232 protein-coding genes, 3 tRNA genes, 3 rRNA genes and 1 other RNA gene (2 of these 239 only partly in view) are annotated in these 225,195 nt (G+C 63.2%); 106 read left to right on the top strand and 133 right to left on the bottom strand.

What is annotated here, in order from left to right:
* A protein-coding gene (locus tag RR_RS18085; protein ID WP_011224650.1) for a universal stress protein crosses the window boundary here: on the bottom strand, positions 1-874 show its 5' portion. The gene continues 23 nt to the left of window position 1, outside the view; only the first 874 of its 897 coding nucleotides appear in the window; it begins with the start codon at positions 872-874; the stop codon falls past the left edge of the window.
* A 103-nt stretch (positions 875-977) separates the two neighbouring features.
* Here RR_RS18085 and RR_RS18080 point away from each other — a divergent pair, with 103 nt between their 5' ends.
* Complete coding sequence (locus RR_RS18080) at positions 978-2,744, top strand: site-2 protease family protein (protein WP_004964503.1); 1,767 nt, start codon at positions 978-980, stop codon at positions 2,742-2,744.
* Between the two features lie 134 nt (positions 2,745-2,878).
* Positions 2,879-4,618: an arginine--tRNA ligase gene (argS, locus tag RR_RS18075; protein WP_011224649.1), complete on the top strand. Its 1,740-nt coding sequence runs from the start codon at positions 2,879-2,881 to the stop codon at positions 4,616-4,618.
* A 64-nt stretch (positions 4,619-4,682) separates the two neighbouring features.
* On the opposite strand, the gene RR_RS18070 is transcribed toward argS, so the two are convergent.
* A complete protein-coding gene (locus RR_RS18070) occupies positions 4,683-5,474 on the bottom strand; it encodes an alpha/beta fold hydrolase (protein ID WP_007189215.1) in 792 nt (263 codons plus the stop codon).
* Positions 5,475-5,606: 132 nt separating this feature from the next.
* Here RR_RS18070 and RR_RS18065 point away from each other — a divergent pair, with 132 nt between their 5' ends.
* On the top strand, positions 5,607-6,293 hold the full coding sequence (locus RR_RS18065; protein WP_004964511.1) for a helix-turn-helix domain-containing protein: 687 nt from the start codon (positions 5,607-5,609) through the stop codon (positions 6,291-6,293).
* Between the two features lie 67 nt (positions 6,294-6,360).
* Here the strand turns inward: RR_RS18065 and RR_RS18060 are convergent, their stop codons facing one another.
* Positions 6,361-7,176 carry a MinD/ParA family ATP-binding protein gene (locus RR_RS18060; protein ID WP_007189217.1) on the bottom strand — a complete coding sequence of 272 codons (816 nt, stop codon included), beginning with the start codon at positions 7,174-7,176 and terminating at the stop codon, positions 6,361-6,363.
* Between the two features lie 207 nt (positions 7,177-7,383).
* Here RR_RS18060 and RR_RS18055 point away from each other — a divergent pair, with 207 nt between their 5' ends.
* Together RR_RS18055 and prf1 are read left to right on the top strand one after the other, a co-directional pair.
* The gene (locus RR_RS18055) at positions 7,384-8,265 is read left to right on the top strand and encodes a PGF-CTERM sorting domain-containing protein (protein WP_049939194.1); all 882 of its coding nucleotides are present in this window, start codon (positions 7,384-7,386) and stop codon (positions 8,263-8,265) included.
* Between the two features lie 287 nt (positions 8,266-8,552).
* Entirely contained in the window at positions 8,553-9,809 is a 1,257-nt protein-coding gene (gene prf1, locus RR_RS18050) for a peptide chain release factor aRF-1 (RefSeq protein ID WP_011224646.1), read from the top strand.
* A gap of 121 nt (positions 9,810-9,930) precedes the next feature.
* Here the strand turns inward: prf1 and RR_RS18045 are convergent, their stop codons facing one another.
* The 11 genes from RR_RS18045 to ahaH form a co-directional block, all read right to left on the bottom strand.
* Positions 9,931-10,323 (bottom strand): DUF6276 family protein, encoded by a 393-nt coding sequence (locus RR_RS18045; protein ID WP_007189219.1) that lies wholly within the window; start codon positions 10,321-10,323, stop codon positions 9,931-9,933.
* 55 nt (positions 10,324-10,378) lie between these two features.
* On the bottom strand, positions 10,379-11,071 hold the full coding sequence (locus tag RR_RS18040) for a V-type ATP synthase subunit D (RefSeq protein ID WP_011224645.1): 693 nt from the start codon (positions 11,069-11,071) through the stop codon (positions 10,379-10,381).
* A gap of 109 nt (positions 11,072-11,180) precedes the next feature.
* Positions 11,181-11,933: a bacteriorhodopsin gene (locus RR_RS18035; RefSeq protein WP_011224644.1), complete on the bottom strand. Its 753-nt coding sequence runs from the start codon at positions 11,931-11,933 to the stop codon at positions 11,181-11,183.
* A gap of 94 nt (positions 11,934-12,027) precedes the next feature.
* A complete protein-coding gene (locus RR_RS18030) occupies positions 12,028-13,440 on the bottom strand; it encodes an ATP synthase subunit B (protein WP_007189221.1) in 1,413 nt (470 codons plus the stop codon).
* A 2-nt stretch (positions 13,441-13,442) separates the two neighbouring features.
* Positions 13,443-15,203 (bottom strand): ATP synthase subunit A, encoded by a 1,761-nt coding sequence (locus RR_RS18025; RefSeq protein WP_004964538.1) that lies wholly within the window; start codon positions 15,201-15,203, stop codon positions 13,443-13,445.
* 2 nt (positions 15,204-15,205) lie between these two features.
* A complete protein-coding gene (locus tag RR_RS18020) occupies positions 15,206-15,529 on the bottom strand; it encodes a V-type ATP synthase subunit F (protein WP_004593990.1) in 324 nt (107 codons plus the stop codon).
* Positions 15,526-16,599: a V-type ATP synthase subunit C gene (locus RR_RS18015; RefSeq protein WP_004964543.1), complete on the bottom strand. Its 1,074-nt coding sequence runs from the start codon at positions 16,597-16,599 to the stop codon at positions 15,526-15,528. Before RR_RS18015 ends, RR_RS18020 begins: the two co-directional genes overlap by 4 nt.
* Complete coding sequence (locus RR_RS18010) at positions 16,596-17,180, bottom strand: V-type ATP synthase subunit E (RefSeq protein ID WP_004964545.1); 585 nt, start codon at positions 17,178-17,180, stop codon at positions 16,596-16,598. The genes RR_RS18015 and RR_RS18010 overlap by 4 nt, the downstream gene beginning before the upstream one ends.
* Before the next feature lie 22 nt (positions 17,181-17,202).
* A complete protein-coding gene (locus RR_RS18005; RefSeq protein ID WP_004518385.1) occupies positions 17,203-17,463 on the bottom strand; it encodes a F0F1 ATP synthase subunit C in 261 nt (86 codons plus the stop codon).
* Between the two features lie 218 nt (positions 17,464-17,681).
* Entirely contained in the window at positions 17,682-19,553 is a 1,872-nt protein-coding gene (locus tag RR_RS18000; RefSeq protein ID WP_011224643.1) for a V-type ATP synthase subunit I, read from the bottom strand.
* Positions 19,540-19,872, bottom strand: a complete 333-nt coding sequence (gene ahaH, locus RR_RS17995) for an ATP synthase archaeal subunit H (protein ID WP_004964552.1) — start codon at positions 19,870-19,872, stop codon at positions 19,540-19,542. Before ahaH ends, RR_RS18000 begins: the two co-directional genes overlap by 14 nt.
* A 115-nt stretch (positions 19,873-19,987) precedes the next feature.
* On the opposite strand from ahaH, the gene RR_RS17990 reads away from it, so the two are divergent.
* On the top strand, positions 19,988-20,608 hold the full coding sequence (locus RR_RS17990) for a methyltransferase domain-containing protein (protein ID WP_011224642.1): 621 nt from the start codon (positions 19,988-19,990) through the stop codon (positions 20,606-20,608).
* A 26-nt stretch (positions 20,609-20,634) separates the two neighbouring features.
* On the opposite strand, the gene RR_RS17985 is transcribed toward RR_RS17990, so the two are convergent.
* Complete coding sequence (locus RR_RS17985) at positions 20,635-21,867, bottom strand: DUF7096 domain-containing protein (RefSeq protein ID WP_011224641.1); 1,233 nt, start codon at positions 21,865-21,867, stop codon at positions 20,635-20,637.
* 154 nt (positions 21,868-22,021) lie between these two features.
* Between RR_RS17985 and RR_RS17980 the strand changes: the two genes are divergently transcribed.
* The 7 genes from RR_RS17980 (at position 22,022) to RR_RS17950 (ending at position 27,497) form a co-directional block, all read left to right on the top strand.
* A complete protein-coding gene (locus RR_RS17980) occupies positions 22,022-23,116 on the top strand; it encodes a helix-turn-helix transcriptional regulator (RefSeq protein ID WP_011224640.1) in 1,095 nt (364 codons plus the stop codon).
* 81 nt (positions 23,117-23,197) lie between these two features.
* Positions 23,198-23,989: an electron transfer flavoprotein subunit beta/FixA family protein gene (locus tag RR_RS17975; protein WP_011224639.1), complete on the top strand. Its 792-nt coding sequence runs from the start codon at positions 23,198-23,200 to the stop codon at positions 23,987-23,989.
* A complete protein-coding gene (locus RR_RS17970) occupies positions 23,989-24,939 on the top strand; it encodes an electron transfer flavoprotein subunit alpha/FixB family protein (RefSeq protein WP_004964562.1) in 951 nt (316 codons plus the stop codon). Before RR_RS17975 ends, RR_RS17970 begins: the two co-directional genes overlap by 1 nt.
* 61 nt (positions 24,940-25,000) lie before the next feature.
* Positions 25,001-25,843: a polyprenyl synthetase family protein gene (locus RR_RS17965; protein ID WP_004964564.1), complete on the top strand. Its 843-nt coding sequence runs from the start codon at positions 25,001-25,003 to the stop codon at positions 25,841-25,843.
* A gap of 51 nt (positions 25,844-25,894) precedes the next feature.
* Complete coding sequence (locus RR_RS17960; RefSeq protein WP_011224638.1) at positions 25,895-26,458, top strand: AAA family ATPase; 564 nt, start codon at positions 25,895-25,897, stop codon at positions 26,456-26,458.
* On the top strand, positions 26,455-26,877 hold the full coding sequence (locus RR_RS17955; RefSeq protein WP_007189229.1) for an RNA-binding domain-containing protein: 423 nt from the start codon (positions 26,455-26,457) through the stop codon (positions 26,875-26,877). Before RR_RS17960 ends, RR_RS17955 begins: the two co-directional genes overlap by 4 nt.
* Positions 26,874-27,497 (top strand): HAD family hydrolase, encoded by a 624-nt coding sequence (locus RR_RS17950; protein ID WP_004964572.1) that lies wholly within the window; start codon positions 26,874-26,876, stop codon positions 27,495-27,497. The genes RR_RS17955 and RR_RS17950 overlap by 4 nt, the downstream gene beginning before the upstream one ends.
* Positions 27,498-27,555: 58 nt before the next feature.
* Here the strand turns inward: RR_RS17950 and RR_RS17945 are convergent, their stop codons facing one another.
* The 3 genes from RR_RS17945 to RR_RS17935 all read right to left on the bottom strand — a co-directional run bounded on the left by RR_RS17945 (position 27,556) and on the right by RR_RS17935 (position 30,056).
* Complete coding sequence (locus tag RR_RS17945; protein WP_004964575.1) at positions 27,556-27,900, bottom strand: hypothetical protein; 345 nt, start codon at positions 27,898-27,900, stop codon at positions 27,556-27,558.
* Between the two features lie 92 nt (positions 27,901-27,992).
* On the bottom strand, positions 27,993-29,048 hold the full coding sequence (locus RR_RS17940; RefSeq protein ID WP_011224637.1) for a molybdopterin-dependent oxidoreductase: 1,056 nt from the start codon (positions 29,046-29,048) through the stop codon (positions 27,993-27,995).
* A 51-nt stretch (positions 29,049-29,099) separates the two neighbouring features.
* On the bottom strand, positions 29,100-30,056 hold the full coding sequence (locus RR_RS17935) for a lamin tail domain-containing protein (protein WP_011224636.1): 957 nt from the start codon (positions 30,054-30,056) through the stop codon (positions 29,100-29,102).
* 87 nt (positions 30,057-30,143) lie between these two features.
* Here RR_RS17935 and RR_RS17930 point away from each other — a divergent pair, with 87 nt between their 5' ends.
* Together RR_RS17930 and RR_RS17925 are read left to right on the top strand one after the other, a co-directional pair.
* Positions 30,144-31,037, top strand: a complete 894-nt coding sequence (locus tag RR_RS17930; RefSeq protein WP_011224635.1) for a CBS domain-containing protein — start codon at positions 30,144-30,146, stop codon at positions 31,035-31,037.
* Between the two features lie 123 nt (positions 31,038-31,160).
* On the top strand, positions 31,161-31,895 hold the full coding sequence (locus RR_RS17925; RefSeq protein ID WP_004964588.1) for a GNAT family N-acetyltransferase: 735 nt from the start codon (positions 31,161-31,163) through the stop codon (positions 31,893-31,895).
* 18 nt (positions 31,896-31,913) lie between these two features.
* Here the strand turns inward: RR_RS17925 and RR_RS17920 are convergent, their stop codons facing one another.
* The 4 genes from RR_RS17920 to RR_RS17905 form a co-directional block, all read right to left on the bottom strand.
* Entirely contained in the window at positions 31,914-32,960 is a 1,047-nt protein-coding gene (locus tag RR_RS17920; RefSeq protein WP_049939087.1) for a nucleoside recognition protein, read from the bottom strand.
* Between the two features lie 123 nt (positions 32,961-33,083).
* Complete coding sequence (locus tag RR_RS17915) at positions 33,084-33,650, bottom strand: magnesium transporter (protein WP_004964594.1); 567 nt, start codon at positions 33,648-33,650, stop codon at positions 33,084-33,086.
* Positions 33,651-34,229 (bottom strand): magnesium transporter, encoded by a 579-nt coding sequence (locus tag RR_RS17910; RefSeq protein ID WP_007189235.1) that lies wholly within the window; start codon positions 34,227-34,229, stop codon positions 33,651-33,653.
* A gap of 55 nt (positions 34,230-34,284) precedes the next feature.
* The gene (locus RR_RS17905) at positions 34,285-35,127 is read right to left on the bottom strand and encodes a hypothetical protein (protein ID WP_049939086.1); all 843 of its coding nucleotides are present in this window, start codon (positions 35,125-35,127) and stop codon (positions 34,285-34,287) included.
* Positions 35,128-35,258: 131 nt separating this feature from the next.
* Between RR_RS17905 and RR_RS17900 the strand changes: the two genes are divergently transcribed.
* The 6 genes from RR_RS17900 to RR_RS17875 all read left to right on the top strand — a co-directional run bounded on the left by RR_RS17900 (position 35,259) and on the right by RR_RS17875 (position 40,988).
* A complete protein-coding gene (locus RR_RS17900; protein WP_079891000.1) occupies positions 35,259-36,650 on the top strand; it encodes a substrate-binding protein in 1,392 nt (463 codons plus the stop codon).
* Between the two features lie 132 nt (positions 36,651-36,782).
* The gene (locus RR_RS17895; RefSeq protein ID WP_049939192.1) at positions 36,783-37,721 is read left to right on the top strand and encodes a branched-chain amino acid ABC transporter permease; all 939 of its coding nucleotides are present in this window, start codon (positions 36,783-36,785) and stop codon (positions 37,719-37,721) included.
* Positions 37,718-38,809: a branched-chain amino acid ABC transporter permease gene (locus RR_RS17890; protein WP_004964609.1), complete on the top strand. Its 1,092-nt coding sequence runs from the start codon at positions 37,718-37,720 to the stop codon at positions 38,807-38,809. Before RR_RS17895 ends, RR_RS17890 begins: the two co-directional genes overlap by 4 nt.
* Positions 38,806-39,564, top strand: a complete 759-nt coding sequence (locus RR_RS17885; RefSeq protein WP_004964614.1) for an ABC transporter ATP-binding protein — start codon at positions 38,806-38,808, stop codon at positions 39,562-39,564. Before RR_RS17890 ends, RR_RS17885 begins: the two co-directional genes overlap by 4 nt.
* Complete coding sequence (locus RR_RS17880; protein ID WP_004964617.1) at positions 39,561-40,304, top strand: ABC transporter ATP-binding protein; 744 nt, start codon at positions 39,561-39,563, stop codon at positions 40,302-40,304. Before RR_RS17885 ends, RR_RS17880 begins: the two co-directional genes overlap by 4 nt.
* Positions 40,305-40,988, top strand: a complete 684-nt coding sequence (locus RR_RS17875) for a thioredoxin family protein (protein ID WP_011224630.1) — start codon at positions 40,305-40,307, stop codon at positions 40,986-40,988.
* 8 nt (positions 40,989-40,996) lie between these two features.
* Here the strand turns inward: RR_RS17875 and RR_RS17870 are convergent, their stop codons facing one another.
* The 3 genes from RR_RS17870 to RR_RS17860 all read right to left on the bottom strand — a co-directional run bounded on the left by RR_RS17870 (position 40,997) and on the right by RR_RS17860 (position 43,454).
* Positions 40,997-41,395: a universal stress protein gene (locus RR_RS17870; RefSeq protein ID WP_004964622.1), complete on the bottom strand. Its 399-nt coding sequence runs from the start codon at positions 41,393-41,395 to the stop codon at positions 40,997-40,999.
* 109 nt (positions 41,396-41,504) lie between these two features.
* A complete protein-coding gene (locus tag RR_RS17865; RefSeq protein ID WP_004964625.1) occupies positions 41,505-42,914 on the bottom strand; it encodes a signal recognition particle protein Srp54 in 1,410 nt (469 codons plus the stop codon).
* Between the two features lie 108 nt (positions 42,915-43,022).
* Entirely contained in the window at positions 43,023-43,454 is a 432-nt protein-coding gene (locus RR_RS17860; protein ID WP_232508537.1) for a hypothetical protein, read from the bottom strand.
* 259 nt (positions 43,455-43,713) lie between these two features.
* On the opposite strand from RR_RS17860, the gene RR_RS17855 reads away from it, so the two are divergent.
* Genes RR_RS17855 through RR_RS17845 form a run of 3 tightly spaced genes read left to right on the top strand, consistent with a single transcriptional unit; the run spans position 43,714 to position 45,751 of the window.
* Entirely contained in the window at positions 43,714-44,622 is a 909-nt protein-coding gene (locus tag RR_RS17855) for an AEC family transporter (RefSeq protein WP_007189239.1), read from the top strand.
* A gap of 48 nt (positions 44,623-44,670) precedes the next feature.
* The gene (locus RR_RS17850) at positions 44,671-45,045 is read left to right on the top strand and encodes a cupin domain-containing protein (RefSeq protein WP_049939085.1); all 375 of its coding nucleotides are present in this window, start codon (positions 44,671-44,673) and stop codon (positions 45,043-45,045) included.
* Positions 45,046-45,100: 55 nt separating this feature from the next.
* Positions 45,101-45,751, top strand: a complete 651-nt coding sequence (locus tag RR_RS17845) for a bifunctional 4-hydroxy-2-oxoglutarate aldolase/2-dehydro-3-deoxy-phosphogluconate aldolase (protein WP_004964639.1) — start codon at positions 45,101-45,103, stop codon at positions 45,749-45,751.
* Positions 45,752-45,802: 51 nt separating this feature from the next.
* On the opposite strand, the gene RR_RS17840 is transcribed toward RR_RS17845, so the two are convergent.
* The 8 genes from RR_RS17840 to RR_RS17810 form a co-directional block, all read right to left on the bottom strand.
* Complete coding sequence (locus RR_RS17840) at positions 45,803-46,342, bottom strand: cell wall anchor (protein WP_011224627.1); 540 nt, start codon at positions 46,340-46,342, stop codon at positions 45,803-45,805.
* Positions 46,343-47,222: 880 nt separating this feature from the next.
* Positions 47,223-48,512 carry a signal recognition particle-docking protein FtsY gene (gene ftsY, locus RR_RS17835; RefSeq protein ID WP_011224626.1) on the bottom strand — a complete coding sequence of 430 codons (1,290 nt, stop codon included), beginning with the start codon at positions 48,510-48,512 and terminating at the stop codon, positions 47,223-47,225.
* A gap of 7 nt (positions 48,513-48,519) precedes the next feature.
* Entirely contained in the window at positions 48,520-48,981 is a 462-nt protein-coding gene (gene pfdA, locus RR_RS17830; protein WP_004964646.1) for a prefoldin subunit alpha, read from the bottom strand.
* Complete coding sequence (rpl18a, locus tag RR_RS17825) at positions 48,981-49,154, bottom strand: 50S ribosomal protein L18Ae (RefSeq protein WP_004964648.1); 174 nt, start codon at positions 49,152-49,154, stop codon at positions 48,981-48,983. Before rpl18a ends, pfdA begins: the two co-directional genes overlap by 1 nt.
* A gap of 149 nt (positions 49,155-49,303) precedes the next feature.
* Positions 49,304-49,441 (bottom strand): hypothetical protein, encoded by a 138-nt coding sequence (locus RR_RS22575; RefSeq protein ID WP_004964651.1) that lies wholly within the window; start codon positions 49,439-49,441, stop codon positions 49,304-49,306.
* A 282-nt stretch (positions 49,442-49,723) separates the two neighbouring features.
* On the bottom strand, positions 49,724-50,389 hold the full coding sequence (locus RR_RS17820) for a translation initiation factor IF-6 (protein WP_011222931.1): 666 nt from the start codon (positions 50,387-50,389) through the stop codon (positions 49,724-49,726).
* A gap of 2 nt (positions 50,390-50,391) precedes the next feature.
* Positions 50,392-50,670, bottom strand: coding sequence for a 50S ribosomal protein L31e (locus RR_RS17815; RefSeq protein WP_004964660.1), 279 nt, complete (start codon positions 50,668-50,670; stop codon positions 50,392-50,394).
* Positions 50,670-50,822 carry a 50S ribosomal protein L39e gene (locus RR_RS17810; RefSeq protein ID WP_004518346.1) on the bottom strand — a complete coding sequence of 51 codons (153 nt, stop codon included), beginning with the start codon at positions 50,820-50,822 and terminating at the stop codon, positions 50,670-50,672. Before RR_RS17810 ends, RR_RS17815 begins: the two co-directional genes overlap by 1 nt.
* 186 nt (positions 50,823-51,008) lie before the next feature.
* Between RR_RS17810 and RR_RS17805 the strand changes: the two genes are divergently transcribed.
* Complete coding sequence (locus RR_RS17805) at positions 51,009-51,461, top strand: hypothetical protein (RefSeq protein ID WP_049939191.1); 453 nt, start codon at positions 51,009-51,011, stop codon at positions 51,459-51,461.
* Here RR_RS17805 and RR_RS17800 read toward each other — a convergent pair.
* Both RR_RS17800 and thpR read right to left on the bottom strand, forming a co-directional pair.
* Positions 51,458-52,270 (bottom strand): ZIP family metal transporter, encoded by an 813-nt coding sequence (locus RR_RS17800; protein WP_007189628.1) that lies wholly within the window; start codon positions 52,268-52,270, stop codon positions 51,458-51,460. The genes RR_RS17805 and RR_RS17800 overlap by 4 nt on opposite strands.
* Before the next feature lie 244 nt (positions 52,271-52,514).
* Positions 52,515-53,078, bottom strand: a complete 564-nt coding sequence (thpR, locus tag RR_RS17795; RefSeq protein WP_011224623.1) for an RNA 2',3'-cyclic phosphodiesterase — start codon at positions 53,076-53,078, stop codon at positions 52,515-52,517.
* On the opposite strand from thpR, the gene RR_RS22570 reads away from it, so the two are divergent.
* The 6 genes from RR_RS22570 to RR_RS17770 all read left to right on the top strand — a co-directional run bounded on the left by RR_RS22570 (position 53,079) and on the right by RR_RS17770 (position 56,809).
* Positions 53,079-53,252, top strand: coding sequence for a hypothetical protein (locus RR_RS22570; RefSeq protein WP_160164320.1), 174 nt, complete (start codon positions 53,079-53,081; stop codon positions 53,250-53,252).
* 32 nt (positions 53,253-53,284) lie between these two features.
* On the top strand, positions 53,285-54,013 hold the full coding sequence (locus tag RR_RS17790; RefSeq protein WP_004964669.1) for a tetratricopeptide repeat protein: 729 nt from the start codon (positions 53,285-53,287) through the stop codon (positions 54,011-54,013).
* Complete coding sequence (locus RR_RS17785) at positions 54,010-54,300, top strand: DUF424 domain-containing protein (protein ID WP_004594041.1); 291 nt, start codon at positions 54,010-54,012, stop codon at positions 54,298-54,300. Before RR_RS17790 ends, RR_RS17785 begins: the two co-directional genes overlap by 4 nt.
* A gap of 62 nt (positions 54,301-54,362) precedes the next feature.
* Positions 54,363-54,827: a hypothetical protein gene (locus RR_RS17780; RefSeq protein ID WP_004964673.1), complete on the top strand. Its 465-nt coding sequence runs from the start codon at positions 54,363-54,365 to the stop codon at positions 54,825-54,827.
* An 83-nt stretch (positions 54,828-54,910) separates the two neighbouring features.
* Complete coding sequence (locus RR_RS17775; protein ID WP_011224622.1) at positions 54,911-56,158, top strand: aminotransferase class V-fold PLP-dependent enzyme; 1,248 nt, start codon at positions 54,911-54,913, stop codon at positions 56,156-56,158.
* Positions 56,159-56,269: 111 nt separating this feature from the next.
* Positions 56,270-56,809: a cupin domain-containing protein gene (locus RR_RS17770; RefSeq protein WP_011224621.1), complete on the top strand. Its 540-nt coding sequence runs from the start codon at positions 56,270-56,272 to the stop codon at positions 56,807-56,809.
* 16 nt (positions 56,810-56,825) lie between these two features.
* Here the strand turns inward: RR_RS17770 and RR_RS17765 are convergent, their stop codons facing one another.
* Positions 56,826-57,305, bottom strand: a complete 480-nt coding sequence (locus tag RR_RS17765) for a protein-tyrosine phosphatase family protein (RefSeq protein ID WP_049939084.1) — start codon at positions 57,303-57,305, stop codon at positions 56,826-56,828.
* Between the two features lie 162 nt (positions 57,306-57,467).
* Between RR_RS17765 and sufU the strand changes: the two genes are divergently transcribed.
* Both sufU and RR_RS17755 read left to right on the top strand, forming a co-directional pair.
* Complete coding sequence (sufU, locus tag RR_RS17760) at positions 57,468-57,896, top strand: Fe-S cluster assembly sulfur transfer protein SufU (RefSeq protein WP_004964685.1); 429 nt, start codon at positions 57,468-57,470, stop codon at positions 57,894-57,896.
* A 56-nt stretch (positions 57,897-57,952) separates the two neighbouring features.
* Positions 57,953-58,711, top strand: coding sequence for a class I SAM-dependent methyltransferase (locus RR_RS17755; RefSeq protein ID WP_011224620.1), 759 nt, complete (start codon positions 57,953-57,955; stop codon positions 58,709-58,711).
* A 30-nt stretch (positions 58,712-58,741) separates the two neighbouring features.
* On the opposite strand, the gene RR_RS17750 is transcribed toward RR_RS17755, so the two are convergent.
* Positions 58,742-60,751, bottom strand: coding sequence for a heme-binding protein (locus tag RR_RS17750; protein WP_011224619.1), 2,010 nt, complete (start codon positions 60,749-60,751; stop codon positions 58,742-58,744).
* Positions 60,752-60,874: 123 nt separating this feature from the next.
* Here RR_RS17750 and RR_RS17745 point away from each other — a divergent pair, with 123 nt between their 5' ends.
* Both RR_RS17745 and RR_RS17740 read left to right on the top strand, forming a co-directional pair.
* The gene (locus RR_RS17745) at positions 60,875-61,801 is read left to right on the top strand and encodes a S49 family peptidase (protein ID WP_011224618.1); all 927 of its coding nucleotides are present in this window, start codon (positions 60,875-60,877) and stop codon (positions 61,799-61,801) included.
* A 1-nt stretch (position 61,802) separates the two neighbouring features.
* On the top strand, positions 61,803-62,876 hold the full coding sequence (locus RR_RS17740) for a DUF4350 domain-containing protein (RefSeq protein WP_004964698.1): 1,074 nt from the start codon (positions 61,803-61,805) through the stop codon (positions 62,874-62,876).
* A 78-nt stretch (positions 62,877-62,954) separates the two neighbouring features.
* Here the strand turns inward: RR_RS17740 and RR_RS17735 are convergent, their stop codons facing one another.
* From RR_RS17735 to RR_RS17715, 5 genes are all read right to left on the bottom strand, one after another.
* Positions 62,955-63,272, bottom strand: a complete 318-nt coding sequence (locus RR_RS17735; RefSeq protein ID WP_004964702.1) for a DUF5783 family protein — start codon at positions 63,270-63,272, stop codon at positions 62,955-62,957.
* 42 nt (positions 63,273-63,314) lie between these two features.
* Positions 63,315-63,548, bottom strand: a complete 234-nt coding sequence (locus RR_RS17730; RefSeq protein WP_004964704.1) for a hypothetical protein — start codon at positions 63,546-63,548, stop codon at positions 63,315-63,317.
* Between the two features lie 91 nt (positions 63,549-63,639).
* A complete protein-coding gene (locus RR_RS17725) occupies positions 63,640-65,160 on the bottom strand; it encodes a single-stranded-DNA-specific exonuclease RecJ (RefSeq protein ID WP_011224617.1) in 1,521 nt (506 codons plus the stop codon).
* A 75-nt stretch (positions 65,161-65,235) separates the two neighbouring features.
* The gene (locus RR_RS17720) at positions 65,236-65,793 is read right to left on the bottom strand and encodes a hypothetical protein (protein WP_011224616.1); all 558 of its coding nucleotides are present in this window, start codon (positions 65,791-65,793) and stop codon (positions 65,236-65,238) included.
* Position 65,794: 1 nt separating this feature from the next.
* Positions 65,795-66,049 carry a hypothetical protein gene (locus tag RR_RS17715; RefSeq protein ID WP_011224615.1) on the bottom strand — a complete coding sequence of 85 codons (255 nt, stop codon included), beginning with the start codon at positions 66,047-66,049 and terminating at the stop codon, positions 65,795-65,797.
* Positions 66,050-66,265: 216 nt separating this feature from the next.
* Between RR_RS17715 and RR_RS17710 the strand changes: the two genes are divergently transcribed.
* Positions 66,266-66,991, top strand: coding sequence for a PspA/IM30 family protein (locus RR_RS17710; protein ID WP_011224614.1), 726 nt, complete (start codon positions 66,266-66,268; stop codon positions 66,989-66,991).
* Positions 66,992-67,022: 31 nt separating this feature from the next.
* On the opposite strand, the gene RR_RS17705 is transcribed toward RR_RS17710, so the two are convergent.
* The 6 genes from RR_RS17705 to RR_RS17680 form a co-directional block, all read right to left on the bottom strand.
* Entirely contained in the window at positions 67,023-67,805 is a 783-nt protein-coding gene (locus tag RR_RS17705) for a uroporphyrinogen-III synthase (protein WP_011224613.1), read from the bottom strand.
* Positions 67,805-68,566: a uroporphyrinogen-III C-methyltransferase gene (gene cobA, locus RR_RS17700; protein WP_011224612.1), complete on the bottom strand. Its 762-nt coding sequence runs from the start codon at positions 68,564-68,566 to the stop codon at positions 67,805-67,807. The genes RR_RS17705 and cobA overlap by 1 nt, the downstream gene beginning before the upstream one ends.
* Positions 68,563-69,732, bottom strand: coding sequence for a hydroxymethylbilane synthase (hemC, locus tag RR_RS17695; RefSeq protein ID WP_011224611.1), 1,170 nt, complete (start codon positions 69,730-69,732; stop codon positions 68,563-68,565). The genes cobA and hemC overlap by 4 nt, the downstream gene beginning before the upstream one ends.
* A 56-nt stretch (positions 69,733-69,788) precedes the next feature.
* Positions 69,789-70,061 (bottom strand): hypothetical protein, encoded by a 273-nt coding sequence (locus RR_RS17690; protein ID WP_011224610.1) that lies wholly within the window; start codon positions 70,059-70,061, stop codon positions 69,789-69,791.
* Positions 70,062-70,123: 62 nt separating this feature from the next.
* Entirely contained in the window at positions 70,124-70,669 is a 546-nt protein-coding gene (locus RR_RS17685; RefSeq protein WP_011224609.1) for a CDP-2,3-bis-(O-geranylgeranyl)-sn-glycerol synthase, read from the bottom strand.
* A 144-nt stretch (positions 70,670-70,813) separates the two neighbouring features.
* Positions 70,814-71,188, bottom strand: a complete 375-nt coding sequence (locus RR_RS17680) for a NifU family protein (RefSeq protein ID WP_004964731.1) — start codon at positions 71,186-71,188, stop codon at positions 70,814-70,816.
* A 145-nt stretch (positions 71,189-71,333) separates the two neighbouring features.
* Between RR_RS17680 and RR_RS17675 the strand changes: the two genes are divergently transcribed.
* Positions 71,334-71,858, top strand: coding sequence for a helix-turn-helix domain-containing protein (locus RR_RS17675; RefSeq protein WP_011224607.1), 525 nt, complete (start codon positions 71,334-71,336; stop codon positions 71,856-71,858).
* 16 nt (positions 71,859-71,874) lie between these two features.
* Here the strand turns inward: RR_RS17675 and RR_RS17670 are convergent, their stop codons facing one another.
* The gene (locus RR_RS17670) at positions 71,875-72,348 is read right to left on the bottom strand and encodes a DUF6789 family protein (RefSeq protein WP_011224606.1); all 474 of its coding nucleotides are present in this window, start codon (positions 72,346-72,348) and stop codon (positions 71,875-71,877) included.
* Between the two features lie 147 nt (positions 72,349-72,495).
* On the opposite strand from RR_RS17670, the gene RR_RS17665 reads away from it, so the two are divergent.
* On the top strand, positions 72,496-73,068 hold the full coding sequence (locus RR_RS17665; protein WP_007189648.1) for a peroxidase-related enzyme: 573 nt from the start codon (positions 72,496-72,498) through the stop codon (positions 73,066-73,068).
* A gap of 27 nt (positions 73,069-73,095) precedes the next feature.
* Here RR_RS17665 and RR_RS17660 read toward each other — a convergent pair whose 3' ends face one another.
* Positions 73,096-73,263: an FmdB family zinc ribbon protein gene (locus tag RR_RS17660; RefSeq protein ID WP_007189649.1), complete on the bottom strand. Its 168-nt coding sequence runs from the start codon at positions 73,261-73,263 to the stop codon at positions 73,096-73,098.
* A 143-nt stretch (positions 73,264-73,406) separates the two neighbouring features.
* On the opposite strand from RR_RS17660, the gene RR_RS22565 reads away from it, so the two are divergent.
* The 4 genes from RR_RS22565 (at position 73,407) to ribB (ending at position 76,154) form a co-directional block, all read left to right on the top strand.
* On the top strand, positions 73,407-73,544 hold the full coding sequence (locus RR_RS22565; protein WP_004964745.1) for a hypothetical protein: 138 nt from the start codon (positions 73,407-73,409) through the stop codon (positions 73,542-73,544).
* Positions 73,545-73,623: 79 nt separating this feature from the next.
* On the top strand, positions 73,624-74,604 hold the full coding sequence (gene twy1 / locus RR_RS17655; RefSeq protein WP_004964756.1) for a 4-demethylwyosine synthase TYW1: 981 nt from the start codon (positions 73,624-73,626) through the stop codon (positions 74,602-74,604).
* A gap of 190 nt (positions 74,605-74,794) precedes the next feature.
* Entirely contained in the window at positions 74,795-75,493 is a 699-nt protein-coding gene (locus tag RR_RS17650; protein ID WP_049939083.1) for a DUF120 domain-containing protein, read from the top strand.
* Positions 75,480-76,154 (top strand): 3,4-dihydroxy-2-butanone-4-phosphate synthase, encoded by a 675-nt coding sequence (ribB, locus tag RR_RS17645; protein WP_011224602.1) that lies wholly within the window; start codon positions 75,480-75,482, stop codon positions 76,152-76,154. The genes RR_RS17650 and ribB overlap by 14 nt, the downstream gene beginning before the upstream one ends.
* Positions 76,155-76,290: 136 nt before the next feature.
* On the opposite strand, the gene RR_RS17640 is transcribed toward ribB, so the two are convergent.
* Entirely contained in the window at positions 76,291-76,521 is a 231-nt protein-coding gene (locus RR_RS17640) for a hypothetical protein (RefSeq protein ID WP_011224601.1), read from the bottom strand.
* A 214-nt stretch (positions 76,522-76,735) separates the two neighbouring features.
* Between RR_RS17640 and RR_RS17635 the strand changes: the two genes are divergently transcribed.
* Positions 76,736-77,668, top strand: a complete 933-nt coding sequence (locus RR_RS17635; RefSeq protein WP_004964767.1) for a branched-chain amino acid transaminase — start codon at positions 76,736-76,738, stop codon at positions 77,666-77,668.
* A 20-nt stretch (positions 77,669-77,688) separates the two neighbouring features.
* Here the strand turns inward: RR_RS17635 and RR_RS17630 are convergent, their stop codons facing one another.
* The 3 genes from RR_RS17630 to RR_RS17620 form a co-directional block, all read right to left on the bottom strand.
* The gene (locus tag RR_RS17630; RefSeq protein ID WP_007189652.1) at positions 77,689-78,348 is read right to left on the bottom strand and encodes a DUF502 domain-containing protein; all 660 of its coding nucleotides are present in this window, start codon (positions 78,346-78,348) and stop codon (positions 77,689-77,691) included.
* A gap of 97 nt (positions 78,349-78,445) precedes the next feature.
* The gene (dgoD, locus tag RR_RS17625; protein ID WP_011224599.1) at positions 78,446-79,621 is read right to left on the bottom strand and encodes a galactonate dehydratase; all 1,176 of its coding nucleotides are present in this window, start codon (positions 79,619-79,621) and stop codon (positions 78,446-78,448) included.
* 142 nt (positions 79,622-79,763) lie between these two features.
* A complete protein-coding gene (locus RR_RS17620; RefSeq protein ID WP_011224598.1) occupies positions 79,764-80,648 on the bottom strand; it encodes a ketopantoate reductase family protein in 885 nt (294 codons plus the stop codon).
* Between the two features lie 89 nt (positions 80,649-80,737).
* Between RR_RS17620 and RR_RS17615 the strand changes: the two genes are divergently transcribed.
* Entirely contained in the window at positions 80,738-81,295 is a 558-nt protein-coding gene (locus tag RR_RS17615; protein ID WP_011224597.1) for a hypothetical protein, read from the top strand.
* A 24-nt stretch (positions 81,296-81,319) separates the two neighbouring features.
* Here the strand turns inward: RR_RS17615 and RR_RS17610 are convergent, their stop codons facing one another.
* The 3 genes from RR_RS17610 to RR_RS17600 form a co-directional block, all read right to left on the bottom strand.
* Positions 81,320-81,622 (bottom strand): DUF7130 family rubredoxin-like protein, encoded by a 303-nt coding sequence (locus RR_RS17610; protein WP_004964778.1) that lies wholly within the window; start codon positions 81,620-81,622, stop codon positions 81,320-81,322.
* Positions 81,623-81,741: 119 nt separating this feature from the next.
* Complete coding sequence (gene metX / locus RR_RS17605) at positions 81,742-82,950, bottom strand: homoserine O-acetyltransferase MetX (RefSeq protein WP_011224596.1); 1,209 nt, start codon at positions 82,948-82,950, stop codon at positions 81,742-81,744.
* Complete coding sequence (locus RR_RS17600; protein WP_004964783.1) at positions 82,947-84,233, bottom strand: O-acetylhomoserine aminocarboxypropyltransferase/cysteine synthase family protein; 1,287 nt, start codon at positions 84,231-84,233, stop codon at positions 82,947-82,949. Before RR_RS17600 ends, metX begins: the two co-directional genes overlap by 4 nt.
* Positions 84,234-84,376: 143 nt before the next feature.
* On the opposite strand from RR_RS17600, the gene RR_RS17595 reads away from it, so the two are divergent.
* Positions 84,377-85,330: an AAA family ATPase gene (locus tag RR_RS17595; RefSeq protein ID WP_004964785.1), complete on the top strand. Its 954-nt coding sequence runs from the start codon at positions 84,377-84,379 to the stop codon at positions 85,328-85,330.
* Positions 85,331-85,334: 4 nt separating this feature from the next.
* On the opposite strand, the gene RR_RS17590 is transcribed toward RR_RS17595, so the two are convergent.
* Genes RR_RS17590 through RR_RS17570 form a run of 5 tightly spaced genes read right to left on the bottom strand, consistent with a single transcriptional unit; the run spans position 85,335 to position 92,183 of the window.
* Positions 85,335-85,745, bottom strand: coding sequence for an SHOCT domain-containing protein (locus RR_RS17590; protein ID WP_011224594.1), 411 nt, complete (start codon positions 85,743-85,745; stop codon positions 85,335-85,337).
* Between the two features lie 45 nt (positions 85,746-85,790).
* A complete protein-coding gene (locus RR_RS17585) occupies positions 85,791-87,404 on the bottom strand; it encodes a DUF7519 family protein (RefSeq protein ID WP_011224593.1) in 1,614 nt (537 codons plus the stop codon).
* Between the two features lie 2 nt (positions 87,405-87,406).
* Complete coding sequence (locus RR_RS17580) at positions 87,407-88,795, bottom strand: DUF58 domain-containing protein (protein WP_011224592.1); 1,389 nt, start codon at positions 88,793-88,795, stop codon at positions 87,407-87,409.
* Positions 88,796-88,797: 2 nt separating this feature from the next.
* A complete protein-coding gene (locus tag RR_RS17575) occupies positions 88,798-89,397 on the bottom strand; it encodes a DUF7269 family protein (RefSeq protein WP_011224591.1) in 600 nt (199 codons plus the stop codon).
* Positions 89,397-92,183 (bottom strand): transglutaminase TgpA family protein, encoded by a 2,787-nt coding sequence (locus tag RR_RS17570; protein WP_049939082.1) that lies wholly within the window; start codon positions 92,181-92,183, stop codon positions 89,397-89,399. Before RR_RS17570 ends, RR_RS17575 begins: the two co-directional genes overlap by 1 nt.
* Before the next feature lie 235 nt (positions 92,184-92,418).
* On the opposite strand from RR_RS17570, the gene RR_RS17565 reads away from it, so the two are divergent.
* The 4 genes from RR_RS17565 to RR_RS17550 all read left to right on the top strand — a co-directional run bounded on the left by RR_RS17565 (position 92,419) and on the right by RR_RS17550 (position 96,115).
* On the top strand, positions 92,419-93,747 hold the full coding sequence (locus tag RR_RS17565) for a NosD domain-containing protein (RefSeq protein ID WP_011224589.1): 1,329 nt from the start codon (positions 92,419-92,421) through the stop codon (positions 93,745-93,747).
* A gap of 57 nt (positions 93,748-93,804) precedes the next feature.
* Positions 93,805-94,080 (top strand): hypothetical protein, encoded by a 276-nt coding sequence (locus RR_RS17560; RefSeq protein ID WP_007189664.1) that lies wholly within the window; start codon positions 93,805-93,807, stop codon positions 94,078-94,080.
* A 95-nt stretch (positions 94,081-94,175) separates the two neighbouring features.
* Positions 94,176-95,114, top strand: coding sequence for an ABC transporter ATP-binding protein (locus tag RR_RS17555; protein WP_007189665.1), 939 nt, complete (start codon positions 94,176-94,178; stop codon positions 95,112-95,114).
* Positions 95,111-96,115: an ABC transporter permease gene (locus RR_RS17550; RefSeq protein WP_011224588.1), complete on the top strand. Its 1,005-nt coding sequence runs from the start codon at positions 95,111-95,113 to the stop codon at positions 96,113-96,115. The genes RR_RS17555 and RR_RS17550 overlap by 4 nt, the downstream gene beginning before the upstream one ends.
* Positions 96,116-96,283: 168 nt before the next feature.
* Here the strand turns inward: RR_RS17550 and RR_RS17545 are convergent, their stop codons facing one another.
* The 4 genes from RR_RS17545 to RR_RS17530 form a co-directional block, all read right to left on the bottom strand.
* Entirely contained in the window at positions 96,284-98,482 is a 2,199-nt protein-coding gene (locus RR_RS17545) for a hybrid sensor histidine kinase/response regulator (RefSeq protein ID WP_049939081.1), read from the bottom strand.
* Positions 98,483-98,639: 157 nt separating this feature from the next.
* Positions 98,640-100,715 (bottom strand): NAD-dependent DNA ligase LigA, encoded by a 2,076-nt coding sequence (ligA, locus tag RR_RS17540; RefSeq protein WP_011224586.1) that lies wholly within the window; start codon positions 100,713-100,715, stop codon positions 98,640-98,642.
* Positions 100,716-100,934: 219 nt separating this feature from the next.
* The gene (locus RR_RS17535) at positions 100,935-101,204 is read right to left on the bottom strand and encodes a HalOD1 output domain-containing protein (protein WP_004964826.1); all 270 of its coding nucleotides are present in this window, start codon (positions 101,202-101,204) and stop codon (positions 100,935-100,937) included.
* Positions 101,205-101,391: 187 nt separating this feature from the next.
* Positions 101,392-102,495 (bottom strand): pyridoxal-phosphate-dependent aminotransferase family protein, encoded by a 1,104-nt coding sequence (locus RR_RS17530; RefSeq protein ID WP_007189668.1) that lies wholly within the window; start codon positions 102,493-102,495, stop codon positions 101,392-101,394.
* A 172-nt stretch (positions 102,496-102,667) separates the two neighbouring features.
* On the opposite strand from RR_RS17530, the gene RR_RS22560 reads away from it, so the two are divergent.
* Positions 102,668-102,826: a hypothetical protein gene (locus RR_RS22560; RefSeq protein ID WP_170221571.1), complete on the top strand. Its 159-nt coding sequence runs from the start codon at positions 102,668-102,670 to the stop codon at positions 102,824-102,826.
* Here the strand turns inward: RR_RS22560 and RR_RS17525 are convergent.
* Entirely contained in the window at positions 102,792-103,265 is a 474-nt protein-coding gene (locus RR_RS17525) for a hypothetical protein (protein ID WP_049939080.1), read from the bottom strand. The genes RR_RS22560 and RR_RS17525 overlap by 35 nt on opposite strands.
* A 137-nt stretch (positions 103,266-103,402) precedes the next feature.
* On the opposite strand from RR_RS17525, the gene RR_RS17520 reads away from it, so the two are divergent.
* Positions 103,403-104,029, top strand: coding sequence for a hypothetical protein (locus RR_RS17520; protein WP_007189669.1), 627 nt, complete (start codon positions 103,403-103,405; stop codon positions 104,027-104,029).
* A gap of 33 nt (positions 104,030-104,062) precedes the next feature.
* Positions 104,063-105,808, top strand: coding sequence for an excinuclease ABC subunit C (locus RR_RS17515; RefSeq protein ID WP_011224582.1), 1,746 nt, complete (start codon positions 104,063-104,065; stop codon positions 105,806-105,808).
* Between the two features lie 109 nt (positions 105,809-105,917).
* On the opposite strand, the gene RR_RS17510 is transcribed toward RR_RS17515, so the two are convergent.
* Positions 105,918-106,634 carry a fumarylacetoacetate hydrolase family protein gene (locus RR_RS17510; RefSeq protein WP_011224581.1) on the bottom strand — a complete coding sequence of 239 codons (717 nt, stop codon included), beginning with the start codon at positions 106,632-106,634 and terminating at the stop codon, positions 105,918-105,920.
* Between the two features lie 257 nt (positions 106,635-106,891).
* On the opposite strand from RR_RS17510, the gene RR_RS17505 reads away from it, so the two are divergent.
* From RR_RS17505 to RR_RS17485, 6 genes are all read left to right on the top strand, one after another.
* Entirely contained in the window at positions 106,892-107,848 is a 957-nt protein-coding gene (locus RR_RS17505) for a M48 family metallopeptidase (protein WP_011224580.1), read from the top strand.
* Positions 107,849-108,214: 366 nt separating this feature from the next.
* The gene (locus tag RR_RS22555) at positions 108,215-108,388 is read left to right on the top strand and encodes a hypothetical protein (RefSeq protein WP_011224579.1); all 174 of its coding nucleotides are present in this window, start codon (positions 108,215-108,217) and stop codon (positions 108,386-108,388) included.
* A gap of 760 nt (positions 108,389-109,148) precedes the next feature.
* The gene (locus RR_RS17500; protein ID WP_011224578.1) at positions 109,149-110,594 is read left to right on the top strand and encodes an aldehyde dehydrogenase family protein; all 1,446 of its coding nucleotides are present in this window, start codon (positions 109,149-109,151) and stop codon (positions 110,592-110,594) included.
* 720 nt (positions 110,595-111,314) lie between these two features.
* The gene (gene gfo6, locus RR_RS17495; protein ID WP_004964872.1) at positions 111,315-112,397 is read left to right on the top strand and encodes a D-xylose 1-dehydrogenase Gfo6; all 1,083 of its coding nucleotides are present in this window, start codon (positions 111,315-111,317) and stop codon (positions 112,395-112,397) included.
* A gap of 44 nt (positions 112,398-112,441) precedes the next feature.
* Positions 112,442-113,302, top strand: a complete 861-nt coding sequence (locus RR_RS17490) for an MBL fold metallo-hydrolase (protein ID WP_011224576.1) — start codon at positions 112,442-112,444, stop codon at positions 113,300-113,302.
* Between the two features lie 102 nt (positions 113,303-113,404).
* On the top strand, positions 113,405-114,580 hold the full coding sequence (locus RR_RS17485; protein WP_011224575.1) for a mandelate racemase family protein: 1,176 nt from the start codon (positions 113,405-113,407) through the stop codon (positions 114,578-114,580).
* 35 nt (positions 114,581-114,615) lie between these two features.
* On the opposite strand, the gene RR_RS17480 is transcribed toward RR_RS17485, so the two are convergent.
* Positions 114,616-115,542 carry a nucleoside hydrolase gene (locus RR_RS17480; RefSeq protein ID WP_011224574.1) on the bottom strand — a complete coding sequence of 309 codons (927 nt, stop codon included), beginning with the start codon at positions 115,540-115,542 and terminating at the stop codon, positions 114,616-114,618.
* 357 nt (positions 115,543-115,899) lie between these two features.
* On the opposite strand from RR_RS17480, the gene RR_RS17475 reads away from it, so the two are divergent.
* Positions 115,900-119,352, top strand: coding sequence for a CehA/McbA family metallohydrolase (locus RR_RS17475; RefSeq protein ID WP_011224573.1), 3,453 nt, complete (start codon positions 115,900-115,902; stop codon positions 119,350-119,352).
* Between the two features lie 3 nt (positions 119,353-119,355).
* Positions 119,356-120,072 (top strand): hypothetical protein, encoded by a 717-nt coding sequence (locus RR_RS17470; RefSeq protein ID WP_011224572.1) that lies wholly within the window; start codon positions 119,356-119,358, stop codon positions 120,070-120,072.
* 84 nt (positions 120,073-120,156) lie between these two features.
* On the opposite strand, the gene RR_RS17465 is transcribed toward RR_RS17470, so the two are convergent.
* Positions 120,157-120,351: a XapX domain-containing protein gene (locus RR_RS17465; protein WP_004518274.1), complete on the bottom strand. Its 195-nt coding sequence runs from the start codon at positions 120,349-120,351 to the stop codon at positions 120,157-120,159.
* A gap of 466 nt (positions 120,352-120,817) precedes the next feature.
* On the opposite strand from RR_RS17465, the gene RR_RS17460 reads away from it, so the two are divergent.
* A complete protein-coding gene (locus RR_RS17460; protein ID WP_049939079.1) occupies positions 120,818-121,858 on the top strand; it encodes a zinc-binding dehydrogenase in 1,041 nt (346 codons plus the stop codon).
* 21 nt (positions 121,859-121,879) lie between these two features.
* Here the strand turns inward: RR_RS17460 and RR_RS17455 are convergent, their stop codons facing one another.
* Both RR_RS17455 and RR_RS17450 read right to left on the bottom strand, forming a co-directional pair.
* Positions 121,880-123,091 (bottom strand): cation:proton antiporter, encoded by a 1,212-nt coding sequence (locus tag RR_RS17455; protein ID WP_049939078.1) that lies wholly within the window; start codon positions 123,089-123,091, stop codon positions 121,880-121,882.
* A 34-nt stretch (positions 123,092-123,125) separates the two neighbouring features.
* A complete protein-coding gene (locus tag RR_RS17450) occupies positions 123,126-123,614 on the bottom strand; it encodes a cation:proton antiporter regulatory subunit (protein ID WP_004964894.1) in 489 nt (162 codons plus the stop codon).
* Between the two features lie 170 nt (positions 123,615-123,784).
* Here RR_RS17450 and RR_RS17445 point away from each other — a divergent pair, with 170 nt between their 5' ends.
* Together RR_RS17445 and RR_RS17440 are read left to right on the top strand one after the other, a co-directional pair.
* A complete protein-coding gene (locus tag RR_RS17445; protein ID WP_007189681.1) occupies positions 123,785-124,558 on the top strand; it encodes a CbiX/SirB N-terminal domain-containing protein in 774 nt (257 codons plus the stop codon).
* 76 nt (positions 124,559-124,634) lie between these two features.
* Entirely contained in the window at positions 124,635-125,102 is a 468-nt protein-coding gene (locus tag RR_RS17440; protein WP_007189682.1) for a DUF2062 domain-containing protein, read from the top strand.
* Positions 125,103-125,124: 22 nt separating this feature from the next.
* On the opposite strand, the gene RR_RS17435 is transcribed toward RR_RS17440, so the two are convergent.
* The 3 genes from RR_RS17435 to cobN form a co-directional block, all read right to left on the bottom strand.
* Positions 125,125-125,889, bottom strand: coding sequence for a cobalt-precorrin-7 (C(5))-methyltransferase (locus tag RR_RS17435; RefSeq protein ID WP_007189683.1), 765 nt, complete (start codon positions 125,887-125,889; stop codon positions 125,125-125,127).
* A 67-nt stretch (positions 125,890-125,956) separates the two neighbouring features.
* Positions 125,957-126,682, bottom strand: coding sequence for a precorrin-8X methylmutase (locus RR_RS17430; protein ID WP_011224569.1), 726 nt, complete (start codon positions 126,680-126,682; stop codon positions 125,957-125,959).
* Positions 126,672-130,610 carry a cobaltochelatase subunit CobN gene (gene cobN, locus RR_RS17425; RefSeq protein WP_011224568.1) on the bottom strand — a complete coding sequence of 1,313 codons (3,939 nt, stop codon included), beginning with the start codon at positions 130,608-130,610 and terminating at the stop codon, positions 126,672-126,674. Before cobN ends, RR_RS17430 begins: the two co-directional genes overlap by 11 nt.
* A gap of 35 nt (positions 130,611-130,645) precedes the next feature.
* On the opposite strand from cobN, the gene RR_RS17420 reads away from it, so the two are divergent.
* The 3 genes from RR_RS17420 to RR_RS17410 all read left to right on the top strand — a co-directional run bounded on the left by RR_RS17420 (position 130,646) and on the right by RR_RS17410 (position 133,791).
* Positions 130,646-132,805 (top strand): VWA domain-containing protein, encoded by a 2,160-nt coding sequence (locus tag RR_RS17420; RefSeq protein WP_011224567.1) that lies wholly within the window; start codon positions 130,646-130,648, stop codon positions 132,803-132,805.
* Positions 132,806-132,874: 69 nt separating this feature from the next.
* Positions 132,875-133,081, top strand: coding sequence for a CbtB domain-containing protein (locus tag RR_RS17415; RefSeq protein ID WP_007189686.1), 207 nt, complete (start codon positions 132,875-132,877; stop codon positions 133,079-133,081).
* On the top strand, positions 133,081-133,791 hold the full coding sequence (locus RR_RS17410) for a CbtA family protein (protein WP_007189687.1): 711 nt from the start codon (positions 133,081-133,083) through the stop codon (positions 133,789-133,791). The genes RR_RS17415 and RR_RS17410 overlap by 1 nt, the downstream gene beginning before the upstream one ends.
* Before the next feature lie 14 nt (positions 133,792-133,805).
* Here the strand turns inward: RR_RS17410 and RR_RS17405 are convergent, their stop codons facing one another.
* From RR_RS17405 to uvrB, 15 genes are all read right to left on the bottom strand, one after another.
* A complete protein-coding gene (locus tag RR_RS17405) occupies positions 133,806-134,567 on the bottom strand; it encodes an Rnase Y domain-containing protein (protein WP_011224566.1) in 762 nt (253 codons plus the stop codon).
* 124 nt (positions 134,568-134,691) lie between these two features.
* Positions 134,692-135,957: a PQQ-binding-like beta-propeller repeat protein gene (locus RR_RS17400; RefSeq protein ID WP_011224565.1), complete on the bottom strand. Its 1,266-nt coding sequence runs from the start codon at positions 135,955-135,957 to the stop codon at positions 134,692-134,694.
* On the bottom strand, positions 135,950-136,321 hold the full coding sequence (locus RR_RS17395) for a DUF3209 family protein (protein ID WP_004964927.1): 372 nt from the start codon (positions 136,319-136,321) through the stop codon (positions 135,950-135,952). Before RR_RS17395 ends, RR_RS17400 begins: the two co-directional genes overlap by 8 nt.
* Positions 136,322-136,345: 24 nt before the next feature.
* The gene (locus RR_RS17390) at positions 136,346-137,569 is read right to left on the bottom strand and encodes a CbiX/SirB N-terminal domain-containing protein (RefSeq protein WP_004964930.1); all 1,224 of its coding nucleotides are present in this window, start codon (positions 137,567-137,569) and stop codon (positions 136,346-136,348) included.
* Positions 137,566-138,225: a hypothetical protein gene (locus RR_RS17385; protein ID WP_011224564.1), complete on the bottom strand. Its 660-nt coding sequence runs from the start codon at positions 138,223-138,225 to the stop codon at positions 137,566-137,568. Before RR_RS17385 ends, RR_RS17390 begins: the two co-directional genes overlap by 4 nt.
* Complete coding sequence (locus RR_RS17380; RefSeq protein WP_011224563.1) at positions 138,222-138,497, bottom strand: ferredoxin; 276 nt, start codon at positions 138,495-138,497, stop codon at positions 138,222-138,224. Before RR_RS17380 ends, RR_RS17385 begins: the two co-directional genes overlap by 4 nt.
* The gene (gene cobJ / locus RR_RS17375) at positions 138,497-139,654 is read right to left on the bottom strand and encodes a precorrin-3B C(17)-methyltransferase (RefSeq protein WP_049939077.1); all 1,158 of its coding nucleotides are present in this window, start codon (positions 139,652-139,654) and stop codon (positions 138,497-138,499) included. The genes RR_RS17380 and cobJ overlap by 1 nt, the downstream gene beginning before the upstream one ends.
* 2 nt (positions 139,655-139,656) lie before the next feature.
* Positions 139,657-140,583, bottom strand: a complete 927-nt coding sequence (locus RR_RS17370; protein WP_005536421.1) for a precorrin-3B C(17)-methyltransferase — start codon at positions 140,581-140,583, stop codon at positions 139,657-139,659.
* 220 nt (positions 140,584-140,803) lie between these two features.
* Positions 140,804-141,568: an SDR family oxidoreductase gene (locus RR_RS17365; protein WP_011224559.1), complete on the bottom strand. Its 765-nt coding sequence runs from the start codon at positions 141,566-141,568 to the stop codon at positions 140,804-140,806.
* Between the two features lie 157 nt (positions 141,569-141,725).
* Positions 141,726-142,697 (bottom strand): cobalt-precorrin 5A hydrolase, encoded by a 972-nt coding sequence (gene cbiG / locus RR_RS17360; protein ID WP_011224558.1) that lies wholly within the window; start codon positions 142,695-142,697, stop codon positions 141,726-141,728.
* Positions 142,697-143,575 carry a cobalt-precorrin-4/precorrin-4 C(11)-methyltransferase gene (locus RR_RS17355; protein ID WP_011224557.1) on the bottom strand — a complete coding sequence of 293 codons (879 nt, stop codon included), beginning with the start codon at positions 143,573-143,575 and terminating at the stop codon, positions 142,697-142,699. The genes cbiG and RR_RS17355 overlap by 1 nt, the downstream gene beginning before the upstream one ends.
* Positions 143,568-144,365, bottom strand: coding sequence for a cobalt-factor II C(20)-methyltransferase (locus RR_RS17350; RefSeq protein WP_007189695.1), 798 nt, complete (start codon positions 144,363-144,365; stop codon positions 143,568-143,570). The genes RR_RS17355 and RR_RS17350 overlap by 8 nt, the downstream gene beginning before the upstream one ends.
* The gene (cbiT, locus tag RR_RS17345) at positions 144,362-144,967 is read right to left on the bottom strand and encodes a precorrin-6Y C5,15-methyltransferase (decarboxylating) subunit CbiT (protein WP_004964957.1); all 606 of its coding nucleotides are present in this window, start codon (positions 144,965-144,967) and stop codon (positions 144,362-144,364) included. Before cbiT ends, RR_RS17350 begins: the two co-directional genes overlap by 4 nt.
* 102 nt (positions 144,968-145,069) lie before the next feature.
* Positions 145,070-146,620 (bottom strand): sensor histidine kinase, encoded by a 1,551-nt coding sequence (locus tag RR_RS17340; RefSeq protein ID WP_011224556.1) that lies wholly within the window; start codon positions 146,618-146,620, stop codon positions 145,070-145,072.
* A 96-nt stretch (positions 146,621-146,716) separates the two neighbouring features.
* Positions 146,717-148,777: an excinuclease ABC subunit UvrB gene (gene uvrB / locus RR_RS17335; protein ID WP_004964961.1), complete on the bottom strand. Its 2,061-nt coding sequence runs from the start codon at positions 148,775-148,777 to the stop codon at positions 146,717-146,719.
* Between the two features lie 201 nt (positions 148,778-148,978).
* On the opposite strand from uvrB, the gene RR_RS17330 reads away from it, so the two are divergent.
* Entirely contained in the window at positions 148,979-149,572 is a 594-nt protein-coding gene (locus tag RR_RS17330) for a hypothetical protein (RefSeq protein ID WP_011224555.1), read from the top strand.
* A gap of 114 nt (positions 149,573-149,686) precedes the next feature.
* Here RR_RS17330 and RR_RS17325 read toward each other — a convergent pair whose 3' ends face one another.
* The 4 genes from RR_RS17325 to RR_RS17315 all read right to left on the bottom strand — a co-directional run bounded on the left by RR_RS17325 (position 149,687) and on the right by RR_RS17315 (position 153,363).
* Positions 149,687-150,298 (bottom strand): hypothetical protein, encoded by a 612-nt coding sequence (locus RR_RS17325; protein ID WP_007189698.1) that lies wholly within the window; start codon positions 150,296-150,298, stop codon positions 149,687-149,689.
* 61 nt (positions 150,299-150,359) lie between these two features.
* Positions 150,360-150,840: RNase P RNA component (rnpB, locus tag RR_RS19780), an RNA gene on the bottom strand.
* Positions 150,841-151,165: 325 nt separating this feature from the next.
* Positions 151,166-152,929: a nitrite/sulfite reductase gene (locus RR_RS17320; protein ID WP_011224554.1), complete on the bottom strand. Its 1,764-nt coding sequence runs from the start codon at positions 152,927-152,929 to the stop codon at positions 151,166-151,168.
* A 92-nt stretch (positions 152,930-153,021) separates the two neighbouring features.
* Complete coding sequence (locus tag RR_RS17315; protein ID WP_007189700.1) at positions 153,022-153,363, bottom strand: hypothetical protein; 342 nt, start codon at positions 153,361-153,363, stop codon at positions 153,022-153,024.
* A gap of 233 nt (positions 153,364-153,596) precedes the next feature.
* Between RR_RS17315 and RR_RS17310 the strand changes: the two genes are divergently transcribed.
* From RR_RS17310 to RR_RS17295, 4 genes are all read left to right on the top strand, one after another.
* Entirely contained in the window at positions 153,597-153,785 is a 189-nt protein-coding gene (locus tag RR_RS17310; protein WP_004964979.1) for a hypothetical protein, read from the top strand.
* A gap of 48 nt (positions 153,786-153,833) precedes the next feature.
* Positions 153,834-154,511: a DUF7119 family protein gene (locus tag RR_RS17305; protein WP_004964981.1), complete on the top strand. Its 678-nt coding sequence runs from the start codon at positions 153,834-153,836 to the stop codon at positions 154,509-154,511.
* A gap of 34 nt (positions 154,512-154,545) precedes the next feature.
* Positions 154,546-154,619 (top strand) — tRNA-Lys (locus RR_RS17300).
* Between the two features lie 430 nt (positions 154,620-155,049).
* On the top strand, positions 155,050-155,277 hold the full coding sequence (locus RR_RS17295) for a hypothetical protein (protein ID WP_011224553.1): 228 nt from the start codon (positions 155,050-155,052) through the stop codon (positions 155,275-155,277).
* 36 nt (positions 155,278-155,313) lie between these two features.
* On the opposite strand, the gene RR_RS17290 is transcribed toward RR_RS17295, so the two are convergent.
* From RR_RS17290 to RR_RS17275, 4 genes are all read right to left on the bottom strand, one after another.
* The gene (locus RR_RS17290) at positions 155,314-156,180 is read right to left on the bottom strand and encodes a hypothetical protein (protein ID WP_004964988.1); all 867 of its coding nucleotides are present in this window, start codon (positions 156,178-156,180) and stop codon (positions 155,314-155,316) included.
* A gap of 112 nt (positions 156,181-156,292) precedes the next feature.
* Positions 156,293-156,625 (bottom strand): hypothetical protein, encoded by a 333-nt coding sequence (locus RR_RS17285; protein ID WP_007189702.1) that lies wholly within the window; start codon positions 156,623-156,625, stop codon positions 156,293-156,295.
* 60 nt (positions 156,626-156,685) lie between these two features.
* Positions 156,686-156,865: a hypothetical protein gene (locus RR_RS17280; RefSeq protein WP_007189703.1), complete on the bottom strand. Its 180-nt coding sequence runs from the start codon at positions 156,863-156,865 to the stop codon at positions 156,686-156,688.
* A gap of 112 nt (positions 156,866-156,977) precedes the next feature.
* Complete coding sequence (locus tag RR_RS17275; protein ID WP_011224552.1) at positions 156,978-157,286, bottom strand: hypothetical protein; 309 nt, start codon at positions 157,284-157,286, stop codon at positions 156,978-156,980.
* Between the two features lie 79 nt (positions 157,287-157,365).
* On the opposite strand from RR_RS17275, the gene RR_RS17270 reads away from it, so the two are divergent.
* Complete coding sequence (locus tag RR_RS17270; protein WP_049939076.1) at positions 157,366-157,779, top strand: hypothetical protein; 414 nt, start codon at positions 157,366-157,368, stop codon at positions 157,777-157,779.
* Between the two features lie 153 nt (positions 157,780-157,932).
* On the opposite strand, the gene RR_RS17265 is transcribed toward RR_RS17270, so the two are convergent.
* From RR_RS17265 to RR_RS17245, 5 genes are all read right to left on the bottom strand, one after another.
* Positions 157,933-159,075 carry a signal peptidase I gene (locus tag RR_RS17265; protein WP_007189706.1) on the bottom strand — a complete coding sequence of 381 codons (1,143 nt, stop codon included), beginning with the start codon at positions 159,073-159,075 and terminating at the stop codon, positions 157,933-157,935.
* A gap of 239 nt (positions 159,076-159,314) precedes the next feature.
* Entirely contained in the window at positions 159,315-160,487 is a 1,173-nt protein-coding gene (locus RR_RS17260) for a DUF5305 domain-containing protein (protein ID WP_232508536.1), read from the bottom strand.
* 335 nt (positions 160,488-160,822) lie between these two features.
* Positions 160,823-162,358: a hypothetical protein gene (locus tag RR_RS17255; RefSeq protein ID WP_011224550.1), complete on the bottom strand. Its 1,536-nt coding sequence runs from the start codon at positions 162,356-162,358 to the stop codon at positions 160,823-160,825.
* Positions 162,355-162,918, bottom strand: a complete 564-nt coding sequence (locus RR_RS17250) for a DUF7344 domain-containing protein (RefSeq protein WP_049939075.1) — start codon at positions 162,916-162,918, stop codon at positions 162,355-162,357. The genes RR_RS17255 and RR_RS17250 overlap by 4 nt, the downstream gene beginning before the upstream one ends.
* A 442-nt stretch (positions 162,919-163,360) precedes the next feature.
* Entirely contained in the window at positions 163,361-164,029 is a 669-nt protein-coding gene (locus RR_RS17245) for a hypothetical protein (RefSeq protein ID WP_011224548.1), read from the bottom strand.
* A 172-nt stretch (positions 164,030-164,201) separates the two neighbouring features.
* Between RR_RS17245 and RR_RS17240 the strand changes: the two genes are divergently transcribed.
* Positions 164,202-164,810 (top strand): hypothetical protein, encoded by a 609-nt coding sequence (locus RR_RS17240; RefSeq protein WP_011224547.1) that lies wholly within the window; start codon positions 164,202-164,204, stop codon positions 164,808-164,810.
* 72 nt (positions 164,811-164,882) lie between these two features.
* A complete protein-coding gene (locus RR_RS17235; protein ID WP_011224546.1) occupies positions 164,883-166,187 on the top strand; it encodes a hypothetical protein in 1,305 nt (434 codons plus the stop codon).
* A gap of 10 nt (positions 166,188-166,197) precedes the next feature.
* On the opposite strand, the gene RR_RS17230 is transcribed toward RR_RS17235, so the two are convergent.
* The 8 genes from RR_RS17230 to RR_RS17195 form a co-directional block, all read right to left on the bottom strand.
* Positions 166,198-167,196, bottom strand: coding sequence for a DUF5305 family protein (locus RR_RS17230; protein ID WP_117614926.1), 999 nt, complete (start codon positions 167,194-167,196; stop codon positions 166,198-166,200).
* 333 nt (positions 167,197-167,529) lie between these two features.
* A tRNA-Cys gene (locus tag RR_RS17225) sits at positions 167,530-167,605 on the bottom strand.
* A gap of 46 nt (positions 167,606-167,651) precedes the next feature.
* Entirely contained in the window at positions 167,652-167,909 is a 258-nt protein-coding gene (locus RR_RS17220) for a DUF5789 family protein (RefSeq protein ID WP_011224544.1), read from the bottom strand.
* A gap of 103 nt (positions 167,910-168,012) precedes the next feature.
* Positions 168,013-168,135: ribosomal RNA gene (rrf, locus tag RR_RS17215) — 5S ribosomal RNA — on the bottom strand.
* 136 nt (positions 168,136-168,271) lie between these two features.
* A 23S ribosomal RNA gene (locus tag RR_RS17210) occupies positions 168,272-171,202 on the bottom strand.
* A gap of 201 nt (positions 171,203-171,403) precedes the next feature.
* A tRNA-Ala gene (locus RR_RS17205) sits at positions 171,404-171,475 on the bottom strand.
* A gap of 105 nt (positions 171,476-171,580) precedes the next feature.
* Positions 171,581-173,052 (bottom strand): 16S ribosomal RNA (locus RR_RS17200).
* The 16S, 23S and 5S rRNA genes sit together here with 1 tRNA gene alongside, the layout of an rRNA operon.
* Positions 173,053-173,714: 662 nt before the next feature.
* Positions 173,715-174,023 (bottom strand): non-histone chromosomal MC1 family protein, encoded by a 309-nt coding sequence (locus RR_RS17195; RefSeq protein WP_004960658.1) that lies wholly within the window; start codon positions 174,021-174,023, stop codon positions 173,715-173,717.
* A gap of 248 nt (positions 174,024-174,271) precedes the next feature.
* Between RR_RS17195 and RR_RS17190 the strand changes: the two genes are divergently transcribed.
* The 3 genes from RR_RS17190 (at position 174,272) to RR_RS17180 (ending at position 176,146) form a co-directional block, all read left to right on the top strand.
* Positions 174,272-174,469 carry a hypothetical protein gene (locus tag RR_RS17190; RefSeq protein WP_004516407.1) on the top strand — a complete coding sequence of 66 codons (198 nt, stop codon included), beginning with the start codon at positions 174,272-174,274 and terminating at the stop codon, positions 174,467-174,469.
* Positions 174,470-174,574: 105 nt separating this feature from the next.
* The gene (locus tag RR_RS17185) at positions 174,575-175,627 is read left to right on the top strand and encodes a quinone-dependent dihydroorotate dehydrogenase (RefSeq protein WP_011224542.1); all 1,053 of its coding nucleotides are present in this window, start codon (positions 174,575-174,577) and stop codon (positions 175,625-175,627) included.
* 39 nt (positions 175,628-175,666) lie between these two features.
* A complete protein-coding gene (locus tag RR_RS17180) occupies positions 175,667-176,146 on the top strand; it encodes an RDD family protein (protein WP_011224541.1) in 480 nt (159 codons plus the stop codon).
* Positions 176,147-176,179: 33 nt separating this feature from the next.
* Here the strand turns inward: RR_RS17180 and pheT are convergent, their stop codons facing one another.
* The 5 genes from pheT to RR_RS17155 form a co-directional block, all read right to left on the bottom strand.
* Positions 176,180-177,934, bottom strand: a complete 1,755-nt coding sequence (pheT, locus tag RR_RS17175; protein WP_011224540.1) for a phenylalanine--tRNA ligase subunit beta — start codon at positions 177,932-177,934, stop codon at positions 176,180-176,182.
* A complete protein-coding gene (locus RR_RS17170) occupies positions 177,934-179,445 on the bottom strand; it encodes a phenylalanine--tRNA ligase subunit alpha (protein ID WP_011224539.1) in 1,512 nt (503 codons plus the stop codon). The genes pheT and RR_RS17170 overlap by 1 nt, the downstream gene beginning before the upstream one ends.
* A 275-nt stretch (positions 179,446-179,720) precedes the next feature.
* The gene (locus tag RR_RS17165; protein ID WP_004960632.1) at positions 179,721-181,370 is read right to left on the bottom strand and encodes a tryptophan--tRNA ligase; all 1,650 of its coding nucleotides are present in this window, start codon (positions 181,368-181,370) and stop codon (positions 179,721-179,723) included.
* A 130-nt stretch (positions 181,371-181,500) separates the two neighbouring features.
* On the bottom strand, positions 181,501-182,508 hold the full coding sequence (endA, locus tag RR_RS17160) for a tRNA-intron lyase (protein WP_004960627.1): 1,008 nt from the start codon (positions 182,506-182,508) through the stop codon (positions 181,501-181,503).
* An 87-nt stretch (positions 182,509-182,595) separates the two neighbouring features.
* Positions 182,596-183,318, bottom strand: coding sequence for an endonuclease NucS domain-containing protein (locus tag RR_RS17155; protein WP_011224538.1), 723 nt, complete (start codon positions 183,316-183,318; stop codon positions 182,596-182,598).
* A 118-nt stretch (positions 183,319-183,436) separates the two neighbouring features.
* On the opposite strand from RR_RS17155, the gene RR_RS17150 reads away from it, so the two are divergent.
* A complete protein-coding gene (locus tag RR_RS17150; protein ID WP_011224537.1) occupies positions 183,437-184,093 on the top strand; it encodes an HAD family hydrolase in 657 nt (218 codons plus the stop codon).
* 182 nt (positions 184,094-184,275) lie between these two features.
* Here RR_RS17150 and RR_RS17145 read toward each other — a convergent pair whose 3' ends face one another.
* The gene (locus RR_RS17145) at positions 184,276-184,515 is read right to left on the bottom strand and encodes a hypothetical protein (protein WP_225307815.1); all 240 of its coding nucleotides are present in this window, start codon (positions 184,513-184,515) and stop codon (positions 184,276-184,278) included.
* A 205-nt stretch (positions 184,516-184,720) separates the two neighbouring features.
* Positions 184,721-187,090 carry a DEAD/DEAH box helicase gene (locus RR_RS17140; RefSeq protein WP_049939190.1) on the bottom strand — a complete coding sequence of 790 codons (2,370 nt, stop codon included), beginning with the start codon at positions 187,088-187,090 and terminating at the stop codon, positions 184,721-184,723.
* Positions 187,091-187,278: 188 nt separating this feature from the next.
* Between RR_RS17140 and RR_RS17135 the strand changes: the two genes are divergently transcribed.
* From RR_RS17135 to RR_RS17080, 12 genes are all read left to right on the top strand, one after another.
* A complete protein-coding gene (locus tag RR_RS17135) occupies positions 187,279-188,112 on the top strand; it encodes a class I SAM-dependent methyltransferase (RefSeq protein ID WP_049939074.1) in 834 nt (277 codons plus the stop codon).
* Positions 188,113-188,267: 155 nt separating this feature from the next.
* Positions 188,268-189,197 carry a lipoyl synthase gene (lipA, locus tag RR_RS17130; RefSeq protein ID WP_011224534.1) on the top strand — a complete coding sequence of 310 codons (930 nt, stop codon included), beginning with the start codon at positions 188,268-188,270 and terminating at the stop codon, positions 189,195-189,197.
* Positions 189,198-189,369: 172 nt separating this feature from the next.
* On the top strand, positions 189,370-190,476 hold the full coding sequence (gene pdhA / locus RR_RS17125) for a pyruvate dehydrogenase (acetyl-transferring) E1 component subunit alpha (protein WP_011224533.1): 1,107 nt from the start codon (positions 189,370-189,372) through the stop codon (positions 190,474-190,476).
* Positions 190,473-191,471, top strand: coding sequence for an alpha-ketoacid dehydrogenase subunit beta (locus RR_RS17120; RefSeq protein ID WP_011224532.1), 999 nt, complete (start codon positions 190,473-190,475; stop codon positions 191,469-191,471). The genes pdhA and RR_RS17120 overlap by 4 nt, the downstream gene beginning before the upstream one ends.
* A gap of 3 nt (positions 191,472-191,474) precedes the next feature.
* On the top strand, positions 191,475-193,112 hold the full coding sequence (locus RR_RS17115; protein WP_011224531.1) for a dihydrolipoamide acetyltransferase family protein: 1,638 nt from the start codon (positions 191,475-191,477) through the stop codon (positions 193,110-193,112).
* Between the two features lie 145 nt (positions 193,113-193,257).
* Positions 193,258-193,548 carry a hypothetical protein gene (locus RR_RS17110; protein ID WP_004960602.1) on the top strand — a complete coding sequence of 97 codons (291 nt, stop codon included), beginning with the start codon at positions 193,258-193,260 and terminating at the stop codon, positions 193,546-193,548.
* A gap of 57 nt (positions 193,549-193,605) precedes the next feature.
* Positions 193,606-195,024: a dihydrolipoyl dehydrogenase gene (gene lpdA, locus RR_RS17105; RefSeq protein WP_011224529.1), complete on the top strand. Its 1,419-nt coding sequence runs from the start codon at positions 193,606-193,608 to the stop codon at positions 195,022-195,024.
* A gap of 146 nt (positions 195,025-195,170) precedes the next feature.
* Positions 195,171-195,800: a hypothetical protein gene (locus RR_RS17100; RefSeq protein WP_004960594.1), complete on the top strand. Its 630-nt coding sequence runs from the start codon at positions 195,171-195,173 to the stop codon at positions 195,798-195,800.
* Positions 195,801-195,877: 77 nt separating this feature from the next.
* Positions 195,878-196,717: an aldo/keto reductase gene (locus RR_RS17095; protein WP_011224528.1), complete on the top strand. Its 840-nt coding sequence runs from the start codon at positions 195,878-195,880 to the stop codon at positions 196,715-196,717.
* A gap of 75 nt (positions 196,718-196,792) precedes the next feature.
* The gene (gene pheA, locus RR_RS17090) at positions 196,793-197,608 is read left to right on the top strand and encodes a prephenate dehydratase (RefSeq protein ID WP_011224527.1); all 816 of its coding nucleotides are present in this window, start codon (positions 196,793-196,795) and stop codon (positions 197,606-197,608) included.
* 62 nt (positions 197,609-197,670) lie between these two features.
* Positions 197,671-198,078: an Hsp20/alpha crystallin family protein gene (locus RR_RS17085; RefSeq protein WP_011224526.1), complete on the top strand. Its 408-nt coding sequence runs from the start codon at positions 197,671-197,673 to the stop codon at positions 198,076-198,078.
* Between the two features lie 2 nt (positions 198,079-198,080).
* On the top strand, positions 198,081-198,533 hold the full coding sequence (locus tag RR_RS17080) for a peroxiredoxin (protein ID WP_004960583.1): 453 nt from the start codon (positions 198,081-198,083) through the stop codon (positions 198,531-198,533).
* Between the two features lie 32 nt (positions 198,534-198,565).
* Here RR_RS17080 and leuS read toward each other — a convergent pair whose 3' ends face one another.
* Both leuS and RR_RS17070 read right to left on the bottom strand, forming a co-directional pair.
* Entirely contained in the window at positions 198,566-201,253 is a 2,688-nt protein-coding gene (gene leuS, locus RR_RS17075) for a leucine--tRNA ligase (RefSeq protein WP_004960580.1), read from the bottom strand.
* Between the two features lie 151 nt (positions 201,254-201,404).
* Positions 201,405-202,796, bottom strand: a complete 1,392-nt coding sequence (locus tag RR_RS17070; protein ID WP_011224525.1) for a sensor histidine kinase — start codon at positions 202,794-202,796, stop codon at positions 201,405-201,407.
* A gap of 332 nt (positions 202,797-203,128) precedes the next feature.
* Between RR_RS17070 and RR_RS17065 the strand changes: the two genes are divergently transcribed.
* Genes RR_RS17065 through RR_RS17060 form a run of 3 tightly spaced genes read left to right on the top strand, consistent with a single transcriptional unit; the run spans position 203,129 to position 203,746 of the window.
* A complete protein-coding gene (locus RR_RS17065; protein ID WP_004960172.1) occupies positions 203,129-203,314 on the top strand; it encodes a hypothetical protein in 186 nt (61 codons plus the stop codon).
* Entirely contained in the window at positions 203,314-203,481 is a 168-nt protein-coding gene (locus tag RR_RS22550) for a hypothetical protein (RefSeq protein ID WP_004960176.1), read from the top strand. The genes RR_RS17065 and RR_RS22550 overlap by 1 nt, the downstream gene beginning before the upstream one ends.
* Positions 203,482-203,524: 43 nt before the next feature.
* Positions 203,525-203,746, top strand: a complete 222-nt coding sequence (locus RR_RS17060) for a DUF7535 family protein (protein ID WP_011224523.1) — start codon at positions 203,525-203,527, stop codon at positions 203,744-203,746.
* On the opposite strand, the gene RR_RS17055 is transcribed toward RR_RS17060, so the two are convergent.
* On the bottom strand, positions 203,747-204,742 hold the full coding sequence (locus tag RR_RS17055; protein ID WP_011224522.1) for an alanine dehydrogenase: 996 nt from the start codon (positions 204,740-204,742) through the stop codon (positions 203,747-203,749).
* A 76-nt stretch (positions 204,743-204,818) separates the two neighbouring features.
* Here RR_RS17055 and RR_RS17050 point away from each other — a divergent pair, with 76 nt between their 5' ends.
* Positions 204,819-205,682 carry a hypothetical protein gene (locus RR_RS17050; protein ID WP_007187925.1) on the top strand — a complete coding sequence of 288 codons (864 nt, stop codon included), beginning with the start codon at positions 204,819-204,821 and terminating at the stop codon, positions 205,680-205,682.
* Positions 205,683-206,163: 481 nt separating this feature from the next.
* On the opposite strand, the gene thsB is transcribed toward RR_RS17050, so the two are convergent.
* Both thsB and RR_RS17040 read right to left on the bottom strand, forming a co-directional pair.
* Positions 206,164-207,843, bottom strand: a complete 1,680-nt coding sequence (gene thsB, locus RR_RS17045) for a thermosome subunit beta (protein ID WP_007187924.1) — start codon at positions 207,841-207,843, stop codon at positions 206,164-206,166.
* Positions 207,844-208,017: 174 nt separating this feature from the next.
* Positions 208,018-208,407 carry a DUF7383 domain-containing protein gene (locus RR_RS17040; protein WP_011224521.1) on the bottom strand — a complete coding sequence of 130 codons (390 nt, stop codon included), beginning with the start codon at positions 208,405-208,407 and terminating at the stop codon, positions 208,018-208,020.
* Between the two features lie 104 nt (positions 208,408-208,511).
* Here RR_RS17040 and mutS point away from each other — a divergent pair, with 104 nt between their 5' ends.
* Complete coding sequence (gene mutS / locus RR_RS17035) at positions 208,512-211,355, top strand: DNA mismatch repair protein MutS (RefSeq protein ID WP_049939073.1); 2,844 nt, start codon at positions 208,512-208,514, stop codon at positions 211,353-211,355.
* 31 nt (positions 211,356-211,386) lie between these two features.
* Here the strand turns inward: mutS and RR_RS17030 are convergent, their stop codons facing one another.
* Positions 211,387-212,082, bottom strand: a complete 696-nt coding sequence (locus RR_RS17030; protein ID WP_079890999.1) for a helix-turn-helix domain-containing protein — start codon at positions 212,080-212,082, stop codon at positions 211,387-211,389.
* Positions 212,083-212,202: 120 nt separating this feature from the next.
* On the opposite strand from RR_RS17030, the gene RR_RS17025 reads away from it, so the two are divergent.
* A complete protein-coding gene (locus RR_RS17025) occupies positions 212,203-212,454 on the top strand; it encodes a HalOD1 output domain-containing protein (RefSeq protein WP_004960214.1) in 252 nt (83 codons plus the stop codon).
* An 82-nt stretch (positions 212,455-212,536) separates the two neighbouring features.
* On the opposite strand, the gene nucS is transcribed toward RR_RS17025, so the two are convergent.
* On the bottom strand, positions 212,537-213,256 hold the full coding sequence (gene nucS, locus RR_RS17020; protein ID WP_004960217.1) for an endonuclease NucS: 720 nt from the start codon (positions 213,254-213,256) through the stop codon (positions 212,537-212,539).
* A gap of 9 nt (positions 213,257-213,265) precedes the next feature.
* The gene (locus RR_RS17015; protein WP_011224517.1) at positions 213,266-213,703 is read right to left on the bottom strand and encodes a DUF6735 family protein; all 438 of its coding nucleotides are present in this window, start codon (positions 213,701-213,703) and stop codon (positions 213,266-213,268) included.
* Positions 213,704-213,890: 187 nt separating this feature from the next.
* Here RR_RS17015 and RR_RS17010 point away from each other — a divergent pair, with 187 nt between their 5' ends.
* The 7 genes from RR_RS17010 to RR_RS16985 all read left to right on the top strand — a co-directional run bounded on the left by RR_RS17010 (position 213,891) and on the right by RR_RS16985 (position 218,795).
* Positions 213,891-214,178 carry a DUF7577 domain-containing protein gene (locus RR_RS17010; protein ID WP_011224516.1) on the top strand — a complete coding sequence of 96 codons (288 nt, stop codon included), beginning with the start codon at positions 213,891-213,893 and terminating at the stop codon, positions 214,176-214,178.
* A gap of 109 nt (positions 214,179-214,287) precedes the next feature.
* Positions 214,288-215,577 carry a hypothetical protein gene (locus RR_RS17005; RefSeq protein ID WP_049939072.1) on the top strand — a complete coding sequence of 430 codons (1,290 nt, stop codon included), beginning with the start codon at positions 214,288-214,290 and terminating at the stop codon, positions 215,575-215,577.
* A gap of 30 nt (positions 215,578-215,607) precedes the next feature.
* Positions 215,608-216,591 (top strand): Gfo/Idh/MocA family protein, encoded by a 984-nt coding sequence (locus RR_RS17000; RefSeq protein WP_011224514.1) that lies wholly within the window; start codon positions 215,608-215,610, stop codon positions 216,589-216,591.
* A 116-nt stretch (positions 216,592-216,707) separates the two neighbouring features.
* Positions 216,708-217,502 carry an aldo/keto reductase gene (locus RR_RS16995; RefSeq protein WP_011224513.1) on the top strand — a complete coding sequence of 265 codons (795 nt, stop codon included), beginning with the start codon at positions 216,708-216,710 and terminating at the stop codon, positions 217,500-217,502.
* A gap of 6 nt (positions 217,503-217,508) precedes the next feature.
* Positions 217,509-217,694, top strand: coding sequence for a hypothetical protein (locus RR_RS16990; RefSeq protein WP_011224512.1), 186 nt, complete (start codon positions 217,509-217,511; stop codon positions 217,692-217,694).
* Between the two features lie 74 nt (positions 217,695-217,768).
* Entirely contained in the window at positions 217,769-217,906 is a 138-nt protein-coding gene (locus RR_RS22545) for a hypothetical protein (RefSeq protein ID WP_004516449.1), read from the top strand.
* Positions 217,907-218,078: 172 nt separating this feature from the next.
* Positions 218,079-218,795: a type 1 glutamine amidotransferase gene (locus tag RR_RS16985; RefSeq protein WP_004960239.1), complete on the top strand. Its 717-nt coding sequence runs from the start codon at positions 218,079-218,081 to the stop codon at positions 218,793-218,795.
* A gap of 23 nt (positions 218,796-218,818) precedes the next feature.
* Here the strand turns inward: RR_RS16985 and RR_RS16980 are convergent, their stop codons facing one another.
* From RR_RS16980 to RR_RS16975, 3 genes are all read right to left on the bottom strand, one after another.
* Positions 218,819-219,286: a cupin domain-containing protein gene (locus tag RR_RS16980; RefSeq protein ID WP_049939071.1), complete on the bottom strand. Its 468-nt coding sequence runs from the start codon at positions 219,284-219,286 to the stop codon at positions 218,819-218,821.
* 102 nt (positions 219,287-219,388) lie between these two features.
* Positions 219,389-219,553: a DUF6757 family protein gene (locus tag RR_RS22540; protein WP_004516452.1), complete on the bottom strand. Its 165-nt coding sequence runs from the start codon at positions 219,551-219,553 to the stop codon at positions 219,389-219,391.
* A 54-nt stretch (positions 219,554-219,607) separates the two neighbouring features.
* Entirely contained in the window at positions 219,608-220,384 is a 777-nt protein-coding gene (locus tag RR_RS16975) for a PHP domain-containing protein (RefSeq protein ID WP_011224510.1), read from the bottom strand.
* Positions 220,385-220,530: 146 nt separating this feature from the next.
* Between RR_RS16975 and RR_RS16970 the strand changes: the two genes are divergently transcribed.
* A complete protein-coding gene (locus RR_RS16970; protein ID WP_004590034.1) occupies positions 220,531-220,818 on the top strand; it encodes a DUF5789 family protein in 288 nt (95 codons plus the stop codon).
* A 113-nt stretch (positions 220,819-220,931) separates the two neighbouring features.
* On the opposite strand, the gene RR_RS16965 is transcribed toward RR_RS16970, so the two are convergent.
* The 4 genes from RR_RS16965 to RR_RS16950 all read right to left on the bottom strand — a co-directional run bounded on the left by RR_RS16965 (position 220,932) and on the right by RR_RS16950 (position 223,778).
* Positions 220,932-221,342 (bottom strand): hypothetical protein, encoded by a 411-nt coding sequence (locus RR_RS16965; protein ID WP_011224509.1) that lies wholly within the window; start codon positions 221,340-221,342, stop codon positions 220,932-220,934.
* Entirely contained in the window at positions 221,339-222,025 is a 687-nt protein-coding gene (locus RR_RS16960) for an RAD55 family ATPase (RefSeq protein WP_004960255.1), read from the bottom strand. Before RR_RS16960 ends, RR_RS16965 begins: the two co-directional genes overlap by 4 nt.
* A 73-nt stretch (positions 222,026-222,098) precedes the next feature.
* Positions 222,099-222,806, bottom strand: coding sequence for a hypothetical protein (locus RR_RS16955; RefSeq protein ID WP_049939070.1), 708 nt, complete (start codon positions 222,804-222,806; stop codon positions 222,099-222,101).
* Positions 222,807-222,872: 66 nt separating this feature from the next.
* Entirely contained in the window at positions 222,873-223,778 is a 906-nt protein-coding gene (locus tag RR_RS16950; protein ID WP_011224506.1) for an acyltransferase, read from the bottom strand.
* A 138-nt stretch (positions 223,779-223,916) separates the two neighbouring features.
* Between RR_RS16950 and RR_RS16945 the strand changes: the two genes are divergently transcribed.
* Positions 223,917-224,930, top strand: a complete 1,014-nt coding sequence (locus RR_RS16945) for a CPBP family intramembrane glutamic endopeptidase (RefSeq protein ID WP_011224505.1) — start codon at positions 223,917-223,919, stop codon at positions 224,928-224,930.
* A gap of 24 nt (positions 224,931-224,954) precedes the next feature.
* Positions 224,955-225,195, top strand: partial view of an aldo/keto reductase gene (locus RR_RS16940; protein ID WP_007187909.1) — the beginning only. 812 nt of this gene lie beyond the right edge of the window; only the first 241 of its 1,053 coding nucleotides appear in the window; its start codon is at positions 224,955-224,957; its stop codon lies off the right edge, out of view.

Below are 225,195 nucleotides of genomic sequence, written 5' to 3'. Positions count from 1 at the left end.
GCACAGGGACATCGACGGTTCGGAGCAGTTGCGACGTAACGCTACCGAGCAACTGGCGTTTCAGGTTCGAACGGCCGTGTGACGCCATCACGACGAAGTCAATGTCATTGTCGGAGACGTACTCTTGGATGCCGGCGGCAACGCCGTCAAGCGAGGTCGTCTGTTCCACGGCAGTTTCAACCGAGATGTCCGGGGCCGCCGTCCGAAGTTCGTCGGCGGTTGTTGCGACGGCGTCGCGTCCATTCGCCTCCAGTCGTTCGATGAACGTCTCGTTCAACCCGCCAGCGTTGAACGCTCCGCCAGCGGCCTGGATATCAACGACATTGAGCACGTGTACTAGCGCGTCGTATCTGTCTGCTACCGCCGCGGCGTGTCGTGTCGCCGTGTCAGCGTTCTCGCTCCCATCGGTTGTAACGAGTAGCCGCGAGTAATCGAATTCGTCCCTGTCAGCCTGCTTCTCCGCCGAAACGACGAACACGGGCACGGCAGTTCGGTGCAAGACCTGCTCGGTGACGCCGCCGAGTAGTCGCTTCCCGAGGCCGGTCATCCCCTGTCGGCCAAGGACAATGAGTCCTGCGTCAGTTTCACGAGCGTACTCGTCTATCCGCGCACTTGGTTTCCCTTCTAGCAGTTCCGTCGTGACGGACTGACCAATGTCGGCGGCGAGTGACTCGATCTCCGCGAGGACCGACTCGCCGTGTTCCCGGAGACGGGCGCTCTCGGGGTCTGTTCGCGTGAGTGCGAGCGCGCGCTGCTCGACGACATAGACCGCTTCAGCCGTTGCGTCGAAATCCTTTGCCAGTGCGAGGCCACGTCGTGCGGCTGCCGTGGCTTCGTCGCTCCCATCGACGGGAACCAGAATATGGTCGTACATTGCGTTGTCGTTTGCGGCGGGGTCACTTCACCGTTGGCTGCTGTGGGCCAGCAGTGTGACCCAAACCAAACCCTCTTGCTTGGCTACGCCTATTTTCAGATAAATGGTGAGTACGCTGACGTGGGTCCTCGCGGGCCTTGTCGCCTACACCCTCCTCGCGATGGCGCTCCGGACTCGCGGCGTTGTCCCCGAGTATATTCGTTTTAGCGGCCCGATTACGACGATTCACACACAGAAGGGCAAAGCTGTGCTCGACTGGCTCGCACGGCCAAAGCGGTTCTGGCGGGCCTGGGGGAACCTCGGCGTCGGGTTCGGCCTCGTCGTGATGGTCGGCTCGTTCCTCCTCGTTGCGCTCGGAGCCTATCAGGCGCTCGTCAACCCACAGCCCTCCGCACTGAACGAACCGCGGAACGCACTGGCAATTCCCGGCGTCAATGACTTCCTCCCGCTGTCGGTCGCCCCGGAAATCGTGCTCGGATTGTTGCTCGGCCTCGTCGTCCACGAGGGCGGCCACGGACTCTTCTGTCGCGTCGAAGACATCGATATCGAGTCAATGGGGCTTGCCCTGCTGGCGATTATTCCGATTGGGGCGTTCGTCGAACCCGACGAAGATGAACTCCTCCGCACCGACCGTGGCTCCCAGACCCGGATGTACACGGCCGGCGTGACGAACAACTTCGCACTCGCTATCATCACGCTCCTGTTGCTGTTTGGACCGGTCGCTGGCGCTGTCGCCGTCGTTGACGGCGTACCGGTCGGGAGCCCCATCAACGGAACCCCCGCCGCCGATGCGGGTATCGAGTCGGGTGATGTCATCACGGCGGTCAACGGCCAGTCGGTCGAGAACCAGCAGGCACTCGAATCAGTGCTCGCCGAAAGCGACGCACAGACTGTCGAAGTGGCGCGCAAGGATGCCGACACCGTCACCGTCGAACGGTCCGTCGTCGTCTCTGCGGCCCTTCAGAGCGCGTCACTTGGAACTGGGGAGACGATTGTCTCTGTCAACGGGACCGCAGTAGCAACCCGCAGTGAATTCGAACAGGCGGCCCAAGACCACCCCGTAGCGACGCTCGAAACCGAGTCTGGGGAGACAGTCACGACCCCGCTCGGCGCGTACGTGCTGGTCGCTGAAGACGGCCCGCTCGCCGGAGAGGGGGCACCGAGCGGCGAGAGCATGATTATCACCGCGGTCAACGGGGAACGAACACACAGCGGGGCGGCACTGATACAGACGCTTGAAGGCGGTGAACCCGGTGACGAGGTGACCGTCACCGGCTACGCCGACGGCTCCCGCGAGACCTACGAAGTGACGATGGCCGAAAGCGAGCAGGTCGACAACGGCATCATCGGCGTTAGCATCCAGCAGGGTATCAGTGGCATTCAGGTCAGTGACTTCGGTATCGACGCTTACCCCGCGGCCGCGTTCCTCGAATTCATCGGCGGCTCGCCGGACGCACCAACGTCGGTCTCCGAGTTCTCGTTCGCCCAGCGGATTTTCAGCACGCTCTTGCTCCCGTTCATCGGCGTCGCCGGCGGCTTCGGCTATAACTTCGCCGGCTTCACCGGCATTGCGACGAACTTCTACACTGTCCAGGGCCCGCTCGGGGCGCTCGGAACGACGCCGGTGTTCCTGCTTGCGAACGTCCTCTTCTGGACCGGCTGGATCAACCTCGTCATCGGCCAGTTCAACCTCATTCCGACGTTCCCACTCGACGGCGGCCACATTCTTCGGGCGTCAACCGAATCGTTCGTTTCGCGGCTGCCCGTCTCGGACGGGCGACGGGTGACGACGGCCGTCTCGATCGCGATTACGGTATCGATGATCAGCGGCCTCCTGTTGATGGTGTTTGGTCCGCGGCTCCTGACCTGAGACGGACTGCTGTCCCAGTTTCTCCCGACACTCGCCTGAATAGCGGCGGTTGTTGTGGCTGTGGAGTCGGCCGGACCGTCTGTGGCGGTCGGGGTTTCGTTACCCATTTACTCTCCGCCGCGAAATCCGGGCGTATGTTCCTGCAGCTCCGTGCGGAGGTCGAGGACGCCCTCGCCGACGCACTCACAACCCTCGACCTGCCGGCCGAGGACCTCGGTATCGAGGAGCCACCGGAGGATGTCGACGCCGTGCTAGCGTCGAGCGTCGCCTTCCGGCTGGCCGGCGAGGTCGGTACCGCGCCGCCGAACGTCGCCAGCGACATCGCCGACGCGATTGCCGCCGACGACCTCACCTACGTTAGCGACGTGACGACACAGGGGCCGTACGTCAATTTCCTCCCGAGCGAAGCATACTTCGCCGAGACCCTGCAGTCAGTCACAGAGAGCGGGTTTGGCCGGCTTCCCGACCGCGACACCAGCGTTGTCGTCGAGCATACGTCCGCGAACCCGACTGGCCCAGTCCACGTCGGGCGGGCACGCAACCCTATCATCGGCGATGCCGTTGCTCGCGTGCTTGATTACGCCGGCTACGACGTCGACCGCCACTACTACGTCAACGACGCGGGCCGACAGATTGCGGTGTTCACCTGGGCGTACGAGACCTTTGACGAGGATGACCTGCCCGAACCTGAGCGGGAGTCCCCGGAGTACGAGATGGTCCGGTACTACCGCAAGGGCAACACCATCCTCGAAGATGGCGACCCCGACGAAGTCGAGGCGGCGGAGGCCGAGGTCCAGTCGATTTTGCAGGGCCTCGAAGACGGCGACGAAGAGACGTACGAACGCGTCGCCGAGGTGGTCGACACCGTTCTTGGCGGGATGCAGAACACGCTCGGTCGCCTCCCGGCGGAGTTTGACGAGTTCGTCAAGGAGACGAAGTTCATGCGCAACGGCGACACGGACGACCTGGTCGACCGCCTGAAGGGGCTCGACTGCGCCGTCTACGAGGAGGATGCCTGGCAGCTGGACCTGCCCGATTTCGAGAAGAATCTCGTGTTCCTGCGCTCCGATGGGACCTCGCTGTACACGACTCGGGACCTAGCTCACCACGAGTGGAAGTTCGACACCTACGACCGTGCCGTCACAGTGCTGGGCGAGGACCACAAGCTACAGGCCGACCAGCTCGCAGCAGCCCTCGAGCTGCTCGACAACGACACCGACCAGCTCCGGCAGGTGTTTTACTCCTGGGTGAACCTCCCGGAAGGCGGGATGAGCACGCGTGAGGGGACCGGCATCGACCTCGACGACCTGCTGGATGAAGCGATCGACCGCGCACGGGAGGAGGTCGAGTCCCGGCTGGACGACCGAACCCGGGGAGACCTTGATGAAGACGACATCGACCGCATCGCCCGTCAGGTCGGTATTGGCGCGGTACGCTACGACATCGTTTCGAAACAGCCGACCAAAGGCATCACCTTCGAGTGGGACCGCGCGCTGGACTTCGAGGCCCAGTCCGCGCCATACGTTCAGTACGTCCACGCGCGTTGCTGTGGCATCCTGGGCGACGTGGAAACCGACATCCCTGACGAACCCGACCTTGACCCGCTGTCGGAACCGGAGGAGCGCGACCTGCTCCGCGAACTGGCCCGGTTCCCCGCCGTCATCGAGGCGGCCGCGGACGACCTGACGCCCCACACCGTCGCCACCTACACCCGCGACCTCGCCGAGACGTTCAACGCCTTCTACCGGGAGTGCCCGGTCCTCGATGCCGACCCAGAGACCCGCGCTGCGCGGCTGGCGCTCGTCGACGGGACCCGAACGACGATTGCGAACGCGCTGGACGCACTGGGCGTCGAAGCACCGACCTCGATGTAGGCGCGGCAGTTTCGGGTATCCGGTGTGACAAGCGACGAGTAGAGAACCGGTCCGGCTGACCGGGCTACGTTTTGCGGAACGCGTCGACTTCTGCTGCGATTAGTTCAGGTGCCTCGGCGGGGCCGCTGTGACTGACTCCATCGAACTCGACGAATCGACTCTGTGGCAGTGCGTCGTGAACGTCCCGTGCACTCTGTCGAAGGAAGTCCGGCCCGTCGGTGCCGGACAGAACGAGAGTGGGTACGTCAACGTCGAGGCAGTCTGGGAGCCGGTACTGTTCGACGGACCGATTCATCCGGACGACCTCCTCGGCGAGGGCCACACAGTCGGGCCAGACAGGCCACTCCGCAAGCCAGGCGTCGAGGTCCTCGATACCGTCTGGGTGAAGGACCTGTTCGATGTAGCGTTTCACCGCTTCCTCTCGCTTTCCATCCTGTACGAGCGATGCCATTCGGTCAGCGAGGTCAGCGTCGGCCCGGTACTCGGCGGGAAGTACCGCCGGTTCGTACGCGATAACTGCCTCGACCGACGTACCCGCCGCGGCCTCGATAGCGGTGAGTGCGCCGTACGAGTGGCCGAACAGGATTGGGTCGCCATCGACAGCGTCGACAAGCGCCTGAACATACCTGACCTCGCGGTCCAGCACCTCGTCAGCGCTCGTCTCTGCGGGGGAGTCGAGACAGGTGCCGAACCCCGGTCGCTGGGGGACGACAGCGCCGTATCCCTCAGAGGCCGATATGACCGGTCGCCAGTACTCTCGGGGAGCCATCCCGCCGTGCAGGAGGAGCAGGGGCTGGCCGTCACCGTAGCGCTCGAACTCGACTTCGATCGCGTCTGCAGACTGTGTCGGCTGCATACAACTGTACGGTCGAGCGCAGTCGGGCTAAGCCGTTCTCTCAGTGGTTGGGCCGTTTAAAAGGGGAGGATGTCAGCAGGGGCAGACGCGCTGTTCCGACAGGGGCTTCAGCCTCGCAAAGAGCAACAGTGTATGGGGCTCATTGCGGAGTTTCAGATACACTGTGATGCGTTGCCGCTCGTGTCGGTTGCAGCGACAGTCCCCGAAGCGTCGATTGTCCTTTCCCTCCAGTACAACCACGGCCGGCGGCCGCTGTTTATTGTAACCGTGACAGGTGGCACCGAGCAGGCTGTCGAGCGGGCACTCACTAACGCCGACGACATTCAGGAGTGGACGCAAATCGGGACGGCCGGCGACACCCGCCGGTATCAGGCAGTGCCGGCGCTGAGCTTCGAGGAGCAGCTTGGCGGCCAGATCGACGACCTCGACGGACTCGAAGCCCTCGCCACGGCAGACGCCATAATCGAACAGATAACTGTGACTGCGGACGGCTGGGAGCAAATGGGCTGGTTCGCCGACCGGGCGGCGTTCACCGATTTTTCCTCGTTCTGGCAACGGAACGCGGAGTTCAGACTGGAGCGGCTGACTCGGGATGCGGAGCCGAAGTCACCCGGGAACGGGCTCACTGACCGACAACTGGAGGCGCTACGGACGGCGTACGAGATGGGGCATTTCGAAATCCCGCGACGTGCATCACTGGACGCCGTGGCAACGGAACTGGACATTTCTGCGTCGTCACTCTCAGAGCGACTGCGCCGGGCACAGACCCAGCTCATTCAGGAAACGGTCGCGACGCTGTGGCCGCCGCTTCCAGAATGATCTAGGGGCAGTGAAATGCGGTCGGGGCGGCGGACTGCGACCGGAACAGCAGGCGGGTGCAAAAATATCAGTTAAACAGGCCAAACACGCCGCCAGAGTCCTCGTCGTCGGCATCGGAGTGGTCCTCGGTGTCTTCAATGAACCACTCGTCGTCAAGTATTGTCTCGATATCCCGTTCGGGGCTTTCGCCGTGGAAGAACACGCCTTCCAGCGCCTCGGACAGTCGCTGATAGGCATCGGCAGCCGTGCTCTCAGGGGCGTTGAGTACGAGCGGTTCCTCGGTCGTCGCCTGCGGGTCATCCGGGATGACCGCAAGCAGCGGGAACTCCATCTGCTCGGCGATGGACGCGACATCAGTGTGGCGGGTCGCGCGATTGATGATTGAGCCGAGAACGGTCCCGTCAATGCGGTTCGCTAGCTGGGCCGTTTTGACCGTATCGCCCACCGCAACGTCATCGGGGGTCGTGACGAGGACGATGCCGTCAGCCAGTCCCAGCGGCACGGCGACTTCGTGGCTCAGTCCAGCCCCGGTGTCGATCAGCACCACGTCGTAGGCATTTCGGAGCGTCTTGATGACTTTCCTGAGCTTTGCGGGGTCAGCGTCCGCAAACGCCTCAAGGGACTGTTCGCCCGGAATCACCGTGAGCCCACCCGGGGCATCAGTCAGAGCCTCACTCACCGCAGCCTCGCCAGCCAGAATCTCGTGGAGGCTCTTTTCGGGCTCCACGGAGAGCATCGAGCCGAGATTCGCCATCCCCAGATCTGCGTCGACGACGGCCACGTCGTAGTCCATCTCCTGCAAGACGGCCCCGAGATTTACCGCGGTCGTCGTCTTCCCGACGCCGCCCTTGCCGCCTGCAATCGTACACACATACCCCGCCATAGTCTGATTGCTTGGGTACAATGCAGGCAGTCATATAAATTCGATTGTCATCCATCGCGTCACAAACGGTTCGCTGCATACCGGAGACAGTGATTTAACGTCTATACACTGTCAGCTTTGCACGCTACTGTTACCCATAGTAATTATTATTTGTGATGTACCCCGGGCAAAGACACGCAGGGCGATAGCTTCACCATCGACGTGTCAGTGTCCGGCGATGGCGTCCAGAACGTCGAAGCGACGCTCTCCACTCCGGATGGTCTGTCCTGCTCGCCGTCTGGCTCACAGACCATCGGACTCAGCGACGGCAGCGGGTCAGCCACGTTCGACTGCACTGCCGACGCCACCGGTGACTACAACGGCGAGGTGTCGGTGTCCGTCACCGCCGATGAGTCCGGCGGCACAAACACCTACTCAGACACCAGACAGACCGGCCTCGACGTGCTCAGCCCCGCCAGTCTCTCGCTGACGACCTCGGTCGGCTCGACCGACCTCGATGACGGCGAGACGACCACCGTCGACGCTGTCGTCCACAACAGCGGCGACACGTCGACGAGCTACACCGTCTCAGTCGCTGATTCCGACGGCTACTCGTACTCGCTAGCGTCCGGGACAGCGAGTGGAGACATCGCCGGCGGAACGACCACGACTGTCACCTACGACATCACTGCTGACAGCGGCGGCGACTACGACCTCACCGTCACCACAGACGGCGGCAACGGCCAGTCGCTCTCGGGGACGGACACCCTCTCAGTGTCGGGTTCGAGCAGCAACGGCGGAGACAGCGGCAATGGCGAAACCACTACTGAGGCGACGACAACCACCGAACAGGATACGCCCGAAAGCGAAAAACCGACAGCGACCACCAACCCCACTGCCACCGCCGAACCAGAACAGCCGACGACTGCCACCGCCGAGTCGACCGTAGCCGACGGGACGGCAGCGACGGCAACCATGGCTGACAGCGTCGGCGGCACTGATGGCGAATCAAGAGACGAACCCACGGCCGGGTCCGGTCCCGGCTTTACCGTGCTCGTCGCAGTTATCGCACTGCTCTCGGCTGCCGCGCTGGCTCGTCAGCAGAGCTGAGTCGGTCGCCGTTCCGGCACGAGGACCGCTCGATTCGCACGCCTCTCACTTCCTCCACGGCTCCCGTCGGTCGCCGTTCCGGTTCGAGACCCCTCGCTTCGCTCGGGCTCTCGCTGCTCGCGGGTCGTTCCTCCCCGCTCGCCCGTCCTGCAATTCTCGCTTTGCTCGAATCGCACTGGCTTCCTCCGCGCCTCTCTTCGGTCGCCGTTCCGGCACGAGGGCCGCTCACTCCGTTCGCGCCCCTCGCTGTCAACAGGTTCTTACGCCACCTCGGCCAACATAGAGTAATGAGCGAGCAGCAGGAACAGGAGCAATCTGACAAGCAGAAATACGAGTTCCGGAAGGTCATAGAGGAACTCAAAGGGTACCAGGGTTCGGGCACCCAACTCGTCTCTATCTACATCCCCGAAGGCAAGCTGATCAGCGACGTCGTCGCCCACGTCACCCAGGAACACTCCGAAGCTTCGAACATCAAATCGAAGGACACTCGGACAGCGGTGCAAGACGCGCTCACTTCGATCAAGGACCGACTCCGGTACTACGACGTGCGGCCACCCGACAACGGACTGGTCGTGTTCTCGGGCGCGTTCGATACCGGCGGCGGCCGGACCGACATGGTGACGAAGGTCCTCGAATCCCCACCAGACCCCATCGAATCGTTCCGCTACCACTGTGACTCGGAGTTCCTCACCGAGCCGCTGGAGCACATGCTGGCCGACAAAGGGCTGTTCGGGCTCATCGTGCTCGACCGGCGCGAGGCAAACGTCGGCTGGCTGAAGGGCAAACGCGTCGAGCCTGTCAAGTCCGCCTCCTCACTGGTCCCGGGCAAACAGCGGAAAGGTGGCCAGTCCGCCCAGCGTTTCGCCCGCCTCCGGTTGGAAGCCATCGACAATTTCTATCAGGAGGTCGCCGGCATGGCGAACGACCTGTTCGTCGCCGACCGCCACGAAATAGACGGGATCCTCGTAGGCGGCCCCTCACCGACGAAAGACGAGTTCCTCGACGGCGATTATCTCCACCACGAGCTACAGGACATGGTGCTCGGGAAGTTCGACGTGGCCTACACCGACGAGTCAGGGCTGTACGACCTCGTGGACGCGGCCGACGATGTGCTGGCCGAACACGAGATGCTCCGGGACAAGGAGCTCATGGAGGACTTCTTCAAGCAGCTCCACAACGGGGACAAGGCCACCTACGGGTTCGACCAGACCCGCCAGAACCTCAACATGGGCGCGGTCGAACAGCTGCTCATCTCCGAGGACCTCCGGAAAGACGTGGTCGCCTACACCTGCGAGAACGGCCACGATGAGTACGACCTCATCAACAGCAGCGCCGGGACTGACGACCACGAGTGCTCCCGCTGTGGGGCCACGGTCGACGCCGACGACGGCGAGCGTGAAGACGCCATCGACCACCTGATGGAACTGGCCGACCAGCGCGGCACTGAGACGGTATTTATCTCCACTGACTTCGAGAAAGGCGAACAGCTGCTGACCGCCTTCGGTGGCGTCGCCGGCCTGCTGCGCTACTCGACGGGCGTCTAACGCGCCAGTCGTTCTCTTCTCTCTGTATGTCTTTGACGGTGGCTCCCACCACAGACTCCGCCGAACCGCGCTACGTTAGAGCCGTCTCTCAGAGCGTGGGTGAAACGGTCGACCTGTCCGCTCACAGCAACTGTTCGAGTTGCCGACGGCGGCGACCGAGGTCGACGTGGGCCGCCTCGCCGTAACTGGCGTCGAGGCGGTCCAGTACCAGCAGCGGGTCGACGCCCTCGCGCTCGACTCGCTCCAGTAACGCGGTGATCTCCTCACGGTGCATCGCGAGCGAGTCGAGCAGTCCGACCAGCAACACCAGCGGGACCGCTGCGCCGTCGGCATCGGGAATTGCACCGTCCAGATCCGAGAGGTCGGGCACAGCAGCGGGCGGCTCCGTTTCCGGGTGAAGCGCCAGACAGGACCGGCAGACGCCAGCGCCCGGTTCGTTTCCGGGGAGAAGCTGCTGGAGGTCGTCTGGAACTGGGAACGAAACGAGGTCGCCACCGCAGTCGGGACAGGACATACTCAACAGGAACGGGAAAGCGCAAAAACGATACCGGTCAGGACGGGTCCCCTGTTCAGTCGTCAGCAGTGACCGCTTCGGGCTCTTCTTCCGCTTCCTCTTCGGCCGCTAACGCGTCTTCCTCTTCTTCCTTCTTGGCTTTGATCTTCTTCATGCGGAAGATCTCTTCGCGCTCCTGCTCTTCGAGTTTCTGCTCGATGTACTCCTGATTGTCGTAGAGGTCTGGCAGGAGTTTGAATTCGAGGGCATTGACACGGCGCTTCGTGGTCTCGATCTCCTCGAGCATCTTCTTCATCGCCGTCTCGACTTCGGCGGCAAGGATGATATTTTCGAGCAGTTCCTCGTAGGCCTCGGCAGCCTCGTCGATGCGGGCCGAGGTCCCCATGACGCCGTACCCACGCTCGTCCAGCGATTTCCGGACTTTGCTGGACTCGATCTGCGGGACAACGACACCCATGATGTTCTTGGACTGGGTCGTCAGTTCGGGGTGTTCTTTCAGTGCTGCGGCGGCCCCACGGACGGCCACGTCGCCCTCCATCGCCCGGGCCATGTTGATCGCGCGCTGGGCCCGCTCGTAGGAGCCGTCGAGGTCTTCACGGACGTCCTGTGCCTGGTCCAGAATGTCCATGAACTCCATGATGAGGCCGTCACGCTTCTTCTCCAGCGTGTCGTGCCCACGCTCGGACAGCTCGATGCGGTCCTCGATCTGCATCAGATTCTTGCGCGTGGGTTTGACGTCCTTAGCCATTACGGGTCTTTTTTCGACGTAGGCAGTTAACGGTTTCCAGTTATTTCGGTTCGAGCGCTGCCGCTTCCGGACTGACACGCAAAAAAGCGAAGTCGACGAACGGTCGCGGTTAGTCGTCTGCAGGCGTTGCGCCAGTTCCGGTCGTCTCGGCCGCGCCGTCGAGCACGCCGTGGCTCCGGAGCAGGATGATACCGAAGCCGACCTTCGCGACGAGGTCGATGACCATGAAGCCGGCCGTCTCGATTCCGATACCGACGAGGCCAAGCCCCTCACTGCCGACGAGCCACCAGACTGGGTAGACCAGCCAGACGACAGTGACGAGGTTGCGCAACGTCTTGAACGTGCTTCGCGTGTCACTGGGCAGGTTTGCAACCCGGCCAGACAGCGAACTGAACAGGAAGTACAGCAGGACCAGCAGGAAGGCAGTGCTGATACCCCACCAGACCAGCCGTTCTGCACCGGCAGACAGCACGCCACTGCCTGCACTCAGCGTTGCGACCACACCAGTACCGATCATCAGCACGTCGAGGCTGACGAGCGAGTAAATGGTGTTGCGGTCTGCACCTGCAAGCAGTCCGAGGTCATACAGCAGCAACGGCGTTGTGAACAGCCAGTCGGTGTATCGCGCCCAGTAGATGGGGTGTTGTTCGCCGCCGAACTCGATGAACGTCAGGCCGAAGCCAAGCGCCATCGCGAGGTAATTCACGAACGCGATTGCCGTGATCAGTATTGTCGCGATGTAGAACTTCTGACGCCGGCCGTCAGTTTCGCCCCAGCCGCGCGCGATGAAGTATAGCATGCCGAGGAACATGCCCGCTGTACCTAACCACAGCCAAATTCCTTCGCTCCCTGGTGCTGGCATAGTGCATTCTAGTGTAGGAGGTCAACGCTAAACAGTCGCGTACCCAAAATATATGGTATAGATTGAGGGATGCCGGAGAAAGTAAGCCGTCGCGTCAGGCCTCGACGGTTTCGGCGGTCTCGTCCTCGCGGTAGTGCTCCTCGATGAGGTCCTCGTCGATGCGGTTCAGCGCATCTTTCGGAAGCATCGAGAGCAAGTCCCAGCCGAGTTCGAGCGTTTCGTCGATACTGCGGGCCGTGTCGGTCCCCTGATCGACGAACTCCTCCTCGAAGCGGTCGGCGAAGTCCAGATACTTGTTGTCCAGTTCCGACAGCGCCTCGCGACCGACGATGTTCACGAGGTCGCGGAGGTCCTCACCCTCTGCGTAGGCGGCGAAGATCTGGTCTTTCACGTCAGCGTGGTCGGCGCGGGTCAGCCCCTCGCCGATGCCGTCGTCCATCAGCCGCGACAGGCTCGGCAGGACATTGATCGGCGGCTGGATGCCCTGGCTGTTGAGGTCGCGGTCGATGTAGATCTGGCCCTCAGTAATGTACCCGGTCAGGTCCGGAATCGGGTGCGTGTCGTCGTCGCCCGGCATCGTCAGGATCGGGAGCTGGGTCACAGAGCCCTCGCGGCCCTCGATCCGACCAGCACGCTCGTAGAGCTGTGCCAGGTCAGTGTACATGTAGCCGGGGTAGCCACGCCGGCCCGGGACCTCCTCACGCGCGGCACCGATCTCACGCAGTGCCTCACAGTAGTTGGTCATGTCCGTCAGGATGACCAGCACGTGATAGTCCTTCTCGAAGGCGAGGTACTCGGCGGTGGTCAGCGCCAGCCGCGGCGTAATCGTCCGCTCGACGGCCGGGTCATCCGCGAGGTTCATGAAGACGACGGAGCGTTCCAGCGCGCCGGTGCGCTCGAAGTCGTCCATGAACTCGTTCGCCTCTTCGGCCGTGATACCCATCGCACCGAAGATGACAGCGAACTCCGAACCCTCGTCGTCTTCGCCGTCTTCCTCTTCCGGCACCGTCGCCTGTCGCGCGATCTGGAGCGCCAGGTCGTTGTGTGGCAGGCCAGAGGCGGAGAAGATCGGCAGCTTCTGCCCGCGGACGAGCGTATTCATGCCGTCGATGGCCGAGACGCCTGTCTGGATGAACTCCTCAGGGTACTCCCGGGAGAACGGGTTGATTGCCTCACCGACGATGTCACGGCGTTCGTCGGGGACGATCTCCGGGCCGCCGTCGATCGGCTGGCCGGTCCCGTCCATGACCCGCCCGAGGAGGTCCTCGGTAACGGGCATCTTCATCGTCTCGCCAAGGAAGCGAACCGAGGCATCGCGGTCGATACCTTCGGTCCCCTCGAACACCTGAATGGCGACGTAGTCGCTTGCGGATTCGAGCACCTGGCCACGGCGGGTCTCGCCGTCGCTGAGCTCGATTTCGACGATGTCGTCGTAGCCGACCGGTTCGTCGGTCTCGACGAACACCAGCGGTCCGCTGATCTCTGTGATTGTCTGATACTCTTTCATTGTTAGTACAGCTCCCGCAGTTGAGACTCGATGTCGTCTTCGAGGTCGTCGATGTACTCGTTGTAGTCTTCCTGCACGCCGATACGGTTGAGCCGCGGCGCGGCGTCAATGTCGGTGATCTCCTCGACGGGGACACCGGCATCCAGCGCCTCGAAGGCCGCATCGTTGTACGTCTTGGCGGCGTCCATGATGCGGTAGGTCTTCTCGGGCTCACAGAACGTGTCCACGTCGTGGAAGGCGTTCTGCTGGAGCCACGCCTCGCGCAGGTAGCGGGCGATCTCGAGCGTCAGCTGCTGGTCCTCCGGCAGCGCGTCCTTCCCGACGAGCTGGACAATCTCCTGCAGTTCCGCTTCCTCGTCCAGCGTGTCGATAGCCCACTGGCGCGTCTCCGGCCAGTCGGCTCGGACGTTGTCCTCGAACCACGGGTCGAGCTGGTCGCGATACAGCGAGTACGACTCGTTCCAGTTGATAGAGGGGAAGTGCCGGCGTTCGGCCAGGTCCGCGTCGAGCGCCCAGAACGTCTTGACGATACGCAGCGTGTTCTGGGTGACCGGCTCGGAGAAGTCCCCGCCCGGCGGTGAGACGGCCCCGATAACTGAGACGGAGCCCTCGGTGCCGTTGATATTCTCGAAGTACCCGGCACGTTCGTAGAACTCGCTCAGGCGAGCGGAGAGGTACGCGGGGTACCCCTCCTCACCCGGCATCTCCTCGAGTCGGGACGAAATCTCACGCATGGCCTCGGCCCACCGTGAGGTGGAGTCAGCCATCAGCGCCACGTCGTACCCCATGTCGCGGAAGTACTCCGCGATGGTAATCCCCGTGTACACGCAGGATTCGCGTGCCGCGACGGGCATATTCGACGTGTTGGCGATGAGGCAGGTCCGGTCCATCAGCGCGTTGCCGGTGGTCGGGTCCTCGAGTTCCGGGAAGTCCTCAATGACCTCAGTCATCTCGTTGCCACGCTCGCCACAGCCGACGTAGACGACGATGTCCGCGTCGGCCCACTTGGCGAGCTGGTGCTGGGTGACCGTCTTCCCGGACCCGAACGGACCGGGAATGGCGGCCGTTCCGCCCTTCGCAATCGGGAACAGCCCGTCGAGCACGCGCTGGCCGGAGATGAGCGGTTCCGTCGGGGTCTCCTTCTCGACGGTTGGTCGCTGCTGGCGCACCGGCCACTCCTGGTGCATCTGGATTTCTTCGCCGTTATCCAGTTCGACGACGGTCTCTTCGACGTTGAAGTTGCCCGATTCGATGGCGACGACTTCGCCACCCTCGGAGTCGGGCGGGACCATCACCTTGTGGTCGATACTCGGCGTTTCGGGGACGGTGCCGACGATGTCGCCGGCCTCGACCTCGTCGCCTTCCTCGACTTCAGGGGTGAACTCCCAGGTCTTCTCCAGGTCGATGCCCGGCGCGTCGACACCACGGTCGAGGAACGCCGACCCCATCTTCTCTTCGAGCACATCGAGCGGGCGCTGGACACCATCGTAAATGGCGTCGAGCATACCCGGCCCGAGGTCCACGGAGAGGGGCGAGCCCGTCCCTTCGACGGGTTCGCCGGGGGAGACACCGGAGGTCTCCTCGTACACCTGAATCGTGGTGATATTTCCTTCAATCTCGATGACCTCGCCCATCAGCCCTTCCGAGCCGACGTAAACGACGTCGTTCATCCGGGCGTCGAGGTCCCGAGCCGTTACGACCGGTCCCGAGACGCTTTCGATAATGCCGTCCTCACGGACGTCTGTGTCTGTTGCTTGACTCATGGTTAGTCCTCGTCCATCAGGTCGATACCGATGGCTCGCTTGATCTGTTCACGCAGTCCGCCGCTCCCAGTGCCGCCGCCGAGCGTGACCATCACCGGCTCGACACTCGTCTCCGCATCCTGCCGGACACCGCGTGAGAGATGCGACAGGTCGTCGTCGTGCATCACGACGATACCGACGTCGTCGTCGTTGAGCATCTCCTCGACGGCGTCGTCGAGCTGCTCGTCTTTCTCGTCGGAAGGCACGTCCGCGAACTTGCGGACGCCAGCTAGCCGAAAGCCCGTCGTGAACTCCGGGCTTCCGATGACAGCGATCTCCTGACTCATAGTATCACCAGCTCCTGTTCGATTTCGTCGGGGCCGAGGCCGGCCTCGCGACCGCGGGCGATGGCCCGGATGTTGTCGACCTCGCGTTCCTTGGCGAGGACGTAGGACAGCACCGGACAGACCGACAGCGGGTAGCGATTCGAGAGCCGGTCGGCGTATTCGAGCAGCGCCGCGTCCAGCGCCCGCTCGAAGTCGATGAGGTTGTCGGCTTCTTCAAGCGCCGACAGCGCCTGGTCAAGGTCGTCGCCGTACTTGCTCTCGCGGACGGCGCTGACCAGCTGGTCGAGGTTCGTCGACAGCTGTGCAACCTCCTGTGCGTCGAACAGCTGTCCGCCCTCGATGAAGTACTCCGAGGGGTCGATGTCCGCGCCACTTCGGGCCAGCCGGAGCGCGTTCCGAAGGTTCCGGAAGTCGACTTCCGTCTCCAGGAACTCCACGTACAGCCCGGTCGGGCTGTCGATCTCTGGGTTATCCGGAAGCCCCGACAGCAGGGTTTCGTAGAACGCGCGGTCGAGCGCGTTCTCCAGCGGCACGAGAACGCCGCTTTCCTCGTATACGTCGAACGCTTCGGCCAGCGTGTCACCGAAGATGGTGTCGTCGAGTTGCTCGACGACCTCCTCGATAGAGCCGGCGTTCAGCAGGTCCTCGATACGTCGGTCACTGAACTCGCCGGCCCGGATGAGGTCGTCTTCGACCTCGGTCCGCTCCGCGTCCGAGTAGAGCCCGCGAATGACGGTCTTGACGTTCCACACGTCGAATTTCCGCAGGTAACGGGCAATGTAGTCGTACAGCGCGCCCTCAGACCAGCGAAGCAGGTCGTCGAAGTGTTTCGCGAGGTTGCGGTTCAGCGCGTACTCGACGAGGTCGACGCCGTCGTACCGGGAGCCGAGCGCATTCATTTCGGTCTCGTACTCCGTTTCCTCCATGAAGCGGGCGATTTCGCCCGTCCCCATGCGGACCAGCTTCCGGTAGTCGTCATCGTCGAACAGGGACGCGCTGCGGGCACGGACCCGTGCGATGACGTACTCGTAGTTGCTTCCCTGGCCGCTCGTTCCCGTTCGCGAACTCATTGGTCTTCGAACAGGCGGTCGCTGATTGCTTTCAGGTTGTCCTCCCAGACGTCCTCAAGAATGGAATCGAACGTGTTGTTCACACGGACTCGTGACTCGTTGCTCTCGACGACGACGCCGCCGAGGCAATCCCGCTCACCGGCGTACGTCGCGCCGTCGTAGTCATCGAGTACATCCTCGAGAAGCGACTGGTCCGACGCACGGCCATACACCGACAGCTCGTCGCTGTCGTCGAATTCATCGACAGCGGCGTCAAGCAGTGCGCGTGTCAGTTCCTCTCGTCTGTCCCCTTCGAGGGCCGCAAGCGCGTCCTCGACGTCGCCGTGAACGTCTTCGAGGATGTCACGCCGGGCGTTGAGTCGAGCCTGTTTGGCCTCGAGCTTCGCAGAGGAGAGTCGCTGCTCTCGCTCCTGCTCGATGGTCCGCTCGACCTCAGCCTCGCGTTCCTCGCGGATCTGGTCGGCGTCAGCCTCGGCGTCGGCGATAATCTCCTCGGCACGTTCGTCGGCCGCGTCGCTAATCTCCTGAGCACGCGCGCGGGCCTCGTCGCGGATATCCTCTACGACTGTTTGAAGGCTCATTATTGGAAAAAACGGAGTGTTGTTAGACGACGAAGACGACGACAAGCGCGAGAATGACGAGCGTTTCCGGCAGGACTGTCAGGATGAGCCCGCGGCCGAACATGCTCTCGTCTTCTGCGATTGCGCCGACGGCGGCGGCCCCGATCCCACGTTCCGCATACCCCGAACCGAGCGCGGCGAGTCCGACTGCGAGTGCTGCGCCGGCTGAAGCCGGAATAGCTGGAGCACTGGCGGTACCTTCCTGCAGTACTGCGTTGACAAGGAGTGCGATGGTTTCGATCATGGATGTGTAGTCTCTGGAATTGCTCGTGTCCGAACAGGCGTATGTGAATCCACGTAGTTCATAAAGCTTCCCAAAACGGTTCGTCAGCGTGCTGTTCGGGCGGTTTAGGGGCTCAGCTGTAGTCGGTTGTGAGCGTGTAGCAGTCGACACCCGCGACGCAATTGGCAAAACCGGCAGTAAACAGCGACAATTAGCCCGACAAGAAAGGAAGCGCGCGATCAGTCCTCAGTCGTGTAGTTGCGTTCGTAGCCGAACGGGTTGTACCGCTTCCCGCCGCCTTCGAAGAACTTGCCGAAGAACTCCACGTACTCAAGTCGGACGCCCTGCAGTCCGGCGCTGGTGATACCGAGCACCAGCACGAGCAGGTGACCGATCACGAGGATGAGAACACCGACCAGCGCGCCGGCGATACCAGAGTGAACGAGCCCGGGGAACATGATCGCTTCCGCGCCGTATTCGGCGACCGCCCATTCGGGCCCGTGCCCGATGAGGAAGTGGAATTCCCCATGGTGTGAGTAGGCGCCAAAGAACAGCAGGTTGACCACGAAGGCCATCCCTGCCTTGGCCAGCAGTACAGCGGCCAGTCGTGTGTACGACAGAACGTTCACGAGCACGTTGAGGAACTCGACGACCTCAATGGGGTCGGCAAGCGCCAGCAAAACGAGACCAGCGAAGAAGAGGATGAGCCACGCCGAGAACGGCGCGCCCAGTCCCGGAATCGTGAAGAGGTTTATCGCTGGCAGTCCCGTGAAGCCCCACGCGTACGGGTTCCCGGCGAAGACTCCTGCCTCGGCGGTGTAGAGGAAGTCAGGTGCTGCGCCGTTCGCGCCGGAGAACACCCACGCCCAGAGGCCGAATAGCATCAGCAGCCAGGACCCGCTCTCGGTGATCGCGTCCCAGAGGCTGTGATTCAGGTTCTCGACGAAGTCGAAGATCCAACCCGCAGCGAGGTGAACCGTCCCGGCGAGCAGGCTCATCGTCAGCCAGGCCAGCGCGTAGCCGGAGTAGGTCGGCTGGAGGCCCTTGTGCATCGGCGGACTGCCACCCCAGACAATTTCCCCAAGCTGGTGAAGCCCGAAGAATTCGCCGTACAGCACACCGAACAGCGCGGTGAACCCACCAGCCCACATACCGACGCCACCGAGGCTCTTCAACACGTCACTGTCGACCTTCGAGTACAGCCCATAGCCCAGCGCCAGATACAACAGCCCGTAGCCGAGGTCACCGATCATGAACCCGAAGAAGGCCGGGAACGTCAGGAAGAAGGCGACTGTCGGGTCAAACTCGCCGTACTTCGGTCGGTTGACGACCTCGACGAGATCTTCGAAGGGCCGGACACCGCTCGGATTGTCCTGAATAACCGGCGGCGCGTCGTCACCCATCGTGATGACACCGCCGTCAGCGACGGTCTCCTGCGGTTGGCTCTCGCTCTCCGGCTCAGGAGCGTCGACGGAACTGCCGACGGGTTCGCCGCCGTTGCCGCCCTCGCGCTCGACTTCTTCGTGAGACTCCGCGTGCCCCTCACTATTGTACTCGGCAATCTCGATTCGGTCGATGTCGACAGCATCGCCGACAGTACTCGAAAGGGCCCGCTCGAACGCCTCGTAGCGCTCGTTCGGAATCCAGCCCTCAGCGATGAAGGCGTTTTCCGTCGTTGCGAAGGTGAGTGGCGCTTCACCCTTCTGGGCCTCGATAGCCAGTTTCTCCTCGGCGGCGAGCAGGAACCCGGCGTGGTCGAGGCGGAGTTCGTTGAGTTCGTCCCGGATATCGTCACGCCGGTCGTCGAGTTCGTTGACCGCTGTCCGAACCTCGTCGAGTTGCTCCTCGATCGCCTCGTCGGTGACAACTCGGGTTGGGCCGGCGTCCTCCTCACTGACGTCCAGAATGGACTGTAGCGAGCGAACCGTGACGAGCTTGTCCGAAACCTCGTTGGTTCCGGTAAGCGAGTTCCCCGGTTCGAATCCGTCCCAGGAGCCATCATACTCGGTGACGTGGAGCATATCGAGGTCGTGGACGGCCTCAATAGTCTGCTCCATCGCGCGTTTCGACCCCGTCACCGAGACGCGGCACATCTTCTCAGGTCTGAGCATGCACCGCCTCCTCAAACAGGTCTGTGACGTATTCGACTACCTCGTCGATCTGTTCACTTGCCTGCTGTTCGAGGTCGTCGCGAGCGCTCTCACCGTCTTCGATGATTTGCTCGCGTTCGGCCTCGATCTCTTCGCGAGCCGATTCAAGACGGTCCTCGGCAGCCGCCTCGGCCTCTTCCCGCGCGGATTCGCGTATCTCGTCGGCCTCCTCGCGAGCCTCCGCGATGCGGTCTTCGCGGTCTTGTTCGGCCTCTTCGACGATCTCGTCGGCCTCCTGCTCGGCCTCCTGTATCCTGTCAAGAACTTCTGGCCGTGGCATTCTCTAATCATGTGAGCGTTGCCAGAGCGGCTATTTGGTAGTTGCGAAGTTTCCCCGTGTGATACAGCGGCCGAAATCCGGGGAATTATGACCGCCAAGTCCTAAGCTGGCAGTAATGGGAGTCCTCGAGAACAAAGCCCGCGCGCGGACGTTCTACAAGTATCTCTCGAAGGTGTACGACCAGATCAACCCCTTCATCTGGGACGAACGGATGCGCGACGAGGCGATCGCAATGCTCGACCTTTCGCCCGACGACAAGGTCCTCGATGTCGGCTGTGGCACCGGCTTCGCCACTGAGGGGCTGCTCGAACACGTCGATACGGTGTACGGGCTCGACCAGAGCCCCCACCAGCTCTCGAAGGCTTTCGAGAAGTTCGGGAAATTCGGCGACGTACGCTACCACCTCGGTGACGCCGAACGACTCCCGTTCAAAGACGACAGTTTCGACGCGGTGTGGTCCTCGGGGTCAATCGAGTACTGGCCCAATCCCGTCGACGCGCTTGCTGAGTGTCGCCGACTGACCAAGCCCGGCGGCAAAGTCCTCATCGTCGGCCCCGACTATCCAAACTCGACTGTCTTCCAGAAGATGGCCGATGCTATCATGCTGTTTTACGACGAGGAGGAGGCTGACCGGATGTTCACCAAGGCCGGGTACGAGGAGTTCGAACATCACATTCAACAGTCCCGCCCGGGCAGTCCGCGTGCGATCACAACGATTGCAGAAGTGCCCGAATAACAGCGAGTCCCACGGTTCCTGCGTCGCTACACCGACCCACTGACAGGCACTCGAACCCGGTCGCCGTCCTGTGTGATAGCAGTAACCGTGTACTCCCCACGAGGTTCGACCGTCCAGAGGGCGCCGTCTGTGCCGGTCGTGCCGATTCGTTTACCGTTTATTTTGACGGTCGCATCGTCCGTAGAGCCCGTACTGTTGTCAATGACTGTGACGAGCAATGGTCCGGACTCGAAGGACTGCTGGACTCGGACGCGAACTGACTGATTCACGTTTGTCGCCACTTCCGACCGGTCGACCGTCGTCAGGTCGAGGGTCTGGGTTTCGTAGAAAACATTTGCCGTGCCGCCGTCGAGATACGCGGTCAGCCGTCCGTTCGGATGGTCGGCCTGAATCTGGTAGATAGCACTCCGGCCGTACGTCTGAACGGACGGGTACTGCTCGCTGTAGAGCCACGGATAGAGGTTCTCCGCCCGCGTGTTGACCGCACCGAGGGAGTCGTTAGTCTGTGCGAACTGGTCGACTGCCGTCTGTTCGCGGTCCTGACCGAGATACGTCTCGCGCGTGTACTGGCCGTCCGAGACCGTCGACAGCATATACCCCTCCAGTGATGCTTCGACGTACACCGCATTCGGCTCAGTCTCACCGGCGGTTTCAGCACTGATACGCTGGCTTATCGGGCCGCGATACGTCTTGAGCACGCCCCTGTTGTTTTCCAGACGGAAGCGCTGAGCCGGTGAGAGTGAGTAGTCCGGTGCGGTGCCAGCGGTCGCCCGGATCCGGTCAAGTTGGGTGGCCAACTGGCGGGACTCAGCGTCGATCAATGCCAGCTGCCGCAGGAACTCAGTCGCGGTGATTACACCATTGGCGTATTGTTGGATAGCGGCCTCGTTCCGTTGTTCCAGACTCGTTCGCTGACTTTCGATATCGGTCAGTGTCTCGTCGACGAGGCGGTCGCGGGCAGTCTCGCTGTCCTGCTGGAAGAACTGTCGTTCAAAGGTCGTCGTCGCGTAATCGCTCCGAAGGTCACTGGAGCCGGCCGCAACCGCGACGCCGACATCGATCGAGGACCGGTTGTACGTCGTTGACCTGACGTCACTGGCCGGGATGGCGAGATGGTTCGTCGTGTTGTCGACGGGCGTGACCTGTGGTAACTGGTCGCTGCCCCCAGCGGTCTGGGCCGGCGGAGCGAACCCGGTCACCGGGGCAGCCACGGAAACGACCATGAGGAGGATTACACCGACTGCGGGGAGGGGACGCATCAGCGATGAATACTCACCCACCGTACAAAAATCTCCCCATTCTCCATATCTCAATAATTGCCTGAGAAGGCACGAGACCTTTCAAAGCGTCCGCTGACGTTTTATTCTTGGATGGAAAGGGTTTTGCCCCCAGAACGTTCATCGATGAACGAGAATGACCCCGCGGGTTTCAGGTGCCCTCCTCCTCCTTGTCCTGTTTGCCCTGTTGGCGACCCCGCCGCTTGCGACAGCGGCAGCGACGGATGATATTCCCGCCCAACAGACGACCGGGACACCGGCACCGGTCGCGGAGAACACGACGTTCGCCCTCCAGATACAGTCAAACGGCGACGCCAAGTGGACGATAACGGACACCTATGCGCTTGAGGAGACTGAGACTGAGTGGTTTAGAGACACCGGTGAGCAGTTCGCGGAGGAGGACGGCGAGGGAGTGTGGCTGCCGGCGTTCCGGGAGGCTAAAGACGAGGCCAGTACGGTTACCGGTCGCGAGATGGAGATCACCGATGTCGAACGTCGGTACGAGGTGTCAGACCGAAAGGGACAGCTGATTCTCGAATTCACGTGGACGAACTTCGCGGTCGTCACCGACGAGAACATCGTCGTCGGGGACGCGTTCAATTCCACGGACGGCACGTGGTTTGGGACACTGACCGCCGACCAGCGATTCGTCATCTCACCACCGTCCGGATACGGGGTCGAAAGCGCCCCGAGCGCCGTCGACGACGGAAAGCTAGTTTTCGAGGGGCAACGGACGTTCGAGCCAGGGTACCTGTCCGTTGTGTACACTGGGGAACAACCGGATACTCGAACGCCAACGGAGGCCCCGGAGTCGATCTTCAGCGGCATCGGTTCGGCCTGGATCGGCGGGGTCATACTGATGGTGCTGCTCGTCGGGGCCGTCGGTTACATGTTCAAAACGGGGTACACTGACGCACTACCATCGGTTGGAGCCGAGAACGACGACGGAGACGACAGCACCGGGACGGCAGCGCGAGCGAGCGATACCGGAACCTCGGATGATGTCGATGTCGAACTCCTGAGCGACGAGGAACGCGTTGAGCGGCTCCTCGAAGAGAACGGCGGACGGATGAAACAGGCCCGTATCGTCTCTGAGACCGGCTGGTCGAACGCGAAGGTGTCGCAGTTACTCTCATCGATGGACGAAGAGGGCCGCATCGACAAGCTCCGTATCGGTCGGGAGAACCTCATTTCGTTCCCGAATGAGGACATCACCGACTTCGACGAGTAACCCGGAGCAGGTGAGTGTAAACAAGCCGGGCGTGGTTTCTGGTTCGAAAACGTTTATTCGCTGTCCGGTCGGAGTTCGAGTATGAAAATCCTTGTCACGGTAAAGGAGGTGGCGGCCGTCGACGACGAGTTCGAAATCGACGGACTCGCTATCGACGACCGGTACGTCACAGCCGACCTCAACGAGTGGGACGAGTACGCTGTCGAAGCGGCCGTCCAAATAAAGGAGGCCCACGACGATGTCGAGGTCGTCACTGTCACCGTCGGCCCGTCCGAGACGGATGAGACAATCCGGCAGGCACTGGCAAAAGGGGCCGACCGTGCGATCCGTGTCTGGGACGACGCACTCGCCGACGCCGGCCTGCTGGACCCCGAGACGAAGGCCGAAGTACTGGCCGCCGTCGCTGCCGAGGAAGACCCCAATCTGGTGCTGACCGGTGTCCAGTCAGCCGACGACGGGTTCGGGGCGACCGGTGTCACGCTGGCCGATAAGCTCGACATGGAGTGGGGCGCTGTCGTCAACGATCTTGACCTCGATCTGGAGGCGGGTGTTGCCAGCGTCCACCGGGAACTGGAAGGCGGCGTCGAGGAACTCACCGACATCGAGATTCCGGCCGTACTGACGATACAGACCGGGATCAACGACCCACGCTACGCGAGTCTTCGGGGCATCCGGCAGGCCCAGAGTAAGGAGCTCGCGGAGCACGGCCTAGCAGATATTGGCCTCGACGCGTCCGAAATCGAAAGCCCGCTCGAACAGACCTCGCTGTACGAGCCTGAAACTGAGGGCGAGGCGACAGTGTTCGAGGGGAGTCCCGAAGAGACGGCGACCGAGTTGGCTGAACTGCTCGCGGAGAAGGGGGTGACCAGCTAATGTCAGTCCTCGCTATCGCCGAACACCGGCGCGGGGAGCTCCGACCAGTGAGCTTGGAACAGTTAGCAGCCGGTCGCGATCTCGCCGACAAACTCGGTGGCGAGCTACACACCGCCGTCATCGGCGGCGATGTCGAAGCGTTCGGGGCGGAGTTGAACCGTGAGGGCGTCGACACCGTCCACACTGTCGACATCGGCGAGGAGTTCAACCACGACGTGTACACGCAGGTTGTCACCCAGTTGACCACGGAGCTGGACCCGACCGTCCTCCTGATGCCCAACAGCGTCAACGGCCTCGATTACGCGCCGGCAGTCGCCAACCGGCTGGACCGACCGCTCGTAACCGACGTGGTCGACATCGACGCCGAGGACGGCCTCACCGCTACCAGAGAGCTGTACGGCTCGAAAGCCGAGACGACGATTGATGTCCACGCCGATCAGGCGGCCGTGACCATCCGCCCGGCCGAATGGCCGACAATTGAAACGGACGGCGACGCCGCAATCGAGGCGTTCGACGCGACCATCGACGAGAGCGCCGTCAGGTCCACGGTAAAGGGCTTTGAGGAGGTCGGCGGTGGCGATATCGACATCACCGACGCCGACGTGCTGGTGTCTGTCGGCCGCGGGATCGAGGAAGAGGAGAATCTGGATATCATCCACGACCTCGCTGAGGCGCTGGACGCGACGGTGTCGGGTTCGCGGCCGCTCATCGATAACGGCTGGCTGGCGAAGGACCGCCAGGTCGGCCAGAGCGGGAAGGTCGTCACCCCAGACGTGTACATCGCCATCGGCATCTCCGGGGCCGTCCAGCACGTCGCCGGGATGAAGGGCTCGGATACGATTGTCGCCATCAACACCGACCCGAACGCGCCGATCTTCGATATCGCCGACTACGGCATCCAGGACGACCTATTCGAGGTCGTCCCGGCACTCATCGAGCAGTTCCAGTAGCCGCTACACACTGAATCGCGGGTGACAAGGTACTTTTTATGGTAGTCCTAAGGGAGCGGTAATGGAGTATCTCGAGCGCCGGCGCGACCGGGTCGAGGAGCGCTTGGAGGCGGTTCTCGACAGCGTGGAGCCGGAGGAACTCGCAGACGAAGTGCGCCACGTGGCGCTTTCTGGGGGGAAGCGAGTGCGGCCGACGGTGACAGTGCTGGTGTGTGAGGCGCTGGGTGGGGAGCCGGCCGATGCCGTCGATTTCGCAGTCGGCATCGAACTCGTCCACAACGCCTCGCTGGTCATCGACGACATCATCGACGAGTCAGAACTCCGCCGGGGGTCCCCGGCCGCTTGGGAGGCCTTCGGCCACGGCCCGGCCATCATCGCCTCCGATGGCCTACTCGGCGAAGCGTTCAATCTCTTTTCGACGGACGAGCGCGCCATGCAGACCGTCTCCGAGTCGATGGTCGAACTGGGCGAGGGCGAGGCGATGGAACTGGTCGCAGAGCCCTCCAACGAGAAGGAGTACATGGAACTGGCTCGCCGGAAAACCGGGGCGCTGTTCCGCGCTGCGGCAGAGCTGGGGGCGATTGCCGCTGACTCGGACCCGTACACGGTTGAGGCGGTCGGTCAGTACGCTGAACGGGTTGGCGTAGCCTTCCAGATGCGCGACGACGTACTCGATGCGACGGCCGACGCCGAAACCCTGGGCAAGCCGGCTGGGACCGACGCGGAGATGGAGCGACCGTCGCTGGTGGAAGTGACGGAGCTGACGACCGAGGAGGCAAACGAGCGAGCGCGGGCCGAGTCCGACGCCGCCCTCGAGTCGCTGTCGACCATCGACGCCCCGGAGTCCCAGTCGATGGAGTACCTGCGCGACCTCGCGGAGTTCGTCGTTGTCCGCGAACGGTGAAGACCGATCCGAACGGGAGGGCTTTTGCCCGCTGCTCGATTACGCCCGGCAATGACAGTTATCGGTATCGTCGGGCTGCCGGGCAGCGGGAAAAGCGAGGCAGCGAACGTCGCCGCCGAGATGGACGTACCGGTCGTGACGATGGGCGACGTCATCCGCGAAGAGTGCCGTGACCGCGGGCTCGACCCCGCAACGGACCACGGAACAGTCGCGAAGGCGCTTCGGGAAGAAAACGGCCCCGCCGCCATCGCCGAGCGCTCGCTACCGATGATCGAGGCGGAACTCGAATCGAACGATACCGTCCTCGTCGACGGCATCCGGTCGGACGTGGAAGTCGAGGCGTTCGAAACGGCGTTCGGCGACACATTCCTGCTCGTCGAGATAGACGCTCCGTTTGAACTGCGGGCCAAGCGGCTCGACCTTCGCGGACGGGACACCGCAGCGGAAGACGGTGGCGAGTCGCTCGAGGACCGCGACGATCGGGAACTCGGGTTCGGGATGGGCGAGGCCATGGAGCTGGCCGACGTGACTATCGAGAACACGGAGACGCTGGCCGCGTTCCAGCGGACCGTTCGCACACTGATTCGGGACGGCCCGGAGGCACTCAACCAATGAGCGCCGTCTACTCCGTCGACATCCGAATCGAAGCCCCCGTCAACGACACCGAAGTAACCGACCGGGTCGCGGATGCAGTTCGAAATCTCTTCCCGGAGGCCGACCCGACCCACCAGCAGGGCGCACTCGTTGCGGAGGTGCACACGATGGACGGATTCTCCGAGCTGCTCCACCGGCGGGAGATCCTAGATACGGCCCGGTCAGTCTTCTTCGACAACCTAGAGGGTGACACCTTCGCGTTCGATGTCAAAAAGCAAGCAGCGTTCGAGGGGCGAATCAACTTCGCGGTCGGTGACCCCTCGGAACTGGGCGACATCCACGTGAACGTGACCGTCACCGAACCGACGGCCGAGGAGTACATCGACTACGTCGCGCCGCCAACTGAGGACGGCCAGCCGGTCTACGACGAGGACACATGACGACGACCATCTGTTTTGACCTCGATGACACGGTCGTCCACTATCCGGAGCCGTACAAGAACATCGTCCGAAGAGCAATCGAGGCCCACGGTATCGAGTACACGGACGAGCTCCGGGCCGTTAGCAAGGAGGCGTTCTACACGGTCTTCGAGGCGCTGGAGCCGGACCCGTACCGCCAGTCGATGGCCGCCGTCGTGGAGGCGGCCGGGGCCGACACAGACCTCGACGCGCTGGTCGAGACACTCAGGGAGACCGAGTTCGCATCGACGACCGTCCCCGACGCAGCCCGGGACAGCCTGACCGCACTTGCCGCTGACAATCAGCTCGCGATTGTCACCAACGGTATCCGGGAGCGGCAGGTCGCCAAGCTCGACCATCACGGGCTGACCGACCTGTTCGACCTCTTTGTCGCCTCCTACGAGGTCGGCGCACACAAGCCCGACAGCGCACCGTTCGACCGGGTCCGAGAGGAGCTGCCGGCCGACGAGTACGTGATGGTCGGCAACGAGTACGAAACCGATGTCGAGGGCGCACGCAACGCGGGCTTCGTGCCGATTCACTACGAGTCGGGCGATGACGGCGGGCCGGACCTCTGGGATTCTATCGACGCGCTGGTATAGCGTGCGTGACTGCCGGCACAGAACACCACGGGTACTGGGAGCGGCCGACCGCTGGGGCTCAGGCCAGTACAGCCGTGAGGATAATGCCGGTGTTCCACGCTGTCACCGCAACGCCCAGTAGCGCCAGTCCAAGTGGGACGCCGATGGAATACGGCCGAGAGACGTACTTCCAGACGGCGAAAAAGCCCACGAACACGGTGGCTTTCAGGCCGGTCAGCACCAGCACCGCGTGCTCCTCCAGCAGTAGTTTGACCACGGGGCTAAGTTCGGTCACGCCCGTAATGCTGTAGCCAATGAGCGTCGTGACGAGGTCGCCGACGCCGAAAAAAGCGACGGCGACCGCCCACAGGGCGACGGCGGTGTTCGACGGACCGGCAAATCGAGCGGGGTGCCGCCAGTTCATGCCTCCTGCTATCGCGCAGCGGTACTTCGTTAGTGGTAGCTTCAATGACAGCTATGCGCGGTAAGCTTCCCTTTCGAGGGGTGAGACGGCATTCAGAGCCCGCTCACAAATATCGCAAGCCACTCCCCGAGTTCGCGGCGCTTGCTGACCCGCACTGACTCGACCCACTTCACCCACTGGAACCCTCGACGGCCGGGCGCGACGAGTCGGAGCGGGTAGCCGTGCCCGTGGGCCAGGCGCTCGCCGTCGACGTGGGTGGCCAGCACAGCATCGCGGGCCTCCGACAGCGGGAGGCTCCAGCGATAGCCAGTAATAGAGCGGAACTGGACCCACGCCGCCGCGTCGTCGGGGTCGGCGGCGTCGAGCAGGTCGCCGACGCGAACGCCCTGCCACTCGTGGCCAGAGTACCAGCCGCTCGTGCAGTCAAGCACCGCCGATTCGGTCGCGTCCGGCGAGAGGTCGCCAGCGACGTAGCTTGCCTCGTGGGCGACCCGGCCGGCGACCGACAGCGACCAATCGGCCGCGTCGACCGGGTCCGGGTCGTCGGCGACCCAGCTAGTGACAGGGAATCGGTTGCCGTCGTCGGTCCCCTCCTCCCGTGACCCGGTGTACCGGCGGTCAGCGCCGGCCGTGTCAAGTGCGTCGTTGACCGGCCCCTGAACTCGCCAGAGGAGTGCCCCCGCGGTCACCAAGCCAGCGTACCGGAGAACGTCCCGGCGGCCGCCACAGGTGGCCTGTGCCGGCGAGTAGAACCGCGCGCGGAGATGCACCAGTAGCAGTGGCGGGACCAGCAGGCCGAGCGCGACGTGGAGGTGAAACAAGCCCCACGGGCCGAGGTCGAGCGTGCCGCCGAATATCCACCAGACGCCGGTGCCGAGCGCGCCCAGTGTGACGGCGGCCAGACCGACCGAGAGGACACGAGTACCGGTCAGCCGCGACGGAGCGACACGGTGGAAGACACGACGAAGCTTCACCGGCAACAGAAGCGTCAGGACCACGCCAGAGAGTGCGTGGAGGTCGATTATCCACGCGCTGCTGGGGATGCCTGCGAAGATGGTGGCGACACCAGTGGCAAGCAGCGTTGCCACTGCCCCGAACAGTCCCCAGTCGACCGCCCGTGGCGTCGGCGTCAGCCGGCGGATGGTCATGGGTACTGTTAGCACTGGATTGATTTATACTGCCGTGGCGGCGTGACAGCGTCAGTACGACTGTCGAAAGACCGTCGCGCCGCTGGCGTTCTTGACAATGACGGTGTCGTCGTCGTTGTTCCAGACCGCCCCGTTCCGGCCCCAGTACCGCTCTGTCTCAGTGTCGGTGCCGCTGCCGGTGTAGAGAGTTACCAAGCCGTTCGAGTCGAGGGTCAGGTTTGTGAACATATACTGGTGGCCCACAGCGTCGCTGACCGTCCACCCGGAGAGGTCGAGGGTCGCATCGCCGGTGTTCGTGAGCGTGACGTACTCGTCGTTCAGGTTCTCGTTGTCGTTGCCTGCCGCATCGGCGTGGATTTCCGCAATTTCGACGCCGCTGGCGCTCTCAGTCCCGCCATCGGCGATAGCCGTTCGAATCACTTCGCCCGGGTCCGTACAGCGCCAGAGCCCGCGCCGGTCAGAACGGGCGGCATCCTCGGCGGCGTAGAATAGTTCGGCTCGTTCGAATTCGCTGTCGTACACACGCGCGTGACCGGTCTCGACAAGCCGGTAGTTGAACAGCGTCTCGTCGTTGACAACGTAGGCCAGCAGTCGGTCGTAGTAGCCGCGCCGGTTCAGGTTCGGGTCGAACGCGAGCCCGACCGTCTCGCCAAGGAGCCGCTGTTTAGCGAGCGACGACGCGTTCGTGCCGGTCCCGCGGAGGCAGGATGCCCCGTCGTCAGTTTCGGGGACACCTTCGAACTCCGCGGGGTCGTTTTCCGTGTGGACTTCGGGCGTATCGACACCGACGAGCCGGACCGTGTCACTGGTCCCGTTCTCGTAGGCGACCTGTATCGTGTCACCGTCGACGACAGCCGTGACCGTCACGGTGACGGTAGACTCCGGAACGTTGACTGCCGGCTGACTGTCGACGGCGGTCCCTGCCGACTGCGACGGCGAGCCGGCGAACCCGCTACAGCCAGTAGCGACCACGAGGACAACGACAACGCCGAACACGCCCCATCGCATCACACAGATGTTAGCGGCCGGCGACACAAGCGTGGCGGTGTCGCCGGGCGGACTGTTATACGTCTGCCATGTCTGGGTCTCGGTACAATGCTCGTCCCGCTGCCAGTCAGGGAAATCATGCGGACACCTGTCAAAACCATCAGTCCCAGCGCTCCGGTCATTGAGGCGGCCCAGCGCCTCCGCGACGAGGACATCGGCTCGCTCGTTGTCGAGGACGACGGCAGCTGCGTCGGTATCATTACGGAGAGCGATATCGTCGCCGTCACCGCAGCCGAAGGGGATACCAGAGCGCTGTCAGTCGGCGACGTGATGGCCGAGACACTGGTGACGGTCGCCCCCGACGCGGACATGCAAGCGGCCGTCGACCGACTCCAGACGAACAATATCAAGAAGCTGCCCGTCGTCGAGGACGGGTCACTCGTCGGCATCGTCACGACGACCGACCTCTCGGACTACATCCCGCACCTCTCTCGGGCGGTGAGAATGTCCAACGACCAGTCCCAGCAAAAGCGGTTCACCCGGCCGGACACGCTGTACGAGAACGAGGACTGGACGTTCGAGAGCTACGGGACTGCCGACGGTATCGACGTGGGTGACCACGTCGAGTTCAGCAAGACGATATCCAAGGCTGACGTGGAGGCCTTCGCCGAAGCGAGTGGCGACACGAACAGACTCCACCTTGACGCGACGTTCGCGGACGGAACGCGGTTCGGCCGCCGGATTGTCCACGGAACGCTCGTGTCCGGCATCATCAGCGCGGCTCTGGCGCGGCTCCCTGGACTGACGATTTACCTCTCGCAAGAACTGAGCTATCAGGGACCCGTCGACATCGACGAAGAGGTCACGGCCCGCTGTGAGGTCGTCGAACGCATTCAGGACAACCGGTTCCGCCTGGCCACAGCCGTCGATGATTCAGAGGGGAACTGCGTTATCGAGGGCGACGCCGTTGTCATCTCTGACCCGATTCCGGACACGGCCTGAGCCGATAGTCAGGCACAACCCATCACATTCGACTATGACCAGTCCGGGAGAACTCCCACCACGTTTCCTGTTTCGTGTTACCAAATAACAATTGTTAATAATCTGCTAGTAGATACACCCGGTATGGACGCTGTCGAACGGCCGACATTCGAAACGAGCGCGGCGATGGAGGTGTACCAGTACGTCGAACGACACGGGACGGCGGCACGGCATAGAGTCCGTGAGATGGTAGACCTCTCTCCCGAAGCGTTCGAGAAGGCCCTGACGCACCTTCTGTCGAAGGGGTACATCGAGGACGACGGTGGGACACTGACGCTGGCGCTCGATGTCGGCTCAGTCGAGGAACACACCACGAACGGGCTGACGTACACGATTCGACCGGCCCACAACGACGATTTCGAAGGGCTCGTCCAGACCATTCGGAACGTCTCAAGCGACGGGACGTACGTTGTCGCCGAGAGCGTCGCCGAACAGTTGCTGTACGAGGATGCCGTCACACGGCACAACACAGTCGAATCGAGAGTGTTCTTCGTCGCGACAGTTGACGAGGCGGTCATCGGCTGGTGTCACCTCGACATCCCGCAGCTGGACAAGCTTCGCGAGACGGCCCAGCTCACCGTCGGTGTCAGGGAGGAACAGCGTGGCCAGGGCATCGGCAGCCAGCTCATGCAACGCGGGCTTGACTGGGCGAAAGCCAACGGCTACCGGAAGCTGTACAACAGCGTGCCAGCGATCACGGAGAACGCGATGGTGTTCCTCGAAGACCACGGCTGGCACACCGAGGGAATCCGGCGGAACCACTACACCGTCGACGGCGAACAGGTCGACGAAGTGATGATGGCCTACACGTTTGACTGACGGGGCCACGGCTCCGCACTACAGTAAGACGACAAGCGCCAGCGCGATCCAGACTATTTTCAGCCCCGTGTTGACGACGATAACTTTCGAGCCGAACTCCCGACCCCAGATGCCGTACTGGAACGGGATCGAGCGCTTGAACGTCGAGACGGCAAACGAGATGATGCCGCCGACGAGCATCGTCGCCACGGCGGTCCGGGCGGAGAAGGTCCCGTTCCGGATGAGCGGTGCGATGACCGTCGCCCCCGAGGTCGTATCGAGCGCGTAGGCGGCGATAACAGGGATGGCCGCGCCGGGCAAGCCAAGGAGCCCGGCGAACCCGTCAGCGGCAGTCGTCACAGACGCCCCGTTACTACCGATGAGTGTCAGCAGTTCATCGCTGTAGGCGAGCAGTAGCGAGACGACGGCGTAGATAGCCGCTAGTCGCGGCAGGATGTCCCGAACTTTGTCCGTGGTCGCGTCGAACGCGGCCCTGACGGCCGCTCGGCGGGTCTCTGGACGGTCATCGAACACGTCGGCTGCGTCGCCAGCGGTCCCGCCGTCGGGGGCCGGGTCCGTATTTGCGCCTGACCGGCCGACGTTGGATGCGTCCAGCAGGACCGCGCCGGCGGCGATGCCAGTCAGCGTAATTGCCAGCGCGATGAGTCCCCGCGTCGCGACGTACAGCACCCCGACGCGAAAGCCCAGAATCGGGATGAGTATCGGCGCGTAAAACGTGATAATGTGCTGAGCGAAGCCAAAGAACGTGTTGATGATGACGGCGATTATCGTCGCGCGGTCGGACAGCGCGCCGGACTCCCGGAAGTCGGCGAGCATGCCGTAGCCGGCGGTCGTCGATGCCGTCGTCGTCAGGATAGCGGTCCCGACCTCGTCCGGGAGGTTCGCCGGCGACGTGAGATAGCGCGAGACGACGGCGATCTTCTCGACCAGCCCGAACGCGACCGCCAGTTCGGCGAGGAACACGCCAAAGGAGAGGAAAAACGTGATACGGAGGACCCGGACAGCGACATCTCCGAGGACAGCGACTGCCGGATGGCCGAGCACTGCGGCGACGAGCGACTGCACGCTGAAACGTACGACCCTGGCCCGCAAATGCCCATCGATAGCGTCGGTCGATTTCAGGACGGTGGCTGCCGGGCAGCGGTGGCTGTGTTGGACAGCGGATACCGAAGCGCCGACGCTGACGCCTTACACGAGCACACGGACAGTGCCGAACAACACCACCACGCCCAGCACATCACAGACGTTCGTGACGACGGGAATGACCACGTCGTCTGGGTCCAGTTCGAACCGGTAGGCGGCGTAGGTCGTCACCGTCGTGACGACGATAGCCAGCACCGCCAGCAGACTCCCGCTGACGAGTGCGACGAGGACGACCGTCCGGAGCGGGAGTGCAGTGCCGCCGATGACGGCCTGGAGGAGCCACGCGCCAGCGCCGACGAGCGGGAACAGCGTCACCGCGAGGGCAACAGTGGCGATCGCGTTGCCGGCCAGTCGGTCGTCAGTCACCGCAAACGACAGGAGGCCGAGGTGAAACGCCGTCGAGAACCGCGCCGCGAGGATGCTGCCGAGGTTGCCCGCCATCCCGATTGTCACCGGAACGAGCACGAGTAGCGACGGATACTGCAGCAGTGTTCCCTCGAAGGTATCGAGGACGAGACCGCTACCGAGTTCGATTGCCGTGAGCACCACCAGAATGGGAAACATCGTCCGGACGATACCCGAAACCGACCACTGGGACGCGAACTCCGCCATTCAACCACCCCCCAGCGCGAGGACGAGGCGGGTCGCGCCCAACAGCGTGGCGATGCCGACCACGTCGCCCGTCGTCGTCACGACCGGGCCGGCCAGTGTGTCCGGATTAAGTCCACGGCGGTAGCCGACGAACACGACCGAGACGACGGCAATAGTCAACAACAGCCCGGAGACAAAGCCCGCAATGAGCGCAATGGCGACGAGGGTTGTGAGGGGGGCCGACGGTCGCCCGACCAGCGCGAGCAGGGCGACAGCCATCACCGCGGCGACGCCGCTGATGAGGACACCGTTTGCCAGTGCCGCCGCGACGGCGGCGTTGATACGGTCGTCGTCAAAAGAGAACCTCGGGTTGATAAGCCCCTGATGAAGCGCCGACCCCAGACGTGCGCCGAGCGAGCCGTAGACGTTCCCCCGAGTGGCAAGCAGCGCCGGCACGAGTACGAGCAGTCCCGCAACGTCCTGTAACTCCGCGTCCATGCCGCCAAGGACAACGCCCGCGAAGAGGCCGCCGACCGCACTGAGCGCCAGCACCGGTAGCGCTTCCCGGTAGGCCTCGAGTGCCACCTCGCGGACAGTCATTGCAGGGCGAAGGACGGCGAGCGAAAAAAAGCCCCCTGATAGCGCTGGCGACCCCTCAGCCGGGAGTCGACTGGGCCTTGTCGCGCCACGGTGGCGGCCCGACCGTCGTGTTCCCAACCCCTGTAAACCGAACAGTTCTGGTGACAGTGACCGGGTCGCCGCCGTCCGTGACCGTCGTGTACTCGGTCCGGTAGTCGCGGACGAGCCCTGACTGAGTGACGTGGGCGACAAGTGTTGCGTTCTCCCGGCTCGTCCACGCTGTCGATGTCGTGTTTTCCCGCAGCCGGTCGCCCCTGATGACATAGACAGTCCCATCTGGCTGCTGGGACTGTCGGGTCCGAGTGTGGAACGGGGCAACGGTCCGGGTCACGTCGGCGGCAGGACGGCCGTTCAGCGCGGCGGTATGAACCCAGTACCGCCACGTTCCGGCGTAGCTATCCGGCGGGTCGTACTCGTTGTAGATCGTTTGATTGTCGCGCGCGAGTCGGCGGAGATACCTATCGCCATCGGACCAGAACGACGCAGTCGCCGGCGGTCGACCAAGGAGCACCGGGGCCGCGTGGCCACGGACAGATATGTTAGCGAGGTGTGTCCGGTTCGCGTCCAGCGCGACGTGGACTCGAAGGTGGGACCGCAATGACCCGTTTGCATATCTGACGGTCCGGTTCATCGTCACCGTGTACCCGCTTCCGTTGAGGCGGTCCCCGTGTGCGGAGCCGAGGAGGGATGGGCTGGTGACGCCCGTTGGGCCGACGCCAGTCGGGTAGGTGGTCGCAGAACTGGTCGGCACCGGAGCAGGTGTCACCGGGTCGTCGCCGTCGCTGAACCCGAACCCGCCACAGCCGGCGGTAACGACGACGATGAGGACGAGTAGCCGCCATCCCATAGTCCTCGCCATGCTATAACAAACCATTCAGATCGGAATAACGCTACGGATCGCCATTTATCCGGGATGTGTCGGTCTACAGACGTGAAATCGTTGATTAACCTACCGAAACTATTATGATAGATACAGACACCGTATGGAACATGCCAACTAATGGCAGTTCGGTCAACCGACGACAGTTGCTGAAGAGTACGGGCGTCGCAGGTGTGGCAGGGCTGACGGGACTGGCCGGTTGTTCCGGTGGCGACGGTGGCGATGGTGGTGGCGACGGCGGCGATGGTGGCGATGGTGGTGGCGACGGCGGCGACGACTACCCGTCGCTCGGGAACTTCCCGGTCGAGGGCGACACGGTCACGTTCGGATTCAACGTTCCACAGTCCGGTCCCTACTCCTCTGAGGGACAGGACGAACTCCGGGCGTACGAACTCGCCCAGAAACACCTCAATAACGGGGGTGGCTGGGTGGACAGCTTCGAGGCTCTCAGCGGCGACGGCGTCCTCGGGTACACGGTCGACTCAGTAAACGGGGACACCGCAACCGACGCCGACACCGCCCGGCAGGCCGCTTCGCGGATGATTAACCGAGACGACGTGGTGATGATCTCAGGCGGCTCTTCAAGTGCAGTGGCCATCGCCGTGCAGGGCCTCTGTCAGACGGAGAACGTCATGTTCATGGCCTGTCTGACCCACTCGAACGACACGACTGGGAAAGACTGCGCCCGGTACGGGTTCCGGGAGATGTTCAACGCGTACATGACCGGCCAGGCGCTCGCACCGGTGCTTGAAAGCGAGTACGGCTCAGACAACTCCTTCTACCAACTGTACGCCGACTACTCCTGGGGCCAGACCCAGCAGGACTCGATGAACCAGTTCCTCTCAGAAATCGGCTGGGAAGAAGTCGACAGCGTCCCGACGCCGCTCGGGACCAGCGACTTCTCCTCGTATCTCTCGGAGGCCGCAAACAGCGGCGCGGACGTGCTCGTCCTGAACCACTACGGGCTGGACGGCGCAAACTCCGTCTCGCAGGCCGTCGATGCCGGTATCGACGAGGACATGGAGCTCGTCGTCCCGCTGTACAACCGCCCGATGGCACAGGCCGCCGGTGGGTCCATCGAAGGCATTTACGGGACGATCGCTTGGGACTCCCAGATCGACAACGAGGCGTCGAACGCGTTCACGCAGGCGTTCCAGGACGAGTACGACCGCGTCCCGTCCGGGCCGGCCCAGCTCGCCTACTCGCAGACGCTCCAGTACGCGGCCGCCGCCGAGCGGGCAGGCACGTTCTACCCGCCGGAGGTCATCCGCCAGCTGGAGGACTACGAGTACAGCAACATCGGCATGGGCCAGGAGACGATGCGTGCCTGCGACCACCAGGCCCAGCGGGACATTCCGGTTGCTCAGGGGCTGCCAGCGAGCGAACAGTCTGACGGGAACTTCATCGACATCGTCGAGATCACGTCCCGAGACGATGTCGGATACGCGTGCGATTCCGGGCCGGCCGCGGAGTGCGAACTCGGCGAGTACGGCGACGAATAGGTCATAATCCGGACAGGGGACCGTTCCCCTCATGATTTATAGTGCATGAGGTTGCCTTACTTGATACACAAAAACTAGCATGATTAGGAATACGCAGATAGTACGAGCAGAGTGCAGTGGGGGGAATCCGACGTGACGCTACTCGCGGATATCCTCACCATCTTGCTGAATGGGTTACAACAGGGTGCGATTTACGTCCTGCTCGCGGTTGGACTGTCGATTATCCTCGGGACGCTGAAATTCGTCAACTTCGCCCACGGGGCGCTGTACCTCGTTGGCGCGTATCTGGGGCTGTTCATAACTGGACAGGTTCCGTTGAACAACGGTCAGTTAGCGGAATGGGGAATCCAGTCATACGGTATCGGACTGGGATTCGTCGCCGCACTGGTCATCGTGCCGATTGTCGTGTTCATTATCGGACTACTGATGGAGCGGTTCATCGCACAGGCGTTTTACGACCGACCCGACACTGACCAGATTCTCGTGACATTCGGGCTCGCGATCATCGTCCAGGAACTGCTTCGGGCGCTGCTTGGCGGGAGCAGCCAGCCGTTCCCACAGCCCTCGTGGGCATCCGGTCCCATCGCGCTGCCCGTGGTGGGAAACTTCCCGCGCTGGCGACTCGGCGTCATCGCGATTACGGCGGTCCTTGTACTTGGCGTGTACGCACTTGTCGAGTACACTGACTTCGGCCTCATCGTCCAAGCCGGGACCCTCGACGGCGAGATGGTCCGCCTGCTTGGGATCAAACTGAGCCGACCGTACCTCGTCGTCTTCGGCATTGGTGCCGCACTCGCTGGCGTGGCTGGCGTCGTCGGCGGCCCGCTCGCTAACGTCAACCCCAACATCGGGACTGAACAGTTAGTTCCGGCGTTCCTGACTGTCGTCATCGGCGGCGTCGGGAAAATAGAGGGGGCCGTGATCGCCGGGCTGATGCTGGGCACGCTGCAGGTACTCTTAATCCAGACCGGCTACGCCGCCTGGAGCCAGGTCGGTATCTACGCGCTCGCAGCACTGGTCCTGCTGGTGCGTCCGCAGGGGCTGCTGGGCTCGGAGGTGGATGTCTCATGAGCGACGAACCGCGCGACGCGACTGCCACGGCGGCGGCCGATACGGATGCAGAGGTCACCGGTGGCCTCGCGGACCGATGGGCTGACTTCCGCGACCGGGAAATCTCGACGGTCCTGTTAACGGTCGTGGGCGTGGCCGTCTTCCCGTTCCTGTTCAACAACTTCCTCGACGGCTACACGCAGCTAGCGACGCTGATGCTCATCTACGGCATCTTCGCCGTCGGGTTCGACATCCTGCTGGGGTACACCGGTCTGCTGTCGTTCGGTCACGCCGTCTTCTTCGGCGGCGCGGCCTACGCCGCCGGCATCTTCAGCGCGAGCGTCAGCAGCTCGCCGCTACTGGTGTTGCTCGCCGGCACGGCGTTTGCCGTGTTGCTGGCGTGGATTGTCGGCTTCCTGTCGCTGCGCCGCGGTGGGATTTACTTCGCCATCCTGACGCTGACGTTCGGCCAGATGTCGTTCTACCTGGCGGCCTCGCCGCTGGCCTTCCTGACGAACGGTGAGAACGGCTTCACCTCCGTGGACATCGGCAGCCTGCTGGGCGTCATCGACATCCACGGCGGGGTGCCGTTCCCGCTGTCGATGCTGGTCGACAACATGCTGTACGTGTTCGTGGCCGTCATGACGGTGCTGTCGGTCGCGATGGCGAACCGCATCCTCCATTCGCCGTACGGGACCGTGTTCCGCGCAATTCGCGAGAACGAGCGGCGGGCAGAGTTCGTCGGGCTGGACGTCTGGCGGTACAAGCTGATGGCGTTTATCATCTCGGCGGCCTTCGCTGGCATCGCCGGGAGCCTGTTCACCATCGAGGGGAACTACGTGCCCCTGCAGTCGCTGTACTGGACCGAATCCGGTCGTATCGTCATCATGACTGTGCTCGGCGGTGTCGGCTCGCTGTTCGGGCCGCTGTTCGGTGCCGGGCTGTACCTGTACATCGAGAACATCGTCAGCGGGTTCGAGACACTCGGCCCGTTCTGGCACCTCATCCTCGGCGTTGTGTTCGTCGTCGCTGTCATCCTCTTCCCCAACGGGATCTGGGGCGGTATCGACTACGTTCGTGACATGGTCGTCGGAGGTGAGGACGAATGACGGTCCTCAAAACGGAACAGCTCACCAAGCAGTTCGGCGGCCTCACGGCCGTTGATGAGGTAGATCTGGAGATAGAACAGGGCGAGGGCGTGAGCCTCATCGGCCCCAACGGTGCGGGGAAATCGACGTTCATCAACCTCGTCACCAGACGGCTCGAACCGAGCTACGGCGAGATCGCGTTCCAGGGAGATTCCATCATCGGAATGGACCCGCACGAGGTCGTCCAGCGAGGGATGAGCAAGTCTTTCCAGACAGCCTCTATCTTCCCCGAACTAACCGTCAAGGAGAACGCAACCATCGCGGCGCTGGCGGCCGAGCACGGCTCGTTCCGGTTCAATTTCTTCCGGAATCAGAACAGCTACCCGGCGGTCGATGAACTGGCGAACGAGGTCCTCGAATCAGTCGGTCTGTACGACGAGCGGGAGGACCAAGCCGACAGCCTTGACTACGGGAACAAGCGCCGGCTCGAACTCGGCATCGCGCTGGCCGCCGAGCCGGATATGCTGCTGATGGACGAGCCAACGGCGGGAATGTCGCCCGACGAGACGAAATCGACCGTCGACCTCATCAAACGCGTCAAGGATGAGCTCGATCTGACGTTCCTGCTGGTCGAGCACGACATGGAGATCGTCTTCGACATCTCCGACCGCATCGTCGTCCTCAACCGTGGGTCGGTCATCGCGGAGGGGACGCCGACGGAGGTACAGAACGACCCTGCGGTACAGGAAGCGTATCTGGGAGGTGTCGAGGAATGACGCTACTCGACGTGGACAACATCAACGGCTACTACGGCGAGAGCCACATCATCCAGGATGTGTCGATGAGCGTCGACGACGGCGAAATCACGGCCCTGCTGGGCCGTAACGGCGCGGGAAAGACCTCGACGCTCCGGTGTATCTCCGGGGCGACGCCGCCTGACGTTCGGAGCGGTGCGATCCAGTTCGACGGAACGGACATCACCAACGCTCCGCCGGAGGACATCGCCGTCCGCGGTATCTCGCTGGTCCCGGAGGAACGGCGCGTGTTCACTGACCTGACCGTCGCCGAGAACCTCCACCTCGCGGACACCGTCCGCAACAAATCCAACACCTGGCGGCGGAAGCTCGATTTCCGCGACGAAGGGATGTCGGCGGCGGAGATCTACGAGTACTTCCCGAGACTCGACGAACGGCGCTCCCAGAAGGCCGGCACGCTCTCCGGAGGCGAACAGCAGATGCTCGCCATCGCTCGCGCGCTCCACCAGAGCACCGACCTGTTGATGCTCGACGAGCCATACGAGGGGCTGGCACCACAGATCATCGAGTCTGTCGAAAACGCCATCGAACGTATCAGCGAGGACGGGACGACGATACTGCTGGTCGAACAGAACGCCGTCGCAGCAATGAAAATCGCCGACCGATGTTACGTGCTTGACCGTGGGCAGGTGGTCTTCGAAGGGCCCGCTGAGGAACTGCAAAACGACCAAGAGACCCGCGATAAGTACCTAGGTGTCTGAATGTCGGACACACAATCCCCCGAATCGCTGCTCGACGCACTGCAATCTGAAGGTGTCGTCGTCATCGACGAGGAAACAGACGAGGTCAGCACGACAGAAGCGTTCGAGGCCGACCGCGAGGTGTACTACGACACCTACGTGACGATGGGCAACGCGGAGTTCCACGAGTCCGTCGCCGACGTGTTCGGCCTCGATTCGGCCGCTGAAGCGGCCCAGCGGGTCGACGAACTCGACGTGTCACGCGAGGAGTTTGCCACGTTCCTGACCCTGCGGTCGAACGTCGACGACTCCTACACCACCGTGGAGCTGACGACGATGGCACAGATGGCGACCGAACTGGGGCCGGAAACACCGGTCCCCGAGGGAGTCAAACACCTCGACGACGACAGCTACGAGGCGTTCGTCGACGCCCACGACCGGTGTGTCGTGACTGTGTGGAAGCTGTTCTGTGATCCCTGCGAAGCAATGAAAGCGGAGTTAGATGACGTTTTGGCCGCATTCCCGGACGGCGTCCCGGTCGGCGGCATCGCCGGCGAGCGCTCCCCGGAGTTCTGTCAGTCGGTCGGGGTCAACGCGGCCCCCGCTGTCGTGCTGTTCGAGGACGGCAAGCCTGTCGAACGGATCACTGGCCGGACAGACCCGTCGCCGCTCGCTGAGCGAGTCGAAGAAGTATACGGCGTCTGACTGCGGCGTTACTCCTCTTCGCCGCTGCAGACCAGCACGGATCGGTCCGTGCCCAGAATCACGCTCTGTGTGACACTGCCGAACAGCACCTTGCCTGTCGGCGTCCGCTTGCGTCCGGCGACGACAATCATATCGACGTCCTGCTCGTCGGCCAACCGGAGGATCGCGTCGGCCGGTTCGCCGCTTGACTCTTCCAGAGCCACCTCGACGCCAGCATCCTCGAGGACTTCCCGTGCTCGGCGCACGGAGGCCACCTGGTCGACGGACGCGCCTTCAGGGTTCTCCTCGAAGTCGTGTAACAGCGTGACACGGACCTGGCTGGCGTCCATCGGAATCTCGGTTATCGATTCAGCGATGGCGGTCCCACGAGCCTCACTTTTGTCTATCCCAGCGACAATTTCGTACATGCTCGCTTCATCTGTAGAACGGGCCAACCCTTAGTTCTGGCCCGGATTTCGAACATAGATCATCAAAAATAACGTCGCGCATCGCGTTCCGCGAATCGACGCAGCGGCGTCAGTCGCCGAACGGCCCCATACCGCCGCCACCCATACCGCCCATGCCGCCACCGCCGCCACCGCCCTGCTGCATCTGTTTCATCATCCGCTCCATGTCGCCGTCGCCCATACCCTGGAACTGCTTGAGCATCTGCTCCATCTGCTTGTGTTGCTGGAGGAGTTCACGCACCCGCTCCTCGGGCTTGCCGGACCCACGGCAGATGCGCTTGGTCCGGGACTGGCCGACGACACGGGGGTTCTCCAGTTCCTCCTCCGTCATCGAGTCCATGATGACATCGAAGTCCTGCATCCGCTCCTGGGTTACGTCCATCGCGTCGTCAGGGAGCTGGTCCATCAGCCCGCCGCCCAGACCGGGGATCATGTCCATCACCTGGTCCAGCGGCCCCATGTTGTTCATCGTCTGCATCTGCTTGCGCATGTCCTTGAGGGTGAACTGCCCCTCCAGCATGTCCTCGGGGTCCCAGTCCTCCTCGTCGCCTTCCTGGGTTTCCTCCATCGCGCGCTCGACGCGCTCGGTGAGCTGCTTGAGGTCGCCCATCCCGAGCAGTCGGGAGATGAACCCGGAGGGCTCGAACCGCTCGATGTCCTTGACCGTCTCCCCGGAGCCGAGGAAGGCGATGGTGGAGTCGGTCTCGTTGACCGCTGCGAGCGCGCCCCCACCTTTCGCCGTCCCATCGAGTTTCGTGATGACGACGCCGTCGATGCCGATGGCCGCCTCGAAGTCGGCGGCCTGGCTCTTGGCGCTCTGGCCCATCGCCGCGTCCAGTACGAGCAGGTCCCGGTCGGGCTGGACCTCCTGCTCGATGCGCTCGATCTGTTCGATGAGTTCCTCGTTCAGGCCGTCACGGCCCGCCGTGTCCACGATGCGAACGTCCGCGTTCTCCGTCGCTTCCAGCCCGTCACGGGCGATCTTCACCGGGTCGTCCTCGTCGGGGTCGCCGTAGAAGTCCACCTCAGCGCGCTCGGCCATCTCCTTGGACTGGTCGTATGCGCCGGGCCGGTCCGTGTCAGTCTGGATAATGGCCGGCCGGAGCCCTTTCGTCGAGAACCACCACGCCATCTTCGCGGCCGTCGTCGTCTTCCCCGACCCGTACAGGCCGGCGAGCATAATCGTCTGCTCTTCCAGCGGGAGTTCGGTCGACTCGCCGACGAGGTCGACCAGTTCTTCGTAGACGATTCGCAGGACCCAGTCCCGCGGGGTCGTCCCCGCCGGCGGTTCCTCATCCAGCGCGCGTGTTTCGATACTGTTGGAGAGGTCCTGTACGAGCCCGACATCCACGTCGGCCTGCAACAGCGACCGCTGAATCTCCTTGACGATGTCCTCGATGTCTTCTTCAGAGAGCCGGGATTTCCCCCGGAGGTCGTCAAGCGTCCCCCGGAGTGAACTCCCAAGATCGTCGAGTACCATTGTTGGCGCGAGATACGCGACGGTGCGGGTAAAGGCTTGTTGTCATGCGCCCGACTCCCCTGGAGCCGTGAGCCGACAGCAATCAGAAAAGTGGTTGTAGGGATGTCGCTATGCGCGACCGTTCAGTGGGCAGACAAAGAAGTCGGGTGGGCCGAAACCAGGGCGGCCGAGAGTGACGCTGATGTAGTCTTTGTCTAGGATATCGCTATCGGTTGCCAGCGGTGCGTCGTCATTGAACGCCGCAATGTCAGTCACCTCTGCTGAGAAGTGCGTCCATTGCCCACCGTTCCAGTCCCGGTCACCGGATGCTGACTCGGAGACGAACGGTGAGCGTTGGTCGGCGCTCACCTTCTCGTTAGCCACGATCGGTCTGCTTCCATCATGCAGGAAGTAGATTTTGTCTTCCGGGTCGGGACGCTCGTCAAGGACGTTCACAACGTTTGTCCGCCAGAGTACGTCGTTCGCATAGACACGACCAAACTCTTTCCCCGCACCGCGCTCATCTCCCTTTCCTGGGTTCGCTGCAGTTGCTCCAGTCACAGACAGCCCAACACCTGCGACGCCGAGGGCTGCTGTTGTCCGGAGAACCTGTCTCCGTGTCGATTGTTTGCTTCCAGCCATGGTGCTCTGGAGGCTGTCTCCGCCTCCACAGTTCACCAGGGAGAGGGATATTGAGAAGATTTTTCAAAAATCCTTCAGAATTAGTTCCAATTCTCTGTGAACTCTCTCCAGCTTCTCCGCTGATACTGTTTCTGCCCGTGACGAAAGGGTCAAAAAGACGAACCGGTTGGGGAACAACATGGCCGTTCTCGGACAGCTCGGATTCATGATCGCGTTTCTTTCGGGCGGCGTCGCCGCCGGCCATTTCGGGCTGTTGACCGAGCGACGGACGGATATTCTCACCACACTCGTCTTTACCGTCGCGCTGCCGGCACTCATATTCCGGTCCACGTATGACCGCCCATTACAGGAAATCATTTCGCCGGCGTTGCTGGGGGGGTTCTGGGTTATCATCGCGCTGACGATAACACTGGGCTGGCTCGTCCACCGTCGGCTGGAGTCCGCCGACCGCCGCAGCGTCTCCGTCGTCCAGTCGTATCACAGCAACATGGGGTTTCTCGGTCTGCCACTCGTGGCGGCAACGATGGGCAGCGAAGCGACGGCCGTCGCCAGCGTCATCCTCGGGATCGGTGCGGTGACCCACGTCCCGGTGACGGTATTCCTGCTGGTCCGCATCAACGGGAGCGACGCCTCGCTGCTGAGCGAGTGCAGGAAACTCGTGACGAACCCGGTACTCATCGCGCTGGCGGCGGGCATCACAGCCTCGGTCCTGTCGCTATCCGTTCCGGAGTCACTCATCAGTGCGCTCGGCCCGCCGGCCGAACTGGCGCTGCCAGTCGCCCTGCTGTGTATCGGTGCGACGCTCGACACGGACCTCCCGGTGTCGGACCTGCAGAAGACCGTCAGCGTCGTCGGGCTGAAGGTGCTGTGGATGCCGGCGCTGGCGTGGCTGGTGTACTCCTCGCTGTCGATGGACACGACGGCGCTGGGCGCAGCGGTCGTGATGCTCGGCACCCCAACGGCAGTGTCGACGTACGTCTATACGACGGAACTCGGCGGCGACGCGGCGTTCGCTTCGCTGAATGTCTTCACATCAACAGTGGTCTCCATCGGAACGCTTTCGCTCCTCGTCTGGCTGTTCACCTGATGCCCCAGCGTGGTCACGCTTTTGCCCGCCGACGCCCCCACCGACGATATGGGCTATCACCAGATCGACCCCGAGTCGCTGTCGGAAACTGCGGACTACCCCTGTGACCGGCGCGGCATCTCCGACGCCGCCGAACTCCACGCACTCCACGCGGCTACCTACGAGATGGCACCCGGCGAAGACCTCTCGCGGACCTACCACTACCACGAGACGCGCGAGGAACTGTTCTACGTGCTCGAAGGCACGCTTCACGTCGAAACGCCCGACGGGGAGTACGTCGTCTCGGCCGACGAGGTGTTTGTCGCCGAACCGGACAGCCCGCACCACGCGCACAACCCCGCCGATGCCGACGAATCAGTCACTGTGCTTGGCGTCGGCGCACCGCCGACCGACATCGCGCGCCCGTACGACCCTGACGCGTAACGAGCGGTCCGGCGGTTCAGACACGCTTTTCAGCCACCCCGTCACAGTTGCGCCCATGACGAGCAAACAGGCGGTACAACAGGAACTGGTCGACAGTGGTGTCACAGCAGTCCTGCGCGGGATTCCCGAGGAAAAGATGGTCGACGTGGCGACAGCCGTCCACGAGGGCGGCGTCACAGCACTGGAACTGACGGCCGACGCGAAGCGCTGCTCGGACATGATCGCCGCCGTCGACAAGGCACTCGACGACACCGACGCCATCATCGGGGCCGGCACGGTCATGGACGCCGCCGCCGCCCGCAACGTCATCGAAGCCGGCGCGGAGTTCGTCCTCGCGCCAAACCTCAACGAGGACGTCATCGACGTGTGCAACCGCGAGGGCGTCCTCGCTATCCCGGGCGTCATGACGCCGACGGAGGCCGCCGACGCGATGGAAGCGGGCGCGGATATCCTGAAGATGTTCCCAGCGAAAACGGTCGGCCCGGCCCACATCGGCGCGCTGCAGGGCCCACTCGGTGATGTGCCGATTATGCCGACCGGTGGTGTCTCGACCGATAACGTGGATGAGTTCTTCGATGCCGGCGCGGTCGCCGTTGGCGCAGGCTCGGCGCTGGTCAATTACGAGGCCATCGAAAACGACGACATGGACGGCGTCCGCGAACAGGCCGCGGCGTTCGTCGACGCCGTCGAGGCCGCCCGAGAGTAGCAACAATCTCACCCGGCCGAGCAGAACGAGGCCCGGCACGGCGGCAGCGGCTTACGTTCCGGTGTCGTTCTCGGTCGTCTCGTTGCCTGTCTCGTTCCCAGCCGTTCCGGTCTCATTGCCGGGCAGGTCAGTTTCGTTGCCCGGAACCGCAGTCTCGTTTCCGGCCGTCCCAGTTTCGTTCTCTGGTATTTCCGTTTCGTTACCGGGCACGCCTGTTTGGTTGCTTGGAGCCTCGGTCCCGTTGCCAGGCATTTCAGTTTCGTTCCCCGGTACTCCGGTCTCATTGCCGGGCAGATCTGTTTCAGTATCCGACATCTCGGTCTCGTTTCCGAGAGCATCGGTTTCGTTCTCGCCCAGTTCCGTCTCGGTATCCAGTCCGGTTTCTTCCTCGGTCTGGTCCGCAGTGTCTGTCTCGGACTCTGTACCGGCTTCCGTCATCGCGTCAGGCCCTGCTGCCGTAGATGTACCCGGCGCTTCGGCACCGCCGCCGTCGGACTCCGTACTACCGCCAGTGTCACTACAGCCAGCAAGCGCCACAAGTGCGCCGCCTGCGATTTTGATAACATTCCGTCGAGATGTGGGTCGTCCCATAGCGTTTGCCCGGAGAGAACCCGGGCAGTTTATGAATGACCTGCTAAGCGTCTGACGGAGCAGCGACAGAACGAATTAGCCACACCCGAAGGTGTGCCGGTTGGCAAAACAATCTGTTTCAGACCCTGATTAGCCCGACTCCGGTATTTCGACCGGTTCACGGACCGTTATACGCTTCGATCACACGAGCTTCGACGTGCTACGGTGTGGTTCGATACTCGGGGTATAATTATGCACACTGTTTCCGAGCGATTATCGAGTGCATAGTATTTGCGTCCTCAGGTCGTGCTACCCTGCCCTACACTGTGAGTGAGACACCCGTTCCGCGGTCAAAACCCGGTTGGTCGCCGTTTAGCGACACGATAACCCGTGAACCTAACGGGTCAGTACCTGCAGCAGTCCCCATACCTGCGGGACCTCCCGCAGCCGCAGGTGTCGTCACCGTCACCTGGCACACCGGGCATCGGCTCACCCCCGTCAGTTACGAGCCGTGGCTCGTCAACAGGGGGACGACGGTCACCCGGGAACGGCTCAATGAGTTCAGGTGCGACATCAGCCGGCGCGACTTGCCGACAGTTGCGTCCGTCAGGCATCGCTGTCTTCCCCATTCACGACATCGCCAGACCCGTCGCGTCGTTCGATTGTATGCATAGTGTCACGCTCCAATACTGCGTGAGTCAATGATGAGCAGCGGTCGACTTCAACGCGCTCCTGTCGGCGAAAACGACCACACCTCCGTTGATGTGGTGATATTTGCTGCATCGTACGCAGTGCATTCCCGGCGAGAGCGCGCGGCCGCTCCGAGTTCTCCACAATCAGGGTCGACAATAGCTGCTCATAGCCCAGATATTGCAGCAACAATAACCGCGAAGTCTGAGGCCTACTCGCCGATGAGACTGTCGACGATTTCCTCGGGATCGAACGGGTCGAGGTCGTCGTAGTCCTGCCCGGTTCCCAGGAAGAGGATCGGCTTCCCGGTGACGTGCGCGACAGAGATAGCCGCGCCACCCTGCGGATCAGCGTCGGCTTTCGTCAGAATCGCCCCATCGATTTCGGCCGCATCGTTGAACTCGCGCGCCCGGTTGACGGCGTCCTGACCTGCGACCGCCTCGTCCACGAACAGCGTCATGTCCGGATCGATGTTGCGGTCGATCTTCTCCAGTTGGGCCATCAAGTCGTCGGAAGTGTGGAGTCGGCCGGCCGTATCACCCAGCACCACGTCGATGTCGTTGGCCTTGGCGTACTCGACGGCGTCATAGACGACCGCCGTCGGGTCCGACCCCTGCTCGTGAGTGATGATCTTCTTATCGAGGTTCTCGGCGTGTTTCTCCAGTTGCTCGTTTGCGCCAGCGCGGTAGGTGTCGCCGTTGGCGAGCACCGTCGAGAGTCCACGGTCCTCGAAGTACTGGGCGAGTTTCGCAATCGAGGTCGTCTTCCCGACGCCGTTGACGCCGGTGAACACGATGGTGACAGGCTTGTCTGCCTGCTGGACACGTTCGTCGAAGTCGAACTGGCCGACGTTGATGACATCGTACAGCGACTCCCGGAGCGCGTCTCGAACGAGGTTCCCCGTGCTGGAGAGCCGTCGGCGGGTCTGGCCCGTGAGGTTCTCCTTGACGCCGTCGAGAATCTCGTTGGCGACGCTCATCTCCACGTCGCTCGACAGCAGCGCCAGTTCGAGGTCGTCGAGGTGGCTCTGCAGGTCTTCCTCCTCGATGACCGTCTTCCCGGTCGCCATAAGCTTCGCCTTCGCGGCGAGGCCGCGGCCGCCGTCATCGTCGTCTTCGTCAGACTCCGACTCGGCTTCGGTCGCCGCGTCCTCTTCGGTCTCCGCGGCGTCATCCGGGTGTGACTCTTCGTCGGGGACCGCATCCGCGTCTTCGACTGCCGTGGCCGACGCTGTGGCTGACTCAGCTGTCGCCTCGGAATCTGCGGCTGGCGGTTCAGAATCAGCCTGTGGCTGGTCGGTTTCGGCTGTTGGTTCCGCTGTGTCGCCTTCGGACGCCTGCGCGTCCGCCACGGGATCGGATTCAGTCGCCTGATCGGGGGGCGCTTCCCCATCCGCCTCGTCGGCGTCCGGTTCGTCCTCCGCTTCGAGTGCGTCGTCGTCGACGTCTTCCTCGACGTCACTCGTGAACCCGCTGAGTTTGTCCTTCAGTCCGTCGAACATGGCGGCCTTACTCGTCTTCCTGCTCTTGCTGTTGCATCATCTGCTGCATCTGCTGCTGTTGCATCTGCTGGGCCTGCTGTTCGAGTTCCTCCATCTCGGTCTCGACTTCGGCCTTCTCTTCCTGCAGGTCGCTGATGTGGTCGTCCAGCGTCTCCTTCTTTGTTTCCAGCGTGCTGACAGCGCCGTCCTGCTCGCGCTCTGCGGAGTAGCCGCCACCGAGGGAGACGACGACCTCGTCGATGTCCTCGATCGTTGCGCGGATGTAGGCGTCGCCGCCGAGCGGGACCTGCACCGTGGACCCTGAGTCGAGCGTCTCGATGGCCTCGATGGCCTCGTCGATGTCAGTCTGCTTCTCGCGGAGGCGCTCGATTTCCTCGTCGATAGCCTCGACTTCCTGCTCCATCTGCTCGATCTCCTGTGCGACCTGCTGCATCTGACCGCCACCGCCGCCACCGCCGCCACCGCCCATCATGCTGCCACCTCCTCGATCGTGATCTGCGTGCGCTTGAGGTTGTGCTGGGAGCCGAAGTCGCTGTAAACGCGCTCTTCAGCGACGTTTTCGTTTGGCGCCTCAACCTCCTTCTCGAACTGTTGTGGGCCGTCTCGGGCCGGGAAACTACCGCGAACAGTGTACGTGCTCATACACGCAGATGCGGGCAGGGTAGGGAAGTATCTTCCCCTTCCGCCTTTTTCGAGTAACGCAACTGTCCGCGACATATCCGAGGCATACTCACCGCTGTCCGGCCCAGACCGACAGGGGCCGGACTATCCAGAACCAGATGTTTCAGAACCTATTCGCTGGGTTCTGGCGCATACACCATATCGCCGCCACACTCCGGACAGGACGGGCGGAGTACACCTGTCGAGTAGTCACACTTCCGGCAGATGAGGCTGTTCTGGTCTTCCGCGGGCGGTGTTCGCTGGACCATATGTAGTGTTCGTGAGCACACTATATTACTCTTTGACACGACCTGTCATGGTCACTGACCCCGGCGAATTTGCCGGGACACCACGTATGTCGAGATATGAGCGAAACGACCTACCAGTGTGAGTGCGGTGCGACGCTGCGGTTCAAGCAGGACCTGACGCTGGAGCGGGGGCGGGACCGACCGGTCATGGACGTGTGGTGACTGCGGCGTCCCTGTTCCGGGCGTGGTGGCAGAAAAACTCAGCCACCAGCATCCGTCCTGAGCGGTAAAATAGAAGTCGCGTCAGTCGATGTAGCCGAGCGCCTGGTCGATACGGCCCAGTTCCGGTCCGGAGGTGTCCGAACCGCAGATGTAGCCGTGGTCGTTGGCGAGCAGCCCGGAACCGACGAGCGGGCCACCGTAGTTGATGGTCCCGATGTCGGCCGGCACGTCGAGGATGTCCTCAAGCGCGTCAAGTTCGCCGTCCGTGGCCTTCGGGTGGCAGAGAACGCCCTTGTTGGTGGCGACGGCGGCGGTCCCGACGGTCGTGACACCGGCGATGACGCCGCGTTCGACCGGGACGTCAAGCCCGTCTTTGACTGCCTGCACGGCGTCTCTGGAGAGGTCGGGGTGGACGTACGCGCCGTAGTCGTTACAGCAGACGACGTTGCCGGCGGCGTTGATCCGGCCGGGCAGTCGTGTCACAGGCACGTCGACGACGTCCTGAATCCGCTCGATTTCGGTCTCGCGGACGCGTTCGGAGACGACAAGCCCGTTCTCGTTGCCAGTCGCGAGCGCGCCGACGGTCCCGGACCGGCCGACGGTGGTCGGCACAGCCGGAACGTCGAGTTCGTCGCTCAGGTCGTCGAGTAGCGATTCGTCTAAGTCTGGGCGAACCAGCACGCAGTCGTCGGTCGCACGGGCGAACACACCCACGTACGACGACCCGGAGAAAGCCGCGCGGAGCAACGTTACTCTGCGGTCTCTGCTTCGACGATGGCTTCGCCCTCTTCCTCGAAGCGGGCGGCGCGAACACGGATCTTGCTCGGCGTGTTGGCGCGACCGCGGGCCCAGGCCGCCTCGTTGATCGAGGGGTCGAGGCGGACGGCGTCCTCGTCGACAGAGAAGTGTTTGGCGAGGTGCTCGCGGATGAGGATCATCGCCTTGTCTGCGCGCTTGTGGTTCGGTTCAGCTCGCGCGTCTCGGAGCGGGATGGTGACGACACGCTCCTCGAAGTCACTGGCGCTCATTATTCGTCAGTGTCGTTGCGCCGCCAGTGGCGTCGTTTGTGGTTGCGCTGGACCTCGCGGTCCGTCTTGAGCATGACCCAGGCCGGGACTCGACTGTTCTGGTTGTCGAGTTTGGCCAGTCGCTTCTTCGTAGCCTTCGATTTCTTACCCATGGTATGGTGCTTGTTCCGTGCCGTGGTTTAAATTCCTTCCTTTTCGAGCTGGTCATGGCCCGTTATCAGCGGCTATAACTGCGGACGTAGAACTAAGTAACCCGTAGCCCTGATTATCAAAGGATGAAGCGCCGGAAATTCCTCCAGACAATGGGTGTCGGTGCAACAGCCGTCGGCTCTGGTTGCTTGGGTGGTGGCGGAGAGGTCGTCGTCAGCGTGCAACAGGATGTCAGAATCAATCCACATGAGGCGTGGATAAAGGAGGAAATCCCGGACGTGTCCGACCCGGGCGGTGAGCTACAGTATATTGTCAAGGCGGATATCCCGTTCAACGTGTACTTTTTCACCGACCGCGAGCAGTTTGAGCAGTACGACACATATATCAAGGGTCGGGAGCCCAACCAGACACCGCCGGGGAACCCCGAGTTTAGCCAGACAGCGGTCCAACCCGAGGGGTCAGATATCTATGAGGCATCGACAGACGACGGCGGCGCGCGGGAGTCACTGGACGAACCCGGACCGTACTTCTTCGCTGTCGACCATTCGAACTACCGGATGGAAACCCGCGTCGATGACTACGACGACCCGCTGAAGGCCTTCGTCGATCTCACGGTCATCCGGAACAAGCTCCCCTTCTAAACAAACGCCAGCGGCACCATCGCCAACACACCGACAGCGATGCCAGTGAGTAGCTCGCGTTTGCCCCCACCCGGCAAGCCGTCCCCGTACTCCAGCGCCTCGGGGACGAACTCTGTGAGTACGAGGTACACCATCGCCCCGGCGGCGAAGCCGAAGCCGAACGGGAGGAACGCCTTCGCCAGCGTGACGAAGTAATACGCGATAACGGCCCCGACCGGCTGTGGGAGTGAGGAGAACACCGCCCACCAGACCATCTTCCACTCACTGACACCGAGCGAGCGAAGCGGGATGGCGATGGCAGTCCCTTCCGGAATATTGTGGATAGAAATGGCGACCGTCATAAACACCGCCAACAGCGGGACAGAGACGCCGACGATGCCAACGGCGGATTCGGGCGTAGCCGCCTCCAGCCCGAGTTCCGCGAAGGAGACGCCGACAGCCACGCCCTCCGGAAAGCTATGGACAGTCAAAATGCCCAGAATCAGCAGCAGCTTGGTGAAATCCGCCTGTTCGAACTGCTTGGGGGACTGGTCGAAATCGTCTAGCAGTTCGTGTGCTACAGCGACAAGCCCAACCCCGGCCAGAACACCGGGGACCAGCAGCACCGGCGATCCGTAGGCGAGTCCTTCTCGCACGAGGCCGAACAGCGAGGCGGCGACCATGATCCCCGACGCCAGCCCCCACAGCAGGACGTTCCAGCGGTCGGAGAACTCATCCACCAGGAAAAACGGGATCGCACCGAGGCCGGTGGCGAGCGCCGTAAGCAACCCCGCGACGAACACGAAGACAACGTTCTCGACGGCGACCATATCGGCCCTACGCCGCTCGGACCGATAAAAATTGTCACTAACCTGATTTGTTTTGGCTGACCTAAACGGGCAGCCAGTACGCCGTGGATAGCGACTCGGGTGCCTAATTGACCGATTCAACGTGGATACCGACAATGATACGACACGGCCGACGCCGCGGCCCAGTTATTACCAGAACTATAACATTATCTATCCGCGGGCACCGTCCACATCGCACTCGAACCGGGAGCTGTGAGGCACACGCTCACAGCGACACCGACTCGACGGTCCGGTACGTCGGGCCGCCAGGCCCACGCTCACTCTCTTTCAGTCGGATTTCCGTGACCTGCAGGCATCCCACGTCAGGGTCGTCGTTCTCGACGATGTTCTGTACTGTCTCTTTGCCCCCAGCGTGGTCCATTCTGGCGATGGTTGCATGCGGCGTGAACTCGTGATCCTCCGAATCGAACCCCATCGCGACGGTCCTGTCTTCGATAGCTTCGTGCAGTGCAGTCAGTTCTGGGCCGCCCTGACCGTCGCGAACGCCGACCCAGACGACGCTGATGTAGGACAGCGACGGAAAGACGCCGAGACCGCCGATATCGGCTTCGAACGGCTCGACACCGCTGTCTTCGACCGCGGCTTCGAGGGCGGCGACGACATCAGCAACCCGGTCCGGCGCGGTGTCACCGAGGAACTTCAGCGTGACGTGGGCCTGCCCGGGGTCGGTCAGTCGAAGGCCCGACACGCCGTCGAACCGGTCCTGAACGGCCGCCACAGCGTCGCCCAGCCCGTCGAGGTCAACGCTGACGAACAGGCGCTTTGACATATGCGAGGATTGCGGACCGGTCCGCAAGAAAGCAATGGATACCGCGGTCAGGGCCCCGAAAACGACCGCAAGGATGTCCCTGTGAAGACGATGAACGCATCCGGCATCAGCGAGTCCCGAATGGCCGGGAATCCGGACGCTTGCCGCCTGAATCCTGACGAGTCGTGGACGTAGCCCTTAACCGGATTGGCCGTCAATCAGGAGGTATGACAGACAACGACGACGATCACGCCTTCTCCGAAGGGCAGGGATTCGACGACCCTTACGAGGGGTTCGATCTCGAACCGCCAGAGTTCGAGGTGGACCCGGACAAGGTCGACCCCGTCGACTCCCGTGTTGTCACTGACCTACTGGACCAGCGGAACATCTCCTCTGACGCCGTCGACCCCGGGCAACTGCTCGATGTCGGTCTGGAGTATATGCACATCAACCGCCACGAACAGGCCGCCGAGACGTTCGAGCGGGTCGCCCAGTACACGGACGACGACCGACTCAAGCAGGAAGCCTGGACGAACAAGGGCGCGGCCCACGCGGAACTTGAAGAGTGGGACGCCGCCATCGGCGCGTACAAGGAAGCCCTCAACTTCGACGAGGAGTCCGACCACGCCGCTACGGCCGAGACGAACCTCGCATACGCGCTGTGGAAATCCGGCCGCTCCGAACAGGCGCTCGAACACGCCGAGCGCGCCGTCGAAATCGACCCCCGCTTCGGTGAGGGCTGGTACAACCGCGGCTTCTTCCTGCTCGAACGAGGGCTGGCCGACGAAGCTATCGACGCGTTCGACAACGCAGTCCGCCTCGGCTTCCGCAACGCCGACGTGCTCGAAGAGAAGGCCCGCGCCCTCGAAGAGGTCGGCGAGTTCGACCGCGCCGAGGAACTGGCCGAGGAGGTCGACGAGATGCGCGAGGAGGCCGAACAGCAGTTGCTTGAATGATACTCAACGAACGCGACACCGACGAGGGGTTGCTCGTCTCCGTCTGTGACCCCGACATCATGGGCGAAACGTTCGAAAACGGCCCTGTATCGCTCACCGTCAACGAGGAGTTCTACGGCGGCGAAACGGCTACCGAAGACGAAATCGTCGATAGTCTCGCCCGCTGTTCGGTCGCCAACATTGTCGGTGACGACGCTGTCAACGTTGCCGTCGAGCACGGCTTCGTCGACGAAGAGAACGTCCTCGATCTGGGCGAGACGCGCCACGCACAACTGCTCTGGATGTAACTGCGGTCGCGACTGGCAGCCCGACCCCGACAGTCTTTGCGAACGCCCATCGAGGGGGACGTATGTATTCCCGAGACCACGCGATCGTCTCTGCGGCCGTCGGGGCTGCCGGCGTTGTCGTTTTGCCGATCCCGCTCCCCTGGTGGGCCGCTGTCGGCTACGCAGTGGTTGTCGGCGTCGCCATCGACTTCGATCATTTCGCCGTTGCCCGAGTAGAAACCGGCGACTGGGCCGCACTCCGCCGCTGTCTCCGGAACCCGAAGATCGTGATGTTCGACCAAAATGAAATCTTCGGCCCGCAGGACCTCTGGCCGCTCCAGCGACTCCTCAGCCATCACCTCATCGGCGGCGTGGTCGTGTTCGGTATCTGGCTCGTCTCCGAGCCGCTAGCGCTGTTTACTGCCGTCGTGCTGTACGCCCACATCCTCGGCGATCTCGTCTGGGACAACTACCTGCTTGAGACCTATCGGGAACAGCACGCGATGGCCGCCAAATCCGTGTCTGAGTCCGACTCTGACTCCGGATAGGGCAAAGAAACGGCCGCTACCGGCCGGGAAGAGTTCTAGGTGAACCGAAGGAATGTTGCCTGTTGAGCCCCTGAACAGAACTAATGGGACACGCTGAATCTGAAGTACTTGACGTGGAGCGTCTCCGCGAGGACTTCCCCATCCTCCAGCGCGAGTTCGGCGGCGAGCAAGTGGTGTATCTCGACAACGCGGCCACCACGCAGACGCCCGAACCGGTCGTCGAGACCATCGCCGACTACTACCGGACGACCAACGCCAACGTCCACCGCGGTCTCCACCAGCTCAGTCAGGAGGCCAGTGTCGCCTACGAGGACGCCCACGACCGCGTCGCCGAGTTCATCGGTGCCTCCGGCGAGCGCGAGGAGATCGTGTTTACCAAGAACACCACTGAGAGCGAGAACCTCGTCGCCTACGCCTGGGGCCTGAACGAACTCGGGCCCGAAGACGAGGTCGTTCTCACGGAGATGGAACACCACGCCTCGCTGGTCACCTGGCAGCAAATCGCCAAGAAGACCGGTGCGACCTGCCGCTATATCCGTGTCGACGAGGACGGGACGCTCGACATGGACCACGCCCGCGAGATCATCACCGACGACACCGCGATGGTCAGTGTCGTCCACGTCTCGAACACGCTCGGCACGGTCAATCCCGTCTCGGAACTGGCGGACATCGCCCACGACCACGATTCGTACATCTTCGTCGACGGCGCACAGTCGGTCCCGAACCGCCCAGTCGACGTGGAAGCCATCGACGCCGACTTCCTGGCCTTTTCCGGGCACAAGATGGCCGGTCCGACCGGCATCGGCGTCCTCTACGGCAAGAAACACATTCTCGAGGAGATGGAGCCGTACCTCTACGGCGGCGAGATGATCAAGAAAGTCACCTTCGAGGATGCCTCGTGGAACGACCTTCCGTGGAAGTTCGAGGCCGGCACCCCAGTCATCGCGCAGGGCATCGCGCTGGCAGAGGCCTGTGACTACCTCGACAACATCGGCATGGAACGGATCCAGCGCCACGAGGAACAACTCGCCCAGTACACACTGGAACAACTCCGTGAAGAGGGTGACGTGGAAACGTACGGTCCGTCTGTGGGAACAGAGCGCGGTGGCCTCGTCTCGTTCAACCTCGATTCGGTCCACGCCCACGACCTCTCCTCGATCCTCAACGACTCCGCCGTCGCCATCCGCGCTGGCGACCACTGCACGCAGCCGCTCCACGACAAGATGGGCGTCCCCGCCTCTGCGCGAGCCTCGTTCTACATCTACAACACGCGTGAGGAAGTGGACAAGCTCGTGTCGGCTATCGACGACGCCCGGCAGTTGTTCGCGTAATCGGGCGCTCAGTCCCTATATGGGATGTAACTGGTGGTATTTTCAGTTGTAATATAGCGCCGGTGTGCACGGCAGCTATATGACACTCCGCCGATAACTTTTGTCGGGACGATGACTGATACCGATGAGACGGAGTCGTCACTGACGCCGGAATCACTCGATTACACGCACCTCCCCGAGCAGAAAATGTACAAGGTGTCGCTTGACGACGCCAGCCACTTCGAGCAGGGCAGTGGCGACATCCGGTCGTATCCGGTGTGTACCACGAACGAATTCAAGCTGCTGTACTTCGAGATGGACCCTGGCGCGGTCATCGACTGGCACACGCACGCGCCCAGTTTCGACGAGGTGTGTCTGTGTCTCGATGGTGCCGCCAGATACACGCTGAAACGCGAAGACGGAGGCGAGCAGGTGCTCCGGGCTGAACCACGCGAGTTCGTCTATCTACCCGGTGGGGCCCGACACAAGATCGAGGCAGTGGGTGAAACCGGTCACGAGGGACTGGTCACAATGCCGCCGGACTCTGTCGGACGCCTCGAATTGCTCGACGGGGCTGCACCGTACCAGACAGACGACTGGCCGATTGCACTGTGGGTCGACCGGATCCGTGACGAGGTCGTCAAGAAGGACGAGAACGCCGTCACTGAGTAGATCCACTGGGCATCGATCAGTGGGACTCATCTGCAGCGAGATAAATGACGGCTAGCTTATACAGCGCCGGGTTCGGAGTCGCAATCGGTCGGGCTGCCCGGACGGCCGCAAGTGCGTCAGAAAGCGGCCGGGTCTCTTCGGCAGCGATAGCTGTCGCGATCAGCGTCGCACTCCGGGAGACGCCGGCTTTGCAGTGAATCAGCGCCGGGCCGTCCGCTCGGACGAAGCGCCGGGCAGTATCGACGGCCGCTTCGAACGCCGCCCATTCGTTGCCCGAGCCATCGATAAGCGGGTGGTGGGCGGTCGTGAGCGGATAAGACTCACTCGTCGCCGAAAGCACGTGTTCGAAGGACTGGTCGTGCACCCCGCGTGCCGCGTGTTTGTTGCCGAGATACAGCGTCCGGTCGCCGATCTGGCGAATCACCGGCTCATCGCTGACGAACCCCACGGGGCGAACGGCATGGTCAGTCGGAGACGGAGCAGTGTTCTCTCCCACGGGCTCACAGAACGGAGCTAGATTAGTAAATACTACCTACTGGCAGAAGGGAGCCTGTCGGTTCTCACAGGCCGTCAACGCGGCTCCTATCACAGGACATCGGACATGCGAATCGATACCTCGGAACGTTTTTCCGACTGACAGCCGTATCATAGTTCAATTATGGGTATCGGTGGCTCGGATATGTACCGGCAGCAGATCCTCGATCACTACAAGAACCCCCGGAACTACGGGGAGATCGAGGACCCAACGTTTACCCACATCGGTGAGAACCCGATGTGCGGCGATGAAATACGGATGGATGTCGTCCTCGACGAAGACGAGGAAACCATCGAGCAGGTCGCCTTCCAGGGCGACGGCTGTGCCATCTCACAGGCCTCCGCGTCGATGCTCTCACAGGAGCTAGCTGGGATGGCGGTCGAAGACCTGAAAGCGATGGACCGCGACGATATCACAGAGATGCTCGGCGTCGACATCTCGCCGATGCGCGTCAAGTGTGCCGTTCTTGCCGAGAAGGTGGCCCAAGACGGGGCAGACATTTTCTTCGGTGAGAAAGACATCGACCGAACGGTGACCGAAGACGACGACTAACGCGGGCGGAACCACCGTCGGTATTCTTTTGACTCCATCTCGGGATAGCACAGGCCATGCCAGGCAACGACTGGGACCCCGACGACTACGACGACCGCCACGGGTTCGTCCACGAACACGGTCAGTCGGTCGTCGACCTGCTGGACCCTCACCCCGGCGAGCAGGTACTGGATGTTGGCTGTGGCACCGGCCACCTGACGGCAGAAATCGCAGACAGCGGTGCCGAGGTGGTCGGCATCGACGCGTCGGCGGAGATGGTCGCACAGGCCAGAGACGCTTATCCGACCCTCACGTTCGAGCAGGCGGACGTGCGGTCCTACACCGCCGACAGGCCGTTCGACGCGGTATTTTCGAACGCAGCGCTACACTGGATTCCCGGTGAAGACCACGACGCGGTCCTGTCGACGGTTGCCGACGCGCTGACCGAGAGCGGGCGGTTCGTCGCGGAGTTCGGCGGGCAGGGCAACGTGGCGGCCATAACCGACGCACTCATCGCCGAACTGGATGTGCGGGGCTACGACGCCAGTCGTCCGTGGTACTTTCCGAGTATCGGCGAGTACGCGCCGCGAGTCGAAGCGCACGGGCTCGAACTGCAGTTCTCACGGCTATTCGACCGACCGACGCCGCTCGACGGCGGTGAAGAGGGGCTCCGGAACTGGATTGAGATGTTCGGCGACGAATTCTTCGCCGGTGTCGACGACAGCGAGCAAGCGGCAGTGCTGTCGGCTGTCGAGGACCGGCTCCGCCCGACGCTTTTCGACGGTGACACCTGGGTCGCAGACTACCGACGGCTACGGCTCGTCGCTGGTCGATAACGGAGAAGTAGGCTGGCTGGTGGCCGTTCGTCAGGCCAGGAACACGTGCCGCGGTCGGTCGGCTAGCACGTCTCGGCCCCAGTCGACCGTCTCCGAGAAGTCATCGGAGCGGAAGAAGGCCATCGCATCCTTCTGTGAGTCCCACTGGCTCGCGATAAACATGTCGTTCTCGTCGTCGTGGTTGAACAGCAGCGAGGTCTCGCGGTGGCCGTCCATCTCTTTGAGCAGACCACCGACAGTGTCGAACTTCTCGACGAAGTCCTCGTGGTATTCTGGCTTGACCGTATAGAACATCCCCATCGTCCCGAACCCGTCGCCCTCGCCGTGGCGGCCGACGACGCCGGGCAGGTCGGTGAGATAGTCGCTGGCGGTCTGGGCGGCGTCCTCGGTGTCCCACAGCGACGCGACGGCCGCGACATCGCCGTCGGTGTCTCCGTACACCGTGGTCTGGACGTGCGTGTCGTAGCGCTCGAACGCGCTCCGGAGGTCTGTGACTTCCTCGTCGAGCGTTTCCGCGTTGGCTTCGGAGTACACGACCAGTGCGTACACGTCCTCGCCGTGCGGTTGCCCGGCGTAGACGCCCGCCGATTCGAGCGTCTCGCGGATGGACTGGGACGATTCAGCGGCCTGAGCGTCGCTGTCATCCGCAGTCTCGCTGCCCTCGACACCCTCGCCGAGGGAGCCGCCGAGCTGTTCGTCGACACCGTCGATATCCTTCAGGAATCCGGCTGCCGTCTCGGCGGCGTCTTTCGCCGTCCAGATGCTGACGACGTACGTCTGGCCACTGTCGGCGCGCACGGCCGTCTGGACGTGGCGGTCGTAGTGGTCGAAGTTGCTCTCGAGGTCGGACACGTCGTCGACGATGTCCTCCGCGTCGGCCGAGGAGTGGAACACCAGCGCGTAGTCGCCGGCGTCGTACGCGTCGCCCTCGTGCAGCCCCAGCCGACCGAGTCGCTGTGCGGCGTCGTCTATCTCCTCGAAGTCAGCTGAAACGTCCGGCCGGCCGCCTGAGCTACTCGACGACCCCGAGTCGTCCTCGTCGGACGACTCCTCGGAATGTGGATGGTCGCCCTCGCTGGCGCTCCCGGGGTGGGTGCCGCCGTGGCTGTCGGTGTCTCCGCCGGCGTGTGCTCCTGTCTGTGCACCGCTCGCCGTTGGCTCTTCGGCGTGGCTGTGACTCGCACCGGCATCGGCCGGTGCGTGCTCATGTTCCGCGACGTCCGCCGGTGTCTCCGGAACCGATGCGTCGTCGGTCGGCACCCGCTGGCCGGCCAGCACAGCCGGTAACTCGGACGGGTCGAACTTCCGGCCGACATAGAAGGGGCCGAACTCGGCAAACTGCGAGGTCGAAGGGTCAAAGCGCATCTCGGTCAGCAGTTCCTTGATGTGGCGCATATCGTCGCTCCAGAGCGTGATGCCCCACTCCCAGTCGTCGAAGCCGATGGAGCCGGCAATCATCTGGCTCACCTCGCTCCCGTAGCCACGGCCGATGTCGCCGTGCCGTTTGATGTGGGCCGCCCGCTCCTCGAAGGACGTGTCGTACCAGTTCTGGTCGGGCTGGCGGCGCTTGCTCATCGGGTAGAAGCAGACAAACTCCTCGTCCGGCACGTCGGGGTGGAGCCGGGCCTGAATGTACTGGGCCAGCCCGGAGTCGTCGTCCACTTCGCCCTCGAAGTACTCGCGGGATTTCTCGGTGTAGCCCGACGCCTCCGTCACAGAGACGTAGGAGAACTCCTGTTCGGTGAAGGCGGCGAACTCTGTCTGCTCGAAATGGCGCTCGGCCGCATCGAGGTCGCCCATCGTCGGCCGCAGGTGGAGAATCATGATGTCGGCCTTGTGGCCCATGACGGTGTACACCGCCGTCTGGCCCTCGTCGGCGTCTTCGACGGCTTCGTACGCGTCGAGGAAGCCGATCCCCTCAGAGAGCGCACGGTCGCGGACTCGCTGGGGAGCCTCGCGCCAAGCATCCCAGTCGATACTCCGGCAATCGTGCAGCGCGTACCAGCCTTCCTCCGTGGCTGGCGGCTTGCGTTGGTCCATGGGTGTCGATTGCAGGTCGACAGTAAGGAAACTTCCCATGTCGTTCCGGGACGGCGACTTCTGAGCCAGCAATTCAGGCTATCCTTTTATTATTCCAACGTGACAGCGAATCAATGTTGTCGCATGAACAACCCAATCGATAGACGGGTCGCAACTGCCCTCCAGTCGTATACGGTACTTGCGGTTATTGCCATTCTCATTGGTGCCGCCGTCGTGCCGTATGCGGCGTCGGTCGCCGAGGGTGACGAACAGTACGTCGCTGTAGTGAATATCGACGAAACGATTTCCAGTTCTAGCTCACAGGACACGGTACAGAAGCTCCGCGAACTCCGCAGCAACGAGTCAGTCGAAGCGGTCGTCCTCCGGATATCGAGTCCCGGGGGAAGCGCCGCCTCCAGTGAGTCGATGTATCTAGCCGTCAAGCGGCTTTCGGCGGAGAAACCGGTGTACACAAGCGTCGACCAGTACGCCGCCTCCGGCGCGTACTACACCGCGGTCCCGAGCGACCGCATCTACGTGACGCCGGCCAGTCTCGTTGGCCACGTGGGTGTCATCGGAACCGCGCCGAGCGACGGTCTGAGCCCCGCCGCCACCACTGGCCCCGACAAGGCCCATCGAGGGATGACGCGCGACCAGTACTACGCGAGCCTCGAATCGATGAAGCGAGCCTTCGTCGGAGCAGTCATGGCCGAACGCGGTGACAGGCTCAATGTCTCCCGCGAGACGGTCGCTGAAGCGTCGGCCTATCAGGGCGGTCGCGCGGTCCAGACCGGCTATGCGGATGAGGTCGGTGGACTCGAAGCCGCGATAGCCGGCGCGGCCGGAGCCGCTGATATCTCGGAGTATCAAGTCGTGTACCACAACCCCGCGGACCCGCGAGGGCTGCTCTTCCTCACTGGCGGGAGTGAGGCCGGCGGGAACGCTACCGTCGCCGCCAAAGGCGCACCGTACACGTTCCAGGGCGTCGACACAGTCCACTTCCTCATGATATACGGCACGCCGGAGAATCAACAGGTCGTCTACAACAGCACCGCACAGGGAGGTGCCTGAAATGGCAGCCGATAGCTCACGTTCGAGTCCGGTCATTCGAGCAGGATTTTTCATCGGGATACTCGTCCTCTCGGTGATTGTCGGCACCGTCGCGATTGGTGGCGGTGCGCAATCGGCCCCCGATGTAAGTCAGGTGAATGCCCCGTCGTTCAACAGCGGCGAGTCCGTTGCGACTCCGGCGGACGAGAGCGGTGACCTCTCGATGTCGGCCGACGCGTCCGAGAAAGTCGTCGTTATCGACGTCGCTCACGCCGGCGATATCGACCGCGAAGCGCTCACGCCGCTTGTCTCGACCCTGACCGAGAACGGGGCGACAGTCCGCTATCACGTCGGTGAGCGACAGAGCGGGAGCCCGTTCAACGAGTCACTCCGCTCGGCTGACGCCCTCGTCGTTCTCGGCGCAGAACAGCGCTACACCGAGAGCGAGCTGAACGGCCTCTCCGCGTTCAGCGACGCGGGCGGTCGCGTACTCTTGCTGAACGAGCCGTCACAGGCGAGTCCCGCCGGCTTGGGACTGTTCGGCCCGATTCGGTCGGATAGCGTAACCAAGCCGATGGCCCCACTGGCGAGCCAGTACGGCCTCTCGTACGGGAACGGCTACCTGTACAACATGCACGAGTACGACACGAACTACCAGAACGTCTACGCGACGCCGACGGGCGATACGGAACTCACCGAAGGCGTCGACCGAGCGGTCTTCTACGCCGCGATCCCCGTTCAGGGCGGTGACACCGCACTCACGACGACGGAACAGACAACGCTCTCGAAGACCCGGCGACAGGACACGTACGGCGTCGTTGCCCGCTCGGGGAACGTCGTCACTGTCGGTGACACGAACGTGTTCACGCAGGAGTTCCTCTACCGAGCCGACAACGAGCAGCTGGTCGGGAATCTGCTTGATTTCCTCGTCACGGGCGAGAAATCACCCGCAGACGCACCACAGACCGCCGAGTCCGGCGAGTCCGGACCTGGCGGATCGCTCCCCGGAACGGGAATGGGTGGCGGCACGGTGCCGTCGGAACCGGATTCGACTCCGGCTCCCGAACCGAATGAGACGATGATGCCCGACGAGTAGGGCATCACCGCCCGCTTTCGTCGGGGACACCGGCAGAACAGGAATAACAAAGCAATTGCCGAACCGCGGCGAGTGCAGTCAGTCGTCGATGTCGAACACGCGGCGCAGTTCGCGCTCGATCTCGTCGACGTATTCCGAGAGCACGGCGTCGAGTTTCTCGTCGTCGACGATGACCGCCGAGAGCCGCTCTGTCGGGTTCTCAGGTAATTCGACGCTGAACTCGCCGTCATCGTAGAACGGCTCTGACTCGTTGAGGATCTGCTGGTCGATCGCGTGGACCAGTTCGGAGTCGTACGTGTCGTTCATCCGCTCGAAGGCGTTCTTGTAGGCCTTCTGCAGTTCTGGGAAGTAGTTCGCGTACTTGTCCTCGAACTTCTCGGGATCGAACGTTGTCATTGCCAGAACGGTACAGGGCTGGGGATAAAGATGGCCCGATGTTCAGCGTTGTATCGTGCGTGCGTCCTTCTGCGGGAGATACATCGTGAGGTACGCGACGAAACAGATGCCGAAGATGCCACCCAGAACGAGAAAGACACGGATATCCAGCCCGGCGATAGCTGTGAGAATCTCCTGTAGCGTCGTCCGCGGGTTCGCAAAGCCGAACGTCTCAGTGTAGGCTAGCAGGCCAGCAACGACGACAAGTGCGATATCGAACAGGCCCCGAGAGTCCATCGTGGGGTGTTCGGAGAAGCGGACGTATAGCTTTTATTGCTGATACTGGCGGTGGGAGTCGGACGTTGCGCCGTCGCGCGGGATGTCTCCGCTACGACAGTTGGTCGCTGATAATCTCGTCAGCCGCTTCAATAAACGCCGACTCCTCCCCGGCAGGGATAGTCGCACCCGCCGCGATGTCGTGCCCGCCGCCGTCGCCGCCGACGGACTGAGCGGCGTCGCGCATCACGACCGACAGGTCGACGCCCCGGCCGACCAGCGGGCCGGTCGCCCGAGAGGACACCTTCGTCTCGTCTTCGTCGGTGCTAGCGAACGCGATGATGGGCTTGTCCGAATCGACACCATCGGTCCCCAGCGCCATCCCGGCGACGATGCCGACGATGGTCTCGCGGATGGCGTCACCGGCGTCGAACCACTGGACGGTCCCCGCCGGCGTGACGCCGCGCTCCTTGACCAGCGTGAGGCCCTCCGAGAGGTTCCGGCGGTGGTTCGACAGTAGCGTCCGCGCCCGCTCAAGCGGCGCGTCACGCTCGCCGAGACACACTGCCAGCCCCACGTCCGCTCGCTCGTAGCGGGCGGTGGCGTTCAAAAGCGTCGAGAACTCGCTTGCGTCCCGGAGTTCCGTCCCGCGCGGTTCCGCAGTCAGCGTGTAAGTCGTGCCGATGAGCGTCTCTATCTTGTCCGCCGGGACGCCCCGCTCGACAGCACGCTGGACCAGCCCACTGGCGACAGTCTGGCGCTCGTCATCGGAGAGGTCAGCCCAAGTGCGCCAGTTGCCGGCAGACGCGCTCCGCGCGCCTCCCGAAGCCGGTCTCTCATCGCTCGACCGGCCGCCGTCGGCTTTCAACTCCAGCCCGAGGCCTTCAAGGAACCGCGTCGCACCGGCCTGGTTGTTCGAGATGCCCGGTATCGGGACTTCAGTGGCGTATTCGAGCAGTTTCGGCAGCGGTCGGGTCTGTTTGCCGTACAGCGAAAGGTCGGTACCCTCCTCCAGCACATCGGCAGCAATCCCCTCTTCGACGAGACCAGCGTTGGCTCCAACGAGTTCGCCGCCGACGGCCTGCATGTCCCCGACTGCGCCGACAACCGCCAGCGCGGCGAGGTCGCGGTTGTCCGTCTCGCCGGTCGAGAGTGCGCGGGCGAGGACGTACGCCGCGCCTGCGCCCGAAAGCTCCGACGCGCCATTGATGCCTTCCAGCAGCGGATTGAGATGCGTCTCGAAGTCGGCGTAGCCGTCGGTGGCGACGACCGCGTCGGGGTGGCAATCATCCGGGTCTGACGGCTGGTGATGGTCGGCGATGATTGCCTCGAAATCGCCCGCGGCGACGTGCTCGGAGATCACGTCTAGCTGGCCCGAGCCGAAGTCGGTGAACAAGACAGTGTCGTACTCGTGGGCTGCGATGCTCTCGATTTCGGCGGCGTCGAGTTGCTTCTTGAAGACGGTCTCGACAGGGATGCCGGCCCGTGACAGCGCCGCGGTGGCGATGGCGGCGCTGGTCAGCCCGTCGGCGTCAATGTGGGAGGCCAGCAACACGCGGTCGGCCGCTCGGAGTCGGTCGGCGCAGGCGGCCGCGCGGTCGGCGAGCGCTGGAACGGGGTCGGTCGTAGTCATCGTACCGGGGATAGGTGCGCTCCGGCATAAAAACGTTCAGACGCGCGGGCATTCGTAGTAGAGCGGCCTGCCCGGTCAGGCGACCTTCCGCTGGTCGCTGAGTGTGACAGTCTGGTCGGCTGTCTCAACAGTTGTCCGGATGGTTATCCAGCCGTCCGCCTGTTCGATAGCGTAGGCGTCACCGAACGACAGGTCGACGCGCCGGGTCGTGGTGTAGGATCCGTCTGCTTCGAGTGTCCCGACGTCCTCGGAGCCCTCCCAGACTACGTCGCCATCAGTGGAATTCCCGGCGTAAATCCGTGTGTAGACGGTGATGTCATCCGCCGTACTGTTCTGCTGATTCGTCAGCGTGGAGGTCACGTCACGACAGGTCTGCCCGCACTCTTCGATGGAATCGACAGTGAACGCGAACGGTGGGGTGCTTGCCGCGCCGCCGTCAGAATCCCCGGTATCGCCAGTATCGGTGGTTGTAGTGTCGCTCTCGGTGGCTTCAGCTGTTTCCGTCGGGAACTCCGAGATGTCCTCGCCGCTGCTTTCCGCCTGAAACGGGCCGATACCGGCGACGAACGCCCCGCCGACACCCGCTAGCAAGAGCGCGATGACGCCACCCATAGCAAGTAGCTTCCCGTTCATGTTAGCCACCGACCTCGCCTGCCACGTCACTCATGGCCGGTCCGGGGCTGGCGTCGCTCCCGCTGGCGAGGAACTCCTGAACCGCTTCGACGATCGCCGTCACGAAGTCAGGGACCTGATCCGGAAGGCCGCCGGGCGGGCCGACGGCGTTCGTCGTGTCGTCCCCATCGGCTGCCGGTACGGCCGCGGCCGCACCAGTGAGGAGTGTCAGTGCGAGCGCCAGCGTCCCGACCGTGCGCAGTAGGGTTCGTGTCATCGTCACGTGTTCGTTGCTCCCGGCACCTCATCAAGTAGCCAGACAGTAAGGTCGAATAGTCACTGATTTCAGTCGTTTTAGCCGATTAAACTCGTCCTAAACCGAGTGAAACCCTGTTATTATAACCGCATCAGTCCTACTCTGTGACATGAATGCTGTTACGACCAAGCCACAGTCGGAGCCGAATCGAGTTATCTGCCTCACGGAGCGGTCCCGATGAGCCTCCTCCGGCGGTTCGCGTTCGCGATCCGCGCCAAACTCAACGCGCTGCTCAATCGGACATCGGACCCGACAGCGGAGCTAGATTACTCCTACGAACAGATGCGGGACGAACTGCAGGACGTGACTCGCGGTATCGCCGACGTGACGACTCAGAAGAAACGGCTGGAGATACACCGAACCCGGTTGCGGTCGAACGTCGAGAAACACGACACACAGGCCCGGGCCGCCCTGCAGGAGGGTCGTGACGACCTCGCGCGCCGGGCACTGGAGAAAAAGCAGGTGAACGTCAGCCAGATAACGGAGCTGACGGGTCAGATAGACGATTTACAGGAGACACAGGACCGACTGGTCGGCAAGCGGGCCGAACTGAGCAGCCAGATAGAGCAGTTCCGGACGAAAAAAGAGACGATGAAAGCCCGCTATCAGGCCGCCGAAGCGTCGGCACGGGTCTCGGAGGCGTTTACCGGTGCTGGCGATACGATGGCCGACGTACACCGCTCCATCGAACGCGCCACGGAACGCACGGAACAGATGGAGGCACGCGCGGCCGCACTGGAGGAACTCGAAGCCAGCGGCCAGCTTGAATCCGTACTCGACGAGGGCGATTCAATCGACCAGGAACTCGACCGCCTCTCCGGCGAGCGGGCCGTCGAGAACGAACTGGCGACGCTGCGGGCTGAGATGGACAACGGCAAAGCCGTCGAAGAAGCCACAGAGTAGCTCGGGGAGACGCCAAAACCGAACCGAAACGTTACTCGTGGTGAGTCGGAGCGGCCGCCTCGATAGCCTCGCAGGCCAGCGCCTCGAAGTCGGCCTGGTCGGGAACGACATCGACCGAGATGCCGGCGTCCTCGGCCGTCTCTCGCGTCGGCTGGCCGATTGCGGCGACAGTTGCCTCGTTCAGTCCGTCGATGACAGCCTCGCGGAGACCGAGGTCCGCAGCCGCATCGAGGAAGTGTTCGACCGTGAGCGATGACGTGAACAGCGCCGCGTCGAGGTCCCCGCTTGCGGCCAGCTCCGCGGACTCGCCCGAGCCTTCCGGACGGACCAGCCGGTACAGCACGGTTTCGTGGACGTATGCACCAGCGGCCTCCAGTCCGTCAGTTAGCACCGCGGAGCCGTGGTCCGACCGGGCGACTTCGACCCTTGCGCCGGCCACCGCTCCGGACAGCGTTTCGACGAGTCCCGTCGAAGAGTACTCGGCGGGGATGATGTCGACGCCGTAGCCGGCCTCGTGGAGCGCCTCGGCGGTCGAATCGCCAATAGCACATACCGTCGCCTCGCCGGCGTCCCAGCCGGCTTCGGCGGCGAGTTCGACGCCGGTCTTGCTCGTCAGGACGACGTAGTCGGCGTCAGAACGGGGCGTGACTTGCCTGCCGGTGGCCTCGGCATCGTCGGCCGTCGCCGGTTCGATCGCAAGCATCGGGTCCGGAACCGGGTCAGCGCCGAGGGATTCGATGAGTTCGACTGCATCGTCTAAGCGGTCATCGTCAGGCCGGAAAGCGGCTACGCGCAGACGTGGTTCCTCGCGCATCAGTACCCCTCCAGGAACTCCAGCACCCGCTCGCGCTCGCCGGCAACCTCGCCAATGACAGTGATTGCGGGCGGTTCGATGCCGGCCTCGTCACGAACGGAGACGATGGTGTCAAGCGTCCCGGTGGCGACCTGCTGGTCCGGCCATGTCGCGCGTTCGACGAGCGCGACCGGCGTATCGGGGTCCATCCCCGCGTCACGCAGGGCGTCGGTGTACTGCGGGAGCTTGCCAACGCCCATCAGGACGACGAGCGTGCCGCCCGTCGCGGCCAGCGCGTCCCAGTCGACGGCCGATTCGTCCTTCGTCGGGTCCTCGTGGCCGGTGACAAAGGAGACTGAAGACGTGTAATCGCGGTGCGTGACCGGAATCCCGGCGGCTTCGGGACCGGCTATCGCGCTCGTGATACCCGGGACAATCTCGACCGGAATCCCGTTTTCCGCGAGATGGGCCAGTTCTTCGCCGCCGCGGCCAAACACCATCGAGTCGCCGCCTTTCAGTCGGACAACGGTGTTACCCTCCTCGGCGAGTTCGACCAGTCGGGCGTTAGTGTACTCCTGGGGCGTCCACTCGCCGCCGGCGCGTTTGCCCACGTCTTCGCGTTTCTCCTCGGGAATCATCCCGATGATTTCGGGGCCGGGGAGCTTGTCGTGCAACACCACGTCGGCCTCCTCCAGCAGGCGCTTTGCCTTGACCGTCAGCAGGTCTGGGTCGCCGGGACCGGAGCCGACCAGATACACCTTGCCGGGTGCAGCGTCCGTCATTCCTCGTCTTCCTCCCGCGCCGTCGAAGCGTCGTCGTCTGCCTCCGTCGAGTCCCGCTTGGCCTCGGCGATGAGGTCGTCAGCGCCCTGTTCGGCGAGTTCCGCTGCGAGGTCCTGTGCCGACTCAATGTGGTACTCGGCCGGGACGTCGCGGCCGACCGAGACTTCCTCGGTGCCATCCTGTGAGAGGACGCGCACCCGCGTGTGGACGACACCTCCTTCCAGCTGGGCGTGGACGCCGATTGGCGCGACACAGCCACCGCCGAGTTCTTCGAGAATCGTCCGCTCGACGGTCGTCTCGATACGCGTCTGGGGGTCGTCCAGCCGGTCTTTGATGTCCAGCGCGAGGTCGCCGTCGACAGCGGTCACCGCTAGTGCGCCCTGTCCCGGAGCCGGCACAAACTGGTCGGGGTCAAGGTCGGACATCCCGACGTAGCGCGTGAGACCGGCCCGGTGAAGGCCTGCCTTCGCCAGCACGATGGCGTCGTACTCGACGTCCGGGTCCCGCTCCATCGCCCGCCGTTCGAATTCGGTGAGGTCGTCGAACCACTCCTCGACCGTGCGGTCGTAGGGGTGTTCTTCTTCTTCGTCAGTGTCGGGGTCAGCGTCGTCCCCGTCGCCGGCGTCGCCCTCGTGTTCCTGTTCGGCCTCGTGGCGCTCCTGATGTTCCTGCTGGAGCGACGGGGCCAACAGCTTCGCGAGACGCGTGTCGACGTTGCCCCGAAGCGGTTCCACGGTGAGGTCGTCGCGTTCGGCGAGCAACTGCGCCTTGCGTCGCAGGCTCGACGTCCCGACGGTCGCGCCCTCGGGCAGTTCTTCGAGCGAGCGGCCGTCAGGCGTCACCAGCACGTCCTCGGCGGCGGCCCGCTCGGGGACCGCCGCGACAACGAGGCGCTCGGGCCGTTCAGTCGGCATGTCCTTCATCGAGTGAACCGCCGCGTCGAGTTCGCCGTCGAGAACCTTTTCGTCGAGGCTACGCACGAACGCGCCAGTTTTCCCCAGTCGATGAATGAGTTCGTCCCGTATCTGGTCGCCCGTCGTCTCCACCTCGACGAGTTCGACTGCCAGTCGGCGACTGCTCAGCGAATCCCGAACCGTCGCCGCCTGCCGCAACGCGAGGTCAGAGCCCCGCGTCGCCAGTTGCAGTGTCTCCCCGCGTGTTGTCATACCCGACACTCCTCGGTCAGCGCGTAAAAACGCACTTCTTCGCCGATTCGATGTCGCTACGCAGTCATCTCAGCGGACACAGTTCCGAGCACGCACTGTGAAACGAATCCCCCAACAAATGCCGTCACGCCGCCGGCGACGAGGGCAAAGTCGGTCAGTCTGTTGAGCATGTTGACGGGACCGACGCTGATTGTGAGGACGACGTACGCGTGCAGGAGTACGTACATGGCTGGCAGAAAGACCGCCGTACAGAGCACGCCGGCAGCCGTCGCGCGTCGAATGACCGGCGGGGCATGGCTAACGACCGGGAGGGAACTGGCCAGGGCCATCGAGTACGGCTTTGTAGAGGATACACGTAGTTCTGTGGTGCAGTCTGCGAGTCCCAGCCGCGTTACCACGGCTCGTTTTTCAGGCCGAGCAGGTAGGCGATACCGTTGGTCACGACGTGTAGCACCGGCGTTGCAACGACGACCACGACCAGCACCGGGAGCGTAAACGTCTCGGTGAACCACGACGGCGCGGCCACGAACGCACAGAGCAACGCTCCGACGACGAAATCCAACTGGTCCAGCCCGGGGAACGCCGCCCCGCGCTCGCGGCCAGTCCGGCGTTTGAGGAAGGACGCACCGATATCTCCAAGCATCGCGCCGAACGCGAGTCCGAGTCCCGCGCGGAGCGAAAACGTCGGGAGGTCGGTCCCCAGTGCGGCACTCACGCTGGGCGTGACCTGCGTGAGTCCGAGCGCAAGCGCTGTTCCGGCGGCGGTGCCGATCAGCGTCCCGCGCCAGGTCTTGCCGTCGCCCAGCACTCGCCGCCCGCCCCACGTTCGGCCACCGTCTATCGGTCTGCCGCCACCGGCGAGCACCGCGGCGTTGTTCGGGATGTACGCCGGCAACATCGCCCACAGCGCCCAGACGACCGTGTCGACCGTCTCCATATCCCCGCCGTCTGCCCCCGTCGTCTTAACCTGTGTGACTCGCTGCGATGGGGTTGGCGAGAGTGGCCACAGACTCTGGGACTTACGCGGGCACGCCGACACCCGTTGCTGGTCACGAGTCTAAAAAAAGATCGAGAACTGGCCTCAGAACGGCGCTTCGGGGCCTTCGTCATCGTCGCCGCCAACGTCGCCGCCGCGGGACTCGCCGGGGAAGGACGGACTCATGCCGCCGCTGCCGCCGGACATCCCTTCCTGCTGTTCCATCCCAGTTCGGGCGGTGACCTCGTTGATCTCCGGGATCTCCTTGGTCATACGCGTCTTGATGGCCTGAATGGTCATCGGCGAGATGCCACAGCCGGAACAGGCGCCGCCGAGGCGGATCGTGACGCTGCCTTCCTCGCGGTCGATTTCCTCGATGGCCGCGCTTCCGCCGTGCATCTGGATCTGGGGGAAGTTGCGGCGCAGGAAGTTCGTGATTCGCTCGCGCAGGTCGTTGGCGTCCTCTGTCTCAGTGCTCATAGTGAATTGTATTCCGTCCCGGGAGGGCTTAGACCTTTGGACTAACATCTATATCACGGGGGCGAAACCGCGGCCCGCGGGCACCTATCCGTAGTTACCCTGAACATACCTGAACCTTCTACGAGCGGGGCGAGTAGCCCGTCGTATGACACCCCCCGCTGACGAAACGCGGCTGTTCGAGTGTGTGACCTGTGGCGGCGTCGGCATCGGCGACAATCGGCCGACGTGCTGCGGCGAGCCGATGGCGGCGACTGAGACAGGAGACACGGCGGTTAGCGAGCCGTCACTGGAAACCCTGCTCAAGACGGTTTTCGATATGTCCGGGACCGAGCTGGACATCTGTCTCTGCGTGATGGAAGGCGGTGAGTTGACTGTGGCGGCACTGGCCGAACAGATCGGCTACGACCGGAGCGTCGTCGCACGCCATCTCAACCATCTCGCGGCGTTCGGCGTCGTCGAGAAGCGCCGGCGAATCAGGCCGGAGGGTGGACACGTGTACGTCTACACGCCGCAGCCGCCGGAAGTAGTGCGTGAGCGGCTCCGCGAGGAGTTCCTGTCGTGGGTTCGGCTGGCGACCGCACAGCTGGACGACCTGCAGCGCGAGAAAGTCGAGGCGATAGCCGATGCCAAAACTGACGAGCGGCAGTGGACCGTGTTTCAGGAGCAGTAGCGATGAGCCAATCGCCTCAGATGCGGTCGGCAGTCACAGCGTAGACGACCGCGAGGACAGCCCCGTAGACGACGTGCCACAGCAGCGACGGCGGCGCGAAGTTCGGGAACGGCGGCGAGGCCGGCGAGCCGACCGCGCCGAGCCAGACTGGCATCAGAAGCGCGGCGAAGAGCACCCATGTGGCGACGCCCCAGCCGACGCCGAGTCCAAGCAGTTTGCCGGACGATTCCAGACTGAGGACCCTCGCTAGCCCGGCAAACATTACGCCCATCACAGCGCCGTGCGAGAGGTGGACGACGAGCCCAGCCGCCGGGCTCGGCGGCGGTGCGAGCCCGTACAGGGACGGGATTGCGACGGCGAGCGTCGCTGTGTTCATCACGAGAATCAATGCGCCCATGACGGCGCTGCCGGCGATACCGCCGAGAACACCGGCTTTCCAGTTGCCGGTACTGACATCGTACGTCTGTGTCGTTTCTGTTGTCGTTGACATGCATACGAACAGTCATGCCGTCTAGCAAAAGAGCCGGCGTGGCTGTTCGGCATCGGGCCACGTCCCCGCAAGAACTATACACCGGCTCTCGCCGGCATGGGCAGGCAGGCAACCAAGTTTCAAGCCGGGGCCGGACGGACAGGTGGTATGGCAGACTCCGACACAGTGATGGCTCGGTTCGATACCCCGGACATCGACGACCTCCCCGAGGACCTGCAGGAGCGTATCGCAGAGGAAACCGACCGCGCCGGCTTCACGCCGAATATCTTCCCGGCGATGGCGTATCGCCCCTCGCATTTCCGGGCGTTCTTCGCGTACCACGACGCCTTAGTCGAGGAGACGGCGCTCGAACGAGAAGAGGTCGAGATGATTATCGTCGCCGTCAGCGGCGTCAACGACTGCCTCTACTGCATCGTCGCCCACGGCGCGCTCCTGCGTATCTACGCTGACGCGCCCAAGCTCGCCGAGCAGGTCGCCGCGAACCATCGGACGGCCGAGATTAACGAGACGCACAAGGCGATGCTTGATTTTGCCGTCAAACTGACAGAATCGCCAGCCCGTATCGAGGACGAAGACCTCGAACGGCTGGAGGAACACGGCTACAGCCGCCGCGCCATCTGGGACATCGGCAGCGTTGCGGCCTTCTTCAACCTCTCGAACCGCCTCGCACAGCTCGCCGACATCCGCCCGAACGACGAGTTCTACAATCTGGGCCGCTGATGCGGCCAGCGTGCTGACCGCCCGCTCTCACGTCGCCTCGGCCGGCCGCACCGTGTCAGCGCCACACTCCGGACAGCTCAGGTCTTCGACCGTCGCCGCGCGCTGTGCGAACTCGGTCCCGCAGTCATCACAGCGGAACCTGTAGTGTTGTTCTCCGGAGCTAAACAGCTCCGATACCGTGTCAAGCACACCCATACTAATACACTCAACGTCGAACCCCCAAAATCTTCCGGCTGAAGTACATTTCCGGCATGGTTTGATACATATAGCATACATCACAGCGCGTATCTATACACCTAGTAGTTCTGGTCTTGCCTATCAGGGTCATCCACAGGTGTATGAACAAAACACTCTATCTGATGCAGAAGGACAGCGAAACCCGAATCGAAGTTGACGACGATGGCTACGACCGGATCATGGAGAACGGCAATGTTGTCGGTCACCATATGAGCAACCCTATCGTCAAGCTGACGTAAGTTCGACACAGTCCCGAAGCATCGCTGCTGACTCACAACATCCGGGAGTTTTTGCCGCTGGCTCTTGAAGCCGACAGCAATGAGTGACGCCGACGGCGGTCCGAAGCAGGTCTCGGACCCGGCCTACCACAGCGAGAACCACACGGCCGCCCAGACCTGCGGCTGGACGAAAAACGCCCTTCGCGGCGAAGGGAAGTGTTACAAGTACATTTTCTACGGTATCGAGTCCCACCGATGCATCCAGATGACGCCGGTCGTGAAATGCAACGAGCGGTGCGTGTTCTGCTGGCGGGACCACGCCGGCCACGCCTACGAACTCGGCGACGTGGAGTGGGACGACCCCGCGGCAGTCGCCGACGCGTCCGTGGAACTCCAGCGGAAACTCCTCTCCGGCTTCGGCGGCAACGACGAAGTCCCGCGTGAAGTGTTCGACCAGGCGATGGAGCCGCGCCACGTCGCCATCTCGCTGGACGGCGAACCGACCCTTTACCCCCACCTGCCGGAACTCATCGAGGAGTTCCATGATCGGGACATCACCACGTTCCTCGTCTCTAACGGGACCAACACAGAGATGCTGGAGCGGTGTGACCCGACCCAGTTGTACGTCTCCGTCGACGCCGCAGACCGACAGACGTTCGACTCGACGGTGCAGGCGATGGAAGACGACGCCTGGGACTCGCTCATCGACACGCTGGACGTGCTGGCCGAGAAAGACGACACCCGCACCGTCATCCGGACGACGCTGGTCAAGGGCCACAACATGCACCATCCCGAGTGGTACGCGGCGATGTGTGACCGGGCTGACGCGGACTTCGTCGAGATGAAGGCGTATATGCACGTCGGCCACTCGCGGGGCCGCCTCGACCGCGACTCGATGCCCGACCACAGCGAGGTCCGGGAGTTCACACGAGAGATGGGCGAGTACCTCCCCGACCACGACGTGCTGAAGGAGGTCGAAGACTCCCGCGTGACGATGCTCGCCGAGGATGAGAACACGTGGGTCCCGAAACTGGAGAAGTCGAGCGAGTTCTGGGAGCGGGACGCGCTCGTGGAGTATTGAGGCGACGGACCGGAACCTATCACAGCAGTGTGATGTGGCTGAACATGTTAGGCAGCGGGTTAAATTGTATCCAGCACAAACAGTAAAACGCGCTTTCAGGACCAACCCTGTCTCAGTTTCTCTCCGTTCCAAAAGTGGAATGCATTCCACCTTCGGTATGCTTATCCGGCGGGAATCCCTACTGCAGCGCATGGCTGAATCAACGGGACAGGGCGTCGGTCGGGACGAGCTGGCGACGCTGAAACTGCTCGCCCTCGACGGTGCGCTCGATGAGTCGACGAAAGTGTCCTGTGCCGATCTCGCCGAACGGCTGGACGCCTCGAACCAGACCGCCTCGCGGCGGCTCCAGCGGCTCGAAGACGCCGGACTGCTGGCCCGGGACATCGTCAGCGACGGGCAGGAGGTGGAGCTGACTGGCGACGGTGAGCGCCGCCTCCAGTCCGAATACGCTGACTACCGACGGATCTTCGAATCCGACGCCAGCGTCGACCTGACCGGGGTCGTTACCTCGGGGATGGGCGAGGGTCGCCACTACATCACGCTCCCGGGCTACATGGAACAGTTCATCGAACGGCTTGGGTACGAGCCTTTTGCAGGCACTCTCAATCTCGAACTCACGGCCGAGAGTGTTCGCAAGCGAGCGCGGATGAGCGCCATCGAGCCCGTCACCATCGAGGGCTGGGAGGACGACGAGCGGACGTACGGTCCCGCGTACTGCTACCCCGCCTCGATAGAAGGGAGCGACAGCGAGTACGAGCCGGCCCACGTCATCGCCCCCGAGCGGACCCACCACGGCGAGGAGCAACTCGAAGTAATCGCGCCCGAGAAGCTCCGCGAGGTACTGGAACTGGCCGACGGTGACGAGGTGATCGTGCATGTCTCGGAGTGAGGAAACCGCCGTTGACGCCGACAGCGTGGCCGACGCCGTCGCCGCCTTCGCCCGCGGCGAGCCGGTGCTGATCCACGACGCCGCCGACCGCGAAGGTGAGACCGACCTCGTCTACCCGGCCGGGGCCGTCAGCCCCGATGCCGTCGCCCGGATGCGCAACGACGCCGGGGGCCTCGTTTGCGTCGCGCTCTCGGACCGCGTTGCCGAGGCGCTAGAGCTCCCCTTCATGCAGGAGGTCCTCAGCCACCCGACGGCGGCCGACCACGACCTCGCCTACGACGAGCGCTCCTCGTTCTCGCTGACGGTGAATCACCGCGATACCTTTACCGGCATCACCGACGACGACCGCTCGCTGACGATTCAGGAACTGGCCGCCGTCGCGGCGGACCCAGACCCGGACGCGTTCAGCGATGCCTTCCGGTCACCGGGCCACGTTCACCTTCTCCGGGCGGCCCCGGACGGCCTCGCTGACCGCGAAGGCCATACCGAACTTGCGCTCGCGCTCGCGGCCGCAGCCGACCAGCCCGAAGCCGCTGTCGTCTGTGAGATGCTGGACGATGAGACGGGAGCAGCGCTCCCCCCGGCAGCGGCACGGGCCTACGCCGAGCGCGAGGGCCTCGTGTACGTCGAAGGTGCCAGCCTGCTAGAGCGGTTCGACTGATACTGGTGGCTGTAGCTGAGACAGAGTAGTCGCCACTCCGTGCCGCAGAATTATTGAGAGAGCAACGTCCGACAGTGTGGGAAGAAGACAGCCAGTGTTTATTTCCAGCAATCACGGGACTGGACCAGTTTGCGAGTCAGAGGGGAGTATCCGCCGCCGCTGCAAGTTGTCTGAGACCGCTGGCGACGAGGTACAGCGTCGCTCCAGTGAACAAAGCGATACCCACGGCCCGAGAGAGCCCGGGCACCGGTGATTCGACGACACCGGAGAGATTTCGCGTGATGACCTCGGTCTGAATCAGGAGCAGGCCCAGCGGAAGCAACAGGACAGCGACGCTGCGGTGGAGCGACCGCTTCAGGAAGGACATGTGCGGTGCGGACGGCCAGATTCCACTAAAGCGTTTGTGCTCGCCGGGGCAGTGCTCCGTACTGGCCGTACGAGACAACGCGACCCTGACCCGCGGGGGTATCGTCAACACTCTTAACCACGGGAATCAATGGGGTAGATATGACACACGACGAGACAGCAGGAGGCACCACCCGCGGGCACCGCGACTGTCAGCTCACCGGAGGGGTCGTGCGATGAGCGACCGCCCGGAGATGTTCGAGGGGACCGACCGGATCTGGATGGACGGCGAGTTCGTCGACTTCGAAGACGCACAGACGCACGTTCTCACACACGCGCTGCACTACGGGACCGGCGTTTTCGAGGGCGTTCGCTGTTACGACACTGAACAAGGACCGGCCATCTTCCGCTGGGAGGAACATCTGGACCGCCTGTACAAGTCCGCGAAACCCTACGACCTCGACATCGAGTTCAGCAAAGACGAACTCACCGAGGCGACGACGGAACTCATCGAGACGGAAGGGTTCGAGTCGTGTTACATCCGCCCCATCGTCTACTACGGCTTCGACTCGCTCGGCGTGAGCCCGAAAGACTGCCCGACGAAGACCACTATCGCAGCGTGGCCGTGGGGCGCGTATCTGGGCGAGGAAGCGCTGGAAGAGGGCGTCGACGTGATGGTGTCGTCCTGGCGTAAGCACGCCTCCAGCCAGATTCCGACCAACATCAAGACCACGGGGCTGTACGTCAACAGCATGCTCGCCGGCGAGGAGGCCCGCCGGAACGGCTACACCGAGGCCATCGTCCTGAACAAGGAGGGCAACGTCGCCGAGGGGCCGGGCGAGAACATCTTCATGGTCCGGGACGGCGAAATCTACACGCCCGGGCTAGCCGAGAGCATCCTCGAAGGCATCACCCGCAACACCGCGATCACGCTCGCCGAAGAGATGGGCTACACCGTCCACGAGGAAGCGACTATCTCTCGCGGTGAGCTGTACACCGCCGACGAACTGTTCTTTACCGGTACCGCGGCTGAGGTCACGCCCATTCGGAGCGTCGACGACAACGAGATCGGCGAGGGGACGAAGGGGCCAGTCACTGACGAGCTTCAGTCGGCCTTCTTCGACGTGATCGAGAGCGGCGACCGCGAAGAGTGGTTCCACTACGTCTGAGAGCGCACTGAGCGGCGCTATTAGTCGTCCGCGAGGTCGTCCTCGTCGGCGACCGGAATCGGCGTCGCGTTACTACGGTCCGTGTCGCCGAATCCGGCGCTAAGGATGCGCGTCAGCGCTTCTTCGACGCGTTCATCGATTTCCTCGTAGCGGTGCGGTTCGACCTCGACGACGTAGCCGGTCGTGATGTTCGGCGCCGTCGGCAGGAAGAGTACCTCACGGCCGTCGTCGGTGGTCTGTCCCGTTTTGAACGCCGTCATCCGCATCCCGTCCCACACTTCGAGTTTCACCGGCGCCTGAAGGTCTTCGGTTCCCCCGACAGCCGTTTCGACCGCCATCTTCGAGGCGTTGTACACCACCCGGAGGCCCGGCACGTGGTTCATCGCGTCGTCGATTGCGCGTTCGACGATATCGCCGAAGGCTGTCCGCATCAGATAGCCGATGGAGAACACGATGAGGATGAAGATAATCAGCGTCGTAAACACCCGGGCAAGTTCAACAGACGAGGTACCCGAGGGGAGTCCGAGCGCCGCTAGCAGTTCGCCGTCAATCGCCGGGATAACCGCCGCCGACGCAAGGATTGAGTAGAGATAGAGGATAACGTAAATCGTCACCAGAAGGGGCAACAGGATGATGAGGCCGCTCGCGAAATCGCGCTTCCACGACGTTGAGGAGGCCATACAGATACGTATCGGGCGCGGGATATGAGCCCTTTCCTTTGCTGTGTCCCATCACTGACACAGTCGCTGCCGAGGGAAAGGGGAGATTCCCGCCGGACTACCACTCGGCGACGCTGCCGTCGTCGTGTCGCCAGACGGGGTTGTGCCAGTCGACCTCTTGCTGGGACTGCTCCCGGAGGAACGCCTCGTCAATCTCGATTCCGAGGCCGGGGTCCGTGGGCACGGTGACGAACCCGTCCTCGTAGTCGAACACGGACGGGTCGGCGAGGTAGTCCAGCACGTCGGTCGTCTCGTTGTAGTGGATGTCGATGCTCTGTTCCTGAATGAGCGCGTTGGGCGAGCAGGCGTCGACCTGAACACACGACGCCAAGGCGACCGGGCCGAGCGGGCAGTGGGGGGCCATCGCCACGTCGTAGGCCTCGGCCATCGACGCGATCTTGTACACCTCGGTGATGCCGCCGGCGTGAGAGAGGTCCGGCTGTATCACGTCGACGGCCCCGTCCTCGAACACTTCCTTGTAGTCCCACCGCGAGTACATCCGTTCGCCGGTCGCAATCGGAATCTCGGTGTGGGCCGCAAGCGCCGGCAGCGCGTCGTTGTGTTCGGGCAACACCGGTTCCTCGATGAACATCGGCTCATAGGGCTCCAGCGCGGACGCGAGCCGCTTGCCCATCGGCTTCGTGACGCGACCGTGGAAGTCGACGCCGATGTCGACCTCGGGACCGACGGCCTCCCTGACCTCCCGGAGTCGCGTCGCGGCGGCCTCGACCGTGGCCGGGTTGTCGACGCGCTCGATTTCGGGCGTTGCGTTCATCTTCAGCGCCGTGAACCCGGCGTCGACCTGCTCCTGAGCGGCGCTGGCTACGTCGGAGGGCTCGTCGCCGCCGATCCACTGGTACACCCGAATCCGGTCCCGGGCCTGGCCGCCCAGAAGCTGGTGGACCGGCGCACCGAGTTGCTTCCCTTTGATATCCCACAGCGCCTGGTCGATGCCGGCGATGGCGGACATCAGGACCGGGCCGCCGCGGTAGAAGCCGCCGCGGTACATCGCCTGCCAGTGGTCCTGGATGTTCTCCGGGTTCTCTCCGATGAGATAGCTGTCGAGCAGTTCCTCGACGGCCGCACGCACGGTGTGTGCTCGACCCTCGACGACGGGTTCGCCCCAGCCGACGGTTCCATCGGCCGTCTCTAGCCGAAGGAAGAGCCAGCGCGGCGGGACCTCGAACAGTTCGTAGTCGACGGTGCGGTTCCCGGCCGCGTCGTCCGCTGTCATGCCAGTGGTCCCCTCGCTGTAGTACACGAAGCAGTCCCGCTGGGAGCACTACGCGGCGCGTCGAGCCGCGCTCCGTCGGTCTGTGGAGTCATGTGAGACACACATAGGAGACGTGTATATAGTCGTTGTGTGATTCCAGAACCTACCGCTCGCGGTGTCGCTCCCACGTACGGACGAGCCCGGCAAGCGTCTCGTTGACCGGGACCCGCTCGGTCGCAGTCTCGGCGACATAGCCGTTGATGGCATCTATTTCGGTTTGCTGACCGGCCGAGATATCCTGATACATCGACGAATGGTTGGCGGCGGTGTCGTCGACCACACGCTCGACGAGCGACACCGCACGCTCGTCGGGGAGGTCGATGCCCTGCTCCCGGGCGACAGCGGCCGTCTCGCGGGCCGCGTCCGCGGCGATGGCGTCGGCCGGCGAGTCGGCTAGCGCGCCGTTCTCCACGCGGGCGAGCGCCGTCACGGCGTTGATGCCGGCGTTGACCGCGAGTTTCTCCCAGAGGCGGGTCGGCATGTCCGCTGCGACGGTCGTCTCGATACCGGCCGCGCGGAAGGCAGCCCCGACGCTGTCAGCGACCGCAGACTGACCGCCGTTGCGCTCTCCCAGTACGACCTCGCCGCGGCCGGTGAACGCCACAGTGCCCGGTTCTCGAAGGCGTGCCCCATAGGAGCATGTCCCCGCCAGCACCGAACAATCGAGTACAGCGGCTAACTGCGATTCGTTGCCCATCCCGTTCTGTAGCGAAAGACAGGCATCAAGCGTACAGTCGGCAAGGTCCGCTGCAACGGTAGCGGTGTCGTATGCCTTGACCGTCACCAGCGCGAGGTCGGCACGTTCCGGCATCGCCGTCTGTGCGTTCGGGTGGACCCGAAACTCCTCGGCTCCGACGACCGAAAGGCCACGCTCAGTGACCTGACTCACGTGTGGCTCGCGACCGACAAGCGTCACGTCGTGTTCACGAGCGAGCAGGCCACCGACGAGGCTGCCGAGGCTCCCGGCCCCGACGACGACGATATCCATACCGACGGGCAGGGACGGCCCAGACAAAAACCCATCACCGACGTGCCGGAATCAGCACGCACTTGACCGCGAGCGACGAACGAGCGGCCATGAGCGACTCCGACGACGCCGAGGCGGTAGTTCGGGCCATCGACGAGATCGGTATCGACCGGCTGACCGAGACAATCGTCACGGCGTGGGAGGGCATCGGTGGCGGCGTCGAACCGGGTCCGACCTGGCCACAGGACGAGACCACACAGCGGTTCGAGCTATCCGACCCGGACGAACCGGTCGGGCTGGACCTGCTCGCGGCCGTGCTGGACGCGTCACCACGAACACCGGCAGAAGCATTCGTCCATCTCGGGTTGGGGCGACGGGACAACCCCGGTGCGGAACGGTTCGCTGTCGAGACGATTGCGGGCCACACCACTGTTTCGGCAACGGACACCCACACGACCGGAACAGTGCCGGTCACGGCAGAAACGTTCGATGCGCTGGCACAAGTCTACGGGGGGACACTGGTGTACGTGGCCATCTACGACGACGACGGACGCGCGATTCTCGAACGGGACTGGACGACGCTGCGGTTCTCGCTTCCGGCGTCAGCCGTCGAGACAGTGCAGGAAGCCGTCGGGGCGGTCGACGCCGAGCGGTTCGAACGGGCGTAAACGGCCTGTCACGCGGGCGTCGCCTCAGTCCTCCTGCCAGTAGTAGATGTCCTCCTTGGGCGCGTTGCAGGACGGACATTCGTCGGGAATATCCTCGATCTTGCCCATCTCACCGCATTCCCAGCAGCGCCACATCAGTTCGGCCTCGCCCGCGGCCCCGGCGCTGAGATGCTCGCTCGACATGGACTCAATGCCGTCCTCGACCGTGACGTAGAAGCCGTGTTCGTCGAACCCGCGGATGGTCCCGAGTGCGTCCCCGTCCTCGTCGTACACCGTCTGGCCGAACGAATACTCCTCGCTTTCGATGTTCGTGGTCATGTCAGCCATACGTAGGAACAGTCGTCCCGAGATGTGTTAAATGCTATCGTGAAACAGGACATACATGATTGATGAACCGAACCGAGGGAGAGCGAACCTGCCGGTCACCGGATGATACGCCCGCGTCGCTACTGCGAGAACAGGCTGTTGTGGACGGGTGCGAAATTGCTCTCCTGACTATCCTCGACAACGGAGTCGGTGACGGCGTTACCGTCGACGCCCGCGTCAAGGAAGTCCGCGAGCGGCGGCCCAACGTTGTCTGGTTCGACGAGGAACGCGTCGTGGCCGTGGTCGGAGTCGATGACGTGGTGGGCGACGTTCGCGTCGGCCGCCCGGAGCGAGTCGGCTAGCGCCTCCGCCTGCTGGGTGGTGAAGTGCCAGTCGGCGGTAAAGGACATCACCAGCGCGTCGCCGTCGAAGGCCGCCAGCGCGTCCGCATCGGACTCGAACCCGGCGGCGAGGTCGTAGTTGTCCATCGCCCGCGTCAGGTAGAGGTAGCTGTTGGCGTCGAAGCGCTCGGTGAACTTCTCGGCGTTGTAGTCGAGATACGACTCCACGTCGCGGTACGGGAAGAACGCGCCCGCGGCGTCGGTGGGGAACGTGCGGACGGCGTCCCGACCGGCGGCGCGGCGGCCGAAGCGGCGCTCCATCGACGCCTTCGAGAGGTACATCACGTGGCCCAGTTGGCGGGCCAGCGCGAGGCCGTCGCTTGGCGGCTCGTCGTCCTCGCCGTAGTAGTGGCCCTGCTTCCAGTTCGGGTCGGTCGTGATGGCCCGGCGGGCGATGGCGTCGAGCGAGAGGCACTGCGTGTCCAGTCGCGCGGCCGCGGCGATGGGAACGATGCGGTCGACGTGGTCCGGGTGGCGTTTGGCCCACTCGATGACGTTCATGCCACCGACGCTGCCGCCGACGACGGCGTGGAGGTGGGGAATCCCGAGTTCGTCAAGCAGGGCGCGCTGGGCCTCGGTCCAGTCCGTGACGGTGACCGGCGGGAAGTCCGTGCCGTAGGGCTCGCCCGTCTCCGGGTTCTCGCTTTTCGGTCCCGTCGACCCGTAGCACGAGCCCGGTACGTTTGCACAGACGACGTAGTACTCCGTGGTGTCGATGGCTTTGCCCGGCCCAACGATATCGTCCCACCAGGCGCGGGCCTGATCGGCGCTGTCGACTCGGTCGCGGCCGGCGACGTGGGCGCTGCCGGTCAGCGCGTGACAGACCAGCACCGCGTTGTCGCCGTCAAACTCCCCGTAGGCTTCGTAGGTGATTTCCAGCTCCGGAATCGTTTCCCCGCAGTCAAACTCGAACTCGCCAAGCGAGACAGTGTTGTGTTCGACGTTCATGTGACTCGTTCGATGGCCTCGTCGATATCTGCGATGATGTCTTCTGGGTCCTCAATACCGACGCTGAACCGGAGGAGGTCCGGCGTGACGCCGCTGGCACGCTGTTCCGCCTCGCTGAGCTGGGCGTGGGTAGTCGAAGCCGGGTGGATGACCAGCGTCTTGGCATCGCCGATGTTCGCAAGGAACTGAGCGAGGTCCGTCTCCTCGCAGAACCGTCGACCGGCATCGTAGCCGGCTTCCAGCCCGAACGTGACGATGCCGCCGAACCCACCGGAGAGGTACTGCTGTGCCAGGTCGTGGGTCTCGTGGCTCTCCAGCCCGGGATAGGTAACCCAGGCAACTTCGGGGTGGTCTTCGAGGTGCCGGGCGACAGCCATCGCATTCTCGCAGTGGCGTTCCATCCGCAGAGAGAGGGTTTCCGCGCCTTGGAGGGTCGCCCAGGCGTCGAACGGCTTCTGGCCGTCGCCGAGCGACCGGAGCGCGCGCTGGCGGGCGGCGACAGAGAAGGCTCGGTCGCCAAAGGCTTCGGAGAAGTTCTTCCCGAAGGCCTCGTTCTCGCCACCCAGTTCCGGGAACTTCTCGGGGTACTCGTCCCAGGGGAACGAGCCGCCGTCGACGAGGACGCCGCCGACGGTCGTCCCGGAGCCGTGAATCCACTTCGTCGTCGACTCCCAGAGGAGGTCCACGCCGTGATCGAGCGGGTTGCACAGAGCCGGCGTCCCGAACGTGTTGTCGACGAAGACGGGCACACCGTGGTCGTGGGCTACCTCGGCGATTTCCTCCATCGGTGGGACGACCAGCGACGGGTTGCCGATAGTCTCGAAGTGGACGTAGGCCGTGTCCTCGTCGATGGCCTCAGCGTAGGCGTCCGGGTCGAGCGTGTCGACGAATCGCGTCTCGATGCCCCGGCGGCTGGCGGTGTTGGAGTAATACGAGTGGGTGCCACCATAGATAGAGGAGGCCGTCACGATGTTGTCGCCGTTGGCTGCGAGGACGAACGTCCCGGCGTCGAGTGCAGCCATCCCTGACCCCGTTGCGACGGCGTCGACGGCGTTTTCGAGGGAGGCGATGCGGTTTTCGAGCATCCGGACGGTGGGATTGTCGAACCGCGAGTAGACGTTGCCGTCGTCATTCAGGGCGTACCGGTCGGCCGCGGTGTCGGCGTCCTCAAAGACGTACGACGAGGTCTGATAGATGGGCGGCGCGCGTGCCCCTGTGGCCGGGTCCGGCTCCTCCTGGCCGGCGTGGACACAGCGCGTCCCGAATCCGTAGTCGTCGGTCATGTGCAGTATGCATATATCTCTAGCTATCTATAACTCATAGTTACGGCAATTCTCTCTTATTGTGAATGGGTGTCATGGAATCGGGCCGCCCGCCAGCGAAACCGAGGGAGAGGGTATTTGTCGGTGGCTGTCTACACGCCGGTATGGACCACGACACTGCCGGACGAACCAGCCGACAGATTCTCGACGCCGTCGGCAGTGCCGTCATCGCTGACGACCACTTCCTCGAAACCGTCATGACCGGGATTCTCGCCCGGGGGCACGTCCTGCTCGAAGACGTGCCGGGCACGGGGAAGACGCTCACTGCCCAGTCGTTCGCGACGGCGCTTGACCTCTCCTTCAAACGGGTGCAGTTCACGCCGGACCTGCTCCCGTCCGACATCACCGGCTCGAACGTATTCAACGAGGCCACCGGCGAGTTCGACTTCCAGCCCGGCCCCGTCTTCGCCAACGTCGTGCTGGCCGACGAAATCAACCGTGCACCGCCCAAGACGCAAGCCGCGCTGCTCGAAGCGATGGGCGAGAAGCAGGTAACCGTCGACGGCGTGACCCACGACCTGCCCGAGCCGTTCTTTGTTATCGCCACGCAGAACCCCGTCGAACAGGAGGGGACCTTCGGCCTGCCCGAGGCCCAGCGGGACCGCTTCATCGTCAAGACCTCGATGGGGTATCCCGACTTCGGCGGCGAACGCGAACTCATCGACCGGCGGGCCGACCGGACCGCACAGGCACCAAGCGTCACCAGCGTCATCGACGGCGAGCGGCTGCCGGCGCTCCAGCGGACTGTCGAATCGGTCACCGTCGACGGCACGCTCCGGGACTACGTCGTCGAACTCGGCCGCGCCACCCGCGAGGACGACCGCGTGGATGTCGGCGTCTCCCCACGTGGGATTCAGCGGCTGTTCGAGGCGACCCGCGCCGCCGCGGTCCTCGACGGCCGCGACTACGCCGTCCCAGACGACGTGAAAACTGTTGTCGAGGAGGCGTTCGCCCACCGACTCGTCCTGACCGCCGACGCGGGCGTCCGCGGCGTCGACCCGGCAACCGTCGTCGACGACGTGCTGGACCGCGTCGAAGTGCCGGCCGTCAGTCCCTAACTGCTCAGGTTCGCTCGGTCTCGCGCTGTCGCTCCCGCTCCTGTTCTCGGACCGCCGCGCTGTCTTCAATATCTTCCAGCGTCTCCGTTTCGAGCAGTCGTTCCAGTTTCCGCTCGAACTGTTCGTCGGTCAGTTTCCCGTCGGCGTACCGGCGGCGCAGTCGTTCCAGCGGTGTTTCGTCGTCAGCATCGCTTGACAGCGCTGGCTCGACTTCATCAGCATCTGCTGCCTCCTCGTCCGTATCGCCGTACAGCAACTCCGTCAGCGGGACGACCACCACGTAGCCGACGAGCAGCGCCGCGAGCCACCACTCCTGACCCGTCACGAGGGCAACGAGCCAGAACCCGGTGACTGCCAGAGAGGCGAGTTCCGTCGCGTTGTCTCTGGCCCGTCGCAGCGGGGACCGGTCGGTCATACTGCAGACTTGTCACCACACCACAATGTATTGTTCGGTGCGGTCCTACCGTATCGCGGCCACCAGTGCCAGCACGGCGACGAGACAGACCACGAGGCCGGCTACGGCGACCGATGGCTCAACAGCAATAGAGCCACGGGCGACACCGGACAGCCCCGCCGTCGCCGCCGCGCCGACGCCGCCCACCGCGACGGTCCCGCCGGTGTGGACGAGTTCTGTTCGGCGCGTCGCGGCCCCGCTCCCGACCTCGTGTCCCAGCGTCGTCCCGAAGGACCCGGCGTCCCAGACGACAACGGCACCGACCAGGCCCGCAAGCACCAGCCACGTCGGCGTCGAAAGCGTCGCAGCGAAGGCGCTCGCACCGAACAGGCCGGCCGCGGCGAGCGTGACGCCGGCCGTCCGCTCTCGCAGATAATTCGTCGCCAGCGCCACCGACAGCTGTCCAGCGACACTGATGAGCGAAAACAGCGCCACGACGGCCAGCGCCAGTGTGACGGTCTCGGGGCCGTATACGTCCAGTATTGGAACGAAGAACTGTTCGACGGCCGCCGCGGCCGGCGTCGCCCGGAGCGCCGTTTCGATGGCATCGACTGCCGGCCCCGCGACCGCCACCACGGCGAGCGTGATGACGCCGCCGCCAACGTACGGCGCGAGGACGGTCCCCACGCGGTCGGCCGAACTCTGGACCGTCCGCCGGAGGAACCAGACAGCCACCGAGACGACTGTCCCACTGAGGAACAGCCACCAGAGGAGGCCACGAAGGCCCGGCGCTACCGTGACGGCGACAATGAAGTCGTACAGCCCAGCCGGGAGCAGTCCGGCCAGTGATGCCTGACCGAGGCCCAGTTCGAACAGCCCGGCGACCGGCGCGACCAGCAGGGCGAGCCGGCCCGTCCATCGAAACGTTCGCTCAACGACGGCGACAGCCCTGTCGACATCGGGCGCGTCGCTCGTTTCCGGGACGAGTTCGGAAAGCGGCAAGGCGTCGAGTCCGCGGGCCAGCGCCGCGGCGGCAAGGGCGAGCAACAGACTGAAAATGGCGATATGCGTTCGGCCGGGGACCGGGTCGAAAATCGGTTCCAGTACCCGAGTGAGGGCCTCGCCGGTCAGTTGCTGGACGCCCGGCGTTCCGGCGTTGGACTGCAAGAAATCGACAGCCCCCCGCGTGAACAGTACGAGGGCAACAGCGAACGGAACAGCGGTTGTCCGCACGACGACGCCACCGTAGGTCCCAACCCGCTCGGTGTCGACGACGCCGCGGGTGGCCGCGGTCGCGCCGAAGACGGCGGTCAGACAGCCAAGGACGACGATGACTTGCGACAGCAACGTGACGACCGCCGGTCGGACGCCAGCTTGGGAAGTGACGGGGAACAGTTCGGCACCGAGCGAGACGACCGTGCCGCCAGTGGCGAGGGAAAGCCCGACGGCAACTGGTAGCGCAAGGACGCTGGCCAGAACAGTTCCAACCGCCTGCCAGCGGTCCCAGCCGCTCAGCCACAGCGACAGTGCCAGCAAAACACCGGTGGCCACACCGACGAGCGCGGCCCGGTCGGCGGAAACGGTTCCCAGCAGTCCTGCGACCAGCAGCGCCGTCACGCCGATGACGGTGGCGAGGCTGGTCCAGGGCATCCGGGTCGGAAGCGAGATTGTGTCGTCCATTGTTACACGCTGAACAGGTCGGCGAGCGAGGCGCGGAGTGCCACGTCGATTGGGCTGTCGAGGTCCCAGTCGATGACGGTCGCGCCGGACAGTTCGGCCCGCTGGAGCCGGGCGGTGCGCTCGGTACTCGCGACAGCCGCGCCGAGGGAGTCCCCGCGGGCCAGCGACGGGCTGACGAGCGTCGTCGGGTACTCACGGACCGAAAGCGACGACACCAGCGAGACAGGCCAGTCGCCGGCGGCCGGGGAGAACACGACCACCTGCGCGGTCGGCGGGAGCCGAGCGAGCACCGCGAGCAGGGCCGGGTCCTCGATGGTCCCACCGTCGGCCGTCGTCGCCCTCGTAGCTTCGCCTCCGGGCTGCTCTGGTTGGTCGTCCTCGGACACATCAGCGTCACCGGCCGAATCGGCGTCTGACTGCCGAGCCGCGGCGCGGCCCACGCTGTCGAATATCTGTCTCGCGTGGGCGGCCGCGTGACCGCCAGAGGCGTCGACCCACGCCAGCCCGTCGGGGCCGAGTCCGCCGGGGACATCCTCGGAGGCCAAGCCGACAGCACAGACACTCGCGACGACGCTAGTTCGGGAGAGCGCGTCGAACAGGCGCTCGGCCGCGTAGGCAGACAGCTCCGCTCCTGTCGGGAATCCCGGCTCTGGCGTCACGCGGGCCGGCGGGCGAGCGTCGACAACCAGCACCGTCCTGACGGCCTGTTCCTCCCGATAGTCGATGGTGGTCAGCTCGTCGGTCTTTGCGTACCGCCGCCAGTCGATGCGGTTGACCGGGTCGCCGGGCTGGTAGCTCCGCGTCGAGTGGAACTCGAGCCCGCTCCCACCGGTGTCGGTCGGGAGCGTTCCCGCCCGCGGGAGCGTGGCGTCGGCCATCGGCACTTCGGAGACGGTGTTCGAGCAGGTCAGCGTCCCGTCGCCGGCCACGGGCAGGTCGACAGTTACCTCGTCGCTGGCCGACAGCGTCCGCACCCGCACCGCGGCGGCGTCGAACGTGTAGGTTCCGCGCTTTGCCATCACGGCATAGGACAGCGTCGCGCTCTCGTCGGGCCGCAGCGAGGTACAGAGCCGCGGTGACCCCTCGACGACTGGCAGTTCCTCGGGCACGCCGTCGATGACCCGCACGTCGGTCAGCGAACTGCTGCCGGTGTTCGTGAGGGTGAGTTCGACCGCGACCGGCTCGCCCGGCGTGGGCTGGGCGTCAGAAACGGACCGTGTTGCTTGCAAATCGGTTCCCGCCGGCATCCGCGAGAGCGCGCCGTAGGCGACGTAAATGAGCGGGATTGCGGTCGCCGCGAGCAACAGCGGCTCGGCGGTCAAAAGCGAGACGCTAACGAGAAACAGCGCGGCTGCGAGGCCGCCGCTCCAGCGCCGCACACGGCGGTGCATCGTCAGCGCTCACCTCCCGACACCTGTGCGATAGCGTCGACCGTCCGGCGGATGCGGCGGCGGCGCTCGCTCTCCGGGTCGAGCCACAGGCGGAGCCGGGCCAGCAGCGACTGTGGCTCCGTCGGGGACAGCATCGCCGCCGCGACGGCGTCGTCGGTCCACGTCCCCGCACGAACTGCCTGCTGTGCGGACGCCTGTGAGACACCAGCTCCGATAGCATAGGCTGTCGTCGCTGCCGCGGTGAGTCGCTCGGTAACCGTGTCCATCGCCGCGTCGTCGCCAGCGACGGCGTCGTCGATAGCCGCGTCGATGTCGGCAGCGAACAGCCGACTCTCCGTCGCTGTCACGTCTTCCGGCAGGCTGTCGACGGCCACGTCGAAGGCGGTCGGTGAGCCACCGCCCAGAAGCCCACCGAGCCAGCCGGCAAGGACCGCACAGAGTCCGACGGTCAGACTGCCAGCGAGGAGGATGGTTGTCGGGGCAACACTCCCGAGCACGGCGACAAGCGACTCCCCGGCGGCCGTCGGCGCGAAAACGAGAGAGGCCGCGACCCCGGTCGCCAGCAGCCCCACAGTTCCGAAAACGACCGTTCGCAGGCGCATCAGGGCCGCCCCTCCGTCGCGTCGTCAGTGTCGTCGGTCGCGCTGGACTGTTGCCCGGCGGCCGTCTCGATGTGCCGTATCGCGTCCTCGACGGCCGCCACGTGCTCCTGTGGGTCTCGCTGGCCGTACTCGACCGCCCGGAACGCGTCCCGGACCGTCCGTACCGCGGCCGGCGGGAGGCCGTCCCGTTCGATGGCGTGGGTCGCGATTTCGCCGGGTGTCCGCGTCCAGTACCGCCGGAGGGAAACGTGGGTCAGGAAGCGCGTCCACGCCTCGCGGATGGTGACGCGAGCCGCGGGCGTTCCGTTGTCCCCGTTTGATTCAGTCGTAGAGACAGCTGCCACCGCATCGCTGGCTGCGTCTTCGGCCGCTGCAAAGCGTTCAGAAATCCACGCTCGCAACGCGTCGAGCAACGCTGCCGGCGACCGGTGGCCGGTGAACAGATCACGGAGCGCCGCGGCAGTGAGTTCAAGTCGCGTTCGGAAGCGACCCAGCAGGTCATCGGCCACCACCGCAACGCCGACGAGCGCCCCGACAGCGAGTTCGCGTGCGGCCCGAACCCAGCCCCATAGCGTCCCCGGCGTGACGTTCCGCCGTCGAGCGCCGACGACCGTCCCGGCGAGGAGAACACCCAGACTCAGCACGACGCCCGCGGCGTTGACGAGTAGGCCACCGACCGTCGTCGTGGCCGTCTGGCCGTATTTCGAAACTGAAATTTTGGCACTCGCCGCGAGCGGCATCCCGACCGTCGCCTGACCGGCCGCGCCGGTCCGTGCTGTCGGCTCCCCGCCGACGGTAACGGTGGCGTTCGTGACCGGGTCCCCGTCCATCGTCGCGTTCACCGTCTGGCCAGCGACGGGGAGGGCCAGCGGAAGCGACGGCGACGTTGCTACGGAAAGCCGTGCAAGCACCACAGTCGTGTTCCCGCTGACAGCGTCGCGCTCGACGGCAACAGAGACGTTTCCGGGCTTGGTCGGGAGCGCGACGGTTGCGCGGCCCTGCCGGTCCGTCGTCGCCACCTGCTCACCGTCAAGCAGCACATCACCGTCCCGCACTGGCACGCCGTCGACAGTCGCGGTAACGGTCACCTCGCTACCAGTGACCTGTTCGCCGGTGATGCTCACCGACGCAGTCGTGTTCAGTTCATAGCTCGCGTTCGTCGACTGCTGGGCCTGTGGGCCAGTAATAGCGAAGGAACGAGCGCTGTCACGCGGGACCGACGGAGCGATGAGTGGGTCCGCATCGCTGGCTACATCGACAGTAATCGTCAGTTCGGCTTCGTAGGGGACCGTCCCGGAAACGGTGCCGGCCGGCCCCGTCGTTCCGACCGGCTCACCGTTGAACGAGACCGTCGCGCCTTCGACCGGTGCGCCGTCGCGGGTTACCGTTGCGGCCACCGCCGCGCCCGGCGTCGCCGTCCGATTGAGTTCGACGATGAACTCACCGGACTGCGAGACCGTCTGTCCGTCGCCCGAGTCGCCAGTTCCGTCGCTGTCACCGGTCCCGTCTGCACCGGTCTCAGTGCCCTCAGTTTCGTCACCGCCAGACTCCTGTCCACCTCCGTCGGTCGGGGTCTCGGTCTGTGGCTCGCCCGCCGGCGTCCCGACGGCGAACTCCTCGTCGGGGCTTCCGGACTCCGCGGCGCTGTAGTCCTGACTGCTGTTTTGCATCGCCTGCTGTTCGGACGCAAGGCGCTCCTGTCCCGGCGTTGGGTCAAACTTCACCCAGCCGACGCCCTCGAAGTACACCTCGACCCACGCGTGGGCGTTCATCCCGCGAACAGTGTACTGGTTCTGGCCGGTCCGCTCGCCAGTCGAGTAGCCGACGACGTAGCGCGCCGGGATGTCCTGACTCCGCAGCATCACCACCATCGACGTGGCGAAGTACTCGCAGTACCCCTTGTCCATCTGGAAGATGAACTCCGAGGCCACGTCGTCCTCAGGCGGCTGGCTGACGTTCAGCGAGTAGTTCTTGTTCGCCTCTAGCCACTGCTCGATGGTCGCCGCGGTCTGATAGGGCGAGTCGCTGTCTTCGGTCAGCCGGTCGGTGAACGGGCCCACCTGCGCCGAGGTTGACGCCGGCACGCCCGTGTAGCGTGATTCGATGTCCGCAGGGTAGTCGCGGCCACTCGTTCGTAGCACCTCTGGGTCGTCGGGGGGTGTCACGCTGGTCGCGCTGTAGGTCGTTCCGGCAGGGAGCGGTCGCTCGGACGTGACCGCGCCGTACTCGGTGACCATCACGTCGTCCCGGGACACCGATTTCGGCCGCCAGACGGTCGGCAGCGACGTGGCGGACTTGGCCAGTTGCACCTCGTAATCGACCGTCGAGTCGGCCATCCCGTCGACCGCCATCGGTCCCTGATAGGCCTGCGGGTCCGCTTGCCCGTCCCAGCCCGTGCCGGTGTAGGTTTCATATGCGCCAGTCCGCCAGTACGCCGGTTCCGAACTCGTGACGGTGAAATGCGGCTCCGTGTCCTGTGACTGATACGGGCTGTCGCCGCTGTCGCCACTATCGAGCGAGCCGCCAACATCAGTCTGGCTGCCCGGGTTCAGCGCGCCGAGTTGGCCGCCGCTGCCGCCGGTCGAGGTGCCCCCAGCCTCCCCGAAGGGGTTCTCCTGCGGGAGCGGAATAAGAGACTCCATCGGGCTCTGTGTCCCACCGGGTGCCAGAATCGGGAGCGTCGCCGTCGCCAACACCACGGCAACGACACACACGGCAGTGAGGAGGACACGGAGGTAGTCCCGGTCTGCCGATACATCGTCGAACGGCGAGTCGTCGGAGCCCACGTCGGATTGTCGTACTGTCCCGTCGCTGTCGGCATAAATCTGCTGTCAACGGTGGGGATAGTGAGCGCGGGTGTCGCGTTCTGTCGTCTGGAGTACCACGTCGCCAACAAATTGGCACCCCAGAGATTCACTAGTCGGCGTCAGTCGGCCCGGACAGTTCAGGTATTGACGGGTACGTATGGTTCAGACCGCTATTATAAGCGGTTATTGCGAACGGCCGGGCAGCCATACTTGAATGACTGCTGACACAAATGGAGCTAGTACTGGGTCGCGACAGTCGGACTGGGGCGCGTCACGACGGTCCGTTCTGTCGAGTATCGGTGCCGTAGCGGGCATCGGACTGTTCAGCGGAACCGGGCAGGCACAGACGGGCGCTGGACTATCGGGGACAGGGGCAGTGTACGTCGTCACGACGGGAGCCGGCCAGTCGAACGGGAACGGCAACGGTACGGAGTATCTGGTGCTTGACGGCAGCGGCAGCGTCGCGTTCTCGACCGGCGGTACTGCCGATGAGGCGTTCCAGTATGCCTTCGACAACGTGCCGGACAGCGGCGGGGCCGTTATCGCGAGCGCCGATACTTTCCGATTTGGCGAGCCGGCGACGATGGGCGACAACACCACACTGACCGGACAGCAGGGAACCCGGTTCGTTGCGTCACAGACGGGAACGGGCAAGGACCCCGCACCGTCCGAGTCCCAGTCGAACCCGCTGCCGGCCGGCCACGACCTCGTTCGCGTGCGCGGTGACAACGTCGCCGTCACCGACATCGAGCTCGACGCCAACGGGACACAGCTGAACAACCAAGCCATTCAGGCCGATCAGTGCGACGGCGTCTACATCGCTCGCAACCACACAGTGAACGGTTTCCAGATGGCGCTGTCGTTCACGCGGTGTACCGGCGTGACGGTCGAGCACAACGAGGTCGTCAATCCGAACTGGTACGGTATCACCAGCCGGGCCGCACCGACCGGCAGCGACCGCGACCTCCGGCAGTCCAGCGATGTGGTCATCGCCGGGAACCGCGTCGTCGGCGTGAAGTTCAATAACATCGCGCCGTACAACGTCGCGAACTTCGCCGTCATCGGTAACGTCACCGTCGATGGCGGCCACAGCCTCATCGCCTGCTCGCCGGCCCAGCGCGGAACCATTGTCGGGAACGTCTGTCAGGACCTGACGGAGTTCGCACCCGACCCTGGCGGCGAGGCGGGCATCGAAATCGAGTACAAGGAGACCCACCTCCGGGACGAGGTAGCCGGGACCCCCAAAGCCCGGTCGTCCGACATCACTATTTCGGGTAATCAGGTCGACAGCTGTCCGGTTGGCATCCTTGCGCGAACGGTCCCAGCGGATGCGGACAACACCGACGCACGGAGTGCAGAGCGACCGTACAGTTTCACCATCACGGGCAACACGGTCAGCAACGCCTCAGCGGCCGGCATCCGACTCCGGTCGGGCAACGCGGGCGTGGTCGCGACGAATACGGTCCGGAACGCCGGGACTGCGGTCGACATCGACGAGGAGTTCACCGCGGACATTGAGCAAGGGCTGAACGTGACCCGGTGACGGCGGTTCGAGAGGGGGTTGTAAGATATAAACCGCCGGCACGCAAACGACACAGCAATGACCGACGACGAGGAGACGGTCCAGTGCTGGCTGGTCGAACGCTCCAGTTACGGCGACGAGCGCATGGTGACGCTCATCTACGCGCCCCCAGAGGGCGACCGCCACCTGACCAAGCAGCTCTCGCCGAATCTGCTCAGACGGAAACGGATTACGGCAGCGACGGATGTCGAGGTCGACAAGCTCGAACCCGTAACCGACGAGGAGACGCGGGAGCGCTACGCCACGGAGGCCCAACGGATGGCCGAGCGCCACGACCCCGACGCCGAAGTGTAAGCGAGCGCTTCGACAGCTAGGGACCGTCTATCGAGTTTTTTGATTGATAACTGGAACACGAAAGACTATACACGCGGCCGTCACAAACCCGCCGTATGGCAGCGATAGAACTGGATGGCGTCACCAAGCAGTTCGGGAGTCTCACCGCGCTGCAAGGGGTCGACCTCACCGTCGAGGAGGGCGAAATCTTCGGCTTCCTCGGCCCGAACGGGGCCGGGAAGTCGACGACGATTAACATCCTCCTTGATTTCGTCCGCGCGACCGACGGGTCGGCGACGGTACTCGGCCACGACATCCACGAAGAACCGAAGCGAATTCGTGCCCGCACTGGAGTCCTCCCCGAAGGCTACGACGTGTACGACCGGCTCACCGGCCGCCAGCACCTCTCATTTGTGATCGAATCGAAAGATGCCGACGAAGACCCCGACGAACTGGCCGAGCGGGTCGGCATCGCCGATGCCATCGACCGCAAGGCTGGCGGCTACTCCAAGGGGATGCAACAGCGTCTCGTGCTGGCGATGGCACTCGTCGGCGAGCCCGACCTTCTTATCCTCGACGAGCCGACGACCGGGCTGGACCCGAACGGGGCCCGGCTGATGCGGGAACTCATCCGCGAGGAGAACGAGCGCGGCGCGACCGTCTTCTTCTCCAGTCACATCCTCGGTCAGGTCGAGGCCGTCTGTGACACAGTTGGAATCCTCCAGAACGGTCGCCTTATTGCGAAAGACAGCGTTGCCGGGCTGCGCGAGGCCGCCGCCGGGGACACCGTCCTCCGCGTGACGCTGGCCGACGGCGACGGCACCGACGCCGCGGTCGCGGCTATCGAAGGGCTCGACGAGGTCTCGACGGTGACCGCGGATGGAACGACGCTCACTATCGGCTGTGACAGCGACGCGAAGATGGCCGTCCTCAACGCTGTCGAGGAAAGCGGGAGCGAGGTCGCCAACTTCGAGACCGAGGAGGCCTCGCTGGATGAGGTGTTCGCCGCCTACACCGAACAGCAAGAACAGGACCGGCCGGAGGCCGACGTATGAGCGCCGAGCAAAACCCCGTCAAACGCGTCCTCGGAGACATCGATACGAGCATCAAGAACTCCGAGTTCGCCGACTGGTACCCCATCTCCAAAAAGGAGTTCCGTGACACGGTCCGCTCGCCGTGGATCTGGGTACTCTCGTTTATTTTCATCGTGCTGTTCGCGCTACCGGCGGTGCTGGGCCTGTATTTCAACATCGGCCAGCAGTTCGCCGAAGCCGGGGCGTCGCTGACGACAGACGCGTACGTCCGCTTTGCGCTGCCGATTGCGGCACCGCTGCTCCCAGCTGTGGCAATCGTCATCGGCTACGCGGCGATTGCCCGGGAGAGCGAGCGCGGTTCCCTGAAGATACTGCTGTCGCTCCCGTACACGCGCGGTGAACTGCTCGCCGGCAAGTTCGTCGGCCGGAGCGCCATCACGCTCATCCCGGTGACAGTCGGACTCCTGACGACCCTGCTAGTGATACTCCCGTCGGAGATCGAGATCGCGTGGGAGTCGTTCCTGCTGTTCGCGCTCGCCACGATGGCGTACGGCGTCGTGTTCACGGCGTTCGCGATCGGCCTCTCGGCGGCGCTGAAGACCGCGCGCCGGGCGATGGCAGCGTCGCTCGGGATTTACGTCTATCTGCAGGTGTTCTGGTCGAACCTCGGGGCAGGCCTCGGAAACCTGCTATCGGACCACGCGAACATTGGCCAGGTGACTCAGCTCCACGTCGAACTGTTCGTTTCACTCCTGAGCCCCATCGCGGCGTACCGCACGCTCGTCCAGGAGGTCTTGCAGGGGACGCCGATCCGCTCCCGGCTCCTCCTGACGTCGAACCCGCAGGTGACGTGTGAGGAAATGCTAGGTGGGACACTCGAAATAACACAGACCGGTGCCGAGTGTGCCAACGCCGCCTTGCCGCCCCAGTACAGCACTGTCGCGGTTATCGGCTACCTCCTGCTGTGGCTGGTCGTCCCGCTGGTCGCCGGCTACTACGTCTTCGAGAACAAGGACCTGTAACGGTCGTCGCTGTCGGCGGTCTCGTTCCGGCGACGTTTTTGCAACCATAACGAACGGCGATAGCAACAGTCCGACGGGTACCAAACCGGTCGCCTGCCGTCGGCGACCGGACGCGTGTTGGTTCACAACGGCTCCGACAGGAAGTACCATAGCGTCACAACGGATTCGTCACTCGGAAAACTCGACACCAGTGATTTCGAACCGAGCGCCCCCGTCTTCACTGTCGGTGACGTGGATCTCCCAGCCGTGGACCTCGGCGATCTGTCTGGCGATCCGGAGCCCGAAGCCGGTCCCGTCCTCGGCAGTCGAGTAACCTGCCTCGAACACCTTCTCGCCCTTGTCGATGGGAATACCCGGGCCGTCGTCGGACACGTAGAACCCTGTTCTGTCGTCGAGGAGCCCGACCGAAACGGTTACACCTGGGCCGCCGTGTTCGATCGCATTCCCGAAGAGGTTCTCGAACAGGCCAGACAGTCGGTCGCTGTCGGCCTCGACGATCCACTCACGGTTCTCGTCGGCCGCATACCGTAGCTCTGCGGCTTCGTCGCCGTCCGCGACGATTGTCCAGGCGGCGTCGGACATCTCCCGGAGATCGACGGGCTCTGTCACTCCGATATCGACTCCCTCTCGGGCCAGCCTGAGGACGTCGTCGGCGATGTCGTTCATCCGCTGGAGCGCATTATCGAGGGAGTCCAGATGCGCACTGTCACACTCCTCGTGAGCGAGCATCAGTCGGCTGCGAGCCACCTGTAGCGGATTTTGAAGGTCGTGAGAGACAACACGAATGAACTCTTCGAGGCGCTCGTTTTGTCGGGCCAACTCCCGTTTTTGCTCGGTCAGGTCCGTGATGTCTCGAAAGGCCCACAGTCGGCCAAACCGCGTCCCGTCTTCAGCGACGACGGGTGCCGTATAGCGGTCAAAGACGCGACCGTCGGCGAGTTCGAGTTCGTCTCTGGCGGTCGTCTCGGGGTCTTCATACAGTGCCTCGACATCCACGCGAAACGCCTCTGGTTCGGCGACCTGTTCCATTGCCCACTCCAAGGCGATTTCCTCGTCGCCACGTTCGACAATGTCCCGTGGGATATCCCACATGTCGACGAACCGCTCGTTGTAAGAGACGATGGTATCGTCTTCATCGACGACGAGTATCCCGTCGATCACTGCCTCTTGCTGTGCTTTGAGAATCGACCGCTGTCTGGCGATTTCCATCTCGTGTTTCCGCTGTTCAGTCACTTCGCGGGTGACACCGACCACGCCCTCAACCGTCCCGTCGATCACAAGCGGCGTGAGCCGGTACTCCAGCACCTCGTATCCATGCCCGGGGAACTCGCCGCTCACCTCCCCATGGAGTTCGTCGCGTTCACCGTCGATTAGGTCCTGATACGGGTCTCCCTCGTACTCGCTCCGGATCTTCGGCAGGAGGCTACTCGATTCCCCCTCCAGTTCGTCTCTTGTCGTTCCGTAGAACGAGGCTAGATACTGGTTGACGAGGTCGAACCGCCCCTCTGTGTCATAGATGCAGGCCGATTCCGGCATCGTGTTTACCATCCGCTTGTATCGCTCCAGTTTGCGCTCTCGCTCCCGGAGGTCGGTCATATCCGTAATGAACCCCTCAAGTATGTCCGGTTCGTCCGCTGGCCCCGGAACTCGGTGTCCGTGTTCCCACATCCACTTCTTGGTGCCGTCGGCAGTGATAATCCGATAGGTCACCTCGAACTCACCCTGGGCCGCGAGCGCGTCTTGGACCGTCTCCCAAATCCGGTCGCAGTCCTCCGGATGGAGCACGTCGTCGGCCCAGGCTGTCTCCCCAGTTTCAAAGTCTGCAGCCGTGTAGCCGGTGAGAGATTCGATCTCGCCCTCAACGGTTTCCATCTGCCAGCCTGGTGTGTTGAGACGGCGATAGGCCATCCCCGGAAGGCTGCTGATGAGCGACTCCAATCGCCGGGTTCGCTCGTCAAGCTCTCGCCGGGACCTGCTCGCATCGACGGCGTTGCAAATCCGGTTCGCGAGCAGTTTGTACTGCTCGGTGCCTGACCCCTTCTGGAGGTAGTCGGTCACGCCAGCAGAGATCGCGTCGCTCGCGATTTCTTCGGAGCCTTTCCCGGTATAGAGGATGAATGGGAGGTCACCGTGGCCCTCACGAACGGCTTCGAGGAACTCGATTCCGTTCTGGTCTGGCATGTCGTAGTCCGAGACGATACAGTCGAAGCGCTCGACGGAGAGCCGCTCCATCGCCGCATCGACACTTGTCGCGGTCTCGACACACAATCGGCCGTCCTCGTGTTCGAGCACCGTCGCCGTCACGTCCACGAGGTCCGGATTGTCGTCGACGTGAAGAACGCGGACTGTCTCAGCGGCGAAGTCCATAGTCTTCGAAATACTATAACAATACGCGAACAAAATAGATAGGGTCAACAACGGACCGGACACGAGACGGATGATAGCGTGACTGATTGGTCCAAGCGTACGTCCGAAGCTATCGCTAGGCCGACAGCGGCTCACTCGGGACCGTTCGACCCGCCTCTCACAGCACACCAGCGTCGTCCAGTAGTTCTTCGAACTCGTCCTCGGTGAGCGTCTCGACGTCGTGTGCGGCTGCGTCGTCCTGTTTTCGCTGGCCGGGGTTGTCACCGAGCACCAGGTAGTCAGTGTTGCCGGAGACGCTGCTCGTCGCTGACCCATCGTTGCGCTCGACCAATTCCTGCGCCTCGCCGCGGGTGTAGCCGTCGAGTGACCCAGTGAAAACGAACGTTTGCCCATCCAGCGCGTCACCATCCGTCTCCTCGGCGGCCTGTGGCTCGACGTGGTCGAGCAAGCGGTCGATGACAGCGCGGTTCCCCTCACCCTCGAAGAACTCTACGATAGAGCGGGCGACGGTCTGACCAACGTCAGGCACGGCCTCGAAGGCGTCGGTGTCGCCCTCGTCGGCAGCGTCGAGTATCGCCTCGAACGTGCCGAACTCCTGTGCGAGGTTTCGGGCCGTGACAGTCCCGACTTCGGGGATACCCAGCGCGACGAGGAAATCCGCAAGTGGCGGCTCCCGAGCGCTGTCCATCCCATCAACGAGGTTCCGGGCGCTGGTCTCGCCCCAGCCCTCCAGACCGGTGAGGTCCTCGACGGTGAGGTCGTACAGGTCCGCGGGGTCCGAGACAAGACCGGCGTCGAGGAGTTGCTGGACGGCCTTCTCGCCGACGCCTTCGATATCCAGTGCGTCGCGGCTGGCGTAGTGCTCGACGCTGCGCTCGCGTTGGGCGGGGCAGGTGAGGCCACCGGTGCAGAACGCCATCGGGCCGTCGTGTTCGACGGGGCTGTCACAGGCCGGACAGGTCTCCGGGAACTCGAAATGGCCGTCGCCGTCGTCGTCGAGCACTTCGACGACATCCGGGATGACGTCGCCGGCCCGCTTGATGCGGACGCGGTCGCCCACGTCGACGCCGAGGTCGGCGATGAGCGAGGGGTTATGCAGCGAGGCACGGGAGACGGTGACGCCGCCGACCTCGACGGGGTCCATGAGCGCGACCGGGGTGAGCCGTCCGGTCCGGCCGACCTGCACGACGATGTCCCGCACCGTCGTCTCCTCCTTGCGGGCCGGAAACTTGTAGGCGAAGGCCCACCGTGGGGCGCGGGCGGTCGACCCGAGGTCGTCGCAGGCGTCCATGTCGTCGACCTTGATGACGACGCCGTCGATTTCGTAATCGAGGTCGTCGCGGGCCTGCTGCTGCTCGTTTCGGTAGTCGATGGCGGCGTCGATGTCGTCAACGACGGCAGTCCGGTCACAGACCCGGAGTCCCCACTCGGGGAACCGCTCGTGCAGCTCGCTGTGGCTCTCGAAGTCGACCGAGGCGTCGAGGACGCCGAAGAAGAATATCGACAGCGGGCGCTCTGCGGTCACCGACGGGTCGAGCTGGCGGAGCGTCCCGGCGGCGGCGTTGCGGGGGTTCGCAAAGGGGTCCTCGCCGCGCTCGACGCGCTCGCGGTTGAACGTCGTGAAAGCGTCCCGTGGGATGTACACCTCGCCCCGGACAGCCAGGAAGTCGGGGTAGTCACCGCGGAGTCGCTGTGGGACGCTGGAGATGGTCCGGACGTTCTCGGTCACGTCCTCGCCGACCTCGCCGTCGCCACGCGTCGCGGCTCGCTGGTAGACGCCGTCCTCGTAGACAATCTCGACAGAGAGGCCGTCGAACTTTGGTTCGCAGAAGTACTGCACGTCGCCGTCGAGGCCATTGCGGACTCGGCTGTCGAACTCCCGTACGTCCGCTTCCTCGCCGCCCTGATCGATAGAGCCCATCCGGGCGACGTGTTCGACATCGGGGAGCTCGTCCAGTGGCTCGCCGCCGACGCGCTGGGTCGGACTGCCGTCAGTGTCAAGATTGAACGCCGATTCAAGTCTCTGAAGCCGGGAGAACAGCGCGTCGTAAGCCCGGTCACCGATAACTGGGTCGTTCTCGACGTAGTACCGGTAGTCGTGATAGCGGAGCGCCTCGCGCAACTGGTCGGCTTGCTCGCGGGCGGTCTCGGCGTCGACATCCTCAACGGACTCGAAGTCAGTCCGCGGGTCTGAAATATAGGGGTTCCCGGCGACATCCTCGGCAGTGGTCATACTGAAGGAGTGTTACGTCTCGCGTACAAAAACGGCTCTGCTCCGTATCTCAGAGCCGGCAAAAGGCACTTCGTGTCGAGCGGGGACACGTATTGTGGCAGACCGACAGACCGGCCAGAACCATCGAAACAACACTCCAGAGACAGACTTAGCAGTTGAACTACTCGGAGAGGCTGAAAAAAGCGGCAGAAAAGAGTGTAAGGGCCATAGAAACTGTAGTTATCGGCCGATACTGGAACTGGGAGCCTTGATGACAAGTTCCCCGTCGCTTCGGACAGTGACCGAGTGACCGGCATATTCAAACGAGATACTGACAGGTGTCGAGCGGCCTGATGAGTCAACGAGCGAATCGAGCGCCTCAGGGTCGATAGTCTCGTACAGCGGTGCGAAGTCAGTCTGTTCTCGGCCGGTCATGGCGGAGATGTACTCAGTCACTGCCGCGCTCGGCCGCGTCTCGCTCCAGTCGAACTGTTTTCTGGTCACATTCATCGGTGTTGAGGTGTCGCTGTCCCTACTCCGCCTGTTGCTTTTACTCATATGGTTCGTCTATCTATAGCAAAGTAGCAAACAGTAATATAGTCTTCCCAGCATTATCAAACTGTGAAAACACCAACTTGTGGCAGCGAACGCTCCTAAATCGACATGTAGTCCCGTCCTTCGCCGGTTTTCGCCTGAGCTACAGATCGGCCACGTCTTCGATTGCGTCGGTTAGCTCTTTGATACTCTCAACGGTGTGTTCGCCCATGTGTCCGATACGGAAACTCTCCTCGCTGATATCGCCGTAGCCGCTGGAGAACACCATGTCGTACTCCTCGGAGACGGCTTCGACCGTCTCGGCAACGTTGATGTCCTGCGTGTTCTCGATGCAGGTCACCGTCTGGGACTCGTAGCCTTCCTCGGGATAGAGGTCGAAGTGCTCGCGGGCCCACTCGCGCGTGTACTCGGCCATCTCCTGATGGCGCTGGTCACGGGCGTCGTGGGTCTCATCAAGCATATGCTTCATCTGCTTGCGGTAGGCAAGCATGAGCGGAGTCGCCGGCGTGGAGTGGGTCTGGCCCTTCCGGTCGTAGTAGTCCAGACAGCGCTGGAAGCCGCCGTACCACGACGCCGACTCTTTCTCCAGTTCGCGCTCGTAGGCAGCGTCGCTGACGGCACAGACGGCCAGCCCGGGCGGCATGGCGAAGGCCTTCTGCGTGGACGTAAAGATGGCGTCAATGCCGTGGCCTTCAATATCGATCTGGTCGCCGCCGAGGCAGGAAATGGCGTCGACGATGAAGTAGGTGTCCGGGTACTCTGCGACCACGTCGCCGATTTCCTCAATGGGGTTCCGGACGCCGGTCGAGGTCTCGTTCATCACGGCCCCGACGGCGTCATAGTCGCCGGATTCCAGCGCGTCGCGGATATCGTCGGGTTTGACCGCCGTGCCCCAGTCGTATTCGATGCGGTCGACGTCCTTGCCGAGGCGTTCGGCGACGTTGGCCTGCCGCTCGCTGAACGCGCCGGAGGTCGGCACGAGCATGCTGTCCTCGACCAGATTGAGCGTCGTCGACTCCCAGAACTCCGTCCCAGACGCCGTGAGCACGATAACGTCGTTTTCGGTGCCGAGGAACTCCTTCGTGTCCTCGACGATGGTGGTGTAGAGGTCCGTCATCCGGTCCATCCGGTGGCCGAACATCGGCTCGGCCATCGCCTCGATAACGTCCTCGCGCACCTCTGTCGGCCCCGGGAGATACAGCGTCTTGTCCTGATAATCGTCTTTGTATTCGCGTTTTTCGGTCACAGAACCACCTGTAGTAGGTACACTCTCGAATCGGGGGGGCATGGTAGTTTTGATACCGGGCGAAGCGAACCGGCGTGCGGCCTGAGAAGAGCGGACCGCTCACGACGAAAAGGCACAGATGGCGGTTGTACCTTCCACGAAGCATTTATCAGTTGAATAACCACATTCGACCATGTGCCGCCCCACCCCGCTCACAGATGTCCAGCGAGCGGCCGTCGCCGAGAGAGCGGTCGAGCAAGTCGCCGACACGCTGGTCGAGATGCACGCCAACTCGGGTTCGGGTCACCGCAGACCGCTCAGCGACGACGATACCAGCGGACGCCGTACATGACCAGACCGGCGTAAATTGCCGGGCCGAACAGAACTGTGGCACTGGTCGCTACCGCTCCGCTGAACAGATATCCGAGGAACACGTCGAGAAACACCAGCAGGAAGGGAGCGAGTGCGAGTGCCTTCCCGCCGGTTCTGAGCGCCGCGTCGAACGTCGACTGTGTCGCGGCAATTGCCCCGACACCGGCGACGACGAGGAGATACAGTGCAGCGCCCGGGGGCGAGACGAGTGGGAGGGTAAACAGCGCGATACCGGCAAGTACGACACCGACGAGTGTCGGCCCGTTGTCGCTCTGTGCGAGAGCGTTCTGGATACCGTCGACGTCGCCGGCGTTCAGCGCCGCTTCGAGGTCTGACGTGGTCTGACTGCCGCCGGCATCGAGAACTGTCGTCCCGGTTCCGGCGTCGACCGGGCTATCGAAGTCCCGACCACAGTGCATACACCACGTCGCGGTCGCACTGACTTTCTCCGAGCAGTGAGGGCAGCGGGGATCGGCGGTCATACTGTCATGTTCGAGGGCGCACAGTTAGCGGTTACGGGGGGAGAATATACACGTGTCCGCGGTAAACGGGATGTATGGATTGGGTCGCACGGGCCGAGAGCCTCCTGTACGACGGCGAGGTGATCGAAGCGGACGTTCGGCTGGACCGTGGTGGCGTCGTCGTGACGAGCCACCGCGTCCTCGTGTTCACGCCCGACCGTGAGGGGTCGAACTATCGGCAGGTCGACCGCCCCAACGTCGAGGGCGTCGACGTCACCACGAGTGGCGACTGGTCGTTCCTCGAACTCGGCGTGAAGGCGCTGGTCGTCGGTATTGTGCTGGTAGCCGCCGGGATGACCGTAAGCCTCGATAGCCTCGTCGGCAACGTCTCACTGGACAGCGGCGGGGCCGCGAGCGCCGTCGGCATCGGCGGAATGTTGGGAATGCTCCAGACGATGCTGACGTTGATGGCCCAGTTAGACGACCTGATGCGCCTGTTCGGCGGCCTCGCGCTGGCCTTTGCCGCCGTCGTCCTCGGCGTCTACCTCTGGAGCCGCGACCGCCTGCTTGTCGTGCGTGTCGCCGGTGGCGACGATGTCGAGCTGACTGCACCAGACGACGAGAGCGTCGTCGACCGGATCGAAGCCGCCATCGTTCCGGAGGCTCCGCCTGCTGATGCCGGAAGTGCGCCCCAGTCAGCGCCAGACGACCCGCTCCCGTGACGTTCAACCCCGCCGAGTACCAACCCTGCGCTAATGGACGCCGACGAGGTTCGAGAGCGCGCGGGGTCGTTGCCACGGGAGCCCGGCGTGTACCTGTTCGAACAGGGCCGGGACGACAAACGCCGGGTCCTCTACGTCGGGAAGGCCGTCGACCTGCGCGACCGCGTGCGCTCCTACGCCGACCCTCGCAGCGAACGCATCGCCAAGATGGTCGAACGGGCCGAAACCATCGACTTCGCCGTCACCGACACCGAAACACAGGCGCTGTTGCTCGAAGCGAACCTCATCAAGCGACACCGGCCGCCGTACAACGTCCGGCTGAAAGACGATAAATCCTACCCGCTGGTCCAGCTAACTGACCATCCAGTCCCCCGAATCGAGGTGACGCGCGACCCCGCGGACGGCGCGACCGTCTACGGGCCGTTCACCGACAAAGGACGGGTGGAAACAGTGGTGAAGGCCCTGCGGGAAGCGTACGGCCTGCGGGGCTGTTCCGACCACAAGTACAGCAACCGGGACCGGCCCTGTCTCGACTACGAAATGGGCATCTGTACCGCGCCCTGTACCGGCGAAATCGGCGAAGCCGACTACGCCGAGGACGCCGAAGCGGTCACGCGGTACTTCGAGGGTGAAACCGGTGTTCTGGCGGACCCGTTGCGCCGCGAGATGGAGGCCGCTGCACAGAACCAAGAGTTCGAGCGCGCCGCAAACCTCCGGGACAAGCTCGGGGCCGTCGAGGCGCTCCACGGAGAGGGAGATACCGCCGTCAGCGACTCTGGGGGGTATCAGACAACAGACGTGCTCGGGGCTGCCATCGAGGGCGAGCGGGCCATCGTCGCCCGGCTCCACGCCGAGGGCGGCAAGCTCGTCGAACGGGACCGGCATACACTCGAAGCACCGGATGGCGAAGGGACCGCCGGCGTGTACCGGGCGTTCATCCCGCAGTACTACGCCGAGCGAGAGCTCCCCGACCGGATTCTCTGTGCCGAAGCCCCTGCCGACCCGGACATCGAAGCGTGGCTTGAGAGCGAGGGCGTCACGCTCGGCGTGCCCGGGGCCGGTCGGGAGGCGACGTTGGTCGACCTCGCGCTGAAGAATGCCCGCCAGCGCGGTGGGACCGACGACGAGAGCGGTCGTCTGGCCGATGCACTGGGAATCGACCACCCGAGCCGTATCGAGGGCTTCGATGTGAGCCACGCCCAAGGACGGTCGGCTGTTGGCTCGAACGTTACGTTCGTCGACGAAACGCCAGAGAAGAGTGATTATCGGCGGAAGAAGCTCACCGAGCAAAACGACGACTACGCGAATATGCGGGAACTCCTCCGCTGGCGGGCTACGCGTGCCGTCGAAGGGCGGGACGACCGACCTGATCCGGATCTGCTACTCATCGACGGCGGCGACGGCCAGCTCGGGGCAGCCCGCGACGCACTCGCCGAGACCGGCTGGGACGTGCCGGCCATCGCGCTCGCGAAGGACGAGGAACTGGTCATCACACCCGACCGCGTGTACGACTGGAACGATGACGCCCCGCAGCTCCACTTGCTCCAGCGGATTCGCGACGAGGCCCACCGCTTTGCCGTCCAGTACCACCAGACACTGCGCGATGAGGTGTCGACGACGCTTGACGACGTGCCCGGTATCGGCCCCGAAACGCGGAAACGACTGCTCCGACGCTTCGGTAGCGTGGACAGCGTCAGAGCGGCCTCCGACGAAGAGCTGACGGCTATCGACGGTATCGGCGAGCAAACCGCGGAGACGATTCGGACTCGGCTACAGTAATTTCGTATAGCAGATAATAGTTTATCACTGCCCAGCGCCCAAATCCACTATTCTGGGGTATAGGCGTCGAAGAAAGCCGCTACGCTACGATTTCAGCGGTCGGATGACGTTACGGTTCGACAACCGAGTTGCGGAGCGTCCCGACGCCGTCGTAAGTTATCTCAATTGTGTCATCGGGCGCAACCGTGCCTGGATTGGCCGGACTGCCGAACGCAACGACATCGCCGGGCCGGAACGTGAACCGCTTCGAGAGGTATGCGACCACCTCATGAGGCCCGAACAGCATCTCGCTGGTGTTGGCAGACTGCCGGCGCTCGTCGTTGATGTCGGTGTACATATCGATATCGGTGGGGTCGACAGCAGTCTCGATCCACGGCCCCAGCGGCCCGGACCCATCGAAGGCCTTTCGGGCGGTTCGGCCCTGCTGGTCCAGCGCATCAACATCGTTCAGTATCGTGTATCCCCTGACCGCGTCGGAAACGTCAGCCGGGTCGATATCGTGACACCGTTCGCCGATGACCGCAGCGAGCTCACCGGCGTAGGTCAGCTCGTCAGTAAACGGCGGGTAGGGGATGTTCTGCTCGTGGGCGAGTAGCGCTGTCGGAGGCTTGATGAAGAAGTCCGGCTCCTCTGGGCGGTCGTAATCCATCTGGTCATTGGTAGCGGCGTAGTTCCGGCCGACGCAGTACAGCGCAGTCGGTTCACACGGCGGGAGCAGTCGTCCATCGCGGCCGACCACGTACTGGCCATCGTCAGCGTGGACGACGCCGTCAACGTATTCGCCGGTGACTGGCCCATCCTCGGTCAGAAGTCGTGCGATTCGCATACTGGATTGTCTGTGTGGCGGTGAAAAAGGCGTGTCGGCTACCGTGCGCCGCTCAACAGCCACCACCGGTTTCAAGTCCTGAAGCACTGTTCTATCGCCGTTCCGGCCGAGTATCGACCCGCGTGCTGTAGCCGGAGTAAATCTAATGTCGCTATATCAAATAGCCCGAGGACTACGGAACTGCCATCAGCATCCAACAACGGAACAGCGGTGACGCCACCGAAGCGATTTTTTCACGCAGCGACCTATTGCCGAACATGGCTGTGACCCGACGGCTACTCATGGCCGTCGTCGGCCTGTTTTCGCTGCTGGTCTATTTTACGGCGGCATACGTCGGGTATCTGCTACTGCTGCCAGTGTGGGACAGCCGCCCGTCGCCGCTAATGGCCGCTCTATTCGTTCTCGGGACAGCGATTGCACTCGGTGTCGTGAACTACTGGGCCGCAACGGCACAGCTCAAGCGATCCCTCAATGCGGTCGAACTCCCGCGGGCGCGTGCACCAGAGGCCTACCATCGTCTCGATGCGCTTGTCGATCAGATGAACGTCGAGACGCCGACGTTGCTACTGGCGGAGCTGCCAGTCCCAAACGCGTTCGCCATCGGTGGCGGCACTGGCACTATCGTCGTCGACAGGCGGCTGTTCCGGCTGTTGTCCGCAGCGGAATTCGAGGGACTTCTGGCACACGAACTCGCGCATCTAGAAACCCGTGACGCACTGGTCCAGACTGTCGCGTACAGTTTCGTCCAGACGCTTGTCGGACTCATCGGCCTCGCGTTGTTCCCCATCGTGGTGCTAACCGGTGGCATCGCCCGTTCGCTCGCATTGCTGCGTGGCGACCCATCGTCGTGGTCGCGCTCCTGGCTTGGTCGGGCACAGCGGTACTCGCTACAGGTCGTTGCCGGTCTCGGCTTCGCCGTGACGCTACTGCTACTCGGCTACTCGAGGCGTCGTGAGTTGGCTGCCGACGACCGCGCAGTCGAGATAACGGGGAATCCCGTTGGGCTTGCCCGGGCCCTTGCAAAGATCGAGCAAGCATCGACGCCGGACCCCGGTCTCTTGCGACAGGTATACGTTCACAGTGAAGCGGATAACGAGCTTTCGCGCCTCCTGTCGACGCATCCACCGATAGACGAGCGAATGCAGCGGCTACAGGACAGAGCGCAGTATGGTAATTTCACGAAATCAAGCGAGCGGCCGAGCAGCCGTCGGTAGCTGCGTCGCTGAGCGGCGGCCGGGAGCGACATGGTATATTCAAACCAGCCATTTTATGGCCATATATGTGCATTCAGAGAGCATATAGGATAAATATAGTTGAGAAAGCGATTGTTTTCACGGCAGGTGCTGCTCGCAGCATGTCGGTTTTGGCGGCCTGTATGGCCGACAAGAGTCTCGTTCGGTGCGCAAGATAGGTCCGCAGACTGTGGACTTATCGCGGCGCTGGACCGAAGATGAGCCTGTGTCGCCGGATAGTGTTGCTTCCGAAGAGAGTCCGGTCGTGAGAGAGACTCTATATACGCATTGAGATCGACATAGTTGTCCTAGAAACCGCTATGTTCGGCACGGATCATACGCTCACATATGCAAGCGAGCATCCCGGAGCGAGCGACCGAGGCGGCAAAGAGCCACGCATACGGATGTCCACTGTGTAACTGTGGTGCGGACAGTGAAGACGATATTTACTGCCATCTGCTGGTTTCACACCGGAAGAGCGCAGTTGTTGGCGCGCTGCTCGAAAGAGTGGGCAACGAGTAGGCCCGTGTTTAATCCCGGGAACGGCGATGGTGTCGCCGAGTAGTGCCAAATGGCAAATTATAGGAATGGTAACTCAGATTTCACTATCATATTTGTCTTCTTGATATTATATTTTCGAGATCGAAGTCGAGTGCTCAATAGTGTCGGTAGATGAGGTTTTTGACCGATTTCGGGCGAACTAGGCGGGCTACAGCGCGTTGACTATGATTCGCTGGTCGGTGTGTTTTACTCGATAAACTTAATATCGCTATATTAAATCACGGGGGATTTCCTCACCAGCGACGACCGCTCCAGCAGTACGACTGTAAACAGCAGACCGATAACACACATACACATGTTATACTATGGGATAGATTTATATACCAAAAGCAGTCAGGTAACCGATCAATCATAGTGTCACGATAACAGAATTCGATCGTCACGGGAAACACAGTAAGGCCGAGAGAACAGTATCTCCGCGTCACAGACATCGCAAAGCAGTCACGAACGATGGGACAGATCTGCCAACACACAGATTCTGTGTTGTTTGCTGTTTTGACAGCGGTAGCTATTTTACAGAGGTTCGATTGCGAGTCCGTTATAACTCAGCTATCAGATCCGAGTTGGACCGGTGACGCTGGTTACACTGGCGACGGTGCGTGTTATTCAGCATTGCCGCCGTGACACACCGACATCAGCCGGTCGTTCCATACCGTCAAACGACGCGGCACAGCGAAGCATGGGAAACGCGTAAGTATTGGGAATGAGATGAATTAAACGTATGACGCAGACGTATGAGAACTATATCGACGGTGAGTGGACCGGGAGCGGAGAGACACAGGAGGTCACAAACCCAGCAGACGAGACTGACGTCGTCAGCACGGTTCCGGTGGCTTCGGCGGCGGACGCGGACGAAGCGGTTGCAGCCGCGGCAGCAGCGACAGACGAATGGGGCGAAATGCCCGGTCCGGAGCGCGGTGCAATCCTGCGTGAGACCGGTGAAATCCTGAAATCTCGGAAAGACGAGCTTGCAGAGACGCTGACCCGCGAAGAGGGGAAGCCGCTCGGCGAAGCCGAGGGCGAGGTACAGCGTGCGATTGATATCTTCTATTACTACGCGGAGAAGGCCCGTGACTTCGGCGGCACCGTCAAACAGCCCAGCGGCGGCCGTGCCGGGCTGCAGACGAAAAAAGAGCCGATGGGCGTTGCGGCGCTCATCACGCCGTGGAACTACCCCATCGCGATTCCAGCCTGGAAGATCGCACCGGCACTTGCGGTCGGCAACACTGTCGTCATCAAGCCCGCGATGCAGGCACCGACCGTCGGCGCGATGATCGTCGAGGCGCTGGACGAGGCCGGGATTCCGGACGGCGCTATCAATCTGGTCTGTGGCCCCGGGAGCGAGGTCGGCGAGCAGCTGACCACCCACGACGATGTCGACGTGGTGTCGTTCACGGGCAGTGCTTCGGTCGGCGAGCACGTCTACGAACAGGCGACGAGCAACGGAAAGCGCGCACAGGCGGAGATGGGCGGGAAGAACCCGACCGTCGTCATGCCGAGCGCCGATGTGGACAAAGCGGCTGACATCGTCGGAGCCGGCGCCTTCGGCGGGACGGGCCAGGCCTGTACAGCGACCTCCCGGGCTATCGTCCATGAGGACGTGTACGACGAGTTCCTCGACGCCATTGTCGACTACGCCGAGTCCCTCGAAATCGGGGACGGGCTTGACCGGGCCGGCATGGGTCCCCACGTCAGCGAAGACGAGCTCGCGGGGAGCCTAGAGTACATCGATGTCGCACAGTCGGAGGGAGCGACCCTCGAAACGGGCGGCGAGGAACTCACCAGTGGGGAGTACGACGGCGGGAACTTCATCTCGCCGGCCGTCTTCTCCGACGTTGAGCCGGATATGCGCATCGCACAAGAAGAGGTGTTCGGGCCGGTGCTCGCCGTCATGTCCGTCTCCGACTTCGATGAGGGTGTCGAGGTTGCAAACGACATCGACTACGGCCTCTCGGCCAGCATCGTAACCGACCGAATCAAGGAGGAAAACGAATTCATCGAGCGGTCCGAGTCCGGCGTGGTCAAAGTCAACGAGAAGACGACCGGACTGGAACTGCACGTTCCCTTCGGCGGCCTCAAGCGCTCCTCGACGAACACCTACCGCGAGCAGGGTGACGCCGGTCTGGAGTTCTTCAGCTACATCAAGACGGTGTACCGCAACAGCTAATCGAGGCGGCCACCGCCGCTAACGTGAAGTGGTTTTTTGTTACAGACTTTCTATATGATACTAATCGCTACCTCCTGTTTCTTGTCAACCGCCAGAGCGTGCAAAGTCATGCTCGTAGCCCAGCCGACCAACGATGGTGGAACGGTTCTAGCACCGGCGCTGTCTGTCCCATACAGACGCTCCACTCTCGTTAGTAGCGCCCCGGTAGTCGGGGGGATTCGCTGCCGCTACTGCCATAGCTGGACCCGCCTGAGTGTGGCGAGAAACGAGACCGCTATTCGGTTGGGCACAGCGCCGTTTCGTCGTCGGCAGTCATAGCGTCCGTTCTTTCCATAGTGAACACAACAAGTGGAACGGAGTTTCAAATCGGTCCCTGTCAAACGAACCGCGGTGCTCCGCTCACGGATGGTCGTTCATAATGATGGAACACACTCCATAACGGTTGTACTGTCGTTATTCTCGATACCAAGACCGGAGTTCGTGGACGAAGACAGACCACAGGCGGCCCGTAAAACGGTATTTTCCACTCGAATTATCGACTAACCGGTATCGAAGACCTGTGGCTGAGACTAGTATCTTGTTCTACCATACTGAACAGTTGTACCGTTTTTCGGGAAACACTTACTTAAGATATGAACTATCATTCGCTACACTGGAACGGTGGGCTGATGTGGGCGTGCCAACACAAAAGATAATATCCAGCCAATTGACGACAGTGGTATGAACGTTGACGCGCTCACGGGAGGATTCGACCGCCGAGACTGGCAGGAACAGACAGCGACCGACAACCCAGTTCGGTTTGCGATGATCGGCGTCGGCTGGTGGACCACCGAACAGGCGATGCCCGCCGTCGACGCAGGGGACCTCTGTGAAACGACTGTGCTGGTCAGCAGCGACCGGGAGAAAGCGGCGGACGTGGCAGCTGATTCGGAGACAGTCGAACACGCGATTACGTACGAGGAGTTCCACGACGGCGCCGCAAGCGACGCGTACGACGCCGTCTACATCGTCACCCCGAACGCGCTCCACCTCCCGTACGTCGAGACGGCGGCAGAACTGGACAAGGCGATCCTCTGTGAGAAGCCGATGGAGGCCACTATCGAGCGCGCCGAGCGAATGGTCGAGGTCTGTGACGAGCACGACGCGACGCTGATGATCGCCTACCGAATGCACACCGAGCCAGCCGTCCGGCGAGCGAAGGACCTCATCGACGAGGGGTACATCGGCGAACCGCTGTTCGTCCACGGCAACATGACCGAACCCATTCTTGAACTCGTTCCCGACCCTGACCAGTGGCGGCTGGACGGGGAACTGTCCGGAGGGTGTGCCGTCATGGATATCGGTATCTATCCGCTGAACACGAGCCGATTCCTGCTTGATGCCGACCCCGTTGCAGTCCGGGGGACCGTTGCCTCTGTGCAAGAGGAGTTCGCCGATGTGCCAGACGAACACGGCGCGTTCCAGCTAGATTTCCCCGGCCACGTGTACGCGGTGTGTACCGCCAGCCAGAACGCACATCTTGACAGCCACATCTCCGTACTCGGGACAGAGGGCAAGGTCCGCGTCGAACCGGCCTTCTACCCCTGGGACGACCGCGCGCTCCAGTTGTCTCACGAGGGGACGACGGTCGAGATCGACTTCGAACAGATCGACCAGATGGAAGAGGAGTTCGAGTACTTCGCCCACTGCCTGCTGACCGACACTGAGCCCTACGCCGACGGCGAACACGGCCTCGTCGATATCAACACGATCAAGTCCGTCTACGAAGCATCCGAGACGGAGTCGACAGTCAGACTCGATTGAAACCGGTGCGAGATTTTTTGACCCGGCCAGGTATAGTTCGGCACATGGTTCAGTCAACGTGGGACGACTGGTTCGTCCGCGACGAGATCGAAGCAACAGACCCCGGCGACGGCGTCGTGATCTGGTATCTCGGCTGTAACGGCTTCGTCCTCCGCTCGCAGTCGACGACGCTGTACATCGACCCCTACTTCGGGACTGGCGACCCGCCGAACCTCATCCGCATGATTCCGGTGCCGATGGACCCCGCCGACGCGACCCAGTGTGATGCCACGCTCGTCACACACGAACACATTGACCATATGCACCCGCCGTCGTACGGCCCGCTGGTCGAGGACCTCGGGGCGGACCTGTATGCGCCATCGGCATCGTATGACTCCCCGGACTACGACGGTGAGATGCGAGTGCCCGACGAGCAGCGCAATGAAATCGCTGTCGGTGACGAGTTCGCTGTCGGTGATTTCACCGTGCACGTTACTGGGACGAACGACCCTGACGCCATCGAACCGGTGGGGTACGTCATCGAGCACGACGCCGGGACGTTCTTCCACGCCGGCGATAGCCGGCCCGCCGAGGCGTTTTCCGACGTGGGCGAGCAGTTTGACATTGACGTTGGCGCGCTGGCGTTTGGCACTGTTGGCTCCATCTACGAGCCCGAGCCCGACTCCGGTGTCAGAACGAAGTGGTATATGGACGAAAACGAGATCATCGAGGCCGCAAACCAGCTCCAGCTATCCCGGTTGCTCCCCTCCCATCACGATATGTGGCAGGGCGAAGCGGGCGACCCGAAGGTGCTCCACGAACACGCGGTGTCGTTTGACTACCCCCGAGTCATCGAACCGCTGTATATCGGCTGTTCGGTTCGGCTAAGTGAGCCCGGTATTCGCCGTCTTGACGCGCTGGACTGAGTGAGACCGTGGGTCCGGTCCCCGCGGTGTCGGTTGCTCAAGCAGATACCGCGGATTTGTCGCGGGGTAGCTTTAATACCCCCACCACAGTATGTCCGGCAAATGTCGCCAACAATAACGAAGATCGAAAGCCGAGAGTTCGAGTACCCTCTCGAGGACGTGGGGACCGACAAGCACGGCTTCAATCTAGTCTATGCGCCCGGCGAGACAATCACGCGGAAACTATTCGGCGTCCAGATCCACACTGACGAGGGAATTACGGGCGAGTACGTCGGCGGCAACTCGCCGGCAGCCGCCCAGTACAACATCATTGCCCAGTATCTTATTGGCAAGGACCCGCTGAAACGCGAGAAGCACTGGTCCGAATGCAAGCGCGCGCTCCGGAAGTACGACCGGATGGGCATCGGCCCCATCGACATCGCGCTGTGGGACTTCGCCGGCAAGTACTACGACGCGCCGATTCACGAACTACTGGGAACCTACCGCGAGCGGATTCCCACCTACGCGTCGACGTACCACGGCGACGATGCGGGGGGGCTGGACTCGCCTGAGGCCTTCGCCGACTTCGCCGAGGAGTGCCGCGACGAGGGCTTCGGCGGCTTCAAAATCCACGGCTGGGGCGGCGGCGACGACGCCCGGAGCCTCGACCGCGAAGTCGAAGCGGTTCACGCTGTCGGCGAAGCAGTCGGCGACGAGATGGACCTGATGCACGACCCGGCCTGCGAACTGGAGACGTTCGCCGACGCGCTGGAACTGGGCCGGGCGCTCGATGAACAGGATTTCTTCTGGTACGAGGACCCGTTCCGTGACGGCGGTATCTCACAGCACGCCCACAAGAAGCTGGCACAGAAACTCGACACACCGATTCTCCAGACCGAACACATCCGCGGACTGGAAATCAAATCCGATTTCGCCGCAAGCGAGGCGACTGACTTCCTCCGGGCCGACCCCGAGTACGACGCGGGCATCACCGGCGCGATCAAGGTGGCCCGCATGGCCGAGGCGTTCGGGCTCGACGTGGAGTTCCACGCGCCCGGTCCCGCCCAGCGCCACTGCATCGCCGCCTGCCGGAACTCGAACTACTACGAGATGGCGCTGGTCCACCCGGACTGCCAGAACACCCAGCCGCCGGTGTACGAGGGCGGCTACTCCGACCTGATGGATGCGGTCGACAACGACGGGACGGTCAGCGTCCCTGACGGTCCCGGCCTGGGCGTGGAGTACGACTGGGACTACATCGAGGACAACACTACCGGAAGCGTCCACGTCTACGAATAGCTGCGTACGCAGCCGTCATAGAGCGATGTTTTGGATTATTCCGCCGCGTAAGCCCTAACGCCGGCTTCGAGCACTTCGCGGTAACGGTCCACGTCAATGTCGACAGCGACACGGCTGTTTGGCTCGTTGTCGGTCGTGCCGTACTCGTCACAGATGACGGCCCCGTGGCAGGGGCCGCCGGTCGTGTCTACCTCAAGGTAGTACTCCTCAAAAGTGAGCACCGTTTCGTCAATGATGTCGGCGACGACAGCGGCGTCGTGGATGGCCGGCGCGTCGGCCAGTGGGTAGGTTCCGGAGTCGGGCCGGTAGTCGAGCCACTGGGCGACAGTCCCCCGGATGCCATCGGCCGTGCGGAACTCCTCGATGAACTCGGGAGAGACGGTGGCGTGGTTGGTCACATCCAGCCCGACCATCCGCGTGGTGGCGTCCTGCAGGACGCGGCTGGCCGCCGCGGGGTCGTTGTGGAAGTTGGCCTCGGCCATCGGCGTCACGTTCCCGGTCGTCATCGCCGCCCCACCCATGAGATAGATGTCGTCGACGAGGTCGGGTAACCGCGGCTCCTTGGCCAGTGCAATCGCCAGGTTCGGAAGCGGACCGACGGCCGCGATCGTCAGTTCGTCGCCGTACTCGTGGGCGGCTTCGACGATTGCATCGGCCCCGTGGATATCCCGTGTGTTGCCGTCGGCGTCGGGGATGTCGCCGTGGAGCCCGTTCTCGCCGTGAATCCACTCGGCGGTCGTGAGGTCGTCGACGAGCGGGCGACCACAGCCCCGGGACACCGGAACGTCGTAGCCACCGAGGCCCAGTATCGCGTGGGCGTTTCGCGTCGTGTTCTCGATAGTCGTGTTCCCGCAGACAGTCGAGAGACCGACAACATCGATTGCATCGTGACCGAGCGCCATCGCCAGCATGACCGCGTCGTCGCAGCCAGGGTCCGTATCAAAGAAGACTTTGCGTGACATACCTCCGAAATTCCGCCCATCGGGTCTTAAAGGCTGGTACGTACCGGATGTAACACGGACGCACCGCTGTAGACAGACCTGTGGACGATCTGTCGGGCCATCGTCGCTACCACAATCGGTGTGTCGGAATGTGTGGCCGACAGATCAGGTGTGTCCGTCAACGCCGTCTTATACTGGCCAAGCGGTGTGATAGCAGGGGACAGCAAAGAGTCGGTCCATCCCCAGAGTCGAAATCCGAGCCACGGTTCGAAGGGACGAGGCGAAGTTGGTCGTTCGTTACAGACAACAGTCAGTATCCAGAAATAGTGCGTCTATCACAAATTTTAACTATATAGTCATAATACTGTACGGGAAGTGATGGACAGAAATCACATACGACCAGTACTACTCAGCGTACTACTCGTTCTGTCGGTGGTCAGCACCGGCTTCCTTGGAAGTGCCGCTGCTGTACCGAGCGAGCAAAACGAGTTGGTAACGGCGAATAGCCAGACAGCGACACAGACAGCCGCAGCTGGTGGGGCGACCTGTCAGCTTGACAGTAGTTGTCCAGTGCCTGATAATTCGGTCGATCTCAACAACAGTGGGGCCGGGGTCGACGTGTTGATCGACGGGAGTCATCAGGGCTCGACGTTCACGAAGTTCGCAAACCGACTCAGCGAACGCGGGTACGACGTCGACACGAAACGGTCGACGACCGGCGGGCTGACCTCGTGGAACAGTTCGGCCGCGAACGGGCTGTCGGACTACGACGTGGTCGTTATTCCCGTCCCTCAGACGGCCTATAGCGAGGCCGAACAGGATGCGATCGACGAATACGTCAGAAACGGCGGCAGCCTGTTCGTCGTCGGGGATTGGACCTCACCGCTACAGGGTCACGCCGGCAAGCTCAACGACATCACCGACCCGTACGGGCTCCACTTCAACGGCGAGAGCGACAAGTGGCTCCGGAACATTCAGGACCCGACCAACAAGACAGTCGAAGACTACGAGTGGCGAGTTGTGCTCCACAACACGGGCCAACATCCGATAATGAACAACGTGGACACCGTGGAGTACGACGGCGTCAGTCTCAACGTGACCGACACGGACAACGGGACGCAGGCCCCGTTGCTGTACGGTGACAGCGATACCTACGAGTACACTTACTCCACGACAGAGAAGGAGTACCCCCGTGGCGAGCGCATCGTTGGTGCGGCCGCGACGTGGGATATCGGTGACAACGGCCGCGTCGTCGCCTTCGGCAGTCAGAAGTCGCTCACGACGTATCTCACCGACGAGTGGCAGGCCGAACACCAGCAAACCGATACGCGGCCGTTCCTCTTCCGGACGGTGAAGTGGCTGGCCTCGTCGGGCCACGTCGAGCGACCGGACAAGCCGGTCGCCGTCACCGGCGAGCGAGTCAAGGGCGGCGAGACGCCAGCAAACGAGACGATTGTGCTGAAAAACAGCGAAGTCGCCGCCGCCATCGGTACCGAGACGAACGGACCCTTCGGCACGCTGCCGGGCGGTATCTACGACGCCAACGCGTACGGGCTGACGACCGACCAGATCGGTGTCGCCGAGTTCGCGTTCAACAACTTCGGGACGTGGCCCGTCTACGAGTCCTTCGAGCGCCAGAACGCAACCGGGCCAAACGGCGCGGCAGTCGTCACCGCGACTGGCCACGTCAGCACGAATCCGAACGTCTCGATTACGACGACGTACACGCTGCCAGCCAACTCCAGCCACATCTGGATCAACACCACGATGGAAAACGGCGGCGACCAGCGCCTCCCGATCAACGATTCCGAGCGCCTCCAGAGCGGGGCCGCACTGAGTTCCGAGGGGCAGTCGACCTGGCTCCCTGGCTCGGGAACGATCGAAGAGACGCGCTCGCCACCAGTGAGTGCCGACACGCTCGACCAGCCCTGGGCCGCGCTCACCGGTGACCGCGTGAGCTACGGCGTCTGGGGCGGGAACGGCTCATTTACCTCGTACACGGGGTCCACAACCTGGGTTGACCCGTGGCTCGAACACCGCCTCGACCCCGGCGAAACGCGGTCAGCGGAGTTCGCTTTCTTCGTCGGCGAAGATGGGTCAAGTAGCGCGACCAGCGAGTACTACAACAAGCAGCAGGGAACCGAGACAGGGACGGTGACCGGCAGCATCGAGAGTACGGACAACGAGTCCGTCTCACAGGCTACAGTCACCGCCTCAAAGGACGACCGTGCGTTCACCTACACCGTCGGCTCGGAGACCGGAACGTACGAACTCGAACTCCCCGCCGGCGAGTACACGCTAACGGCCGATGCCAGCGGGTTCGCAGCATCAGAGCCCAAGTCCGTCACCGTCAGCGGCGGCGAAACGACAACCGCCGACTTCGACTCGCTAGAAGGACCGGCTCCCGTCAACGTCACCGCAACGATAGACGACGAGGGCGAGGTCAGTCCCGCCGATGCCCGGATTACGGTGCTCGACGGCGGCACCGCGGTCCAGACCGTCTACACCCGGACGACGCCGGCCGGCACGGCCTCGTTCCAGCTTCCGCCCGGTAACTACACCTTGGTGTTCAACCACGGGACGGGCTACATCGCCGAGCCGGTCGAAAAGAACATCTCGGTGACGCCCGGCGAATCGGTCAGCGTCAACGCGACGTTCACCGAGGAACTCGACCCAAGCGAACGCAACTGGGTCGGCATCGACCCCCACGCCCACAGCAGCGTCAGCTTCGACGGCAAGACGCCCATCGACAACTTCGTCGCCATCCAGAAATCGGCGGGCGTCGACGCGGTGTTCATCTCCGACCACAACGCCATCGGCGGCTGGGGCTCGATGGAGTCACAGGCCGCAGAGCGCGACATCATGTTCATCCGGAGCGAGGAGATAACCACCGGCGACCTCGGGCACTTCAACCCCTACCCGATGCACGGCGAGGAGATGGTCGACTCCGACGGGACCCTCGTGGAGTTCATCGAGGAGTCCCGCAGCCGACACAACGCGACGGTGTTCCAAATAAACCATCCGGGTGACCGCTTCGTCAGTCTCGACAGTGCGCCCGGGCAGCACGAGGAGTACCTCCCGATGGTCGACGCCATCGAGGCGTACAACGGTCCGTACGGCGAGTCCGACGCCGCGAGCGTGCAGGGGCTGTTCACCCTCTGGAACAACGGCTACGACATCACCGCGACCGGGGTCAGCGACGACCACTGTTCGCAGTGCTTCCCGGCGAAATACGGGAGCGCCCGCACCCGGGCATACGTCGAGGGGACTGTCACGCCCGAGAAGTGGGCCCAGTCCGTGAAAGACGGGCACACGTACGCGACGTACGGTCCGGCCGTCGAGTTCACCGTCGAGGACAGGATGCCTGGCGAGACCGTGAACACGACCGCCGGGTCGTCCGTAGAGGCGTCCGCAACGGTCCGGAACCTCGACGAACTGGCCTACGCCGAGGTCATTCGGAACGGCACGACCGTTTCGAACGTCACGCTCGACGGCACGAACGACACCATGAGCACCGACGTTGATATCGACGGGAACGCGTGGGTCGCCTTCCGTGTCGTCGACGAAGACGGCGACCGAGCGCTGACTAGCCCAGTCTGGATTTCGGCCGGTCAGCAAGCCGAATCCGGGACTGACGGCAACGGCGAGTCCGGCGGAGCCACGGCGACTGCCGCGCCAGACACCGAGGGCGAGTCAGCAGCAACGGCGGTGGATGACACTGCAACCGCGGAGTCAGAGACGACCGCCGCGTCCGGACCCGGGTTCACCGCCGTCGTCACGCTGCTTGCACTCATCGGTGCAGCGCTGCTCGCAACGCGGCGGAGGACCTGAGCCATGCGGGACACCAGCCAGCGACGGAGTCGGCGTGGGTTCCTTGGAACCCTCGCGCTGGCTGCGGTGACCAGCGCCGGCTGTAGCAGCCTCGGCGGTACACAGAACGGCCAGCCGGGCGATACCGGAGCTGGCGGCTCGGCGGCAACGTCCGAGACAAGTGAAACGCCCGCACAGGCAGGCGATGGGGCACACCACGACGAGGCGCACGGCCACACGCATACAGACGGCGGTCACGACCACGGCGATGGACACAGCCACGACGGTAGTGACGACGAAGCCGATATCGCTGCCGACACCGAACTCGCCGCGTTCGAATCCCACCTGCGCGAGTGGTTCGTCGATATTGACTCCCTCGCCGTCGAAGACAGTCGCATCAGGCTGACCTACGTCACGAAGAGCACGCGCAGCCACGAACTCGCGGCTGGCATCGAGACGGTCGTCGTCTCGTTCATCCAGGCGTACACGGACGACTGGGGGGTCGAAGGCCTCGACGCGGAGGTAATCGAGCCGTCCGGCGACGTGATGGGCTACTGGCGAACCGAATCGCGGTGGGTCGAACCGGTCGCCGAGGGCCACGAGACGCGGACCGCGCTGCTCGAACGGACGCTCGACACGTACCACGGCCGCCGCACGCGCGACCACGACCACGCTGAAACCGACCACAGCGGGACCGAAAGCACTCACCAGCACAACGGAACCGAGCACGCAGACCACTGACGGCAGCGGTGTAGTCACTGCCGTCACCGTCGTTCTGAGAACGGGAGAGAGTACGATTCGGTTCGAAAAACGCCGTGTCGTTGCTCAGACTTTCAGCAACGACAGCAGGCTGACGCCGACATCGAAGTACTCGATGAGGCGATAGCCGACGAGGATTCCGAGGATTCCCATAACACCGGCGAGGTTCGGCGGGGCCGGAATGGGAACGTCCAGCAGTCCGAACACGACGCCGGTAGCGACGCCGGTCATCGTCGCGACGATGACGAGTGAGAGATTCATCGGTCGGTCACCACTGCTCTGCAGCGAGGACCCACGCAATCGGGTGTCGAAGCGCCCCAAAAGCGGCCGACGGGTGTGTTTGAAGTGTGTGCCATTGGTGGCATATAGAACGGATTCGAGCGGTAAGTATGCTCCTCATCAGGTCAGCAATGGTTGGGAGTAGCACACACCAACCGCAGACAGTTCTGTAATACCAAGAAGTATATCCAGCTATCCGAATAAGGTATTTTCGAGAGATACATACTCATTTTCTAGGTTTGTCTCTAGTATATCTAGCCACGTAGAGAGTGAAAAGCGGTAAGAGCGGTTTTACTGTAGACACTTATCTCATTATGTATGCAAATAATCTTGAAGTAGAAGGCTATAGGGCTATATACGCACAGGCTGAATACCGCCAGAGGAGCAACCACGCTCAGTATCGTCCGGGAGGCTGGCGTTTATAACCAAGCCACGGGAAGTGATGACGATGCAAGCCGTTCAGTTCGACAGTCACGGCGACCGTGATGTGCTTGAGTATGGCGAGTTTCCCGACCCCGAACCGGGCCGCGATGAGGTGGTCATCGATGTGAAGGCGGCCGCGCTGAACCACCTCGACATCTGGACGCGGCGCGGGCTCCCCGGCATCGACCTCGAGATGCCACACATTCCGGGCAGTGACGCCGCGGGTGTTGTCGACGAGGTCGGCGACGGTGTCTCGCGGTTCGAACCGGGCGACCGGGTGGCCGTCCTCGCCGGCAAGAGCGGCGGCGGCGACGAGTTCAGTCGCAAGGGTGACCAGACACTCGCACCGGACTTCCACATCATCGGCGAGCACGTCCGGGGTGTCCACAGCGAGTACGCCGCCGTGCCGGCGGAGAATCTCACCCCAGTCCCCGAGGGCGTCGACTGGGAGACAGCCGCCGCATCGCCGCTGGTGTTCCAGACCGCCTGGCGGATGCTGCGCGACCGCGGCGACCTGAAGGCCGGCGAGTCGGTACTGGTGCTCGGTGCGTCCGGCGGTGTGGGCCACGCCGCCGTCCAGATTGCCGACCACGCCGGCGCTGAGGTGTTCGCGACCGCCAGCAGCCAGGAGAAACTCGATTACGCCAAAGAACTGGGTGCGGACCATACAATCAACTACGAGGAGACGGACTTCGCGAGCGAGATTCGGGACCTGACCGACGGCCGCGGCGTCGACATGGTCGTTGACCACATCGGCGCACAGACCTGGCAGGACTCGCTCAAGAGCCTCGTCAAGGGCGGCCGGGTCGTCACCTGCGGGGCGACGACTGGCGGCAACCCGGAAACGGACATCAACCGCATCTTCTGGAATCAGTTGCAGGTCATCGGCTCGACGATGGCCACCCCAGGGCAGGCTGATGAAGTGCTGGATCTGGTCTGGCAGGGTGAGATGGAGCCGCGAGTCCGCGAGACGCTGCCGATGAGCGAAATCGCCCGGGCACACGAGATAATCGAGGACCGCGAAGGCTTCGGGAAGGTCGTGGTCGTTCCCGACAGCGAACTGTAGGTCCGCCCTTCGTTTTTGTCGTTACTCCGCTCCGAACCGAGCCGTCGCGAACGCCTCGAAGGGAGCCGAGTACTGCATCAGCATTGTGCCGAGAATACTCATGAGAAGGACATATGCGACGGTAAACGAGTAGACGGCGTTTGCCAACTCGGTCGACAGTGACGCGCCTGCCCCGGTCAGGGCAACGGCGGCGATAATCAGGGAGAACTCACCACGAGTGACCATCCCGAGGCCGACACGCATTGACCGGCGCGGGGTGAGGGCGTACGCACGGCCACTCAGATAGCCCGACAGAATTTTTGTCGGCGTCGTGACGACGATAGCGGCGACGACGAGCTCTGCGACGCCGGCGAACAGTCGCGGGTCGGTCTCGACGCCGATCCAGAAGAAAAACACCGCCGCAAACGTGTCGCGGAGGGGCTCCAGCAGTCGTTCTAGCTTGTGCGTGTGAGTGGTCGGGGCAAAGGCCATCCCGATGAAGAACGCGGCGACGGCCTCGCTAACGCCGATAGCGAGGGCAAGCCCGGAGATGAAAACCGTGATACCGACGGCTCGCACCACAGTAAACTCGTTCGAGGTCGTCTGTAAGGCCCGCTCAAACCATGGCGTCCCGTAACGGGCCAGCAGCAGGAGCGCGACGATGAATGAGAGCGCGACGCCGACAGAGGTCGCGGCGGCCCCGAGGTCGGACCCACCGGTGACGAGCGCGGCGGCGATTGTGAGATACACCGCGATGAACAGGTCCTCGAACACGAGCGTCCCGAGCATTGGGTTGGCCTCGTCGTTGGCGATCCAGCCGAGGTCGATAAGCGACTTCGTGATGATAGCTGACGAGGAGATGTAAACGATGCCGGCGACCAGAAAGGCCGCAAGCGGGTCCCGAAACAGCGCGAACCCGAGCACGAGCCCGACACCGAAGTTGATGCCGAGGTCGATAGTCCCCGCTCTGGTGATGCGCTCCCAGCTGTCCAGCAGCCGGTCCAGATTGAACTCCAAGCCAAGGAAAAACAGCAGAAAGACGATACCGAGCTCCGCGCCGAGTTCGATAAACTCCGAGGATTCGACGACCGGAAGACCGTAGCCAGCGACGGCAACCTGCCCCGCGACAGACGGCGACAGTACCATCCCGATGACAATGTACAACGGGATCACCGACTTGTTCAGCCACACCGCGACGAGCGTAGCGGCTGCAACGGCGGCGAACAACACACCGATGCCGAGCAGGTCAGCCACGACAGCAGCCCCCCAGCAACTCGGTTCTGACCATCTACAGGTCCCCGGCCAAGAGCTTCTCAAATGACTCGCAGTTGTCGCGTTCGCCGATAACCACAACAGTGTCGCCGTCCTCGATTTCGACGGTCGACGTGGGGCCGGGAATGACATCGTCGCCGCGCTGTATCGCGACAACGGTGACGCCGGTTCGCTGCCCGACGTTAGCACCGGCCAGTGTCTCGCCGACCAGTGGCGAGTCCGCCTCGACCGCGTACCACTCGAGCAGCGTCCCTTCCGACAGCATCGTCTCGACGTGGCTGGATTCGACCGGCTGGAAGTACGCGCCTTCGAGTATCGTGCCGACCAGTCGGGCCATCCGGTCCGAGAGTTCGAGGAGTTTCTCGGAGTCGGCGTCCGCGCTCTCTTTCAGGTACAGTTCGCGAGTGCCCGTGTTGTGGGTCACGACGACCAGTTGCTGTCCACCGCCGATGTTTACCTCGTGTTTTTTACCGACGCCGGGCAGGTCACTCTCGGTCACGTCCATACGCCGGGATTGCGTTCGACTGCGTATAAGCCTCTGTGCCCGGACCTCAGTTATCGGGTCGCCGGCACCCGATAGGCGGGACCCAAAGGTATTAGTGGGTTCCTGCCAACGTTCAGGCAAGCCAACTTTCGCTAAAACAACTCAGCTTGTTTTAGCGTTGGGAGCTACCAATGCCACACGACACACTCCTGCTCATCGGTCGGGACACGTCACGCGCTACGCCCTTCGAGACACACGCTCGCCGCCTGCGCGAGCGCGGCGTAGCAACCGACGTGACGGTGCTGACCTACGACCACGAACCCCGTCGGGAGTTACGCGACGAACTGGTAGCCATCGATGCCGACCGCGTGTTCGCGCTGCCGATGACCGTCGCGCACGACCACTCAACAGTCACAGACGTGCCGGCGGCACTCGACGAAATCGACGCTGAAACGCACTACTGTGAACCAGTCGGTCGCAGCCCGCTACTGACCGAAGCGATCCGTGACCGTGCCGCCGCTGCGGTCCCGGAAGCCGCTGACTCCTCCGTCGCGCTCGTCGCCTTCGGCTCCAGCGGCAAACCGTATCAGCGGCAGGTGACGGAGTACCACGCCGAGCGCCTGCGCGAGCGCTCGGCCTTCGGCGAGGTCGAACCGTGCTATCTGCTCCAGAACCCGGCTGTCGAATGTGTCAGGTACAACCTCGCCCACGACCACGCTGTCGCCGTGCCGCTCTTTCTCGCGCCAACCGACGCGACCGAGTCACAGATCCCCGCCAAACTCGACCTCGATAGAGGCGGGCTCGCCTACACCGACACACTGGGTGACCACCCGCTCGTCACCGAGGCCGTCGCGACCGCCGTCGAGACGGCGCGGACGATGGCCGACACACGCACACCGCAGACCTTCGAGGCGACGCTGGCCGCAACAAACCGGCCGATGGCGACCGACGGCGAGGGTGATTAGGGCTGTCGCAGCGGCAGAACCGCGGACTCAGAACGAGAGGAAGCGATTTGTACCCACGGTACGTTCTGGCACATAGATGGTACGCCGACGAGTAGCGCAGACGCGGGAGCAGGTCAAAGAGAAACTGGTGGCTGCGCTGATAGAAGACCACTCGCCGCGAGAAGTCGCGATGAGCTTCAGCGTCGGCGTGTTCCTCACCGCACTACCGACGCTTGGCACCGGCTTTATCGCCTTCCTCGTCCTCGCGTACCTGTTCAAACAGCTCAGCAAGGTCGCGCTGTTCGCGTCCGTGCTGATACTCAATCCGCCGGTCAAGTGGGGCGTGTACGCGTCGAGCTTCTGGCTCGGTAACCAGATTCTGGGGCCGGTGCCCGGCCTGTCGTTTGACGGTGTCTCTGTCTCGATGGGTAGCGACGTGCTGGTCCGACTATGGACAGGAAACGTCATTCTGGCCGTGGTGTTCGCGGCTGTCGGGTACGTACTCGCGTTCCGTTTGATCAACGAGTACAGGCAGCGGCAGGCTGGGTCGGCTGCGGTCAGCTAATAGCGACTGTCGCAGTACGACCTCACTCCCGCCGCACGACAAACACCGAAAGATCCGAGAACCGTGTGTCGTCCTTGCTGTTGCCGCCAGCATCTTGCGCAAGGTCGCCGAGCGTCGTTGCGGTCCGAGCCTCGTCATCGTGGGTGAGCCGCTCGTAGACCAGCGCCGGTAGCTCGGGGTCGCTGCCGGCATCCAACAGCTCGGCTGCGATGTCTTCGGGCATCAGGTCGAAGGGGCGTGGCAGCACGAGCAGGTGTCGGTCGCCCACATCGTTCCGAAGCCGGTCGAGATCGGATGAGAGGTCGCCGCTCTTGTGCAGCGTGACAAATGTCGTGTCCTCCATCGGCGTCCGAGCACGGCTGGCAGCGATCTGGAGCGAGGAGATGCCCGGCACGATACGAACCGGACGGTCGACGGCACGCTGGACCTTCCCCACGAACTGGTAGCCAGAGTGGTTCGGGTCGCCCATCGCGACCGCAGTCCCGCGCTCGCCGCCGGCCACGCGCTCGGCAAAGGCGTCGAGCGTGTCCAGTTCGTCGCGGTAGCCGCAGGTCAGGAGGTCCGCATCGGTCCGGTCGGCGACGAACTCGACGACTGTCTCGAAGCCGACGACAACGTCAGCCTCGCGGATCGCCTCCTCGCCGCGCGGCGTCAGGAAATCGAGGTTGCCCGGGCCGATGCCGACGGCGTGGACCGGCCGGTCGGCGTCGGGGTCCTCGGGCGCGCTCGCCGCAATATCGGCTGGGTCCGGTCCCGAATCGAGGTCGTAGTCGTCGTTCTCAGTCATCTATGGAGACCACTCCATCGCGGCTCACGGGTCGTTTCTCCCCGCTCACTCGTCCCGAGGGGGGAGGTCATAGATCGACCACCCCCTCCCGCACGTCCGACGCGACGTGCACCAGTTCGTTCGTCAGCCCGGCGGCCAGCCCGCTCCCGCCGCGGCGGCCGACGTTCGTGATGGTCGGGACGCCATGTTCGGCGGCGACCTCGCGGAGCCGTTCCCGGCTCTCAGCAGCCTTGACGAAGCCGACGGGCGTGGCGACGACGACGGCCGGCCGAGTGCCGTCCTCAATGCAATCTGCAAGCGCGAGCGCCGCTGTCGGGGCATTTCCCACGACGGCGATAGCGCCGTCGTAGACACCCTGTTTGTCGAGTTCGAGCACTGACGCGGCCGTGCGTGTCATCCCGGTTTCGGCGGCCAGCTCCGCGCCGTTGCCGATGGCCTTCTGAACTGGGCAGTCGTGGCCGCGGCCGGTGATGCCGGCCTTGACCATCGTGATATCGGTGACGATAGGCTGTTCGTCCAGCACTGCCTGCGCACCGGCCCGCACCGGCTCGTCGTCGTCCGCTCCGGTGAAGCGAACGAGGTGCTGGAACTCGGGGTCGCCGGTCGCATGGACGGACTTCTGGCGAATCCGATCGGCCAGCGTCTCGTCCCGAACGAGTTCGCGCACGCGGTCCATCGACGTCTCCGCGATGTCCATTGCGTTCGAGGTGGTCGCGCCAAGGTCGGCGTACTCCTCGAAGCCGTCGTCGCTGTTCGCGTCACCGTCTGTCGCATCGTCCGTGTTAGTCGTCATCTGAAGTCACCTCCTCGTCCTGCTCGCGGGTCGCACTGCTCCCCGCTCGCTCGTTCGGAGAGCCTCGCTCCGGACCCCCCGTCGCTCGGCTCTCCAGGTCACCGTCAACTTCCAGATTCAGGTCCCGCAGGCGGTCCCGGGTCTCATCGTCGGCGTCCCAGAGCCCGCGGTCGATGGCTTCGAGTAGCGTGTCGGTGATCGAATCCAGCGCCCAGGGGTTCACGTCTCGGAGCCAGTCCTGTCGCTCCTCGTCAAAGGCGTAGCGCTCGGCCACGTCCTCCCAGAGGGTGTCGCTGACCACGTCGGTCGTGGCGTCCCAGCCCAGCACCACGTCGACCGTCGTCGAGAGGTCCCCGGCTCCTTTGTAGCCGTGTTCCTCCATCGAGTCGAGCCAGGAGGGGTTGAGGACGCGGGCCCGCATCGCCTTCCGGACTTTCTCCTCGTTGGTGTACACGTCGACGTTGTCCGGGTCCGAGGAGTCCCCGACATAGGAGTTCGGCTCCTCGCCGGCAATCTCCGTGACCGCGGAGATGAAGCCGCCGTGGAAGGCGTACCAGTCCGAGGAGTCGAACTCGTCCTGTTCGGCGGTGTCCTCGATTTTGACCGTCGCGTCGACAGAGGATAGACGGCGCTCGAATGCGTCGTGAGCGTCGCTCACTCGGCCGCGTGACCCCATCGCGTAGCCGCCCCACTGGACGTACACGTCGGCGAGGTCCGAGCGGTCGTCCCAGTTACCCTCGTCAACGGCCTTGTTCGTCCCGGCCCCGTAGCCGCCGGGGCGAGTGGTGAACACGCGGTGTTTCGCCGCGCTCTCGGCGTCGCCCTCGTCCATGCCGTCGGCGACAAGGTCATCGGTCTCCTCCTCGACGTGTTTCTTCACGTAGTTCATCTCGTGGGGTTCGTCGAGGTCGACAACGGCGTCGACGGCGTCGTGGACGACCCCCGCTGCCGCCGGGAACGCATCGCGGAACAGGCCGGAGACACGCGTCGTCACGTCGATACGCGGCCGGCCGAGTTCCTCGAGCGGAATCGGTTCCACGTCCTCGACGCGGCCGGCGTCGGACCAGACCGGTTCGACGCCCATCAGCGCGAGCACCTGCGCAATTGTCTCGCCGCGGGTCCGAACCGTCGGCGTGCCCCAGACGACGACGCCGATTTCCTCGGGGTACTCGCCTTCGTCCGTTTCATGGCGCTCCAGTACACCGTCGGCGACCTCGCTGCCCACGTCCCACGCCGTCTTGGCCGGGACCTTCCGCGGGTCCAGTGTGTAGAAGTTTCTGGCTGTGGGAAGGAGGTCGACGCCGCCGCGGGTCGGCGCGCCGGAGCCGCCGGGTGGGACGTACTCGCCAGCCAGAGCATCGGCGGTGCGGGGAATCTCGTCGGCTGCGCCGGCCACCCGCGGAGCGGCTTCCTCGCAGATGTACGCCAGCGCCTCGCGGAGGTCCTCGTGTGCGCCAGACCGGACGCGAGCGTCCCCGAGCGGTTCGATGTCGACCACGAGAAGGTTCATATTCACCTCCGAGGTGTTGTCTTCGAGTTCGCTCTCGGGCACGTCGAAGTCGTGCTCGGCCAGTGTCCGGACGAGGTCTTTGCTGGTCTCGTGGACGTGGTCGGCGGCCTCGGCGTAGGTCATCCCCAGCGCCTCGTCGTACTCGCCGGGGGCGTTCCGGAGCTTGTCGTAGTCGACGCCCAGCACGCCAGCGACGCTCTCGCGCAGGGACGGCGCGCCGGGGTTCTCGAGGCGCGTGAGCGCGACCAAGTAGTCGACCAGTCGGTCGTCGGCCGGCGGCTCGCCCATCGTGTGCAGCCCCTTCCGGATCTGCGTCGTCTTCACGTCGGTGAGGTACTCGTGGACCCGTTCGACGAGGGCGTCAATGTCGAGGTCGTCGCCAGCCACGTCACCCTCAGCGAGCGTCGACCCGGCTTCGTCAGGGCCACGTACGTCGGCCTTCTCGTCGATTTCGCCGGCGATGCCGAGTTCGACAGCGAGGTCCAGTTCGTCGACGGTCTGGCGGAGCTGCTCGGCGAGGTGCTCGCCGTCGTCGGTCCGGGCGTCTTCCATGCCGGCCTCGCGGTAGCGGTCGGCCAGTTCTTCCAGGTCGGCCAAGTCGTCGTAGGTTCCGGCATTGGCCATCACCGGGGTCAGGTAGTCCACGATGGCGGCATAGGACCGACGCTTGGCCTGGGTCCCCTCGCCGGGGTTGTTGACGATGTACGGGTAGACGTTCGGGATGTCGTCGATGAGCTGGTCCGGTGCGCTCTCGCCGTCCAGCCCGACAGTCTTGCCCGGCAGCCACTCCAGACTGCCGTGGGTCCCGAGGTGAACGACAGCGTCCGTCTCGTAGCTGTTGCGGAGCCAGCGGTAGAACGCGACGTAGTCGTGGGGCGGCTGGAGGTCCGAGTCGTGGTACACTTTCGAGGGGTCCATGCCGAACCCGCGTGGGGGCTGGACTGTCACGAGCACGTTTCCGAACTCCACGCCGGGAATTGCGAACGGGCGCTCAGGCGGGTCGCCCCACTCCTCAACGACGTTCTCACGGAAGTCGTCGTCAAGCATCTCGAACCACTCGCCGTACTGGGTCGGCGAGACGGTGTCGACGCTCAGCTCGCGCACGTCCTCGGGCGCGACCCAGCGGTCGTCGAGGGTCAGTTGGGCGGTCAAGCGCTCGACAAGCGACTGGCCGCTCTCGGGCATCGTATCACCGAGGTCATACCCGCGAGCATCCAGTTCCTCCAGCAGATTCACTGTACTCTCGGGCGAATCCAGCCCGAAGGCGGTCCCGATGCCGTCGTCGCTGGGCGGGTAGTTGTGCAGAACGACGGCGACCTGCTTCTCGTCGTTCGGGGTGTGGCGCAGTTCGGCCCAGTTGACCGCCAGCCGCGCGACGTGGTCGATGCGGTCGTCGATCGGGAAGTGCTGTTTCGGGGCGCTCCCGATATCGGCGGCGTCGTCGGTCCGCTCCTTGCCCGAGATGGGGTGCGTGATGACGTTGCCGTCGAACTCCGGCAGCGCGACCGAAAGCGCGAGTTCGAAGCCCATCACGCCCGTATCGCTGCTGTCGTACCGGGACCGGGAGCGCATCGTCGTCACGGTCTGGATGACCGGGACGCCGAGTTTGTCGAGGAACACGTCCTCGGCGCTCTGGCCTTCGTCGTCGGCGCTGCGCCCGCGTTCGTCCATCGACAGCGAGAACATGAACGACGAGCAGACTGCATCGACCAGCGGGTTGCCGTCGGCATCGAGGAGCCACTCCTCAGTGACCTGTTCGGCGTTCCACTGGCCCTCGGCGTCGGTCGCCGGTTCACAGAATATCGGGAGCGCGTTCGCCCCGTGGGCCTCAATGGCCCGGACCTGCGCGTCGACGTAGCGGGTGTTCTCGTGGGTCCAGTGGGACTCGTAGAACCAGACGGCGACGGTCGGCTTCGCGGGGTCGAACGTCGCCCGCAGTTCGTCGATGCTTGCGCCCGGATGGTCAGGGTGATACACTCCTTCCGTTGGCAGTGTCACCGGCTCGTCGTACGAGGGGTCGGCGTCGCCGTACTGCGCCACCAGGTAGCGCACGCAGTTGGCGACGTTGCTCGCCCCGCCCTTGTCGAGGTAGTCGTAGACGGTGTCGCGGTGCTCGTCCGGAACCGACGTGTCCTCGAAGGCGAAGGCGTCGCCCGTCGCTTTCACCACGAGCGGGACGCCGGCCTCGCGCAACCGCTCGACGGCCATCTCGTAGCCGGGCATGCTGTCCTCGGCCCCGTGGAGCCAGAGGACGACGGCGTCGGCGTCGGTCAGTTCGTCGACGAACGCCTCGACCGCTGGCTCGTCGTCGAGGTCGCTCTCCGAGCGCACGACGAGGTCGGCGTCGACCTCGCCCGCGGCCCGCTGGACGGCCCCGAGTTCGTTCTCCGTCGCGGTGTAGAGTCCTAGCTGTGGCATAACGTTATTAAATCTCCGTTTGCACTAATACAAGTATGGTTGTATTCGTCGCGGGCAAAAAAGCTTCGCAGGGACCGACGTTCGCGGCCGTCGTCGGCCAGCGCGACCTCAAGGACGGCCTGCTCGCGGTCGCGACGGACGACGACCTCGACGGCCTGCTGGTCCGCGGCGAGAAGGGGACAGCGAAGTCGACGGCGGTGCGCGCGCTTGCCGACCTGCTGCCCGAGCAGCGCGCGGTCGCGGACTGCCCCTACGGCTGTCCGCCAGACCGGCCCGACGAGCAATGCGAGGACTGCCGGACACGCTCAGACCCGCCGGTCGAAACTCGTTCGGTTCCACTCGTGACGCTCCCCCTCGGTGCGACCCGGGACCGCGTCGTCGGCACGCTGTCGGTGGCCGACGCGCTCGACGGCGACCACGAGTTCGACCCCGGCCTGCTCGCCCGCGCGAACCGCGGCATCCTCTACGTGGACGAGGTGAATCTGCTCGACGACCATCTCGTGGACGTACTCCTCGACGCCGCCGCGAGCGGCCAAAACCGGGTCGAGCGCGATGGCGTCACCGTCACCCACCCCGCCGAGTTCACGCTCGTCGGGACGATGAACCCCGAAGAAGGCGACCTGCGCCCGCAGTTGCGGGACCGCTTCGCCCTGCAGACTGAAGTCAGCGCCTGCGAGGACCTTGACGACCGCGTTGCTATCATTGACCAGGCGCTCGGGGAAAGCGATGACGAGGAGAGGCAGACCGAACCGGACCGCGGTCCGGGCGAGCGCCTGCGGACCGCCCGCGACCTGCTCCCGGAGGTCGACCTCGCCCGCGAGTTCCGCGAACAGATCGCCGAACTCTGTCGGGACGCCGGCCTCGACGGCCACCGCGGCGATATCGCTACAGCGCGAGCGGCCCGGACCTTCGCTGCGCTGGACGGGCGGACGACGGTACTCGAATCAGATATCGAACGCGCCGCCGAGTTCGCGCTCCCCCACCGGCTCACCTCCCGGCCCTTCGAGGACGCGCCGGACGTGGACGACGTGCTCGACGACCATTTCGAGGACGAGGAGGGCGAGGCTGAGGAGGAGTCCGCCGATGACGAAGAAAGCGGTGAGGAGGGGGGTGACGCGGACAGCGACGAGGAAGCGGGGGCCGGCGACGAGTCAGTAAACGACGGAGCCGATTCCGAAGGCAGTGAGGACGGAAGCGAACAGCAGGAGCAGCGCCCGGACGACAGCGGAGAATCCGGCGAGGACGGCGACGACGAGTCAGGCGAGCGCGGCGAGCAGCCGACGCCCGCTTCGGCCGACAGCGACGGCGAGCGGCAGGAAGCAGAGGCCGGCGACGGCGAAGGAGCGGCCGGAGACGACGGTGGGGAGGGCGACCCCGACCAACCCGACGACCCCGAAAACGCCACCCCGCTGCTGCCGGGCCAGTCCCGCACCGCAGTCGGCGACAGCGGCGCGCCTGACGTGGACGCACCATCGGTCGACACAGACGGTGGGAGCGCAAGCGGCCGTGCGAGCGCGACAGGGACGAAACGCGGTGCAACGGTCCGAACCGAGCGCGCCGGCCGGGACGATGAGGTCGACGCCGCAGCGTCGGTCCGGGCGGCGGCCAGTCGCGGGAGCGGCCGTGTCGAGTCACGTGACCTTCGGAAGTCCGTTCGTGCAGGCGACGCCGAGACGCTGGTGGTGTTCGCCGTCGACGCGAGCGCGTCGATGCGCCCGGCGATGAAAGCCGCAAAAGGCACAGTACTGGAACTGCTGAAAGACGCCTATCAGGCCCGCGACGAAGTCGCGTTCGTCACCTTCGCCGGCGAGGGCGCGGACGTGGTACTCCCGCCCACTGACAGCGTTTCGCTGGCGGCACGCCACCTGAAAGACCTCCCCACAGGCGACCGGACACCACTGCCGGACGGGCTGACGGCCGCCTGCGAAGTGCTCGACCGGGCGGACCCGGATGCCGGCGTCGTCATCGTCGTAACCGACGGGCGGGCGAACACCGCCGACGGGAGTCCGGTGGCAGCGACCAGAACCGCGGCGCGAACGCTCGGTGAAGCAGCCACCCGGACTATCGTCGTGAATGCCGGCGAAGCGGGCCGTGCTGGATTACTTGACCTCGTTGCAGAGGAAACGGACGCGTCAGTGGTCTCACTGGACGCGCTGACCGCGGAGCGCGTCGATGCCGTCGCCAGCGACCAGTAGCTCTTGGTCGGCGCTGTATCAGGCGGAAGTTTTACAATCTTACTTGTTCTTAAGACAAACGAGATTTCAATGCAGGATGACACTGATACCAAACACGCGACGGATAGCGTGTACGACCGTATCGAACGCGCCAGAGCATCCCTGACTGGCCCACAGATCGCCATCGCCGTCGCGCTGGTGGCGGCGCTCGGCTTCACGCTGCTGTTCGTGCAGGACCCAATGCTGCACGACTCACTGCACAACTTCCGCCACAGCGCCGGCATCACCTGCCACTGATGGCGACTGACTACCTCGAACGCGGCGCGATGGCCGGCGTGGCCGGCGGGCTGGTCTACGGCCTGTTCATCGCGACGGTCGGGAACGCCTTCACCGCTGGACTGGAGACATTCGAGCACAGCCACGGCGGGGGCGGCCCCGTCGTCTCCGAACTCACGACGACCGTCGTAAGCATCGGCGGCGGCGTCCTCTGGGGCCTGCTGTTCGGCGTTGCAGCGTTCGGGATGGTGTACTTCTTCCTCGAACCTGCAATCCCCGGCTCGGGCGCGACGAAGCGACTGGCGCTTGCGGGAGCCGGCTTTCTCACCGTCTCCGGCGCGCCGTGGCTCGTCTTGCCGCCACAGCCACCGGGCGTCGAGCAGGCGCTTGGGACAGAGACGCGCCTCGCCTGGTACGCCGGCCTGATGGCACTGGGGGCGCTGGTCGCAGTGCTCGCCGGGCTCGCGTATCAGCGGACAGCGCGCCACCACACCGCCATTCGACTCGGAGCCATGGCGCTGCCGCTCGCACTGCTCGCAGTTCCGGTCGCGCTCGCACCGGCAAACCCGGTCCACGGTGACGTGCCTGCCGCGCTCGTCGCGGCCTACCGCTGGACGGTCGTGTTCGGCCAGCTAGTGCTGTGGGCCACCATCGCTGGTGTACACACGTGGCTCGGCGAGAACGACACCGCGGCTGCGGACGAGCTGGACTATCCAGCGACAGCAGACTGACGGAACGACACGATTCAGATTTTTCCGGCAACTGTCCCGAGATTCAGCGCCAGCCCGACGATAGCGACGACCGCGGCGATAACGACGTTCGCCGTCGTCCCGCCGGCGCTGAACGGGGCCGTACCAGCCGACGCCAGTGCGCCGAACCCGATTCCGGCGACGACGAGCGCCACGCCGGCCAGCCCGACGAGCATCGTACCGGTCGGGCCGAACCGACCAGCCGACCGGTTCTCGTACCGCTCCAATGCGTCGTACATCGTCCCGGTGACCGTCTCCTCTAGGTCTGACATCTGTTCTGAGAGGTAGGTGTTCAGCGTCTCCTCGTGTTCGTCGAGTTCCGCGGCGCGCTCGGAAAGCTGCGCGTCGTACTCTGTCAGTTCGGCCTCGCGCTTGTCGAGGTCGGTCTCGCGGTCGTCAAGCGCGGCTTCGCGTTCATCGAGCCGGTACTCCCGTTCGTCCAGTTCCGCCTCTTGCCGGTCGAGTTCCTCCTCGCGGGCGTCACTCTTCTCTTCGCGCCGGTCGAGCTCTGCGCTCCGCTGATCGAGGCCCATCTCCCGTTCATTGAGCCGGCGCTGCATCTGCGCGAACTCCCGTTCGCGCTCGGTTGGGCGGTCGGCGACGGTGCTGTCGTCGGCGCTGTCGTCGACGGTGCTGTCGTCGGCGCTGTCATCGACGGTGCTGTCGTCGGCGCTGTCATCGACGGTGCTGTCGTCGTCGGCTTCGTAGTCCGCCGCCGGCTGTGCCTCCTCGTGGTCCGGGTCTGTGTTATCAGCCATACTGGGCTCCTATACCGAGACGCTACGGCTATCGAACGGTTAGTTTGACACCACATAACACAGTAATCGGAGCCAAACCGGGGACAGCAAAAAGTCGTCTGGAGTGCCGTTACAGCCGAGATCGCTACGTCGACGCGTCAGCGACGGGTGTCTCGATTCGATGCAATCGGTACGCGCCGCGTTCGTGGCCCTCGTCGTGGTAAACGACCGGTTCCTCGACAGCAACAGCGGTCCCATCGGAGACTGCGGCTGCCGTCACGACGCCGTCGGTGTCCAACGTGTCGAGGGGGCCGTCGACAACATCGAACAGTCGAAGCGCGTGGTCGTCGGCGTCGCGGTCCCGGAAGTTCTGCGCGCCGGGAACGGCCAGCAGCGAGCCATCAGTTCCCAGTCCGCTAGCGAAGCCGCCCACGGGCGCGTCCCAGCGGCGGTTACCATCGAGCGAGACACCAGCGGCGGTGTGCTCGTTCGGGTGGCGGGCGTCCGTTTCACGGCCGTCCTCTGGATATGTGTTGCCGGTGACGAACACCGCGCCCTCGTCCGTCGCGTGGACGTGGTTCGGGTACGCGTAGACGGTGTCACCGGCCACGTCGGTCGGCGTCGCCAGTGGGACGCGCCAGCGCTCCCGGCCGCCGCTGTCGAGCCGGTAGCCGCGGTAATCGCCGTGGCTGGAGACAACAGCGCCGTCAGCCAGCAGCGCAACGTCGCCGACACGGCGCTGGCCGTCGGTCCCGGGGTCCCACATCCAGCGCGGGTCACCGTCGTCGGCGTCGAGGACGACGAGGCCGTGCTGGTGGTCGCCAGGACACCGGTTGTACGCGACGGCGACGCGGTTCTTGTCAGCATCGAGCGAGATGGGTGAGCCGTCGGTCCGGTATGTCCAGTCAATGGAGCCATCAGCTCCGAAGGCGTAGACGACGCTCTCGAAGTGGCGAAGGTCGTTCCCGTCGTCGTCGGTCCGGCGCTCGTATCGCCGGGCAGCGGCGTAGCAGCGGTCACCGTCGGTGGCGAGGCTGGCGACGAAAGGTAATAAGAAGCGCGTCTCCTGCTGGGCCTCGCCGAGGTCCCCGCGGGTTTCGTACCGCCATCGCAGGTCGCCGCCGGCATCGTGACAGCGGATCTCGCCGCGGGCGCTGCGTTCGCCAGTGACGACACCGCCGTCGAAAGGCACCGCCGCGACGACACTCGGTTCGCCATCCGTGCCGTACTGCCAGCGCCGGTGTAGCGGACCGGCGTCCGCCGACACGTCGAACGCCTGCAGGTCCCCATCAGCGGTGCCGACGACCGCGAGACCACTGGTCAGCGTGACCGCCGAGCGGCGGCCCTGATGGCGCGAGCGGGCTGGCGCTACATCCCCGAGGTCAGCGGTCGGGGCGCGCTGGCTACTCATCGACCGGGAAGGCCTCGTGAAGCACGTCGTGGGCCTCACCGAGCCCGGCGAGGACATCCTCGCCCTGCATGGTGATGCGCGACACCGCCCGCTCGGCGTCGCGGACGGCGACCAGTCGCCCCCGGAGGTAGTCGTACTCGGGGTCGTCTTCGGGGGTTGCGGCGATTTCCTCTTCGAGGTCCACGAGCGCGGCGTCGAGGTGGCGCTCGATGGCGGCGAGCGTCTTCGCGCCGGCGAGGGCCTCTATCGGGCCGGTCATGTGGCCCTCCAGCTCCTGTTCCGCGTGCTGGCGCGCGTGGTCGTCTTCGGTACCGAGAACGTTCATGAGACCCAGTCGGAGGGCCTCGATTTCGTAGCAGCTCATGTGTGTAGTGAATTGGGTGTGTGCTCAAAGGGTCTGGTCGACGAGTTCGCTTACGATGCGGTCGCGGTCCAGATGTGAGGAGACAATCTCGGCGGCGTCCTCGTCCTCAACGCCGCCGTACCAGACGCCGTCCGGGTAGACGGCGACCATGGGCCCCTCGCCACAGCGGCCGAGACACGACGACCGCGTGATGCGGGCGTCGCACTGGTCGCTGTCGCGGGCGGCCTGCCGCAGGCGTTCGAGGACCGCTGGCGCGCCGTCTTGGGCGCAGGTCTGGTTCGTGCAGACGGCGACGTGTTTTTCCGGGGCGTCGTGGACGTGCGGGTCGTCGTCGACGTTCTCGCGGTCGGCGTGTTCGGCCTGATGGGTCAGCGCCCGGAGCATCGCGCGAGCGCCGCCCTGGTCCTCCTCGTAGCCGTCGAGTTCGACCTTGTACTTGCAGGTGTCACAGGACATCTCGACGCTTCCGGTCCGAGCTTCCTGCCAGCGGTCGCCCAGCACGTCCAGCAGGCGCGTGTCGGTCCCGAGCGGTTCGCCGGGCGCGGCGTCGACGTAGGGGTATTCCTCGTCGAACTCGCGTGCGCCGTCCTTGATGCGGCCGGTCAGCACGCCGTCCCCGAGCATGTACGGGATGACGACGACGGCATCGGGTCGCGTCTTGGCGATGTCGTGTAGCGTGTCATCGAGCAACGGCTCGGTGACGCCGATGAACGACGCCTCGACCCGCGAGAACTCGCGGCCCTCGTACAGCAGGCGAGCGAGCTTGTGCACGTCGGCGTTGGCGTCCGGGTCGCTGGAGCCACGGGCGCAGACGACGGCGGCCACATCGTCTTCCTCGCGGTCGACGCCCAGTTCGGCCTCGACGGCCGCCGCGCGGTCGTCCAGCAGGTCCAGCAGCGCCGGGTGGACGCCCAGGTGCGCGCCGTTGTTGATGGTCAGTTCAGGGTGGGCCTCACGGGCCTGCTCGACAGCCAGCGGCACGTCGTTTTTGACGTGACTGGCGGCAAACAGGGAGAGGTGGACCACCGATACCTGCGAGACGGCTCTGGCCAGCCCCGCGATGGCCTCGTCGATAGCCGGCTCGGCCAGTTCGAGAAAGGCCGCGTCGACCGGGATGCCGAGTCGGCCCTCCAGTTCGACCGCAAGGTCGCGGACCTGTTCGTTCGACTTCTCGCGCCGGGAGCCGTGGCCGACCAGCAGCACCGCTTCGTCGTCCAGCGTCTCCGGCGCGGTGATAGCTTCACTCATCGGACTCGTTCAATGCTTTTCTGGAGCTTGCGCCGGCGGCTCGGCGCGAACAGCCCCGTCTCTTCGCTGCCCTCGTACAGCCAGTCACCGAGGACAGGTGCCGCGTCGTCGGCCACACCGAACCAGTAGCCCGACGAGGTCTCCGAGAGCTCGTCGTAGGGCGCGTCGACCGGACAGCGGTCAAGCAGCGTCTGTATCGTCCGGAGGAGTCGTTCGTCTTCGTGGACGAAGGAGATACCGACCGCCTCGTCGTCGGACTTGAAACACACCGTGCCACAGCCTTCGAGCAGGCCGCGGAGGAGCTGGCGGTCGTAGTCGGCCAGCGCGTCGAAGCGGTAGCCGCCCGACTCGCCGTCGAACGGGAGGCCAAGCGCGGCGCTGGCACGGTCAGCGAGGCTGCCGACGACCTGCACCGTGAACTCCTCCTCCTGACGGGTAATCGAGGTGTCGTGGGCATACGCCCGCTCGACGATGCGGCGGTCAGCCCGTTCCGCGCCAGCGATGGACGCGAGCCGCCGGGCGGCCGTCTCGTCGTTGGTTCGGACAGTGATACAGCCGTCCTCGCACTCGCCGTCGCCGGTGACCCGGCCCCAGAAGTACGCCGTCTCGGGGTGGGCTGCGAGCATATCGTTTGGCGCACCGGTTTCAACGCTCATGGCTGGACCTCCTCGTGGTCGGTGGCGGCAGGTGTATCGGCGGCCCCGGCGTCCTCCTCGACAGATTCCACGTGAATCGCATCGAGCGGGCAGGCCGCAGCGGCCTGCTCGGCATCGTCCCGCCGGTCGTCGTCGAAAGTGGCCTCGATTGCCGTCTGGTCGTCCGTCTCGATAGCCGCCAGTCCCTCGCTATCCTCGACGAAGCGGTCGTCGCGGACGAGACAGGCAAACACGCCGTCGCAGGCGTCGCGGTCGATAGTGATTCGGTACATTAGTAGTCGTACTTGGTTTCGTAGCCCCGCGGGGTCACCATCCGGTCGTCCCAGACGTAGGTGTCCTCGTTGCCCACGAGGAGGGTGGTGGTCATGTCCACGAGGTCAGTTTCGCCCAGTTCGGGCAGTTCGCCGAGTTCGACGATTTCGACCTGCTCGTCCTCGCGGCCGGCGGCGTGGACGACGCCGACAGGGGTCTCGGGGTCGCGGTGTTCCAGCAAAATCTCACAGCACTTCTCGTAGTTGTCCCGGCGCTTGCGGCTCCACGGGTTGTAGATCGTGATGGTAAAGCCCTCCTTGGCGGCGGCGTGGAGCCGCGACTCGATGGTCGGCATGTCGGTGAGGTGGTCCGACAGCGAGATGGAGACGGTGTCGTTGACCAGCGGCGCGCCGACACGGGCCGCACAGGACTGGGCCGCCGGAACGCCCGGAACCACGTCGAAGTCGAGCATCGTCGCCGTCGCGCCCTTGGACTCGATTATCTCCAGCGCGAGGCCGGCCAGCGCGTACACGTTCGGGTCGCCGCTGCCGATGATGGCCACGTCGTTGCCCGCCAGCGCACGGTCGATTGCCTCTTCGGTTCGAGACACTTCACCGCACATCGGCGTGTTGTAGATGTCGTCGGCTCCCTCAGTAATCTCGTCGGGGAGCAGTTCGACGTAGGTCGTGTAGCCGACGATGTGCTCGGCGTCCAGCAGGGCGGAGCGGGCGCGGGCAGTCATCCCCTCCGGCTGCCCGGGACCGAGGCCGACGGCGATGAGCTGGCCCGGCTCGGCGTCGAAGTCGTCAACGGTTGCACCGACTTCCTCCTCTTCGTCCGACTCACTGGACGAGGACGCGCCGCAGGAACTACTGCTGGACGAGGATGACGATTCGGACGACGACGAGGCCCCACACTTCGAGGCGCTGTCGTCGCCCGTGTCCGGTGTCGTCTCCGTCGACGAACTCGCCGAACTCGCGCCGCACTTGGAGGCGGTATCGGTCTCTGCTTCCGCTTCGCTCGCGGCCGTGCCGTCTTCTCGCGGGCCTTGCCCGCTCGAACGGTCCGCGGAACTCCGTTCCGCGCTACTCGCGCTTTCCGAGGCGCTGCGCGCCTCGCTTGCGCCACACTTCGATTCTGTCTCGGTACTTGCGTCGGTGGTGTTGTCAGTGCTCATTGTCAGAAATCGTCGACGTCACGCCCGCCGCGCGGGGTGACGAGGAACTCCTGGTAGTCGTTGCGCCAGACTTCGGTCTCGTGGGTGCCGACGACGATGGACGAACCCATGCCGCCGACCTTGTCGTCGTGCTCGGGCAGTTCGCCGAGCGTGGTGATGGTCTCCGTCTCGTCGTCGAGGTTCCGGCCGGCCTCGCCGCGGCCAGAGTCGTTGACGATAGCAGCGGGCACATCGTCCGCTCGCTCCTCGCGGAGAACGTCGACGGCCCGCTCGTAATCGCGCCAGCAGTTGTAGAGGACGACGACGAAGCCGCTGATCGCGGCCGCCCGGAGCTTCTCCTCGATTTCGTCCCAGCCGCGCCATTTGTCCGACAGCGAAATCGTACAGAAATCGTTCGACAGCGGCGCGCCGAGGTTCGCTGCCCCCGACAGCGCTGCGGTCACACCGGGGACGATTTCGATGGGGACATCGTCGGCGTCGTCGGCATCGGCCATCGTAAACAGCAGGTCGGACTTCCCGTAGACGTTCGGGTCGCCGCCGGAGACGTGGGCGATGTCTTCACCGGCGCGGACCCGCTCGAAGGCCTCGCGGGCGAGTTCGACCTGTTTGCCCATCGACGACCGGATGAGCGTCTGCCGACTGCCGTCGGGCCGCTCCAGTACGGCCCCTTCTTCGCCAGCGATTTCGCCGTCATCGGTTTCGCCGTCGAGTTCAGCCGATTGGGGCGGGAGCGTGCCGTCCTTCCGGAGGAACTCTTGATAGAGGTTCGAGGCGATGATACAGTCAGCGGTCTGGATGACGTCTTTCGCCCGCTGGGTCATGTCGTGGGGGAGCCCCGGCCCGATACCGACCACGTACAGCGTCCCGTAGTCGGCTGGACGCGTCGCCTCAGCCGCGGCCGCTGTCGACTGGCGTCCGTCGCTACTCATCCTCGGTCTCCGAGGGCCGCCGGTCGAATCTCGATACTGTGGCGCATGGTGAGTACAACGCCGCTTTCGCATAAAACAATTGTGCTTGTACTAGTCCAAGCGCAAGTGTTGGGAAGGGGTAGTTTGGTTGTATACGAGCTCGGGGAAGAGTCGAGAGCGGTGGCTGTGTAACCGTACTCACGTCGACGAATCGCAGCGCAAACAGTTCGATATCCCCCGGTCAGGTGTTCGTCAGTCCTCCGTCGACTACAACGCTCTCGCCGTTGACGTAGGAGGCCATATCGCTGGCGAGGAACGTCGCCACGTCGGCTATCTCCTCGGGTTCGCCGAAGCGGCCCGAGGGGATGAGTTCCTTCAGCATCATCTTCGTCGTGTCGTCGATGCGCTCGTCCTCGAACATCTGGGTCTTGCTGTAGCCCGGATGAATGGCGTTGACCCGGATGTTGTAGTTGCTCAGGCGGTCCGCGAGCGCGTAGGTGAACAGTCTGACTGCGCCTTTCGAAGTGCAGTAGTTGACCAGCAGGCCGGTGCCGCGGATGCCGCCGGAGCTGGACATATTGATCACGGTGCCGCCGCCGTTCTCCCGCATCGCCTCGGTTGCGACCTGCGCGCCGAAGAATACACCCTTCGTGTTCACGTCCATCAGCCGGTCGTAGTCCTCCTCTGTAGTCTCGTAGAAATCCGCTATCTCGGAGATGCCGGCATTGTTGACCATGATGTCGATACCGCCCAGTTCCTCTGCCGCGGCGACAGCCACCTCCAGGTCGTCGGGGTCGGTCACGTCACACTCGACGAAGTGGGCCGTTCGGTCGGTCTCAGCTTCGACCAGTTCGTGGGTCGGTTTGCCGCCCTCGCGGGGGTCCTGCTGTCGGTCCGCAACGATAACGTCTGCGCCGTGCTCCGCGTACCGTCGGCAGATGGCCCGGCCGAACCCGCTTGCGCCGCCCGTAACGACCGCCACCTTGTCTTCGAGTAGTGTTGTCATGCGTCATTTGTCATCACAGGCGCACATAATAAATAAGTTTAGAGTTGTACGGTGACAGGAACTCGGGACAGCTGTGGACTCGCTGCTAAGGATAGTTCAGTAGCTGCTCGGTTGCGAAAAGCTGGAACCAAAACCCAATGACTGACAAAAAGCGAGGTTAGCGCCCGATAGCGACGGTCACAGCCTCGTCGTAGCGGGTCTTCTCGGCCAGCAGGTCGTGTTCGCTGCCGGCGGCGATGGCCGACGCCTCGGCGATGCCCGGCCACCCGATGAGTTCCTTCGACCGCGAGGGGGTCGGCCCCTCGAACCCCTCCAAGGTCTCCTTCTCGAAGGCGATGACACCCAGTCCCCACTCCTCAGCAGCGGCGAGCATGCCTTCCTCGTCGGCTTTCCGGGTACCCGTTGCGACGAACTCCACATCGTCGCGGTCGAGGTCGGCCTCGTCCAGCGCCTGCTCCCAGGCCGCGTGGAACTGCTCGACATCCGCGCCGGCGACGCTGCCACAACCGAGCACGATGCCGTCGTCCTTGTTCCGCTTCAGGACGGTCACGTCGTCGTCGACCAGCACGGCCTTCGGCCCGTCAAGGCGCTCGATAGGGCCGAGTTCATCGTCCAGCACGGCGAGGTTCGTCGCCACGGTCGAGTCGCCGTTGACCACGTGAGCGTCCAGCGCCTTGGCCTGCTTCTCGACGCCCTGCTTGTCGGCAGCCTCGCTTGCGGTCGTCATCGCCGGCACCGCGCCCATGCTTGCGAGGTCGTCAGCGACCTGATTTGCGCCGTGGTGGCCGCCAGTTATCGGGATGGCCCACGTGAGTTCCTCGTCGACGACACAGATAGCGGGGTCGTCCCACTTGTCGTCGAGCAGGTGGGCGGTCTTGCGCATCGCGATGCCACTCGCCATCAGGCCGATGAAGCAGTCGTATTCGCCCCAGTACTCCTCGAACACGTCGCCGTGGTATTCGAGGATATCGATGGACTCGTAGCGGTCGCCGATACCGTCGACGATGTCCTCGGCCGTGTCCATCTTCCGCTCGAAGGCCACGATGGCAATATTCTCTGCTACTTCGCCGTCTGAGTCGGGTGCTTTGCAACCATGCGAACCGGAGTCGTCGTCTGTGTCGGTGCTCATCAGTCATCAGCCTCCTGTGAATCCGCGTCGCTCCCGCGATTCGCCCAGTCGCCGTAGAGGAACGACCGCTCGTAGTCCTCGCCGCCGACAGCATCACCGATGACGACCATTGCGGAAGCGCGATAGCCCGCGTCCTCCAGCTTCTCGCCGATGGTGGCTATCGTTCCCTCGATGACGTCCTCGTCGGGCCAGGACGCGTGGTAGATGGCCGCCACTGGTGTTTCGGGGTCGTGGCCGTCTTCGAGCAGCCGGTCCATCGTCTCGCTGACAGCGTGGGTCCCCAGATAGATGCAGGTCGTGACATCGCCCATACCGACGAACTCGGAGATGTGGTCCTCGTCCTCGTCCAGCGTCTTGCCCTGCGGGCGCGTAAAGGCGACGTGGTTGGCGACCTCGTTCAGTGTCAACTGGGTTCGCATCGTCGCGCTGGCGGCGAAGGCAGAGGTGACGCCGGGGACGATGTAGGTCGGGACGCCCTCGTGTTCGAGCGCGTCCATCTGCTCCAGAGCCGCGCCGTAGATGGCAGGGTCGCCGCTGTGAAGGCGGACAACGGTGTCGCCGGCCTCGTAGGCGTCCCGCATCAGCGGAATCAGCTCTTCGAGGTCCTTGCCGATAGAGGACACCGTTTCGGCGTCCTCGCAGTACTCCTCCAGCAGTTCGCTGTTGACGAGCGAGCCGGCGTGGACCACGAGGTCGGCGTCAGCCAGCAATTCCCGGCCAGCGACGGTCAGCAGCCGGGGGTTGCCCGGCCCGGCTCCGACGAAGGGAATGCCCTCCTGGTCGTCGCCGGCACTGTACTCGTAGACGCGGTCGTCTCGGTTCCCAGCGACAGAGTCGATTGCCGTCTGTGGGTCCGTCTCGTCAGTCTCGTCAGTCATGCTGCACCTCGTCGCCGCAAAGGGCGGCTGCAGAGCGCTCCTGTCGCACTACTTCCCCGGACCCGTTCTCGCCGCCGTCGGTCACGACACCGCTCTCGTCGGCCGCTTCGAGGAAGGCGTCGGTCGCCTGCTCGACGCGCGTCTCGGGCTTCTCGGCGTAAGCTAGCGTGTAGTAGTCTCGCTCATCGATATCGGTCGGGTCGTCGGTCACGACCGTCTCGCCCTGTTCCATGAACAGCCGGCGGCCGTACACCACGTCGTAGCCGGCCTCAACCAGCCCTTCGTGAGTGGCCGGCGCGTCGGTCACCTTGAACAGAATCATCCGGTCGGGGCCGGTCGGCGACGCGCCGCGGTCGGCCTCACGCAGCGCCAAGCTCGACCCGGCGGTGATTTCGACGCCAAGTGCGGTCGCAAACGCCGACATAGCGCTGACGCCGGGCACCACTTCGAGGTCGACTTCGGGGTGAAACGCCGCGAGCGTCCGCCGGAGATGGCCAAAGGTCGAGTAGACGTTCGGGTCTCCAAGCGTGACGAAGGCGGCATCGCCGTCGCGGGCGGTCGGCGCGATTTCGGCGGCGGCTTCCTTCCAGGCCGCCCGGAGTTTCTCCTCGTCGCGTGTCATCGGGAAGTCGAGGTCGCCGATGCGCTCCTCGGGGACGTGCTTGGTCGCGACCGACCGCGAGAGCCGCCCCGGCGAGTACACCACGTCGGCGGATTCCAGCGCGCGCTTCCCACGGACGGTTACCAGGTCGGGCTGACCAGGACCGAGGCCGATGCCGTAGAGTGTCATCGCTGGCCTCCGTCGGTCGCCTCAGTCTCAGTCGGTGACCCGCCGTCGGCGGCAACGTCCTCGCTGGCGCTGCCGACGAGCATATACACCGGGTTCTCCGAGTTGAAGCTCGTCGCGCCGGCGAGTTCGTAGCCGTGGCTCACCTGAAACTGGACAACCTCTTCCAGAATGTCGCGCTCGCGAAAGGCCTCTGTCGCCGCGCCGGCGACTTCGAGCCGCGAGACGTTCATCACGATTCGGTCGACGCCGGTTTCGACCGCGTGGTCGAGAATGGCTTCATAGTTGCGTGACCCGCCGAGGAAGAGGACGTCGGCGTCGTCCGGCAAGCCCTCCGGGGCCTCGGCCTCGCGCAATTCGACATCAGCGTCAACGTCGTTGGCGGCGAGGTTCTTGCGAGTCACGTCGAGTCGATTCCCCTTGCGTTCGAGCGCAGTGACACGCCCGGCCCGGCGCGCCGCCGTGATGGTGACGGCACCGGTACAGGAACCGACCTCCGCAAAGTGGTCGGACCCGGTGAGAGCGAGTTTGCTGGCGAGGACGGCCCGGACCTCCGGCTTGGTGGGACCGGCCTTCGCATCGTGTGGGAGCGAGACGCGGGACATCACGCTATACAACTACAGTAGCGCGTAAAACAATTTTGGTTGTATTAGTCCAAGTGCGGATGATAGCAGGGTTCGGCGACCGACGGTGGTCACATACGCGGGTCAGGGAGGCCAGACACGGCAGCCGTAGTGGTAGAGCGCGGCGAGAGAGCCACCCCAGAGGAGATGGGACAGCAGCGCCGCTGCGCTGAGGTTCGGGAGGCTCGCCTCGATACCGACAAGCGAGAGCCACACCGGCATGACGAGCCCGGCTGCCACAAACCAGAGTGCGAGCGACCAGCCGAGGGCGATTCCGTAGTATCGGAGCCGGTCGGAGAGATGGGCTGGCGCGGTTCGGACCAAGGCAGCGTACACCAGTCCGAAGACGATGCTGTGGAACCCGTGTGTGAGCCAGCCGACCAGCGCGTTCTCGACGCCGTACAGCGCCCCGACGACTGGGACGCCCCCGGAGAGGACCTGCATCGGGACGCCCATGACGACGGCAGCGACGAGCGACACCCCGACAGCCACGCTCAGGCGGCGTGGCGAGAGTCCCAGCACATCCTCGGGCGTAGCCTTCACGACGCCGTCTTCGGCCGAGACACGCAGCAGTGTCAGCGTGACTGTCGTTCCGTCATCCGTGACGGTGGCCGCCGTCCGCCCACCGTAGCTCCGGACGAGCAAGCGAACGAGGTCCAGCCCGAAGCCGGTCGAGCGGTCCTCGTAGGAACCGATTTCACCGCGGGCAAGCAAGTCGAGTTGTCGCTCGGGCAGTCCCGGGCCGTTGTCGCTGACGCTGATGGCGACAGTGTCCTCGGTGGCGGTGACCCCAACCTCGACGCGAGGGCTGTCGCTGTCATTGTAGACGACCGCGTTCTCGACCAGATGCGCGACGAGGTTGTCAAGCATCGTGTTGGCCCGCACCTGCAGGTCCGGGGGCACGTCGGCCCGCAGGTCGTAGTCGGCCGACGGGTGTGTCTCGCGGACGGCGTCGACGCCCGACTCCACGCATGGGACCACGGGGACAGCGTCTAGCGACAGGTCGGCCCCGCCGTGGGTGATGTGTTTCATGTTCTCGACGACCTGCTGGACGCCGGCCGAACGGTCGTCGATGACTGACAGGATGTCGGCCGTGCTGACACCGTCCCGTGATTCCGCAATCTCTACCCGACCCCGGATGACCGTCAGCGCGTTCAGGACCCTATCTCGAAGGATGCGGTTGACCAGGTCCAGCCTGGCAGCCTGCTGTTCGAGTTCGCGTTGCTGTCGGTTCGACCGCCCGGCGTAGACGCCAGTGAGTGCGCCGCCGACACCGCCCCCAATGAGGAAGTTCGACAGGTACGACCGGCTCCCCGCGGTTGACAGCGGCCCCATGCTGCCGTTACCAATCAGTGTCACAAGAACGAGAACGAACATCGCGCCAGTGCCTGCGAGACACCATAGCGTGACCGTCCGAACGAAGGCGTGTTCGAACTCACCAACGGCAAGAGCGACACCGAACGCGGACAGCCCCAGACCGAGCACCAGTGGCAACACGCCACTGAAGACGAACGCCATCGTGCCGTCGCTAACCGCCAGCGTGACCGTGAACCGGGTCAGGAAGAAGCCGAGGCCGGCGACAACGAGTCCAGTCGACGAGAAGCCACGACCCACGGAACGGATGTACTCGAACATAGTCCAACCCCGACAGCGCTACCATCGAGATACGTACCATTTCGCATCTGGGTACAAATCGGTTACCCAGTATCGGGGGCGCCGTGAACCGAGAAATCAGAACTCGGGACCGGGTGCCGGCACGCCGTCGCTGTCGTCGCCGCCGTCGAGGTCGAACTCCTCGCGCAGTTCCCGGATACGGTCTCTGATGTCCGCCGCCAGTTCGAACTCCAGATTGTCCGCGGCCTCCTGCATCCGTTCTTCCAGCTGTTCGATCTGGCGGGTGGCCTCGTCGGCGTCACTCGCGCCGTCACTCGAAATGCCGCCGGTCTCGGTCTTGCTCCCGGGCAGGTTCGTCTCGCCGACTTCCTTCTCGATGGTGGTCGGCTCGAAGCCGTGGTCCTCGTTGTACTGCTGCTGGATGCGCCGGCGGCGCTGAGTCTCTTGAATGGCCGACTGCATGGCGTTGCTGCGCTCGTCTGCGTACAGCACCACCTCGCCGTTGACGTTCCGGGCGGCCCGGCCCATCGTCTGGACGAGCGTCGTCTCCGAGCGCAGGAACCCCTCTTGATCGGCATCGAGAATCGCCACGAGTGAGACCTCCGGAATGTCCAGTCCTTCCCGGAGCAGGTTGATGCCGACCAGCACGTCGATGTCGCCCAGCCTGAGCGAGCGGATGAGTTCGTGCCGTTCCAGCGTGTCCGTCTCGTCGTGCATGTAGGCGACATTCACGCCGGACTCTTCGAGATACTCCGTGAGGTCCTCAGCCATGCGTTTCGTGAGTGTGGTCACCAGTACCCGTTCGTCGCGGTCGACGCGGTCATCGATGCGTTCTAACAGGTCCTCGACTTGCCCCGTCGCCGAGGCGATTTCGACAGCCGGGTCGACGAGGTGTGTCGGGCGGACAATCTGCTCGACGACCTGGTCGCTGTGGTCGCGCTCGTAGTCGCCCGGCGTGGCGCTCACGTACAGTGTCTGGTCAGTTTTCTCCTCGAACTCCTCGAAGGTGAGCGGGCGGTTGTCGAAGGCCGTCGGCAGGCGGAAGCCGTTCTCGACGAGGCTCTCCTTGCGGCTCTTGTCACCCTCGAACTGGCCGCGGATCTGGGGGAGCGTCTGGTGGGACTCGTCGACAACGGTGAGAAAGTCGTCGGGGAAGTAATCCAGCAGGGTGTAGGGGGCCTCGCCTGTCTCGCGGTCCGAGAGGTGGACCGAGTAGTTCTCGATGCCCGAGCAGTAGCCCGTCTCCTGCATCATCTCGATGTCGAACGTGGTCCGCTCCTCGATGCGCTGTGCGGCGACGTGGTTGCCCTGGCGCTCGAAGTAACTGATACGCTGGTCCAGCAGTTTCTCAATTTCGTCGATGGCCCGCTGGAGCCGCTGTTCCGGAATCGAGTAGTGCTCCGCCGGGTGCAACAGCGCGGCTGGCTCCTCGCTTTTGACCTCACCCTCCAGCGGGTCGACTTTCAGCATCCGGTCGATCTCGTCGCCCCAGAACTCCACGCGAAGGGCGTAGCGGGCGTACATCGGGTAGATTTCGAGCGTGTCCCCGCGCACGCGGAAGGTCCCCTGCGTGAAGTCCACGTCGTTGCGCTCGTAGTTCAGGTCGACCAGCTGACCGAGCAGTTCGTCGCGTTCGATCTCCTGTCCCACTTCGAGCGAGAGGGACATGTCGATGTAGTTTCGCGGGTCACCGAGCCCGTAGATGGCCGACACCGACGCGACGACGATGACGTCGTCTCGGGTGAGCAGCGAGCGCGTCGCGGAGTGGCGCAGGCGGTCGATTTCGTCGTTGATTGAGGCGTCCTTGTCGATGAACGTGTCCGTCTGCTCGACGTAGGCCTCGGGCTGGTAGTAGTCGTAGTAGGAGACGAAGTACTCGACGGCGTTGTCCGGGAACAGCTCGCGGAACTCCTCGTACAGTTGTGCTGCAAGGGTCTTGTTGTGAGCGATAACGAGGGTCGGCTGCTGGATCTCCTCGACGACCCACGAGACGGTGTTTGTCTTCCCAGAGCCGGTCACACCGAGCAGTGTCTGCCGGTCCATCCCCTGACGATAGCCCGACGCCAGCTGTTCGATGGCCTCGGGCTGGTCGCCCGCGGGGTCGAACGGGGCGTCGACACGGAACTCGCGGTCGACATCTGGTCGGTCGATAGAGAGGGGGCCGCCGGTGTCGCTCATTACCTACACATCGGGCTGGATGGACTTGAGCCGCGTGGTTCACGTGAATGTGGGGCTGGTATGCTTGTATTGTAAAGTTGAGATATTTATCACGCCCTCGTATTTTGATTCGGTAGTACCGGAAGTAAGCAGCCGATACGGCACTATCCAGGTTCTGAACAGTCAGTTCATTTTATACTCTTTTACTGTTAAGTATTTGATATGGGAGAGGCAGATACGGAGCTATCGAGCGAAAGCGAGGACGTACTCGCCACAAGCCGCTGGTCAATCGGAAACTGGGCAGTTATCGGCGTGTTTTTCGTCTTTACCGTGGTCGGCGTCGCGATGGCAGCGGGTCTGTTCGGCCGTGGCGTCCTCACTGAGACAGTCGGCGGTGACGGCTCCGGTGTCACTGTTCCGCTGGCCGTGTTCCTGTACGCGACGCTTGGTGCACTGGGGTATGTGTTCACCAAACTGATGACATCGCTTGACGAGTACGACGAGTGGGCCGATTTCGAAAAGCTCGCCGAGATAGGGCTGCGGATTCCCGCAGCGTGGCTCCTTGCCGCTGGCGTGTATCAGTTCGGCAGCCTCGCCATCGGCTCGTCTAGCCTGGGGGCGACACAGCTCGTCACCGGTGTCCCGTTTCTCGTTGGCCTCTACGTCAACGTCGCGTACAAGTGGCTCGGCGGGCTGGCCGACCGCCTCCTCGGTCGGGAACCAGAGCGAGCGGAATGGGCGACATCACAGCCTGGTCAGGGCGAAGCCGACAACCGACGACCCGACAGCGGCGACAGCGTCGGTGGCCACGACTGAGACTGTCAGCTGTACACGAGTAAAAAATGTCGCAGTGACGAATGTCGTCACGACGGTACGGCCAACAGTATGAGGCGTCGTCCCAACGGCCAGCAGCCAGAGCGAAACGCGCCCTCAGCAGACCGGTTTCGGGTTCACGCCGAGGTCTTCGAGCGTCTCGAAGTACTCGTCGTAGGCCGTCGAGATTACGTCGATAGCAGCCGCCTCCGCGGCGTCCCAGTCATCGTCATCCTCGCAGACAGCATCAAGTAGTTCAGCGGCCTCGTCGCGGAGGGCCACCACGTCGCTGCCGGCGCTGCGGAACGTACTCGCGGTCTGTGGGTCCGCCTGGCCGGTGAAGAAGCCGGTGTACTGCTCCTTTACTTTCTTGTCAACGAGCGTCCAGCCGACGAAGCCGCCAAGGCGCTCGACGGTCCCGTCGAGGTCGTCGAGTACGTCGTGCATCGCCGGCGTTCGGTCGACCGGTTCGGCATCAGTGCTGTCACCGCGCTCGGCCGTTTCGGTCGCCGCGTCGACAAACAGCGCTGCCGCGTCGTCGTTCGCGTCGTCGCTCCAGGCATCGAACGTCTCGTGGGCCGCCTGCTCGCGGGCGGCCGCCGCCGCCAGTACCACGTCCGGTTCCATCTCGCCGCGGGTGTCGGCGTACAGCGTCTTCGAGGAGCCCAGTCGGGAGAGTTCCGTCTGCTGGTCGTCACGAACTGCGTCGATAAGGTCGGCTGCGGTCATACTCTGGCCTGTGGCCGGCGCGGGCTTGTAACCATCGGACCCGCCGCTCGAAGGCTCGTATGGCTGCGGGGAGTAAGCCCCCTTCTGTTCGGGCCAGCATTCGGCTGAGCGGCCACGTCCAGCGCTTGCGCGCGGCGTCGGACTACCTGTCGACGCGGCCTTGCACCGGTGAGGTTTCGCCGTTCCATCGGTCCGTCGCCGGAAGCGTGGGGCATCGAAGATGGCCCACGGAATGCGTGGGGCGTCTCAGACGGCCCACGTGTGGAGCACAACTGTGGTCCACGAACGCGCGCCCCGGAGTCACCGGGTCGCGACTGCCCTCGGTGGGTTAGCTCTCCCTCGCTTTGGCCGCGTGCCGCACCGTCTGGTGGGGCACGACCAGCCTCGCTCGGGATTCGCACACCTCATCGGTCCGGCGACGACGTGTCGTTGCTGTTCCAGAGCCGACGGTCTCCCGCCCCGGGCTTGCGCCCGGTCACCTGTCCGACAGGTGGGGGGACTTTCCTCATGGCTTGCGCCACGGGAGCCGGCCTCCCGCTGCCACCAACAGGTACGCCAGTGCCGTGAATAAGGCTTACCAACGACCTTTTTCGGCGTCGGGTTCGCGCTTCGCGCGAACCACTCCTTGAAAAACGTCGATGAAAAAAGCGCGAATCGCGTTGCGATTCGCGTGAAACCGCTCGCTTCGCTCGCGGTATGCGCAACAGCAGCAGCAGCTACTGATTTTGTGTATTCGAGCGAGCCTGCCCTTCCCCGGGTCGCGCGACGGAGCGCGCTCCCGGCCAACACTATGTTTGAAAGGTAGTAGAGAAAGCGAGCAACCGCACGATTCGCAAAAACCGAACCGGGAGTGCTCAGCAGTGCGTCTTAGTCGTCGGAGGGCAGGGGCTCACCAGAGCCGTCAGTCGGCGCGGGCGAGGACTGCATATCGTCGTCTTCTGCGTAGGGGTACCACGTCATCTTCGTGTTGTGCATATACGGGTCGTGGTAGTCCGTCTCCTCGGGTTCGACCATGTCGGCCAGCGTCTCCTCGTCGCGGTCCGCAACGAAGTCACGGAAGGTCTCGCCGCCCTCGCGGGCGTCCTCGAAGTTGTTGACGAGGTTCTTGATCGCGCCGGGGACTTCGTCGGCCGGGACGCGCATCTCCACCCAGTCAGCGAAGCGCGGGTCGTCGCCGAGGCCGCCGCCGAGACCGATATCGAGCGCCTCGACCGGTTCGCCGTCCTTGCGGGTCTTCATCCCGCGCAGGGACACGTCGGCGATCTGGGGCTGGGCGCAGGAGGCCGTACAGCCCGAGAGGTGGATGTGGAAGTCCTTGTGGTCCTCGGGCAGTTCGACGTTGTCCTTGAGCCAGCGGGCGTACCGCACTTGGCGGTTCTTCGTCTCGACGATAGAGAGCGAGCAGTACTCCGTGCCCGTGCAGGCGATGGAACCGCGCATGAACGGCGACGGGTCCGGGGAGTAGTTCTCCAGCAGGGGTTCGCTGGTGAACGCGTCGAGGTTCTCCTCGGGGACGTCGGTGACGATTATGTTCTGACGCTGGGTCAGTCGGACCTCGCCGGAGCCGTACTCGTCGGCGAGTTCGGCGAGTTCGAGCACGTCGTCGGCACCCATGCGGCCGACCAGCACGTTCAGGCCGATGTAGTAGTTGCCGTCGTTCTGCTCGTGAATCCCGACGTGGTCGTTGTGTCCGTCCTGGGACCCGGTGTTGTAGCTGTACTGGTCGCGCATATCCTCGCCCGCAGTCGGGAGTTCGAAGTCGACGTACTCCTCCTGCAGGACCGAACGCATCTTCTCGGGCCCCCACTCGTCCATGAGGAACTTGATGCGAGCGTTGAAGCGGTCCTCGCGGTCACCGTAGTCACGGAAGAGCGAAGACATGCCGTGGGCCACGTCAGCGGCCTGCTCCGGCGGGACCCACACGTCGATATCGCGGGCGAGACGCGGTTCCTTGCGGGAGAGGCCGCCGCCGATACGGACATTGAAGCCGAGTTCGCCGTCCTTCTCAGCGGGCTCGAAAGCGAGGTCGTTGATGTCGCCCTGGCCACAGCCCTCGTCACAGCCGGCGATGGCGACCTTCCACTTGCGCGGGAGGTTCGAGTAGTCGTCGTTGCCCTTGAACGTCTCGTGGAGGTCCTCGGCAACGGGCCAGGCGTCGACGTGCTCGTGCTTGTCCTTGCCGGCAACCGGGCAGCCGACGATGTTCCGCCAGGAGTCACCACAGGCCTGCTGGGTGCCCAGGCCGACGGCTTCGAGCTTCTCGAAGATTTCCGGGATGTCCTCCAGTTTGATCCAGTGGAGCTGGATGCTCTGACGGGTCGTCCAGTCACAGTAGGCCTCGCCGAACTCCGGATTATCGACGGGACCAGTTGCGTACTCCTTTGCGACTTCGCCGATAACTTCAAGCTGGCCGGGCTTGATGACGCCGTTTGGTGTCCCGATACGCATCATGAAATACGACTCCTGGCCGGAGCGCTGGTGGTACAGGCCCCACCACTTGAAGCGCTCGAACCAGGCGTCGTGTTCGTCTTCCGGGATGGCATCCCAGCCCTGCTCTGCGAACTCCATCAAGTGCTCCCGGATCTCGTTACCGTAAACCTCGTCCTTCCAATTCTCGACTTTCGTGGGCATAGCTAATGTGTTTTTCCACAAGTCTCACTGACTTATAGAACACACTTTGCCGTCAACCGTCTCCCCCACTCCCCGAAACAAGCAACTGTTGCCTATTCTTTGGGACTGGCGAGCCGGGTTCGCTTCGCCGGGAAATGGACGCTCTCGTGGACGACACCGTGGAACTCGCCGGAGTCTGGGTCTACGACGCGGCCGACCGTCAGCCAGTCGGTCACACCGCTTTCACCGCAGGCGATACACTGACCGGCTATTCGCGCCTGGATATCGAGATAATCAACGCCCACTTCCACGAACCCCTCAGCGAGCAAATCCGTCGTCTCACACCCACAGAAGTCGCTTCGAGCCAACAACCACAGGTCCGAGACGTTCACTTCCCGCGAGTCGTTGACGGAAATCCAGGCTCCGTCGTCGAGCTGGTGAACGTCAGTCGTCATTACATCTCATTAGATTCTCGAAACACCTGAGGGCATCGGCGGGTGCAAGTATCACCGGGTCGAGTCGAATCCGCCGCAGTCATGCGGTGAGTGTCTCACGATACTGACCCGCTATTTGTTGGGCTCTGTCCGAGATACACACATATGTTGCCTGTAAGTCGCAGTGCGGGCCAAGCTTACAGCAGAGTCCGTCCTTAAGATAGTGGGGATATTACAGAGGAGTACGACATCCCGTGGCGGCCACGCTGGTCGTCGCTGTGAGAGAAACGATGACGAACGCACAACAGACCCACGACGACGATGCCGAGCGCGAAGAGCCAACGACAGACCACCTCGACAATGTCGAGGACGGCTGTGGCTGCACAGAAATCTGGGAGCACATGAGCGAAGAACGCGAAAGCGAGAGCGCATCCGACGACTGACACCCCTGTACGGGGTACTTTTGTGCGGTGCTTCCTAAAGACAAATCGATGCCAGAGGGGCCCGATAACTACGTTCCATCGACCGACCGCGAATCACCGGTCGGGAAGCCGGTCATCCGCGGAGACCCAGCACTCACGGGACAGCGACCCGAGGAGGCCATCGAGTTCGATCCCGACGACCCCGAGAGCCTCGAACTCGCCGCCAAGACAGTCAAGAAATTCTCCGAGAACACCGCCGGCGGCGACGACAACGTCTTTATTCTGCGCGGCGCGGCCGCGTGTGCAGCCCTAGTTCGCGGCGAAGGGTCCTACAAGGCCGCTGCCGAACGGGCCGGTGGCGAAGCCTCGGTCTCGTTCATCCGGAAGTGGTCCCGCGTCCACGACCTCCCTCGATCCGTCCGTATTCACGTCGCTATGGGGCATATCGCGCCAACGGCGGCCAAACACATCGCCAGAGTCTCAGGCGAGTCTCGCCTCCTGCTTGCGTGGGCCGCCCTCGACCACGACCTCACCGTCCGCCAGATCCGATCCGTTGCCAGCAGTGTCAACGACGGCGCGTCCGTAGACGCGGCGCTCGCCAGAAACGGGTACGCACTGGGCGAGATACGAACGCAACTCGACCGCGACGCCTACTGTCGACTCCGCCGGCAGGCCGCACTCGATGGGGCGTCCCCCGGGGAAGTCATCAGTGAGGCTATCGAGTCGTACTTCGACGACGGACCGTAAGGCCTTAATCGCCGCTCCCCCGAGCGAATAGCGAGGGCCGGTAGCTCAGTTAGGCAGAGCGTCTGGCTTTTAACCAGATGGTCGGGGGTTCAACTCCCTCCCGGCCCGTGCAACGAACCGACGAGCACTGCGAGTCGGTGAGTGAACCGGCAGGAAGGAGTTGAACCCTGGAAGGCACGCACAGCGAACGAATGTGAGCGAGCATGTCTTCCTCTGGTTCAACTCCCTCCCGGCCCGTTACCCTATGACCGACAGTGAATAGTGGGAACACTGTGGAGGGGTTGAACCCTGCCAGTCGCGCGCAACGGAGTGAGCACGTCTTCCTCCGGTTCAACTCCCTCCCGGCTCGTTGCCCTGCGAACGACAGTGAGCAGTGGCAACAACAGGAGGGCGTTGAAGTACGCCACGAGCGAAGGCAGTGAGCGAAGTAGAGGTGGTTCAATGCCCTCCCAGCCTGGTGTGTTATGAATAAAGGCAGCGCGACAGTGCATAGTCCGAGACCAGTTCATTTACCACCGAGACAGTAAATGTTATTAATATGAATGGAAGTGCCAGTACACTTCAGCGCGTCCTCACACAGCCGTTGCGCCCGCTAGGTGTCACTGTCGGTGTATTGCTCGTCGTCGCTACGCTCGCGGCGGTTGCCGGCACACCGTGGCAGACGCACGCGTCAATGACAGCGGCGATTGTACAGATGCTTGCGGCGGTTCTGATGGGTGTGATCGGTGTCGGACTGGCGTACATCAGCTGGGCAGCCGACGCGTAAGCCGGTCGTCGAAAAAGCCGAAAATAGATGTCGTTGTTATCCGCGGACAGGCATATACGCCATCCCTAGCATCAGCACAGCAGCGATGCCAGAGAGAATCGAGACGCCCCAGAAGCCGTTCTTGCGCTCGTGGAAGTAGTCCTGCTGGTCGAGCGTCGCCTGGTACTGGCCGTACTGCTGAATCGGGACGATCTGGACGGTGCTATGATCGGGGAAGTGCGTGAAGAACTGCTGCTCGTTCAGCGTGACGTTCCCACCCTCCGAGAGTTCGACCGTGTTCTCGCGCGGGGCGAACCATTCGAGCGTCGCGCCGTCGGCGGTCACTTCGGAGATTGTGGTTTCCTGTGTGCCGCTGTCGGTCGCGTACGGGTAGGTATCACCGGTCGTGAACGTCACTGTCTCAGGCTCAGGGAGCCACTCACTCAGCGGGACTTGCGTGTTGTTCGACTGGTAGACCACGTACTCGGTCCCGTTCTGGGTCGCAAGCGTGTTCTTGACCGAGGAGTCCTCGGCGAGGAGCGCACTGACGTTGAGTTCTTCTTCGAGGGTCACCGTACTCTCGTTGCTGTCAGTGTGTACGCGGTAGGTGTCGTTCTGGTAGGTCGTCGTGGAGTTGTGCTCTACTGTTGCAGTATACTGTGACGATTCATTCGTCCACGAGAGGTCAGCTGCCATACTGCCGCCACCACCGCCGTGGCCGCCACCGCCACCGCCGGACATGTGGATGTTTGTGGCTGTGTATTCCGTTCCGTCGACAGTGAACGTACTCTCGTTGGTCAGTTCGGCGTCAGCGTCGAGCGACACCGCCGGCCGCTGACTCTCCGCGACGCCGATGTAGGCGTACGCAGCAACACTGATAACGAGGAAGAACGCGAAGTACGCCGCCGCGGCTCGTCGTTGCATATCAGGAGGGTCAGTCGCCGCGCCGTTTAATGATTACTTTTCGAGCGTATCGGTACGCGGGTGGCACGGGCCGTTTCGCCCCAGCAACGACGGTGTCGATGAACCGCACTGGTCAGGCTGTCTCAGACTCGCCAGCGAGAACATCGTAGCTGTCGAGCGTCCCTGCCATCGACGGGGCGTCCGAATCGTCTTTCCGCTGGGTGCCGTAATCCATCCACACGCCGCTCGTGTAACTGTACATCTCGAAGGCGGCGTCGGTTTCAACGACGATGTCGATGACCGCGTCCTCGGGAGCGTCATCGAGAACGACAGCCGACCGAACGTCGTTGTCGTGGTGCATCACCCAGACCGCGACAGCGCCGTCAATGTCATCCAGTAGGGCACTGGCTTCCGCTGGCGAAAACGGGCGGTGAGGCCAGTCGTCGACGGGTTCTGGCTCGTCCATACTGGGAGCACGGGCCGGAAGGGTATCGGTGTTCCCCCGTTACGCGGAGTCGCCCGACCGTCAGTCGGCGAAGTAGCTGGTGAAAAATCCGGAGAGGAACGACGAAATGGCAACGGCCAGAGCCATATCAGTCAGGCTCCACGGCGCATCTTCGTCGTCGGCCAGCCAGACAGTGATAGCGACACTGATTCCCAGTGAGACAATCCCGTTGAGGAGGTGCTTGTTCTTGAGCAGACTCATACACCCGTTCGTTGGTGCGGGGTTCGTATAGAGATTACCCACGGGCGGTGTGTCCGTTGATTGAAACGGAGCCACTGGATTCGCTTGACGGGTGGCTCCGGCGCTGAGACAGTTAGCCGTCACAGCAAACCGTGTACCGGACGTCTGAGTGGACGAGCGATTCAACTGTCTCAACGACATCATCGATTGTCTCGAACTGCCCGAACTTGCTCACGACCGACCCGTCCGCGCGTAACACGACCGTCCACCGGTGTCCGTTCGGGCTATCGGCCCGTTCAAACGCGAACTCGCGGTCAGGTAGTCGAGCGATGACTGGGCCGTCAGTGGTGACCGTCCACGAGACGCTATCGGCAAGCGCGCCCTCCAGTGCCGTTTCGAGTCGTCGGCCGAGTCTGGCTGTCGGTTCGTCCCGTGCGTCCATACAGAAGCATCGAGGTGTAGAAGCATAAGCCGTTGTGACACTACACAACGTTCAAACGGCCCAAACACATACTGAGAATGTGACTCAGTCGCTTCTCGTCTACGACGGCAGTACCGACCTGTTCCGGCGCGCTGCCGAGACGGTAACCCGCTGTGCCACGGATATCACGCCTGTTCCCTGGGAATCCGATGCGATTCAGGCGTTCCTCCAGGCACAGTTTGACGACCTCCCGTTCGCGTTCATCCTGATTGAAGAGGAGTCCGTCCACGTCGGCGAAGCGGCTGTGAAGGAAGCGCTGGAGGGGCTCGATGTCGCGGCCCCCGTCGCTCGGTTGGCCGAACAGGTGTATCCCACCGCCGCCGCGCCGTTCGGGCGTGTCGTCCACGGCCAAGTTCCAGCCGACATCCACGGGACCTTTCCACTGGACGAGACAGCGAAAAGCCACATCGAACCGCTCCGGCAGGTCCACACAATCCCTGTCGAAACAGAGTAACCGAGACGGGCAGTGGTATGGCCGACCGGAACAGGCCTGCCGTGCGGTCGATTTCCCCGGAGGAACCACGGCTACTACGGCTACCGTTTGCGACGTGTTTGAACGATGCGCCACCAAGTACGCTGCGTTGCGTTGAACAATCGAATTGTCCAGTCACAACAATCTACGCTTTATTCGCAGATACAGCGGGATGTCTCGGTCGGTGTCGCGGACACGTCGTTTGCTTGTCCCGAGCAACCCAATGACGAATGCCAGTACAGCCACGGTGAGCGCCGCATTAATTACACCTAATGCCACCAGTGGATGAATGTCATGCATCGCGATAATAACGGTGGGGGGAAGCAAAACGATGTAGCGATGCTCAGAGACGGTTACAACCTTCTGTTCGCCTCGTGGCGGTGCGGGTGCATACAACGCTGTTGAGTCCGTTTCGCCGCCTGGGACATCGAGCCACCGGCTCTCGATTGTCGTCTGACCGGACGCGTTAAACACGACGAGCATTGTCACCAGTGCGTCTTCGTTGTTGGCTACAAGCGTAGCTTCAACCGGCTCACCAGGGGCGATGTTATTCCCAGTTGCGATCTCACCCGCCGGAATCTGATGGGTCGAGCTCGGAGCCACCATTGCGATGTTGGCTGGCACAATGATGATTGCGGTCAGAAAGAGCGCGGCGTACCGTGGGTCGAAGGTATCCTGCCCACGCGAACGGGCTCGTTCGCGCGAAGACCCGTTCACGATCCCACTACCGATGCTTATTGCAAACAGTATCACGCCGGAGACCAACATCACCGAGCCTGCCTGCCAAGACTCGGCTGCCTGCTCAACTCCAAGGACCGTCGTAGCCGCAGTCAGAACGTTTGTGACGACGACGCGGCCGGCAAGGATGGCCGTGCCGAAATTCGGGATTGTCACCACCTGTCCACTGGGTTGCCATGCGACCGCGACGATCTGGCTTTCAGTCACTGGGGGTTCGGCCCCATCCTGATCCGTGAACGGGTTCGCATCCCCCCTGGTAATGTATCCTTGCTCAGTTTCACCGACAACTCGGTGTGTCGTCAACTCCCCACCACGAATCTCCTGTGACTGGAACACGATGACATCGCCCTGTTCAATGTCGCCCGCAACCTGCTCCGGAATCGCAACGAAGCCGTCGCCTTCCTGAATCGTTGGCGACATACTTCCGGACACGACAAAGCTCAAAAGTACCGGCTGCCCAACCAGTGCACCTACGATGAGTGCCAGAACCAACACAAACCCGGCGATTGTCAGCCCTCTCGCCACATACGTTCGGAGCATACCAGTCTGTTGCTACGCGATGTAGACTAGCAGAATATAAATCGGTGTTGCTGAGTCGATGGGAGTGACGCAACCACCCTGTCGTCACGGGATACTGCGTTCCGAACCATCGTTTGTGGCAGCCAGGAGCAGTGTCTCCCGCTATCAGGATCTATCCCCTCCGTGGCCACAGAGTGCCATAAGCAGCACAAGCTATACCGGAGCAATCAACAATTGCAAAAAGTGACCGATCAACGGCGTCATCCGTCGTTTGAATCGGACGGCTCGTTTTCATCAGGATGTGTCACATCAGCATTATCAGTCGAGTCGGTGAAAAGCAGGCTTGAAAGCGACGCCGTCGCTCCTTCTCTGTCTTCCACGGTGGGCTCAGTATCGCGTGTCGATGGTGACGCGAGCGGGTCGACAGTCGGTGGCGCCGTGTACGTGTAGATTTCACTATCAACGAGGACTGCATACTGATCGCCGTCTTCGAGGACGCGCCTGTCACTATCGATAGCAATGTCAACAAGATCTACCAGCGAGTCCGTCGGGACAGGTGTCCGGTCGTCGGCATCCGGGATTCGTGCCGTCGAGATCCACTCGTCGAAATCGTTACGTGCACGCTCGAACTCGTTGCGCACTCGCTCGCGGTCGGTGACTGCAAGCCAGCCACGCCAGCGTGCTGTCCCGAGGAAGGCCATACAAAACAGTCCGAACACACAGAGTACAGGCCCGCCGTACAGTTCCAGCCGTGTCGGTTCGATGGTCCGAGTCACTTGCTCGGTCGCGTCGTAGGGGGTCTCTCCGGCTGTGGTAGTGCTAACGCGGTAGACACTCCGTCCGGGCACAATTTCGATGCGGTCGGTGCGGGTATCCGTGAACGTCTCTCCGTTGACCGACGACTCGACGGTCGTATCGGCGACAAGGAGGACCTCTGTCTGTCCGGGGGCAGCCCCCAGATCGTTCTGTATTGCTTCGGTACGGTTGAGGATTGTCGGGATATCCACGCTAACTGTGGTTGTTGCCGTCTCGCCGTCTGCTATCTCGACGGCATCGAGTGTGTCGAGCGAGTCGCGTGTCTGCCAGTGGACCACCTGATTCCCGTTTCGCTCCTCAACAGCGCGGATGACCAGTGACAGGTTCGTCGAGGTCACTGCCGCGTTCCCCTCAGTGTTGTCGTGTGAAACCGTGTACGTGCCATCGAGTTCGGGTGATGCCGTCGTGAAATACAGCGACCGGTTGCGAAGTCGCTCACCCGCACTGAAAACCTCGGTATCACGCGAGACTGTGGCGCCGTGTTCGAACCCGCTTTCCACCGTCCACGTGCCGACGGTCTGTTGTTCAGTAACCGTTTCTGCTCCGTCAACATGGCTGTCGTACGTGACGTAGCCGCCGGCAAGCGTTAGCGTAAGTGTAACGAGTAGTACTAGCACAAACCAGCGATTGAGAGCGGAGCGGACAGACGCTGAAAAAAGGGTTGCTGTCATCTCATTCCACTTTCTTTTGATACAGGCAATACGGAACTACTGCTGTTGAAGTGATCCCGATATTAGACTTTTCCGTTCTTGTATTGTTTGGTTTTTAGATACTCCAGTAGTAGTTGCCACGACGGTTTTACACATTGATATGTTGTGTAAATAGGGTCTATATACAAATACAAAACATCAAGTAGTCGTATTTATTTTTTGCGCTTCCAATGTAGGGGGATTCGTCCGGTTGGATCGCTGTATTTATTATGTCAAGTGAGTATGGCCTCGTCAAGCATCTCCTACGTTTCACTACTAAAGACAGCTGATGTAGTGCTATATTCAGTATTGTTTCCTTCCTTCTTATACCAGAGTGTAATATGGACATCCGCACCTTTCATATCAAGTAGATCGGTGCCCCATTCTGTTTGTCTCCTGAATCCAAATAGTCCCAACTCTGCTTCTTCATTTGCGACTAATTGACCTCCGCGGCGGGTGGCCTTTAATGCCGCTTTTTCACCAATATCATCATACCACTGATTTCTGAGGGCATCTCTATAGTCAGCGTTGACTGATGTACCATCGTTAAATGACAGATCCTCACCGACGGAAATTTCTATCTCGTAGTTGTCGCCGTATATTCTGCCAAACAAGTCCGGTTCTATGTATTCTCCAGCATATACGGTCCGAGCAAAGTCAACCCGGACAGCAGTTAGGTCAATAGGGGCGTCGTGATTGTTTGTAATCTTGAAATAGTAATCCTGATTCTGTGAGATTCCGCGTTTATTTGAGGCCCCTTTGGCGGAGAGATTTACCGTCGGTTTAGGTTCGTCTTCGCGCGATTCAAACCGAAGCCAGGAGATTTTCGGGTTGAATGTCCCGTCTGGTGGAGTGATTTGCAGCTCTTCGTTGTTATTTACTTCAACAGGGAAACTGTATGTTTCGGCTTTGGTAGGACGCTCTTTGCTTCCGTAATCAAACGCTCGATCCCGTAGTTTGACAGTCTCAGCGCCGCCAACAACATCAAACGAGTACTCCTGATCCGAATAGGACGGGTCCCGGCAGTGCATCGTCACATCGTACCAGCCATTCGGCAGGTCTATTTCCCAGTACGGATCCTCAGAAGCGTCGTATGCAGTAGGAATATTAGTCGTAAAGTGTGCAAGTGTATCCTCCTCAGTAGCCTGAAGCTCGCCTCGCTCTCTGGTTGTATCAGTCTGCTCACTTTCCCACCCGTAGGAGAGCATTGATTTTGGATCGAACTCGTCGCGGAGGCCGAACTGGCTCCCCGTGTCAGGGATGAAACCCGACGGTGTGACGGTTTCCGGTTGTTCAAAATTGAGACAGTTCACACAGGAAAGCGATATGCTACGGGTCGCTGTGATTTCAGGAGCCGAGTCAGTGGAGGTTGATAACGCAGAAATTTTCAATTCAATCTGTCCCGTCTCCTTGATGCAGTTGCTTCCCGATCCAGTGACTGTCGCAGTCACTGTGCCGGACTCGTCATCGAGCGAGTTCGGAACGCTGTCGATTTCCACGTCAAAGTCCAATTGAGCTTTATTTTGAACGTTCGCCTTTACCGTATCGAGTTTCGGCCCGATATTGTTCGTCAACGTGACTAGCTTACGGGTTTCAGTTTCAAACACGACCTGACCATCGTGCGTAGTGATGCCGAGCAATGGGTTATCAGTAGGATCACCATTGTCGTCGGCGGTCGTATTAATATTCACCTGACGGTCAGCAGTCACGTCTGTGAACCCACCAGTTCCCCACGTAAGGAGTCCGGCACCGCTACCGATCAGTGCGAGTGCACTCCGGCGAGTCCACTTCTTGCTCATATTTCAACATCCGGGGGCGTCTCGCCCGATCCAAGGCGGAGTTGCTGGCTCTGCCAGACGTGATACAGCCCGGAACAGAGAAACAGCATGACGACGAGACCAGCCCACGCGAGGTCAGGAATGCTGGCTGGGAACACATTCAGTCCGGCAGCGCCGACGATAGCACCCGACAGCACTGCCAGCCCGAGGTAGTACTGTCCCCACGGGATGGAGTCCTCCGGCACGACATCCATGTACACGTCGAGGTCCGCTGCCTGTTCGGTCAGTGTGACTGTTCCATTATCGTATTCGATCACGCCCGCGCGGTCCATCGCGGGCAGATGCGTCTGTTGCATTGACGTGTACACGCGATGGCGCTCACTGGACGTGATCTCACTCTGTGGTTTCCCGTTTTCCCACGCCGCCACCTGTTCAGCAATGTCTGATAGCTCTGAGTCACCGTCTGTCTGCTTCGCTACGTGTAGCGCGTATCGCCGGCGGTGATTACTGAGTAAGTCAAATACTTCATCCCGTGTAATCGCGTCACCAGCCCCTGTCTGGTTGCTTTGCTTCCCACCCACTGCCGTTGTCCATAAACTGTTCCATAATATAAAAAGTCTTCTGGAATGTCAATGATAACAAAGTTGTATGTATATTGAATACCAATCGGGTAGAATTTACAATCGATAGCTTCGAAAGTAGTGGTACTTGACCGTGGTCTGAAAGTTGGTCTAGCGTGGGAAGCCGTAGTAAATTTGTTTATTTTGGCACTTTTGATTTAGCTCTAGCCGTGCTTATGCTACTGTCATCAGTTGAAGTCACGATATATTTCTTCACGAGATGGGGTATCTTTGAGCCAATTTACTATCGAACTACGATTCATTGAACACCGAGCGAATTGATACTGGTTCAGTCAGAACTCAATACGACCGGCGAAGGCGTCGTATGGGTACTGACTCGCTCGGAAGCACGTGTTCAATCTGGCGTCGTGGTTGATTCAACGCTCAGTGAGGTTCCGAATCGTTACGACGAATCCTGTTCAATCTTGATCGTCAGCGTGTCAGTGTCGTCAGCGCCGCCAGTGTTTTCGGAAACACCGCTGGTGTCGACAGTGGCTCCAAATTTTTGCAGGCTCGAGCCGTCGGAGTAGGTACCAGCAGCGATCGGTTCGAGGTCACTATTGCCTGTGCCATTCCCACCAACGGTATCGCCACCGCCAATGTCGAGCCACGAGCCGGTGCCGTTCTCGGAGAGGCTGAGTTCGACGTTAAAGTCCTGCGAGGTGTCCCCTTCTCTGTTATCGACGATGAAGAGATTCTCATAGCTCGTCGTTGCGTTGTTGAGCAAGCCACTGCTCTGTGCGCCGAAAACGATCGTCGGATCGTTGTTCGCGATGAGGCTGACCTGTTGAGCCGGGGTATTCCCATCACCAGTCGGTTCGAGGTCTATAGGGTCTGTGCTATCATCGTTCACATACACCGAATTGTACTTGCCAACATCAACACGAACGTCCACAAATTCCTCCGCGATGAGGTCCGAGACGTCCTCACTGGCCCCGGTGTCGTTCTCGGTGATGACGTTCACCTCGACCGTACGCTCTGCGCTAACGCTCGTGAATGCACCTGTTCCGAAGAGCGCCCCACCACTGATTGCCAGTCCACCAAGTCCCGTAAGTACGTTTCTGCGATTCATATGTTAGTCAGCACGTTATGACGGTGCCGTACCAGTTACAACAGTTTCCGGGGACTTACTATTATACTGCTTGAGTGGGGTTATAGCCGTGCCTGAGGCGTTAATGGGCGGCATTAACCCCGCTCAGGCGCGTCAATAGTAATTGGTCGGATAGCGTTTTGTAGCATAACCGATGAGAGTAAATCGACGAAGTGTCCTGCTCGGGCTCGGGACACTCAGTGCGACTGTCGGCGGCGCGTTTGGCTCCGGCGCGTTCTCCTCAGTTGAAGCGACGCGATCAGTCAATATAGAGACCTCTGATGATTCAAGTGCGCTGCTGAGTTTCGAGGCGAATAAGCTAGGTACGACTAACGGTGGAACCCCTGAGGACACTAACGGTATCATATCTACGACCCCAGAAGGGTCAGATACGTCTGTTATCGAGATTAAGCAGACCAACCTCAACAAAAATGCGACGACCACATTCAAGAATGCCCTCAAAGTCAGTAATGACAGCAACAAGGATGTCGGTCTTTCGGTGAATCCTGATGAGACCGAGTACGAAGAAGGCGCAAGTGCAAGCGGTCTTGTTGGGAGTGCACTAGATATTGAAACTACGGGCACGGACGGAAGATCAATCGTCGATAGCGATAGCGAAGGTGACAACGCTGTCGACTTAGCCGCCGGTACTGAGATCACTCTTACAATTGTTGTTGATCTTCGGAACAATACTGACGCAGACATTGACGATATAAAATCGATTGTCTTCGCAGCACGGCGGGACGACTACAGTAGCGCGTAGTAACCAGTCCGGCTTATCACTGAAATGTGAAGGCTATCACTGTCCGGGTAAGTCGCTACCTCCAGCCAGAATATGAAATGGTACTTCGCCCTTGGGCTCGTGTTCATCGTCTGCGGGACAGTCATGTCCACGGCTGCGGTCCCACTCTCCGAACCCGTTGACGAACTCGCCCCAGCGGAGGACACCGGGGTTGCGCTGGCCCCAGCTGACACGCCCAACGGCGACCGCTACGCATCGTTTGACAGCAACGGCGAGCTTATTATATCCGTTGACGTTTTTTTTAGCACTGAGACTGTATTCGACGACGTGTTTGTTGTCGGCTTTGCGGGAGTCAACGGTAGCGACGAGGAGGCGGCGATCCGGATCGTGCACGATAGCGAGTGGTTGGGCATCTACAGGAACACAGATGCAGGCGCACGCGAGTCGGTCGATGAGGCGAGTAACACGCTTACGCTTGACCCGGGCGAGCAGGCAACGCTCGGATTCACCGTGACGACAAGCGCCGACAGCCCGGCATCCCTCTCTGAGAAAGTGACGTACACCATGGAAATTCCAGATGCCGAGTCAGGCACTGGTGGAGGTAATGGTGGCAATGGTGACAGCGGAAGTGGTGGTAGCGGGGGTGATGCAGGCGGTAATACTGGTGCAGGGGGCAGCGGTGGTGGTGACACCGGGTCAAGTGACGGCGGTGGCACCGGCGATGGGGACGGCACAGATGCAGGCAGTGTTGGTGACGGTGGTACCAACGTAAGCGATAGCGGCGACACTGGCGAGGAGAGTACCGACAGCCCAGAGGTTGCGATAACAACTGACGAGCCGGCTGAAACGCCCGCTGGCGGAGAAAGCGGTGGCGGCGGTGGCGTCGGGGCATCGACCGAGGAGCCGACTGAGACGCCCACTGACAGCGAAGAAGAACCCGAAACTGTGGCCGGCGGCGGGGCCGAACCTGTACCGCCGACACCCGAAAGCCAGCAGTCAGCCGAGCCGAGTGGATTCACCCTCGGTTTCGATCCGGCATTCGGAGTTAGCTGGGGCCCATGGGCGTTCATCGCTGGCCTGCTCGCGGTAGTGACAAACTACCTCGTCCAGACGCGATATCATGACGTCCTCCCGGTACTCCAGACACAACCGAGTGACCGCCGTTACCGATTCCGCCGCGTCGCTATCCGCGAAGCAGCGATCGGTCTTGCCGGGATTGTGCTCACAATTCTTGTCGTGTCAGCGGTTTCGAGCGCTGGCTTCGGCTCAGTCACACAGCTGGGTGTTGCACTCGCGTTCTCCGCTGCAGTCGGCACGGTGACCGGGTACCGACTGGTCCCTGAACTCGATGCGATGCTTGAACCGCAAGCCGACGACGACGGCACCAAAGAGCAATAAAATAACTCGGTCAGTCCGATGTTTCAGCGTCACTGTTGCCCATAGTGGAATCAGTTCTGGGTTCTGGCGGAGGGTCGTACCGAAACAATCGGTCACCAGTGTACACGAGGAAATCAGAATCGCTATTTGACTCAATGATACGTTCATCGGTGTCTATTGCGATATCCACGAGCCAGACGAGCGAATCGACGGAAGTCGTCCAGACGTCGTCGACTGGATCATCTCGGCCAACGGTTATCCATTCATCAAACTCCTCGCGAGTGGACTTGTATACGAGCCATCGGCGCTCGGCGTCAGTAAGTGTGAAATAGTCGGTCGTGCGCCCGTAGACGAGGGAGTAGCGCCGCCAAGGCAACCAAGCGGGAGCACTGGCCACCGAGGGTCCAGAGCGGTACGTGCGAGCCGTGTCGACTGACTGCCCGTTACGTGTCCCCGAGAGAGTTACCTGAGAGACCACCGCTATCTTAAGTCGACCGGATGTCTGGCCGTGTTCGGAATCGATACGTCGAACGGCTTCAGCTGCGCGACTGACATTCAGCGAGAGCGGAACCGCCATATGTTCGCCCGCGGCCAGCGATTGCACAGTGCCCTGTGTCAGCGGTCGTTCGACTTCCCAGTAGACGAGAGCTCCGTTTTGCGTCGATTCAACGGACCGATACTGAACGAACACGTCAGCTGAAGCGGTGAGGTCACTTTCGTTGCTGGCACTGTACGTGTAGGTGAACGCTCCGTCCAGTACGGGAGCGACCCGCTGGAGGTACACGGATCTGTCCTCAAGCACTTCACCCTCTGGAAACGCTGAGGTCCCGTTGCGAACTGTCGCGTTGTGGGAGAACGAGCCAGACGATTGCCACGACGACACCTGCCGCGTGGTTGTGTCCGTTCCTGGAGCAACGTGCCCCGTATACGTGAGATATCCCCCAACTGCAGCGATAGCAACCAGACAAATCAGTAGCAGTTCGTGGTTGTCGACGACTGTCCGCCGCGTTTTCTGACCCAACAACCACATTGCAACTGTAATACTGGTGCCGACAAATAAGGGTTGATACCAGGTCAGCAGCGACATATCTCTTTCTTCACCGCCCTCATCGCCGCTAGCTCCAGCGTTCGAATGTCCCGGGAAACAGTTTGTAGCTACATCGTTACTTCGTGCGATCCCGCTACGTCGGTTGTTGCCCGTCGAAAACAGACTTGATAGACAGCCTGCCAACACTGTATCTTTCGCTAGAATCGTGTTCCTGTTTTTAACCGTTTTCGAGCAACAGTTCATAACGTCGACCCACACAAAAAGGCAGAAACCGGGTAGCTCACCGGGATTTATTGGGGGCGTAAGCAACTGAGAAGCCAAGGGCCGGATTTGAACCGGCGATGGGCGGCTCTGCAGGCCGCTGCGTTAGGCCAGACTCTGCCACCTTGGCGCAGATAGTGGTAGTCAACTCGGTCGTTTAAGCGTAGCGAATTCGATCAGCCCTCGCCCTCTGACTGGCCCGGCTCGCCAACCCCTTCGACCGGGATAGTATTGTAGATTGACGATTGCGCCTCGTCGGTAGACTCGAACTGCTCGTCATCGATCCGATCCAGCACCGCAGCTAACGGTTCAGTACCGTCTGCGTGCACGAGCCGTACATCGTCGAACTCCTCCCGAGCAGTCGCGACCGACAGCGGGTACGTTGCCGTTTCAAGAAGCGCCGTGAGTTCGTTCAGTTTGACTTCGCGAGTCATGCCATTGTTTCTCGGCTCAATTAGGTAGTTACGCACTGCTTATAAATACGGAAAGCCCACTCGGGAGAGATGTCTCTCCTGAGTGGGCTATGAAAGGTATGAGTGGTGGCGGCGAACCGGATTTCCCAGAGGCTCGCGCACTCCAGTACTCCCTGGAACGCTGGTGGGCTTATCTTCCGTGTTCGGGATGGGTACGGGAGGCAACCCCACCGCTGTGGCCGCCTAACGTCGAGTCACGGAATCGAACCGCGATAGTACCAGTCTCGATTAACTCTTCCACCGTGTGATTACGTGCGATCCAGTTTGCGCCTGGACTCGTTCAGCGACGAGTTAAATCGTCGGTGAATGAGTCACAGTGCGTATGAATGATGGCTTTGGTCTGTTAGTGCTCGTGGGCTTAACGTCTCGTTACCTCGACGCGCACACCCCGAGTCTATCGACCGCGTCTTGTACGCGGGACCTCGGCGGTGTCTCTTTTCCAAGTGGGTTTCGAGCTTAGATGCGTTCAGCTCTTACCCCGTGTGGCGTGGCTACCCGGCACGTGCTCTCTCGAACAACCGGTACACCAGTGGCCACCAACCGTAGTTCCTCTCGTACTATACGGTCGTTCTTGTCAGACACCATTACACACCCAGTAGATAGCAGCCGACCTGTCTCACGACGGTCTAAACCCAGCTCACGACCTCCTTTAATAGGCGAACAACCTCACCCTTGCCCGCTTCTGCACGGGCAGGATGGAGGGAACCGACATCGAGGTAGCAAGCCACTCGGTCGATATGTGCTCTTGCGAGTGACGACTCTGTTATCCCTAGGGTAGCTTTTCTGTCATCAATTGCCCGCATCAAGCAGGCTAATTGGTTCGCTAGACCACGCTTTCGCGTCAGCGTTCCTCGTTGGGAAGAACACTGTCAAGTCATCTTTTGCTCTTGCACTCTTCGCCGGGTCTCTGTCCCGGCTGAGATGACCATAGGGCGCGCTCGATATCTTTTCGAGCGCGTACCGCCCCAGTCAAACTGCCCGGCTATCGGTGTCCTCCTCCCGGAGTGAGAGTCGCAGTCACCGACGGGTAGTATTTCACTGTTGTCTGGGTGGCCCGCTAGCGCGGGTACCTCTGTAACGACTCCTACCTATGCTGCACATCGGCGACCACGTCTCAGCGACAGCCTGCAGTAAAGCTCCATAGGGTCTTCGCTTCCCCCTGGGTGTCTCCAGACTCCGCACTGGAATGTACAGTTCACCGGGCCCAACGTTGGGACAGTGAAGCTCTGGTTAATCCATTCATGCAAGCCGCTACTGATGCGGCAAGGTACTACGCTACCTTAAGAGGGTCATAGTTACCCCCGCCGTTGACAGGTCCTTCGTCCTCTTGTACGAGGTGTTCAGATACCTGCACTGGGCAGGATTCAGTGACCGTACGAGTCCTTGCGGATTTGCGGTCACCTATGTTGTTACTAGACAGTCCGAGCTTCCGAGTCACTGCGACCTGCTCCGTTCCGGAGCAGGCATCCCTTCTTCCGAAGGTACGGGACTAACTTGCCGAATTCCCTAACGTTGGTTGCTCCCGACAGGCCTTGGCTTTCGCCGCCATGGACACCTGTGTCGGTTCTCGGTACGGACATCATGCTCGTCTTTTCATGGGCCCCAGGTTGAATCACGTTTCCCTATGCCGCCGTTCGTCCGCTTCCTGCCATTACGGCTTCCACGGAGTTGGACGGTTCGACCGGGCGAATGCCCGGCGTGATCGACCCCAGGGCGTCAACTTTCACTGCATGATGGCACAGGAATATTAACCTGTTTCCCATTTCGTCTCAGTCGAGTTGCGGTGAGACTTAGGACCGGCTAACCCTCAGCTGATCAGCAGTGCTGAGGAACCCTTATCCATTAGGCCGTCGGGGTTCTCACCCGACTATCGCTGCTACTATGGCCAGGATTTTCGTCACTAATCGGTCCACAGGAGCTCTCGCCCCTGCTTCCATCCAATTAGAGCGCCAATCTACTCGATTACCAGTATGAGTGGTACGGACAGGTCTCGGTGGTGGATTTGAGTCCCGATCATTTTGGGCGCCTCAAACCTCGGCCGGTAAGCTGTTACGCTTTTCTTAGAGGGTAGCTGCTTCTAAGCTCACCTCCCGGCTGTCTAGGGCTCGAGACCACCTTCAGAGGATTACACTTAATCCACACTTGGGGACCTTAACCTATCTCTGGGTTGTTCCCCTCCTGGTACACAGGCTTACCCCGCGCACCGGAATCCCCGCGTCAAACAGCGTCTGTAAGTTTGGAGTTTGACAGGTGTGCCGACTCCTCTCGGAGGCGGACACACCAATCGGTCGCTCTACCTCACAGACTACCTCGGCGGAGGTCATGCTTCGACATGTTTCGATTGGAACCAGCTGTTGCCGGACTCGATGGGCCTTTCACCCCTACACATAGATCACGAGAGGGTATTGTAGGACACCAACTCTAACAGACTTCCACGTGCCTTTCGGCACGCTTCATCTTGTCCATGCGTAGATCGTCCGGATTCGGGTCGTGTCCACATGGCTCCCCGCCCTTGAAGACGGCGGCCCTCGGGCAAAGCCCTGCGGCCATGTCGGTTTCCCTGTGCCTCCCCGGATACTCCGGTTAGACTTGCCATACAGACACACTCCCTGGCTCGTTTTTCAAAACGTACGACAGAACATCGGCTTCCCGTGAGTCTTACTGGAGACTCGCGTCTCGGTCATTCGTCAAGGGACCTTGTATGCCCTGTCGCTCGATCGCCAACTGATTTCATGCTCTATTTCGCCTCCCTTCTGAGGGTACTTTGCAGCGTTCGTTCACACTACTTGTTCACTATCGGTCTCAGGTTGTGTTTAGCCTTCGCAGTCGATGCCTGCGTTATTCGCGAGGGATATCCAACCCCCGCTACTCTGGCACTACCGCACAGCGTACTGGTCTTCAGTACGGGGTTGTCACCCTGTATCACGCTCTATTCCAAGAGACTTCGTGAAGACGGTCGGCTGATGAGAGGTAGCCCTGACACCACATTGCCCGTGAGGGCTTCGGTTTGGGCTGTATCGCGTTCACTCGCGGTTACTAACGACATCACGTTGCGTTTTCTGTTCCTCCCGATACTGAGATGTTTCAGTTCTCGGGGTTCCTCATTGCGCGAAGCAATTGTTAGAGAGATTCTCATTCGGAAATCTGTGGTTCTTCGCCTCCGTGCGGCTCCCCACAGCTTATCGCAGCTTGGCACGTCCTTCATCAGCGCCTGAGCCGAGCAATCCACCAGCTGGCATAGTAGCCAACGTCGTTGTGACTCGTTCAACTGAACGAGTCCAGTGGACGCCTGGATCGCACGTACACACGGTTTCATACTCGCCCCCAAGGTGGAGATGGTGGGCGAATCGACCCTTCCCAGGCTCGGTTTTACCCGGCCTGGTGCATCTGTCGTCGTACCATATTCCATCGCCGTCCCACACTTAAGCGGCACGGTTCGGGGCAGGCACGTCGTATGGACCCACTGGGATTTGAACCCAGGGCCTCCGCCTTGCAAAGGCGGCGCTCTCCCGCTGAGCTATGGGCCCGGCAGATCCGCACGGTTGTCAGCCCTGATAGTTCATAGGTGCCCGGTCGGCGGAGTTCTCGAACACCGAAAGGTGGGTTGGGGCAGAGCCCCAATCCCGGTCAGTAGGAGGTGATCCAGCCACAGATTCCTCTACGGCTACCTTGTTACGACTTAAGCCCCCTTGCGGAGCCCAGATTCGACCGTCGCATGACGGCCTCATCCGGACCCCACTCGGGTGCTTTGACGGGCGGTGTGTGCAAGGAGCAGGGACGTATTCACCGCGCGCTTCTGACACGCGATTACTACCGAATCCAGCTTCATGCGGGCGGGTTTCAGCCCGCAATCCGAACTACGACTACGTTTGGAGATTAGCGTCGCCTCTCGGCGTTGCATCCCACTGTCATAGCCATTGTAGCCCGCGTGTTGCCCGGTCCATTCGGGGCATACTGACCTACCGTTGCCCGTTCCTTCCTCCGCTTTAGCAGCGGCAGTCCTCCTAGTGTACCCAACTACCTCAAGGGTATTGCTGGCAACTAGAAGTGCGGGTCTCGCTCGTTGCCTGACTTAACAGGACGCCTCACGGTACGAGCTGACGGCGGCCATGCACCTCCTCTCAGTAGCGTCGAGTAAAGTCGTCAACCTGACTGTCATTACTACTGTCGGGACCGGTGAGATGTCCGGCGTTGAGTCCAATTAAACCGCAGGCTCCTCCGGTTGTGGTGCTCCCCCGCCAATTCCTTTAAGTTTCATCCTTGCAGACGTACTTCCCAGGCGGCTCGCTTCTCGGCTTCCCTAGGGCGCAGCGCAGGCTCGTAGCCTACGGCACACCTAGCGAGCATCGTTTACAGCTAGGACTACCCGGGTATCTAATCCGGTTCGAGACCCTAGCTTTCGTCCCTCACCGTCGGGTCCGTCTTCCTGAGGTGGTTTCCCCATTGGTGGTCCGTCCAGGATTACAGGATTTCACTCCTACCCCGGACGTACCCCTCAGGTCTTCCGGCCCCAAGCCGGACAGTTTCCGCTGGACGCCGACGCGTTGAGCGCGTCGATTTCCCAACGGACTTGTCCGGCCGGCTACGGACGCTTTAGGCCCAATAATATCGGCCATCACTCGGACTGCCGGTATTACCGCGGCGGCTGGCACCGGTCTTGCCCAGTCCTTGTTCCTGTACCACCTTACGGTACAGAAAAGCGAGGGCTATATGCCCTCGCACTCGGAGTCCCCCTATCGCACTGTCGTGCAGTGTAAAGGTTTCGCGCCTGCTGCGCCCCGTAGGGCCCGGTATCTTGTCTCAGATACCGTCTCCGGGTTCTTGCTCTCACAACCCGTACCGATTATCGGCATGGTGGGCCGTTACCCCACCATCTACCTAATCGGCCGCAGCCACATCCTACAGCGCCGGAACGTTTCTAACTCTCGGCACTCCAACATGAGAGTTATATCCGCTATTGGCCTCAGTTTCCCGAGGTTATCGCGGTCTGTAGGGTAGTTTGGCCACGTGTTACTGAGCTATATGCCACGGGTCTAAGCCCGTGCGACTAGCATGGCTAAATCGGACTCCGATAGCAATGGCCTCCGGCAGGATCAACCGGAATGTATCCCGGCACAATGCCGGGGGGTTAGGCGGGATCACACCCATATAATGGGTGTGGTCGCTATCGAAGGGTGTTCGAGGACACCCGTCGACCGAGTGTCACCGAACTATCAGGGCTAACATCAGATCCCATCTTGACGGCGGACCGCAGGGGTGGAATCCTCATTTCTTCGGACCTGATTGTTGTCTCGAAGCCACCATAAAGGCTTCGAGTTTCGTTGGCGAGTCGGTCCCGCCTGGTCCGTGTCGGCAGGGGTTCGATGTCCCCGACCGAACGTCGTTCGCGTTCATTCCGAGCACCCTGTTACACTTAAGGGCGTCGGATTGGTATCGCGTCGAACCACACGACGCGAGCGACCTTTGCGTTCATTCCGAACGCCCTGTTACACTTAAGGGCGTCGGAACGAGTGCGTTCGTTCGGGGGGCATCGCCCCTGACCGCGTTCGCATTTCATTCCGATGGGTGAGCCACACTTAACGCCGTCGAAGGAGGTCGCCTGCGAGACGTGATTACACGGGTGTGAGTATCCCACACGTGTACAGACGGAGAGTACGGGTCACGGAACAGCAGTGACTATGATAGACGGTTCTCGCTCGCGCGCACGTGAGCGCGCAGTTAGAATTAGACGACACAGACGGCCACCGAAAATGTCGGGAATGCGACCTAGATCTCGTCTAGGTGTTCGACGCCCTGCTTCGAGACGTTCCCTTTCGTGATATCGCCGGGCATCCAGTCGGGTTTGTCGTCAGGTGCCTCCTCGACCCATGCCCACGCCTCATAGATGTGGACCTTGTGAGTCCCCTTCTCCCGTAGTCGTATCTCCTCAGGGTCAGCCTGCTCTTCACCGTCGGCCGGCTCAAGTCGACGTGCTGCTTTCAGTGCAGCCTGTCGAGGTGTTCCGCCCGAGAAGACGCTCGATTCGTCACCGTCTTCGCGCAGTGCGAAGTTGCGCTTGTCACTGTCGGGTGCCATGGATTTCACCGCTCCATGCCAATTCAGCACATGGCAGAACATAAATATACCCCCCAATCCGCCCTCCGTCAGGGGGTCCTTTTATATACTGAGGCCATCACGCGCTGTTGCGACCCCCCAGACCGGCCAGTTCAGGCCAGATATTCGGACTAAAATCGTCACGCGCGTCCACAAAACCGCCAGCCAGCGACCGGCGGCACGGTAGACTTAAGTGTATCCTGCGGTGAAGTGCGGAGTAGGATAGCGCGATGGTGCGAAAGAAGAAGCTTAGCCCGAGTGGCGCCAAAGATGAGGACGGCGAGTACCACAACGTACATATCAACATTCATGAAGACGAGCTAGCCGTCGCTGGGATGGAGATCGGTGATGAGGTGTTCGTTCGCGTCCGTGACAACAAGATTATTATCCAGAAAGCAGACCCTGAAGAGGTCGAACACGACTTTTGAGGCACCATCGACGGTGACACAGTGCCACTGGGCGGGGCTGTTTGGGCCGACGCTCGATCTCGGTCGGTCACCACCGTTCTTTGAACCAACCGGACCACCCACACAATGAGACCCTACGATATCGCGAAACCATTCCTGTTTTCGCTGCCAGCAGAAACCGCCAATAAGAGTGTCCACCGACTGCTAGAGACAGTCGACGGCACACGTGTCGCCGACGTGATGGCCGACCGCTACACCGTCGCTGACGAGCGACTCGCCGTGGAGGCGTTTGGCCACACTTTCGACAATCCAGTCGGCGTCGCCGCTGGATTCGACAAGAACGCGACCATCCCCGAAACCCTGGCATCGCTCGGCTTCGGCTTCGCCGAGGTCGGCGGTGTCACGGCCGAGCCACAGGCGGGGAACGCCCGCCCGCGGATGTTCCGGCTCAAAGCAGATGAGGCCATCATCAACCGGATGGGACTGAACAACGACGGGGCCATCGTCATCGGCGAGCGGTTGAAAAACGTCGACGCCCCGTTCCCGGTCGGCGTCAACATCGCCAAGACGGAACACGTCGGAACGAATGAGGCCCCAGACGACTACCGGACCACGTACGAACACGTCGCCGAAGGCGGGGACTTCTTTGTCGTCAACGTCTCCTGCCCCAACTCCGAAGGGTTCGAGGAGTTGCAGAACCGCGACGCGATGGAAGCGATCCTCAGTGAGCTACAGGACGCTGGCGCGGCCCCGCTGCTCGTGAAGCTCTCGCCGGACCTCCCCGAGCCGGCAGTTGAGGATGCACTTGATCTGGTGACTGAACTCGACCTAGACGGCGTCGTCGCGACCAACACGACGACGGAACGGCCCGCCAGTCTGCGCTCGCCGAACGCGGTCGAGACGGGCGGCCTCTCGGGGAAGCCAATCGAAAATCAGGCGACTGAGATGGTACGGTTCGTCGCCGAGCGTGTCGACGTGCCCGTCGTCGGCGTCGGTGGCGTCTCGACAGCGGAGGGCGCATACCGGAAGATCCGCGCCGGGGCCTCACTCGTCCAGTTGTACACCGGCTTGGTCTATCGCGGTCCGTCAATCGCCCGCGAAATCAATTCGGGACTGCGTGACTTGCTCGCCGAAGACGGCTTCGACTCGGTCGAGGACGCCGTCGGTGCAGACCTGTAGCTGGCGAGTCTTGAACTACAGTTGCAGCGAACCGCCGACATGGCCGACACCCGCCGTACGCTGCACATCGCGTCCTGGGACGACCGCTTTCTCGCGTGGCTCCTCGACATCCTGCTCGTCGGTGCCGTCCTCTCCGCACTTGGCGAGGCCGCTGGCGTGTTCTCTCTCCTGGCCGGTGGCCTCTCGGGTACCACTCCGTTCACCGGCCTGAACGGACTCGGCCTTTTCGTGTACTGGACGGTCTTGGAAGGCCGGCAAGGGCAGTCGGTCGGAAAAATAGTGATGAGTATCGCCGTCACGGACGAACGCGGCGAAGCCATCGACTACGTGACAGCGGCCATCGAGAGCTTCGGCAAGGCGTTCCTGCTGCCCCTCGATATCCTCGTCGGCTGGCTGGCCTACGAGAAGGAGGGGCTGCGGCTGTTCAACAAGCTCTCATCGACCATCGTCATCGAAACCGACGAAGAAGAAACCGGGAAGCCGAGGGACGTAGAGTACGTGTATCCGAGCGACAAGTAGAGCCGAGGGAGCGCTGCGCCGGCTCAGCCGGACTTACGCCAGCGCGTCCAGCCGGAACTCGAATGCTGCGACCGGCAGCTCCAGATCGTGTTCGACAAGCACTTTCGGATGAATCTCGCCGATGACGCCGACCGACTCCCCGTCGAGAACCACTTCGGCGGCGCGGCCGCCGATGAACGACGGATGCGTGGTTGGTGGCGTTTCGAGGTCCTTGTCGAAGGCGTCGGCGAGCGCCTGCAGTCGGGCCTTCGCGTCCTCGTATGAGGCGTCTGTGCGCGCGAGCGCGGCGGCAACAGTGCGGTGTTCGGCGACGCCGGTGTTCTCCGAGTCGTCGAGACCGGCGGCCAGCCCGATTTCGGCGAGGTCCTGCGGGTAGCTCCGGTGGGTGTTGTTCTCCAACACCATCATGATAGAGGGAAGCGCCCACGTCCGAAGGATGGTGTAGTCCTCGCTGTATGGCTCCTGAATGGTGACCGGGTCAGCCAGACCGACAGTGTCTGCGTCGTTTCCGTCTTCGGCCTCCGGCGTTGAGAGGTTCATCCGCTCGAAGTTCTCGACCTCGTTTGTCATGTGGAAGTTCAGCAGGTCCTCGAAGCCCAGGCCGACGAGCGCGTCGCGGGCGGCGTCCTCAAGCCGAGACCGTTCATGCCGACCGCCGACCGTCGACACGTCGGGGTACGTCGGTTCGAGGCTGTTGAATCCGAGCGCCCGGCCGATGTCGTCAATGATGTCCAGCGGGTGGATGACATCGACGCGGTACGGCGGGACCTCAACGTCGTATGCCACACCGTCGTCAGATTCAGTCTCGGTCGCATCGAGGCCGGCGCGCTCGGCGTAGTCGACGACCTCGCGGCTGTCCAGTGAGACGCCGAGGATGGACTCGATACGGTCGTGCGTGACCGTCTTCGTCCGGACCGAGAAGTCCGGTCGTTCCAGCGTCTTGCCGGCGTACTCCCCGGGCGCGTCATCAGCGTAGGACACGTCGACCTTTTCGACCTGGCCGCCGCGGGCGGCGAGCGCGTAGCAGACGATGTTGCACATGTGGTCGATGGTCCACTGGTTGGTCCCGGTCATCTCGATGAACAGGTCCCGGGAGTCGACGCTGACCTCGGTCCGGCGGCCGTTGATGACCGGCGGGAACGAGAACAGGCCGATTGCGTCGTAGATTGCCGGGACGCGGTCGAAGTCGGCCACGAGGTCACCGTAGGTCTGGCCGGTTTCGTGAGACGCCATGACCTCGCTGGGGGTCATCTCTGCGTCGGCGTCCAGCGGAACGAACGTCGCCTCGTCCGGGTCGGCGCTGGTGTAGGTGATAGACTTCCCCGTCTCGTCCGTGACCGAGTCGCCTTTCAGCATGGTGAGGTCGTGGACCCCGATCGCGCCTTTCGCCCGCTTGCGCCCCATCGTCGCGTGGAGCTTCTCCTGCAGCTGGATAAGTGACTCCAGCGCGGCCTCGTCCATATCCAGACCGCGGACGATAGCACCGGTGACATACGGGCGCTCGTCGGGCTGGTCCTCGACCTCAATTGTCCAGTCAGCGCTGTTCGTGTTGGGAATCTCCACCCCGCGGTCGTCGCCGTAGTGATACCGCAGCGACCGGGCGACCCCCTCGACGGAGAGGCGGTCCAGTCGGTCCGGCGCGAACTCCAGTTGGAACTCGTCGTCCTCGGTCCAGCCCTCGAATTCGAGGCCGAGGTTGAACAGGTCCGATTTGAGTTCGTCGTCGTCTTTCTCGCTGTGGCCGGTCAGATACCGCAGTTCGTCGGGGTCGACGTCGACGACCGGCATCAGCGAATCACCTCCGTCTCCCGCAGTAGTTCAAGGTCACACAGCGTCCCGTGCACGTCGCGGATGTCCTCGAAGCCGTACATGAGCATGAGTAGTCGTTCGAGCGAGAGGCCCCACGCCATCACGTCGCAGTCGACGCCCAGCGGCGTGAGTACCTCGTCGCGGAAGATACCGGAGTTGCCAACCTCAACGACCTCGCCGGTCTCGGGGTGGGTGCCGAACAGTTCGAAGCTCGGCTCCGTGTAGGGGTTGTAGTGGGGCTTGAACTCCAGGTCGGTGATGCCGAACTGCTCGTAGAACTCCGTAAACGTCCCCATCAGGTCCCGCACGGAGAGGTCCTCGGCCATCACCCAGCCTTCAATCTGGAAGAACTCGAGCAGGTGGGTCGGGTCGAGCGTGTCGTTGCGGTACACCTTCTCGACGCTGAAGTAGCGTTCGGGCGGGTCAAGTTCGCCGACCTGATGGCCCGAGAGGTACCGCATCGAGAGCGAGGTGGTGTGGCCGCGCAGGTCCATCCCGCGGGCGATGTCCTCGGTCCACGGCGAGTGGTACCCCTCGCCGTCGGGGCCGACACCCTCCTTGTGGGCCGAGCGGACCCGTTCGACGAGGTCCGGTGGGAGGTGACCGATCTCCTCGGGCTCCTCTAGGGCGAACTGGTCCCAGTGGGTCCGGGCCGGGTGGTCCTGTGGCATGAACAGGCAATCGTTGATCCAGAACTGGGCGTCGGCGTGGGGGCCTTCCATCTCGGAAAACCCCATGCCGACGAGCGTGTCCTTCACGCGGTTGGCCGTCTGGCGGAGGATGTGCTCCTTGCCGTGGCTCACGTCCTCGGCGTCGGCCTCGACGTTGTACTCGGTAAAGGCAACATCCTCCCACTCGCCGCTGGTGAGCATCTCGGGGGTGAGCTGGTCGACGGTCTCGGCGGCTTCGACGCCCTCCATCAGCGCGGTGACACCGTCGTCGGTGAGCTGGACCGAGCGGACGGTTTCCTCACGCACGTCGAGGAGCCCACGCCGTTCCAACTGCTCGAGCGCGTCCGCATCGGCGTCCTCGACACGCCCGTCTGCGACGGCCTCCAGTGCCAGCATCTCGGGGTCGGACCCGGGGTCGGCATCTTGGTTGGCCGTGATTTCGCCGCTGTCGATCTCACCGTAAGCCTTGCGGGCGTAGTTCGAGAGCGCGATGTCGACCGCGCCGCCTTCGAGGCCGGACGCGCCGATGACCTGCCCCATCTGGACCGGACCATCAGCTGCGCCGGCGTCGATAGCTGCCTCGTAAAGGTCCTGTTCGGGCAGACTCTCGCGGACGTACTGGTCGCCTTCCTCGGTGAGTTCGTAGTGTTCCAGCGTCTCCTCGGAGACGGCAAGCAGTCCGTCGGCTTCGAGTTCGAACGCCGCTCTGGTGGCCGCTTCCGGCTTGAGGTCAGCCTCCGCAGCCACGTCGTCGATACGCCTGTCTTCCTGTGCGTCGGCGGCCTGCAGGACGGCCACCTGTGCCTGTGGTCGTTTCATACGGGTGTCTCGGTCTTGTGGGGATAACCGCGGGTCGCTCAGTTAACGGTTCTCACTTCCTGCTCGCGGTTTCGTCCGACCACGCCTCTCGACGCCGTCAGAGTCCACACGCGGTCAGGCAGCAAAAAAGAAGCCGAACCCCGAACGAGCGGACAGCTGGCAAGCGACGCCGGCGCAGTGGGATTCGGATACCATGTCTGAGCGGTTGTGACTGGCGGATATAAACGTTATGCGTGTGCTCGTCTCGACACGAAACATGTGTGGCGGCCCGGTTCTCAGTCCGCGCTCGTCGGCGCGCGGTCGGAGTCGAGGTCGATGTCGAGTTCCTCGAGCCTGTCTTCCCACTCAGCGCGTTTCTCCTGATGCTCTTCGAGGAACTGCTCCATCAGCTCGGCGGCCTGTTCTTTGCAGCCGCCACAGAGGCGTTCGCCGCCGACGCACTCGTCGTAGACCTCTTTGGCGAACTCGTCGTCGTCGCCCGAGAGCAGATACGCGTACAGTTCATACACCGGGCACTCGTCGGCTTTGCCGCCTTTCTCCCGCTGTTCCTCGGCCGTGGAGCGACCGCCGGTAGTCGCCGATTTTACCTTGTCGTAGCCGTCCTCCGGGTCGTCCAGCAGCGAGATGTGGGAGGCTGGAATCGACGAGGACATCTTGCCGCCGGTGAGGCCGGTCATGAACCGGTGGTAGATCGAGGACGGCGGCTGGAAGCCGTAGCCGCCGTTGTCGAGTTCGACCTGGCGAGCCAGCTCCTCAGCCTCGGCGTGGTCCAGATCGAAGGTGTCGATGTGCTCGTCGTACACCCGTTTCTCCCCGTCGATGGCTTCGATGAGGGCCTCGAAGGCCGCGTCGGTGGCGTTGCGGTCGAGGAACCGAATCCGCGGTCGGAGCGGTTCCTTTCCGGCCTCGTCGAGTTTCGCGACGATGGACTCGCGGGCGTCGGCGGGCGCTGGCTGATGGTCGCGCAGCCAGTCGGCAGCCTCGCCACACCGTGGTCGGTCGGCGTCCTCGGCGTACTCCTCGCGGGCGTCGTAGGCCTGGCGGAGCAGTGTCCGCTCAACCCCGTCGGCTTCGAAACTGGCGAACGCCTCCGTCACGCCGAAGTACCGCATCCGCGCGGCGAGGTCTCGGGCCAGCCGCATGTGCGGGTCCTGGTCCGGGCCGACGGGGATGACCGTCGGCTTGGGCTCGTCCAGTTGCGGATAGAGGATATCGGCCATCTGCGTGACGACCGACTGCATGTGGGAGATGTCGGTCTCGCCATCGAAGTCGTAGATGGCCTGCAACTCCGAGAAGTTTGCCTCTGCGCCGAGTTCGAACGCCAAGTCCTGTACCTCGCGGTTGTCGGACTGACGGTACAGCGTCCCCTCGTCGGGGTCGAATCCCAGCGCGAGCAGGGACAGCAGGTAGTTCGTCGCGTGCTCGTCGATTTCGTCCCACGACAGCCCGCGGGCGCTGTGGGCTTCGAGGTCCGCGATGAGTGCGTACGCGTCCCCGCCCTGCTGTTGATGCCAGATGATCTCGTCGAAGACGAGCTTGTGGCCGATGTGGGGGTCGCCGGTCGGCATGAACCCCGACAGCGCGGCGAAGGGGTCGTCGTTGCGCATTGCGTCGGCGACCGGTCGGTAGTCCCGGTGGCCGAAGATGACGCCGCGCCGCATCAGGTAGTGGGGGTTGGGAACTTCGGGAAGCACCTCGTCGAACTCCTCGATGCCGAACTGCTCGAACAGCTTACGGTAGTCGGCAATAGTCGAAGAGCCCCACGGGTCGAGCGTCGCCTCGTCGGCCCCTTCAGCCTCAGTACCGCCGTCCGGTAGCACTGGTTCGCCGCCGGAGCGGGCGTCAGGCTCCCGCCACGTTCCGCCCGACTGGCGGCGGTCCTCGTCGGGCGATGCGTCGTCGTGGTGGGAGTCGTCCGTTGTCATGGATGTGGTCGGCTCGCGGTGAGCCACGTTACAGGTGCTTTGGTTCCGGTCGGCGCAAAAAGGGTTCGTTTCGGTGCGCTGTCCGAGCCAGTAAACGAGCGGGAGTCTAGCGCTGCAATGTTCGACCGATTCAGGGCGTTAGCCGCTCGACGGCCACCCATTCAATCTCGTCGCCGCCGTCTGTCGTGAGCGCAAACACCATCGTCTTCCGGACGCCGTGGGCCAGCCGCACGTCCAGCGCGAGGTCCCGCGGTTCGAAGCGGTGGTCAGCCGGCAGTACTCGCACCAGTAGCTCTGAGTGCCCAAGGTTCTCGGCACTTTCGACGTCGGCGTAGGTCCGGAAGTCCGCGCCGAATTTGAAGCCGGTCTTTGGCGCAACGCCGCTCGCTCGCAGCGCCGTATAGACGGCCAGCCGGCGGTCGAAGCGGTCGCCCTCGACCTCGCGGCCTCGCTCGACGACAGCGTCAGCTCCGCCCTCGACTGTAAGCATCCCTTCCTGTGTGAGGTACGCAGCCTCTACGAGCGAGAGCTGAACCGCGCCGTCGTCACCCAGTTGCTGCCCGTAGAACGCCTGTTCGTACAGTTCCGCCGGCGGTTCCCAGCACACCACCCGCTCTCCAAGCAGTTCACCCGCCGTCGCTGGGACGGCGGCGTCGCTGGTCCCGGAGACCTCGCGTCGGTCGGTATCGAGGTACGTCACTTCGCTCTCCTCGTCGACGACCGCCAGCACGCAGCCGCCCAGATCAGTGGCCACAGCCGTATCGCGTTCGCCAATTATCCTGACGCGGTAGGCGACCTCGTTGTCCCACGGCCCCTTCCCGCGCGGATAGACGACGAAATCCGCGCCCGCAGCGTCGTCGACCCATCCCTCGCGGGCCGGCGTGAGATAGAAGCCGCGGTCCCGCAGGTCTTTGTAGACAGCGAAATCGACCTCAGAGACGGCCGCCGACCCGAGGAACCCCCGGAAATCCATGCCGTCGATGCTCTCGATATCCCCGCGGTAGAGGAGGTGTGCGGCCTCCACCGGAGCCAGGTCGATGTCGCCGTTACGAACCTTGCCGTATCCGCGCGAGTCGTAGAAGCGCTCGCGCGCCTCGTAGCCGGCCCGCACGACATCGCCCTCAAGCGTCAGTTCCATGCCCTGACGTGGCTCCCGCGGCGACAAAGCCCCTACGGGTCCGAGCCGTCAGCGAAACCGGATGGGGCGGGTGTGGAGACCCAGCTCTCACCCCTGTTTTTCGCAAGAACTGTCCAAACAGCGCGTGCCGCCAGCGGTTTCGAACAGCGGCAGGCCACAGTCACAGTTACCGACGACGACGCCGGACGGCATCGAGAAGCCAGTGTCACAGTCGGGGTAGTGCTCACAGCCGGCGAGCAGGCCGCCGCGGCGGAGGACCAACAGGTCACCGTCGCAGTTGGGACAGTCCCACTCGCGGTCAAAGGCCGCAGTGACAGCGTCGTCCAGTGAGTCACAGCCGCGGTCGAGACACAGTTCGAACGCCCGCCCGCGTTCCACCCGAAGCGTGGGGAGTCCGCAGTCTCCGCAACGGCCGCCGGTGACCGCGGCATCGCTCGGAATCCCGTAGGCGGCGTCACAGCCGGTACAGGTGACTTCGCTTCGAGCGCGAACCAAGGTCCCGGCGCAGTCTGGGCAGTCACGTACCGGAACGCCGGCGTTCGAGGCCGGATAGCGGGCACTGCCGTGTTCGTCGTGAGTGACAACCCGGAGGAGTTCGTCACCGTCACGGGCGGTCACCGTTCCGCTGTCGATGGTGACGCTTTCGGCGCGCGTGAGCCACGCAACGGGCTGATACCCCTCAGCGTCGTGAACGAGAACAGTGTTGTCCGGTTTAACGACGACGAGGACATCGCCGCGCTGCTCTCGCTCGCGCGGTCCCTCGAAGACAGTCGTACACTCGCCAGCTATCACACGGGTTCCGTCGTGCATAGACGGACCTGCCCATATACCAGTATTTAAACCCTCAGTCGGTGGACGGAGCTTCGTAGCGCGGTCGTCGCTGCCGGAGTCGCAACAGCCAAAGCCGTCGCCAAGCGACAGGGAGGCAATGAGTGTCCCGCCTGCTGCGGTCTGTTTCGATATGGACGGCGTGCTCGTCCAGTCCGAGGATCACTGGGTCCGTGCCCAGCGCGAGGATATCCTTCCGACGGCCGCGCCGAACGACGACATCCCGCTGTCCGCGATTACCGGTCGAAATTACCGAGAGGTGTATCCGGACCTGAACGCCGAGTACGACCTCGAAATCAGTCGTGAGGTGTTCGAGGGACTGTTCGAGGAGCACGGCGAGCGGATTTACGGTGACGAGGCGACCTTTCTTGATGGGGCACACGACCTGCTCAACGACCTGCGGGACGCCGGCGTGGCGCTGGCGCTGACGACCTCTGCACCGTGGGCCTGGATCGACGTGGCCGACGAGCGCTTCGACCTTCTCTCGAAGTTCGACGTCGCTATCAGCGCCGGCGACATCGACGGCCCCGGCAAACCGGAGCCGGACATCTACGAACGTGGTGCGGCGGAGCTGGGCGTCGCACCGGAGGACTGCTGGGCCGTCGAAGACTCTACCGCGGGCGCACGGGCCGCCGTCGCCGCCGGGATGACGACTGTCGGGTTCCGCGGCGATGGCGACGAGACGGACCTCTCGATGGTGCACGAGACCGCGGACGACGCTGCATCGCTGCGACAGGTACTGTTAGGCGGTGTGTAACAACCCGGTATAGGTCTGTGCGACGGTGGAGAGAGGACGGACTCAGAAATGGTTGGTAATGGCTCTCGGATGCAGAACTGAACCAAAGACCGGGCTGGTGTTAGGACGGTGTGCAGCGATTCAAGAACCACAAAACTGTGTACCGGAACTGCCACGTGGAGGGGGAGGAAGACCCGGCCAGGTCAGGCGGGGTCACCGTATCCGCGGCCCGCGAGGAGGCCGAAGACGTTGAGGGCAACGACACCCACGAAGATGAGGAAGCTCTGACTGTCCAGTCCGCCCAGCAGCAGCGGCGGGTATGCCAGCGGCGTGACGATAGCCAGCCAGAACGCGATGAATTGCAGGGGACGAGTGAGTGATCGGAGGGCGACGCTACTGGGGGCGGCTTCCATCGGGGAACGGAAGGGCGATGCACTGGACATTGTGGGCTTCCTCAGTTCTTCGTAAGAACCCATACCCCCATATAAACGCCAGACCCTTGGGGAGAATTCGTGCTCTTTTCGGAATATTAACCGGATTTCAGCACCTTTCAGCGATTTTTCACAGAAGCATATAACGCTTCGAAAAGTGTTTATAAATTTTATCGAGCGTTCTGAGCGCGTTTCAGCCCAACAGCCGAAACGGCGGTTATCGGACAAGCACTGACCGGGTTTCGGTAATTGTCGGGAGCGGCAGCGCGGGGAACGCGACCTCGACGGTGAAGGTAAGTTCGTCGGCATCCGCGCCGAAGACAGCAACCGGAAGCGTGGCCTGGCCGAGATACGACGGTTTGGCGGTCATCTCACGCCCGTTAACCGTGACCCGAAGGCCCGCGCGGGCGCTGCCGCCGGTGTTTTCGACCGTTACCTCCCGCATATCGTTGTCGCCGGGCGCGATTGTCTCGGGAAAATCGCCCCAGTCGATGGAAACGACGGGGAGGTCCCGCGCGTTGGCAAGCACTTGCTCGGCAACACCATCTGAGAGCCCGGCACGGACGAGGCCGTCTTCGCCGGCTTCGACCACGTCAGCGGGGGACGTGAGCCCCGCCGCGGCGAGCTTGCCCGCGCGGCCGCTGGCAACACCATCGATGGCCGTCAGCCCAACAGCGTCGGCGCTGATGCCGTGTTCGACGCGGGCCTCGACCCGACACGCGAGGTTTGCGTAGCGGGCCGGGCCGAGCGTGTCGACGAACTCCCGCATCGCCGCGAGCAGGCGCAGGGCGTTTTGGCGGATGACCCACGCGTCGCTTTTGAGTTCTGTCGGCGTCGTCCCGGTCATACCCGAGCGGAGGATGGCCAGCACCTTTCGCTGGCCGGCGTCGAGGCTGTCGTCGACACTGTCCCCGAGAACTGCGTGGACAGCGTCCTCTTCGTCGGAACGGGCGCTGACACTGTCGAACTCGGTTGCGCCGGCCACCGCGGTCAGCAGGTCGTCAGCATCCACGGAGACAGCGGAGTCCGGGTCGGCGGCGTCTTGACAGCGTTCGGCGACGTCCGCGAACCGGCGTGCGGTCGAGAGCCGGAGGTAGAACTTCGAGGCGAGCTGGCCGAGCCGTGTTGGCTCAACGTTGAGGCCCTCTTGCTCGACAAAGCCCTCGTCGACGAGCGCCGAGAGGGTGTCGCTGACCCGGTTTCGGAGGTCGCTGCCGGCATCGTACTTGTCAGGGGCCGACTGCGAGCGGGCGTAGTAAAATGTCGTGGCGAGCCAGTCCATCACGTCGTCCACGTCGTCGATGGTGCCCAGCGCGATTTCGGCGTTCAGGTGGGCGTCGAGTTCAGCCGCCAATCGGGACTCGATTTCCTTGCCATCCCGGAGGAGGCGGCGGTACTTGTCAGCGTCCGAGCGGTCACAGACGACCCAGGCGTAGCCCATGTCGTCATAGCCCGGCCGGCCCGCGCGACCGAGCATCTGGAGCACATCAAGCGGGCTCATATCGACCTCGCCTTCGAGCGGGTCGTGGAGCTTGGTATCGCGGATGACGACACAGCGGGCGGGGAGGTTCACGCCCCATGCCAGCGTCGAGGTCGAGAAGAGAAGCTGAATCTTGCCCTCTTTGAACCACTGCTCAACCCTATTTTTGTCCTCGCGCGCGAGGCCGGCGTGGTGAAAGCCTACGCCGTCGAGCACGGACTGGCGAAGCGTATCGTTCGAGAGGTCGGCGGCGTCGTTGTGAAAGTCGTAGTCCCCGCGTGCGCCCATCGGAATATCTCGCTCGACAATTTCGTCACGGGCCTTCTTCGCGGCCTGGACCGTGTCCTGACGGGAGGAGACGAACACGAGCGCCTGGCCCTCCTCCCGGATGTGTGGCTCGGCGAGGTCAAGTGCCCGGTACAGCCGACGGTACTTGTCGGCAAAGGCGTTCTCGCCGTGGGAGTAGGTCTTCACGTCGGCGTTGAGTGGGACCGGTCGGTACTTCTCGCCGAAAGCAAAGGTCGTCTCGTCGGGAGCATCAAGCCAGTCGGCCACGTCGTCGATGTTCGGCATCGTCGCCGACAACGCCACGACGCGCGGGTCACAGAGCCGGCGGAGCCGCGAGACGGTGACTTCGAGCACCGCCCCCCGGCGGTCCGAGTCCAGCAGGTGGACCTCGTCGATGACACAGCAGTCCACGTCAGTGATGAACGAATAGCGGCTGGTCTCGTGTTTCCGGGTGGCCGAGTCGGCCTTCTCCGGCGTCATCACGAGGATATCGGCCCGCTCGGCGCGGCGGGGGTTCAGGTCCCGTTCACCGGTGACGACGTAGACGGAGTAGCCCATCTCCTCGAACCGCTCCCATTCGCTTTCCTTCTCGTTGGTGAGCGCGCGCAGCGGTGCGAGAAAGAGCGCGGTCCCGTCCTCGGCGAGCGTCTTGCAGATGGCCAGTTCCGCCAGCGCGGTCTTCCCGCTGGCCGTCGGCGCGCTGACGACGACGTTGTCGTCGCGGTTCAGCAGGGCCGGCAGGGCCGCCGACTGCATCCGGTTGAACTCCTCGAACGGGAAGGCGTCGGCAAACTCGGGGAGCACCTCCGCGACCGCCACAGTCGGCTCGCTGTCGGTTCTGGATGACACGTCACAGTCGCGGTTCCGCGACGGCAAAGGCGTTTCTATGGGGGAGCGAACGTATGTGAAAAGCGGATGCATTCTCTGGCTTCGCTGTGCAGTTCATCGGTGTGAGTGTCCAGCACACCTGGCAAAAAATTAACTCAGCTGGCTGATAGTGCGCAGGTGTGCCTATCAGTGACCCCGAGGACTATTACGACGAGAACGACGAGAGCGAGTGGGACCGCCTGACAGCCACGCTACACGGGCAGTTGGAGTGGTCGGGGACCGTTGCACAGCTCGAAGCGAACCTCCCCGACACGGGACACGTTCTCGACGTGGGCGGCGGTGCTGGCCGGTACGCCGTCTGGCTGGCCGAACAGGGATACGATGTCACGCTTGTCGACCCCAGCAAGGGCCAGCGAGCTATCGCACAGGAGAAAATCGCCGAGCACGGGTACGAAGAGCGGGTGGCCGTCGAGGCGGGCGACGTGCGCGACCTCGGGTTTGACCGGGACGTATTCGACGCGACGCTGTGTCTGGGTGGGCCGCTTTCGCATATACTCGACGCTGACGAACGGGCAGCCGCCGTGCGGGAGCTGCACCGGGTGACGAAAGCCGGGAGTCCGGTGTTCGCCTCCGTCATGGGGCGGCTCAACTGGCTGGTGCTCTCGCTGGTCGGCAGGTCGGAGCACCTCGCCAATGCGGACGAACTCGCCGAAACGGGCGACTACGACCGTTCGTTCGTGGCGCAGCTCGGTCACGACGCGGCGTTCACCGAGACCCATTTTTTCCGCGCCGATGAGTTCGAGGCACTGTTAGAGGCGGGCGGAGTGACCATCGAGACGCTGGTCGGACTGGAGGGGCTGGCGTCAGTACTCGCCGCTCCATCGCTCCGAGAGACCGCTGCCGACCTGTCGGCACACGAGCGGGCCGGTGTTCAGGCGCTCGTAGACGAACTCCGGACGGACCGAACTGTCGTGGATATGTCCGCACATATGCTTGCTGTCTGCCGTGCCTGAGGTGGGCACGCGGGCAGTAGCGTTGATATCCCTGAGTACGCAGGTGGCGGTCGGTTCGGCTGAGCCGCCTGACCGCCCGACTGGCCTTCAACAAGGGGTGTGACAGAGGACATGACCCCCGCACGTTTTTGACCGACCCAACCTAACTGCCGGTAATGAGTCGTTCGCGCAAGCCTGACTGGCTGAAGATGCGGCCACCGTCGGGCGAGCGGTTCACCGATATCAAGCAGACGCTCCGGGACCGAAACCTCAATACGGTCTGTGAGGAAGCCAACTGCCCCAACCTCGGGGAGTGCTGGAGCGGGCGCGACGGACCGGGAACGGCGACGTTCATGTTGATGGGCGACCGCTGTTCGCGGGGCTGTAACTTCTGTGACGTGGAGACGGGCGGGATGGACCCGCTGGACCCCGACGAGCCACAGCAGGTGGCCGACGCCGTCGCGGAGATCGGGCTGGACTACGTGGTACTGACCAGCGTCGACCGCGACGACCTGCCCGACCAGGGCGCGAGCCACTTCGCCGAGACGATCCGGGCCATCAAAGAGCGTGACCCGTCGATTCTGGTCGAGTGTCTCATCCCCGATTTTCAGGGTGAGCCGGACCTTGTACGGAAAATCATCGACGCCGACCCGGACGTCATCGCGCACAACATCGAGACGGTCGACCGGCTCCAGTGGCCGGTCCGGGACCGCCGGGCGGGCTACGAGCAGTCCCTCTCAGTGCTTCGGCAGGTCAACCGCGAAAGCGACTGCTACAGCAAGACCAGCCTGATGCTGGGCGTCGGCGAGTACGCTCACGAAGTGTACCAGACGCTGTCGGACCTCCGGCAGGCCGGCGTCGACGTGGTCACGTTCGGCCAGTACCTCCAGCCCTCCCGGTCACATCTGGAGGTCTCAGAGTACGTTCATCCGGACGCCTTCGACACCTGGCAGCAGGTCGCTGAAGCGGAGTTCGACTTCCTGTACTGTGCCTCGGGACCGATGGTCCGGTCGTCCTATCGTGCCGGCGAACTGTTTGTCGAGAGCGTCCTGCGCGAGGGGCGAAGTGCCGACGAGGCGCGGGCGGAAGTGCGTGCGAACGACTGATACATCGGAGTTATCGCTGATAAATTGGGTAGAATTAAAACAGCCTTAGAGTCGCTAAAACACTCATATTAGCAGTAATACCCACATCGGAGATATTTTTCAGCGCCGCGAAAGCTCTAAACGTAGTGCGAGTGAACAGTCGTCGTATGCCACTTCGACGGAGGCGGTTTCTATGAGTGTCCTCCAACGCGACCCCACGGACAGGGTACAGATTCTCGATGAAGACGGGACAGTGGTCGACGGCGCAACCGTCCCGGACCTCTCGGACGACGAACTGGTGGAGATGTACCGGTATCTCAAACTCGGCCGGCACTTCGACCAGCGGGCGGTGAGTTTGCAACGACAGGGCCGGATGGGAACGTACCCCCCCATGTCGGGACAGGAAGCCTCGCAGGTCGGCAGCGCCTTCGCGCTGCGAGACGGCGACTGGGCGTTCCCGAGCTACCGGGAACATCTCGCAATGTACGTCAAGGGATGGCCCCTGTCGGACGACCTGTTGTACTGGATGGGGTCGGAGTCGGGTAATTCGCCGCCGGAAGACGTTCAGGCGTTCTCGTTTGCGGTCCCAATTGCGACGCAGATTCCGCACGCGACCGGGGCCGCGTGGGCATCGAAACTCAAGGGCGATGACACCGCTGCCCTCGTGTACTTCGGTGACGGTGCGACCTCCGAGGGCGACTTTCACGAAGGCCTGAACTTCGCTGGCGTGTTCGATGTGCCAGCGGTGTTTTTCTGTAACAACAACCAGTGGGCGATTTCGGTGCCACGGGAGCGCCAGTCGGCCAGCGAGACGCTCGCCCAGAAGGCCAACGCCTACGGCTTCGACGGCGTCCAGGTCGACGGAATGGACCCGCTGGCGGTGTATCAGGTGACCCGCGAGGCCGTCGACAAGGCGCACGACCCACCAGCGGGTGAACTCCGCCCGACGATGATCGAGGCGGTTCAGTACCGCTTTGGCGCACACACGACTGCTGACGACCCGTCGGTGTACCGCGACGACAGCGAGGTCGAACGCTGGAAGCAGAAAGACCCCATTCCGCGGATGGAGGCGTTCCTCCGGGACCGGGGCCTGCTCGACGACGAGCGGGTCGACGCCATCGACGAATCGGTTCAGGATGAGGTGGCTACGGCCATCGACGAGGCTGAGGCGACGGAGCGACCGAAACCGGAGGAGATGTTCGCGGACGTGTACGCGGAGATGCCACAGCGACTCGAACAGCAACTGGACTACCTCGAAGAACTGCGCGCGCGACACGGCGACGAGGTGCTACTGGAATGAGCACACAGGACGCGAACACACAGAGTTTGACGCTCGTACAGGCCGTCCGTGACGGGCTCTACGGCGAGATGGAACGGGACGAAGACGTGGTCGTGATGGGTGAAGATGTCGGGAAAAACGGCGGTGTCTTCCGAGCGACACAGGGGCTCCACGAGGAGTTCGGTGACGACCGGGTCATCGACACACCGCTCGCGGAGGCCGGCATCGTCGGGACGGCTATCGGCATGGCCGCCTACGGGCTCCGGCCGGTGCCGGAGATGCAGTTCTCCGGGTTCATGTACCCCGCGTTCGACCAGATTGTCAGTCACGCCGCCCGGCTTCGGAACAGGAGCCGCGGCCGATACAATTGCCCGCTCACCGTTCGCGCACCGTACGGCGGCGGCATCCGTGCGCCGGAGCACCACTCCGAGTCCAAGGAGGCGTTTTACGTCCACGAGGCGGGGCTAAAGGTGGTCGTCCCGTCGACGCCAAAGGAGACGAAGGGGCTGCTGACGGCGGCTATCCGTGACCCGGACCCCGTTATCTTCCTCGAACCGAAGCTCATCTACCGGTCGTTCCGCGAGGAGGTCCCCGACGACCCCTACACCGTCGAGCTTGGCGAGGCGAAGGTCCGCCGCGAAGGGGCTGACGTGTCCGTGTTCACATGGGGCGCGATGACCCGGCCGACGGTCGAAGCCGCCGAGGAACTGGCCGAGGAGGGCATCGACGCCGAAGTGATCGACCTGCGAACGCTATCGCCGATGGACACCGATACCATCGTCGAGTCGTTCAAAAAGACCGGGCGAGCGACCGTTGTCCACGAAGCGCCCAAAACCGGCGGGCTGGCCGGCGAAATCATCGCCACCATTCAGGAGGAAGTCCTGCTGTATCAGGAGGCCCCCGTTACGCGGGTGACTGGCTTCGACGTGCCGTACCCGCTGTACGCGTTAGAGGACTACTACCTCCCCGAACCCGCCCGCATCAAAGACGGTATCAGAGAGGCAGTGGAGTTCTGACGCATGTTCGAGTTCAATCTCCCAGACCTCGGTGAAGGGGTCGCAGAGGGTGAGGTGCTGACCTGGCGCGTCTCGCCGGGCGACGCCGTCACCGAGGACCAGGTCCTCGCGGAGGTGGAAACCGACAAGGCCGCCGTCGACGTGCCGTCGCCGGTCGACGGCGTCGTGCAGGAACTGCACGCCGAGGTCGGCGAGATGGTGCAGACCGGCGAGGTGCTCATCACCATTGCCGAAGAGGGCGACGCCGAAACGGCCGACGCGGCGGCCAGCGATACAGACGAAGCCGAATCGGCAGGAGCCGACACAGAGGAGGCAGACAGCGCTGCGAGCGAAGCCGCAGCGGCTGACGAGCAGTCGGGTGCAAGCACAAGTACGGCTGATGGCCGCGTGTTCGCCTCGCCGAGCGTCCGTCGACTCGCCCGTGAGAAGGGCGTCGACATCGCGGCCGTCGACGGAAGCGGACCGGGCGGCCGTGTCACAGAGGGGGATGTCGAGGCGGCCACAGCATCGGCCGACGAGGCGACTGCCAGTGACGACAGCCCTACGTCGGTCGTTTCGAAGGCGTCCGACGACGGGGACAGTCCGACCGCAGCGGTTTCACAGGTCGACGCGGGCGACACAGACGACGGGACCGCTGTCAAGTCAGCCGTCAAAAGCGTCTCCGGCGACGGACAGGAAGCCGCCAGTCGCGACCAGACGCTGGCGACGCCGGCCACCAGAAAGGCCGCCCGCGAACTCGACGTGAATATCGACGCCGTCCCGACCGACCAGACGCGGGACGGTCAGCCCTACGTCGACGAGGCCGCCGTCCGGACGTACGCGGAGGCCCAGCAGGCTGCACAGGCGGCTGATGCCGAAGCTGTCAGCGCCGAAGGTGGTGCGGCGGGAACGGCAGCCGAGGCGGGCGGCGCTGGGGCCGAAACGACAGCCGTCGAGACAGGCGACGGCGAGCGCCGCGAACCGTACCGTGGCGTCCGCCGGTCTATCGGCGAGCAGATGGCGCGCTCGCGTCGAGAAGTGCCCCACGCGACCCACCACGATCAGGTAGTCGTGTCCGGCCTCGTCGAGGCCCGTGAGCGACTCGCGCCACTCGCCGAGGAGCGCGATGTCACGCTGACGTACACACCGTTTGTGGTGAAATGCGTCGCCGCGGCGCTGGACAAGCACCCGGTGCTCAACACGGCGCTTGACACCGAAAACGAGGAAATCGTCTACAGGGATGCCCACAACATCGGCGTGGCGGCGGCAACCGACCACGGGCTTGTCGTCCCGGTCGTTAACGACGTGGACGGGAAGGGGCTGGTCGAACTCGCCGGCGAGGTCAACGACCTCGTCGGGCGGGCCAGAGAGCGAGACATCGAGCGATCAGAGATGCAGGGCGGGACGTTCACCGTCACGAACTTCGGCGTCATCGGCGGCGAGTACGCCAGTCCGATCATCAACGTCCCCGAGACGGCGATTCTCGGTATCGGGGCGCTGAAAGAGCGGCCGGTGGCCGAAGACGGCGAAGTCGTCGCGAAACCTACGCTCCCGCTCTCGCTGGCAATCGACCACCGTGTCATCGACGGCGCCGACGCGGCGCGCTTCGTCAACACGCTCAAGGAGTATCTGTCGGACCCGACGCGACTCCTGCTGGAGTGACTGCCCGGGTTCGCAACCGAAAACCAGACCAGTCACTGGAACGACAGGGCTCGTGATGCCCTCCACAAGAGACACGTGGGTCTGGTACGGGTTAGCCACGCTGTTTGTGCTGGCTCCGGGCTGTGTTGCCCTCTCCCGAGTCGGGATGGAACTAGTCATTTCGTCGGGGTCGGCCGGTGAGGGGAGTCTCGGAACGTTCCTCGGCGCGTTTGCCCTGACCGTCCTCGCCAGTTGGGCGGGTGTGCTGTTCAGCCTGCTTCTCACGGTCGGCCTCTTTCTCGACAGTCGACACCTCCGGCAGACCGACGGGGACTGGACCCCCACACCGCTGTATGCGCTCGCCGGCATCGCCCACGCCGTGGGGGCGACACTGCTCGCGGCGTTTGCGGTGTCAGTGCCGGTCATCGGGTACTACCTGTACCGACGGCGCAGGTGAGAGACGACAGCGAGCTGAAGGGCGATAGCTTTTCACGGACCCGGACGAGGCACCGCTATGGTCGTTGGAGATGTCACTACGGGAACGGAACTGCTTGTTATCGGCGGCGGTCCGGGCGGCTACGTCGCTGCGATCCGGGGTGCGCAACTGGGACTAGACACGACGCTTGTCGAGCGGGATGCCTACGGCGGGACCTGTCTGAACCACGGCTGTATCCCCTCGAAAGCACTCATCTCGGCCTCGGATGTCGCCCACGACGCCCGGCAGGCCGAGTCGATGGGCGTATTCGCGGACCCGGCCGTCGACATGGCCGGAATGACCGAGTGGAAAGACGGCGTCGTCACACGGCTGACACGGGGCGTCGAATCGCTGTGTAAGAACGCCGGCGTCAATCTGGTGGAGGGGACCGCCGAGTTCGTCGACGACGGGACGGTCCGGGTTGCCCACGGCGGTGAGGGACAGGGCTCCGAATCGCTGTCGTTCGAACACGCCATCGTTGCGACGGGGAGCCGACCGATGGCGGTCCCGGGCTTCGAATTCGACGGCGAGCACATCCTCTCATCGAAGGACGCGCTTGCACTCGAATCGGTCCCGGAGAAGCTGCTCGTCGTCGGCGCGGGCTATATCGGCATGGAGCTCTCGACGGTGTTCGCAAAGCTTGGTGCGGAGGTCACCGTCGTCGAAATGCTTGATGACGTGTTGCCCGGCTACGAAGACGACATCGCGACGGTCGTTCGGGACCGCGCCGAGGAGCTGGGTATCGATTTCAACTTCGGCGAGGCGGCCGACAACTGGGAGGAGACAGACGAGGGCATTCGCGTCCAGACCGTTGACGAAGACGAGGTGGTCACTGAGTACAACGCCGAGAAATGTCTTGTCGCGGTCGGCCGCGAGCCGGTCACGGATACACTCGCGCTGGATAACATCGACCTCCAGACGGACGAGAACGGCGTCATTCCGACCGACGACCAGTGCCGAACGGCGTTTGAGTCGGTGTTTGCAGTCGGTGACGTGGCCGGAGAACCGATGCTGGCCCACAAGGCGATGGCTGAGGGCGAGGTTGCCGCGAGAGCCGCCGCCGGTGAGCCAGCCGCGTTCGACCACCAGGCGATTCCCGCCGCGGTATTCACCGACCCCGAAATCGCGACCGTCGGGATGACTGAGTCGGAGGCCGAGGCGGCGGGCTTCGAGCCGGTCATTGGACAGATGCCGGTCCGAGCCAACGGCCGTGCGCTCACGGTCAACGAGAAGGAAGGGTTCGTCCGCGTCGTCGCTGATGCCGACGAGGAGTTCCTGCTCGGGGCACAGATCGTTGGTCCGGAGGCGTCTGAACTCATCGCCGAACTCGGGCTGGGCATCGAGATGGGCGCGCGGCTGGAAGACATCGCCGGGACGATCCACACGCACCCGACACTCTCCGAAGCGGTCCACGAGGCGGCCGCAGCAGCACGCGGCGAAGCGGTTCACACGCGCTGAGAACGTTCTGGGCTGGTTCGCGAAGGGCCATTATGTTTTAACACAACTCTGATACCGTTTATTATCAGAGAGTCATAATTTTGCGCCGTGCAAAAGGGTTATATTGTGGATTGAGTAAACTGTCGGTAAATAGGAACCGGTAACATATGTCTACTGATTCACAGCCCGACGACACTATCGCCCAGGCAATCATTTCGGGGTCGACGTACGAGCGACTCCGCTATGAACGCCACTCGTATCTCAGACAGACTGTCCCGCGGACGCTCGCGCTCCAGAGCGCCCTGCTTGGCGCGCTGGCACTGTTACTCCCGGTCTACGGGCTGTATCCGGACAGCACCGCGGCGTTTCTGCCATCGATTAACCCCGACCTCGCCTCGCCGAAAGTGCTGTTGCTCGGGGTATTCGGCGGATTCCTCCAGTTGTTCGGTGCGACATTACTCGTCGGGTCAGTTCTCTACCGGGTCCGGCTCGCCCCGCTGACCGAGCGACAGGCGCACGCGGCGCTCAACGCCGAGGACTTCGCGCGGTACGTCGGCCTCGGAACCGGCGGCCTGGCGATTGTCCTCTCGCTTTGCCTGTTCGCTGTGGGTCTGGGCGGCGGTGACGCAGTGTCCGCATACATCGCGTTCACGGGTCGAAACCCGTTCGTCGCCTCCGGGTTCGGGCTGTCAGTTGCGGCCGTCTCGCTGTTTGCCTTTGTCGCCAGCGTGACGGTTTTTTACGCCTCACGCTACCTCCTCGTTCACCTTGCGCTGTTCCACCGTAGCAGCGAGTGAGCGGGCTACGTGAGGTGTCGACACCGACGACCTGCGCCGACGCGGCTATTTTCAGGCGTGCGGACAACCGTGTTCACATGGTTACAAACGAGAGTGAGACGTTCGATATCGGTGGCGAACTCACGGTCCACCGGCTCGGCTTCGGCGCGATGCGGCTCACGGGTGATGATGTCATCGGCGAGCCAGACAACGAGACGGACGCTCACGCCGTACTGAAGCGGGCGGTGGAACTCGGTGTTGACTTCATCGACACGGCGGATTCGTACGGGCCGGGCGTCTCGGAGCGGCTCATCGGCGAAGCGCTCGACACCGAACGCGAGGACCTCGTCATCGCGACGAAGGGCGGCCTGCTCCGTAACACCGACGCGGACTGGCTGGCACACGGCGACCCGGACTACCTGCGCAACGCCCAGTTGTGCTCGCGGGACCGCCTGCAGATGGACCCTATCGACCTGTACCAGTACCACCGACCGGACCCCGACACGCCGTTCGAAGATTCGATTCACGCGCTCGCCGAGATGAAGGATGAAGGGTTGATCCGCCACATCGGCGTCTCGAACGTCTCCGTCGAACAACTTGACCGCGCCCGAGACATCGTCGACATCGTGACGGTCCAGAACCAGTACAACCTCAGCCACCGCGACGACGAGGACGTGCTGGAAGCCTGCGAGCGCTACGGCATCGGGTTCATCCCGTGGTTCCCGCTCGGCGCTGGCGACCTCGGCGGCGTCGACGGTATCGATGAGATAGCCCAGCGCCACGACGCCACGCCCTACCAGATCGCGTTGGCGTGGCTGCTGGGGCACTCGGACGTGACACTCCCGATTCCCGGAACCAGCAGTCTCGACCACCTCGAACAGAACGTGGCTGCAAGCGCCATCGACCTCACTGACGAGGAGCTGGCGCGGTTGTCCTGAATCACGGCACACTGCGGCGACACAGCGCTTGCCGATGACCACGGTTCTTTTGGTTCCCACCGCTGTACCCCGGGTATGACCACTGTTACCTTAGGTCCTGAGGGGACCTACTCACACCGCGCCGCACAGGCAGTCACCGACGACGATATCTCCTTCTCCGAGTCAGTGACCGCCATCGTCGAGGCCGTCGCCAACGGCGAGGCCGAGCGCGGCGTCGTCCCCGTCGAAAACAGCATCGAGGGCTCTGTCACCGAATCGCTCGACGCCTTCGCGGAGTACGACGTTGCCGTCGTCGAGGAGGTTATCACGCCGATCCGCCACGCCCTGCTCGCACAGGACGACTCGTTCTCACTGGTAGCCAGCCATGCACAGGCGCTGGCTCAGTGTCGCGGCTGGCTCGACGAGCACTACCCCGGGGTCAATGTCGAGGCCGTCGCGTCGACGGCCCGCGGCGTCGAACGCGCCCGTGGCGACGCTGACATCGCCGCTATCGGCCACCCCGAGAACGCGACCAACGGCACCGAACTGAAAGTGCTCGCCGAGGACATTCAGGACCGGTCCTCGAACGCCACCCGCTTCGTCGTCGTCGCCTCGAAGAGCGAGCGCAGCGAGGCCGGCGGCAAGACCTCCTTTATTGTCTATCCCGACGTCGACTACCCCGGCCTCCTGCTTGAACTGCTGGAGCCGTTCGCAGACCGCGACATCAACCTCACCCGCGTCGAGTCCCGGCCCAGCGGTGAGCGGCTCGGGGACTACGTCTTCCACATCGACATCTCGGCCGGTCTCTACGAGCAGCGCACGCAGGAGGCTCTCGCTGATATCGAGGACATCGCCGGGAAGGGGTGGGTCCGCCGGCTCGGGTCATATGACTCCAAGACGGTCGTCAACTGAGCCGGCGAAACACCGCCGGCCCCGCTTCAAGCGTTAAGTCCCGGGCCCGTGTACCCCCGTGTATGTCTGACCGCGATCCGTTCAGCGAAATCGAGCGCGCGTTCGATATGCTGGGAGAGCAGTTCGGCGTCGACATGGGCGCTATCCCGGTCGACGTCCTCGACAAGGGCGACGCCTTCCTCGTCCACGCGGACCTGCCCGGCTACGACAGCGAGGACATCGACGTCCAGCTTGTCGAGGACCGCAAGCTCACCATCAGCGCCACATCAAGCCAGGAGCGGGAATCAACCGACGGCCAGTACGTCCAGCGCGAGCGCCGTCAGCAGTCGCTGAGCCGGTCGGTTCGCCTCCCCGAAGCCGTCGACGACGGTGAGACCACCGCGAGCTACGACAGCGGCGTTCTCACTGTGCGGCTGGCGAAGGTTGGACACAACGAGGACGACGACGGGACAGATATCCCTGTAAACTGACGATGGTACTCGAACCCGGTACCGACGTACCGACGATCAGGGCGACGAACCAGCACGGCGACGCGGTCCAGCCCAACTTCGAGCAGCCAACAGTGCTGTACTTCTATCCGGCGGACGACACGCCGGGCTGTACGACGGAGACAGAACAGTTCGAGGAGCACGCACAGCGGTTCGAAGACACGGGCGTCTCAGTGTACGGCGTCTCGACCGACGGCGTCGAGAGCCACCGCGACTTTGCTGAAGCGAACGACATCAGTTTCGACCTGCTGGCCGACCCCGAAGGGCGACTGTGTGAAGCGTTCGACGTGCCACTCGTCGACGGACGGAGCCAGCGGACGACGTACGTTATCGCACGGGAGCGCGTCGTCGCCGTGTACGAACGAGTCGGTCCCGACGGCCACGCGGCGAGCGTCTTCGAAGACCTCGTCGACACTGGGCTAGTTAGCGCCGAGTAGGCCGCGACAGACGAAAATCGGACGACTGCGAGCTATTCTTCGATATCGATGGCCGGTCGGCCGGGACCGGATTTGCCGACGAGGTCGGGGTCCGCCTCCTCGGGTCCCTGCACGACCACGTCAGCGCCGAACTCCCGTTCGATGAGCCACGCGGCCCGTTCGAGCGCTGCCTGTTCGCGCTCGGGCGGGAGTTGCTCGTCGAGCGATTGTGCGCGGCCGGCCAGTTCCTTGGCGAAGTCCGCGGCCGCCTCGCCCTGCTCGCGCAGGTCCTCGTCCTGCATGACGGTCCCGACGACGTTGCCGTCAGCGTTCCGGGCGAGGTCGAGGACGCGGTGTTTCCACCCCGGTGCGATCGCGAGCGTGATGGTCTGCGGGTCCTCGATACCGACCGTCTCGACGATGTCGCGGATGTCTTCGCGAGTGTTTTCGACCAGCCGGCGCTCCATCTCGTAGTCGGCGGGGGCGTCGGCGGCCGGCCACTCGGCCTCGGCGATGAGGTCGTCATGGCCCAGTTCGGCCCACATCTCCTCTGCGGCGTGGGGAGCAACCGGGGCGAGCAGTTTCGCCGCCGTCGCCAGCCCGCGCTCGAAGGTGTCAGCATCGGGGGTGGTCGCCTCCTGATACCGGCGCAGCAGCGACACCAGTTCCCGGACAGCCTGCAACGCGTGGTTGAACCGAAAGTCCTCGAACTCCGCCGTCGCGTTCGCTGCCGTCGCGTCGATTTCGCGGGCGACGTAGTCCGCGATGTCGGCCCCATTCTCCGTGTCAGTGGCGGTCCCCGCCTCACCCTCCGCGTAGGCCGAAACCAGCGTGTACACGTTCTGGAGGAAGCTGTGGGCGGACTGTACACCTTCAGGACTCCAAGCGAACTCCTTCTCTGGCTGGGCGGCCTCCATGATGAACAGTCGGGCCGTGTCCGCGCCGTACTCCTCGATGATGCGCTGGGGTGAGACGCCGTTATCCAGACTCTTCGACATCTTGTTGCCGTCCTCGCCAAGCACCATCCCCTGGTTCGTGAGGTTGGTGAAGGGTTCGCGGACGCCATCAACCATGTCGAGGTCGTCAAGCACTTTCGTGAAGAAGCGGGCGTACAGCAGGTGCATCACGGCGTGTTCGATACCGCCGACGTACTGGTCGACCGGCATCCAGTCGCTGGCCCGCTCGGCGTCGAAGGGAGCCTCATCCATCTCCGGCGAGGTGTACCGCAGGAAGTACCACGAGGAGTCGACGAAGGTGTCCATCGTGTCCGTCTCCCGCACCGCGTCGGCACCGCAGTCCGGACAATCAACCTGCTTCCACTCCTCAGCGGCGTCCAGCGGGTTCCCAGTCGTGTGGACGAACTCCGGCAGTTCGACGGGGAGATCCTCGTCGGGGACCTCGACGTAGCCACAGTCGTCGCAGTGAATCATCGGAATTGGCGTGCCCCAGTAGCGCTGGCGGGAGATACCCCAGTCGCGGAGGTTGTACTCCGTCCTGTGTTCGCCGTCGAACTCCTCGACGAAGCGGTCGCGGGCCTCGGCGCTCGCCAGCCCGTCGAACTCGCCGCTGTTGACCAGCAGGCCGTCCTCGGGGTAGGCTGCTTCCTGCACGTCGATGTCTTCGGGGTCAGCGTCCGCGTCGTCGGTCGGTTCGACGACCTGCACGATGTCGATGTCGTGGTGTGTGGCAAACTCGTGGTCGCGCTCGTCGTGGGCTGGCACGGCGTACAGCGCTCCGGTTCCCACGTCGGTCAGCACGTAGTCGGCGACGTAGACAGGAATCTCCTCGCCAGTAGCGGGATTGGTCGCGTACTCGCCGGTGAACACGCCGGAAGTTACGTCCAGCTCGTCCTCGTCGGCCTGCTCTGCCGTCTCGATGTACTCCGCAACCTCGTCGTTCTGTTGGGCGATCTCCTGCGCGACGGGATGACCGGGAGCCAGCGAGAAGAACGTCGCCCCGTGGATGGTGTCCAGACGGGTCGTGAAGATGTCGACCTCGCCGTAGTCGCCGACCTCGAAGGCGACGCTCGCCCCCTCTTGCTTGCCGATCCAGTTACGCTGCATCTCCCGGACGTTGTTCGGCCAGCCCTCGAGGTCGTCTAAGTCCTCGAGCAGTTCCTCGGCGTAGTCGGTGATAGTGAAGAACCACTGGTCCATCTCGCGGGCCTCGATGGGCGTGTCACAGCGCCAGCACAGTTCTTCCTCGCCCTCGACCTGCTCGTCGGCGAGGACAGTCTCACAGGAGGGACACCAGTTCAGCTCGGCGGCCTGACGCTCGACCAGCCCTTCCTCGCGGAACTGTTTGAACAGCCACTGGTTCCACTGGTAGTAGTCGGGTTCACAGGTCGCGAGTTCGCGGTCCCAGTCGTAGCCAAAGCCCATCTCCGTGAGCTGGTCACGCATCGAGTCGATGCACTGCATCGTCCAGTCCCGCGGGTTGGTGTCGCGTTCCTCGGCGGCGTTCTCAGCCGGGAGGCCGAAGGAGTCCCACCCCATCGGGTGGAGGACGCTCTCGCCGCGCATCCGCTCGAAGCGGGCGTAAGCATCCGTGATTGTGTAGTTCCGGACGTGGCCCATGTGGAGGCTTCCGGACGTGTAGGGGAACATCGCCAGCACGTACTCCGGGTCGGTCTCGTCGTCGTCGATCCGGAACACGTCGGCCTCGTCCCACGTGCGCTGCCACCGGGGCTCGATCTCCGTATGATCGAACCCCCGCTCGCGTTCCTCACCGGTCGTGGTCATGATATCGGAACATCCGGCAGCGACCGTGCTATACCTTTCCCTTCGGGAGGGTATCAGGGTCCGCCGCACGAACGCACAGGCCAACGGGTGTGAGTCCGGAGCGCTGCCTGCTTACAGAGCGGTAGCGTCGCCAGGGTCGACTGACCGCCCGCTATTCGGGACAGTCGACGTTTCCGATATCGAATCGGGCACCGCCCGACTCGCTCTCCGCTGCTGTGACCGTCCACCCCTGGTCAGCGGCGACCCGTCGGGCGACATAGAGTCCGAATCCAGTGTTCTCTGCGACAGCAGTGTGACCCGCATCGAACACCCGTTCCGGTGGTTCGACATCGATGCCCGGGCCGTCATCTGCGACGAAGAAGCCGTCTGCCGTCAGGCCGACGGTGACGGTGACCGACGGTCCGGCGTGTTCAAGCGCGTTCTGGAACAGTATCTGGAGCAACAGTCCGGCAGACTCCTGATCGGCGACAATACGGGTGTCCCCATCGAAAGTCAGGCATGCCTCACTGTCAGCGAGCGTGTCCCACACCTCTCGACTGAGACGGGAGAGCCACACGTGTTCTCGCTTCGGGACCTGTTCGATCTCGGCGTGCTGGACCGGGCCATTCGGGTCACTCGTAGAGAGTTCAACGACGGTATCAATAATCGCAGAAATCTGGGACAGCGACTCGGCAATGTCGGCGGTCGGACCGTCGCAGTCAGCCAGCTCTTCGAGTCGCCCGTACGCGATCTGCAGTTCGTTTCGAAGCTCATGAGACGCCACGAGTGCGACTTTCACCATCCGTTCGTTCTGGCGGCGAAACGCGTGCTCGCGGAGCTTTCGGTCAGTGATATCTTGAGTGTGTCCGATGATACCCTGAACGTCGCCAGTGGAATCGTACCACGGCATCTTTCGGGTGCGAACGTACGACGCATCAAGGTCGAGGAACTCCTCCACTTCGACCCGGTCTGTTTCCTCCTCGATAACGTCCATCTCATCACGCAGGGCCGCTCTCGCGTGTTCCTCGGCCAGTTCCGGGACTTCGACGTCGGTGAGCCCGAGCCGGTCGGTTGGCTCGTTGAACCCCCGGCCCAGCAGGACGTGTCGGGCCTGATCGTCTTTCGCATACAGGTGGTCCGGCAGTTCGTTGAACAGGGAGAGTAACAGCGTCTCCATCGGGGACGGTGGGCGTCCAGCGACAGTCGGTGGCTCGGCACCGAGGCTATCCCGGACGGCCTCGGCGACGGCGTCTTCGAGACGTGCCGACGGCTCAACGGCCGTCACCTCGAGGGTATCCGGGACTGCTTCCGGGTCCTCGCCAACAATGATTACCGGCAGGTCGGGAAACAGCGTCCTGACGCCGTACGCGATATCGGTTCCGGACTGGCCATCGACTGTTTCGGGCAGTACGAGCGCGTGGAACACCGAATGGGTGAGCGTATCAAAGAGGTCCGTGAGGTCCGACAGGTACGTGATCGAAGCCGGTGTGTCAGCGAGGGCAGATTCAAGAGTGGCGGTATCCAGCCCGTCGGCCGTGACGACTAAGACAGGTTTGCTACCCATGGTGCGTTCCCGGTGGGCAGATCATTGCATGCGGGAGATTGTCACTGTTTCGGGCGTTTCGACGTGCAAAGGCTGTTCAGGCAAATCAGTTCAGGAACTGTGCTGAACGCTCCAGCTTCAGCCAGTTCCGGTCAGGCCAGACGAAACGAGAGCGTTCGAGTCGGCATGAGCGGTGTACGCAGATATTATCGATAGTGGCGACCGGTCTCTGTAACGGCGTCAGCGATACGCCGATGTGCCGCGTGTCGAGCAGATATCGTCGCCAGCACGCCGACCGGAAGCGCTGCTACCCACACAAGATTTTTGCCGGACTCGGCAGGTGTCAGGAATGTATGGTACACTGCCCTGATTGTGAGACCTCGCTCGAAACGGCCGACGACATCGAGTTCGTCGAAGTGGACGCGACCACCGGGTTTATCAAAGCCTCCAAGCGCTTCTACACTGCCAACTGCGCGGCCTGTGGCGTTACTATCGGTAGCGGCGTCGCCGGCGCAAAGTCCAACGGAGGTGCAGCCTGATGGTGCACTGCCCGGAATGCGAAGCGGAGATGGCCGACCCGGACGACGTGGAGTTCCTCGACATGGAGTCGACGACGGGCTTCTTTACGGCCTCGAAACGGTTCTACCTCGTCGCCTGTGACAACTGCGGGGCTGCCATCGGCAGCGGCGTCGCCGGTGCCATGTAGCCGCCGGGCCTAGGCTTATACACGTTTCAGCGAAAGAGACAGTATGGCAGCATCACCTGACGACGAGACGGAAGACAGCGGACGACTGCCGGCACCGCTCCGATCGGTCACGCCAGGGTCGCGGCCCCACCGCGACGAAGGGATGGACGTGTTCGGTTGGGGAGTGTTCCTCGGCCTGCTCGTCCTATTGATGCCGCTCCTGCCGTTTATCGTCATCGTCTGGGGCATCTCAAAAGTGACCGACATGCTCACGCCTTCGCCGTAATCAGGAGGTCTCGGTGTCGACGAGTGAGAACGCCGTTCCGTCGCCATCGTCGCTCGCGTTCTCATAGACGACGTGTGCGGCCGCGACGTCCTGGATAGCCAGCCCCGTCGAGTCAAAAAGCGTGATTCCGTCGTCGTCTGTCCGCCCCGAGAGCGTGCCCGCGACGATGTCGCCGAGTTCCCCGTGGAGGTCGGTATCGGTCAGGGTACCCTCGCCCCACGGGACGTTGATTTCACCGGAGTGGGTACACTGCTCGTAGTTGTCGATGACGAGTTTCGCGTCGAGGAGCGTGCGTTCGCTGTGTTCCTGCTTGCCGGCGGCGTCGGCCCCGATGGCGTTGACGTGTGTGCGCTCGCCGAGCCACTTCCGGTCGACGATAGGCGACTCGACGGGCGTAATCGTCGACAGCACATCACAGCCGGCGGCGTCCTCAATGCTGCCCGCCCGCACGTCGAACCGGTCGGTGAACGTGTCGACGAACGCCTGCTGTTTCTCCGTGTCCCGGTCGGCGACGACCACCGTCTCGATGTTCCGGACCGCCGAAATAGCGTCCAGTTGCGTGTACGCCTGCGTGCCGGCCCCGACCAGACCAAGGGAGTCCGCGTCGGCGACAGCGAGGTGGTCGGTGGCGACGGCGGCCGCCGCCCCGGTCCGCAGGCGCGTCAGGACTGTACCGTCCATCACGGCCAGTGGGAACGCCGTCTCGGGGTCCGAGTAGATGAGCGTCCCGAGGACGGTCGGCAAGTCGTGGTCGCGGGGGTTGTCCAGATGGACGTTGACCCACTTGACCGCGGCGGCGTCCCACGTTTCAGCGTTGACGTAGGCCGGCATCGACCGGAAGTCGCCGTTGTACTGCGGCAGGTCGATGTAGGACTTGGCCGGCATGATGGTGTTCTCCCTGGCATCGGCGGCGAAGGCCGCGGCAACCGCGTCGATGACTGCCGGCATCGTCGCGTGGTCCTCAACCGCGTCCGCGCCGAGAAGCAGCGTCTGCATACAGTATGTTGACACTCAACGATATTTAGCCCTCCGCCGTCACAGGGGTTATATCGCCACACAACGAGTCACCAACATGCGTCGCGGGGTGGCGATTGCTGTGGTCTGTCTCTGTCTGCTGAGCGCCGGATGTACCGGTCTGTTCGGGGACAACGCGGCCGCCAGGGAGACGGTGACACCAGCCCCGGTCCCGACTGCAGACGCACCAACGAGTGCGGCACAACGCGCCCCGGGCGTCGTCGGCGACCGCGTCGTCAACGCCACCGCGCTCGGCCGCGCCCACGTCAGGCGGCTTTCGAACACCTCCTATCGAGTCCACCACACCAGGACCGTCATGAACGGCAGCGGCCTGCACAGGCGCGTCCGGACCCGTGCCAGCATCAGCGCGGGCTACGAGTCGTACACGGCCACCCGAACGATATCCGGACAGAGTGTGACAGCGCGTGAGATACACAGCACCTGGCGGGACGGTCGTGCGCTCAGACGGACGACCGTCAACGGGTCGACATCGACGGAAGTAGTCGCGGACAGCCGCGGTATCGGTGGCCCGCCCCGCTCACCCCGGGCTGCACTGTTCTTCGAACCCACGTTCAACGGGCGTCTCATAGCGTTGCTTTCCGCCACCAACATCACATCCATCCGCCCCGGCGACGAGGTCATCAAGCAACTGTACGGCGTGTCGTTGTATCGCATCAAAGGAACCGGGTCGGCCGACGGCAGCGCGGTTGCCACTCGTCCCGTCGACCGTGTGACGAACGTCTCCCTCTCAGCGACCGTGACGCCCAACGGCATCGTCCGGAGCTACGCGCTCCAGTACACAGTCGACAACGGAACGGATACCTACCGAGTGACCGAGATTCTCCGCTACAGCGACCTGGGAACGACGGACGTGGTGTTCGAAGACCGACGCCACCGAAACCGGACAACACGCCCTGAATGATTGGGGCGGCGGCTGGACACTGTCGAGTGACCGCTAAAACGAAGAGAGGCCCCCACCCGCTGTCACCAGTCCGTCCCACCAAACGGACCGGGACAATCGAAACTTCGCAGAGACACACCTAACTGTTTCTCCGGTTTCACGTCTCGATATCGGCGGTGTCACGACCTATCCGTAGCTGTGTGGAATTGGACTGTCGTCGGTCAAGAATATCGTCCGCAGGGCAGTCTGTTAGCGGTCAAAGCACACCCAGCGGGGCTGCTTCGGCGTTCGTTCGAAAAGTCTTCTTCCGGTCAGCTACAGTGCTCGCGGGTTACTGCGTTCCCGCTCGCGTATACGAGGTTCTTCGCGTTGCTCAGAACCTCGCGGTTCGCGGCTTTCGCCACTCACTATTCGAGGGCCCTCACTTCGTTCGGCCCCTCGCTTTGCTCACGGACTTCGTCCGTTCCGTTCGCTCGTTCGGAGACTTCGCTCCGCCCGTCTCCTACATCATGCCGCCCATGCCGCCACCCATGCCGCCCATGCCGCCAGGGGCGCCACCGGGGCCGCCGGGGCCGCCTTCGTCGCCGCCGGAGGTCGAAAGCTCGCCGGCAGCGATGATGTCATCGATCTTGAGGACCAGGTTCGCGGCCTCTGCAGCCGAGGAAATCGCCTGTCGCTTGGCGTGGGCTGGCTCGACGACGCCGGTGTCGAGCGTGTTCTCGACGTCACCGGAGAAGACGTTCAGGCCGGCGCTGACATCGCCGTCCTCGTGGGCGGCGCGCAGGTCGACGAGCGTGTCGATGCTGTCGAGACCAGCGTTCTCGGCGAGGGTGCGCGGGATGATCTCCAGCGCGTCGGCGAAGGACTCGATAGCGAGCTGTTCGCGGCCTTCGACGCTGTCGGCGTAGTCGCGGAGCCGGCGGGCGACTTCGACTTCAGGTGCGCCGCCGCCACCGAGGACGCTGCCGTTGGCAACCGTGGACGCGACGACATCGAGCGCGTCCGTGACGCCGCGTTCGAGTTCGTCGACGACGTGGTCGGTCGAACCACGGAGCAGGAGCGTGACGCCGTGGGCTCCGTCGCCGCTGCCCTCGACGTAGAACAGGCCTTCGGCGTCGTCGCGGGTGACAGAGCCGTGACCCAGGTCTTCCGCGCTCGCGGAGTCGAGATCGGAGACGATGCGGGCACCCAGAACCTCTTTGAGGAACTCGATGTCGGACTTCTTGGCGCGGCGGACGGCCAGAATACCCTTCTCGGCGAGGTAGTGCTGGGCCATGTCGTCGATGCCCTTCTGGCAGAAGACGACATCAGCGCCGGTGTCGGCGATCTGGTCGACCATCTGCTTGAGCTGCTCTTCTTCCTTGTCGAGGAAGTTCTGGAGCTGGCTCGGGTCGTCGACAGAGAGCTGCGCGTCGACTTCGGTCTCGTCGAGTTCGATGGCCGTGTCGACGAGGAGGACGTCGGCGTCCTCTGCCTCGGTTGCCATCTCTTCGTGGACCGGGTCCTTGTCGATGACCGCGCCTTCGAGGAGCTCGGAGTTGCCGGCGGAGCTGCCGGTCTGGGTCTCGATGTTGAGGTACTCAAGGTCGGCAATGACGGAGCCGTCCTCGGCCTCGACGGTCACGGCGTTGACCGCGTCGACGATGATCTGGGCGAGTAGCTCCTTGTTGAGCTCCGCGCCCTTGCCCGTCATCGAGGTTTCGGCGACCTTCTTCAGCAGTTCCTCGTCGTCGGGGTCGACTTCCGTAGCGATGTCGTCGAGTTCGTCCTTGGCCTGCGTGGCGGCCATGTTGAACCCTTTGATGATCGCCGTCGGGTGAATGTCCTGTTCGAGGAGGTCCTCGGCGTTCTTGAGGAGTTCGCCTGCGATGGCGACGGCGGAGGTGGTGCCGTCACCAGCCTCGTCTTCCTGTGTCTCGGCAACCTCGACAATCATCGAGGCTGTCGGGTTGTCGATGTCCATCTCCGAGAGGATGGTGACGCCGTCGTTCGTGACGGTGACGTCACCCATCGAGGAGACGAGCATCTTGTCCATCCCCTTCGGGCCGAGCGTCGAGCGTACTGACTCGGCGACCGCGCGAGCGGCCGAGATGTTGTGTTCCTGTGCAGACTTGTCCTTCATCCGCTGGGAGTCCTCTCCCAGGATGATCATCGGCTGGCCCTGCATCTGGCGTTGGCTCATAATCAAGCGAAGATTGCATGTGGTTCTATATAAAAGTAGGGGTTATAGGGCGCTCGCCGGTCACCGGTTGCCCAGGCCAGAACAGGTGAAATCACCCGACAGAAGGGGCACTAGCCGTTAGTAGTGGTAGCTGTTGGCACGCCTCACCAGAACAGCGTCGATCTGTTTATATATTCATTCGACGGGCTCAGTCCAGTGGACCGTAACCGACCCGACGACGAAAGCGTCCTTCGAGTCGGTGTTCCGCCGGAACTGAATCGTGTTCTCGCCGAGGTGGAGTCGCTCGGGCGCAATCGTATCCATCCAGAGCTGCCACCCCTCGTCGGGCGCGATATCGAACCCTGACAGCGGTTCGCCGTTGACCACGATTTCGTGGTTGAAATCCTCGACGTCGAACACCTGCATCTCGACGTACGGGTCCGCCGACGATGAGGTGGGGATGTTGAAGGAAACCGGATCAGTCGAATTCCCGGTGTATTCAGCCCAGGGAACGTCGAGCGAGTCCGCCGCCGGACCGAGGTGCTGCTGGAACTCACAGAGCGCGTAGTTGGCGCGACGTGACATACAGGCTACGTCTCTCCGGTGGCATAAAAATCAGTGGCCGGTCGACACCACACATGGCGGGAGAGAGCGGAGCGCCTATCAGGTGTCGGCTGTTGCCCATCGATATGGACGCTGCGCTTGGCCCGCCCGAGCAGATGGCCGAGCTCGAAGAGGACCTGACGCCGATGATGGCACAGTACTACGAGCTGTGCCGGCAGTACGACGACGCCTTGGTCCTCTTTCAGGTCGGGGACTTCTACGAGGCCTTCTGTGCGGCCGCGAAACGGGTCGCCCGGCTGTGTGAGATCACGCTGACTCAGCGCGAAGATTCGACCGGTGAGTACCCGATGGCCGGCATCCCAATTGACAACGCCGAATCCTACGTCGAGACGCTGCTGGACGCGGGCTATCGGGTCGCCATCGCCGACCAGGTCGAGGACCCCGACGAGGTCAGCGGCGTGGTCGAACGCGCGGTGACGCGAATCGTCACCCCCGGCACGCTCACTGAGAGCGAACTGCTGGGCGGGGCAGACAACAACTATGTCGCGGCTCTGACCGCGGGCGAGCGATACGGGCTGGCGCTACTGGATATCTCGACCGGCGACTGCTACGCGACCAGTGTCGGCTCGGAAAGCGCCGTTGCCGACGAACTCAGCCGGTTCGGCCCCGCCGAAGCCATCGTCGGGCCGGACGTCGACGTGGACCGGGACGCCGTCTTCGGGCCGGCCTGTCTGGTGACGCGCTACGACGCGGACGCCTTCGCCCAGGACCGCGCCGAGGACCGCGTGGGGCAGTACTTCGGCCCACCGGAGCGCCTGCTCGCCGGCGGCGCGGAGATCCGGGCCTGCGGCGGCCTGCTGGCCTACGCAGAGTACACTCGGGGCAGCAGCGGGGCAGTCGGCCCCGACGGCGAACCGGTCGACCCGGACGTGGACCCCGCCGGCACGCTCGACTACCTCAATCACCTCACGCGGTACGACCCGCGGGAGTATATGCTACTTGACGCCGTGGCTGTCGAGAGCCTCGAACTGTTCAAGCGGCGCTCAGTCCGGGGCCACGAGAACCGCACGCTGGTCGATACAGTCGATGAAACGGCGTGTGCGCTGGGGCGGCGGAAGCTGACCGACTGGCTCCGCCGGCCACTACTCGACGCTGACCGCATTGAGGCCCGCCACGGCGCGGTCGCGGAACTCCAGCGCGACCCCGCCACCAGAGAGGAGCTATCTGCCCTTCTGGCAGAGGTGTACGACCTCGAACGCCTCATCTCGCGAGTCTCTCGGGGCCGGGCAAACGCCCGTGACCTCCGGTCGCTGGCCGCCACGCTGTCGGTCGTGCCGGATATCCGTGACCACCTCGCCGACGCCGATGCCCGCCTGCTCGCGGACCTGCACGCGACGCTGGACCCGCTGGCCGAGACCCGCGAGGAAATTGAGGCGGCGATTCGCCCGGACCCGCCACAGCAGGTGACCGAGGGCGGCGTCATTCGCGAAGGCTACGACGAGGAACTGGACCGACTGCGCTCGACCGAGCAGTCCGGCAAGGAATGGATCGACGAACTGGAAGCGAGCGAGCGCGAGCGCACCGGCATTGACTCGCTGAAGGTCGGGCATACCTCCGTCCACGGCTACTACATCGAGGTGACAAACGCCAACCTCGATGCTGTCCCCGAGGACTACCAGCGACGCCAGACGCTGAAAAACAGCGAGCGCTACTACACGCCAGCGCTCAAAGAGCGCGAGGACGAGATTCTACGGGCCGAGAGCGCGGCCGACGACCTGGAGTACGACCTGTTCTGTGCAGTCCGGGACGAGGTGGCCGACGAGGCCGAGCGCGTGCAGGCGCTTGCCGACCGCCTCGCCCGACTGGACGTGCTGGTTTCGTTCGCCGAGGTTGCGGCGCAGTACGACTACTGCCGACCCACCGTCGGCAGCGACGGCATTGACGTCACCGCCGGCCGCCATCCGGTCGTCGAGCGGACCGAGGATGCCTTCATCCCTAACGATACGCATCTGGGGAGCGGGCCAGTCCCAGCGAGCAGAGACGGAAGCGACGACGGTGTCACCGCGGACGATATACAGCCCTTCCTCGCCGTCGTCACGGGGCCGAACATGAGCGGGAAGTCGACGTATATGCGGCAGGTCGCATTGATTTGCCTGCTCGCACAGTCGGGCAGTTTCGTCCCTGCGAAAGCGGCCGACCTCCCGATTCTCGACCGCGTGTTCACCCGCGTTGGGGCCAGCGACGACATCGCCGGCGGCCGCTCGACGTTCATGATCGAGATGACCGAACTGGCGACGATTCTGGACGCGGCGACGGAAAACTCGCTGGTCCTGCTGGACGAGGTCGGCCGCGGCACGTCGACGGCCGACGGGCTTGCTATCGCCCGCGCCGTGACCGAGTATCTCCACGACGAGGTCGGCGCGTACACGCTGTTTGCGACCCATCATCACGACCTGACCGCCGTCGCCGCGGCGCTGTCCGGCGCAACCAACCGCCACTTCGAGACCAGCCGCGAGGACGGCGACGTTCGCTTCGACCACGAACTCGCGCCCGGTCCCGCGGCGGCCTCCTACGGTGTCGAGGTGGCGAGCATGGCCGGCGTCCCCGACTCCGTTGTCGAGCGGTCGCGGGACCTTCTGGCGGATGCCGAGACGGCCGATACGGGCGTCGAAGCGACGAGAGAGACGGAGGTGGCGAGCGAACCTAGACCGGGGACAAGAGCTGACTCCGAGACGGATTCAACCGCCACGGAGACGACTGGTCCGACGGAGAACGGAGCAGCGTCGGCCCCGGCCGGTGAGGCGACATCGGATGACCACGCGCAGGAGGTATTTCAGACGAATGGAGCCGCCGCCGAGGATGAATTGCCGGAGTCAGTGGCACAGCAGTTAGCGTCGCTTGATGTCGCGACGATGACGCCGATAGAGGCGATGAACGCGCTCGCGGACTTGCAGGACCGGATCGAATAACAGCAGCGGTCAACTGTCGCTGTCAGCAGCGTTATTCGTCGTGCGGGCAGGCGAACATGGTCGCGACGAGTTTCTGTTCGGCAGCCCGCAGGTGCTTGTGGAGCGTGGGCTCCGAGATATCGAGGAGGTCAGCCAGGTCCGCGGCCGTCGCCTCACGGGGCCAGCTGTAATACCCCGCTTCGTGGGCCGTCGCAAGAACTTCCTGCTGGCGGTCGGTCAGTGATTCGGAGTGGGACGCGTAGTTCTGGAACCCGAACAGCGGAACGATAGACTCACGCTGTTTCTTCGCCGCGAGTTCGGCCTCCGGATGGGCCGTCAGGAACGAATCGATAACCGACCCCGTCTCGATTTGACCCGGGACATCAGCTACGATAGTCCCCTGGCCATCGACACTCCGGACAGTCCGTGGTACCGCCCCGATATCCGCAAGCGAGACAACGGGACAGTTATCTCGTACGTCGATTTCGACGAGCCCACCGTCGCCGGTGCGCTCAAGCACCCGCGCCTCACCGTCGTTGGTGTCCTCGATGCGCTCGACAAGCTGGCTGGGGCGAGCACCCTCGACTGAAAAAAACTCCGCGTACATGTCGTCCGTCTGCGGGAGGCATTTTTCAAGAATTACTGCACACGATTCGGCTTCAGACACCGACACAAAGGGATACGACCCATCAGAGAGGGCAAACTCCACACGGGTTACCGCCCGGCTGTCGCCAAGCTGTCGGGACATACACAGGTGTAGTTGACATCTCATGATGAATGTTGTCATGTATCGTGGTTCGGCGTTTACTATACTAGCCACACTGAACTTTACACCTGCAGAACAAGTTCAGCATGAGGTCAGAGAACCGTGTCTGGAAGATCACCAACTGTTATAGAAGTCCACGGCACCGACCAGTCCATCGTCACGGCAGTCGTTCGTGCCGTGGCAACCGCGGAGAGACAGCCGGTCGAGACGCTCCCGCCACTGGCCGACAGTATCAATCCGGATGCACTGACGGCGTGCATCGCCGATTCGAACACCAGCGGGCACGTGGCGTTCGACTACAGCGGCTATCGTGTGGTCGTCGACACCGATGGAACGGTCACTGTAGACGAGTAGCTTCGTCATCTGGTTATGTGGCGACTGCGGCAATCAGTACGGGACACGACTGACAGCTCCGTGCGAAAGGGAAAAAGATCGGTTACGGCGGCTCCAGCGAGACGAACTCTAATCCCTTTTCCGCGAGTAACTGACGCGCCCGGTCGGTCACCGACGGAGCGACGAGGATACCCCGGACTTCAGTGTCGGCGTGCAAGTCGCGTTCTAACGCATCGACGTACCGCCCCAGCTGGCCGACTGCGTCGGGCCCCACGCGCCGGCGCTTGAGTTCGAGTATCGTCGTCCGACCGTCGGCGTCCTCGCCGTAGATGTCGACCGCGCCAGCAGGTGTCTCGCGTTCGGTCGCAAGCGGCGTAAAGCCCGCCTCGACCAGCCCCGGCTCGTCGAGGATACGGTCTTTCAGGTCGGCCTCGGTCCCGGTGAGCGCGAGGTCTTTCGAGTCGGTCACGTCGAAGGCGGCGGCGTGGGCGACTGTCTCAAAAGTCACTTCGAGCAACTCCTCGGGGGTCGACCGCGTGGAGCGGACGACCAGCGAGTCGTCGTCGACGCTGATGCTGTGCTCACACCCCGGCGGCTGCCAGTTCACCGGCTGCTGGCCCTCGTCGGTGTGGACCAGCGCAGCCCCATCGGGCTTGAGCATCACGTGGCGGTCGCCGGGACCCAGTGAACTGGCTGCTCGTCCCTCGTATTCGACCGTACAGGTCCCGACGAGCGTCACCAGCGCGCCGCGGTCGGCGTTGCGCGACGCAAGGTCCAGTGCGTCGGCGGGGTCGGGGTACGTCAGCGTCTCGACGGCAGTCACGGATGGCGGTTAGCGGTCCCCGCGTAAAAAGGACGCGTCGTCGGGGCAGTGGACGGACGAAGCCCGGTTTCGGAGCGACGCGAGCAGGGCACGCCGGACGGCCGCCGGGTCACAGCCTTCACTGTCGAGGGCGCGACAGGCCGCGTCCTTCCGGTCGACCCACCACTGCCGGAACGACTCAGGGTCGGCAGTGCGAGCGAGGGCGATATCGTCGATGGCCGATAGCGTCGGGTCGAGCCAGCAGACAGCGTAGGTCCGGACCGACCCGTCAAGCACGACTAGCTGCTCGTGGGTAGCATCGATGGCAGCGAGGACGGCAGCGGGCGTCCAGTCGTTCCCGAGCGGTCGAGACTGTGCAATGGGGTCAGCGTCAGCGCCCCAGTGTGCGAGCCGGCAGTCGTAGCGGCCGTCGGGACGGGCGACAGCCACGAGTGTCCGACGACCCATCAGGGACCACCGAGCGTGTGAACGGGCATGAGTTCCCGTGGCTGCGTGGTCGTATTTGAATGCTAGCCCACAGCGCACCCGTCTGCTCGCCAGGTAGTCACAGGGGGATGATTCCGAACTCGCCGAAATTGCCGCCCATTGGTAACTCGGCACAACCCTCAAGTAGTACGTTCACGTATCGTTACATATGATGGTGAGCGAGTGGCTCTACGGCGCAATCGCGCTTCTCGTGGGGCTCCACGTCCTGACTATGCTGTACGCGTACCGGCACCGGGGTGACCCAGCCGGTGCGACCGGTCAGGGCGATACTGAACCGCGCCGTGGCAGCGCCACCGACGACAGCACTACATCCATCGACTGTCCCCACTGCGGGGTGAGGAACGAGCAGGACTACCAGTTCTGCCGGCAGTGCACCGCCGACCTGACGAGCGGGAGCCCGCAGCGTCAGCCGACGGACCGAAGCCAGCCGTACTGACACCGTCGCAAGGCTGGGGTCGAACCAGCCGGCTTGAGCGCTGTTGTCGGCCAAAGGATTTATTTCTCCGACGAATTATTTGAATATACTGTCACGAACGGGGTGGACTGTGGAAACTGTTACCGATATACGCTCCTCGGGTCGACCGGAAATATTCGACCGAGTGAACACCGACGGGCTGTTCGGACGCACGCGCCGGCTTCAGCAGCCGCTAGGGCAGTACTTTCGGGAGACGGAGACGCCGCGATATCTTGCGTATAACAGTCAGTCCGGCGTCGTCGCTGCCCAGGGGAACAACGAGGGGCTCACGCCGGCTGGCGACTACCGAGCGTATCTGCTCGCAACGAACGGCCGCGTCATGTTCGTCGTTGGCGACGACGACGGTGACCGGACAATCTCGCTCCCCTACGAAGACATCGTGGCCGTGCGCTGTACGTCGGGGCTCCGCACGTCGACACTCGAAATCGTTACCGTCGACGAAGACTGCTGGGCGTTCGAATGCAAGGGCGACCTGACGCCAGTTCGGGAGTTCGTCGACGAAGCCACACAGGTCTGGACGCGCACGCTAACCGAGCTTGACCGGGCCGAGTCGCAGGTCGAGGCTGCTGTGACGGCACTGGAGGCGACAGACCTCGAGACAGCAGCGACGCATATCACGGCCGCACAGGAAGCGCTCGACAACGGGCGAGGGCGAGTCGAAGCGCTGGAAGCGACAGCGAGTATCGACGAACGCTGCCAGTCAACGCAAGCACAGATAGACACCTGCCAGCGCCGACGCCACGTCAGCGCGGCCGAACAGCACCGCGACACGGCCCGACGTGCATGGGAGAACCGGGCGTACGAACGGGCTGCGGACGCGTACGCACAGGCAAAGACCGAGTACGAACGAGCGCTAGCGGTAACGGCACCGGAGCCACCCACAGAAACTATTGCGGACGCTCGAAGCGCAATCGAAGCGGAATACGCCGAACTCCTGTCAGCCCCAGTCGACGCGGCACAGGTGGCTGCGAGCGCGGCCAGAGCCACGACAGACCCGGCAGCGCGGGCTACACACTGGGAAGACGCCCTCGACCGCTACCGGACGGCGTACGAACTGGACTGGGGCCGTGACCGCCGCTTCGATGGCGACCGGGCGTCGCTCCGGCAAGCGCTCGCAGACATCGCCGTCGAACTGGTCGATACACACCGTGAGGCGGGGCGACAGAAGCGACGTGAAGGCAGCGAGGAATCAAAACGAGAAACGCCCGGGGCCGCGTGTGGCAGTGCAACGGCCCACTTCGAGCGTGCACGCGAGGTAGCCACCGAACTCGTGCCCGACAGACGCGAGCCGCCAGCGGACGAACTGGCCGCCGCGTCCGAACAGGGTGTCAGTGTCGAGTCGGAGCCGAAAGGTCGGTAGTTGTTTATCAGCGGGGCGTCGGGTATCGGTATGCGCTTTGGGGTTATTTCAACGGCAAAAATCGCACGCGAGGACGTGATTCCGGGTATCCAGAAGTCGGACCACACGGTTGCGGCAATCAGCTCCAGAAGCCGAGACCGTGCCAGCGAGGTGGCCGAAACGCTGGGTATCGACAGTGCCTTCGGCGACTACGAAACGATGTTCGCCGAGGCGGACATCGACGCAGTTTACAACCCGCTTCCGAACGCGCTCCATGCCGAGTGGAGCCAGCGGGCCGCCGACCACGGGCTTGACGTACTCTGTGAGAAGCCACTGACCGTCGACACGGCCGGGGCAGTGGACCTCTTCGACTACTGTGCCAAACAGGGCGTCACGCTGATGGAGGCGTTCATGTATCAGTTCCACCCGCGGACCCAGCGGGCCAGAGACATCGTCGAAAACGAACTGGGCGAGGTGCACACTGTCGATGCGTCGTTCAAGTTCGCGCTCTCAGACCGCGAGGACATCCGTCTGGACCCGAAGCTGGCCGGTGGGAGCCTGATGGACGTGGGCTGTTACGCCGTCAGTGCGGCCCGGGGCTTTCTCGGCGAGCCGGACCGGGCGTTCGCGCACAGTCGGGACTCGCGGGACAGTGGCGTTGACACGAACCTCAGCGGCGTCCTCTCGTACGACGACGGACGGGTCGCCTCGATTTCCTGTGGGTTCGACGGGCCGAGACGGGAGTCCTACCGGGTCGAGGCCGACGGCGGCTGGCTCGAAGCGAAGGACTGCTTCGGCCCAGACCACGACCAGTCCGTCTCGCTGACGTACAGTGTCGACGGCCGCGAAGTCACAGAGACGTTCGACCCGGTCGACCACTACCAGTTGCAGGTCGAGGCGTTCGCGGACACCATCGAGAACGGCGAAACGCCGCCCATCGACCAAGCTGAGACACTGGGGAACATGCGCGTCATGGACGCGCTGGCCCGCAGCGCGGACACCGGCGAACCGGTCGACGTCGCCGGTCCCGAGTGAGCGACGAACGGGTGTGTGCCATACCGCGATGTGCGCGAAACGGTTTTGACTGCGGCGAGTGAGACACGGATGTGACACCCCCAACAGCGACACTCCCGAGTGGCGACGAACTGCCGATGGTCGGCGTCGGGACGTGGGACATCGACGGCGACACCGTACAGAAGTCCGTTCGGGCCGGGCTCAATGTAGGCTACGCCCACGTCGACACCGCCGAGGGCTACAAGAACGAGAGCGAAATCGGCGAGGCCCTGGCCGACTACGACCGCGAGGACGTGTTCCTCACCTCGAAGGTGCTGCCGAAACACCTCGACTACGAATCCGTCATCGAGGCCTGCGAGGCGTCGCTCGACCGCCTCGGGACCGACTACCTCGATCTGTATCTCGTCCACTGGCCCAACCCCGCGACTTCCATCCGTGAGACGATGAACGCCATGGCGACGCTCCACGATCAGGGGAAGATCCGAAACGTCGGCGTCTCGAACTTCAGCGCGTACCAGCTCGGGGCCGCCCAGCACGTCGCCGACGTGCCAATCGCTGTCAACCAGATCGAGTACCATCCCTGGAACACACAGGACCAGGTCGTCGAGTTCTGCCGCGACACCGACACTGTCGTCGAGGCGGCCGCGCCGCTGGGTCGGACGAAGGTGTTCGCTGACGATATTATTCAGGACCTGAGCGAGAAATACGACAGGTCGCCAGCTCAGATCGTCCTGAAGTGGGCGGTTGAGAACAACGTGGTCGTGCTACCGAAGTCTTCCTCGCCCGAACACGTCCGCCAGAATTTCGACCTGTTCGACTGGGAACTCGACGCCACCGACCGCGAGCGCATCGACGCCATCGAGCGCGAACAGGCGGTCTACGACACCGGCATCAACGACTGGGACAACGATACCTACGGTATCTCACAGTAGTCCCCGATGGTCGAACCGCCCGCACTGGACCGCTGGGACGCCACGGCCGCAGCGAGCATCGCGGTTTTACTTATTGTGGCGTACGTTCTGATTCCCGACCCGACAGTCCAGTACGGGACGTGGCTGGCCGTCTTCTGCATCTGGATGGCCTGGTTCGTCTCTTTCGGTGCCAAATGGTTATACGGCCCCTAGAGGGGCTCGTTGAAGCTTTTACTCGATTCCGTGTCAGCGGAGATTTATTTACTCCCGCTCTCTATACACACCCGATGCCCCGTATCGAAGTCTCGGAAAACCTGTACCGGCAGATCGAGAGCGAAGCCAACAACGACGACTTCAACGACACGCTGTGGAAGATGGTGGGCTCCTATCGGCGGACGAACAACCCGGAAGCGGACCAGACGTAACGCACATATCACAGTCGTCAGCGGCCCGTAGCGAGACAGTTTTGAGAGTTCACTCGTTCCCAAGAGTCGCTGTACCAGCGTGCACTTCGACGCCGGCGTCCCCGTCACTGTGAGCGGCAATCACTGCCGTCGGTACGCATGTTTTTACGATTTGAGCCGCTGCGTACTTGTAATGAGGCCACGAATCGCCCTGCTGAACGCGGCCCACGACGGCGACGACAATCGTCGGAACTTCCGGCGGGAACTCGACGCCGACCTCGTGGAATACGACGTGACCGAGCGCGAACTGCCCGACACCTTCGCGTTCGACGGCTGTCTGGTCACCGGCAGCCGCGCGTCCGTCTACTGGGACGAGCCCTGGATTCGGGACCTCGAATCCTGGGTGGATGCGGCAATCGACCGTGATATCGCGTTCCTGGGCGTCTGTTTCGGCCACCAGTTGCTCGCACACGCACTCGGCGGCACCGTCGAACCGATGGACGAGTACGAGATCGGCTACCGGACGGTCGAGCACGACGGCGAGAACGAACTGCTTGCTGGCGTCGACGAGTCCTTTACCGTCTTCACGACGCACTCGGACCGCGTCGCCGAGGTGCCGCCGGGCGCGACCACGTTCGCCGAGAACGACTACGGCATCCACGGGTTCCGGAAAGAGAACGTCTTCTCGGTGCAGTTCCATCCCGAGTACGACCCCGAAACAGCCAAAACGGTGACGAAAGGCAAGGATGAGCAGCTCGCCGACGAGCGCATTGACGCGGTACTTGACGGCGTCACAGAGGAGAACTACCGCGCCGCCTGCGAGGCCAAGCGGCTGTTCGACAACTTCACCGAGTTCGCCGCGCGTCACGCGGGTGGCGTGACCGGTGCGACCACCGCTGCTGACGACTAACCCGCCGAAGGAGCGGTTACCGGTCAGGTGAACCGACCGGTCTCGGCGTCACATTCCGCACACCGTGTTACGAGCGCGTCCCGGTTGGCCGTCATTTCGACGTAGTTGTGCGTGCGACCGCCACACTCCTCGCAGTGCCGGAGCATATCCGTGTCACCCATCTCCTGTGGTGCGCCGAGCGCAAGCGCAACGACGCGCTCGTCGCCCTCGTTGTGCCCGCGTTGCCACTCGCCGGGAGCGAAGCGGATGGCCTCGCCCGCTCCGACGCGTACGTCGCCGTCCTCTGTCTCGAACGTCGCTGTGCCCGACTGAACGAGAAACACTTCCTCCTGGTCCGGATGGCGGTGATACCCGAAGCCGAAGGACTCGCCGGGTGCCAGTTCGTAGTGATTCAACGCGATATTGTCGGTGCCGAGTGGACCGGCGAGCGCCCGCTTGACCGACGCCGGCCCCATTCGCGATTCGACGGCGTCAAGGCTGACTTTCTCCATAGTTGCCATGTACGGCGGGCAGTCCTTAACGGTTAGTCAGGGCGAGCCACAGTGGTGACACGGAAGACACGTCATAACAAAAGCAGAGAGACGGAGTGTCGGTCACTCGCGTCGGTCGATATCGAGTTCTTCGTCGAGGTCTTCGAGCCAGTCGGCGTCTTCCAGTTCCGCCATCTGTTCACGGAAGTGTGTCTTGCAGACACCGACCTTGACACCGTCGTTCTCGACGGCGATGTCGGCTTCACGGTCGCAGTAGTGACACTGCATACCTGAATGGTAGACCCGGATGACATTGAACCCTCGGGTTCCGTCTGCCGGTTGTCAGACGTTGAGCGCCGTTTCGACTCGGTCCCACGCGGGCGAGTCCAGACCAGTGTCACCCAGCGTCTCGCCGTGGGCGTCACTGCCGCCCGTCGGGACGAGGTCATATCGCTCGATAGCATCGTCGACGAGGCTGTCGTCGACAGCGCGGCCGTACGGGTACCACCGTTCGACGGCATCGAGCGACGCACACTTGGACAGCGCGGCCGCCGTATCGGGGTATCGAAACGGATGGGCGAGGCCGACCAGCCCGCACGCGTCCGAGAGGACTGCACAGCCGCGCTCGAAGGACGGGACCTCCCGTGGGACGTAACAGGGACAGTCGTCGCCGATGAGTTCGTCGAACGCGGACTGGAAGGTGTGGTCCGACACCTCGGCGATTCCGCGGGCGATGTGGGGCCGACCAAGGCCGTCGCGCGGTTCGACGGGCAGCGAGACGCCCAAGCGGTCTTCGACGCACTCGATGATGCGCGCGCCGCGCTCCCGGCGGTTCCGCTGGATGCGCGCACATTCGGTCCGGAGTTCGTCGGTCGGGTCGACGCCGTAGCCCAGCAGGTCCAGTCGCTGGGTCTCGGTTTCGACGCGGAGTTCGATACCGTGGAGCAGCGTCACACCGTCCCGCTGGGTGGCGGGGCCGTCGAGTGCAGGCTGGAGTCGGTCGTGGTCCGTGACGGCGACAACCTCGACGCCCGCTCGTCTCGCAGCGGCCGGGACCTCGTCGAAGGAGAGCGTCCCGTCGGAGCGGGTCGTGTGTACGTGCAAATCAGCGACGACCATACGGTTCACACAATCCCCAGCAGGAAGCCGCTTCTGGTCGAATCATGAGTCGTGGGCACACGAAACGTTGGTTCCTTATACGCATTAAGGGATATTATGATTATCTATAGTGAAGGTTTATTAGGAACCATGAACTTTCGATAGATATGCGAATGCTAAGCAACGCAACGGACGCCTTCCAATCGTACGACTACCCGGTTTCAGCCGAAGAAATCATCGAGGGCGACGGCGATATGGAACTCGAACTGCCAAACGGCACCGAACGGCTGGGCGACGCACTCAGCCGGTCGGCTCCGGAAACCTTCGAAAGCGCAGAAGACGCCGAGTTCGCGGCGTTCTCGGGCGTGTCGAGCAAGGCCATCGGCCGGAAGGGCTACTCCGACCGCGACCCGATCTGCATGGGCGAAGACGGACCGGACGAAGTCTCCTTCTAACGGTCAAAAGCGGCCTGCAGTCACCCCAGCTCTGGACGGATTTTCCGTCTCCTTCGTTTTTACATAGGCGAGCAGCAGCGCTGTTCGGGCGGTGAGTGCACATGCTGGAGCGCCTACCTGTCGAGAAAGTCCGGCCTGTCGACAGCGTCAGTGCTGTCGACTGACTGCCTGTCCAGCAGCTCCGAGGAATCAAGCGCCGACGGCAGGCCGTCGCGGCCGCCAGTCGGCACCTCTCTTTCGTCGATGTACGTCTTCTCGCCGTTGATGAGGTCTGCCCAGAGGGCGTCCCGGTCGGCGTTGGTCGTCTCCGCCGCTTCCTTCGCTTCGTTGCGCCCTTCGTCGTACGCGAGTTCGACCATGCTCTTGTGATACGCCGAGTTCATCTCGGCGTAGATGGCTTCGAGTTCCTCGCGGTTGTACTCCCCGAGGCGCTCGGCGACGCCGATGGCGTAGGCCCGGTCGGTAGCCTCGTCTTTGTCGAGAGTGTCCCAGTCGGTGCCAAACTCACGCTCGTAACGACTCATGTCTCCACTTTCCGGTCAGTGTGAACCTGCAGTCCGGCGTCAGAAAAGGAGATTTCGCGGATGTCACAGTCGATAGCGGTGCCCCGCATCTTGATAACCTGAACGCCGCGGGTCATGCTCCCGTTTTCGAGGAAGTTATGGAAGAAGACGACGCCGTGGGCGAGGTAGTGCTCGTCGCTGTAGGAGGACGGGTCAGTCATCTCGGAAATGAGCAGTGTCGTCGCGTCGGTCTGTTTCAGCGCAGAAAGAAAGCCCGTAATCTCGTCTTCAACGTCGGCCATGAAATGCTGTAACAGCATCGTCGAGTCGATGACGACCCGCTGGATGTCGTTCTGTCTAATGTAGGCGACGAGTCGATTCGTCAGGCCGCCCTCGTTGCCGAACTGCGTGATAGTTCGCTTCCCGCTCTCGGTGACGAGGTTGAGGAACTGGATGGCATCAGACTGCATGGCCCGGTCGAAGCCGAAGTCGTAGCCGGCCATGTCCTGCATCAGCTCCGTCTTGGTCTCGTGCATCGTCACGTACAGGCACGTCTCGCCCTCCTTGACGCCCTGTGTAATGAACTGTGAACAGAAGGTTGTCTTCCCGCTGCCCGGCGGGCCGCTGACCACGTAAAGACGATTCGGGAGTAACCCCCCCTCAATGAGTTCGTCGAAGCCGGGGACCCCACTAGAGAGACGCATATCAGCTATCTGAGTCCGTCTGGACATATGCTTTCACATTCTATTTTCACCGGTGATAACTCATTCGGCTGCGTCAGCGTTCGATAGCGCTGGGGTGGCTATCGGCCAGTTCAAGCAGTCGCTCCGTACCGGCCTCGTCGAACCGCATCGGTCGTCGCCACCACGGGCCTTTCCCCGAGTCGGACGACAGTTCGGTGACCAGTTCGTTCGCGTCGGTGCCCCCGCTCGGTGCCGACAACGGGACGACTGTGTCATACAGCTGTGACTCGTCGGCGTTGCCGCGAATGAGAACGCGAGCGTCGAAGGGGTCGCGTTTCACATGGGCGTTCGAGGCGAACTGTGCCTGTTCCTCGGACGGGAGGTCCCGGTACTCGTCGCCGGTCACCGCGTCACGAGCGAGTTGGAAGTGACCGATGACGTGGGCACCCCACTCCGGCGACGCCCAGGCCGGACACTCATCGGCCACCGACAGCGTCGCGTAAAAAAACAGATAGTCATCGCCCGACAGCTCCGAGAGCGGCCCAGCCTTCACTCCGTGTTCGTCACCGTACGTGTAGCGTTCGCCGCCGGCCTCCGGGAACTCCGGGTCGAAGTGGACCGGCTGGTCGGCCACCGCGGATACGTCGGTCCGCAGGTCGAGGTCGCCGTATGTCGGCACGGGCTCACTGGTCGGTTTCGATTCGGGAATCGGGATGTACTCAAAAGAGCCGTCAGGAAACAACGGACCGCGAAAGCCGGGCTCGTTCGTGTTGGCTCCGACGTTGATAGCGACACTTCGCATAGCCATTGTTGGTCGGTTTGCGAGAAAGGACTTCGGTTGCGGAGAAGAGAGACGTGCTGTCGGTGCCTACTCGTGGTCCGGCGGCGAGAGGTCGCGCTGGAACTCGTCGAACTGCTCCAGATTGTCGGGCAAGTCAGCCGACAGTTGCCGCTCGGCGCGGCGGTCGACGTTCGCCCCCTCAATCGGCTCTGCGACGGACTCCCAGCCGTCCTTGACTGTCAGCGACTTCGCCGGTGTGCCGGCAGCAACGTGATGGGCGGGGATATCTTTGCCGGCGATGGACTTCGCCGCGAGGATAGCGTTTTCGCCGACCTTCACGCCGGCCCGGACCATCGAGTCGTAGGTCAGGCGCACATCGTCTTCGATGATGGTGTGGTAATTGTCGACGTGGGTCTGGTCGACGGCGTCGTGGTCGTGGCTGTAGACGTGGGTGTCATCGGAGATAGAGACGCGGTTGCCGATAGTGAGTCTCCCGCGGTCGTCCAGGTGGACGTCGTCGTGGACCACGACGTTGTCACCAACCTCGATGTTGTGGCCGTAGGTGAACGTGATGCCCTTGAAGAAGCGACAGCCCTCGCCACAGGAGTCAAAGAGGTGGTCGGCGAGCATCCGCCGGAACCGGAGCGCGAACTCGACGTTGTCCGCCATCGGCGTCGCGTCGAACTGCCGCCAGAGCCACTGGAGGTGTTTCGAGCGTTTGAACCGCTCCTCGTCTTTCTCGGCGTAGTACTCGCTTTCGAGGGTCGTGTTACAGGGGTCATACCCCTGAAGCCGGACCCGCTCGGCCGGGGAGATATCCGCGCCGTCCTGCCAGCGCTCGTAGGCGTCCCGGTCGCCGTGGAGATCGACCAACACGTCGGTGACAACATCGCAGGTGTCCTCGTCACCGGAGAGGCGTTCATCGACCTCGTCGATAAACGCCCTGAGCCCCTCTTCGGCGAGCGGTGGCAGCGACACGTGACGCTTCGTCATGTCGAGTACGTGGCTTCGCGGGCAGATAGGGGTTTCCGTTACGTGAAACCTACCCAGTTACACTCGTGTCACGGGACTGTGTCCCACAGAGCACAGCAGGCAAGCCACAATTAAGACGCCGCCGTTCCAGACCACGACATGGTCAGGTCGGACTTCATCATGGAGATACGGCGCTACATTGTCAATCCCGCGGAGCGCCGGCTGCGGGCGCCGTGGCGGGTCACGCTGTGGCTGTTTCTCGCCGGGTTCGGCCTCGTCCTCCTCTCAGGGATGATCGCAGTGGTGTCGTCAGGAGTGCGTGTGACGCCGACGGTCGCAGTCGTGCGCCAGATTACGCTCTTTGCTGTTGGAACCGTCGTCGCCGTCGTAATCGGCTATCTACTCGACCGGCGGACGCTCCCGGATTACGGGTTGGGATTCGACCGCCAGTGGTGGCGCGACGCGGCCTTCGGCCTCCTGCTCGGGGCGGGGCTTCCCGCGCTCGTCCTGCTCGCTGAACTGGCCGTCGGGTTCGTCGAGGTCAGCGTCGCTCTGACAACCATCGACAGCGGGCCACTCCCGCTAACCGCGTTCGGACCGCCGGTCGCCGTCCTCCTTCTGGGAGCGTTCTTCCTCGTTCAGGCGACTGCCGAGGAAGTGCTCGTCCGTGGATATCTCCTGACGAACGCGGCTGAGGGACTCGCCGGCTGGATCGGGAAGCGGCGCGCAATTATTGTCGCAACGGCACTGACGGGTGGACTGTTCGGCGTCCTCCACTGGACGAACCCCAGCGCGTCGCTGCTCAGCGTGGCCAACATCACCCTCTACGGCCTCCTGCTCGGTGCGTGTTACGTCCTGACCGGTCGACTCGGAGTCGCCAGCGGCTTCCACGTCGCCTGGAACTACACGCTGGCACTGCTTGGCTTCCCTGTCAGCGGCCTTCGGATGGGTGTCGCCCTGCTCTCGACGACCGCGACCGGCCCCAAACTTGTGACCGGCGGTGGGTTTGGTCCCGAAGGGGGCCTCGTCGCCCTGCCACTGCTCGCCGTCGGCGGGGCCGGGCTGTACTGGTGGGTCCGTCGAGAGTACGGTGCAGTCGAGTTGCTTGACGACATTGCGACCCCGCAGCTCCGGATTCGGACGCGGTCCGACACCGCAAACCAAGACGGCTAAGTGGACAGCGCCGCTAAAACGCGTATGGAATACGCGACACTCGGAAACTCCGGCGTCGAAGTCTCAGAAGTCGGGTTCGGTGCCTGGGTCGTCGGCACGGACTGGTGGGGCGACCGTACTCGCGACGATGCTATCGACATGGTCCAGCACGCGCTCGACGAGGACGTGACGTTCTTCGACACCGGCGACGTATACGGCCACGGCGACAGCGAAGAGATAATCGGCGAAGCGCTGGCGGAACACCGCGACGAAGTTACCGTCTCGA

Source organism: Haloarcula marismortui ATCC 43049, assembly GCF_000011085.1.
GTDB lineage: Archaea > Halobacteriota > Halobacteria > Halobacteriales > Haloarculaceae > Haloarcula > Haloarcula marismortui.
The sequence above is the reverse complement of the archived record's forward strand: the minus strand, read 5'-3'. Positions and strand labels throughout refer to the sequence as shown.

Coding starts and splice junctions, on each gene's coding strand:
- RR_RS16950 (WP_011224506.1), bottom strand. CDS start 223,778: ATGACGAAGCGTCACGTGTCGCTGCCACCGCTCGCCGAAGAGGGGCTC.
- RR_RS17580 (WP_011224592.1), bottom strand. CDS start 88,795: ATGCACCGCCGTGTGCGGCGCTGGAGCGGCGGCCTCGCAGCCGCGCTG.
- uvrB (WP_004964961.1), bottom strand. CDS start 148,777: ATGAGCGACACCGGCGGCCCCCTCTCTATCGACCGACCAGATGTCGAC.
- RR_RS17030 (WP_079890999.1), bottom strand. CDS start 212,082: ATGTCCCGACAGCTTGGCGACAGCCGGGCGGTAACCCGTGTGGAGTTT.
- RR_RS17055 (WP_011224522.1), bottom strand. CDS start 204,742: ATGCAGACGCTGCTTCTCGGCGCGGACGCGGTTGAGGACCACGCGACG.
- RR_RS17910 (WP_007189235.1), bottom strand. CDS start 34,229: ATGACTGTCCGCGAGGTGGCACTCGAGGCCTACCGGGAAGCGCTACCG.
- RR_RS22550 (WP_004960176.1), top strand. CDS start 203,314: ATGGTGCACTGCCCGGAATGCGAAGCGGAGATGGCCGACCCGGACGAC.
- RR_RS17475 (WP_011224573.1), top strand. CDS start 115,900: ATGGACAGAAATCACATACGACCAGTACTACTCAGCGTACTACTCGTT.
- ribB (WP_011224602.1), top strand. CDS start 75,480: ATGTCTCGGAGTGAGGAAACCGCCGTTGACGCCGACAGCGTGGCCGAC.
- RR_RS17620 (WP_011224598.1), bottom strand. CDS start 80,648: ATGGATATCGTCGTCGTCGGGGCCGGGAGCCTCGGCAGCCTCGTCGGT.
- RR_RS17165 (WP_004960632.1), bottom strand. CDS start 181,370: ATGACAACGGACGACTCCCACCACGACGACGCATCGCCCGACGAGGAC.
- RR_RS17460 (WP_049939079.1), top strand. CDS start 120,818: ATGCAAGCCGTTCAGTTCGACAGTCACGGCGACCGTGATGTGCTTGAG.
- RR_RS17650 (WP_049939083.1), top strand. CDS start 74,795: ATGGCTGAATCAACGGGACAGGGCGTCGGTCGGGACGAGCTGGCGACG.
- RR_RS17410 (WP_007189687.1), top strand. CDS start 133,081: ATGGCGACTGACTACCTCGAACGCGGCGCGATGGCCGGCGTGGCCGGC.
- RR_RS18035 (WP_011224644.1), bottom strand. CDS start 11,933: ATGCCAGCACCAGGGAGCGAAGGAATTTGGCTGTGGTTAGGTACAGCG.
- RR_RS17640 (WP_011224601.1), bottom strand. CDS start 76,521: ATGTCCTTCCTGAAGCGGTCGCTCCACCGCAGCGTCGCTGTCCTGTTG.
- RR_RS22560 (WP_170221571.1), top strand. CDS start 102,668: ATGTGCCGCCCCACCCCGCTCACAGATGTCCAGCGAGCGGCCGTCGCC.
- RR_RS18030 (WP_007189221.1), bottom strand. CDS start 13,440: ATGAAAGAGTATCAGACAATCACAGAGATCAGCGGACCGCTGGTGTTC.
- cobN (WP_011224568.1), bottom strand. CDS start 130,610: ATGCCACAGCTAGGACTCTACACCGCGACGGAGAACGAACTCGGGGCC.
- RR_RS22575 (WP_004964651.1), bottom strand. CDS start 49,441: ATGGTCCAGCGAACACCGCCCGCGGAAGACCAGAACAGCCTCATCTGC.
- RR_RS17500 (WP_011224578.1), top strand. CDS start 109,149: ATGACGCAGACGTATGAGAACTATATCGACGGTGAGTGGACCGGGAGC.
- RR_RS17285 (WP_007189702.1), bottom strand. CDS start 156,625: ATGGACGAGCCAGAACCCGTCGACGACTGGCCTCACCGCCCGTTTTCG.
- ahaH (WP_004964552.1), bottom strand. CDS start 19,872: ATGCCACGGCCAGAAGTTCTTGACAGGATACAGGAGGCCGAGCAGGAG.
- RR_RS17595 (WP_004964785.1), top strand. CDS start 84,377: ATGGACCACGACACTGCCGGACGAACCAGCCGACAGATTCTCGACGCC.
- RR_RS16995 (WP_011224513.1), top strand. CDS start 216,708: ATGGTCGGCGTCGGGACGTGGGACATCGACGGCGACACCGTACAGAAG.
- RR_RS17110 (WP_004960602.1), top strand. CDS start 193,258: ATGGAACTAGTCATTTCGTCGGGGTCGGCCGGTGAGGGGAGTCTCGGA.
- RR_RS17955 (WP_007189229.1), top strand. CDS start 26,455: ATGAGCGCCGTCTACTCCGTCGACATCCGAATCGAAGCCCCCGTCAAC.
- RR_RS17150 (WP_011224537.1), top strand. CDS start 183,437: ATGAGTGTCCCGCCTGCTGCGGTCTGTTTCGATATGGACGGCGTGCTC.
- ligA (WP_011224586.1), bottom strand. CDS start 100,715: ATGACCACTGCCGAGGATGTCGCCGGGAACCCCTATATTTCAGACCCG.
- RR_RS17385 (WP_011224564.1), bottom strand. CDS start 138,225: ATGAGCGTTGAAACCGGTGCGCCAAACGATATGCTCGCAGCCCACCCC.
- RR_RS17850 (WP_049939085.1), top strand. CDS start 44,671: ATGGGCTATCACCAGATCGACCCCGAGTCGCTGTCGGAAACTGCGGAC.
- RR_RS18060 (WP_007189217.1), bottom strand. CDS start 7,176: ATGGCGGGGTATGTGTGTACGATTGCAGGCGGCAAGGGCGGCGTCGGG.
- prf1 (WP_011224646.1), top strand. CDS start 8,553: ATGAGCGAGCAGCAGGAACAGGAGCAATCTGACAAGCAGAAATACGAG.
- RR_RS17660 (WP_007189649.1), bottom strand. CDS start 73,263: ATGGGTGTGCTTGACACGGTATCGGAGCTGTTTAGCTCCGGAGAACAA.
- RR_RS17725 (WP_011224617.1), bottom strand. CDS start 65,160: ATGACTACGACCGACCCCGTTCCAGCGCTCGCCGACCGCGCGGCCGCC.
- RR_RS17550 (WP_011224588.1), top strand. CDS start 95,111: ATGAGCGCCGAGCAAAACCCCGTCAAACGCGTCCTCGGAGACATCGAT.
- RR_RS17185 (WP_011224542.1), top strand. CDS start 174,575: ATGAGACCCTACGATATCGCGAAACCATTCCTGTTTTCGCTGCCAGCA.
- RR_RS17810 (WP_004518346.1), bottom strand. CDS start 50,822: ATGGGTAAGAAATCGAAGGCTACGAAGAAGCGACTGGCCAAACTCGAC.
- RR_RS17295 (WP_011224553.1), top strand. CDS start 155,050: ATGAATGGAAGTGCCAGTACACTTCAGCGCGTCCTCACACAGCCGTTG.
- RR_RS17615 (WP_011224597.1), top strand. CDS start 80,738: ATGAGCGACTCCGACGACGCCGAGGCGGTAGTTCGGGCCATCGACGAG.
- RR_RS17190 (WP_004516407.1), top strand. CDS start 174,272: ATGGTGCGAAAGAAGAAGCTTAGCCCGAGTGGCGCCAAAGATGAGGAC.
- RR_RS17610 (WP_004964778.1), bottom strand. CDS start 81,622: ATGGCTGACATGACCACGAACATCGAAAGCGAGGAGTATTCGTTCGGC.
- RR_RS17170 (WP_011224539.1), bottom strand. CDS start 179,445: ATGAAACGACCACAGGCACAGGTGGCCGTCCTGCAGGCCGCCGACGCA.
- RR_RS17900 (WP_079891000.1), top strand. CDS start 35,259: ATGCCAACTAATGGCAGTTCGGTCAACCGACGACAGTTGCTGAAGAGT.
- RR_RS17735 (WP_004964702.1), bottom strand. CDS start 63,272: ATGACAACGTTCGATCCCGAGAAGTTCGAGGACAAGTACGCGAACTAC.
- RR_RS17710 (WP_011224614.1), top strand. CDS start 66,266: ATGAGCCTCCTCCGGCGGTTCGCGTTCGCGATCCGCGCCAAACTCAAC.
- RR_RS17445 (WP_007189681.1), top strand. CDS start 123,785: ATGCCACACGACACACTCCTGCTCATCGGTCGGGACACGTCACGCGCT.
- RR_RS17340 (WP_011224556.1), bottom strand. CDS start 146,620: ATGTTCGAGTACATCCGTTCCGTGGGTCGTGGCTTCTCGTCGACTGGA.
- RR_RS17940 (WP_011224637.1), bottom strand. CDS start 29,048: ATGACCATCCGCCGGCTGACGCCGACGCCACGGGCGGTCGACTGGGGA.
- RR_RS17480 (WP_011224574.1), bottom strand. CDS start 115,542: ATGTCACGCAAAGTCTTCTTTGATACGGACCCTGGCTGCGACGACGCG.
- RR_RS17885 (WP_004964614.1), top strand. CDS start 38,806: ATGACGGTCCTCAAAACGGAACAGCTCACCAAGCAGTTCGGCGGCCTC.
- RR_RS17890 (WP_004964609.1), top strand. CDS start 37,718: ATGAGCGACGAACCGCGCGACGCGACTGCCACGGCGGCGGCCGATACG.
- RR_RS17565 (WP_011224589.1), top strand. CDS start 92,419: ATGACTGCTGACACAAATGGAGCTAGTACTGGGTCGCGACAGTCGGAC.
- lpdA (WP_011224529.1), top strand. CDS start 193,606: ATGGTCGTTGGAGATGTCACTACGGGAACGGAACTGCTTGTTATCGGC.
- RR_RS17280 (WP_007189703.1), bottom strand. CDS start 156,865: ATGAGTCTGCTCAAGAACAAGCACCTCCTCAACGGGATTGTCTCACTG.
- RR_RS18070 (WP_007189215.1), bottom strand. CDS start 5,474: ATGCAGCCGACACAGTCTGCAGACGCGATCGAAGTCGAGTTCGAGCGC.
- RR_RS17575 (WP_011224591.1), bottom strand. CDS start 89,397: ATGCGCCTGCGAACGGTCGTTTTCGGAACTGTGGGGCTGCTGGCGACC.
- RR_RS17950 (WP_004964572.1), top strand. CDS start 26,874: ATGACGACGACCATCTGTTTTGACCTCGATGACACGGTCGTCCACTAT.
- RR_RS17845 (WP_004964639.1), top strand. CDS start 45,101: ATGACGAGCAAACAGGCGGTACAACAGGAACTGGTCGACAGTGGTGTC.
- RR_RS17670 (WP_011224606.1), bottom strand. CDS start 72,348: ATGTCAACGACAACAGAAACGACACAGACGTACGATGTCAGTACCGGC.
- RR_RS17065 (WP_004960172.1), top strand. CDS start 203,129: ATGGTACACTGCCCTGATTGTGAGACCTCGCTCGAAACGGCCGACGAC.
- RR_RS17585 (WP_011224593.1), bottom strand. CDS start 87,404: ATGGACGACACAATCTCGCTTCCGACCCGGATGCCCTGGACCAGCCTC.
- hemC (WP_011224611.1), bottom strand. CDS start 69,732: ATGACAACACGCGGGGAGACACTGCAACTGGCGACGCGGGGCTCTGAC.
- RR_RS17525 (WP_049939080.1), bottom strand. CDS start 103,265: ATGCACTGTGGTCGGGACTTCGATAGCCCGGTCGACGCCGGAACCGGG.
- RR_RS17535 (WP_004964826.1), bottom strand. CDS start 101,204: ATGAATGTGACCAGAAAACAGTTCGACTGGAGCGAGACGCGGCCGAGC.
- RR_RS17060 (WP_011224523.1), top strand. CDS start 203,525: ATGGCAGCATCACCTGACGACGAGACGGAAGACAGCGGACGACTGCCG.
- RR_RS17010 (WP_011224516.1), top strand. CDS start 213,891: ATGATGGTGAGCGAGTGGCTCTACGGCGCAATCGCGCTTCTCGTGGGG.
- dgoD (WP_011224599.1), bottom strand. CDS start 79,621: ATGACAGCGGACGACGCGGCCGGGAACCGCACCGTCGACTACGAACTG.
- RR_RS17240 (WP_011224547.1), top strand. CDS start 164,202: ATGAGAGTAAATCGACGAAGTGTCCTGCTCGGGCTCGGGACACTCAGT.
- pfdA (WP_004964646.1), bottom strand. CDS start 48,981: ATGGGCGGTGGCGGCGGTGGCGGCGGTGGCGGTCAGATGCAGCAGGTC.
- cbiT (WP_004964957.1), bottom strand. CDS start 144,967: ATGTCCCGCGTCTCGCTCCCACACGATGCGAAGGCCGGTCCCACCAAG.
- thpR (WP_011224623.1), bottom strand. CDS start 53,078: ATGTCAAAGCGCCTGTTCGTCAGCGTTGACCTCGACGGGCTGGGCGAC.
- endA (WP_004960627.1), bottom strand. CDS start 182,508: ATGGAACTGACGCTTGAGGGCGATGTCGTGCGGGCCGGCTACGAGGCG.
- RR_RS17840 (WP_011224627.1), bottom strand. CDS start 46,342: ATGGGACGACCCACATCTCGACGGAATGTTATCAAAATCGCAGGCGGC.
- RR_RS17930 (WP_011224635.1), top strand. CDS start 30,144: ATGCTCGTCCCGCTGCCAGTCAGGGAAATCATGCGGACACCTGTCAAA.
- RR_RS18015 (WP_004964543.1), bottom strand. CDS start 16,599: ATGAGTTCGCGAACGGGAACGAGCGGCCAGGGAAGCAACTACGAGTAC.
- RR_RS17775 (WP_011224622.1), top strand. CDS start 54,911: ATGGGACACGCTGAATCTGAAGTACTTGACGTGGAGCGTCTCCGCGAG.
- RR_RS17510 (WP_011224581.1), bottom strand. CDS start 106,634: ATGCGAATCGCACGACTTCTGACCGAGGATGGGCCAGTCACCGGCGAA.
- RR_RS17635 (WP_004964767.1), top strand. CDS start 76,736: ATGAGCGACCGCCCGGAGATGTTCGAGGGGACCGACCGGATCTGGATG.
- cobA (WP_011224612.1), bottom strand. CDS start 68,566: ATGACGGACGCTGCACCCGGCAAGGTGTATCTGGTCGGCTCCGGTCCC.
- RR_RS17405 (WP_011224566.1), bottom strand. CDS start 134,567: ATGGCTGATAACACAGACCCGGACCACGAGGAGGCACAGCCGGCGGCG.
- RR_RS16970 (WP_004590034.1), top strand. CDS start 220,531: ATGCGAATGCTAAGCAACGCAACGGACGCCTTCCAATCGTACGACTAC.
- RR_RS17990 (WP_011224642.1), top strand. CDS start 19,988: ATGGGAGTCCTCGAGAACAAAGCCCGCGCGCGGACGTTCTACAAGTAT.
- RR_RS17450 (WP_004964894.1), bottom strand. CDS start 123,614: ATGGACGTGACCGAGAGTGACCTGCCCGGCGTCGGTAAAAAACACGAG.
- sufU (WP_004964685.1), top strand. CDS start 57,468: ATGGGTATCGGTGGCTCGGATATGTACCGGCAGCAGATCCTCGATCAC.
- RR_RS17980 (WP_011224640.1), top strand. CDS start 22,022: ATGACCCCGCGGGTTTCAGGTGCCCTCCTCCTCCTTGTCCTGTTTGCC.
- pheT (WP_011224540.1), bottom strand. CDS start 177,934: ATGCCGGTCGTCGACGTCGACCCCGACGAACTGCGGTATCTGACCGGC.
- gfo6 (WP_004964872.1), top strand. CDS start 111,315: ATGAACGTTGACGCGCTCACGGGAGGATTCGACCGCCGAGACTGGCAG.
- RR_RS17095 (WP_011224528.1), top strand. CDS start 195,878: ATGGTTACAAACGAGAGTGAGACGTTCGATATCGGTGGCGAACTCACG.
- RR_RS17785 (WP_004594041.1), top strand. CDS start 54,010: ATGATACTCAACGAACGCGACACCGACGAGGGGTTGCTCGTCTCCGTC.
- RR_RS18065 (WP_004964511.1), top strand. CDS start 5,607: ATGGGGCTCATTGCGGAGTTTCAGATACACTGTGATGCGTTGCCGCTC.
- RR_RS22570 (WP_160164320.1), top strand. CDS start 53,079: ATGCGAGGATTGCGGACCGGTCCGCAAGAAAGCAATGGATACCGCGGT.
- RR_RS17680 (WP_004964731.1), bottom strand. CDS start 71,188: ATGAGCACTGAGACAGAGGACGCCAACGACCTGCGCGAGCGAATCACG.
- RR_RS17255 (WP_011224550.1), bottom strand. CDS start 162,358: ATGAGCAAGAAGTGGACTCGCCGGAGTGCACTCGCACTGATCGGTAGC.
- RR_RS17330 (WP_011224555.1), top strand. CDS start 148,979: ATGGGAGAGGCAGATACGGAGCTATCGAGCGAAAGCGAGGACGTACTC.
- RR_RS17515 (WP_011224582.1), top strand. CDS start 104,063: ATGGACGCCGACGAGGTTCGAGAGCGCGCGGGGTCGTTGCCACGGGAG.
- RR_RS22540 (WP_004516452.1), bottom strand. CDS start 219,553: ATGCAGTGTCACTACTGCGACCGTGAAGCCGACATCGCCGTCGAGAAC.
- RR_RS17965 (WP_004964564.1), top strand. CDS start 25,001: ATGGAGTATCTCGAGCGCCGGCGCGACCGGGTCGAGGAGCGCTTGGAG.
- RR_RS18080 (WP_004964503.1), top strand. CDS start 978: ATGGTGAGTACGCTGACGTGGGTCCTCGCGGGCCTTGTCGCCTACACC.
- RR_RS17690 (WP_011224610.1), bottom strand. CDS start 70,061: ATGGCCCTGGCCAGTTCCCTCCCGGTCGTTAGCCATGCCCCGCCGGTC.
- RR_RS17220 (WP_011224544.1), bottom strand. CDS start 167,909: ATGACTCGCGAAGTCAAACTGAACGAACTCACGGCGCTTCTTGAAACG.
- RR_RS17590 (WP_011224594.1), bottom strand. CDS start 85,745: ATGACCGACCGGTCCCCGCTGCGACGGGCCAGAGACAACGCGACGGAA.
- argS (WP_011224649.1), top strand. CDS start 2,879: ATGTTCCTGCAGCTCCGTGCGGAGGTCGAGGACGCCCTCGCCGACGCA.
- RR_RS16965 (WP_011224509.1), bottom strand. CDS start 221,342: ATGAGTCGTTACGAGCGTGAGTTTGGCACCGACTGGGACACTCTCGAC.
- RR_RS17685 (WP_011224609.1), bottom strand. CDS start 70,669: ATGGAGACGGTCGACACGGTCGTCTGGGCGCTGTGGGCGATGTTGCCG.
- RR_RS18020 (WP_004593990.1), bottom strand. CDS start 15,529: ATGAGTCAGGAGATCGCTGTCATCGGAAGCCCGGAGTTCACGACGGGC.
- leuS (WP_004960580.1), bottom strand. CDS start 201,253: ATGACCACGACCGGTGAGGAACGCGAGCGGGGGTTCGATCATACGGAG.
- RR_RS17925 (WP_004964588.1), top strand. CDS start 31,161: ATGGACGCTGTCGAACGGCCGACATTCGAAACGAGCGCGGCGATGGAG.
- RR_RS17275 (WP_011224552.1), bottom strand. CDS start 157,286: ATGGACGCACGGGACGAACCGACAGCCAGACTCGGCCGACGACTCGAA.
- RR_RS17305 (WP_004964981.1), top strand. CDS start 153,834: ATGCCAGAGGGGCCCGATAACTACGTTCCATCGACCGACCGCGAATCA.
- RR_RS17245 (WP_011224548.1), bottom strand. CDS start 164,029: ATGAATCGCAGAAACGTACTTACGGGACTTGGTGGACTGGCAATCAGT.
- RR_RS18040 (WP_011224645.1), bottom strand. CDS start 11,071: ATGGCTAAGGACGTCAAACCCACGCGCAAGAATCTGATGCAGATCGAG.
- RR_RS17815 (WP_004964660.1), bottom strand. CDS start 50,670: ATGAGCGCCAGTGACTTCGAGGAGCGTGTCGTCACCATCCCGCTCCGA.
- metX (WP_011224596.1), bottom strand. CDS start 82,950: ATGAACGTCGAACACAACACTGTCTCGCTTGGCGAGTTCGAGTTTGAC.
- twy1 (WP_004964756.1), top strand. CDS start 73,624: ATGAGTGACGCCGACGGCGGTCCGAAGCAGGTCTCGGACCCGGCCTAC.
- RR_RS17000 (WP_011224514.1), top strand. CDS start 215,608: ATGCGCTTTGGGGTTATTTCAACGGCAAAAATCGCACGCGAGGACGTG.
- RR_RS16960 (WP_004960255.1), bottom strand. CDS start 222,025: ATGCGTCTCTCTAGTGGGGTCCCCGGCTTCGACGAACTCATTGAGGGG.
- RR_RS17865 (WP_004964625.1), bottom strand. CDS start 42,914: ATGGTACTCGACGATCTTGGGAGTTCACTCCGGGGGACGCTTGACGAC.
- mutS (WP_049939073.1), top strand. CDS start 208,512: ATGGACGCTGCGCTTGGCCCGCCCGAGCAGATGGCCGAGCTCGAAGAG.
- RR_RS17155 (WP_011224538.1), bottom strand. CDS start 183,318: ATGCACGACGGAACCCGTGTGATAGCTGGCGAGTGTACGACTGTCTTC.
- RR_RS17715 (WP_011224615.1), bottom strand. CDS start 66,049: ATGACACGAACCCTACTGCGCACGGTCGGGACGCTGGCGCTCGCACTG.
- RR_RS17390 (WP_004964930.1), bottom strand. CDS start 137,569: ATGAGTGAAGCTATCACCGCGCCGGAGACGCTGGACGACGAAGCGGTG.
- RR_RS16975 (WP_011224510.1), bottom strand. CDS start 220,384: ATGGTCGTCGCTGATTTGCACGTACACACGACCCGCTCCGACGGGACG.
- lipA (WP_011224534.1), top strand. CDS start 188,268: ATGAGTCGTTCGCGCAAGCCTGACTGGCTGAAGATGCGGCCACCGTCG.
- RR_RS17870 (WP_004964622.1), bottom strand. CDS start 41,395: ATGTACGAAATTGTCGCTGGGATAGACAAAAGTGAGGCTCGTGGGACC.
- RR_RS17720 (WP_011224616.1), bottom strand. CDS start 65,793: ATGAACGGGAAGCTACTTGCTATGGGTGGCGTCATCGCGCTCTTGCTA.
- RR_RS17490 (WP_011224576.1), top strand. CDS start 112,442: ATGGTTCAGTCAACGTGGGACGACTGGTTCGTCCGCGACGAGATCGAA.
- RR_RS17365 (WP_011224559.1), bottom strand. CDS start 141,568: ATGACAACACTACTCGAAGACAAGGTGGCGGTCGTTACGGGCGGCGCA.
- RR_RS17440 (WP_007189682.1), top strand. CDS start 124,635: ATGGTACGCCGACGAGTAGCGCAGACGCGGGAGCAGGTCAAAGAGAAA.
- RR_RS17755 (WP_011224620.1), top strand. CDS start 57,953: ATGCCAGGCAACGACTGGGACCCCGACGACTACGACGACCGCCACGGG.
- RR_RS17780 (WP_004964673.1), top strand. CDS start 54,363: ATGTATTCCCGAGACCACGCGATCGTCTCTGCGGCCGTCGGGGCTGCC.
- RR_RS17970 (WP_004964562.1), top strand. CDS start 23,989: ATGTCAGTCCTCGCTATCGCCGAACACCGGCGCGGGGAGCTCCGACCA.
- RR_RS17730 (WP_004964704.1), bottom strand. CDS start 63,548: ATGGACTCTCGGGGCCTGTTCGATATCGCACTTGTCGTCGTTGCTGGC.
- RR_RS17395 (WP_004964927.1), bottom strand. CDS start 136,321: ATGAGCTGCTACGAAATCGAGGCCCTCCGACTGGGTCTCATGAACGTT.
- RR_RS17750 (WP_011224619.1), bottom strand. CDS start 60,751: ATGGACCAACGCAAGCCGCCAGCCACGGAGGAAGGCTGGTACGCGCTG.
- RR_RS17905 (WP_049939086.1), bottom strand. CDS start 35,127: ATGGCGAGGACTATGGGATGGCGGCTACTCGTCCTCATCGTCGTCGTT.
- cbiG (WP_011224558.1), bottom strand. CDS start 142,697: ATGAGCACCGACACAGACGACGACTCCGGTTCGCATGGTTGCAAAGCA.
- RR_RS16980 (WP_049939071.1), bottom strand. CDS start 219,286: ATGGAGAAAGTCAGCCTTGACGCCGTCGAATCGCGAATGGGGCCGGCG.
- RR_RS17630 (WP_007189652.1), bottom strand. CDS start 78,348: ATGGCCTCCTCAACGTCGTGGAAGCGCGATTTCGCGAGCGGCCTCATC.
- RR_RS22555 (WP_011224579.1), top strand. CDS start 108,215: ATGCAAGCGAGCATCCCGGAGCGAGCGACCGAGGCGGCAAAGAGCCAC.
- RR_RS17915 (WP_004964594.1), bottom strand. CDS start 33,650: ATGGCGGAGTTCGCGTCCCAGTGGTCGGTTTCGGGTATCGTCCGGACG.
- RR_RS17800 (WP_007189628.1), bottom strand. CDS start 52,270: ATGGTCGCCGTCGAGAACGTTGTCTTCGTGTTCGTCGCGGGGTTGCTT.
- RR_RS17315 (WP_007189700.1), bottom strand. CDS start 153,363: ATGACGACTGACGTTCACCAGCTCGACGACGGAGCCTGGATTTCCGTC.
- RR_RS17015 (WP_011224517.1), bottom strand. CDS start 213,703: ATGGGTCGTCGGACACTCGTGGCTGTCGCCCGTCCCGACGGCCGCTAC.
- RR_RS16990 (WP_011224512.1), top strand. CDS start 217,509: ATGGTCGAACCGCCCGCACTGGACCGCTGGGACGCCACGGCCGCAGCG.
- RR_RS17290 (WP_004964988.1), bottom strand. CDS start 156,180: ATGCAACGACGAGCCGCGGCGGCGTACTTCGCGTTCTTCCTCGTTATC.
- RR_RS16955 (WP_049939070.1), bottom strand. CDS start 222,806: ATGCGAAGTGTCGCTATCAACGTCGGAGCCAACACGAACGAGCCCGGC.
- RR_RS17085 (WP_011224526.1), top strand. CDS start 197,671: ATGTCTGACCGCGATCCGTTCAGCGAAATCGAGCGCGCGTTCGATATG.
- RR_RS17265 (WP_007189706.1), bottom strand. CDS start 159,075: ATGCTCCGAACGTATGTGGCGAGAGGGCTGACAATCGCCGGGTTTGTG.
- RR_RS17120 (WP_011224532.1), top strand. CDS start 190,473: ATGAGCACACAGGACGCGAACACACAGAGTTTGACGCTCGTACAGGCC.
- RR_RS17465 (WP_004518274.1), bottom strand. CDS start 120,351: ATGAATCTCTCACTCGTCATCGTCGCGACGATGACCGGCGTCGCTACC.
- cobJ (WP_049939077.1), bottom strand. CDS start 139,654: ATGAGCACTGACAACACCACCGACGCAAGTACCGAGACAGAATCGAAG.
- RR_RS17380 (WP_011224563.1), bottom strand. CDS start 138,497: ATGTACCGAATCACTATCGACCGCGACGCCTGCGACGGCGTGTTTGCC.
- RR_RS17545 (WP_049939081.1), bottom strand. CDS start 98,482: ATGGACTTCGCCGCTGAGACAGTCCGCGTTCTTCACGTCGACGACAAT.
- RR_RS17400 (WP_011224565.1), bottom strand. CDS start 135,957: ATGAGTAGCCAGCGCGCCCCGACCGCTGACCTCGGGGATGTAGCGCCA.
- pheA (WP_011224527.1), top strand. CDS start 196,793: ATGACCACTGTTACCTTAGGTCCTGAGGGGACCTACTCACACCGCGCC.
- RR_RS17665 (WP_007189648.1), top strand. CDS start 72,496: ATGGCAGACTCCGACACAGTGATGGCTCGGTTCGATACCCCGGACATC.
- RR_RS17745 (WP_011224618.1), top strand. CDS start 60,875: ATGAACAACCCAATCGATAGACGGGTCGCAACTGCCCTCCAGTCGTAT.
- RR_RS17705 (WP_011224613.1), bottom strand. CDS start 67,805: ATGCGCGAGGAACCACGTCTGCGCGTAGCCGCTTTCCGGCCTGACGAT.
- RR_RS17560 (WP_007189664.1), top strand. CDS start 93,805: ATGACCGACGACGAGGAGACGGTCCAGTGCTGGCTGGTCGAACGCTCC.
- RR_RS17875 (WP_011224630.1), top strand. CDS start 40,305: ATGTCGGACACACAATCCCCCGAATCGCTGCTCGACGCACTGCAATCT.
- RR_RS18010 (WP_004964545.1), bottom strand. CDS start 17,180: ATGAGCCTTCAAACAGTCGTAGAGGATATCCGCGACGAGGCCCGCGCG.
- RR_RS17855 (WP_007189239.1), top strand. CDS start 43,714: ATGGCCGTTCTCGGACAGCTCGGATTCATGATCGCGTTTCTTTCGGGC.
- RR_RS17320 (WP_011224554.1), bottom strand. CDS start 152,929: ATGCCCACGAAAGTCGAGAATTGGAAGGACGAGGTTTACGGTAACGAG.
- RR_RS17555 (WP_007189665.1), top strand. CDS start 94,176: ATGGCAGCGATAGAACTGGATGGCGTCACCAAGCAGTTCGGGAGTCTC.
- RR_RS17945 (WP_004964575.1), bottom strand. CDS start 27,900: ATGAACTGGCGGCACCCCGCTCGATTTGCCGGTCCGTCGAACACCGCC.
- RR_RS17040 (WP_011224521.1), bottom strand. CDS start 208,407: ATGTCACGTCGCGCCAACTACGCGCTCTGTGAGTTCCAGCAGCACCTC.
- RR_RS17880 (WP_004964617.1), top strand. CDS start 39,561: ATGACGCTACTCGACGTGGACAACATCAACGGCTACTACGGCGAGAGC.
- RR_RS17080 (WP_004960583.1), top strand. CDS start 198,081: ATGGTACTCGAACCCGGTACCGACGTACCGACGATCAGGGCGACGAAC.
- ftsY (WP_011224626.1), bottom strand. CDS start 48,512: ATGTTCGACGGACTGAAGGACAAACTCAGCGGGTTCACGAGTGACGTC.
- RR_RS17070 (WP_011224525.1), bottom strand. CDS start 202,796: ATGGGTAGCAAACCTGTCTTAGTCGTCACGGCCGACGGGCTGGATACC.
- RR_RS17740 (WP_004964698.1), top strand. CDS start 61,803: ATGGCAGCCGATAGCTCACGTTCGAGTCCGGTCATTCGAGCAGGATTT.
- RR_RS17325 (WP_007189698.1), bottom strand. CDS start 150,298: ATGACCGCAGCCGACCTTATCGACGCAGTTCGTGACGACCAGCAGACG.
- RR_RS17355 (WP_011224557.1), bottom strand. CDS start 143,575: ATGACTGACGAGACTGACGAGACGGACCCACAGACGGCAATCGACTCT.
- rpl18a (WP_004964648.1), bottom strand. CDS start 49,154: ATGAGCACGTACACTGTTCGCGGTAGTTTCCCGGCCCGAGACGGCCCA.
- RR_RS16945 (WP_011224505.1), top strand. CDS start 223,917: ATGGTCAGGTCGGACTTCATCATGGAGATACGGCGCTACATTGTCAAT.
- RR_RS17435 (WP_007189683.1), bottom strand. CDS start 125,889: ATGACTGAGAACGACGACTACGACCTCGATTCGGGACCGGACCCAGCC.
- RR_RS17985 (WP_011224641.1), bottom strand. CDS start 21,867: ATGCGTCCCCTCCCCGCAGTCGGTGTAATCCTCCTCATGGTCGTTTCC.
- RR_RS17960 (WP_011224638.1), top strand. CDS start 25,895: ATGACAGTTATCGGTATCGTCGGGCTGCCGGGCAGCGGGAAAAGCGAG.
- RR_RS17430 (WP_011224569.1), bottom strand. CDS start 126,682: ATGACGACTAACACGGACGATGCGACAGACGGTGACGCGAACAGCGAC.
- RR_RS17505 (WP_011224580.1), top strand. CDS start 106,892: ATGGCTGTGACCCGACGGCTACTCATGGCCGTCGTCGGCCTGTTTTCG.
- RR_RS17145 (WP_225307815.1), bottom strand. CDS start 184,515: ATGTCCAGTGCATCGCCCTTCCGTTCCCCGATGGAAGCCGCCCCCAGT.
- RR_RS18025 (WP_004964538.1), bottom strand. CDS start 15,203: ATGAGTCAAGCAACAGACACAGACGTCCGTGAGGACGGCATTATCGAA.
- RR_RS17420 (WP_011224567.1), top strand. CDS start 130,646: ATGGTTGTATTCGTCGCGGGCAAAAAAGCTTCGCAGGGACCGACGTTC.
- RR_RS17100 (WP_004960594.1), top strand. CDS start 195,171: ATGTCTACTGATTCACAGCCCGACGACACTATCGCCCAGGCAATCATT.
- RR_RS17790 (WP_004964669.1), top strand. CDS start 53,285: ATGACAGACAACGACGACGATCACGCCTTCTCCGAAGGGCAGGGATTC.
- RR_RS17770 (WP_011224621.1), top strand. CDS start 56,270: ATGACTGATACCGATGAGACGGAGTCGTCACTGACGCCGGAATCACTC.
- RR_RS18005 (WP_004518385.1), bottom strand. CDS start 17,463: ATGATCGAAACCATCGCACTCCTTGTCAACGCAGTACTGCAGGAAGGT.
- RR_RS17235 (WP_011224546.1), top strand. CDS start 164,883: ATGAAATGGTACTTCGCCCTTGGGCTCGTGTTCATCGTCTGCGGGACA.
- RR_RS22545 (WP_004516449.1), top strand. CDS start 217,769: ATGCCCCGTATCGAAGTCTCGGAAAACCTGTACCGGCAGATCGAGAGC.
- RR_RS17675 (WP_011224607.1), top strand. CDS start 71,334: ATGACACCCCCCGCTGACGAAACGCGGCTGTTCGAGTGTGTGACCTGT.
- RR_RS17415 (WP_007189686.1), top strand. CDS start 132,875: ATGCAGGATGACACTGATACCAAACACGCGACGGATAGCGTGTACGAC.
- pdhA (WP_011224533.1), top strand. CDS start 189,370: ATGAGTGTCCTCCAACGCGACCCCACGGACAGGGTACAGATTCTCGAT.
- RR_RS17485 (WP_011224575.1), top strand. CDS start 113,405: ATGTCGCCAACAATAACGAAGATCGAAAGCCGAGAGTTCGAGTACCCT.
- RR_RS17600 (WP_004964783.1), bottom strand. CDS start 84,233: ATGACCGACGACTACGGATTCGGGACGCGCTGTGTCCACGCCGGCCAG.
- RR_RS17050 (WP_007187925.1), top strand. CDS start 204,819: ATGCGTCGCGGGGTGGCGATTGCTGTGGTCTGTCTCTGTCTGCTGAGC.
- RR_RS17470 (WP_011224572.1), top strand. CDS start 119,356: ATGCGGGACACCAGCCAGCGACGGAGTCGGCGTGGGTTCCTTGGAACC.
- RR_RS17520 (WP_007189669.1), top strand. CDS start 103,403: ATGGATTGGGTCGCACGGGCCGAGAGCCTCCTGTACGACGGCGAGGTG.
- RR_RS17195 (WP_004960658.1), bottom strand. CDS start 174,023: ATGGCACCCGACAGTGACAAGCGCAACTTCGCACTGCGCGAAGACGGT.
- RR_RS17975 (WP_011224639.1), top strand. CDS start 23,198: ATGAAAATCCTTGTCACGGTAAAGGAGGTGGCGGCCGTCGACGACGAG.
- thsB (WP_007187924.1), bottom strand. CDS start 207,843: ATGAGCCAACGCCAGATGCAGGGCCAGCCGATGATCATCCTGGGAGAG.
- RR_RS16985 (WP_004960239.1), top strand. CDS start 218,079: ATGAGGCCACGAATCGCCCTGCTGAACGCGGCCCACGACGGCGACGAC.
- RR_RS17935 (WP_011224636.1), bottom strand. CDS start 30,056: ATGCGATGGGGCGTGTTCGGCGTTGTCGTTGTCCTCGTGGTCGCTACT.
- RR_RS17230 (WP_117614926.1), bottom strand. CDS start 167,196: ATGTGGTTGTTGGGTCAGAAAACGCGGCGGACAGTCGTCGACAACCAC.
- RR_RS22565 (WP_004964745.1), top strand. CDS start 73,407: ATGAACAAAACACTCTATCTGATGCAGAAGGACAGCGAAACCCGAATC.
- RR_RS17370 (WP_005536421.1), bottom strand. CDS start 140,583: ATGAGTAGCGACGGACGCCAGTCGACAGCGGCCGCGGCTGAGGCGACG.
- RR_RS17350 (WP_007189695.1), bottom strand. CDS start 144,365: ATGACACTCTACGGCATCGGCCTCGGTCCTGGTCAGCCCGACCTGGTA.
- RR_RS17180 (WP_011224541.1), top strand. CDS start 175,667: ATGGCCGACACCCGCCGTACGCTGCACATCGCGTCCTGGGACGACCGC.
- RR_RS18000 (WP_011224643.1), bottom strand. CDS start 19,553: ATGCTCAGACCTGAGAAGATGTGCCGCGTCTCGGTGACGGGGTCGAAA.
- RR_RS17115 (WP_011224531.1), top strand. CDS start 191,475: ATGTTCGAGTTCAATCTCCCAGACCTCGGTGAAGGGGTCGCAGAGGGT.
- RR_RS18045 (WP_007189219.1), bottom strand. CDS start 10,323: ATGTCCTGTCCCGACTGCGGTGGCGACCTCGTTTCGTTCCCAGTTCCA.